Here is a 230,686-nt window from a genome sequence, read left to right on the forward strand (position 1 = left end):
TTTCTGTAGGCGTGGTTGGAGGTTTGACCAATCTCCATCCGCTAGTGAAATTTTCACTGGCACTGCTTGGAAAACCTTCTGCACAGGGGTTGATGAGCATTCTTGCCGTTTCCGGTCTTGCCCAGAACTTCGGAGCGATCCGCTCTTTGGTCACTACAGGTATTCAGAAAGGACATATGAAAATGCACCTATTGAATATTTTAAACCAAATGGGTGCTACAGAAGAAGAAAAACAGCACTTTGTGACATATTTTAAAGATAAAACAGTGAGCCATCACGAGGTGATCACTGAATTTAACAGGTTAAGAGGTCAATAATGCTGCAGATTATTTTACCCATAATATTCATCATTTTCGGAATCTTTTTAAAGAAAACGACCTCACCGGGTTTCAGAAATTCTAAAAAGCTGTCCAATGTCTTTATTATCCTGGGAATTTCGACTCTGGTGGCAAAAATGATTCTCATCTATATTCATTCGAAATAATGAAAAAGAAAATAGTATTCTTCCTTTTGATTTCAGGGTTAAGTTTTTCACAACAGAAAAATGTGAAGATCAATAACCTGCAGCCTGCCTCTGAAAACCATTATTTTCCGTTGATTTCTTACAGCGAAAAACCTTTGGTTGAGAATAAGATCAATACTTTTCTGCAGGTAAGTGAACTGGAATATGTTCCGAATTCAGGCGGAAATCCTTTTAAACGGGCTTCTAGTGCTACCAATTCTTACGCCAATTATGTAGATTATTACAGTTGGGAAAAAATGGAATCACCTGAAAATATTCTGAGTATTACCATGGAGGGTGAGGCTTCAGGAGCCTATCCGGAGAATTTTTTTATAGCAAAGAATTTTGACCTGAGAACGGGAAATTATATCAATGTTCAGGATCTTTTTCAGCCGGATGCCGCCAAAACTATTAAAGGCTTGATCCAGAAAGAAATAAAGAAACAGATCGCTGATTTTCTTGCCATACTAAAAGCAGAGAAAAATCCTTCAGATGAGGTGCTGGCGCAGATCGGCCTGTATGAAGGCTGCTATACTGATTATGGTTTAGACGGGATGGAGTATTATTTTGCCAAAGATAAGCTGAAGTTTATTGCACCGAGATGTGCCAATCATGCCATGAGAGCATTGGATGAGCTGGATAGCCATGTGATTGAATTTTCCTATAAATTCCTGGAAAAATACTGGAGTCCTTATGCTAAAAATTTAGTATCCGGCTCCGGACAGGTAGATACTACCAGTTTCAGAAATAAACTTTACAAAGGGAAAATTGATGGAAAATATGCGGTTACGGTTCTGATTAACCGTTTATATGATGAGCAAGGTGACGATTCCAACTTTAATGCTTCGTACTGGTATGATAAAAATAAAAAACTGATCGAGTGGAACGGTAAGATGAAAGGCAACCATATTTCGATTACAGAAAGTGAATATTACAGTGAGGAAGCCAGACAATGGATGCTGACGGGATTTGTAGAGGCTGATATGAAAGGGAAAAAGATCACCGGCACCTGGCAGGATTATAAAACAAAAAAATATTTAAATCTAGAATTAGAAGAATTATAAAATGAAAACAATTACTTTAATTTTCGGTGCTGCCTATGGGATGCTGTCGGTTATTCTGGGCGCTTTCGGGGCACACGCATTAAAAAAAATATTATCTGTAGAAAGGCTGGAAAGTTTTGAAACAGGAGTAAGATACCAGATGTACGCCGCATTCTTTCTGCTGATCATCGGATATATTTTAAAATTTGAAACAACGTCTGAAAAGTGGACTTCCATTCTTATGATCGCCGGGACGATGTTATTTTCTTTCAGTATTTATTTCCTGAGCCTGCAGGATTATCTGGGGGTAAATCTGAAATTTTTAGGCCCTGTTACGCCGCTGGGAGGTCTGTTTATGATCCTGAGCTGGGGTATGCTGATTCTTTACTTTGCTAAAAATAGAATCTAAGAATACAATATTATAAATGCTTCGTGTGTATCAACTGTCTATGAAGCATTTTATTTTTTAACACAAATATCACAAATGAATTCACGAATTCCACAAATGCTGCTGTCATTCAGTAGTGATATTTGTGAATTCATTTGTGATATTTGTGTTTTCTAAGCATAAGCTTTGTAATGGCATTAATATTCGGCAATGCCAGAAATTAATATACAGAATTATAGCCGTAATTAAAATCAATTCAAATGAAAATCAATAGAAGAAGGAGGCTCATAAAAACATTCAATCTTCTGGATCAGCCTATAAGATTCAATCCTTTTGTATTCAGCCGTACTTTTTTCATGTGGGCATTCACCGGTCTTGTAGGTGGAGCTATTGCGGGCGGTTACTGGATCGTACTGGAACATTTTACTGAATTTCTGAGTGCTTTTCAGGGCTGGATGGTGATTCCTACTATGGCAATCTGCGGTCTGATGGCGGGATTGGTCATTCATTTTATCGGAGATCCCGGGGAAATTCATTTGATTGTTAATAATATCAGATTTAACAAAGGAAAATTAGAGCCTAAAAATAATCCTTCCATGATTCTTTCCTCACTGTTTTGTGTGGCATCGGGAGGAAGTCTCGGTCCGGAAGCGCCTTTGGTTCAGGTTACGGGATCTACGGGAACCTGGCTGGGAAAAATTTTCAGGCTTAAAGGAGAGGAACTGCGTTCTTTGAGTATTGCGGGGATGGCTTCAGGTTTCACAGCTTTGTTTGGAGCACCGCTTGGAGGAAGTCTCTTTTCACTGGAAATCCTGCATCACAAGCATGCGGTGGAATATTATAAAGCCATTATTCCTGCTTTGGTAGCGAGCTGTTTCAGTTATGTGATGTTTGCGCTGATCATTCATCTGGGGATTGGAGCAACATGGGATCTGAAAGCTTATCATTATTCAGGAGTGTATGATTTTATCTACGCCTTTTTATTTGGGGTAGTGGCCACTATTTTCGGATGGATCTTTATATTCGTGGTGAAGTTTTTCAAAAAAGTTTTTGAATACAGATCTTTTCCGATTTATGTAAAAACACTGACGGGAGGAATTATTCTGGGAATTATCGCCTATTATTTTCCGCTTACCAGATACTTCGGACACCATGAAATTAATGAGCTGATTAACGGGAATTTTGCCCTGAACTTTTTAATCGTCATCCTTGTTTTTAAAATCATAGCCATTGCTGTGACGGTAACTTCAGGATGGAGGGGAGGTTTCATCATTCCGCTGTTTTTTGTGGGAACTACGTTAGGATTAATTATACATCACTTGTTTCCTACGGTTGATACCACGCTGGCTATCGTAAGCTGTATGGCTGCCATTAATGCCTGTGTGACAAGAACTCCAATGAGTACAACCATTATTCTGGGAACTTTAACCGGTTTTACGTATTTCGTTCCTATACTTTTTGCGAGTTTAACAGGCTATTTCCTGGCTCCGAAAATTCCGTTCATCGGTTCACAGTCCGAAAAATTGTCCGAAGAATAAAGCAAATTTCGCAGACATGTTAAAAATCAAGTTTCTTCCACTTTAATTTTTAAGCCAATAAACTTGAACTTCCATGTCTTTTTAGTAAATTTGTCAACCTTTAAATTTTAAAATAAAATAATAAAAATAATATGAATCTTCACGAGTATCAATCAAAAGAGATTTTATCAAAGTATGGAGTAGCTATCCAACGTGGTTTCGTAGCGAATAACGTAGACGAAGCTGTAGCAGCTGCTGAAAAATTGACTGCTGAAACCGGAGCTCAGGCTTGGGTAGTAAAAGCACAGATTCACGCAGGTGGACGTGGTAAAGGTGGCGGTGTAAAGTTCTCTCCAAACATGGATAAACTTAAAGAAAACGCTCAAAACATTATCGGAATGCAGTTGGTAACTCCACAAACTTCTGCTGAAGGTAAAAAAGTACACTCTGTTTTGGTTGCAGAAGATGTTTATTATCCTGGAGAATCTGAAACTAAAGAATTTTATGTTTCTATTCTTTTAGACAGAGCTGAAGGTAAAAATACCATCGTATATTCTACTGAAGGAGGTATGGATATCGAGCATGTAGCTGAAGTAACGCCTCATTTGATCCACAAAGAAATCATTGATCCTGCTTTAGGTCTTCAGGGATTCCAGGCTAGAAAAATTGCTTTCAACCTAGGTCTTGAAGGAAATGCTTTCAAAGAATTCACAAAATTCATTGCATCTCTTTACAATGCTTATACAGGAATTGATGCTTCTCTTTTCGAGATCAACCCTGTGTTGAAAACTTCTGATAACAAAATTATCGCAGTAGATGCTAAAGTAACTTTGGATGACAACTCATTGTTCCGTCACAAAGACTTAGCTGAGCTTAGAGATACAAGAGAAGAAGATCCAATGGATGTAGAAGCTGGTGAAGCAGGTCTTAACTTCGTAAAACTTGACGGTAATGTTGCCTGTATGGTAAACGGAGCTGGTCTTGCAATGGCAACAATGGATATCATTAAATTATCCGGTGGTAACCCGGCTAACTTCCTTGACGTAGGAGGTACTGCTGATGCTCAGAGAGTACAGACTGCTTTCGGAATCATCCTTAGAGATCCTAACGTAAAAGCGATCCTGATCAACATCTTCGGAGGTATCGTAAGATGTGACAGAGTAGCTCAGGGAGTTGTAGACGCTTACAGAGCAATGGGTAGCCTTCCGGTTCCATTGATCGTAAGATTACAGGGAACTAACGCTGTAGAAGCTAAACAATTAATTGACGATTCAGGTCTTCCTGTACATTCTGCAATTACTTTGGAAGAAGCTGCAAACAAAGTAAAAGAAGTTTTAGCGTAAGCTGAACTTTTAAATAAATTGAGAAACCGTTCCATTTTTTGGAGCGGTTTTTTTATATTTAAAAATCAAAATGGAATCTGATGAAAAAAATATATATTCCCAACCCTTGTTCAGAAATCTGGGAAACAATGGCTTCTCATGAGCAGGGAAAGTTTTGTTCTGTCTGCAGCAAATGTGTGATTGATTTTACAGAAAAAAAATCTGAAGAAATTGAATCTGTTTTCAAAGAGAAGCGGGATGAAGATATTTGCGGCAGATTTTTTAGTTATCAACTGGATAAAGACGTTGAAAAATCTGAGAAACTGAAAAGCAGGTTTTTAAAATATATTCCCCGGAATTTTCAGAACAGCAGAATGACACTGGCTGCGTTTTCTCTGGTTCTATTTTTGGTAGGCAGTGCAAAACCAAAAGAGAAAGATCATGCTGTCATTGGGGAGGCCAAGATTGAAGAAGATTCTATTCCTAAAAATGACGATTATATTTTGGGCGCGCCTGTGCTCCGGAATGATTCCGTTGCCAAAATGCCTCAGAAAGACAGCCTGAAATTCAACCAGAATAAATAATTTAAAGCATAAAAAAACCGCTTATGAAAAGCGGTTGATATTTTATTTGTCCTGATTCTCGGCAGGAAGACTTTCCCCATTGGTAATACTGATGCTTGTAGGCGTTACCAACTGTATATTATCCGCATCCAGACGTTCCTTGATCTTCAGATAAGCCTCGCTTTTCAGCTGAACGATGTTGGCGCCTACCTTCATCCAGAATTTAGCCTGAAGATTGAAATTACCCTGCTTTAAATCCGTGAAAATAACTTCTGAAGTATCCAGACGGTCTACATTGTCAAGATTTTTAATCACATCCAGCATTCCTTTCTGGGCTTTCGCAATATCTTCATCAGCAGGAATTTCAAAATTTAAAATAATTCTGCGCTGTGGTGATGCTGTAATATTATAAAAAGGAGCATTGAAAATCACCTGATTCGGGATGTAAGCTTTTTTCCCGTCATCCGTAATAATTTTTGTGGTTAAAAATCCTATTTCCTGAACCGTTCCGGAATGATTCCCAATGGTAATATAATCGCCGACTTTAAAAGCCTTATCGATTCCGATCAGCATTCCTGAAAAAATACTTGATACCAGATCCTTCAAAGCCACCCCGGCAATAACCCCGGCTACCCCTAAACTTCCGATAAATTTCCAGAGAAAACCACTGAAGCCCATAATTTCAAGGGCAATAAAACTCCCCATCATCATGATTAGGAATCTGAAAACGCCTATCAGAGTAACCAGAGAACCTTCTTTTTTGCTTTTCGGGAAGAATTTGTGGAATAATTTTACGGCCCCTAAACTAAGATATTTGCTGGAGATAAGGAAAAAGGAAAATACCAGAATTCCGACAATAAGTTTTGGGGTAAGCTCGGCAAACCTCATATACCAGCTTTCCAAAACCCTGTAAATAACGTCTACATAGCTGTGTTCAATGTTCTGCATGAAAAAAAATTTGATTAAAGATATAAATTTTCATCAAAAATTTTGCCAGTTTCAAAAAGTCTACTAAATTTGTAGACTAACAAATCAGAATATTATGTCAATTAAACTAGGAGATACTGCACCGGACTTTAAGGCTGAGACGTCTTTGGGTGATATTAAATTTCATGAATTCCTGGGTGATTCCTGGGGAATTCTTTTCTCTCATCCTGCAGATTATACGCCGGTATGCACTACGGAGCTGGGTTATACCTCAAAACTGAAATCTGAATTTGATCAAAGAGGAACCAAAGTGATTGCTTTAAGTGTAGATGGAGTAGAAGATCATCAGAGCTGGATTAAGGATATCAACGAGACCCAGAATACGGATGTGCAGTTTCCTATTATTGCAGACAAAGACAGAAAAATTTCGGAGCTGTATGATTTTATCCATCCGAATGCCTCTGCAACCGCTACTGTACGCTCCCTGTTAATTATTGACCCTGATAAAAAAGTAAGGCTTATCATTACCTATCCTGCTTCTACGGGAAGAAATTTTAATGAGATCCTCAGGGTGCTGGATTCTCTTCAATTGGTTGATTCATATACTGTAGCCACTCCTGTCAACTGGCAACATGGCGATGATGTGATTGTGCCTCCGGTTATTTCTACGGAAGATGCCAGGAAGATATTTCCGAAAGGAGTGACAGAAATAAAGCCGTATCTGAGATATACGCCCCAACCCAATACATGATTTATTTGATTTTTTATAGTTTAGTTTTAATTTGTACGAAAATCGCCCCGAAAAAATATTTCGGGGCGATTTCAATTTTTTATATTCGGTAAGTAAGATGATTAATTTCTTACATCGTTCGCTACTTCCTTAGCTTTTGAAGTCGGTAAATAAATACTGAATCCTACGTTAAAAGTAATATTTGAATTCAGACCTTCGCTACCAAATCCGGTTTGACCCTGATACTTAACAAGTCCTTCTAAACCGATGTTCGGAGTGATGAAGTAAGAGTAACCAGGACCTACACCAAAGTCAAGACCTGTTGTAGAATTACCGTTTTCAACGGACGATCCACCGATACCTACGTTACCTTCAAAGAACCAACGTCCGTGATTCAATAAATTGTCAACTCCTTTTTCTCCCGGGGATAGATAATAACGGCCTAATCCACCTACTGCATAATCAAATCTTGTCGGGCTTCCGTTAGTTACTTTACTGATTCCTAAATTAACATATCCACCCACTGCAACATTGTCTTCTATAAAATAAGCACCTTTAGGCTGAATAGCAATACTATATCCTCCACCAGTATTTAAACCGAAATTACTTGTTAAAAGGCTGCTTCCTACCAGCCAGTTACCTTTTTGAATCTGAGCGTTAGCTGTTGCAGTCAAACCTGTTGCTGCTAATATTCCTGCAAAAATTAGTTTTTTCATAATTTATTATTTTAATAATTAAATGTTATCATTTGTAGATTAAAGAAAAGACAAGAAATGTGCCAGACTTCTTAATTTAAGATAAAAACTCAGAATTTGTGTTAATTTCAGTATGATGAAAATGTGAATTATTTGGTCATTATTTTAATGATAACGTAATTTAAACGAAAAGGAGAATCACCGCTATAATAAGCCCTGCAATGGTGAATTTGATTCCTCTTTTAAAAGCTTTTGTTTTAGGATTAAACATCCAGAAACTTGAAATCACAAAGAAAAATAAACAGATCCCGAAAAACGTGTTCAGAGGTGATAATGTATCCTTTGACTGGGATTTGTGCAGTTTCACCATCTTGTCCAGCACGAAAGGAAGTTCTTTTTTCGAATATACAGCCTTACCTGATGCGGCATCATAAGTTCCCTGCTTAAAAAACAGAATATTCCCTTCTGTTTTCTCCACTTCAAAATTTTTAATTTTCAGTTCTTTACCCAATTCTTTTTCTGAAAGGTGAAGAGCTACCGTTTTATCATATTTCTTTTCCTTTTTAAGAAAATCCGTATCCCTGTAAACGAGCAGTATGCCGCTCAGTGAATACACGGCCATGATTCCTGCCAGAAAATAACCGAGATAGCGGTGCGTAATTCTCATAAAACTTCTTGTGTCCTTGATCTTATCCATATCATATTGTTTTGTTTAATTTAAAAAAGGAAACTGCAAAAATGCAATTTCCCTTTGATTGATGAAATTATTCCGGTCTTTAATTCTAAAGTTTGTACGTCAGAGTGAAATAATAGTTTCTCGGAGTAATAGGGTTTACAGAATAATTTTCGTGTACATTATAGTTAACGACATCGAATAAGTTACCCACTCTCCCCTGGATAGAGAATTTTTTCCACTCGTAGCCTACAGAAACGGTTACTGTGGTGTAATCTTTTAATTCGAACATTCTGCTTACTCCATTTCTTGCCGCTAAACTGTTGCTTCCTGTTTTTGTATCATTCCATCCTGCTATACGGTTACCGATATAGTACGCTCCGGCACCTATTTTCAGTCCTTTTGCAAAACGGGTGAATTTATAGAACACTGAAGCATTGGCAGTGGTAGCCGGAGTTCGTACAAGTCTCTGCTCTTCTACGTATCCAAATTTTTCAGGAGTATCAAGATAAACGGAATTATTATATGAGAAACCACCTATAATAGATAAGTTTTCATTAGGATTTCCTGTGATATCCAATTCCACCCCGCGGCTTCGCATTTTTCCTGCAAAATCTTTTAAAAGTCCATTAGGATCTATTTGTAATCCGGCATCATTTAAGGCAACCTGGTAATAATTTTTGTAAAGAATCTGGTATACCGTAAGGTTAATTGCCAAGGCATTATTCCATAAATTTTTCTTTGCCCCGATTTCATATTGGTCAATATAGGTTGGCTTAAGCGATTGATCTTCTCTGTCTAAACCTACATTATTTGAGAATGAATTGGTATAGGTTGCAAATACAGATAGGTTATCATTAGGCATATAGACAATACCGGCTTTCGGTGATATAGCCATATCTGAAGAGCTTGAAAACGGTACGTAAGGAGTAGTATTGTCCCTGAAGTTTTCTTTTCTTGTGCTTTTGTTTTCTACGTAAGACCATCTCAATCCGGCCAGAACCTTAAACTGCTTGGAAATGCTGATGAAATCCTGAGCATAAACTCCTATTCTCTGAGTAGGAATTCTTGTGCGTTCAAGCCTTGCTGCGCGTTCAGAAGTTGGCATACTTCCTCCTGCCCATGTAGACGGATCATCCAGATAAACAAGTCCGTTAGGATTTCCGTTGGTACCAAACAGATAAGAAGTTCCATAGGCCGCTTTTTTAGGATCAGCGATGGTAGGATCATAATAAGTGTAGGAATCAGCCAGGCCGTAATCGCCGTCTGCTCCTATTAAAATCTTGTGACTGATATTTCCGGTGTTAAACTCACCATTGATATTAGCTTGGAACGAAGTGTAGTTTTGTTCGTTATAAGTTCTGTTTAAAGGTCTTTTCCAGACCAGTCGGTTGCCTGCTGCGTATTCCCATTGTACTCTTTCCGTTGAAAAATAATCCTTTGTATAGTTTTGATAAGAAGCAGTTGCATTCAAAGACCATTTTTCGTTGAACTGATGGTTGAACGTAATATTAGTAGACAATTGTTCTACGTTCTGATACTGCCAGTCGGTGCCGAGGAAAGCATTTCTTGGAAGTAAATTGTTCATAGAATAGCTTTTGTCCGGATTGGTGAAAGATCCTATCCCGAAATCCGGAGTAAAATTGTTCTTCAGATAATCCGCTTCCACAATCAACTGTGATTTTGGGCTTAAATTAAATAAGAATGAAGGGTTAAAATAATATTTCTCAGATTCTACAACATCTCTGAAACTTTCAGCATATTCATAAGCTCCATTTATTCTGAATGCTATATTTTTGGACAGAGGTCCGTAAATATCTACTGTAGGTTTGTAAGAATTCCAGCTTCCACCATTAAGACCCACGCTTCCCCCGAAATTAAATTTAGGTTTTTTGGTGATCATATTGATGATTCCTCCTGCTGCAGTATTTCCGTAAAGCATAGCATTAGCTCCTTTCAATACCTCAACTCTTTCCAAACCGCTTACTTCAGGAAAAACACCACTGTTGATTCTCGATCCGTTTTTAAAGATGTTATCATTCCCCAAAATAAAACCACGGCCTCCAAAACTGTCCTGAGAATTTCCTCTGGAAGATGTCACATACATACCGTTTACATTCTGAAGAACATCGCTCAGCTGTTTTGCCTGTTGCTGCTCAATAATTTCGTGGGTTACGATTGAGATGGCCTGAGGATTTTCCATTACTGTAAGGGCAGACTTCGTAGATAATGTTCTTGCCTGGTTGGGGTTTCCTGTTTTGTGAAGGTTAATGTCTTCAATGGTTTGAGACCTGATGGTATCGGTTTCAAGGTTTTTCATCTGGGCACCTAAAGATATGGCCGTCAATAAAAATCCTAAAGAAGCTAGTTGTTTTTTCATTTCTTATTTTTATGTAGAACAGTTTTAAATAGCGGCAAAAATAAGAATTTAGAAGGGTTTAATTTAGAATTAATAAAAATAATAAAATGATTTTTATCATCATTTGAAGATGTCGTAAAAATACCAGTTCTTCTTACAGACTGCTAAACTGAGGATTATTGAATATATTTGTTTAAAAATTATACATATGCAATTGGTAAAAGCAGGGCTTTGTGCCTTTGGAATGAGCGGAAAAGTCTTTCATGCGCCGTTTTTGAAAGAACATCCCGGATTTTTTATGGCTGCTGTAGTAGAAAGAAGCAAAGAAGAATCTAAAGAGAAATATCCTGAAGCTACGATTTACCGCTCCGTAGAAGAAATGCTTCAGAATGCAGATATAGAACTGGTCATCATCAACACCCCGGTGCAGACCCATTATGAATATGCGAAAATGGCACTAGAAGCCGGAAAAAATATCATTGTTGAAAAACCCTTTACAGTAACTGTTTCCGAAGCGGAACAGCTTGTGAATCTGGCAGAAGAAAAAGGCTTATTCGTAAGTGTTTATCAGAACAGAAGATTTGACCGCGACTTTTTACAGGTTCATAAAATCCTGAATGACGGAAAACTGGGGAATATTAAAGAAGCAGAGATTCGTTTCGACAGATTCCGAACCACCCCAAGCGGAAAGCAGCATAAAGAAGATCCGCAGCAGACAGGTTCCGGCTCACTGCACGATCTCGGTGCCCATCTTGTGGATCAGGCGGTACAGTATTTTGGGTATCCTGAAAAACTTTTTGCAGACGTATTTTCCATGAAAGGAGAAGAATATGCCAATGATTATTTTGAGATTCTTCTTTATTATAAGGATCATCTGAGAGTAAGGCTAAAATCTTCCGTTTTCACGAAAGAAGCTCATTATGCTTATGCCGTTCACGGAGAAAAAGGAAGCTTCCTGCAGGAAAGAACCGATAATCAGGAAAACGAACTGGTGGCCGGAGCATTACCCGTTTATGGAAACGAATGGACTGAACCCTTAAAAGGAACCGACGGAATTCTAAATGTCTTAAATGAAAACTCAGAAACAGAAAGAATCCTTACAGCCAGCGAACACGGAAATTATATGGATTACTATCAGCAGATCTACGAATATATTGTTTTCGGATATGCGCTGCCATCTCAGGGAAGGGAAGTGGTTCAGAATATGAAGATCATTGATGCCTCACTGGAAAGCTCAAAAGGAGGTAGAATAGTGGATTTGTAAGTTAAGAGTTAAGAGTTAAGAGTTAAGAGTGAAAAATCATAATTTTTGGTATACAATATAAACCGGATTCCGGAACTCACAATTTTTCACTCTTAACTTTTCATTCTTCACTCATTTAAATTTCCTGAAGCTCCAGCCATCTCATCTCATATTCCTCCAGCTTTTCAGAAATGGTTTCCAGTTCTGCGGAAAGTTGGGCTACTTTCTCGTATTCTGTTTCATTATTGAGCTGATCCATGATTTTGGAACGCTTTTGCTCAAGTTCAGGCATTTCTTTTTCTATGGTTTCCAGTTCCCTTTGTTCCTTGAAAGACATTTTTCTTTTGGGTGCAGCAGGTTGAGAAATCTCCGGTGTTGCCGCAGCAATTTCTTTTACAGGCTCCGGTTTGGATACTGTATTTTTTTCCAATGCATCCTCACGACTTTTCGCTTCTCTGTATTCTGAGAAAGTTCCTGTAAAATCTCTGATTTTTCCTTCGCCTTCAAAAGCTAAAACATGGTCGATAATTCTGTCCATAAAATACCTGTCGTGAGAAACAATAATCAAACTTCCCTGGAAATTCAGTAAGAAATTTTCCAGTACAGTCAGTGTAGGAAGATCCAGGTCGTTGGTAGGCTCATCAAAGATCAGGAAGTTAGGATTCTGATACAGGATATACATCAGGTGCAGTCTTCTTTTTTCACCACCCGAAAGTTTTGAAATAGGTGAATATTGCGTCTGATCATCAAATAAGAATAATCTAAGGAACTGCGATGCGGAGATCGTTTTCCCATTAGCTAAAGGAAAATTCTCGGAAATTTCTTTAATGAAATCAATCACTCTTTCATCTTCTTTATATTTCAGTCCTTTTTGTGAAAAATATCCGAATTTGATTGTTTCTCCGGTTTCAATTTCTCCGGAATCTTTGGGTTCAAGCCCCTGAATAATGTTCAGTAAAGTAGATTTTCCGGCACCGTTTTTTCCTACAATTCCTATTTTCTCGCCTCTCTGAAACTGATAGCTGAAATTTTTCAATAATAATTTATCACCATAACTTTTGGAAATATCTCTAAGCTCCAGAATTTTGTTTCCAAGCCTTTTCATTTCGAAATCGAGTTCCAGAGATTCTTTTCTCGTATCGGTTTTCGCTATTTTTTCAGTTTCGTAAAAGTCGTCCTGTCTGGATTTTGATTTTGTAGTTCTCGCTTTAGGCTGTCTTCTCATCCACTCCAGTTCTTTTCTGTAAAGATTATTGGCTTTGTCGATGGTGGAATTCATATTGTCTTCACGAATCATTTTATTTTCAAGATAAGTCGCGTAAGAACCGTTATGGAAGTACAGGTTTTTATCCTCCATTTCCCAGATAATTCCACAAACAGCATCCAGGAAATACCTGTCGTGAGTAACCAGGATTAATGTAATTTTTGCCTTACTCAGATAACTTTCCAGCCATTCTACCATTTCCACATCAAGGTGGTTGGTAGGCTCATCCATGATCAGGAGAGTGTGACGGTGTTCTGCTCTGGTTTCGGTCAGTAATTTGGCCAAAGCCACACGTTTGATCTGCCCTCCGGAAAGAGTTCCCATTTTGGCCTCCAGATCCGTAATTTTCAGCTGAGAAAGAATCTGTTTCATATCATTCTCCAGATCCCATGCTTTGTGAATTTCCATTTCAGCCAAAGCTTTTTCAATGAAATCATAATCTGTAGAAAGTAATGATTTGTGATAATTTTTAAGCGCCTGAATAGGGGCAGAATCCAGAGTCATCATAAATTCATCAATGGTCAGATCAGAATCAAACTCAATTTCCTGGTCAAATAAAACCACCTGGATGTCCTTGTTAATATTTACAGTCCCGCTGTCTGCAATTTCTTTCCCCATTAATATTTTAAGAAGGGTAGACTTTCCGCTTCCGTTTTTGGCAACAATGGCTATTTTGTCACCTTCATTGACGTGGAAGGAAATGTTTTCGAACAAAACTTTGATGCCATAAGATTTAGTAAGATTTTCGACAGAAACGTAATTCATTGGAATGTAATGGTTTGATATTGATTTTATATTGAGCGGCAAAAGTACGAAAATGTAACTAGAAAGTTTTACAGAATTCAATTTGTCAGCAAGTTTAAAAATGGAAGCTACCGGGAATTTCTGCAGGGTTTTATTAATTTTTTTAACACGAATTCGTCTAATATTAAAGATAAGTATCAAAATTGACGACAAAAGTAACTTCCATCCTCCCTCTTCCAGCTTCCATTCCTCCCTTTTTAAGATTTATTTAATACTTCCGCGCTGGATTTTTGAAAAGAGATTAAGTAAATTTGAAAGAGCATTTCGCTTTATTTAAAATAATACTAAATCAGATTTAAGAAAATGAAAAAAGTCATTGTAGATATGGACGGGGTAATGGCAGACGTCTACCATCAGCTTATGCAGTTTGAAAAAAGGGATTCAGGAAAAGAAATAGAAATCAGCAATCTAAAAGGGCTTCCTGAATTGGAATCATTTCCCAATGGTAAAAAACACGTTAATGAAGTAGGTTTTTTCAGAACACTTCCGGTAATGGAAGGAAGCCGTGAAGCATTGGAATACATTAACAACAAATATGAACTCTACATCGTTTCTGCAGGAATGGAATTCCCCAACAGCTTAAGAGAAAAATTCGACTGGCTGGCAGAGCATTTTCCTTTTATCAGCTGGGAGCAGATTGTTCTGTGTGGCAGCAAAAAAGTAGTTCACGGGGATGTCATGATTGATGATTATCCTAAAAATCTGGATCATTTTGCAGGCGAAAAATTAATTTTTACCCAGCCGCACAACGAGCTGATAGAAAATGAAAACTACAAAAGAGTCCATTCCTGGAAAGAGGTCATGAATATTCTCTAAAAAAAGATTATCAGTTTTTTAGAATTAGGGTCACAAAAGGGTGATTTTTTAGAATAAATTTAACTAAACCGTTTTAAATTTTAATAAGGCATTGTGAGTATGGAAAGGGGAAAATAAAGAATTTTGCACCAAACTTATACTATGAAAAAACTCAATGCTTTATTGCTTCTTTTAGCAGTTTCTTCCTTTAATGCACAGATCATTTCCGGAACGGTGATGTCCAGAAATGAAAACCAGCCGGTACCTTACGTAAAGATTGGTGTAGAAAAAGAAAATATCGGAACAGTTTCTGATGATAAAGGCCATTTTTCTATTGATCTTTCCGGGTTCGATGCTTCACGCAAAATCAAAATAGAAGTTCCCGGTTATGAGCCATATGCTGAAACCGTACAGAATTTCAGAAAACAGGATAAACAGCAGGTATTTTTAAACGAGAAAACTAAAAATATCAAAGAAGTCAGCATTAAAGTTAAAAAGCTGGTGGATAAAAACTGGGGCGTGAATACCAAAACAAAAAGTGTTCTGTATTCTGTAAATCCGAAGTTCAAAAAAGAAGATTTTCTGGGTGAAACCGCACTGGAATTTAATGCCAGCAAAAGGTCCAAGATCAAAAATATCAACCTGAATATTGCAAGCTATACCTCCGACAGACCAGTGCTGATGCGGTACAGTATTTACAGTGAGAAAAATGGTTTTCCTGACAAAAATATTCTGGATGAAGAAATCACGGTAGAACTTACGCAGGATATGATCAAAGACGGAACCTATACCCTGGATGTAAATGATCACAATATCTGGGTGCAGGGAAAATTCTTTATCGGAATTCAGTTTCTGAAAGAATTTGAAGGAAGGATTACCATCAGTGCAGCACTTTTCAGAACCGGATTTCTGAGAAAGTTTTATAGTGATTGGGAAAAGATCTCACTGGCCGCACCAGCTATTAATATCGATGTGAAAGTGGATAAAAGTGCAAAGAATATCAAAGATGAAACAGCGGCTTCAGGAGATGATCTTGAAGGCCTCATTCCCGATATGTCGCAGTATCAGATAGAATCCGGCAATTCCATCTACGGAAAGAATGATGCTTCAGGAGCTTATCTCCCGCTAAAAAATACGAAACTGTACTACGAAGTGTATGGAGAAGGCGATCCGCTTTTTCTTCTTCACGGAAATTCCGGAAGCATACAGGATTTTTATCAGCAGATCCCGGTTCTTTCCAAAAAGTTCAAAGTGATTGCTGTAGATACCAGAGGACAGGGCAAAAGCACCGATACTTCCAGAAAAGATTTTACATACACGATGTTTGCTGAGGATATAAAAGCCCTTGCAGACAAACTGGGATTCAAAAAAATAAATATTGCAGGCTGGAGCGACGGCGGGATCACAGGACTTGAATTCGCTTTGAAATACCCTGAAAACTGCAATAAAGTCATAGCCATCGGAGCCAATGCTTTTCCTGAAGGTGTTGATGAAAGGCTTGCTTCCCACATGAAAAATCAGCTGCTGGTGCTTCAGGTTCAGAATGATCCAAAGAAATTTGATGAAAAAAGACTGGTGAAAATCATGCTGAATGAGCCGCATCTCACTAAAAAAGACCTTGGGAAGATCAAAAGCCCGGTATTGGTGATTGCAGGAGATAAAGATGTTATTAAACAGGATCACACCGAAATGATGGCGAAGCAAATTCCTAATAGTGAGCTTAAGATCTACAAAGATGCATCCCACATGATTCCCTTCGAGAAAGCAGATGAGCTGAATGCTGATATTGTGAAGTTTTTGGAGAAATAATTTTGGAAAGGAAGAGGGAAGATGGAGGCTGGGAGATATCGCAGACTATTAATTTCTAGTAGTCATTTCATGAAATTATCAAATGAATTTTAAAAGTAAAATAGGTAAGGGGAGAGTAATTTGTAAATCCGGGAGAGGTCATTATTTAGGATTTCATAACTTCCATCATCCAGCTTCCCTCTTCCTGCCTTCTAATCCAACGTCAGCCTTTTCAATGACCACGAATTTCCATTGTAAATATCAAGATCTACCTTGGTGTTGATGCCATGAACGATGCCGTTTTCCGTAAACTGCCAGAAATCCCAGTGATCATTGGGAGTAGGGGAAGGGACATCATTATAATTGGCCAGCCAGAGCGGATAATCGTCGAATTCTCCTTTCAGAAAATCTTTGTAATAATGGTAGTACGTGTAGATGATTGGCTTTTCGCCGTAAGTTTCCTCTACAATTTTGCACCATATTTTAAGATCTTCGATCAGTTTTTTATTGGTTTTCCGCTTGGGAATTTTTTCTATATCTAAAATAGGCGGGAGATCGCCGCTTTCCAGCTTTACATTCGCTAAAAAATTATTGGCCTGGATGACAGGATCTTCATCAGCCCGGTAAAAATGATAAGCTCCGCGGATGAGATTATGCTTTTGGGCCTTCGTCCAGAATTCATCAAAATGTTTATCGGCACTGCGGTTTCCCATCGTAGCGCGCATCACGACAAATTCAAGCGGAATGGTTTTATTTCCGATGCTCAGACTGTCCCATTTGATGTCTTCCCTGTTCTGATAATGAGAGACATCAAATCCGTAAGTTTTGTCGAGATTAGCGGTAAGGATTTTCTGAATTCTTGCCGATTCTATTTCGCTGTTATGAAGCTTTTTATGACTGAATTTATTAAAGTAAAGGGCGTAATAATAGCTGATCGACTGTTTCAGATAAAAGCCGGTTCCTATTAAAGCCAGAACCAAAACAGCCAATATCACTTTTCTGCGGAAAAAATAATTCTTCCGGCGGGTTTCGTGTACCTTTTTGGCAGTTTTTTTGGTGTACTTTTTCGGTGTCATAAAGTTTTGCAAAACTAACTTATTTCACTACTAAATGCTAAATAAAATCAGTAAATTTGTGTATTATGGAAACACGCGAAAAAATCATTATTATAGGAGGAGGATTTGCGGGACTGCAACTTGCAAAAACATTGAATAACAAGAATAAAAAAGTAATGGTTCTGGACCGGGTGAATCATCACATGTTTCAGCCGCTTTTTTATCAGGTGGCCTGCGGGAGGATAGAACCTTCCAATATTTCTTTCCCTTTCCGTAAGATTTTTCAGCAATCCAGAAATACCCAGTTCCGCCTTACCGAGGTTAAAGAAATTGATCCGGTGAACAATAAAGTGATCACAGACGGAGCTGAATTTACCTATGACAAACTGATCATTGCGACAGGATGTAAAACGAATTTTTTCGGCAATAAAGATCTTGAATCAAGAGCTTTCGGGATGAAAAATACCCAGGAGGCGATAGGCATCAGAAATCATGTACTGATGACCTTTGAAAAACTGATCCTTGAAAAAAGCAGAAGTGATGACGGGAACTGGAATATCGTTATTGTAGGAAGCGGACCAACGGGTGTGGAGCTGGCCGGAGCTTTTGCCGAAATGAAAAAGGAGATTCTTCCGAGAGATTATCCCTACATGAATTTTGACCAGCTTAAAATTATTCTGGTAAGCTCTACAGAAAAGCCTCTTGCCGTGATGAGCAGTGAGGCGCAGGAGCAGTCTGAAAAATATTTGAAAGATCTCGGCGTTACTTTCATGAGCGGGGAAGTGGTTACGGAATATGATGGCGATAAAGTACACATGAAAAGCGGGAAATCAATTCCTTCCAATAATGTGATCTGGGCAGCCGGAGTTACAGGAAATGTAGTAGCCGGATTTCCCGAAGAAAAGTTAGTCAGAAACAGATATATAGTAGATAGATTTAATAAAATAAAAGGTTACGATAATATTTATGCAGTTGGGGATATTGCCTATATGGAAACTCCCAAGTATCCGCAGGGACATCCGCAGGTAGCCAACGTAGCCATTAATCAGGCGAAAAATTTAGGGAAAAATTTCCTGAAGAAGAATGTGAGTGACTGGGTGGAGTATGAGTACAAAGACCAGGGTTCACTGGCAACCATCGGAAAACACAGAGCTGTGGTAGATCTTCCGTTTATCAAGTTCCAGGGATTCCTGGCGTGGTATTTCTGGATGTTTCTGCACCTGATGCTCATTTTGAGTGTGAGAAATAAGCTGGCCGTCTTTTTCAACTGGATGTGGAGCTATTTCAACAAAGATTCTTCCCTGAGATTAATTATTTCGCCTAATAAGAAAAACAGTACAGTACAATGAGAATTGATATTATAAGCGTGCTTCCGGAACTGATGGAAAGCCCGTTTCAGACTTCTATTTTAAGAAGAGCTATGGATAAAGGGATCGTAGAAGTTCATTTCCACCACCTGAGAGACTGGGCCATCAATAAGCACAGACAGATAGATGATGAGCCTTATGGAGGCGGAGCAGGAATGGTGATGATGATAGAGCCTCTGGATAAATGTATTTCCGAACTGAAGGCTCAAAGAGATTATGATGAGGTGATCTATCTGACGCCGGACGGTGTTACCCTGAACCAGAAAATTGCCAATTCTCTTTCGATAAAAAATAACCTGATCTTTTTGTGCGGGCATTACAAAGGTATCGACCAAAGGGTTCGTGATCTTCATATCACCAAAGAGATTTCAATCGGGGATTATGTTCTTACGGGAGGTGAGCTGGCGGCATGTGTGCTGGCAGACTCTATTATAAGGCTGGTTCCGGGTGTTCTAAATGACGAACAGAGTGCGCTGACCGACAGCTTTCAGGACGATCTTCTGTCGCCGCCTATTTATACACGGCCTGAAATTTATAAAGGTTTAGAGGTTCCAAAGATCCTTTTAAGCGGGAATTTTGCCCAAATTGAAGAATGGCGTCATGAAGAAGCAGTAAGAATCACACAAGAGAGACGTCCGGATTTACTTTAAAAATGATAAGCGAAATCTACTAATCCTGCGCTTTTTTTTCACATTTTTGTAAAGTTGAGAAAACAGTGGAATAAAAGTTGATTAAAAAGTTTAAATAAATTAAAAATATTAGTTTATTGTTTGATTTTTTGTAGATTTATTCTTTCAAATTAAAAAAATAACTGCTCTTTTGTTTTTTTTAATTGATTTGAAAACTTCGAAAAGTTAATTATTTAACCATAAAAAAGCTTTTCTGTTGATGTTTTTTATTCATAAGTTACATTTATTGTATAAGATTAATATAAAAATATTATAAATAAATTAACGACATTTGAAAAAAAATAATAAATTTACAACGGAAAAGAAAGTGATAATTTTAAGATAGCAATTTTGCAGATGGAGATGTTCTCTTTTTACAATGTCGAAAATTTATTTTTACCTGATCCTAAACCTGTTCACAGATTAGATCCTACGAGATCGGGCCTGAGAAACTGGGATGAGAAAAGATACAGAAATAAGCTATTTAAAATTTCACACGTCTTTCAATTGATGAAGGAGGAAAACGGCGTTCTTCCGTTTTTAATAGGTCTGTCTGAAGTTTCCGGAAGGAAAGTACTGGAAGATCTGGTAGAAATGGAACCTTTTAATTCAGAATACGGAATTGTGCATTACAATTCTATGGATGAAAGAAAAGTGGATGTTGCCCTGCTGTATGATAAATCCAAAGTAGAGGTTATAGACTCAGAAACTATTACTTTTTTCTTTGAAATTATAAATAAAAAAAACACAGAAAATTACGACACAACCAGAGACGTACTATTTTCTAAAATTAAATATAAAGGAACTGTTATTAATGTTTTTATCGCCCATCTTCCCTCCAAGCGAGAAAAAGACATTAATGAGCCCAAAAGAGACTTTATTCTTAATGAGATCCGGTCACGGATCCTGAAAATTGTGCATGACGAAAAGGAACATGTTATATTGTGTGGTGATTTTAACGAAAACCCAGATGATGAAAAATTAGTAAAAATTCTCTACGACAACGATCATGGGAAGGTCTTGGTAAACCCTTTTCTAGAGTTGTTTTCAACAAGAAATTATTCTACTTTTCATTATAAGTCAGGTCTGCTTTATGATCAGATTATCATGTCAGAATCTCTTTTTGGCAATGATACGCTGGTATTTCAGAATGCACAGATTTTTAATTCTGAAAAAATAAGCAGCCGGGCAAGAAATTTTGAAGGACGACCCTTCCGAACCTATGCCGGTACACGGTACTTGGGCGGATATAGCGACCACTTTCCGGTTTTTGTAAAATTTAAAGAAACAAAAACATAAATAATAAAAAAGTAGAAAATGAAAAATTCAAGCAACACAAGTTATCATTTAGATTCAATTGACAAAGAGATCATTTACATGCTTATGGATAACGCGAAAACTTCGCTGGCCCACATTTCAAAAAATGTAGGAATTTCCACAACAGCTGTACACCAAAGAATCAAAAAACTGGAACACGCCGGAGTTATCGAGAACTCTATTTCTTTTCTTAACCCTAAAAAAATCGGGTATAAGGTTATTTCGTATATCGGGGTATTTTTGGACCAGCCCAGTCATTATCCGGACGTTGTAAAATCTCTGCATGATGTGAACGAGGTGGTGGAAGCCCATTATACAACAGGAAACTATACCATCTTCCTGAAAGTTCTGTGCAAGGATAATGACCATCTGATGCAGATTCTTAACAAACTTCAGAAGTTTAAAGGGGTAACAAGAACCGAAACTTTCATATCTTTGGAACAAGGTATTTACAGACAACTGAAAGTATAACGATTATGAACATTGCCCAATATTTGGATTCAACCTATTTGAAAACCCCTGCACAGTCAGGAATCTCAAACGAAGAAACATTACAATTAGATAAAGATCTTGCACAGGAAGCTATAGACAATGCTATTTTTGCTGTGATGATCCGTCCGGATTATGTAGCTGATATTAAAAAGTATATTCAGGAAAGAAATTCAAATGTTGCGGTAGGTACCGTAATAGGTTTTCATGAAGGAACCTATACGATTGACGAGAAGCTTGCGGAAGCCTCAAAAGCAATTGAAGACGGAGCCGATGAACTGGATTTTGTGATTAATTACAATGCCTATCTCAAAGGAGATCTTGAGTTGGTAAAAGAAGAATTTGTGAAATGCACGCAGCTTGGTCTTAAGCATAATAAAGTGGTAAAATGGATCATTGAAATTGCTGCACTCACAGACGGACAGATAGCAGATCTTACCAAAAATATCGCAAGCTGGGCAGAAGAGAACTTCTCTGAAACCGACTTTCCCCATATTTTTGTAAAATCTTCTACAGGCTTTTATCAAACCGAAGGTGGAAAACCAAACGGAGCCACATTTGAAGGCATCAGGATCATGCTGGATCACGCAGGGAAACTTCCTGTAAAAGCAGCCGGAGGCGTAAGAACCCCGGAAGACGCTGAGAAAATGATCAGCATGGGAGTGAAAAGAATCGGAACTTCTTCCGCACTGGCACTCATTAAAAACGGATCCTCATCAGAAGGATATTAAAACATAAAAACCATCAGGATTCTGATGGTTTTTTTATGTAGACAGGTACAAAGATATTCTAAGCCTGCTGTGCCAGATATTCTTCGTAGAACTGCTGTGTTTCTTTAATTAAAGCATCCATTTCTTCCAAAGTATACACTTCCAGGAATTTTTTTCTGAACTCTTTAAAATGAGGAACGCCACGGAAATAATTGCTGTAATGCTGTCTCATTTCAATAAGCCCCAGTTTTTCACCTTTCCATTCTGCACTCCATTCCGCATGCTGACGAACAGCCAGTAAGCGGTCTGCAATAACCGGTTCAGGAAGATGTTCCCCGGTTTTGAAAAAATGTTTGATCTCATTAAAAATCCATGGATATCCAATGGCTGCACGGCCGATCATAATTCCGTCGCATGCATATTTCTGTTTGTATTCAAGTGCTTTTTCAGGAGAATCGATATCTCCGTTTCCAAAAATAGGAATCTCAATGTTCGGATTCTGCTTAATTCTTGAAATATGTTCCCAATCGGCTTCACCCTTGTACATTTGCGCGCGGGTTCTTGCATGTATGGTTAAAGCTTTGATACCCGTCTCCTGTAAACGTTCCGCCACTTCATCAATATTAATGCTGGTGCTGTCCCATCCCAAACGGGTTTTCACAGTTACAGGAAGATGAGTAGAGGTTACCACAGCTTTGGTAAGGCGTACCATAAGATCAATATCTTTCAGAACTCCTGCGCCTGCTCCTTTACATACTACTTTCTTTACAGGACATCCGAAATTAATGTCAACCAGATCCGGATTCACAGTCTCCACAATTCTTGCAGACATTGCCATTGCTTCTTCATCACCACCAAAGATCTGAATTCCAACCGGTCTTTCATAATCGAAAATATCCAGCTTCTTGCGGCTTTTCATTGCATCACGGATCAAGCCTTCAGAAGAAATAAATTCTGAATACATCAGATCCGCGCCATGCATCTTGCACAGGCGTCTGAATGGAGGATCACTTACATCTTCCATCGGAGCCAGCAAAAGCGGAAATTCCGGCAGTTCTATATTGCCTATTTTTACCATGCGGCAAATTTACGAAATTATAAACATTTGAGGATATGATAATTTCTATGGTGAAGATAGAGGAGTGAGGGATGAGTTATAAGTGATGAGTGATAAGTGATGAGTTATAAGTGATGAGTGATAAGTGATGAGTGATAAGTGATGAGTGATGAGTGATAATGGGGAATATACAACTAGAAACTAGCAACCAGCAACTCTAACACTCTCCAACCCAAAAACTCTCCAACTCAACTAGAAACTCGCTTTCACCTGCATACTTCCAATATGAATGGTTCTCTCTCCGGAATTTCTGCCTTCGTAATTTAAATTAAGCTGAAGGAAAGAATTGATCGCCTGCTGGATGAAAACACTCCATACCTGGTTTTTGCCGGGTTTAAGGCCGTCCAGCATCTGGTTTCCGACAATGCTGAAATTGTTTCCTGTAAAATCATTGTTGATAAAGGAGAAATTACCCCGGATTGAAGTTTTCTTCCGTTCCCATTGAATGGTTCCTGTAACATCAAAAGCTTTCAGTAATTCTTCTCCATCCACTCTCTTTTTCTGGCGGTAGGCGGAAGACAGCTCAGCCTGAATGGCATCTGTGAATTTATAGGTAGCTTTCGGCTTGGTCTCAATATTATTTAAGCGGTAATCCCTTGTGGCAAAAAGCTGGGACGAGTTTTTAAGCTCATGAATTGAATTTTCCCAGTCTACCCTGAACTCTTTATTAAACCAATAGCCGATGTTGACAAAATGAGACGTCTGCTGGCGTTCCTCGTTACTGAAATTGGCATTGATGAGGTTATCATTGCTGATGAATCGGTAATTCCCGTTCCATCCGGATTTTTCAGTAGGATTGAACTGCACAGAAGTTAAAATATTCTGGTTTTTCAGGATCTGATCACTGTTTTTTTCAAAAGGATTTAAAACCAGAACCTTATCTTTTTTATAAAATGAATTTTGTGAATTTAAGGAAACATTAAAGTTCCAGCGCTTTAAAAATGCATTCTCAGAATTGAAAACAATGGCTGGATTAACGAATAAAGCAAGCTGGATTTTATTTTTATTGGAAGGAATATACCTTACTGAATTCGTGTAGATCCTGATGTATTGGGCAAGGTCGGAATATTCTGCAATTTCAAATTCGTCAAGCTGCTGAATACCGTCGCCGTTGTAATCCGTCCATTTATAAACACCCTGGCCATCCGTAACTTTAAGATACTGGAATTCTCTCTGCGCTTCCTGCCCGTTTCCAAGCTCATAAAAAGCCTGAAGACGCATCCCGTTTCTGAACAGCTGCTGGTTGTAAAGGATGTTCCCGACAACAAAGTCGTTATTTCTGGTCATATCCGCGGCATCGCTCTGGTAGAAGAATTTTCTGTAGTGAATTAATGCATTTAAAGTAGTTTTATCCGTTTTAATCAGCTGACTTTCCGCCATGATTCCCAAAATATTGTTCATGTTTTCCAGTCTGTTGTTACGCACCGAGTCATTATCCCTCATATAAACCTTTGCCAGCAATTTGGTACGCGTACTGTCCCCGATTTTTTTCTGTACAAAAAGTTCTTTCCAGCTGAAACTGGTGACATCCATGAGCTGCGTATCATTATACTTTTTCTCATTATGTTCCATACTTCCTCCAACGGCCCAGCTTCCTTTTTTGCCTGTAAACTCTGTGGACACGCCGCCGCGGACGAATTTCGTATCCTGAAGGGTCGCATTGGTATTCAGATAGGAGAGGTTTCCTTTTGTAAAGAATTTCCCGGTGATCCATCCGAAATCCAGATCATTTTTGATCCCTTTGTAGGCATCCTGCTCATCCAGATAGTTGATTCTGTAATTTAAGGTGGATTTATTATTCCATTTATTTAAAAAGCTGAAAATAAATCTGTTTTGCGTTCTCTGGCTGAATTCCTGAATCAGGTTAAAATCCCTTGAGAATTCTACATCATTGATACGGTCCAGAATATGAAACTGCTTGTCAATATATTGGTATTCGAAGCTAGGAGTTCCTTTCCAGCTGTTTTTTGTAAAGCTCTTGTTTCCAAAAATACGCCATGCATAACCCATATTTTGGGCGGCATCTTTTGAGGAGAACAGGTTCAGGTCATAATTGCTCAGGGAGAAATCTGCCCCTATTTTTCCTTCTTTTAAAAGGAATTCGGAATTCACGGAGTATACCTGAGATTTTTGTGGTGAAGGAAGCTTTCTTACGGCCTTATAATCACCCTGATTAGTTCCTACATATTCAAAGACACGGCCGTTATTGGTGGTCTGTGTAATTTTATAATCTCCCTTATTGATCCCGAAATACGTAAAAGAAACCTGATAAAGTGTTTCATTCTGATCCGTGGAAAATTCATAGAAATTTCCAGCAGGGTTGAGGCGGTATAAAATTTTGTTCACATCATATTCAGTAACTACTCCGGAAGGAGCGTACATCATATCAGGATTATTTCCGGCATCGGCCAGGATTTGTTCATCTTCTTTGGAAAGATTTAAAGAAAGAGGAGCATTTTTGTTGTCATTTTCCATGAACCAATTCAATCCTACTTTAAATTTTTCCCGCTGATGTTCCAGTTTTCCGGTGAATAAATATCTGGAGTAATTTCTGTTCGTGTAGTTATAGGAAATCGTAATGAAATTCTGCTGGAAAATCGGCCGGAAGCTGGTAAAGGTTACCTCTCCGGTATTGTAATTAATAATATAATCCTGGTTTTCCCCACGCTTCATCAGAATACCGTCAATAAAAACCTGTTCAGATCCTGAGATCAAAGTGATAAACTGTTCGCCGTTTTTACCGGTTAAGCGGTAGGGTCCCTGGTTACCTTCCACCCCCTGGAAACGCACCCTGTGGAATTCACTTCGCGCCACGCCCATGGAAACATCTACAAAGGTTTTATTGTCCTTTCCAAATTCGGTCTGGAACTGAAGTCCCATACTTCGTCTCTGAAATTTGGCAAAATAGGTTTTGGGATCCACAAGATCAAGGTGACCGGCTCTCAGGATGGATTTATCCTTAATATTAAGCTGCATGTAGATCTTGTCAAATTCTTCCAGCGTCTGCGTGTAACCGTCAGCCTGAATGGGTAAATTATGATCAGAAATACTGGCTAGAATAGTTACATCTTTTGAAAGGCGTCCGGAGATCTGAAGGTCCATAGAACTCTGTACAGACTGTCCCTGATTGTTTCCGAAGGTGATCCCGCGGATAATGGAACCTTTAGAGTTCAGCTCACCCAAAAACCGTTTTTTATCATTTCTGGCGAGTACAGCTTCGTCTACAATTATTTTGTTGTTGGTTTTTACAAAATCAAGGGTATCTTTTGCAAAAATGTCCTGCTCAAACCTGGCAGCAAGGATGCTGTCCTTTTTAATGCTGTCCTGAGGAATATTTGGATTTTTCCATGAAAAAATCTGTGCATGGGCCGAAAATATGCCCATGAAAAACAAACCGATCAGAAGAAAAAAATTCCGCAAGCCTTTCAAAATAATTCGTAAAAATAACTAAAAAATGTTAATGGAAACGGGTTTAGCATTATTAACAGAAAATTAATGTAAATATTATAAATTCCTGAAAATTTCAATTGTTTTTTGGCTGTAAATTATTAATAATAAAATTTATAATCTTTGAGGTGACTTGTGAAAAAAATGTTTTGAAATGGCAACATGCTATGTTGAAATTTTCAACTACAATAAGCGTTTGAATAAATTTATTTCTTTCTGTAATTGGCAGTTTCAGACATGATAAGTCTTTTAAAAGGGATTTATTATTGAATTAAAAATATCAATGTTAATGCGGTTTTCAGGAAGGTTTTCGAAAGTTAATTTTAACTAATTGTTAAATATAGTTGGAGAATTAAATATAATGATGGTTTTTTTGTACTTTTACTTTGTTAAATAAAAAAAAACTTTTTATAATGAAAAAAATCTTTACTATTTTGGGGATAGCATCGCTATCTATGATGAACGCACAGAGCTTTACTGCGACTTATGATTTTGAAGGTACGCCTCCCTCTACAACAGGAGCAGCTGCAGGAACAGGAATCTCTAATATTTCACTTGGAAATTTTACAACAACGGGATATACTCAAACCGGAACCGGGAACAGATTTGCACACAGTGGGGCTCCTACTGCGACTACTCCGGATTTAGCAAAGTATTTTCAGGTTACCGTAACACCAAATGCAGGGGTAAGTCTTTCTATATCTTCTGTAACTTTTAGAAGCCAGAGATCAGGAACAGGCCCAAGATCTTATGTGGTAAGATCAAGTACTAATTCTTATGCCGCGAACTTACCGGCATCAATTGCTCCGGCCAATGCAGAACTGGAAGTGGTAGGAACTAACGAGTTTCATTTTGTAAATGACTGTTCAACCTGTTCAGGACAAAATGGGAATACTTTAGCTCCAGCTATTTCTAACGTAACAAGCCCTGTAACTTTAAGATTTTACTTTTTCGGTGCTGAGGCTGCCGGAGGAACTTTCAGTATTGATGACGTAGTTATTTCAGGAACTGCTACAACAGGAGCATTAGGTACTTCTGAAAACTTTACAACCAAATTAAACTTTGTAAAAAATACTTTCGTGAAAAGCGACGAAATTACGTTTGGTGCTGATGTGAAAGATGTGAAAGTTTACAATATGTACGGACAGGTTGTGAAATCTGCTTCTGTAAAACAAAACGGTACTGTTGACGTTTCCGGGCTTTCAAAAGGAAACTACATCGTTACAGGAACAGTAAACAACGAGCCTGTATCTCAAAAGATTCTTAAAGACTAATTTTTAGTTTCTTTACAATATACAAGAGCCGTCTCAAAAGTGAGATGGCCTTTTTTGTGATGAAATATCGATACGATTAAGCGCAAATAAACATCCACTCATAGAATTCTAGTAAAAAATATAAAATAAGTTTCGGCCATTTCGAAGAAATGGCCGAAACTTATTTATGTGATTATCTTTAATCCTGTTGTTTTATTTAAAATAATTGAATCAATATATTGAATTGATAAATAATATTTTTGATTTGGGTGCTGTTTTTTAATAATTTCAAATTTTGTGGTACTGTTTTTGATATTTACTTAATACAAAACGAAATATTTAGTCATTACAAATGGCTGATCCGTTTAAAAAAGGCAAAAGTTAGTTTTCAATATAACATGTTAAGAGAAGCAGCTGTATTTTCAGTTGCTTTTTTATTTAACTTAAGTTGGGGAGAAGATATTTTTGTTTAATAATAAATGCCCGGGAGTAACTTCCATCTTCCATCCTTTTCATCTAACTTCTATTAATACCATCCTCTTCTGGCAGCATTGATTACAGCTCCAAGATTAAGCACCAAAGTATATCTGATGCGTTTTGCATAATCTTTAAAAGACGGTTCAAAGCCTAAAGAAGACTGAATAGGGAAGTAGATCTCCAGGAAATCCGGAATTAATCTTACCTTGATTCCGCTGTCCCAGATAAATTCTGTAGGTCGGTTTTTGTTTTTATAGATTCCGGCATCAGCATACACATGGAATATTTTCCACACACTTGAATCCACATTGAAGGAAGTGATCCATTTATTGACAGATCCGGGAATAAAAGATTTAAAACCTCCGTCGGCAAGGATAAACTGCTGCGATAAAAGTCCGCTGCTGGCACTTTCCCCCAAAAGATTGTAAGAGAAAGAATAATTGGACACTCTTGAAATTCCGTAGTTGAACGTATTGTTCCGGGTGTCATTTCTTACAAAGTAGCCGGCAAATAATCTGACACTTAATTTCTGTTTTGGCGCAAATTCCCATCTGTAAAAACCTTCCGCCGTTACTTTATTGAAATCTTCCATTCCCTGAGTACTCAGGCTTAAGCTTTTTTCATGGATCATCTGGCTGTCACTGTAGCCGTATCCTGCGCTCCAGAGATTGTATTTGCTGTAATCCCTGTTGGCCACCATTCTCGGGCTAAGATCTCTCTCTAAATAATTATAGGAAAATCCAAGACTTCTGCTTACCGTACTTCTCGGATTCTTTCTGAAATTGAAATTGGAGAACAGGGAAGTTTTGGTATAGGCCAGGCCATAATCATAATGGAAATAAGATCCCGATACGCCAAACGTTATACTTCTGAAAATACTTTCAGCAGGAAGAAAAGAGTAGGATACCGCTCCTGATCCTGTCAGTTTTCCGGTTCCGGTACTATAGGTTGGAGTAAATGAATACAGGAACTTCTGATCAAACAAAGATTGGTTTTTTAGATTCACTCCCAGAAGGAATTTATCATACGTATTATTAAAACGTACCCTTGGACTGATGTATACTTCGTTGTATTCAGGATTCGGGATATCTTTAATAAGCTTGAATTTTATTTTTTTTGCATTCGAAAACAGGCCCTTTGCATACAGGAAATTGTCCCGGTATTTGGATTCAGGGAAAATATAATCTGTGTTGAGCGTCACTTTGTGAATATCTTCTGAAGCCGGAAGAGCAAAATTGGTAAACCTTTCATTTTCTCCGGTTTCTATCCAGTAGGATTTTTTTTCGCCTTCCATGGTTTGGGTTTCAAGACGCACCGGAATAGGAGAATCCGTATTCTTTCCGATTTTGATCGTCAGGGATTCTTCATCTTTTCTGACATTTTTCAGTCTGAAATTAACCCTGTTTTTCTGCTTTAAAAAATTGGAAAGATAGCTTGAGGTTTTTTCTTTCTCAGCAACCTTTTGAAGAAATTCTTCCGGATTGATCTTCTTGTCCGTATTTTGGACGATATACTCTTTCAAAATATCGTTGAACTGATCATAACCCATTTTTTCAGCCGTGTAATTGAAGAGGCTTCCCGTTTCAAAACTGCTCACAGCCATAACATTGAAGTTGCTCAGAACCGCAAACTTTTCGCTGATCTTCTGATCAAGATTCTGAGACATGATATATTGGTAAGTCAGTCCGTAGCGGTCGATAAGTTTCACCTGAGATGCATGGAAGAGTTTCAATGGTTTTACCCCGAAAATACGCGTCTCGGGTAAAGCTCCCAATAATTTGGTGTCTTTATAAAACTTTTGGAGATATTGAATTTCCAGATAAGATTTTAAACCGTTCTTAAACCAGTGGTTCGTCTGTTTATCAGCAATAATGCCTTCGTCAAGAACTTTTTTTGCAATAATTCCGAAGTAATCAAGATCTGTTTTTTCAGCATCCGTGAACAGCTGAAACCTGAACTTCCAGAACGAAATATCGTTGTTCCCAAAAAAATCTTCCGACGATCTGAACTTTTCAGAAATAAAGAGATTTTTTGGAAGGTATCCTATTTTTTCTTTGATGAATTTTAAATGCAGCGGCAGATAAAACTCCAGATTCTGTTTCTCTTCCGGTTTCAGATTATATCCGAATTTGATTTCGGTATCTGATCCATCCAGATTGATTTTTATAGAAGGTAAACCGTTCTGTGTGATCACAAATTCAGGATCAGAATCAAGATAACCCTGAAATGCATTCATCTGGATTTGCGGCAGATTACTTTCGATAAAACTGTTGGGAGGAAGATCGAAGTTGACGGTCCAGTACGTATTGAAATTGACCGATTCCTCAATATCGTGATAGTTCCTTTTGGAAAAATTGTCCGGATCGAAATGATCCGGAACAATAAAGAAATATTTTAATGCAGTCAGCTGATCGGATGTTCCGTACCCCGTAAATTTCTTATCGGGAAGGTCCATCTTATACTGAAGCTTTAATTTTATGCTTTTACCAGGCTTCAAAGCTTCTGCCAGAGGAAGAAAAAGATTCTCGTCTGCAGTAGAAGGAACTGTGACAGGCTCCTGCACTGAATTTTTAATTTGCAGATCAACAAGCTTACCAAGCTGTTCCTGTTTTGCAAAATGCAGATCACTGCTTCTGTCTTCCAGTTTTCTGTAAACTAAAGAGGTTCCTCTTTTATTATAGGCAGACACCCAATTGAGAAGTTTCACCGAATGCAGGTCTTTATCAGAATGATTATAGTACACAATCTCCTGATTAACCTCCAGCGTTTTTCTGTCGGCAGATAATTTTGCTTCAATATAGATGCTGTCTTTCTGTCCGGAAACCTGTATAATTCCCCAAAACAAAACTAGGCAAGTGGTGATCTTTTTCAATATCCTGTGATAAAGCCCAAATATAAACTTATTTTGAATATATTCAACAGGGTTTTAGTCTTGGATGGTATTTTTTTGCAAAGAATTAACATACGCATTCCAGCCCTCATTTTTATAAGTCACAGCCGCGGTTTCAGGATCTTCAGATTTATAAATTCCTCTTCCTACAATGATAAAATCCGTGTGAAGCATTTTGAAAACATGATCCGGCGTATTGTACTGCTGGCCTTTCCCATCTCCTGAATCGGCAAGGTTAACACCCGGAGTGAAAAGAAGCAGTTCTTCAGGAATCTGGTTCTGGGATACCGCTCCTATGACATTAGGATGGGAGGAAGCTACTTTTAATGCTTCTTCACGGTAGCTGGCCGTTGTCAGTGCTCCTTTGGAAGACATTCCTACAATAGCTACAACGCCTACATTTTTAAAGCAGTCCAGGGATTCAAATCCTCCAATCACCTGAGACGTCACGAAATCTGCCCAGTCTGTGATTTTAAACACACCGCTTGTAAACTGAAGCTCCTGTGTATTGCCGATATCAGCAAACTTTCTGTCTTCCATTAATAAGAACTGATGCTTTTCAGCTAATGCTTTTAAAGGAAGAATTGTTTTTTCGTAATCAAAATCTGAAATAATATCGATATGCGTTTTCAATGCAATCACATGAGGACCCACTTTTTCAGCAAGAGCAAGTAATTCCTGTGTGGTGGTAACATCTGCAGATGCAATCAGGTTTGATTTTTTAGCCAGAGCTATTTCCAATAATTTTTTAGAAACCGAATGCTGTGCATGATCTAATTTCTGCTCGTAAGAGCTTCTTGTTTTTTCTTCAAACTGGATGTGATTCCCCTGTAAGAAATCCTGGATTCTCTTTACTTCTTCATCAGACAATTCTCCGGTTTCCTGAAGGATTCCGCAAACTTCTGAAATATTGAAAAGCGTATGAACTCTGTAACCTTTACTTTCCAGTAATTGTTTTCCGCCCTGCTCTCTGTCGAGAACCACAACGATATCAGCTACTTTAAGGTCTTCCTGTTCTACTTCTGCAATAGTTTCAACAAGAGATTTTCCGGAAGTGATCACGTCTTCTACCAAAAGACAGTTCTGGCCTTTCTGATAAATTCCCTCGATCAGTTTTTTAGTTCCGTAGCTTTTTGCTTCCTTTCTTTTAATAATTAATGGAATATAACTTTCCAAAGACATTGCAGTAGCCATCGGAAGTGCAGCATATGGCACTCCGCAGATTAAATCAAAATTATCCAGTGGAAGCATTTCCAATAAATAATTAGCCAGATTTTTTAAGATTTTAGGATCTGAAGCCAAAGGTCTCAGGTCTACATAAAACGGACTTTCGATGCCGCTTTTCAAGGTAAACCTTCCAAATTTGATGATGCCCAGCTTGTAGCATTCTAAGAAAAATTCTTTTTTACTTTCCATTCTTTTTTATTAGATACTGCAAATTTAATCATTTGAAATAAGGCTTAAAAATTTATCCGCAATTTGTCAATAAAAAACCACCCTGAGTTATTTCAGGATGGCTTAATAATATTTCTGTAAATGATTATTTTACAATTTCTGCGTCAATGACTTTCGTACCGTTCAGCCTCTGTTCTGCTTCCCACAGTAAGAATTTATCCACCTCTTTAATCAGTTTTGGAATCGTAAGCGATAATACCGCCAGGTCATCCATCACCCCTAAAACAGGGACTGCAAACTCAGGAAGAAGGTCAATGGGAGAGATGACGTATAAGATCCCGAGAAGCGGAAGGATAATATCAAGAGATTTCATAGGATAAACTCCTTTTCTCCATAATTTAACCATTCTGAAAATATCAGGGATTTTTTTTACGAAACCTTTGTGGCTGATGGCTTCTTTTGCAAGATTCAATTTCGAATATTTCATTTTGTGTTTAGTTTTAATAAATTTTTCAACATAGTAAATTTCGCAAATTTTATACCAATAAACTATAAAATTTAGTTAAAAAAATTACTTGATGATATTGTCAATGAACTGATGCACAGTCTCTGTGTTCCAATCTCTGTAGGCATCCTCCTTTATGATGATTCTTCCATGCTGATCAATCAGGAAAGTAGTAGGGAATACTTTCGGAAGAATTTTTTCAGAAATAGGACTTTGAGCAATGTATACAGGAACGGTGTAATTATTTTCCTTTAAAAAAGCTCTTACGGCATCTTCCTTATCATTCATGGCAATCAGAACAAAATCTACATTTCCTTTTCTTGAATCGTATAACTTTTGGATCGTAGGCCATTCTTTTCTGCACGGCGGGCACCAGGTTCCCCAGAAATTAAGGAAAACAGGTTTGTTTTTAAATGCTTTGAGATTCGTACTTGGTACATTGATTCCTTTAAGTTCAATGTCATAATCTTCCTCACTTACATGTACGGCATTTTCAATCGTGGCGATCGGGAAAAACTGGTCCCTCAGGTACTCCTTTACGCCCGGAACAAAAGCCACCACACCAATAATGATGATAAGGACAAGATAAATGATATTCTTTTTCATGGGTTGATCTTTACTGTTATTTTCTGCCGTATGGATTCAATCTAAATTATAATAATTCCAGGATTTCCTGAACGGAGTCTTTGCCTCTGTTTTTTGCATAATACAGCTGCAGGTCATTGTAGAAGCTGTCTTTCGGATACGCTTCAGGATCTGCTTTATACTTCATTAATAGTTCATAACCATATTTTGGACGGGGACCCCATGAATTTTTCACATTGAAATCCTTGTCCAGAATAATAACTTTAGGAATAGATTCCGTACCGTTGGTCAGAAATTGGTTAATTAAGCTTTTGTCACTGTCTCTAAGGAAAATTTTCACTTCATTATGGCCTTTGAAAAAAGTAACAAGGGCCGGAACTGTGGCACTGGCATCCCCGCACCATGCTTCTGAAATAATGAGGATTTTTCCATCAAAATTCTTCGAAGCCAGTTCTTTCAGCTGTTCTTCATCCGGGACATACTTTTTCAGGGTTCTGTCCATTCTCTGAAGCCCAAGCTCGTAATATTGTTTGTATTCTGTTTCCTGCTGACTGGAAGGGTTTTCTAGTCTCTCCCTTCCGATGCGGATATATTCTTCAAAAGAAATACCCTGATCCCAGTAATTTTTCATTACTAAAAATATTTATATTAAAAATTATTGATGTTTCTTGTTTTGTTGATCAGGAACAGGTCAGCCAGTACAAATGCAGCTAAGCTTTCCACAATAGGAACCGCTCTCGGCACTACACATGGATCATGACGTCCTTTTCCTTCCACAGTAACAGGATTTCCGTATTTGTCCACGCTTTCCTGAGGTCTTAAAATCGTAGCCACCGGTTTGAACGCTGCACGGAAATAAATATCCATTCCATTAGAAATTCCACCCTGGATTCCGCCTGAAAGATTGGATTGAGTAGTAAAATCCGTATTGAAAGCATCATTATGCTCTTTTCCGGTCATTTTAGCACCGCAGAAACCGCTTCCGTATTCAAATCCTTTGCAGGCATTGATATTCAGCATCGCTTTACCCAGTTCAGCCTGAAGTTTGGAGAAAATAGGTTCTCCTATGCCTACAGGAACATTTTTGATGACGCAGGTCACCGTTCCGCCGATTGTATTGCCTTCTTTTTTGATTTCTTTAATTCTGTCGATCATTTTTTCAGCGGTCTCGGTATCCGGACACCGTACAGCATTGCTTTCCGTTTTTGAAAAGTCCAGAGCCTGATAAGGTTTTTCACAGAAAATATCACCTACGGAAGAAACGTACGCATTGATTTCGATGCCGGACAGAAGCTGTTTGGCCAAAGCTCCTGCCACCACCCAGTTGATGGTTTCCCTCGCCGAAGATTTTCCTCCTCCGCGATAGTCTCTGATCCCGAATTTCTGGTCATACGTGAAATCTGCATGACTGGGACGGTACGAATCTGCAATATGATCGTAGTCCTTAGACTTCTGATTTTCATTTTCTATAATAAAACCTATTGGGGTACCCGTAGTTTTTCCTTCAAAGATTCCGGAAAGGAACTTTACCGTGTCGCTTTCTTTTCTTTGAGTGACAATAGCCGACTGGCCGGGCTTTCTACGATCCAATTCATATTGAATTTTATCGAAATCTACCGTTAAACCTGCCGGAAAATTAGTGATGATACCGCCGTAAGCCACGCCGTGACTTTCTCCAAATGTTGTAAGACTGAGAAGATTACCTAATGTGTTGAACATACTACAAAATTACCTATTTTTCTTCAGATAATAAAGTTTTGGGATTTGTTCTATTTATCGGTGTTTTTGATATTATTGATGATAGCTTCTGTCTCCTTTTTTTGCTGCGGTGTGAGTTTTTTCCAGATAAATCCTTTTCCGGGATTTTTTTCATCTATATACTGAGGAAAAATTTCTGCCTGTATGTCGTCCAGTACATATCCGGATGAAATGGCGGGAAGGGGAGTGTCGAAATTAAAAGGGTAATCTTTTGATATATTGAACTTTAAGTTTCCGGACTGAAAAGTATCAAATTGATTGTAATGATAAGCAGAAGGCTTGTACAGCTGTTCTTTTTTGAATCCGGTCATAAAATTTCCGGGTCTGAAACTTGGGATCATCCGGCGGATGGAAGTTGGAAAAGTTAAAATTCCAATCACCAGGACACCTAAAACAGAAAAGAAAATCAGTGAGTTTCTTTTGCTAAAATGAATAAACAAGAGGAAAATAATCACAAAAAACACATCAATAAAAAAGCGGTACTGCGCTGAAAAAGCCAAAACTAATACGCTTTTAATTAAAACTGAAATAAAAACCAATGTGATGATCTTGCTTTTTTTAATACAAGCGAAAACGAAAAACGCTGCCAGACTGAGGATAAAAAGAATATTGATTTTTGATTTGATTCCGTGTAGCTTCAACCAGTTGATGACCATATCATAGGTTGAAAATTTTTGAATTTCCTCATATGTGTACTGCATATCGTACGTTTTCAGGATCGCATATTTTGATGATATTTTTAAAACTTCAGGATTCGGTTTCCAGTTGAACCCGAGATCGGCTGCAGCAACAGGGAACACAGGATATCCGAAAGTCCAGATGTTTTTAATCATAAAAAGAAGAAGAATGCACACTCCGAATGCTATATTTTTATAATTCGGTTTAAAAAGAAAAACAGAACAGAGAAATACAAATAACGGAAGCCAGATCATCGTAGGCTTTATCGAGAAAATAAAAACAGAATACGCAAAAAGCAGACTGATATTTCTGTTTCCTGCTATCATTTCATTTAAAATAATTAAAGACAGCGTAATGACGGGCAGATCCGGACTCGGTGATTGCGAGAAAAGAAGAAGTACCGGAATAAAGCACAGCTGGATCCAGCTTTTCCGTTCAAAAATATAAAGTGTATAAATGATAAGAAGAACGGTATTAATCCGTAAAAAAGGATCTGAAAAACCGGAGAATCCTGCCTGGAAAATATGCCATACCGACATCTGTCCCAGCGTAAGATCCAGATTGGAAATCCCTTTCACCAGACCATATTCTGTAAGCCATTTAACCGTAGGAACATAGTACCCGAAATGATCCAGTATATAAGGATAAAAAGAACTACTGTAGGCAATAGCCAGAGAAATAGTACCGATCAGAAAGCCGTCTTTTTTTGAAAACCTTCCAAAATCCTGATATAGTTTTTCTTTGAAAAAAAAGAAAAGTCCGGAAACAACGAATGGAATTTCTACATATATATTAACAGGAATGAAAAAGGCCAGAGCCGTCCAGATCAGGCTGAGTCCCAATATTCCCATAATCATACTTCCTGAAATCCCAGAGAAGAGGGATCCGGTAAATCTTTCCAGAATTTTTCCCCAGCCGGCAAGGACCGACAGAATGAGAACCGAAGAGAGCAGGACTAATATCATAAAAAAAGATTGCTTAAAAATAAGCAATCTTTAAATGTTATCGTGAAAATATTAATTACGCGGTTGAACTCTTCCGTCTTTTCTGTCCCCGGCTCTACCGATCGTATAACCAGTGGCACCACCAACTACACCGCCGATCACGGCTCCAAGACCTCTGTTTTTCTTGGCAACAATGGCTCCTACTGCGGCACCACCTACGGCACCAATAGCAGTTCCTTTAGCTGCTTTACTCCATCCTTTTTTCTGGGTGGTTGTTCCCTGTGAAGAGCTGTTTCCGTTATCAGCATAGGTTCCGCCTCCTGAATTGGAATTAGAGCCTCTGTCTCTGTATATTGTTTTCGTTTCTCTTATGATCTGAGGTTTTGAATTAGCTGCGGCAGCTGCCTGAGATTTTTTACTTTCAGAAATGCTGTCTACCTTTTTCTGTGCCTCGTACACTAATTTTTCTTTCTCAATGGCCAGCTTTTGTTTTTCTATATCAAGCTGTCTTGCCTGAAATTCAAGTTTTTGCTGTTCTAAAGATTTTTCAGCTGTCCTGTCGTCTTTTTTGCAGGCGGTCATTAAAATGACGGATAAAAAACCTGCTAATACTATCTTTCTCATAATTCAAATTTTAATAAAGAGTCTCAGCCAAAACGGCGGCAACTTTCTATGTATTTTCAATTATGAAGCCAAAATTAAGTTAAGAAGTGTTAAAATGATGAATTTCTATATAAATCTTCACTTTTGCTGGAAACCTGAATACTCCGTAAAGGGTTGTGGGTGGTGCGGGAATGTAATTTTAAGTTAATTAATACTTTTTATACAGTTCACATGAATTGGCTACTTTTGAAATACCAAAATTACTTTAATATGAAAATATCAATTTTAAAAGCAATGGCTTTTGCCGCTTTGTCGGTTGTTGCGGTTTCATGCTCTTCCAATGATGATATAACGGCGGATGTACAGCCACAAACGAAAACCGATCTGTCTAAAGAAGCTTCCAAGACAAAAACCTATAAACTGAGATTCGGTCTTATTTCTTTGGATGGAACCAAAACGCTTTCAGGAAATCATGATGTCGGAAGTTTCCTGGCTGAAAATACGGTGACAGGTGTGGTTTATGATACCTACTACAGTGGCGGTTTTCAGACGCTTCCGGGATATTATGAGGGAATTCCGGCTGGTGATTACACATTTTCTGCTATGCAGGGGCAAGGCGGCTGGACCGGGTATGGATCTGTAACGGGAACGGTATCTGATGCGCAGGTAGATGCGGACGGTTATGTTACGGTGTATATTCCGGTAACCTGGGCGGAATAATTTTGTGAGAGAATATTTCATCCATTCATCAATCCCTCAACATGGGGATTTTTAAATGAATTTAGCACAATTTGTAATTTTATTCACTTTGTGTGGAAATTTGCATTACATTTAACGTATAAAGCTGTCAGTTAGTACGGTAAAAAAATAAGGCATTTATTGCCGACGGATTCTGTTTGGATTTTTCTAAATAGATTTTTTCATCATTTGTGTTTTTAGGCCTCCTTTTTGGGGGCCGTTTTTATTTCTTATAGACAAAAAAAGCTCCCCATTTCTGAGAAGCCCTTTATTAAATATTGAATGTTAAATGTTGAATGTTACTTTTACTTTATTGATGAGCCTGTGAAGCTTTTGGGTCTGGTAATTCAGAAGCTCATAGATTTCCTGGGAGTTGGAATACAATTCCGGCACAATCCTGTTGTTTATTTTTTTGATGCCCCGCCTTTTCATCGTCTCATGAATCACCTGGGCAAAAGATTCTTTGGCTCCCTGTTTAGAACTTTGCTGGGAAATTCCATTTGAATGCAGCCGATACAGATAGAGGGGTTCTTTAATGTATTTTACGTCACCGTACTCAAGGATTTTCAGATAAAGATCCTGGTCTACGGCGCTTTTCAGCTTAGGATTAATGCCGGATGTTTTCAGATAAGTTTCCTTTTTAAAGGTGAAAAAATGCGCAAACTGGGTAGGGCAGTTGAAAAAATATCTGCTGTTGTAGATTTGTTTGGTACTTGCAAAAACTTTGTCCGGATTCAGGTTTTCATTGCAGAGCATCATCTGGGAATATGCTGCGACGATATCATTATCATTTTTAGAAAATTCTTCTATCATTGTTTTCAATGCATCCGCATAAAGAGCATCATCTGGATCAAGATAAGCACAGATTTCTCCTTCAGCATACTTCATACATTCTCTTTTCGTGTAGCCGCAACCGTGATTCGTGGCATTCCGGTACAGCCTGAAACGCTGGTCGTTTTGGATAATAGTCTCTATGATTTCTACAGAATCATCTGTGGATGCGTCATCAACGATGATCACCTCCCAGTTTTCATAGGTCTGGCTGATCAGAGAGTTATAGCAATCTCTAAAGTATTTGCCATTGTTATAATTGGCGACAAGAATAGAGAATTTTATCACGTTGAATTGAATTAAATTTTATACTTGATAAAACTAGGTAATTTAACATTGAAAAAATATAACATAGATCATAGTGTATTTGATAAATTTTTCATATTATATGGCTGATTTTTAAATATTTTTTATTTAAAGGTTTTTATTTGTGATAAAATGTAAAAACAAGGAAAGTCTTTAAATGTGTTATTTGAGGGAGAAAAAATGAACTTTATGACTGCAAGCATAAAATAATAGCCTGAAAACAAATTAAATTTGGGGTAAGATTAAACGATAAATAATTATTTATAAATTATAAAAATTTTTTTTTCATCATTTGTGTTTTTGAGGCCTCCATTTTGGGGGCTTTTTTGTTCTCCTGATTTCAAAAGGTTAAATACATCCTGTAAATAAAAAACTCTCCTTTCGAGGAGAGTTAAAAAAGTATATGGCTAAAAAAAGTATTTTCAGTTGATGTCAAACTTCTGTATTTCTATAATGATGATAATAACGACGGTTTGATACTCAAATATAAATAAAACCGTCAGCTGGAAATATGATCCTGATCATAAGACTAAAATCGGGCATAGCTTTACATTTGATATGAAAACCTGAATACTATATGTTTTCATCACTTTATGATCATACTTAGCTTCCTCTTTACAGGGGAAGTTTTTTGTTTTTCAGGTTAAATATATTCCAAGGGTCTGATCAATAGTGTTTTAAAAAAAAATATGAAAAAGTATTTTAATTAAAAACTACTTTGGCACGATTTTTCAATATATGAAGCAACTCATGTTTAATTTGAGTTTTCATGGTTATTAGTTTTTATCCTCAGAGCAATCTGAGGATTTTTTTTTGCATGAAAAAAGAACGGAATTGTAAGACAAAGACTTATGACCTGAGTCATAATTTAGAATCCGGGAACTTCCTATCTTTCAATTTTTAAATACATTCATATTTCTGAAATTTACACTTTAGCCTCTCGTGTTGCGGGAGGCTTTTTTGTTTTCTTTTTTCAGGATCAGATCCTAATAACAATTAGTATAAATTAAAAAAGCCTCTCATGACGAAAGGCTTTTACGAACTGAATTAAAAAATAGAAAGTATATATAGTATTTGGTGTGTTGCATTTTAAAGTGGCAGGCTTACGCGATATTTTTTGGCATACTCATACCCGATAGAACCTTATGGCCTAAATAGAATAGCAAATGGACAGAATCCTTTGGAATATGCAGCTGAAGGTTGTGAGAGTTAATCATTTCAAATTTCCACTGATGCTGTACGCAGTAATTCATCATTTCCTGTAAATCCTTATGCAAAAGGGCAAGGGTTACAGTGACTTCATTATTGTTTAATGTTTCCTGACTTAAACTTAGTTCCATTGCTCATTTCAAATATGTGTATGCAGTATCAAGCAATATGCCATGGTAAAGAGAAATTTGGTAATGTGGTATCTGTTTTTTATTTTTTTGTTCGGATGAGAATATATCACTGTTTATGGTATTGCTGTGTTTTTTCCTGGGTAGGAAATCGGAATGTGGGATTATTGTGGGGCCAAATAGACACAAAATAAAAAAGCCTTTCTATAATCCACTGAAATTCAGTTTTATATAGAAAAGGCTTTTGAGGTACCTAGCGGATTCGAACCGCTGTAGATGGTGTTGCAGACCACTGCCTAGCCGCTCGGCCAAAGTACCATTTTTACCATTTTTGAGGTGTGCAAATATAGCAAAAATTCTTTATGGACAAAACTTTTTTAGATAATTTCTTTTGTTCCAATGCTGTTTATATCGCTTTTTAGCTGTCTTTCAGCTTCATAATCTTTGATCATAATTACGCGGGTATTGCTCCAACTGTCATGAAATCCGTTTTCACTTAAAAATGACAGCTGATCTATCAGAATTACACCTCTTATGATATTCCTTAAAAAATAATTTCCGATAGAAGGTTTTTGTCCGTCCGTCATAATTACTCTTGTTCCGGTAATCAGTTTTCCTAAGCTTCTTCCGCCGGTTACCGCTTCCACGAAGAAAGTAAATAGTATGTAAGAAATAATTCCCATCAGCCTTTGTACAATGCCGCTGCTATTGGCCACCCATTCTCTGTAAGCGGGGCTGATGATCATCAACAGGGTAAGAAGAATAAAAAAAATAATATAAAAAGCGACAAGGTCAATTAAATAATTAGCCAGTCTGGTTCCCTTTGAAGCACGATGTCTGTCAACAATCTGTAAATACTTTCTCATTTGTTTTGGTTATTAAGTTTTTAGTTTTTAATGAATTTAAATTCCGTTAAGCATTAATTTTAAAGAGGCATTGGTTTCTATAACTGCCGTAATCCCGTATTCGTTTAAAAGAACGCTGCCCGGTTTCAGATTGAAAACCCTTCCGTTCATTTTTAAACCTTTGTAATATTCTTTATTAAAAGCTTCTTCTATACTTTTCTTAGAAGCGAGTTCCAGATCCTGGGTGGGAATACCGTATTCGTCTTCGATCATTTTTACAATTTTCCCTTTAAAAATAAGGGTCGCTGTTTTCTGAAGAATATTGGCGGTTCTTAAATTGAATTTCGTGTTAGACAGGACAATTTTCTTTTTGGTCTCATCATATACAGGAATCCCTGAAATAATGGCTTTCCCATTCACGTAGCCCTCCGTTTCAGCTTCAATGATTACTCTGCCGTCCGCGCCATAAACCCGGATATCTTTGATCTTTACTTTAGAGCCCCTTACATCGTATTCCTTGTTCATGAACATATTTCTGGCAATATTCGTGGCTTCGGAAAAAGGAACATTAGCAGTGGTTTGCAGCACAAATTTATCCGCCAGAGCAGGAACCACATTGAAATTACTGACTGATTTTATCGCGGGGGTAGCAGCAGGCTTGCTTCCTGTAAATGTTTCAGAATAAATATCCATCCCGATATTCGTGGTGATTTCATTTCCATAGAACTTCAAAGGGGTGATATTTACGCCAGCCGGACTGATTTTCAGCCACGTATTATACTCCTCCGAAATATTAAAAGGCTGTGAGAAAACATTCCATGCCATCACTGCATACTTTTGGAAGTTCAGCTGCGTAGCCATTTGCTGATCAATTGTTTTGGCAAATTTCTCCTGTTGTTCCCTGAGACTCTTTTCTACCAGCGAGGTAATAGGGATCTGTATCTTTCCGTAATCGAGAACAGGTTTTGCTACCCATCTGAAACCGTTAGGCTGCGTAGTAGTGGCAATGGTCCAGTTATTTTTAAAACTGATCGTTGTGTTAAAAGACATCACCGTTTCAAAAGTGGTATTCTGATAGGAATATACGCCCAATGTGCCAATTCCTTTTTCAGCCCATATTTTTAACGGAACCTCAATCAGAAGATTCTGGGTGGTGCCGCCTACCAGACGGATGGGACGGGTTTTCCAGACCTTTACTTTAAACTGATCATTATTATTGTCCGTATAAGAATCGTCCTGATACACCAGCTCCTTTACCGAAGCATTGATCATATTACTGATCTCCGAAAGCGGAATGGTTACCGGCATCGTAATACTGGATTTTATCTTGGGGAAATTATAAACGGGAGATGGATTATCAACAGCAGTCTGGCCAAAAAACGAGGCAAAACTCAATAAAAATAGCAATTTGATGGATTTCAATTCTTTATGTTTTGGTTGTAAATAATAGGTCTAATGCTCATCAGGTTTGAAGCTTCTCTCCAGTTCAATGCTCGCGCCTTTCATTTCGCCCTGCATTGGGGGAGAAGTTTTTGTAATCTTCAGCTTAATGTATGAGATCTGTGGAAAATTTTCATGGATCCGGGTTATAATTCTTCCTGCCACATGCTCCAGTAATTTGGATTTAATTTCCATTTCCTGATGAATAATTGCGTTGATATCAGCATAGCTTATCGTATCATTCAGATCATCTGTTTCTGCGGCCTTCCAAAGATCCGTGTGCAGTTCTGCATTTAAAATATAATAGGTTCCGATGATATTTTCTTCGGGAAGCACACCGTGATACGCATATATTTTTACATCTTCAAGAAAGATCTTGCTCATTGTTCCTGATTTTTATTCAGCAAAAATCGTTTTAATTCTTCAAAATCGGTATGAATTTCTACAGTTTTTTTCTCCTTCTTCATCAGATCCTCCAGAGCTGCAGGAATCCCGATTTTGATATTTCCCGCTTTTTCCACTGCTTCAGGGAATTTCACAGGATGTGCCGTTCCCAGGATGAACCCTTTTTTGCCTGGATTTTCATTCAGGTATTGTTCCAGAGAAGCAAATGCCACCGCGCCGTGAGGCTCCAGAATGTATCCGTGTTTTTCATGAACCTCTTTTATGGTCTGCAATGTTGTATCATCATCAATGGAATAACCGGAGATCATTTCCTTCAGGGATTCAAACTGCTGCCCGAAAAGTTCCAGAATCCTCGTAAAATTGCTGGGATCGCCCACATCCATTGCATTAGATAACGTCGCTACAGCTTTTTTAGGCTGATAGAATTGGGTTTTCAGATAGTCAGGCACCACATCATTTTCGTTACACGCCGCAATGAAATGATCCGCAGGAAGCCCACGGAAATGAGCTAGAAGTCCGGCACAAATATTCCCGAAATTTCCACTCGGAACACTAATTACAGGTTCCAAATTTTCATGCTGTTTCCACTGTTTTAAAGCCAGTAAATAATAAATCTGCTGGGGAAGCCATCTTGCAATGTTAATAGAGTTTGCTGATGTTAAAAATAATTCAGAGTTAATGTTTTCATCAGAGAAAGCCTGCTTTACGAGATGCTGGCAGTCATCGAAATTGCCGTCTACCTCCAGCGCGGAAATATTTCCACCCAGCGCGGTAAGCTGTTTTTCCTGCACTGCGCTGACTCTGTTTTTAGGATAAAGAATCACCACATGAATTCCCGGAACATTATAAAATCCGTGCGCCACGGCTCCTCCCGTATCACCGGAAGTGGCCACCAAAACCGTAACTTTTTTATCTTCATCTTTTAAAAAGTAAGAAAGACAGCGGCTCATAAACCTTGCACCAACATCTTTAAAAGCTAGAGTGGGTCCGTGGAAAAGCTCCAGAACAGAAATATTTTCATTGATTTTTTTTAAAGGAATTGCAAAGTTGATGGTTTCTGCCACAATTTCCTTTAAAATTTCCTCAGGAATTTCCTCGCCGATAAAATCTTTCATACATCTGAAAGCGATTTCTTCATTGGAGTACAAATGAAGATTTTCAATAAACTCCGGATCAAACTGTGGAACAGAATCAGGGAAAAACAGTCCTTTTTGTTTTCCCTGGCTTTTTATGGAAGCTGTTCTGAAATTAACGATTTCCTCTTTATCTTTTAAGTTATAATAATTCATTGTAGTTAATTTGGCTTTAGTACTCTTTTTCAACGATCTCGATCCCGACAGGATTTATTTTTGATATATACACAAAACTTTCAATCCCAATATCATCATAAACAGATTTCATCATCCCGGCAATATTTTCTGCAGTTTCCTTTTTTTTCGCCAGCATGAATATGGAAGGTCCCGAACCGGAAATTCCACCCCCAAGTGCGCCAAGCCTTAGACTTTTTGTCTTGATTTCTCCAAATTTTGGAATCAGGATGCTTCTTACAGGTTCTATAATCACATCGTTAAGGCTTCTTCCAATCAAAGGAATGTCATTTTTAAGAATTCCCGTAACCAACCCTGCGATATTTCCCCATTGCTCTATGGCGTCTTTAAACAGGATGTTTTTCTTTAAGATCTGTCTGGCATCCGAGGTTTTGACTTCCACCTGCGGATGTACCGCAATCACAAACAGATCCGGAGTGCTCAATGGAATAATATCAATAGGAGCCGTGGATTTCACAAGGGTAATTCCTCCATAAATACACGGTGCAATATTATCTGCGTGGCGTACCCCTGAAGCAAGCTCTTCACCGAACATGGCAAAATGAACGAGCTCCTGTTTGGACAAGATATTTCCCAGTAACACATTGGCCCCAAAGGCGGCTCCGGCGGCGCTAGCCGCACTGGAGCCGAGCCCGCTGCCCGGCTTGATATGTTTACGGATCGTCACTTCAAAACCTGCGGTAAGATTTAAATCCTTTTGAATGTGCTGAAGCACAACACCTGCTACATTGTTCGAAGGATCTTCCGGAAGCCCGAAGTGGTCTTCATGTTTGATGATAATCTCGGGACTGTCCGTTAATTTCACTTCCATTTCATCATAAGGCTCATGAATAGCCATTCCCAGGATATCAAATCCGCAGACCATATTGGCAACGGTAGCCGGAACTTTTATTTTTATTCTTTTCATAATTTTACATTTAAACTGAACGTATAATATCTGCGAAAACACCACTGGCAGTGACTTCAGCGCCTGCTCCGGCTCCTTTTACTACAAGCGGCTGCTCGGAATATCTCAGTGTTTTAAAGATGACGATATTGTCTTTGCCGTAGAGGTGGTACAGATCGCTGTCGGGAGCTACGTGCTGAAGGCCTACTTTAGCTTTTCCGTCTTTAAATTCAGCAGTGTATTTTAAGATTTTGCCGTTTTTTTGAGCGTCATTCAATAAATTTTTAAAATGATCTTCATATTCGGTAAGCTTTTCGTAGAAGTTTTCTACACTTCCGTGGAGACATGCTGAAGGCAGGAAACTTTCATTCTGAATATCTTCAAACTGAAGTGCATAACCGGCCTCTCTTGCTAAAATTAAAATTTTGCGGGCTACATCGGTTCCTGTAAGATCAAGACGTGGGTCCGGTTCAGTAAAACCTTCTTTCTGTGCCTGAGCCACCACTTCCGAAAATGTTCTGCTGCCGTCGTAATTATTAAAAACAAAATTCAGGGTCCCGCTTAAAACCGCCTGGATAGAAGTGATTTTATCTCCGCTTTTGATGAGGTCATTAATGGTTCCGATGACGGGAAGTCCGGCGCCTACATTAGTTTCAAAATAAAAACGGCAGCTGTGATTACGGGCTGTGTTTTTTAAATTTTTATAAATCTCAAAATCAGAAGATGCTGCGATTTTGTTGCAGGCTACAATATTAATACTCCTTTTTAAAAGACCTGCGTACACTACCGGAACTTCTGAACTGGCTGTAATATCGATAAAAACAGAATTCCTGAGATTCCTGGAAATAATTTCTTCCGCAAATTCGTGAATAGAGGCAGGGACCCCTTTTTCACTCCAGTTCTCATAATCGCTTTCAGAGATTCCCTGATCTGAAAAAAGCATTTTACGGCTGTTGGAAAGTCCCGCGATTCTTAAATTGATCAGATTATTCTCCCGCAAATAGGCATTCTGTTCAAAGATCTGCTCCACAAGTTTTGAGCCCACATTTCCGGTTCCGCACAGATAAAGATGTACCTGTTTGATTTCAGATTCAAAGAACTCCTCATGCAGAACGTTGACTGCTTTTTTAGTGTCTTTTTCTGAAACTACAATGCTGATGTTTCTTTCCGAAGATCCCTGGGCAATGGCTCTGATATTAATCCCGTTGTTCCCCAGACATCCGAACATTTTGGAGCTGATACCGCTTCTGTTCTTCATATTTTCTCCTACCAGCGCAACAATGGAAAGTCCGGTTTCTATTTTTACAGGTGCTGTTCTCTGCAGTTTTATATCATCTGCAAATGATGCATTAACCGCACTTTCCGCATGATACACATCTTTTTCATTAACGGCTATCGTAATGGAGTGCTCGGAAGATCCCTGAGTAATAAGGATAACATTTATTTTTTCATAGCTGAGACACTGGAAAAGCCTGGCGGAAGTTCCGGGAATTCCCACCATGCCGCTGCCTTCCAAAGTAAGTAGGGCAATCTGGCTCATATTCGAAACTCCTGCTGCTGCTTCCTGGTTTTCATCCTCCGAAATTTTTAAACGGTGGGAAACCAAAGTGCCCAGGGCATCCGGATCAAAAGTGTTTTTGATCTTAAGGTCAATGTTTTTCGCCATCACAGGCTGTATGGATGGCGGATACAGAACCTTAGCCCCGAAATGGGAAAGTTCCATCGCTTCGTGATACGAGATTTCCGGGATGGTCTTGGCATTGGAAGCCAGTCTCGGATCGGCAGTCATCATACCGCTCACATCCGTCCAGATCTGAAGTTCCTGAGCAGAAAGGGCTGCCGCAATGATGGCTGCGGTATAATCTGAGCCGCCTCTGCCTAATGTTGTGGCATTTCCATGCGGGTCCCTGGCAATAAAACCTGGGGCTACAATGATCTGATTGATATGATCGGCCGCAAAATTTTGCAGATTCTTATCAGTAGCTTCGAAATCTACTTTTGCATGGGTGAAATTACTGTCCGTTCTGATCTGCTCAGCGGAATTCATCCAAAGACAATCCAATCCCTCGTGCTGAAATCTGGCGGCAATGATATTGGAGGAAAGGAATTCTCCGTATGATGTGATCCTGTCTCTGATTTTGTCTGTGAATTCACCTAATACAAAGATGCCATTGTAGATATCTTCAATATCGTTAAAATGTTTTTTCACGAAGCTCAGCCATGAACTCTGTGCTAAAACAGGGATAAGTTCTTTGACGAGTTCCAGGTGTTTTTCTTCCAGATTTTTGATGACCGGGATATAACTTTCATCTTTCACAGAAGCATGTTCTGCGGCTTTGATGAGGTGGTCTGTGACACCGTGCAGGGCTGAAACTACAACAATTATTCTGCTCTGTAAAGATTCTTTTTTAAGAATGTTTTCTGCCAGAAGAATATTCCGGGCGTTGGCAACAGAGGTACCACCGAATTTTAAGATTTTCATCTATTATTTATTTGAAGTTGGATAAAATGAAATGTTTACTCTTTAAAAAAAAAGAGTACAGGGACTGAAATAATATGTGAAAATATACCCCGTTATGGGGTAGTTGTTGTAGTTGTAGTCATGAAAATAGAAACAGCAGAAAGGTCCGGAAGAAGTGATTCCGGTGCAGAGATAGCTGATATGTTTCTTAGAAAATTCATTGTTGACTGTGACAAATGTACAAATTATTTTGAAACGGGCAACTTTTAACATGATAATATATATTTCCTTTTTAAGAGAAATATTTGCTGTAATTGATTAAAAATCTTATATTTAGAGAACTAATAACGAGTGAATGTTCAATCAAAATTTAATTTAAAATTAAAACTACTATGAAAAATTCAAAAAAATTAAGCAGAGAAAATTTAAGAAGTATTATCGGAGGAATGGGAGACAGCTGTGCTGTTGACCTTGACTGCGGACCAACAGGTTGTGCCAAGTGTACAGATTTGAGAGGCCGTAAAGTCTGTTTTTACCTTTACCCTTATGATCCGTCGATTCCAGGGAGCTGTCCGGTTCTTGAGGGTTAGGAAATCGTATTAAAGACGAGGAATCTGTTGTGAAAATATTAAAATTATTTATGAAACAGAATAATCAGGACTGTCTGTAAAAGAGGGTCCTTTTTTGTGTGAACAACAGAAATCACTAAAAAGGACGCACTTACTTAATAATTAGTCACGCCTGCTAATTCTGGCTTTGTTTTGAAGTGTTTACGGTTCATATTTGTTAATGATATGATTAGTAAGTGTAAAAAATTAAAATGAACAATCAAATCTAAAGATCATGAAAAAATTTAAAAAAATAACAAGAGAAGAATTAAAAACAGTGGCGGGAGCGGGTATAGATTGCGGACCGTTTCCATGTGTTTGTATTTATACGCATTACTGGTGTGAATACTTCCAAAAATGCATTCCAAAGGGAATTTATTGTGGAAAAATTCCGACAGAAGAATAAATAGATGTATATCAGGATATAATTAACAAACTAAAAACAATCATATGAAAAAATTTAAAAAGCTTTCGAGAGAAGAACTGAAAACAGTAAAAGGAGCAGCAGGAATTGATGTTCCGGTTGCTATATACTGCGGCAGGAACCGCAAATGGTGCGAAAAAGGAAAAATATGTATTCCTTCAGCAGCAAACTGCGAAGACTTTCATGTTAATGAAGGGGGCGGTGAATTTTAAGACCTTTAAGAAAACACATTAAAATAAAATCATTATGAAAAATTTAAAAAAACTTTCAAGAGAAGAAAAAAGTAAGATCAATGGCGGATTTACCGAGTTTCAGATTGAAACATGCGGAGGTGCCGCTTATGTATGTTTCAGAGGTGGTGGAGCCTGGGGCTGCTGGAGAAAACCCGGCGGTACATGCTATCCTCCGATGGTCTGATAAATTAAACTTAGATCAGTATCAAATAAAATTAATATGAAAAATTTGAAAAAACTTTCGAGAGAAGAAAAAAGCAAGATCAGTGGCGGATTTACCGAGTTTCAGATTGAAACATGTGGTGGAGCTGCCTATGTATGTTTCCGTGGCGGGGGTGCCTGGGGCTGCTGGAGAACACCCGGTGGAACCTGCTATGTTCCTATGTATAAGTAAATGAAGTTTTATTCTGTCTTCTGTGATATATTTTTTGAAAAATAAGTTTAAAGTATTATATTTATCAAACAAATTAAAATAAATATGAAAAATCGAAAGAAATTAGACAGAGGAAGCTTAAAATCAATTAACGGAGGAAATAACTGTTTTGAAAACTGTCCTCCCGGACCGTATGGCGTAGGACCGGAATATCCCAGATCATGTGATGATTTTCATGCGTTGCCTGAATGCTGTAAATTAAGGGTAAAAGTAGATTATTTCTGCTTTGGACCTATGTAATAAAAAAAGCACTGTGAAAACAGTGCTTTTTTGTTACTTTATACTTTTTGAAAGATCCAGCATAGCTTCAATCGGTTTCAGAGCTCTTAAACGAAGCTCTTCGTCGATAAGGATTTCCGGAAGTTCATATTTCATACACAGGTATAATTTTTCCATGGTATTGCGTTTCATGTAGAAACACTCTGAACAGTTACAGCTTTCATCAAAAACAAGAGCCGGAATAAGTTCTTTGTGAGGGGCACGTTTTCTCATTTCATGAAGAATTCCTTCCTCAGTGGCAATGATGAATTTCTGACAGTCGTCTTTTTCCACAAAATTTAACAGGGCAGAAGTAGAACCAATGAAGTGTGCTAATTTCAGTACCGCTTCCTCACTTTCAGGATGGGCAATTAATTTTGCATCAGGATTGTCTGCAAGCTGTTGGGCAATTCTTTCCATAGAAAATGCTTCGTGTACTACACAGCTTCCGTCCCAAAGAATCATGTCACGACCTGTTTTCTTAGATAAATATCTTCCCAGGTTTTTGTCTGGTGCGAAAATAATAGGTCGGTCCGTTGGTAATGCTTCGATTACGGTTTCAGCATTTGAGCTGGTCACGATGATGTCGCTTTCTGCCTTGGTTTCTGCGTTACAGTTGATGTATGTGGCGATCAAAGCATTAGGGTGCTGTTCACGCATCTTTCTCAGGCCTTCTCCTGAACATCCGTCTGCTAAAGAGCATCCTGCCATGGTGTCAGGAAGAACTACTTTTTTCGTTGGGTTCAGAATTTTAGCTGCTTCAGCCATGAAATGTACCCCGCAGAATACAATCATGTCTGCGTTGGTGTCTTTAGCCTGTCTTGCCAGCTGCAGAGAGTCTCCCAGGAAATCTGCAATATCCTGAATTTCTCCAGGCTGGTAATAATGGGCAAGAATCACCGCATTTTTTTCTTCTTTAAGTTTCAGAATGGCTTTTACCAATTCTTCTCCTTGAGGGATCGCTATATCTTTTATATCCAGAAATCCTCTTACAGGAATGGCAGATTTAGCTTTTTCTAATGTTTCGGTACTCATATCAACCTCAATTTTTTTTTGTTTATAGAAGTTAGAAATTAGAAGTTAGAGGTTAGAAATTAACTTACTTAAATAAGTGTAATGTACAACTAACTTCTAATTTCTAGCTTCTTCTATAAACTTTTTTATTAAACTTTCTATTTCTTTTTTTGCTTCATCAAGATCGGTATTAATGACGATCCTGTCAAATTCTTTTGCAAAGGTCATTTCTTCTCCTGCCTTTGCTACTCGTGTTTTGATGGTTTCTGCATCATCCGTGTTTCTGGAGATCAATCTTCGTTCCAATTCTTCTATGGAAGGTGGTTCAATGAAAATAGACAGGGCTTTTTCTCCAAAATATTTTTTTAAAGAAATTCCTCCTTTTACATCCACATCAAAGATCACCACTTTCCCCTGATTCCAGATTTTTTCCACTTCAGATTTTAAAGTACCGTAATATTTGTCAGTATATACTTCTTCATATTCTACAAAAGCCTCTTCCGCTATTTTCTGTCTGAATTCATCGGGACTCAGAAAATGATAGTCCACGGCATGCATTTCACTTCCTCTGGGCTGTCTTGTTGTACAAGAGATGGAAAATGCCAGTTCAGGAAATGTTTCCAGTGAATGTTTTACTAATGTAGTTTTTCCGCTACCGGACGGTGCTGAAAATATAATAACTTTATCCATTTATTAATAATTATGAATTATGAGTTATGAATGATGAGTTATTTTAATTTGATACATCAGCAAACGAGGCTAGAAACTTATAACTCATCATTGATAACTTATAACTTTTACAAAACGTTTAACGTCTGCTCTTTTATTTTTTCCAAATCATCTTTCATCATGACCACCAGTTTCTGGATTTCTGCATGATTGGCTTTTGAACCTAAAGTATTGATCTCTCTTCCGATTTCCTGGGAAATAAAACCTAATTTTTTCCCGTTAAAATCTTCATTGTCCATTACTTCCTGATAATATTTAAGATGCTGGGTCAGGCGTACTTTTTCTTCTGCAATATCAAGTTTCTCCGTGAAATAAGCCATTTCCTGGTAGAAACGGGTCTCGTCTACATTTTCAAACTCTTTTAAAGACTTCTTATAGCGCTCTTTTACCGCAGTGATTCTTTCTTCTTCAAAAGGAATAACTTCGGAAAGATACTGATCAATATTCTGGATATTTCTTGCCAGCTCTTCGTGTAAAATATTGCCTTCCGCTTTTCTGAATTCCATGAAACGGTCTACAGCTGCGTGAACAATAGCTGCCAGAGATTCCCATTCTCCTTCGGTAAGCTCGTCGGGTCTTGAAGTGATGGCATCCGGAAGACGTACCGCCATTTTCAGGTATTCAAAGTCCGGACCGTCTGAAGCGATATTGCGAAGTTCATTGATATAGGAATCAATTAAACTCTTGTTGATTTTCACATCGTTCGATTCTTCAAGGTTCTCCAGATTGATGTAGCAGTCTACCTTTCCGCGGATAATTCTGTCGTTAAGAATTTTTCTGATCTCAAATTCTTTTTCTTTATACCGCAATGGTACTTTGATATTTAAATCAAAGCTTTTACTGTTCAATGATTTAATATCTATCGAAATCTTTTTCCCTTCAAAAACACCTTCGGCCCTGCCGAATCCCGTCATTGATAAAATCATAGTTTTTTATTGTTGTACAAAGATAAACATTTAAATTAGCACTGTGAAATCGCAGTGATTGGGAAACCACAAATTAATGATGAAGATTTAAGATTCCATATGACCCTTAAAAAATCAATAGATAAACTACATATGAAAAATTTAATTTCTGTTGTAGGACCCACTGGAATAGGCAAAACGAGACTGGCCATTGATCTGGCGAATTATTTCGGGACGGAAATTGTTTCGTGCGATTCCCGTCAGTTTTTTAAAGAAATGAAAATAGGTACCGCATCGCCTTCGGAAGAAGAGCTGGCAGAGGCTCCCCATCATTTTATCGGAAATCTTTCCGTTCAGGAATATTATTCCATAGGGCAGTATGAGGAAGATGCACTGAAAAAACTCAACGAACTTTTTATGAATCACAACACCGTTATTTTAGTCGGTGGAAGTATGATGTACGAAAAGGCGGTTATTGAAGGGCTGAATGATCTGCCTGAGGCCGATGAAGCCAATCAGAAAAAACTTCAGGATATTTTTGATAAAGAAGGCATAGAAAAGCTCCAGGACCTCTTAAAGGAACTTGATCCCGAGTATTTTGAAGTGGTGGATTTCCACAATCACAGAAGACTTTTACGCGCTATTGATGTAATCTGGCAGACGAATAAAAAATATTCCGAACAGATCGCCGTTTCGCAGGATTCCCGAGATTTCAATGTGATCCGGATAGGAATTGAAGCACCGAGAGAAGAGCTGTATGACCGGATCAACAGAAGGGTAGATATCATGATGGATAAAGGATTGCTCGCGGAAGCGGAAAGTCTGGAAAAATTCAAAGATCTTACTGCACTGAAAACCGTGGGCTATTCAGAGCTTTTCAAATATTTTGAGGGAGAATGGGACCTGGATTTTGCGGTTTCTGAGATCAAGAAAAACAGCCGGAGATATGCAAAACGCCAGCTGACGTGGTACCGAAAAGCGGATGACATTCATTATCTGCCATTAGGCTATTCACAGGAAGATTTTGACCATTTAATTGAATTTATTTCCATTTCGAATCAATAGAAAATTCAATAAAAAGTTTTATCGTTTTTTTTTATTTAAATTGGTCTTGAAAATATGACAATTTCCAAAAACCATTTAAATCGATTGAATTATGAAAAAACTAATTATATCGGGTTTGATACCTCTGATGATCTTCACAAGCTGTGAAAGAGCTTCCAGCCAGGAGACTCAAAAGGAGAATATCGTAAATAATGTTCAGAATACTGAAAACCCATTAGGCATTCCCCTTCCTTCAGAAATCAGCAGTACAGAAACGGTATGCATTCTGCTGCGTCATGCGGAAAAAGAAAATTCAGGAACAGATCCTGATCTTACCACTGCCGGTAAGCTGAGAGCGGACGAACTGAAACGTTTGCTGGGAAATGTTCATATAGATCATATTTATACCACACCATACAACCGTACACGCCAGACAGCCATGCCGCTGGCAGAGAGTAAAGGAATTGTTGTTAAAGAATATACGCCGGCTGCTACTCTTGCTGCAACCCAATTATTTATTAGCAATATTCTTGCACAAAACCAGGGAAAAGTTGTTGTTATCGTCGGTCATTCCAATACAGTTCCTGAAATGGTAAAAGTATTGAGTAATAATGCATTGAATGTGACAATCAGTGAGACGCAGTTTGACAATATATTTATTACAAAAAACTCTGCAGCCGCGGGATCAGTGTTTGCTGTCCAGAAAAAGTTTGGACAAAGTACGCCGTAAATCTGAGCTCTATTAAAAAATGCGGTCCCTGAATCAGAGACCGCACTAAAAACAATATAATTAAATTTACTACTTCCAACCGCCGCCAAGCGCTCTGTAAAGATCTACAATGCTGCTCAGTCTCTGTCTTTTTACGGAAGCAAGATTCAGTTCAGCCTGCAGGGAATTTCCCTGAGCTGTAATCACTTCCAGATAATTGGCCATACCGCCTTTGTAAAGCATTTCGGCACTTTTTATTCCGTTTTTCAAGGTGGTTACCTGTTCTGCTGCTTTTTGTTCCTGAACTTTTAAGCTTTCATTGGAAACCATGGCATCAGAAACTTCACCTACTGCATTTAATACGGACTGACGGAAAGCCAGAACGTTTTTCTCTCTTTGGATTTTAGCCACATTCAGATCTGTTTTCAACTGTCTTTTCTGGAAAATAGGCTGGGTAATTCCTCCCAGTACAGATCCGAACAGGGACGCAGGAATCTGAAACCAGTTATCAAATTTGAAAGAATTCACACCACCGTTAGCTGTAATTTTCAAGGCAGGATACATATTAGCCTGAGCAATTCCCACCATTGAATTGGATTCTAACAGAACAAGTTCCTGCTGACGGACATCCGGACGACGGCTTACCATCGCTGCGGGAAGTCCTGCGGAAATATTCTGCGGAAGGGATGTATCAGACATTTCAATCGTTCTGTTAACTTTATTTGGATTTTCACCTACAAGAATACTTAAAGCATTTTCCTGGATGGCAATATTTTGCTCCAGCTGAGTGATCAGAAGTTCTGTAGACTGCTTCTGAGCGGTAGCCTGCTGAACTCCCAAAGAAGTGGTATCACCGCTTTGCCACATTTTTTCAGTGATGGAAAGGGTATTGGTGCTTAATTCAAGATTAGATTTGGCGATCTGGATCTGTTTGTCAAGCATCAGTAAATTATAGTATCCCTGAGCAATCGCAGCTACAACCTGTGTCTGTACTGCTTTTGTCGCTTCATAAGTCTGCAGATACTGCATTCTTGAAACTTCCTGCTGGTTTTTAATTTTCCCCCAGATATCCGCTTCCCATGTAAGGTTGAAGGCAGCATTATAATCTTCAACGTGGCTCTGGCCTAAAAATGAATTTAAGCTTTTCCCGTTCATACTGTTTTCAGAAGGTTTTGAAATCTGCGCAGAAACAGCGAAACCTACGTCAGGATATTGAAGAAATTTAGCCTGTTTCAGTTTCTCCTGAGAAGAAGCTACCTGTTTTAAAGCAATCTGAAGATCATAGTTATTTTTAATTCCTTTTTCAATCAGTCCCTGTAGAATAGGATCGCTGAAAAACTGTTTCCACTCCAGATTGGCGATGCTTGCTGTATCAGCAGTAGCGGTATACTGGAACTTTTCCGGAAGCTGCAGGTCCGGCTCCGTGTATGCCAGTTTGGACACGCACGAAACCGAGGCCACAGCCAATATAAAAGTTAGAAAAATATTCTTTATTCTTTTCATAATTTTTTTGAATAAATTTTTAATTGAGTACAAAAACTTTGAGAAGTTGCTATACAAAGTGTCTTTAGTAGGAGAGTGCTTTGCTTTATTTTAATTTGACCACAGATTTTCACAGATTCTATGTATATTATTCTGCATAAAAATCTCTGATTTTTTTTTAACTTATGTGAACTTCTATTTATTCCAATAGAAAACTTCAAATAGCTTAAGTGTTAAAAACTTTTGTGACTTTTGTGGTTCAAAATATTCTCAAAGTTTTGTACATCATTTTATTTATTAATGAGCGGCTGTTAAAAGTTCCTCCTGTTGTTTTTTCAGAAGTCTTCTCTTTTTTCTGCTCGGCATTTTTTCATGCAGATACTGGAAGATCACATACATAACCGGAATAATGAAAATCCCGAATACTACTCCTGTAAACATCCCTCCTACAGTACTGATCCCGATAGAGTGGTTCCCTTTTGCCGCTGCACCCTGCGTCCAAACCAATGGAAGCATACCGATGATGAAGGCAAATGAGGTCATCAGGATAGGTCTCAGACGCAGTCTTGAAGCCTGAAGCGCAGATTCAATCAATGTTTTTCCGGCTTTTCTTCTCTGAACGGCAAACTCTACAATCAGAATCGCATTCTTCGCGAGGAGGCCTACAAGCATAATCAAACCTACCTGAACGTAAATATTATTGTCAATTCCGGCTAATCCCGTGAAAGCAAATACCCCGAAAATCCCTGTAGGAACTGTAAGAATAACAGCGAACGGAAGAATATAGCTTTCATACTGTGCTGCCAGAAGGAAATACACAAATAATATACTTAAAAGGAAAACAAAGGCAGTCTGGCCGCCGGTTTTGATCTCTTCACGGGTAATCCCGGTCCATTCATATCCGAAACCTCTTGGAAGCGATTTCGCTGCTACTTCCTCCACTGCTTTAATGGCATCTCCGGTACTGTAACCAGGTTTTGGAGTTCCGTTAATGGTAACGGCCGTGAACAGGTTATTTCTCGTTACGGTTTCAGGTCCGAAAGTCCTTTTCAAAGTCACTAAAGTCTTTACAGGAACCATTTCGCCTGCATTATTTTTAACATAAATTCCTTCCAGTGAATTGGCATCCGTACGGTAAGGAATATCTGCCTGAGCCATTACCCTGTAGTACTTTCCAAATCTGTTGAAATCTGAAACGAAGCTGCTTCCGTAATAAATCTGCATGGTCTGCATCAGTTCTGTCACCGAAACGCCCAGCTGATTGGCTTTATCCGTATCTACATCAATGGTATACTGTGGATTTCCTGCTGCATATGTGGTAAATGCAAAGGCAATTTCCGGACGTTTCATCAGTTCCCCGATGAAGGCCTGAGTAGTTGTTCCCAGTTTCTCAAAAGAGCCGTTGGTTTTATCCTGAAGCATGAATTCAAAACCGGAAACGTTACCAAAACCTTGTACGGTAGGGAAGTTGAAGAAGAATGCATTGGCATCTTTTACCTGGGCAACCTTTCCTGTCAGCGTGGCTGCAATCTGGTCCGGATCCTTCATATCGCCGCGGTCTTTATAATCTTTAAGTTTAATAAAACCTGCAGAATAAGGAGAAGCGTTGGCATTACTGATGAAGTTCATTCCATCCGCTACCCAAAGGTGGTTCATGGCTTTTTCACTTTTTACAATCTTATCGATCTGCTGTGTAGCTCTGTTCGTTCTTTCAAGGGAACTTCCCGGAGGCGTATTCACTGCATACAGAACAAATCCCTGGTCTTCCGTTGGAATAAATCCTGTAGGAGCTTTTTTAATTAAGAAAACACTTGCGGCAATGATGAGTGCTAAACCTCCTACGGCAACCCATTTGTTTTTAATTAAAAATTTAAGACTGTAGATATATTTTCTCGTCATATTATTAAAGGCCACATTGAACGCATTGAAAAACTTCGCTCCAAAACCTTTTTTCTGACTGTGTTCTCCATGTTCTCCCTGAGGATCATTCAGGAATAAGGCACATAATGCAGGACTCAATGTCAATGCGTTTACGGCTGAGATCATAATGGCAATCACCAATGTGAAGGCAAACTGTCTGTAGAAAACGCCAGCAGGTCCCTGCATGAAACCAACCGGAATAAATACCGCACACATCACCAGAGTGATGGAAATAATGGCCCCGGAGATCTCACTCATGGAATTTGTGGTAGCCTGTTCTACCGGCATTCCGGTATGCTCCATCTTGGAATGGACGGCTTCCACCACAACGATGGCGTCATCCACTACAATACCAATGGCGAGCACCAATGCGAACAGCGTCAACATGTTGATGCTGAAACCAAACAGCTGCAGGAAGAAGAAGGTACCGATAATGGCCACCGGAACCGCAATCGCAGGAATTAATGTAGATCTGAAATCCTGAAGGAAAATATACACTACAATAAATACAAGGATAAATGCAATGACCAAAGTTTCAACAACCTGATGAATAGACGCATCCAGGAAATCCTTGGAATTGTACATGATGATTGGTTTCACCCCTTTCGGAAGGGTAGTGGAAAACTGATCCACCTGCTTTTCAATCTCAGTAAGAATGTCGTTGGCATTGGAACCGGCAGTCTGCAGAATAGCGAACCCGGCTACAGGTTTTCCGTCAACCCTGTTGGCTGCTGTATAGGTATAGGAACCGAATTCTACTCTTGCTACATCTTTTAATCTCAGGAATGAACCGTCATTATTAGCTTTGATGGCAATATTTTCGTAGTCTCCGTTTTGGTTTAATTTACCTTTATACTTTAAAATATATTCGTAAGTTTCCTTACTTCCCTGTCCCAAACGTCCCGGGGCAGCTTCTAAGTTATGGTCTTTGATGGCTGCCATCACTTCCTGTGGAGAAAGATTATTGGCTGCCAGACGGTCCGGCTTCAGCCAGATTCTCATGGAATAATCCATAGTTCCGAAAACCTGAGCCTGAGCAACCCCCGGAATACGCTGTATCTGCGGGATGATGTTTATTTTAAGGTAGTTTTGCAGGAAAAGCTCGTCATATTGTTTAGGGTCGTCACTGGACAATCCCATGAACATGATCATACTGTTCTGTACTTTCTGTGTGGAGATCCCGGCCTGAACTACCTCCTGAGGAAGCTGGCTCATGGCTTTGGATACACGGTTCTGAACGTTTACAGCAGCATTATCCGGATCTGACCCCTGCTTGAAGAATACACTCAGGGTCATAGTACCGTCGTTACTTGAGTTGGAGGTCATGTACGTCATGTTCTCAACCCCGTTTACAGCCTCTTCAATAGGCGTTGCTACTGATCTTGCTACCACTTCTGCGTTCGCTCCCGGATAAAAGGCCGTTACCTGAACACTTGGCGGTGCAATGTCCGGGAACAGCGTAATCGGCAGGTTGAAAACCGACAGGGCGCCCAGCAATAGCAGTATGATGGAGATGACCGTTGAAAGTACCGGTCTTTCTATAAATTGTTTTAACATAAGAAGTTTATTTTTTTATAGGCTTAAAACTGTATCAATTTGATTTCCACTTAAATAACCAAAGTTTTTAAACGCTTTTATGACTTTTGTGGTTAAAATTGATAAGCTTAAACCGTTCTTATAAATAGTTCGTATTCAGAGTCCTTACAAAGGCTTGGCTCTCAGCAGGCTGTCAGACGAAATGGCTTTCGGCTTGATAGAAGCACCATCCTTCAGACTCCCGATTCCGGTGTATACGATTTTCTCTCCGGGAGCAATCCCTTCTGAAATAAAGTAATAGCTTTCCGTTTTTCCTGAGATTTTAACCGGTTTGCTGGTTACTTTGTTGTCCTTTCCTAATGTGTACACATAGGTTTTATCCTGAATTTCGAATGTAGATTCCTGTGGAATGACAACGGCATTGGAAAGCATCTGAGGCATACGCACTCTTCCCGTGTTTCCGGTTCTTAAAGCACCCTGTGCATTAGGGAAAACAGCACGTACACTGATGGCTCCCGTTGTTTTATCAAACTGGCCGTCTACAATGCTCATCTTTCCTTTTTCAGGATAAGTGCTGTTGTCTGCGATCACAAGATCTACCATCGGCATATTTTTCAGCTTTTCATCTAAAGTAGCTCCCGGATATTTCTTCTGAAACGCAATAAAATCCAGTTCGCTTAAAGAGAAATACGCATAAATCTCGCTGATGTCCGATAATAAGGTCAATGGATTAACATCTGTTCTTGAAATCAGGCTTCCTTTTTTGTAAGGAATTCTGCCGATGTATCCGCTTACCGGCGCTGTAATGGTGGTGAATCCTACGTTGATTCTTGCATTTCCAACGGAAGCTTTGGCTTGTGATGAAGCAGCAACGGCAGCAGCATAATTGGCTTTGGCTGTTTTAAGCTGTACATCAGAAACCACTTTCGCGGCTACCAGTGGCTGAAGTCTGTCTACTTCCACTCTGGCTTTTTCAATATTGGCATTGGCAGCCTGAAGATTGGCCTGCGCCATATTCACCTGCTCGCCATACGCTCTTGAATCTATTTTAAATAATGGCTGTCCGGCTCTTACGTAAGAACCTTCTTCCACATAGATCCTGTCCAGGTATCCGTCTACCTGAGATCTGATCTCTACATTGTTTTTACCTTCCAGTGCGGTAGGGAATTCCTGATATGTTGTCGCTGGAGATGTGATCACGGTGTAAACCGGAAGTTCCGGAGCAGGCGGTGCTGCATTGGAACCTTCTGCTGCTTGGGTACAGTTCTGCAAAAGGATAATACTTGATATAAGTACAATAAACCTTATTTTTCCAGGTATTTTCATTGTTGGTTTAATTTTTTTAATGAAGTGTTAGATTTAAGTAATAGTGTTCTTTTAATAAATTCCGTTATTTTTCCTAACAGTGTTAATGAATAGTTCAAAAAAAATTTCAGAATTTTTAATAAAGGAGTCAGCGCGTCATTTTCATAATAGTTGCCTGTTTTTAATGTTGGTATGTTGATATAATGAGGTGTATTAATTATGTGTTAATTTATCTAACAGTGTTAAGTGAAAGGCTAGAGTTTTCCGGAAATTGATGGATTATGGCTTCCATGGCTTCTTTTTTTAGTTTTTAAATTGAATAATTACTTGATATCCGATGTTATTTTTCCTAACGGTGTTAATTTTTGATTCAAAAAAAATTTACAGAGACTTAACAAAAGCAGAAACCGTTTCGTCCAAAGTCGTTTTATTCATTGTAGAAGGAATATCTGTATTTCTCATCATCATAATAGAGATCAGCCCGTGTACCGCAGAAAATAAAGCGTGCGACATATGGCAGGCGTTGTCTGTATTGTTTCCGTTCTTCTTGATAATGTTGTAGGTACACTCATAGATCAGGTCCTGGAATGAAGAAAACTCTTCTTTCATCTGGCCCTTACCGCTGCACTGCATTCCCAAACCAAACATCAGCTGATAGTATTCTTTATTCTTAAAAGCAAAATTCCAGTAAGCATCTACAATGGCCGTAAGCTGCTCTTCAGGTGTTTCAAATTGTCTCTGAGCTTTTAATAATTCTATATGAAGACAGTGGAAACCATTGATGGAAATTTCATACAAAATGGCTTCTTTGTTTTCAAAATAATCATAAACCACAGGGGCACTGTACTCAATAGCATCTGCTATCTTACGCATCGAAAGTGAAGCCCAGCCCTCTGTTTTAGCCAAACCGAAAGCCGCCTGCAAAATATTTGCACGGATGGATTCTTTTTCTCGTTGACGGCGTTCATGTAAGCCCATGATTTTTATTTACTAACAGTGTTAGCAAAACTACAAACTTTTTAAGATATCTTCCAAATAATATTTAATAATTAACATAAGTTCGGGAGAAGCCATTTCATTTTTTATCGTGAAGAAAGGAAGTCAGAAGCTCGAAGAGGGAAGTTATTGAAGCCTAAAATATAAATACAGGGGTGTTTTATTGATTTTTTAAAACAGCTTCAATAAATGTAGGAGAAACTGTTAAGTACTTACCGTCCCATAGTAACTTCCATCCTCCATCTTCCGTCTTCCATCTTAATTTCTTACTGTGAATCAGGTTAATTAACATTTAACGCAAGTTTATAAATTCCTGAATTGGCTTATATTAAAAGAAACTTTATCTTTGCGGATAAAGAAAATAAAGGATATGAATACTCCCTCAAATATGCTGGCTCTAGGAACCAAAGCTCCTTTTTTTGAGCTTCCGAACCCATCAAAAACCAATGAAGTTCAGTCTCTGGATGAACTCAAAGGAGAAAAAGGAACACTGGTGATCTTCATGTGCAACCATTGCCCGTTTGTTCTTCATGTGATTGACAAGATCAACGAATTATATGAAGACTATAATGATAAAGGAATTGAATTCATTGCGATTAACGCCAATAATGTAGAAAAATATCCGGCTGATGCTCCGGAAAAAATGATCGAATTCCAGATCGAGAGAAAATTTGATTTTCCTTATTTATATGACGAAAGCCAGGCGGTAGCAAAAGCCTACGATGCTGCATGCACGCCGGATTTTTATTTCTTTGATGATAAATTAGACCTGATCTACAGAGGGCAGATGGATGATTCAAGACCAGGAAACAATAAAGATGTTACCGGAGAAGATTTGATCATTGCTTTTGAAAATCTTTTATTGGGTGAACCTCAGGAAGAAATCCAGAGACCAAGCATGGGATGTAATATCAAGTGGAAGGAGTAGGATTTAAGGTTCAAAATTCAAAGTTTAAAGTTCAAGGTTTAAAGTTTAAAGTTTTTGGCTTTACCTGTTATAATACAGCTGTTCTTTTTTAGAGCAGCTTTTTTATTTTCCAGATGAATCTGCTTTATCTGCTGAATCCGCGTGAGATAAAAAAGATAATCAGAAATAATCTCTCGCAGATTAAGCGGATCAAACAGATCTTTTATGGTATCCCAGTCTCTTTAGTATTAGCAATGTCATGCTGAGCGGAGTCGAAGCATTTGAATAGCAGTTTTAATGCATAAACACTTGGTCAATCTGTGAGCGATTTTTCAAAATAATAGATAAGCCGGTCCATAATTTTATCTCCCGCAGATTGCACGGATCCCGCGGATTCTATGAATAATGATCTGTGAAATTTGTGAGATCTGTGGGAAACAAAACACTATGGCTTCTTACAATATATATGAAAGATGCTTCGACTCCGCTCAGCATGATAGTGGCAAGTTGAAAGTGTATTTTTTTTAAAATCCAGCTGTAATGGAGAGCGATTTTCAAAATAATAGTTAAGCGGGTCCATAATTTTATCTCCCGCAGATTTCACGGATCCCGCAGATTTGATGAATAATGATCTGTGAAATTTGTGAGATCTGTGGGAAACAAAACACTGTAACTCCTTACAATATCTATATGAAGGATGCTTCGACTCCGCTCAGCATGACAATGGCAAGTTGAAAGTGTATTTTTTTTAAATCCAGCTGTAATGGAGAGCGATTTTTCAAAATAATAGTTAAGCAGGTCCATAATTTTATCTCCCGCAGATTGCACGGATCCCGCAGATTTTTATGAATAATGATCTGTGAAATTTGTGAGATCAGTGGGAAACAAAACACTGTAACTCCTTACAATATCTATATGAAAGATGATTCGACTCCGCTCAGCATGACAGTGGCAGGTTGACAGTGTATTTTTTTTAAAAACCAGCTGTAATTTTCACCTCTTTTTCAACCTTCAGATCCACATTCACTTTATTGTGCGAGAAATTCTTTATAAACTCAGAAGGTGTTTTCTCCGTATATTTTTTAAACATCCGGTTAAAATAGGTCACATTATTAAACCCGCAGCTGTAACTGCATTCTGAGATACTCATATCCTGAGCCATCAGCAGACAGGCCTTATTGATGCGGTACCGGTTCACAAATTCTGTAAATGTAATCTGGGTCGCTTTTTTAAAGAAATTGCAGAAAGCCGGAAGCGTAAGATTGGCGAGCCTGGCGACGTCTTCAATATTGATCTCCTTGTCGTAATGATGTTCTACGTAAGTAAAAATATTCTCGAGGCGTGTTTTATTTTTTGAGATGATGGTGTACGGCATAATTTCTTTATTCAAAAGATCATAATCCTTACATTGAGAAAGCTCGAACAGGATTTCAAGGAGCAGAAGATATCTTTTGTAGCCTTCCGATTCCAGCATGAGTTTCAACTTCGGAAGCATGGCTTTTTTGATCTTATGATGAAAATGAATTCCGTATTTTGAAAGTTCCAGCAGGTTTTTAATAGACCGGGCTTCCACTTCCTGCTGAGGAAACTGAAGGATTTCTTCCCGGAACTGCAGGACAATCTCTTCATGAGGATCGGTAGAATTTAACCCAAAACCGGAGTGCGGAATATTAGACCCGATCAATACCAGATCACCATTTGTATAATTGCTTTTGTGATAGCCTACGTGGCGCGTTCCATTCCCGGAAATGACACATACCAGCTCGATTTCCGGATGATAATGATATTCCCATTTGAATTCGCAGATGGGCGAATTGTTGTGCAGGGTTCGGAAGGAGCTTTTTTCACTGGGGATTATTCTTTCAAAACTAACTTTCATCTCATTAATCGTATTTATTCAATAAAAATACTAATTATATTAATATAGTTCAAATATTCATTTATTGTGTTAAATTAATGTTAAGCGAAATGCTTCTATCTTAGCCGACAAGAAATGATCTCCATGAAAAATTTCAACATTAAGGCTGTACTGTTTTTAAATTATTTTGTTTTCGCGATTCTTCTGAATTCCGTGGGAACAGTTATTTTACAGGTCCAGCAGAACTTCGGAATTTCAAAATCTTCGGCCAGTGTTCTTGAAGGTTTTAAAGATCTTCCGATTGCCATATGTTCATTTATCCTGGCATCATTTCTGCCAAAAATCGGGATCAAAAACTCTATGCTTGTCGCTCTTTTTCTGGTAAGCTGCATGTGTTTTGTGATGCCTTTTTCCAATGATTTCTGGTTTTTCAAATTACTGTTTGCGATTGTAGGAATCTCTTTTGCGTTAATAAAGATTTCAGTCTTCACTTCGATTGGGCTTGTGACGGATACGGATAAAGAACATTCCAGTTTTATGGGCTTTCTTGAAGGCTTTTTCATGATTGGTGTACTGGCAGGAAATGTACTTTTCAGTTTGTTCATCGATGATCACAATCCGAAATCAACCCAATGGCTGAATGTATATTGGGTATTGGGAGCCGTTTCTTCCTTATCATTTTTGTTTTTATTCTTTTCAAAATTAAATGAAAGCGCAGCTAAAAGTGAGAAAACCGATTTGCTGGGCGACCTGAAAAACAGCATCAGCTTATTCAGCTATAAAAAAGTATTGTTTTTTCTGCTGTGTGCCTTCCTTTTTGTATTGGTAGAGCAGAGTTTCCAGACATGGACGCCGACTTTTTATAAAGAAATTTTAAAACTTCCTACTTCTATGAGTATTCAGGCCGGAGCCGTTTTAGCGGGAGCTTTTGCGCTGGGAAGGTTTTTATCAGGCTTTTTCTCCAAGAAATTCAGCTGGATCTATGTAGTTTCTTTTTGTGTAATAGGTTTTGCCGCAAGTATCCTTCTGGTGCTTCCGTTAACCCACAATATTCAGATTGATGCAGGAACAGGGTGGTTCAATGCGCCGCTTGTGGTGTATTTATTTCCTTTGATGGGAGGTTTGCTGGCACCTATTTATCCAAGTATTAATTCTGTGATCCTGGCATCCATTCCAAAATATTTACACAGTGCGATGTCCGGACTGATTGTGGTTTTTTCTGCGATCGGAGGAACAATAGGTTCTATGATCACGGGTTTTGTTTTCCAGGAATTCAGCGGGCAGCAGGCTTTTTATCAATCCCTGATACCGCTTTCACTGCTGATCATTTCAGCCATTTTCATGAATAAATTAAAAATAAATCCTAAGAAATAATAATGAATAAACAGCTTTACATCAACGAAATCCAGGTTCTTTTTGATGACGTTCAGAGAGCCAGAATCTTTGAAGACCAAAAGATGATGACTGATGCCGTTCCTGTGTTTCCTGTTTCGGAGATCAATGCGGCGTATGAAAAAAAGAAGGGAAGTGAAGGATTTGATCTGAAGGATTTTGTATTGGCAAATTTTGATTTCCTGGGAGCGAAAATTTCTATCCACAGGGAAGAGCAGCTGCCGATTGACCAGCATATTGAAAAACTTTGGGATGAGCTGACCCGTACGGCTTATGAAGAAAAAGGAACATTGCTGAAACTTCCTAAACCCTACATCGTGCCCGGAGGCCGTTTTAACGAGTTTTTCTACTGGGACAGCTATTTTATCATGCTTGGACTGCAGGTTTCAGGCAGAACAGAAATGATGGAAAACATTATAGAAAACTGTTCCTATTTAATTCAGAATGTAGGTTTTGTTCCGAATGCAAGCAGAACACATTTCCTGAGCCGTTCGCAGCCACCGTATTTTTCGCTGATGCTGGATCTGCTTTTTGAAACGAACCACGACGAAAATATTTACATAAAATACCATGAGACACTGGAAAAGGAATATGCTTTCTGGATGAATGGTGAAGAATGGCTGGACAACGATTCCACCGTAAAAAGGGTAACAAAAACAAAGAACGGAGATGTTCTGAACCGTTATTATGATGCAGAAAATGCACCGCGCCCTGAAAGCTATCTGATTGATATTGAAGACAGCGAAAACACGGGCGAAGAATTTTACAGAAACATAAGAAGCGCCTGTGAATCCGGCTGGGACTTTTCCAGCAGATGGTTTGCAGACGGAGAACATATACAGACGATAGAAACGCTGAACATTGCAGAAGTAGATCTGAACAGCCTTTTATGGCACTTGGAAAAAACTCTGGCAAAATCGTCAGCGCTTCAGAATCTGACAGAAAAAGAAAATTATTTTACTCAAAGAGCAGCAGGACGCAGACAGATGATCAACACTTACTTTTGGGATGAAAACACTGAATGTTATAAAGATTATCATTTAAAAAAACACAAAAACACACCGTCTGAACATATTGCTGCTCTTTACCCTTTATTTTTAGGACTGGCAGACGCTCAACAGGCAGCATCTGTCGCTGAAAAGATTGCGGAAAAGTTTCTTTATCAGGGAGGTCTGGTGACTACCACGAAGAAAAGCGGCCAGCAATGGGATCTTCCGAATGCCTGGGCACCTTATCAGTGGTTAGGATTTAAAGCCATGAAAAACTACGGTTTTGATGAGCTTGCTGAAAAAATAAAAAATAACTGGTGCGGAAATGTGGAAAGGGTATACAGCAACACCGGAAAATTAATGGAAAAATATAATGCATTAGACACTGAAACCATTGCGGGAGGCGGAGAGTATCCGAATCAGGACGGATTCGGGTGGACAAACGGGGTCTATCTCAAATTAAAACAAAACTAACTCTATAAAAATCATATGCTATGAAAAAAAGATCGATATTTTTAATGGCTGCCACCGCTACGCTTTATTTCAACAATGCGTACGCCCAGGAAACTCCGCAGGACTCCATCAAAACATCTTCTATAGATCAGATCGTTATTACCGGGAACTCCGGCCCGAAAAAGAAAATAGAATCCAGTACGGCTATTTCCACTTTTACAGCCAAAGAAATTCAGAAACAAAACCCGATCAGTGCTGCAGCCCTTTTGCAGAGAGTTCCGGGCTTTGCTGTGGAAACTTCGGGAGGTGAAGTGGGAAATAACCTTTTTGCGAGAGGCATACCTTCTGCGGGAGCCTACGAGTTTGTGCAGGTTCAGGAAGATGGTCTTCCGGTTTTTGAAGACGGGGCGCTTCAGTTTGCGAATGCGGATAATTTTTTCCGTGTAGATAATTCAGTGAGCCGTCTGGAAGCTTTGAGAGGAGGTTCAGGATCTATTTATGCGAATAATTCTCCCGGAGGTCTTATCAACTTTATTACTAAAGAAGGAGGTAATGATTTCAAAGGAACAGCCAAGCTGGAAACCAGTACCTACGGCCTGATGCGTACCGATATTAACGTAGGTGGCGCATTGGTTCAGGATAAACTTTTCTTCAATGTAGGCGGTTTCTACAGAACGGATGACGGAATCAGAAAAACAGGTTTTAAAGCGAACAACGGAGGACAGATCCGAATGAATCTTAAGTATGTCTTTGATAAAGGCTATGCAAAAGTATATTACAAAAAACTGGATGACAGAAATACATTTTACCTTCCGATTCCTTTATTGCAGGACGGAAACAGTCTGAAAGAATTCCCGGGCTTTGATGCCAATTACGGAACCTACAGCTATAGAGCGATTGGCCAGTTGAGTATTCCACAGGCGGGTGGAGGATTTTTCAAAAGAGACCTTGAAAACGGAATCCATCCGAAAGTAGATGTATTAGGGGCAGAATTCAAGTATGATCTTGGAAATAATTTCAGCGTCCTGAACAAGACGAGATATACGAATATCAATATGGAATATACAGGGATGTTCCCTGCGGGAGCTCCTAAACTGGCTTCCGACTATGCTACCGGTGCTGTAAAAGACGGTGGACTGGGGATGAGCAATTATCAGTATTCCCTGGTGAGTAACGGTGCTGTTGTAAATCCTCAGTATATACAGAAACTAGGATTCTGGGCGATTGACAAGCAGATGAATAATTTCGTGAATGATTTACAGTTCAATTATAAATTCGACAAAGGAAATGTAACGGCAGGTTTCTATAAATCCAACTGGAAGTCTCATCAATACTGGAACTGGAGCAATATTTTAACAACAGCAACAGACAGGCCGCAGCTTTTAAATCTGGTTAATCCGTCTATGGCGCCTTCAGATACAGGATATTCCCAGACTTATAATGGCGTAAAAGATATGTCGTTCCTGATCAGGGATTCACAGATCCAGGGAAGTCTTAATGATATTTACTTAAATGCAGATTATAATATCACAGATGCATTGAGCGTTAACGGAGGAATGCGTTACAGCCGTGATTTCTATAAAGGATACGGAGTAAACACCACAACAGCAAATCTGAATAATTCGGGGTTGAGTACTGACGGTACCCATGGATTTGATACTACTACAGCAGATGACAATATGGCCGTATTGGGGAATAAATATACCTACTGGTATTATGACATCAGCAAAGTATCTTATACCCTGGCTGCCAACTATAAAATCAACAGAAATAATGCGGTATACGCACGTTTCTCTCATGGTTTCAGATCTCCGAATGAAGAGGCGTATTACAATAATATGTCAGATCTGAGTGCCATCAAAGCGGTTGATACGAATCAACTGGAAGTGGGATACAAATATTACTCACGTACTTTCGATATCGGAATTATTCCTTTCTATTCCACACTTAAGAATCTTTCGTTCACCGATGTATTCTCAGACGGAACTTCAGAAAATAAATTCGCAAACACTACGAATTTCGGGGTAGAGATTGAAGGCTATACAAGATTATTCAATAATATTCTTGAAGTGACATTCAACGGAACCATTCAGAATCCGAAATACAAGGATTTCACAGGGAAAAATGCGGATGGAACTACTTTCGACTTTGATGGAAATACGGTAAGAAGAATGCCTAAATTCTATTTCAATATTTCTCCTGCCGTAAATATCACGAAGGAATGGAGAGCATATGTAAGCATGAATTATTACGGAAAACGTTTCCAGAACGAAGGAAATACGGATGATAATATTCTGCCTTCATTCACCGAAGTAGGAGCAGGAATGTCTTATCAGTTAGGAAAGATACGTTTTGCAGTGGATGGCACCAATATCTTTAACACCATTGGAATCACAGAAGGAGATCCAAGATCCCAGACTGCAGCCGGAACAAATCTCAGAATGGCAAGACCCATCATGGGGGCGGCAGCGAGAGCTTCTATCACTTTAGATTTCTAGACTTATATTTATTTTCTTCATAAAAAAAACCGTCAGGATTTGTTCTGGCGGTTTTTGATTTTGTTGGGGTGTCAATTGTGAACTGTGAATTTTGCTTTGTAAGTGAATGGTGGCTTCGGGAACCTCAGCCACCGGATATTTGCCGTTTATCTAATACTTCCGGATTTACTTCAACACATATCCCGCATCCAGAAACTAACAACCAGAAACTCTCAAACTCGCACTCCGGTCTACTTAAAAAACGGATTATACTGCTTCTCAAAACCAATCGTCGTAGGATTGCCGTGTCCTGAGAAAACCTGGGTTTCATCATCGAGAATAAATAATTTATGGGTAATACCGCTGATTAACTGTTCGTGATTTCCTTTGTAAAGGTCGGTTCTTCCGATGCTTCCTTCAAACAGAACATCCCCCGAGATCATGAATTTCTGGGTTTCATTATGGTAAACAACACTTCCCGGAGAATGTCCCGGCACGTGGTAGATCTTAAATTTTTCTCCGTCCAGTTCAAGCTCTTCACCTTCATTAACGTATACGGTATCTGCTTTTACAGGATCTACAGAGAACCCGAATCTCATGCCGCTGGCCTGAAGCATATCCAGAACTTCCTGATCCTCCTGATGCATGTGAACAGGAACTTTAAACGTGTCAAAAGCCCATTGCAGACCGAGAACGTGATCGATATGAGCGTGTGTCAAAAGGATCTTCCGGATGTTCAGTCCGTTTTCAGAAATAAAGCCTTCAATAGCTTTGGTTTCCTGCTCATTCATATTTCCCGGATCTATCAGCCAGGCATTTTTATTGTCGTTGTAAAGGATATAGGTGTTTTCGCTGGCAAAATTGAATACGAAGCCTTGGATCTGAAGCATAACTGATATTTTTTTATTTCAAAAATACGATATTATTAAGAAAATCCCGATTTTTCGCTATCTTCGTCATAATGAAAACATTGCGAATACTTTTACTTTCTTTGGGCGGACTGGTGTACGGACAGAATATCCAGAGCATCCAGCTTTTTAATCCGCAGACGAATGACGAAACCCCTGTCATCAAGTTCGGTGAACAATTGGTTTTAAGTTTTGACGACCTTACCAATGCCAGCGAAATCTACAGATATACCATTAAACATTACGACAGAAACTGGAATGATGACAACCTGTTTTTTACAGAGATTGCCACAGGAAGCCTGAACGGACTTTTAGATAAATTTGAGTATTCTTTTAATACCATACAGGCTTATACGCATTATAAACTTACATTCCCGAATGATAAGATGCAGCCTAAGATTTCAGGAAATTTTGAACTGATCGTTTACAAGGATTCGGCGGAAAAACCCCTTTTCAAAAGACGTTTTTATCTGGTGGAAGATGCAGCAAACGTTGCTTTGAATATATCAAGAATTGCAGATGCCAAAAAACCGAATATCAATCAGAGAGTAGAAGTAAAGGCTACTTCCAAGGCAGGAGATCTTTCTTCCAATGTCAATTCCATGACGTTGAATGTGATGCAGAATAACAATCCTAATATGGTAATCAATAATCAGAAACCCAGTGCTACCTTAGGAAACCAGCTGCTTTTCCAGCAGATGAATTTAACATTTCCAGGGAATAACGAATTCTATTATTTCGATAACAAAAATATGAATATGGCTGCCGATATGGTAAGCACTACAGAATTGAAAGACGGGGTGAACCAGACCTATCTTCATCCGGTATGGGCTTTCCCTCTGAATTATCAGTATCAGCCGGATGTCAACGGAGCGTGGTATTACAGAAGAAATGATCTTGGACTGGAAAGAAATGCGGAAAGGGAAGCAGATTATTCGTGGGTGTATTTTTCGCTGGAATCTGATCCTGTAGATAAAGAAATCTATGTATTGGGAGGTTTTAATGATTTTAAACCCAGCAAAGAAAACCAGATGCAGTACGATGCCGCCAATAAAAAATACGTAGCCAAAATATTCCTGAAACAAGGGTTCTACAACTATATCCTGGCTACAAAAGAAAGCAATGGATCTTTAAACTTCGGAGAGGTTAACGGTAATTTCTGGCAGACGGAAAACCTGTATCAGGCGTTTTTATATTATGCACCTTTCGGACGTAATTATGACGGACTGATGGGGTATGGGGAATTCAGAACTCCGATTGGAAAATAATTTATACATTAAAATTTAAATAGCAAGAGGCATTCATATAATGGGTGCCTCTTTGTTTTTATAAATCTCCCGCTGATTAAGCAGATTATGCGAATTTTAAAGATGATGGTGTATCCTTTTTGAAACATTAAGATCAGTGAAGGAGGTAAGAATAGTTAAGCAAAAATCGTAGATTTTTTTTAAGCTTGGGTGTACTTTCTATTCATAAAGAGATTCAACTTAAAAATTACTTAAGTGTTCAAAACTTTTGCCTCTTTTGTGGTTGAGTTTTTTTCACCACGGATTACACAGATTTTCACAGATGATTGTGTTTATTTGTGCGGATTATTTGTGGTATTTGTGTTTTATTTTATCTTATCTATCTAAAAGCGTGGCTCATCTTAATCATTATAAAACCTTCAACCCTCCTTAATGGTTCAAAATTTCTCAGAATAAAATCGTAGATTTTTCAAAACTTATGTGCACTTTTTATGATTAACCATTCAACTTAAAAATTACTAAATTGTTCAAAACTTTTGCCTCTTTTGTGGTTGGATTTTTTTCACCACGGATTGCACAGATTTTCACAGATGATTGTGTTTATTTGTGCGGATTATTTGTGGTATTTGTGTTTAATTAAAATCAAAGTCAATAAAAAAAGGAACTGTATAAAACAGCTCCTTATATTTTAAACCAGATAAAAGTCATTCAGTTTTTCTTCGCAGAGGATCTTTACGACTTCGATCCATCGGTCTTCATCATTCAGACAAGGAATGTAATGGAAATTTTCTCCACCGCCATGCTGAAACTGCTCCTTGCCTTCCACTGAAATTTCTTCCAGGGTTTCAAGACAGTCGGAAACAAAGGCCGGGCATACAATGGCCAGATTTTTTATTCCTTTTTTAGGAATTGTTTCTAGCGTTTCGTCAGTATACGGCTCTATCCATTTATCTTTTCCTAATCTTGACTGGAAAGAGACAATGGTTTTTTCTTTGGGAAGTCCCATTTTAGCAATAACAGCTTCCGTAGTTTTATAGCATTGATGTCTGTAGCAGTAAGCGTTGTGAGTATCGACATTACTGTTGATACAGTTCGCATCATCAATTTTACAGGTATTTGAAGGATCTGTTTTGTAAATATGTCTTTCCGGAACACCGTGATAAGAAAACTGCAGGGCATCAAAATTCTCAGGAAGTTTTTCCTTGATACTTTCGGCCAGACAGTTGATGTAAATATCTCTGTTGTAAAAAGGCTGGATATAATTGATCTTTACGGTCGGGAACTTCTTTTTTCTTACTTCCTCTGCTTTTTCGATCACAGTTTCCGTAGTACTCATCGCATATTGCGGGTATAATGGAAACAAAACGATCTCAGAAACTCCCTGATCCATCAATTTTTGAATTCCTGCCTCAATACTCGGTTGCGCATATCTCATCCCGATTTCTACAGGAACATCCACTATTTTCTGGAGTTTTTTCCGGATTTTTTCAGTGATGACCACTAAGGGTGAACCTTCATCGGTCCACACTGTTTTATAGGCTTCTGCAGATTTTGCCGGTCTTGTTTTAAGAATAATTCCCTGAACCAGTAAGGCACGGAAAATCCAGCGGTAATCAATTACTCTTTCATCCATCAGGAATTCATCGAGATATTCCTTTACATCATTTACCGCCGTTGATCTTGGCGATCCCAGATTGACTAATAAAATTCCTTTTTTTGAACTTAGGGATTCTTTCTGCAAAACTTTATTCTTTTAATTATAATTTCAATTGATAGGGGAGAGTTGAGATATCAGATGCCAGACGTCAGATTTCAGACAGTATTGATGGTGGCTTCGAGAGCCTCAGCCTCCAGATGTTTGTCGTTCATCTGATGCTTTCGGATTTACACTCTTCAACAGTCCGTCTCCAGCGCGTATTCCGCATCCCGAAACCAGCAACTGTTAACCAGGAACTAAACTCTGAACTCATATACTCTCCGACCCTAAAACTCTCCAACTCAAAACCATTACCCATTCACCGCTTCCACTCTTTCCACCAGATCCGGAACGAATTGTTTTAAAATATTTTCAATTCCGTTTTTCAAAGTGGCTGTAGAGCTTGGACATCCTGAACATGCTCCCTGTAAAAGCATTTTCGCCGTTTTATTTTCCTGATCGTATTCCATCAGGGAAATTTTTCCACCATCGTTTTCTACGGCAGGGGCTACATATTCATTTAAGATGTCAGAAATTTTCTGTTCGTCGTCCGTATACTCTCTGTTGATGATTTTTTCAACAGGATTTTCATGAGTCTGAGGTTCAAGATTTGAAATTTCGCCACCACTCTGAAGATATTCCGCGATGAAACCGCGTACCGCCATCATGACCTGATGCCATTCCACAGAATCATCTCTGGTTACAGCAACAAAGTTATCAGAAATAAAAATTTCTTTAGCGAAATCAAATTCCTTGAAGATCGCCTGAGCTAAAGGAACTCCTTCGGCAGCCTCTCTTGATTTTACTTCCACAAAACCATCAATAAGCATTTTGCTGGAAACAAATTTCATGGCATTCGGGTTAGGCGTCATTTCCGCATAGATCTGATACATTTCCTTCTTCTTCTGAAGGTAAATTCTCGGATTGGCAAGCAATTCGTCCTCAATAATATTTTTCAGGCTTTCAGTCACATGTTCCCACTCTACGGTGTCCTGTTTTGCTACAGCTACAAAATTAGCCGTAACGAAAATTCTTTCCACAAAAGGATAGTTGAAAAGTTCCTGAGCTAAAGGAATTTCTGAAATATCTGAACTTCTGTCCAACTCTAAAGAGCCCGGGATCAGGTTATAATCCGCGACAAATTTCATCACTTTCGGGTTTTCAGTTGGTTCTATAAGTATCGTACGCATTTTTTCGTTAAATTTGAGATACAAAAATACGCAATTAGAAATTAGAAGTTGAGGGTTGGAAGTTAGATTTTTGCTATCGCAGTCATTTAGAAATAGAAGTTAGAGATTAGAAGTTAGAAATTAGTTGAGTGGATGTGAGATATCAGACATCAGATATCAGATTTTAGAGGAGACTATTTTTCAAATCAGCTTATTTTCATTCAAATAAAAAATCAGAAGTTATAGAAGACCGGCAGAATCTGCATTTTCAAATTAACTCATTATCAAATTATCAAATTATCAATTATGGCAATTGTAAAAGAACTTTTAGGGAAAACACCTCAGATAGGAGAGGGAACATTTTTAGCAGAAACGGCAACCATTATCGGTGACGTTACTATGGGAGAGAACTGCAGCATCTGGTATAATGCAGTAATCAGAGGAGATGTACATTACATCAGGATGGGCGATAAAGTGAATGTTCAGGACAATGCTATGCTGCACTGTACCTATCAGAAACACCCTTTAAATATTGGAAATAACGTTTCCATCGGACACAATGCAATCGTTCACGGATGTACCATCAAAGACAACGTACTGATCGGCATGGGTGCCATCGTTATGGATGACTGTCTGGTAGAAGAAAATTCTATTGTAGGTGCAGGTTCTGTAGTAACGCAGGGAACTCATATCAAATCCGGAGAAGTCTGGGGCGGCGTTCCGGCAAAGAAAATTAAAGACATCTCTGCTCAGCTTCTGGAAGGAGAAGTGAACAGGATCGCAGATAATTATGTGAAGTATTCTTCGTGGTATAAGGAGAATCTTGAGGTGGGAAGCTAGTTTTGAGTTGGAGAGCCTGAGGATTGGAGCGTTTTGAGAGAGAGTTGAGTTGCTGGTTGACCGTTGCTGGTTTCGGGATGCGAGATACGCGCTGTAGACGGACTGTTGAAGAGTGTAAATCCGGAAGTATTAGATAAACGGCAAATATCCGGTGGCTGAGGTTCTCGAAGCCACCATTCACAACTGACATCAAACCGTTGGCCTCAATAGTCTGTCATCTGAAATCTTGATTCTTGTATCTTGGCTCTTGATTCTCAAATCTTGATTCTACAAATACAAATAAATAAAGCTCCATCTTACCGATAGAGCTTTTTTCAATCCTTAGTATCAACTTCCTGAGTTGAGTTTTGTTGATAATTCAACAGGATATATAACCTTTGCTTTGATTTTTTTTGTTTTACTGCTCTGCTGTGATGAGCTGGGCTTTTTCCTTGATGCATTTAACGGAGGTTGGCGGCATAACCATCATACAGTCTGAGGTGATGTTGTATTTTTCGTTGAATGCCTTTACTTTCTGTGTATATTCCTCGATTCTTGGCAATATAGAGGTTTCTATTTTCTTTGGAAAGGCAATGTATTGCTGAGGTCCGCCACAGGCTTTGGCTCTCATAGGGGCAAATGTCCACTCCGAAGAATTCGTACATTTTTCTCCTGATGATTCAGATTCAATGGATGCTTTTAACTTATCCAGCTGAGCCTGTTCATATTTCTGGCTGTCTTCATCTGCCGGTCTTTCTGCAATATCTTTTGGAAGATTGGTATCAAGGTTTTTTGATGAAGTACATGAAACAAGTGAAAGTGTAGTAAATAAGGCAAGTAATGGGATATGGATTAAGAATTTTTTCATTATAAATTTCTTTTCTGTTAAAGAATTTTCAAAAGTTATGCCAAGGTAAGAAAATCAAATTCATTTCCGTAATTTTGGAACGCGATGAACAATCATTTTTTTGACTTAATAGAGCATACGAACAGAAGTGTTTTTCTTACGGGAAAAGCCGGAACCGGAAAAACCACCTTCCTTAATGATTTTGTAAAGAAGACAAGGAAAAAGTATATTGTAGTGGCGCCTACGGGAATTGCCGCTATTAATGCCGGTGGGGTAACCATCCATTCCATGTTCGGACTGCCTTTGAGAACATTTTTACCGACTACAGACCGTATTGACGGAAGTTTGGCGAATAATATTGCCGATCTGATGCCTCATTTCAAATACAGAAAAGACAAACTGAAGCTTTTAAGAGAAGTGGAGGTTCTTATCATTGATGAGGTTTCCATGCTCAGAGCAGATGTGCTTGATATGATGGATTTCTCCCTGAGATTTATCAGAAGGAATAACCAGCGGTTTGGCGGGGTTCAGATGCTGTTCATCGGAGATCTTTATCAGCTTCCGCCGGTGGTAAGGGACGAACATATTTTAAAGATCTGCTACCAGTCTCCTTTCTTTTTCGACAGTCTGGCGGTTAAGGACATTCCGCTTCTGACGATTGAACTGACCAAAGTTTACAGACAGTCCGATGAAAAGTTTCTGGATATTCTGAACGCTATCCGTGACGGCGATGTAGCCAATATTAATTTTGATGTTCTTAATGAAAGATATGATCCTGATTTTAAGGCAGGAACTGATTCCTACGTTTATCTGTGCTCACACAATAAAATGGCGGACGAAATCAACCAGCAAAAACTGGAAGAGATTGATTTGACCGTGAAAACCTATGAAGCCAAGTTGTTTGGAGATTTCAAGGAAAACCAGTTCCCGAACGAGCAGTTTTTGGAATTAAAGGTTGGAGCGCAGGTGATGTTCATCAGAAATGATATTACCGGGGAAAAGAAATATTTCAATGGAAAGCTGGGTGAAATTTTAGCTTTAGACGATAATGAGATCAAAGTGGTTCTCGACGGCAGCGAAAGAGAAATTACAGTTAAAAGAGAAGTCTGGGAACAGAAAAAATACTTCCTGGACACTGAAAAAAATATCAAGGAAGAAGTTTTGGGAAGCTTCGAACAGTTTCCGATCAAGCTGGCCTGGGCGGTTACCATTCACAAAAGTCAAGGTTTAACGTTTGACAAGGTGATCATTGATGCGGGGAAAAGTTTTACGGCTGGTCAGGTGTATGTGGCGTTATCCAGATGCCGTACGCTCGAAGGAATTGTTTTAAAATCTAAAATTACCCCTGAAGTTATTTTTAAGGACAACAGGATTCTGCAGTTCCAGGGAAATACCTTTGCCAATGATAATGTGGAGGCCATTCTGAACCGTGAAAAATATGACTACAGCATCAAAAAAGTACTCCGTACCGTCAACTGCCTGTGGTTTTTGAATGAGCTGGAGGAATGGAACAAGCTTTCTATCACCACAAAAAATATCGACCACGTAAAAACCAATCAGCTTTATCTTCAGCTGAAACATGAAGTGGTTAACCTCGGTAAAATTTTTGAAAAACTGGAAAGGGTCATTTCCCAGAAGGTTAATAATTTTATCGAAAACAAAGAAGAATGGTCCGACATTGAAAGCAAAACCAAAGGAGCCGTTAATTTTTTCTTTACGGAAATCAGGGATAAAGTGTTCAACCCGCTGAAGGAATTCTATGCTGAAATTAAAGGAACGAAAGGCCTGAAACAGTACAACGAAGAATTCCGAAACTGGCTGGAAGATACCGAAGAATACCTGAACAGCCTGAAAGAAGCCCATTTGCTGGAAACGAAGCTTTTAGATGAAAAAAATGATAAAGAAATCAATTTAAAGATTGCAAAAGTTCCGTCTCAGGTATTGACATTCCAATTATTTGAACAAGGGAAAACCATCGGGGAAATTGCTTTGGAAAGAGGTTTGGTAAAAGAAACCGTGATCGGGCATCTGGCAAAATTTGCAGAACAGGGATTGCTGGATATTTCAAGAGTGATTACTTCCGATAAAATCAAAGCCTTTGAAGCTGAATTCTACAGTAAGCCACACGAAACCCTGACGGAATGGAAGAATGCACTTCCGAATGATTTTGAGTTCAATGAGATCAGGATTTTAATTAATCATTATACTTTTAAAAGGGAAAAGAATTCATAGTATTCCTTTCCCTGATTGATTTTCTAATATTAAGAACTAAGGATACATCGTATTGATCGTATTAATATCTCCCGTTGTAAAACCTGTCCTGTTGTAGGTGAAATTAGTATTGTTGGCTCTCTTAATCGTAGGCAGGCCGTTTTTAGAGTAGGAATTGGGCCAATACATCATCACAGAGTTGATATTGAAAGGACCTATATCTGTTCCGGAATTGTACATATTGAAATTATAAGCCTGCCCGCTCTGTATGTTATTCCATTGAATACTGATGTACTGATCTCTGTCTTTACGGGAATGTTCGTGATAAAGTCCCACCGTATGTCCCATCTCATGAATGACTGATGCTACAGAAATATACTGATCCAAAGAAATAGTCTGCCTTCCGCCCTGATACCCGATATGCGCCCAACCATCTGATCCGGATGAACTTCCGAAAATAAATTCTACATAATTCGTCTGATTGGTACGCGGAATCCATTGTGTATTGGTTTTGGAATTATATTCATTGACAGCAGAGGTTATTTTATTGGCATTGATAGAACCCATATTGCCGGCAACAGTATAATAAATTTTACCTCCCGGCCACCTTGAGTAGCTTGCTCCTCCCTTATCAACTGAATTATCACCTGCCAGCTGTTTGTCGGAAAGAACAATATCCCCCTGGAAAAAATTCATTCCGTTTTTCCTTTCGTAGGTGATATCCTGACCTCCCAATCGGCCATTTTTAATATTTTCCTGATGGAGAGCATTGGCTTGGGCCTCTGCGTTTAACTCATCATTATTTTTGTTACAGGACATTAAAGTAGCAGCCATAACAAGACTCATAAAGATTGCTCTTGCCTTTGTTTTCCGATACAATTCGGGATTGTTTTTTTTGTTCATAATACTATTTTTAATTGTGGTGTTCAATTCGGTGATTCTAATACGAATATATTATTTTATTTCTATTATTTGTGAATTATTTATATTAAAATGAATTTATATGATGATTATTTATCATCTGCTTACGAAAGATGGCAGTCAGGTTTGACGTTTTTCAAGCCTGAAATTTAAGGTGATGAAAGATGTTGAGATGCTTATGCTTTACTTTCGGATAATGGATAAGACAATTGGTCGGATTTTATAAAAGTCCTGATGTTCCATTAAAAGAATGTGAGAACATACTTTCTGACGATTTTGAATTCATTGAGATCAGGATTTTGATTAATCATTATACTTTTAAAAGGGAGAAGGGAAGGTAATATTAATAAAATCGATCTATGACATGTAGTATGATGGTATCGTTTACTTTGAACTTTCTATAACTTTCAGATTTTTCAAGTATTATTTTTTCTTGCCGATTTGATATTTTGTTATAAATAAAAGCTTGATTAGTCTCTAATAAGAAAGCAGTATGGTATTGTAATCTGTTAAGCATTTTCATACTATCAGTTATTTTGTAGATATTCCAGGGTTTATCGTGTTGTTTTTTAAGTAGTTCATTATAAAGATCAGTGTTTTCTTTAAGCATTGAGATATTATTCTTTTGGCTTTTTAACGATTTTTGGAATACCCTTTTAATATTTTCTTTAGAAGTATAAACAACATACTTATTTGTTTCAATTAAAGTAGCGCTATCTTCAGTATAAGGTTTGCAGCTTGATAAGCCGAAACATAATAAACCCGATATGATTATGAATAAAATTGTTCTCAATGTGATTGTTTTAAATTTCTTAATCTTTACTAATATAATGTAAATATTGATCAGATTGATTTTAGGCTATAAATAAAATAGATTATAAATAAGTTTTATTCCAATAGTTTTTTCCTGAACTACACCATCCATCCTATCAATTACAAAAAGTAACTAATGCAATTTATAAGGATTAAATTTGTTTGGTTTTTTGAAACCTAAAATTTAAGATTATGAAATCACTATTGATTCCATATCTCCTTTAAAAAAATAAATATCTGATATGAAAAATTTTGAAATATCGGTGCTGGACCTGGCTCCTGTAAAGCAGGGAAAGAGCATTCACGATACGTTTCAGGACAGTTTATCTTTAGCAAACCATACTGAACATTTAAATTATAAAAGATTCTGGCTGGCCGAGCACCACAATATGGAAAGTATTGCCAGCTCTGCCACCACCGTTCTGATCGGTTTTATCGCCAACGGAACGAAAACAATAAGAGTAGGATCCGGAGGAATCATGCTTCCAAACCACAGTTCCCTGATCATCGCTGAACAGTTCGGAACCCTGGAATCTCTTTTCCCGGGAAGAATTGATCTTGGTGTGGGAAGAGCACCCGGAACCGATGGCCTTACTGCCCAGGCTTTGGGAAGAAATCCTGCCATTATCAACAAACAGTTTCCAAGACAGATTCTGGAATTACAGACGTATTTTTCTAAAGATAATGCTGATGCCTTGGTTCGCGCTATTCCGGGAGAAGGTCTGGATATTCCGATTTATATCCTTGGATCCAGTACAGACAGTGCCTGGCTGGCTGCAGAACTTGGACTTCCATATGCTTTTGCGGGACATTTTGCTCCGGAACAGATGGAAATGGCGTTTAAAATTTACAGGGAACATTTTCAGCCGTCCGAACAGTTGGCTCAACCTTATATAATGGCCTGTATCAATGGAGTGGCAGCAGAGACTTCCGAAGAAGCTCATAAAATTTCCACCACATTATTCCAGGCATTTCTGAATATTATACGAAATGACAGAAAACCTTTTGCACCGCCTGTAGACGATATGGATGCCTTCTGGTCACCAATGGAAAAATCCATGGTGCTTCAGAAACTAAAGTATACCTTGATTGGAGATCAGGCAGAAATTGAAGAAAAACTGAAAGATTTTCAGGAAAAATTCAATGTGGATGAATTAATTATCAATTCCCATATTTACGATCATCAGAAAAGACTGAGATCTTACGAAATTTTCAGAGCAGCGGCGAACTCTTTATCCGAAGGCTAACAAACCATTCATATTAATTGGCAGATGCTTATTTTTATAAGTATCTTTGCACAAATAAAAAGTAAACATGTCTGATATTAAATTGAATACTATTCCAGAGGCTATTGAAGACCTTAAAAATGGTAAAATAATCATAGTAGTAGATGATGAGGACAGAGAAAACGAAGGTGATTTTCTTTGTGCCGCGGAACTGACGACGCCGGAAATTATCAATTTTATGGCATTCCACGGAAGAGGGCTGATCTGTATGCCGCTTCCTGAAAAAAGATGCGACGAGCTTGGGCTGGAAGTGATGGTAAGCAGAAGCAGCGATCCTAAGGAAACCGCTTTTACCGTATCTGTTGACCTTCTTGGAAACGGAACTTCCACAGGTATTTCTGCCGGAGACAGAGCCAAAACAATTTTAGCTTTGATGGATGAAAAATCCAAACCGACAGATTTCATGAGACCGGGACACATTTTCCCGCTACGTGCAAGAAAAGGAGGAGTTTTAAAAAGAGCAGGACATACCGAAGCTGCGATTGATCTTACATGCTTAGCCGGCCTGAAAGAAGGAGGAGTAATCTGTGAGATTATGAATGATGACGGGACAATGGCACGTTTACCGGACCTTCAGGTTTTTGCACAGAAGCACGATATGAAGATCGTTTCTATCGAAGATCTGATCCATTATCAGTTGAAAAAAGGAAACCTTATCGAAAGACTGGAAGAAAGAAAAGTAAAAACGGCTTATGGTGAGTTTGACTTTTTTGCTTTCAGAGAGACATCGAATGACCAGATCCACTTCGCTTTGACAAAGGGTTCATGGACTGTAGATGAGCCTGTTCTGGTAAGAGTGCAGTCTTCAGATTCTTATTTTGATGTTTTGACGAGGCTGAACAACGGTGAAAAGCCATTACTGGAAAAAGTAACCGGGATGATTAATGAAGCTGGAAAAGGAGCGGTTATTTTCATCAACAACGTTTCAAACTCTGAAAATACATTAAGAAAACTTCAGCAGTTCCTGAACTATCAGGACGGACAGGAGCAGCATCCTACCTTGGCTTACAACTATAGAGATTACGGTATCGGAACCCAGATCCTTAAAAATCTTGGAATCAATAAATTCAAAGTAATCACCCAAAACCCTGGGATCAAACCACAGGTTGGCGGATATGATGTTGAGGTGACGGAGCTGGTTCAGCTGTAAAAGTGAAAGGATAATTGTCAATGGTGAATGGTCAATTGTGAATTATTCTATTGTCAATTTTATCAAAATATATTCAACAAAAAAAGGTTTAGAAATTTTCTAAACCTTTTTTTATTTACTTAAAGTGTATGTTTACTAATGGAGGCTTCAAGAACCTCAGTCATCAGATATTTGTCGTTTATACAATATTTCCGGTTCAGATTTTCAATGCTCAAAGAAGATAAAAGTATGGTTAGTCATGAGTTGTTTAATAACTGAAAACCAGCAACCAGCAACAAACTTCCAACTCATATACTCTCAACCCTGTACCTCGCATCACGAAACCCCGGAACCCGAACCGCGCATCCCTACAGACTGATCTCATCAAAATTTTTGAATCCGTTCAAAAAGTCTTTGATATTCATTCTTTTCTTTCCTTCCAGCTGCAGTTCCAGGGGATAATACATTCCGTCCTGAGTGTATATTTTAAAATCATTTTTAGAAATTTCCAGACTTCCCACGGCTTTTCCATGATCTGAAAGTTCAAATTTCCCACCGAATATTTTTAATCCTTTTTCTTCTTCCCCGATTGTTAAAGTGGTAAAAGCGGCCGGATAGGGCGACATTCCGAGGATAAACTGATGCACTGTCTTTGATGGAGCATTCCAGTTGATTTTGGTGTCTTCTTTAAAAATTTTGTAGGCATTTTTAGGATGCTCTACGTGAGGCTGAGGTTTTTCAATGATTGAATTTTCTGCAAGTCCGTCTAAGGTTTTTACCACTAATCTTGAACCCATTTCCATCAGTCTGTCGTGTAGGCTTCCTGCGTTTTCATTTTCCAAAACCGGAATTTCTTCCTGCAGTAAAATATTTCCTTCATCAATTTTTTCGTTGATGAAAAATGTAGTTGCCCCTGTTTTTTCTTCACCGTTAATCACTGCGTAGTTGATAGGAGCGGCACCTCGGTAATCAGGAAGCAGAGAAGCATGAAGGTTGAAAGTTCCTAAAACAGGCATTTCAAAAAGAACTTTCGGCATCATTCTGAAGGCAACGACTACAAAAACATCGGCATTCAGCTTTCTCAGTTCTTCTAAAAACTCGGGATTTCTCAATTTTTCAGGCTGAAAAACAGGAATATTATTTTCTGCAGCATACACCTTTACCGGTGACTGATTGATCTTCTGTCCGCGGCCGCTGGCTTTATCTGCGACGGTTACAACGCCTACCACTTCATGATTGGAATGATGGATAGCCTCCAAAGAAGTTTTTGCAAATTCCGGAGTTCCTAAAAAAACGACTTTCAATGATTTCATGGTGCAAAGATAAGGGTTTTTGGGAATTTTGGAATTGGAGAGTATTTAAGTGAGAGAGTTGCTGGTTGACAGTTGCTGGTTTGAACCGTAAATCTGATATCCCGAAACTTTTTTAACGATTAAACCTGAATCTAAATTACTAGTTTGCCACGATTTGTCTGAAATCTGATGTCTGACATCTGCTGTCTAAAATTCACCCTTCACTTGCGAAGCAAAATTCACCCTTCACCATTACTCATTACCTATTGCTCATTACTCATGATTCAGCGCGTACGTTCTGAAATTCAGCATTTTTATTTTTCCTGAATCCAGGAGGAAGATCAGGTTTTCTAAAATGTTGTTTTTAGAGTGATAATTGAGCTGCACAGAAAGTTCTTCAATGGTTGAAGGTTTTTTAGCCAACAGATTAATGATCTGCTGGGAAATATTTTTTCCGAAAATAGATTGTTTATTTTTTTCACAGACTGAACACTGGCCACAGTTTTTCGTGTTCTTTTCTCCAAAATAAGCCAGAATAAGTTTCATTTTACAGTAATCATTATTTTCTATAAAAAACTTAATCTCTTCCCATTTCTGGATCTTATTTTTTTGAATGTGTTCAAAAAGTTTCCAGTATGCTGAATGAATGGCTCTCTCGTCACGCGGCTTCAGGAACTTAATGCTGGACAGGGCTCCGTCTACATATTCCAGATAATCTTTCTGCTGAAGCTCTTTCAACCGTTCTTTGATCAGCGGAACACTGACCCCGATTTTATTGCTGACCTGCTGTTCGCTGAACATCACTTTGTGAGTGGTAATTCCGGATACCGTACGAAGAAGAAGCTCGATGAAATAAGCGTCTTTCTGTGGCAGCTGGTCTATTTCCTCAGCATTGAAAAGAAGTTCAAGTGAAGACAGGCTTTTGTTGTCGTTATGGTAAATGATTTCCTGGTTGTGCAGAAAATTAAGAACATTGCTGATCTTGGCTTTAGACAGCCGGGTGAAATTTTGTATTCCCTGGGTATTTAACTGGAAAACTTTTTCGGGAAGTTCATATTCGGCTACCTGAAAAATGGAGTAGAGGTAAGTGATGATCTTTAAAAATTCCGCTTTATTGGGAGTCTGATTTTTTAAAATTTCATCAAAATTAAGAAGTTCCTGTTGGTTCCACAGAAGAAATGCATAGCTGTCTTTTCCATCTCTTCCGGCTCTTCCGATCTCCTGATAATAGTTCTCTAAAGAAGGCGCAGGTGAATAGTGGATGACAAAGCGGACATTGTCTTTATCTATCCCCATACCGAAAGCATTCGTTGAAATCAGGACCTGATTATCGCTGTTATTCCAGAATGACTGTCTGGCGTTTTTTTCTTTTGTGGTTAAACCTGCATGGAAATAATCTACATTCTTTACCTGATTCTTTTTAAGGAATTCGGCTAGCATTTCTGCATCTTTTCTTGTTCTTACGTAAACAATTCCTGAATCGTTATTATGCTTTAAAATATCAAAAACACGCTGGAATTTATCGGAAACTTCATCCATAAAGATCCGGATATTTTCTCTTTTAAAGCTTTTCTGAAAGACAAACGGCTTTTTGAGTTCCAGCTTGGATTTAATTTCTTCCAATACCTTAGGCGTTGCAGTAGCGGTCAGGGCAAGACACGGAATCTTTGGATTATTCTTCCTGAATTCTTTAATATTCTGGTAGCTCGGCCTGAAATCCTGGCCCCATTCTGAAATACAGTGGGCTTCATCCACCGCAATAAATGACAGCTGGATTTCTTCAATATTCTGGAGAAACTGTTTATTGGTAATCCTTTCCGGAGATACATACAGAAGCTTGGTAAGACCGTCTTTACAGCGGTCGTACACGGCTTCGGCATCATATTCATCCAATTCGGAAGACAGGTATTCTGCTTCAATGCCGCGGTGTTTAAGCTGGCTGACCTGATCTTTCATCAGGGCGAGAAGGGGAGATATCACGAGGCAGGTGCCTTCTTTCATTAAAGCGGGAAGCTGGTAACAGAGCGATTTTCCGGCTCCGGTAGGAAGTAAAACAAGACTGTCTTTTTCATTAATAACAGCATTAATAATCTCTTCCTGGGAGTCTCTGAAACTGTCATAGCCCCAAAAATATTTTAGGGTATCGTACTTTAATTTTTGAAAATCCTGCTCAGAAATCATCAGGTAAAAGTAATAAAAGTATTACAACAAAAAAAGCCGTGCAATGCACGGCTTTCATATATTAGCTGAGAAGTATATTATTTCGCTTCGAAGTATACTCTTCTGTTGGCTCTGTTTTTCCATTCAGGACATTTAGTAGCCGGCTCACACTCAGGATATTTAAGGTCTTTTTCACCTTTTCCTACCGCGTTGATTTTTCCGGACTGAACTCCGTTTTTGATCAGATAATTTTTAACATTATTTGCTCTTCTTTCAGAAAGCTTCTGGTTGTAAGCATCAGTACCTCTGGTATCAGTAGCACCAATTACACTATAAGAACCTGTTGAAGAGTTGATATAGTTGACAGCGTTGTTAAGGATTGGAGTGTTTGAAGGTAAAATTCTGTCAGAATTTAAATCAAATTCAATTCCTTCAAGTTTAGTTTCTGTTTCTACTACAGGTCCTGTAGTGGTTGTAGGACATCCGTTGTTTTCTACAGGTCCCGGAACCGTTACACACTTGTCGTAAAGATCGATTACACCATCAAGGTCAGTATCAAGAGCTACACCAGCACCATCCACTCTTGCTCCTGCAGGTGTGTCAAGCTGTCTGTCCCAATCGTCGCAAACTCCGTCATTATCAGCATCTCCTTTTTTACATACTTCAATATCCTGGTTTTTGTTAGCCAGAACATCAAGTTTGTAATAGATTTCCTGAAGCGGATCATGCCACATTAAGTGAGACTCGTGTTTTCCTAATTTCAATGAAATACCTAAAGTAGCATTGAAGAAGTTGTCAGATACCTGCTCTTCACGTCTGTTGATCGCGCTGTATTTGTCACCGCCTCCATCGAATTCATCATCACCGGTTACCACATACATCAATCTTCCTTCAAGATCAATTCTGTTGTTGATTTTATACTTTAAACCGGCACCAGCCTGCATGAACATAGATCCAAGCTTGAATGGTTTAACCTCAGTCGCCAGTGTTTGTCCTTTGATGTCTTTCTGGTAAGCTCTATACGCAATGGTACCAATACCTGCATATCCGTGAAGTGCCCATCTGTAAGGAGAATGGTTATCAACTCTTCTCAAAAGGTTAGAGAAATTGATGTCTCCCAATAAAGAGATCGCATCATACTGAGTTCTTGCACCTACCGCTTTCGCATCCGGAGCAGCATCTTTAGTATTGAACCATCCCTGTCTTGTTTCACCTCTGTCGTACTGTAATTTCAAACCGAATGCATGGGTAATCGCTTTGTCAATACTTACATAAGCAGAGTATCCGAAAAGGTTTTTACCGTTACCATTTTTGATGGAAGTTAAATCTGCAGACTGCATCAGCGGTACACCGGCACCAGCTGAGATAGACCAGTCGTTAAATCTTTTTGATTGATTGGTAAACGGGGAAACATTAGCAGAACCGGAAGAAAAGGTATTCGGATATTCTCCGTTTGAAACTGCCGTAGAGTCTTGTGCATAGGTCACAGCAGGAATTGCCATCGCTAATGCTACAATTGCTAAACTTAATTTCATAGTGTTATTTTTTTAAGTTAATTTAAATGATTTTATTTTTGAAGTGATTTATTCTTAATAATTTTTATAAACAGCTCAAATGTATGTAATTGCTTAAGTAGATTTGACCTGAAAAATAATATAAAGGTAGGTAAAAAATTTCGTAGTAAAAAAAATAACCGAAAAGAATTGTTCTTTTCGGTTAATATAGATGTAAGAATTATTATTTCTTTTTCTTCTTAATAGATTTCTTTACAGGCGCATCTTCGAAGTCTTTTTTCTTGATAGAATCCCAGTCTGAACTCTCTACAAAACGTACCGTAACTTTTCTGTCTGCCAATCTTTCAGCATCGGATGCTGTGGCTGGAACTACTGCTTCCGCAGAACCTACCCCTTTGGATTTTAAGACATTTTGATTTACGCCTCTGTTTTCCAAAGCAGCTACTACAGCCGCGGCTCTTTCTCTGGACAATTTTAGATTGTACGCAGCATTTCCTTTGATATCAGTATGTCCTGTTAACAGATAGTTACCACCTTTATCATTAATGATTTTGGCAGCAAGGTCTAATTTATCATTAGATTCAGGTCTGATGGTTGCTTTGTTGAAATTGAAGTATATATCTTTAAGATTTTGTTCTATTTCAACAGCGGTCTGGTTGTTATCTACTTTTTTAACTACCGGACATCCGTTGTTTTCTACAGGTCCCGGAACCGTTACACACTTGTCGTAAAGATCAATTACACCGTCAAGGTCGGTATCAAGAGCTACACCGGCACCATCCACTCTTGCTCCTAAAGGTGTATCAAGCTGTCTGTCCCAATCGTCACAGATGGCATCCTTATCAAGATCTCCTCTTTTGCATACTTCAATATCCTGCTTTTTGGTAGCCAGAACATCAAGTTTGTAATAGATTTCCTGAAGCGGATCATGCCACATTAGGTGAGACTCGTGTTTTCCTAATTTCAATGAAATACCTAAAGTCGCATTGAAGAAGTTGTCAGATACCTGCTCTTCACGTTTGTTGATTGTACTGTATTTGTCACCGCCTCCATCGAATTCATCATCACCGGTTACCACATACATCAATCTTCCTTCAAGGTCAATTCTGTTGTTGATTTTATACTTTAAACCGGCACCAGCCTGCATGAACATAGATCCAAGCTTGAAAGGTTTAACCTCAGTCGCCAGTGTTTGTCCTTTGATGTCTTTCTGGTAAGCTCTGTACGCAATGGTACCAATCCCTGCATACCCGTGAAGTGCCCATCTGTAAGGAGAATGGTTGTCAACTCTTCTCAAAAGGTTAGAGAAATTGATGTCTCCCAATAAAGAGATCGCATCATACTGAGTTCTTGCACCTACCGCTTTCGCATCCGGAGCAGCATCTTTGGTATTGAACCATCCCTGTCTTGTTTCACCTCTGTCGTACTGTAATTTCAAACCGAATGCATGGGTAATCGCTTTGTCAATACTTACATAAGCAGAGTATCCGAAAAGGTTTTTACCGTTACCATTCTTGATGGAAGTTAAATCTGCAGACTGAATCAGTGGTACACCGGCACCAGCTGAGATCGACCAGTCGTTAAATCTTTTTGATTGATTGGTAAATGGGGAGACATTTGCAGAACCGGAAGAAAATGTATTCGGGTATTCCCCTGTGGAAACAGCCGTAGAGTCCTGAGCATAGCTCACGAAAGGAATTGCCAATGCTAAAGCAGCAGCGGCTAAATTTAATTTCATCATGTATTTATGTTTTAAAAATTTTTCTTCAATTGAAGAAAGCAGTCTTTCGACTGCTTTTCATTGTATTATTTAGTGGGGCATCCGTTGTTTTCAACAGGCCCGGGAACTGTTACACATTTGTCATATAAATCGATAACTCCGTCAAGATCCATATCCAAAGCAACACCAGCACCATCCACTCTTGCTCCGGCAGGAGTGTCAAGCTGTCTGTCCCAATCATCACATACTCCGTCATTATCTGCATCACCTTTTTCACATACCACAAGATCCTGAGATGCATTTTCTAAAACGCTTGTTCTGTAGTAGGCTTCCTGAAGTGGATCATGCCAGGTTAAATGAGATAAATGTTTTCCCAGTTTGAAGGTAAGACCTAAGTTTACCGTCCAGGCATTATCAGATCTTGAATCGCTGATCATGTTATATTTGGAACCTGCAGTTGTAGGATCATAGTCGTTGGCTTCAGCCCATCCGCCGCCATCAAATTCATCATCACCACTGATGACGTACATGGTTCTGGCTTCAATATCGATAAGTTTTGAAACTTTGTATTTCAATCCTACACCGAACTGATAGAATAGGGAATTAATATCGAAATCCTGCTTGATAAATAAAGGAACTCTTTTAGGAGTTTCGCTCCATCTGAATTCATTAGCGTCGTGCAGCGATGTATTGTATCCCTGGAATCCAATCCCTGCATACCCATGGAAAGCCCATCTGTAAGGAGAATGGTTATCAACTCTTCTTAATAGATTAGAAAAGTTAACATCTCCCATTAAGGCAAGCTGGTCATATTTGGTTGTTGCTGTAGCAACGCCCGCAAGATTACCTGCAGTACCATCAAGTTTTCCTTTCTGCTTAGTTTCTCCTCTCTGATAGATAAGGCTCAGTCCAAAGACGTGAGAAATCTGCTTATCGATACTTACGTAAGCATTATATCCCCAGTTTACCTTTTTGTCATAAAAAGACGTAAGATCAGAATGCGCCATGAATGCAGCACCTCCACCTACGGAGATAGACCAGTCGTTGAAACGTCTGGCTTTGTTGTCAAAACGCTGAACATTAGCAGAACCTGAAGAAAAAGTATTAGGATACTCAGTAGAAGAGTTTACTGTGATACTGTCCTGAGCGTAAGTCGCTATAGGCAGTGCGGCCAATAATAATAAACCTAATTTCATATATGTTTTATGTTTTATTTAGATAAAATCTTTCAATAATATTCTAGAAAATTCCCTTTCAAACAAATGCTTTTGATGGGGTATTTCTAATCTTTCTGATTTGAAAATCAAATCATTATACTTAATGATGTCAATATCTATTATTCTATCGCTATAGCCTCCAGATGATTTTGAATCATTAATTCTTCCCATCTCAATTTCTATATTTTTAATAAAATCAAGCAGTTGAATTGGAGAAAGATGCGTGAATATTACTGCTGCAATATTACAAAAAATATTAGAACTGACAAATTCTACAGGGTCCGTTAACAAAAAATCGCTGGTTTGTGATATCTGGTTTCCACCTTCATTTATCTTCTGTAAAGCGTGCTCTACATTTTTTTTTTGATCTCCGAGGTTACTTCCGAGTAACAAAACGACCTTATGCTGCGACATATTGGAAAATTGATTGATTTATGAGAAGTTTCTTTAAAAACGTCCTGGCAAATATAGTGGCAATTGTCCTATTATGCGCGGTATTTTTCGTCTTTTTCATTATGATGATTGTCTTCAGCTCCATGGGGAATGACCAATCTGTTGCTGTGAAAAAGAACTCTGTTCTGACGATTAATTTAAAAACTAATATAATAGACAGCCCCACTGAAGAAGAAGCGGGACTGTTCAACATCGGTGACAGAAACAAAAGCGTTCTTCTGTATGATGTATTGGAAGCGATTAAAAAAGCAAAGACCGATGATAACATCAAAGGAATAAGTATTGAAGCGGATGATCTGCATGCAGGACTTACCCAGATTGATGATATCAGAAGTGCTATTGAAGACTTTAAAAAGAGCGGGAAATTTGTATATGCCTACGGAAATGCCGTTTCGCAGTCTGCTTATTATTTAGGATCTGTAGCGGATCAGTATTACCTTAATCCGTCAGGAATGATTGAATTGAAAGGTCTGGCTACGGAAGTTGCATTTTTTAAAGATTTTGCTGATAAATATGGTATCGGTATAGAAGTAATCAGACATGGAAAATTCAAGTCTGCGGTGGAACCTTTTTTAAGAAATGATATTTCTCCGGAAAATAAAGAGCAGTTAAGTACTCTTTTAAATGACATCTGGAAAAATACTTCAACTAAAATGGCTGTGTCAAGAAAAATTGATACTGCACAGTTCAGAACGGTTGTAGATAGTTTATATGGAATGATTCCTGAATTGGGACTGAAATATAAACTGGCTGACAAACTGATCCAGAAAACGGAATACGATCAGATGATCAAATCAAAACTGAGTCTTAAAGAAAAAGAAAAACTGAGCAAAGTATCATTATCAGGATATATCAGTTCTTATGCAGACGAAGATAAGTCAGGGGAGAAGGTAGCTGTACTGTATGCCTCAGGAGGAATTAACAATGGTGATGGGTACAACGAGATCTATTCTGAAAAATACATTAAATACATCAAAGATCTTCAGAATGATGATAAAGTAAAGGCTGTGGTTTTCAGAATCAATTCGCCGGGAGGAAGTGCCAATGCTTCAGATGAAATTTTATTCGAACTTCAGCAGCTGAAAAAGAAAAAGCCTCTCGTGGTTTCTTTCGGAGACTATGCCGCTTCAGGAGGATATTATATCGCAATGGCTGCTGACAAGATCTACTCGGAGCCTAATACGCTTACAGGATCTATCGGGGTTTTCGGAGTGATTCCTTATTATAAAGATATAGCGAACAAAAACGGGATCCGTTCAGATATTGTTGCTACCAATGCCAATTCCCAGTATTATTCTCCTTTAAACGGGGTTACGCCTTACGGAGTAAACCTGATCACGAGAAGTGTAGAAGGAACGTATAAAAGATTTGTGCATTTTGTAACTCAAAACAGAAAACAGACTTTCGAGCAGATCGACAGTGTAGGAGGAGGAAGAGTATGGAGCGGTGTCCGTGCCAAGCAGATTGGTCTTGTAGACGAATTGGGAACACTGAATGATGCGATAAAATTTGCCGCTCAGAAAGCAGGTTTAAAATCTTATCATATTTCTTCTTATCCTAAGAGAATGACACCATTTGAACAGATCTTCAAAGATCTTAATGAAGAGGATATTTCTGCAAGAATCATTAAAAATAAGATAGGAAAATCCAATTATGAAATCCTTCAGCAGATCACGAATGAAAAACTGCAGTCTGAAGTGAAAATGGAAATGCCTTACCAGATTAAAATCGACTAAACTAAATTATATTGTACAGAAAATCCCGGGTCTGAATTTCAGATCCGGGATTTTATTTTTTTTAATTACCTGTAAGTTTAGCTTTTCTTTGTCGCCATTCCGTAGATCCAGAGAACAATCAATGCGCCTCCGATAGCCAGGATCCAGCTTCTTGGATTCCAGAACGAAGTAACATCTCCCCAGTGCAGGACGTAAACTCCAATAGCACCGCCTACGAATGCTCCAATAATTCCCAGAATAATAGTGATCAGCCATCCGCCTCCCTGGTTACCAGGCATGATCATTTTTGCGATAGCTCCAGCCAGCAGTCCGAATATAATCCATGTTAAAATTCCCATAGTTGCAATTTTTTTAAGTTAATATGTATTGATGTTTTTGCTAAGTTAAGGGAAAACATGATATGAATCATCTTTTCTTGAAGAATGAGTCAACAAATTCCGTACCATTGAAAAGCTGAAGGTCCTGCATTTTCTCGCCTACACCTATGTATTTTACCGGAATCTGGAACTGGTCTGATATACCTATAACAACACCGCCTTTGGCTGTTCCGTCCAGTTTTGTTACGGCAAGTGCATTCACTTCAGTAGCGGCTGTAAACTGTTTCGCCTGCTCAAATGCATTCTGTCCTGTAGAACCGTCAAGAACCAGAAGAATCTCATGAGGTGCATCAGGAATTACCTTCTGCATTACTCTTTTGATCTTGGAAAGTTCGTTCATCAGGTTGATCTTATTGTGAAGTCTTCCTGCGGTATCAATGATCACTACATCTGCATTTTGGGCTACAGCACTCTGTACGGTATCAAAAGCTACGGAGGCAGGATCGGAACCCATTTCCTGCTTAACGATAGGAACGCCCACTCTTTCGCTCCAGATGGTCAGCTGGTCTACTGCTGCCGCCCGGAAGGTATCTCCTGCTCCCAGAACTACCTTTTTGCCTTCAGTCTTAAACTGGTGAGCCAGTTTACCGATTGTTGTTGTTTTTCCTACACCGTTTACGCCTACAACCATGATTACATAAGGCTTCTTACTGGCATCAATATTTCCGGTACCTGCATGAGGATTTTCAAGAAGCAATCCTGAGATTTCTTCGCGGAGGATATTATCAAGTTCACCTACCCCTACATATTTATCACGGGCAACACGTTCTTCAATTCTTTCTATGATTTTGATGGTCGTGGATGCGCCTACGTCAGATGCAATCAGTATTTCCTCAAGGTTATCCAGTACTTCATCGTCTACTTTGCTTTTACCGACTACGGCCTTCGTCATTTTTTCAAAGAAACCCTGGCTGGATTTTTCCAGACCTTTGTCTAATGTCTCTTTTTCTTCTTTTTTGAAAATATTTTTAAACCAACTCATAGTTCATTCTTATTTGTTTTTTATAACTGCCGTGGCTTCCACTTCTATAAGGACATCGTCTCTGAAAAGACGGCTTACTTCCACAAGGCTGCTCACGGGAGGATTTTGAAGGTTGATGTGTAAGTCACGGATTTTTCTAAAGTCCGGTGTTTTGGATATATCAGTAATAAAGATTCCCAGTTTTATAATATCCTTTCCCGTAGCTCCGTATTCTTTCAGGATGTTTTCAATATTTTTAAAAACCTGCTCAGTCTGCGTTTCAACGTCGTTTCCTACGAGATTACCGGCAGCATCCAGCGGAACCTGGCCGGACAGAAGAATCATTTTGGAAGATCCGCAATCAATGCTTGTTGATTGTGAAAGTCCTTTGATGGTAAAAACTTCCGCCGAGTTTTTGTATGCTATAGGGCTCATCTTTTTCTGACTGAATGAAAATAGAAAAAATTCTGTGAAAACCAGGATAAGAATCTTTTTCATATACAGGATATTTAATTGATTAATAATCTGGTGAACAAAGATAACAAAAAAACTACCCAAAATATGAGTAGTTTTTTATATTGTAAATAAAGTGGAGATTATTTCTTCAAATAACCGTCTACTTCGTCTGCATTCATTACTTTTTCTTCGAAAACGTAAGCACCTGACTTAGATGACTTAACCATTTTCACAACTTTAGTCATTTTCTTTGACTGACCGCTTTGTAGGGTTGCTACTACTTTCTTTGCCATGGTAAATTATATTTTATAAATTACTTGATTTCTTTGTGAACTGTAACTTTCTTAAGAACAGGATTGAATTTTTTCAATTCCAATCTCTCAGTAGTGTTCTTTTTATTTTTAGTAGAAATGTATCTAGACATTCCTGGCATTCCGCTCTCTTTGTGCTCTGTACATTCAAGGATTACTTGAACTCTGTTTCCTTTTTTTGCCATGATTTATTAATTCTTTTTAATCAATCCGTTTCTAGTAGCTCTTTCAATAGCTTCCTCGATTCCAATCTTGTTAATCACTCTCAATCCATGAGCTGATACTTTCAGTGTTACGTGCTTATCCTGCTCCGGAAGGTAAAACTTCTTCTCTAATAAGTTAATTTCAAAACGACGCTTCGTTTTGTTATTAGCGTGAGAAACGTTGTTACCAACCATTGCACGCTTTCCTGTTATTTGGCAAATTCTTGACATATCTCGATGTTCTTATTTGTATAATATTTGAGAGTGCAAAATAACGAAGAATTTTTTAGATAGACAAATCTTTTGGAAAATATTTGAAAATAACTAGCTGATTAATAATCATGATTTTAAAATAAAAGAAATCCCGAAACACGCTCAGGCAGGTGACTGATATATTTCATGTAGACTTTCTTTTAAAAGAATATCCGAATGCTTTACCTTTGTTTTTAATTAATCTAAATAAAAATAGAATGAAGAGGATTTGTATTCTTTTATCCATGCTTCCTGTTGGGCTTATGGCGCAGGATTTCACAGAAGTCCAGACCGGAATGAAAAATTTCTACTACGGATCGGCTCATGCAGCGGATATGGACGGTGACGGAAAGCAGGATGTAGTGATCAACGGAGCTATAGATACAGATGGTGATGGAAGCGCAGACACTTCTTTTAATGAAGTATACAAAAATAACGGAACTTCTCTGGTGCCTTATGCGGACCTGGGAATAGATGCGACCCATCTGGGGGATATTAAATTCATGGATTTTAATAATGACGGTCTTCTGGATATTATTTCAACAGGGCTGAGTTATAATGATATCGTTAATTATAAGCACTACAGATTCCGGAATACAGGAACAGGTTTCATGAAAGAAGCTGATCTTCCGGGAAAAATCTACGGATCTCTGGAAGCTTTTGACTTTAATAATGATGGTAAAACAGATTATGCCATCAACGGAACACAATATGTAGACGGAGTAGGGTTTCTGAATAATCTTGATTTTTACAGAAATACAGGAACCGATTTTGAAATCTTTAAAGGCTGGCAGCCGGGAACCCAGAACGGGAGCTTTAAGTTTGTGGATCTTAATAATGACAATCTTCTGGATCTTGTTATTCTGGGGGTAGCTCAGGGTGATGTTCCGGTGGGTAAAGTCTATCTGAACCAGGCAGGAACATTGACGCTTTCGCAGGATCTTACTGCTTTGACGAGCGGGAAAATAGATTTTGCCGATTTCAATGCGGACGGTTATCAGGATATTGTGATCTCAGGCCAGGATGATAATTATACAGGTTACTTAGCCGTACTGATGAATGATGGAACAGGAAACCTGACCGAACAGAGAATCAATATTCCGGAAATTGCGGATTCATCTGTTGCTGCAGGTGATGTGAATAATGACGGCTACTATGATTTCATTGTTTCTGGGAATGATGAAAATACCAATGCGGTTGTAAAAACTTTTTTATATAATCCTGCAAATCAGAATCTTACTGAAAATATACCTACAGGGCTGCATACTTTAGGAGGTCCGGGTTTTGTGAATCTACTTGACTTTGACAATGACCACCGTCTGGATGTTTTATTGGCCGGATTTGATTGGGCAGATCCGGGCATACCTTCACTTACCAAAATTTTCAAAAATACTTCTACGGAAGTTAATCTGAAACCTGTACCTCCTGCAGTCCTTAATGTCACAAAAACCGGAAACCGCTTTACCTTCTCATGGATTGGAGCTTCCGATGATAAAACACCAACGAATGCACTCCGCTATGAAATTAAAGTTGGCTCTACGCCGGGAGCAGCCAATCTCGCAAAATATATTGTAACAACGCCTTCGTGGTTCCTGGATCTGGATCCTTCCATTCAGAATGTGTACTGGAGCGTAAGATCAATAGATGCTGCAAAAGTATTCTCTGACGCTTCTGTTCAGAATACATTGGGAGCCCGTGATGTAAAGGTCAACAGCAAGATTTCAATTTATCCGAATCCTGCCTCTGAAAAAGTATTCATTAAAGGAGATAAGGTTTCAGAAGCTGAAATGTATGCCATGGATGGTAAAAAACTGAATATTGTCTTAAATAATGACCAGTCCATCAAAGTGTCTCATCTTCCGAAAGGAATTTATCTGCTAAAACTGAAAATTAAAAACGAAATAACCACTCAGAAACTAATGATTAAATAAATTTGAATTGTTCTATTAGTAAGAAAAGCCAGCCGTCCAGCTGGCTTTTTGTTGAATGTATTTTTTGTGCGCTTTGTTTAAATCCTGGTGTTTCGTAAATAAGTGAAACGCCTTTGTTTATCTTAATTTAAAGGAATAAAAAATCAAGTCTTTGTTTTTCCTTGTGTTTAATAATCGCAAGGATAAACAAAGTTTTTGAAGTGAAAATTTTAATAGAGATAAACAAAGGCATTTCATTTAAAAAAGTAAAACAATGATCAGCTAATCAATATTGTTTTGAAAATGTGCAGCAGTAAAACTTAGAATTGCCACAGCTAAAAATCTTTGATTTTTTTAAAACTTATGTGAACTTCTTCTTCATACAGCCTCTAACTTCAAAATAACTTAAGTATTTAAAAAAAACTTTTGAGACTTTTGTGGTTATGATTTTTTATGCCCACGGATGCCACGGATTTTCACAGATGATTGTGTTTATTTGTGAAGATTATTCGTGCTGTTTGTGGTTAAAAGAATTGAAGTGGGAGGGGGCTTCGAGAGCCTCAGCCCCCATAAATATTTGTCATCAAAATGATCGTCGTAATGAAGTAAGTATCCTCTAAAGGGAGGTGAGGCACCCGAAGCTCCCTTTGTTGTTATGAATTTTTTTTCACCACAGATGCCACAGATTTTCACAGATGATTGTGTTTATTTGTGAAAATCATTCGTGTTATTTGTGTTTAATAACCTGCTATGCCTTTTTGATCTTATGTCTGAATTTTTCAATTAAAAAGTAGAACAGTAAAAATCCTAAAGCAAAATAGGAAAATCTTGTTAAAAGGTCTCCTGTTCTGGTATAGAACGTCATGGTTTCATAAAGATTCACTTTCGCGAATAAGGTGGTTTTGTCACCGTAGAAAGTATCGGCTTCTATTTCTCCTTTGGCATTGATATGGGCAGAGATTCCGCTGTTCGCAGCACGGGCAATTTCTCTTCTGGTTTCGATGGCTCTCAGCCTTGCGTAAGATAAAAGCTGTCTGTGGCCTTCTGTAACGCCCCACCAAGAGTCATTGGTCATGATACCGAAGAAGTTGGCTCCTTTTTTCACGTAATCGGTGGTGAATTCTCCGTAGATGCTTTCGTAACAGATGATAGGCGCCATTCTTCCTTTATTGTAAGGGTTAGAGAATGATTTTCTTTCCTTATCAATACCTAAGGAAGCTACCGTTCCGCCCAGATTAAGCATGGCATCACCCAGAAGAGGTTTTAAAACACTCATATAAGGGAAGATTTCCACACCCGGAACGAGTTTTCCTTTGTGATAGACCTGAACCTTCTGCTGCGGCGCAATCTGAATTGCGGTATTATAGCTTTCCACCCAAAGATCAGGATTAAGCTGGTAGGCTTCTTTTGGCTTCTCTTCCTGGTTTTTATAGAAACGGTGCGAAGAAATTCCGGTGGCAAAAACGGCTCCCGGATGTTGGGTTAAAAACTCTTTTATATTATTTAAAAGAAGACTCTTTTCGAAAGCGGTTTCGGAGATGGATCCTCTTCCCGGAAGTGCGGTTTCCGGAGCCATATAATAATCGATTTTCCCTTTTGAATTGTTTTCTGCTAAAGCTAGCAGGTCTTTTTCAATGGTCAGGCTGTCCTTTGAATACTTTTCAGCGTAAGGATCAAGCTCCGGCTGCAGCATCAGTACGTTGACCTGTCCGGAAGGCTTTTCATCAAAATTATTGTATTTGACCAACGAAATAATCATCGGAAGAATAATTAAACCGGCCACGATGGAAATATTTCTGATCAGGTCTTTTCGTTTTCTCCCGGCTTCCCAGGTTCTTATGGTGTAGAAAATTAAAACATTGATTACCAGGATCCAGAAGCTTCCGCCCGTGGCTCCCAGGGTGTCATACCATTGTATTAATTTAGGATAATCTGAAAATACATTTCCTAAATTCAGCCAAGGCCAGGTAAGTTCCCAGTTCAGGTGGAATTTTTCAAAACTCATCCAGATCGCTACTAGGAATCCCAATCCCCAATAGGTTCCCTGTGCATTTTTGTACCAGTGATAGCATTGGAAAACCAGTGAATACAAAAAGGAATTCACAAGGACCGGAAATACCACAGCCATCATAGAATGGCTTCCATCCGGGTTTTTTGAGCCGTACAGCCAGCCTGTCGTTACAATATTCCAGATCACAAAACAAAGGTAGGATAGCCCGAAAACCATCCAGCTTTTTCTTTTGTATGCAGAAAATTTTGAGATTCCGTGTTCCATCATCAATAAAGGAACAAGGGCAAAAAATATAAAGAACGGAACTCCGTAAGTAGGCCACGAGACAGACAGCAGCATCGCTGAAATGAGCGTAAGTAAAACGTATTTCATTAAATTAATTTAACACACAAATTTAATGTTTTTGAAATGAATAAATTTGCACCTAATGTTAAAGAAATTTTATAAAATTATTATTGTACCGTATACACTGTTTTTGCTCTACCTCATGTTTTTGGGAATGGGCAGATTTCAGTATGAAGATCATCTGATCACTGTGGCACCTATTTTTTCTACATTAGAATTTATTCAAAACAGTATTGATTGGAAAGATATTGTCATTATCGTTCTGGGCAATATCATTATGTTTATTCCTTTTGGATTTCTGGGCTGGGTGTTTCCCGGGTTAAATAATCTGAAAACCCTGCTTTATTCCTTTATTTCGGCTATCGTCATTGCTGAGGCACTTCAGTATTTTACCCGCATGGGAATATTTGAAGTAGATGATGTTATTTTCAATACTTTTGGAGTCTGGCTTGGGTGGCTGCTTCGAAAGTTTTTAGAAAAAAGATTTAGCCGTTTAGTTCTTTAGCCCGTTTTTCAGCATTAAGAATTCCGCTTTTCAGAATGTCTTTGAAGTTTTTGTCTTCAAATGTTTTTAAAGCGGCTTCAGTGGTTCCGCCCTTGGAAGCCACGTCCTTAATAAGCTCTTCCAGACTTTTTTCAGAATTGTTGATCAGGTGATAAGCGCCCAGCATCGTCTGCTTCACGAAAAGCTGAGAAAGATTTTCCTCAATACCCATTTCTACGCCGGCCTTGATCATGGCATCGATAATATAATAGAAATAAGCAGGCCCGCTTCCCGAAAGTGCCGTAACGCCATCCAGAAGGTCTTCATTTTCAAGATAAACGGATCTTCCCGTACTGTTCAGTAATCGTTCAACATTGATCAGCTGGCTGAATGAAATACCGTCTGCAGCCGTGTAACCGGTAATTCCCATTCCCAAAAGGGTAGGAGAGTTCGGCATGGCTCTTACAACAAGAGGGTGGTTTAATAATTTCTGAATTTTTTCAATTTTAATTCCGGCCATAATGGAAAGAACCATCTGGTTTTCTTTCAGTGTAAATTTGAAATTCTGAGCCACATGCTGGAAATCCTGAGGTTTTACGGCTACTATGATAAGATCGGCATCCAGTTCCTGGGTTTCTTCGAAAGTGGAGATTTTAGATTTCGGGAAATCTTCGGCAATTTTAGAGATTTTAGTCTCGCTGCGGGTGATCAGGTGAAGATGCTCCGGCTTGATCAGTTCGTATTTTAAAAATGATTTTGAAAAGGATAAGCCCATATTTCCGGCTCCTAAAATAGCTATTTTCATATTGGTGTTCTTTATTCTTTACTCTTTATTTTTCACTATTCACTCTCAACTCTTCACTCTTCACTTTTTTTACTTCAGATATTTTCTGAAAACTTTAGAATAGTTGTCGTTGAAATTAATAAGATCTATACTTTTAAAAGAAATTTTCCGGGGCTTTTTATCAATTCTGCCTGCCGGATCGTAGTTGTTAATGAGGACCGACTTACTGCTGACTTCTAAAATTTCACCAATCGAAAATAAGAATTTTTTATTTTTTGTGCTCTCAACAGCGCAATGAAAATCCTGTTTTTTTATGGATTTAAAAAGAGATTCGGGACTGTCTAAATTCGTTTTGTGAATAATATCTTCATTAAACCGGATCAGCTTTTCATCTGCATAGATAGCCTTTGAAATTTTATCGTATATATTGTTGCGGATCCCTCTGACTCTGTGATAGGGAACAATTTTAGTCCCTGCCAATGTAAAATCATGAGTTTCTTCCATCATGAGAAAATCATCGGAGAATTTTACCGGAAAACCATAGATCGCAGAATCATCATCAAGAGTAACTTTGACAAAATCTATATTACCGATATGTTTCTGGATTATTTTTTTAAATTCCTTTTCTGAATACTTTTTAGCCATAATCCCGATATTTTTAGCTAAAATAAAACTATTTAACCAAAAATAAGGTCTGAATCAGGTTAAATCTATTCCGTCGGGAATTCCGGGCGTCTCATTTTAAATTTTGTCCCTGAAAGAGATTCCAGGAAAGAAACGAGCGCTTTGGTTTCTTCTTTCGTTAAGTTCAGAGGCTTTAATAAAGGGTCGGTAACAGGGTGCATCGGGTCCAGCTTCTTTTTTTCAGGGCTGGGGTCCAGCTGGTGCATTCCGCTGTTGTAAATATTCACAACCCCTTCAAGATCGCTGAACAGTCCGTTGTGCATCCATGGCTGGGTAAGCATCAGATCTCTTAATTGCGGGGTACGGAATTTACCCACATCTTCAGGCTTTTTGGTAACGTCGTACAATCCCAGATCCTGGTATTTCTTTTTGTAATACGTAAGCCCAATGTTGTGGAAAGATTCATCTGTAAGATATTGCCCGTTATGACAGTTCATGCAGCGGGCTTTGGTACGGAAGATATGCATTCCGTAGATTTCTTCGTCTGATAAAGCATTGTATTTTCCTTCCAGGAATTTGTCGAAACGGCTCGGCTGGCTTTTGATGGTTTTCTGGAAATCGGCAATCGCTTTTACAATCCGGTCATACGTCACTTTATCTGTGCCGTATGCTTTTTTAAACAGTTCTTTATACCCTTTCACGGCCTGTATTTTGGCAGGCAGGGTTTTTACATCCATGGCCATTTCGTGATGGGCGCCCAGCGGTCCGGCAGCCTGCTCTTCCAGGGTTTTTGCCCTTCCGTCCCAGAAAAACGACTGGCGTTCTGAAATATTATACAGGGAGATGGAGTTTCTGTTTCCTAAAAGATGGTCGCTTCCCAAAGCAACACGTCTCCGGTCTGACCAGCCCATTTCAGGATCGTGGCATGAGCTGCACGAAACCTGGCTTGATTTGGATAATTTAGGATCAAAGAAGAGCATTTTACCTAAAATAACACCAGGCTTATCCTGCTCGGTGAAAAAAGCGGTATCATTTTTAATGGGAGCGAATTCTTTCCATTGCACTCCGTAATCGATATCAGGTTTCGGCCAGTCTGTGATGGCTTTTTTGTAGCTTTTTACAATATCCTCAATACCCGGATCCTGAATATTCGAAAGATCCTGATTTACTTTAGACGTAAAACTCCACAATACCAATAAAACCAATCCTAAAACCCAATATATACCTCTTTTCATCACTTAAAATGTTATTCCGATACTTCCTCCTGCAAAATTATTATTTTTTTCCTGAATTTTTTGTGATTGATACTGTGCACTTATAAAGAATGCAGGCAGTTTTTCAAGCTTAAAGTCATATCTCAATGATGCTCCGAATGTGGTGATATCACTCGCCTGGAAATTGAAATCCTGAAGAATCCATTCGTTGACCCCGGCATTTGGTGTGGTTGCCAGTGCATTGATAGATTTATTCACCTTTCTTGTGGAAAAATAAGGCTGGAATGTCACCATCTGACGGTCATTGATCTGCTGTTTTACATCTGCATTGATCCCGAAATAAGTGTAAACAAATTTCTGCCCGGCATCAGGAAATAATCTTCTTTCTTTGATGTCCTCACGTCCGAAAAAAGGAACTGCTGTCACCGAAAAATTATCTTTGGTGTACTGATAGAAACCTTTTACGGTAGTTTCATAATTTTCCCTGCGGAAGGATTCTCTTTTAAAAATCTGGGTTAAAGCGACGGTATTCAGGGAATAGCCATATTCGGAGCCGGTATTTCTTGCTGCTCTGTAGTTGACCAATAAACCTAATCTGTGTTTTTCATGAACCGTGAAGAACTTGGCGCCTTCTATTTCAAGGTTTTCATTCTTCAGATCAGAAATATCAAAGAAATTATTGGAACCGTCATTATAACTTTTCATATTGTTACCCGTTCCTGCGGATGCCTGAAGGTAAAAATCCCGGCCTCCGTTTCCGGAAATCTGAATTCCTCCTTTGTAAGAAAATTCTTCAAACGTATTTTTCGGCAATGTTCCTCCATTGAAAAGATAGTTCGAAAAACCAAAGCCTGACATCTGATAGACGTAAGGTCTGCCCAATAAGCTCTGGAAGTTCACAGAGTTGTTCTGGGTATATTTATTCAGTTCACCGAAAATACCGATTTCGTAATCTCTGAAAACCTTGTAGTTCAGTCCGGCATTGATCTTCAGATCAGAAGTGGTGCTTCTCATTCTCGGATCTCTTGAACGGTATCCAAGCTGTGCAGAATAACTTACCTGTCCGGCAAGGGTCCAGCGGTTCAGCTTTTGGAGATAACCACCGGCAAACTGATAGCGTTCAAGGTTTAATTTTCCTCCTACAGAATCTGCTGTAGTGTAAGGGGCAACGCGGTCATAATCTAAAGTTTCATTCCATTTTACGGAATTGACTTTTAAGTTCTGATAACTTGCATTTCCCCAGACATAGCGGTTGGGCTTTAGTTTTTGGAAAGATTTTGCTTCTACCGTTAAGCCTTTGCTGCCGCTTCCCAATTGCTGGCGGTAGCTTTTTTCATTGTTGTCATGATATCCGGCATTAAATTCCGAGAAGGAAACAGAACTATAATCCGACATAGCTGCCGGATTATAGTAAAAATTATTTTTAAAATTTCTTTCTGTGCTGTACTGGTTGTTCAGGGTTTTGAAAAGACTCAGGCTGTCCTGAGCTTTTACCGACAGCGAAAACCCGATCAGCAGTAAGAAGAAAGATCCTTTTGTATGCAGCATAATAAAGTAATCTAAACTTTTAGTGTACAATACCGTTTTTCAGACTTGGTTCAGAGTCTTTGGTGAAGTCATTAGATGAATTGTTGGTATCCATATAAAGGTTTTTACCGTTGTCCATCTGTCCTGTTACTTTACGTCTTACAGATTTTCCGAAACGGGTTGGGTCCTTGTCAATGGTTCCTACCGATGTCCATCCTCCGTCGATACTTGCTGAAGTCAGAACATGAACAAACTTGGTTGAAATACTGTTGTTCACTCCATCTATGATCCATGAGTTCGGAATAGCATAGGCGCTTTTTGAAGTAACTCCTCCCGCACTGTTCTGGTACGTGTAATCGTATTTGAAATTCGTAAGGAATGTATTTTCATCTTCTCCGGCAGGGAAACGTGCGATAATATAGCTTTCAAATCCACGGTCGTGAAGGAAGAACATATTGAAGTTCATCTGTGAATAAATGATCTTTGCATTCGGTACAGAAGGGTTGTCCACTTGTCCCAATGCAGGGTTTACAGACGGGAATTCAAAATTTGCGTTGTGAAGGTCATATGCTGTACTTGTATTGGCCTGGTGATTAATGGCATTGTCTGCAATAACGATGAAGTCACCTGGCTGTACCGGGTATTCGGTTCCGGCTCCCGGTAAAACCATCACTGCTTTTACTGCAAATGAAAGGTTTTTGCTGTATGGAGTAGGGTTTTTGTCATCCGTTGTCAGGAATTCCGACTGTCCAAGAATAAGCTTGTCAGCGTACAATACTTTTTTCGTATTGTTGGTTAATTTGAAATAACGGCTTGAATTGTAGTTTTTACCGTCAGAGGTTTTTACCCCGGTAAAGAAAACTTCCTCAATCACAAAGTCTTCATGGAATTTTTTAAGAATCAACGGAATCTCAAGATTGGTGATCAATGTTGCGATGTCAGTCTGTGCAGAAGCACCCACTCCGATCTCATCATTGCTGGAAATAACCACCCCGTTTACTGTAATTTTATAAGAACCGTAAGGAACCTCGAAAGTATGGATGTTTTTGTTTTGTATGGTTTGTTTAATGATCGCTCCCGTGTTTACTTCTTTCAGCTCTACATCAATGGTTTTGTAAGAAGAAATATTATCTCCCGAAAAAGACAAAGTTAAAGCTCCTTTCTGGGCCGTTGTTACTCCGAAATCATCATCGCTGGAGCAAGAAGTTACCGTAAATGTAGCGGTCATCATTGCTGCTAAACTTAATAGTATAACTCTTTTTTTCATGTTGTTTTCTTTTGATATATATTAAAAATTATAATTTAATTCCATTCCGAAATACGGGGTATTCAGTCCTTTTCTGTACACTTTTACATTGTTGAAAGTATAAGGCGCACTGTAATTGAAAAGTCTGTTCACAAACAGTGAAGTCTTTAAGGCTTTGTAGATGCTTTTCGTTATTTTAATATTTCCGGTAAGCGTAAAAGTGGTTAAACGGTCTAAATTATCGGTTACAGACACATTTCTTACCAGCCACTGCTTATAGATATCAGCTCTGTCGGCATCCGTGAAAGGGTGGATGATGCCGTCTGCTCCATAATAGGAGATAGGCTCAGCGATTCTTCTGTCATTGACTCTGTGATCATAAAGGCTTCCCTGTAAAGACGCTGAAACAATCAGATCCAGGCTTGGAAGATAAGTATCGATCAGTAAATTGTAGTTGATGTTGGAATTATTATAACCATCATCATTTTTATAAATTCCGTAATAAGGGAATGGTCCTACCCCAATTGATACACTTGGTTTGAAAGCAAAAGGCACAGAATTTCTGTACTGCGTTTTAAACCAGGCACCGGTAAACGTAAACCTTGTATTAATCGCTTTGATCCTTGGGGAAGTATACCCGAATTCAATACCCTGTTTTAAAGTCTCGCTTCCGTTTTCGGTAACCAGATATTCACCAAGGTTTGTTTTTAATTCATAAGGTACGTTCGTAAGATCCGGACCGTTAGGCGTCCATTGGGTAATATCTACCTGCGTAGCATCATACTGCTTGTAGGAATGAGCTGCTGTATGAACCATATTACGGAAACCGTTGTTCATATCTTCTTTAAAATACGTAACGAAAAGCTCATGGTTTCTGTAGCTCAGGTCAAGACGGATTTCCTTTTTAATACTTTTGGCGGCTTCAATAGCCTTATTTTCTCTCGACTGAACATACGTCATGAAATTAACGTAGCGGTAGCGCTCATCGTTATGATAATAATTCAGCTGGGTGTAATCCCAGTAATCTTTGTTCGGGTAAAGCATCAGAAGTGTTGGCTGCTTGTAGAAAAGACCGTATCCTAAAGTAATGTCCGTTTTCAAAGGATAATTGTTGATCATCAGATGCGGAAGATTGTACTGGAAATTCAATCTCGGTTCTGTAAAAACTTTTTTGCTGATGGCAAATGATTCATCGATCCCGAAATTCTTAGATAATCTTAAACCTGCATACAAAGTAAATTTATGCTGATCAAGCGCATAGCTCATCTGGTCACCGAAAAATGCAGATAAAAGATTGGACGCCGGAAGCTCATCATAAGCTCTCGGTCTCTCTATATTGACAGAGGCAGACGGAGGCGTTCTCATATCGTATTGCAAGCCTTTTCCATTGTTTTTTGAATACCTCCAGTCAAGTCCGGCTTCATAATTATGGGTAATTCCACCTGTTTTTCTTACGCCATTCGCTTTGAATAATGCGGTGATATCCAAAGGTCTTCCTTCCGTTGAAAAATTCGCCACATAACGAAGGTTCGGATAAAATCCTACATTTTCGCCCTGCTCAGTAGCCAGAGAGAATGAACGCGGGCCCGAAAGCTGAATCAGTTTTACCTGTTCAATCTTTTCAAAACCTTGACGGATAGCCGTGTTTAAAGTCAGTTTATTGAAGAAAGAAGCTTTGTCCAGCTGATAAATGAAATTGTTGGTCAGGCTGATTCTCGTATTGGTAGATTCGTATTTATCTGTTGAAGGATATCCGTTGTCCGGATCGTATTTTAATTTGTCAATATTCGTTGAAAAGTCAATATTCGATCTCCATTCCAAAGGTCTGCCCCATAAATTTGACATTTTTTTGGAACGGATAGAAGCTGTGATCCGCTGGTAATTTTCAAATTCATTCGTAGGATCAGATTTGGAATCAAGATAATCCGCACTTGCACTCAGCTGCCATTTATCTGTAATTTTAAAACCCTTGCTTACATAATACTGTTTGCTGTACCCATCCGCTTTGAAGCGCGCCTGTAAAGGGGATTGTCCTATTTTTCGTTCTATTTTGATCAGTCCGGAAGTCAGGTCACCATAAGATGCAGAAGGAATTCCTCTGATGATTTCCACTTTTTCAATATCATTCGTAGAAATCGTTCTCATATCTACGCCGGAAAAAGCCGTTTCTCTGCCCATAGGAGCCTGTAAAAACTGCTTTGGGTCCACTGAAAGCTGCAAATCTGCATTGGAATTAATGATGTTGTCATCCACGATAAACTGAACACCCAGTGATGAGGTGCTGTATTTATCACCCGAATGGCCGCCTGTATTTTCTCTCAGGGTAGCTTTATTGACACCGTTTAAAGAAGGAAATTTTGCCAGTCCGCCGGGTAATAGTTCCATCAGATCGGTGAAACTTGACGGCTGTAAATGCTGCATCGCCTGCCTGTCTATCACAGATTTGGTGGTTAATCCCTTACTTTCCTTAGAGAATATAACGACCTCTTCCAGTTTATTGACAGGTTTAAGATTGATGGTAATATTTTGTGCAGAAGTAACGGTAATTGCGATTTCCTTATCCTCGTACTCCGGATATGAAATTTTAAGCGTATGTTTTCCTTTTGAAAGAGGAATGCTTGTATTTCCGTCCTTATCTGTGGAGGCAGAGATCTGGTCAATAACAACAGAAACTCCGCTTAGTTCTTTATGATCTTCATTTAAGACTTTGATGCTGATAGGAGATTTCTCTTCCTGGGCATACAAGAACTGGGTAGAAAAAATGAAAAAAAAAGCGAAATATAAAAACCTGGTCATTTGTATTTTGTCTAAATAAAATTGACCGCAAAAGTATTGAAATTTATGACTCTATTAATTATTTATTTAGAATAAATTAAAATAATTGATAAAAGTCAGAAATATAATTGAAAAAAAATTACATAATACCCTGTGTGATTTATATAATATTCACCTCTCTTTCCAGCGTTATTCCGAACTTTTCTTCAACTGAACGGATGATCTCAGTAGAAAAATCAAAGATTTCTTTTCCAGTAGCATTTCCGGTAGCGTTGACGATCACCAGGGCCTGAAGTTTGTGCGATGCCGCATTTCCGATTTGCTTTCCTTTCCATCCGCATTGCTCAATCAGCCATCCTGCAGGTACTTTTACCACATCTCCGTTCGGGTAGCCGGGGATATTTTCAAATTTCTGCTTTAATTCTTCAAACTGAGTTAAAGGAATCGTTGGATTTTTAAAAAAACTTCCTGCATTTCCGATGACATTCGGATCCGGCAGTTTGCTCTGTCTGATATTGATCACTGCTTTCGAAACATCCTGAATGGTTGGGTTTGTAATCCCCAGGTTTTCCAGTTCCGTCTTTATCGCTCCGTATTCTGTTTTGATGTGGTGATTTTTCTTCGTCAGTTTAAAGCTGACTTCCAGGATAACGTATTTTCCTTTTCCTTCCTGCTTGAAAATAGAATCCCTGTAGCCGAAACGACAGTCCTCAAGGCCGAAAATTTTAATTTCAAGATTTTCAAGGTCTAAAACCGTACAGCTGACAAAAATATCTTTGATCTCAGTTCCGTAAGCTCCGATATTCTGCATCGGCGATGTCCCCACATTTCCGGGAATCAGTGAAAGGTTTTCCAGTCCGCCATAATTTTTCTCCAAACTGTACAATACGAGCTCATGCCAGTTTTCTCCTGCTTTTGCAGTAACCAGAACCTCATTTTCACTAAGATCCTCTTCCGAAATTCCTTTTAAGCTGAGCTTAATGGCAAGTCCGTCGAAATTTTTAGTCAGCAGAATATTGCTTCCGCCGCCCAGAAATAAAACGGAAAGATGATGATCTTTTGAATAAAGTACCGCCTTCTTCAGCTCATCAATGGTTTGAACTTCAATAAAATATTTTGCGTTGACATCAACACCGAATGTATTATAAGGTTGTAAGGAAAAATTTTCTTGCATGATTTATCTGTATTCTTTTGGAATAATGAGGGTGAGTTGTTCTTTAAACTGCTTCAGCTGTTGGTAATGCAGGGTGTCTGCATAAGAATTAACGTAAATATGAGCCTTTTTCGGGGTTCTGATCTGAAAAGTTTCGTCGATGCCGTCTACAGACTGTTTACTCGGAGAACTTTGGATCTCATCAAGATCTTTAATGTTGATCGGTGAAATAAGGTACTTCCAGGTGTGGGCACTGATGGCAGAATCCCATTCTTTATGCGTCCGGCGGGCCGTAATGCCAACCTCTGCATGAATGGAGTCTTTTGTAACTTTTATGATTTTATAATCTCCCTCATCACCTCCGATATTAGAAAGGCTGATAAAAGTGATTTCGTTTGGATTTTTGTGAGCAGAAGGTGTCTGATCCTTTTTTCTGTCACAGGAAAATAATGCCGGCAGCAAAAACATTGAAAACAGAAGTTTCAGGGCGTTATTTTTTATTGCCGGCATCATGGTATATTTTTATAGGCTGAATTCTTCTCTGTATGTTTTCAGCGCCTGTTTCAGGATTTCAGCACTTCTCCTAAGATCTGCTTCTTTCAGAACGTAGGCGATTCTTACCTGTTTTTTTCCTAATTCAGGATCACTGTAGAAACCTCCCGCCGGAGCTACCATGATGGTTTCCTTATTAAGCGAATATTTTTCCAAAAGCCATTGTGCAAATTTCTCAGTATCATCCACTGGAAGTTCTGCCACACAATAGAAAGCACCTCTTGGCTTCGGGCAGATTACACCCGGAATCGCGTTCAGAAGATCTACCAGAATATTTCTTCTGTGCGTATATTCTTCTCTAACCGATCTGATGTACGCTCCGTCATTCTGGTGTGCTGCTGTTGCTGCAATCTGGCCCAAAAGAACCGGGCTCAGTCTTGCCTGGGCAAAAAGCATAGCTGCATCGTGTATTTTTTTAGAACGGGTTACCATGCATCCGATTCTTACGCCGCACATAGAATAACGCTTCGATTCTGAATCAATGATAATGCAGTTTTCCTTCAGTTCAGGGAAATCCAGCATGGAAATCTGCTGCTTTCCATCATAAACGTACTCTCTGTACACTTCATCAGAGATCACAACGATGTCATATTTTAAAGCAATTTCAGCAAGTTTCTGAAGTTCTTCACGCGTGTAAAGATATCCGGTAGGGTTACCCGGGTTGCAGATCACAATTGCTCTTGTCTTGTCTGTAATTTTTTTCTCAAATTCTTCGATCGGAGGAAGAGCGAAACCTGTGTCAATCGTAGACGGAACCGCCACTACATGAACATTGAATGTGCTGGTGAAACCATTATAATTCGCATAATAAGGCTCAGGAATGATCACCTCGTCGCCGTCATCACATAAAGTGGAAATTGCAAAGTTCAGGGCTTCAGAACCTCCGTTGGTAACGATGAAGTTATCCGGTGTAAGATCTGCAAATCCTAAAGTGTGATAATACTCCGTAAGAGCTTTTCTGTATTCAATATTACCTTCAGAAAGTGCATACTCCAATACTTTAAGGTCGATGTTTTTTAAAGCATTTAAAGCGGTTTCCGGGGTTTCAATATCAGGCTGCCCGATATTAAGGTGATATACTTTTATTCCCTGTTGTTTTGCTTTTAAAGCATAAGGAACCAGTTTTCTTACCGGGGAAGCCGGCATATGCTGTGCTCTGTTTGAAATATTCGGCATTGTTCAAAAAATTTGTATGGCAAAAATAAGATTTAATTTCTCAATAATAAAATAACCTGTTGCCCATTTTAAGTGCTTTTTAATTGTTTTGAAAATCAGCATATTAAATTTGATTGTTGCCCGCTCTTTGGATGGTCAACATAATCTTTTTTATTTATGCTCGATACTGGCGATTAATTTGTTGAAAATATGACCTGTTTGGGATTGAGTATATGCTAAAATGATTGAATTTGTTAAAATAATACATGAAAATGTGAATAAAATATTTGGTCAGACAATAATTTTTATATATAGTTAAAATATTGATATGCTAATATTATTAACTTATATTTGATTATTTCATAAAAATTTTGATTTTGTATTGTATTTTTTATTAAATTTCAGCGCTAATAAAAAATAATTATGAAAACAAATTTACCATTGAAGGTTTTACCTCTTATGGCCTTTCTTGCGGCATCCACTGTAGGTGCCCAAAATTATCAAACACTGCCGGTTCAGTCCGGATATACGGCAGATGTAATCGCAAACGGTGTTGGAACAGCATTATCATCTACTACGGAAGACGTTGACGGGGTGTCATTTGCTTTTGTAGCCAGAGATTTTCAGCTTACTTCCAGCAGTACACCTCTTAATTACGGGCTTCCCGTAAACGGAACGATTAATTCTGTAGTGGCTTCTACTGCAGGACTGAGTTTCCAGCTTGCTGATCTTTCCGGGAATAATTCCCTGAAAATTGCAAGCAATACGGCCGGAAGTAATTCAGGAACGCTGACGTTTATTACGCCTGTTCCGGCTTTTAAGCTGTACATGCTTGCTACAGGTGGAAGCGGACCGTGCACAGTGAATGTGACGGTTAATTTTACAGATAATACCACGCAGGTGTTTTCCGGAGTAAGTATTTCCGACTGGTATAGCGGATCAAGCTATGCTATCCAGGGAATCGGAAGGATCAACAGGACCAATAATGTTCTGGAACCGAATTCTACCAACCCAAGATTGTATCAGTCTGCTTTGAGTATCGATGTAGCCAATCATACAAAACCCGTTCAGAGTGTTAAGGTTGAAAAAGTGAGCGGTACAGGGATCGCTAACATTTTTGCGTTTTCAGCTGATGCTTATACAGATTGTATAGCGCCTACACTTCAGCCGGTAGGAACGCTTACTTCAACTTCTGCTCAGGTTTCGTGGGCGTTGCCGGGTAGTGTTCAGGCAGCAAGCTATGATATTTATTACAGTACCACCAATACTGCTCCTACGGCAGCCACAACGCCTAATCATCCGGGAGTTACGGGAACTTCATTTACCATTCCGTCTTTATCACCAAGCACAACGTATTATTACTGGGTGAGAAGCAATTGTAATACAGCAACCTCTCAGAGTGGATGGTCAGCAGCCGGAACATTTGCTACATTATGTGGTACCGTGGTTCCTTCATATACCAATAATTTCGACAGTTTCCCGGGAACATGCTGGAGTGGGAACCTTTCCGGAGGTACACCGGCTACAGGACCTACAGGAACAACTTTATATTGGGAATCGGATGGGTTCTTAGGAACGGGATCAGGTGGATCTGCAACGATCAACTTATATTCAACAAACAGAACTGGATGGCTTAAAACTCCGCCTTTTGACCTGTCTGGAGGTACTTATAAAGTAAAATTTGATTATGGCGTAACGGCTTATGCCAATACTACCAGCTCGCCGATGGGTTCTGATGATCTTGTTCAGCTTTTGGTATCCAATGATGGCGGAAGTACATGGACGGTTCTGGAAACATGGAATCAATCCAATGGTCCTTCCAATACATCTACTCAGTATTCATATACATTAACAGGGTATAACAGTGCGAATACGGTATTTGCTTTCTACGGAACAGACGGAACAGTGAACGATGCTCCTGACTATAACTTTTATGTAGATAATTTTACCGTTGAAAGCTCTCAGCTGAGCACTTCAGAAGTAAAAGAAGGAGTGAAGAAAGTATCTGTTCATCCGAATCCGTTCAAAGACGTGCTGTATATTTCAGATGCAAGAGAAGTGAAATCTGCAACGGTGGGAGATGTTTCAGGAAAGGTGGTGAAAACCTTTACAGGAGCAGTGAAAGAACTTGATTTAAGTATGCTGAATACAGGTTTATATTTTGTGACGATCTATTTCAAGGATGGTTCACAATCTACTGTGAAAACGATCAAAAAATAATGCATATTTTTTAATTAATAAAAAAACGGCGGTTATCTCAGATAGCCGCCGTTTTAATTTTATTCCTTAGGAACCTTCATCAGTTAGTCATTTTTAATGATTTTCTTGGAAATGATTTTCCCATGATGATTCTGTAAGGTGATAATATACATTCCCGTGTTTAATGCTGAAGTGTCTACTGCTTCACTTCCGCTTTTTAAATTTCCTTTCAACAATTGGCGTCCTTCCATGTCGTTTATTTGATAGGAGATGTTTTCTTTTGAAATAATGGTCAGCTTTCCTTTAAAAATAGTGGCAGGAACAGCCGCAAATGGTTTCTGTTCTTTTCCTGTTTCTACAGTTGATAAAATTGCATTGGGATTATACCGGTAGGTAATGGTTACCGGTGTTCCGTATTCATTATTAAAATCATCTACCAGATAATACTTTATCGTATAATCTATCGGAAATGTTCCGCTGCCGACATTGGAATTCCACATGTTGTAACCGCTGGAAGGAGTTTCCGAGTTGGCATTGATCGTAATAGCCGGATTGGAATTCGAAGGATAGACAGCATTGGCAGCTACAGATGGCAGGCAGGTATTCAGGTAGCAGAATTGGAAACCGCTTCCTGTTCCATTCTGGATGCTGAGAATTTTAATGCGCACATTAACGGCTGATGAAGAGGTGTTTTTAATTTTATAATGAAGTGTGGCAGTGCTTTCGTCGGTGGTATTGTACGTAAGAACCTGGCCATTGGAAATTGAGGCTCCGTTTTCTTTTACCAAAACCAGCTGTGCCTGGCTGAAATCAGGTATAAAATACAATAAGAGTAAAAAAAAGAATTGTTTCATAGCTTTGATTATTTAATAATTAATTTTTGTGTTTTTGGTTCGGCATCTTTTTCTTTTATTGAAACCAGATAGGTACCCTTAGCCAGATGTTCTATAGAAACAGGGCTGTCCGGTGCTACATTGTTTTTTTCTAAAACAATTCTTCCGGAAGTTTCATAGATTTTCAGATCTGTTTTATAGTCAGATTGAATCTTAATATATTCTGAAGCTGGGTTTGGATATAGAGTAAGATAGTTGGCATTGGTTTCAGAATTGCTTGTTCCAAGAGTTCCCAGTAAGAATGAACGTGCGTTTATAACGGCTCCGGTATCAGCATTCAGCAATAGCAAAACGACCTTCAGTTTACTTGTATTAAAAGTAGTGGGAATAGTAGCTGTAAAAGTGTAATTGACAACTTGTCCATCTGTAACGGACGAAGGGATGGAGCCTGCCACACCTGTGTAACCCCCGATCAGCATTCTGCCAACATTATCATAAGTCATTTGTGAAGCGGGAACCGGGTTGGGAAGGTTTTCATAGCCTCCCATAGGTCCCAGTGAACCTCCTGCAAAATAGTTTCTCTGGGCGTAACTGTTGGTGGTACCTTTTACGCCGTCTTCCACTAAAATTGCGGATAATCTTAAGTTTGCATTACTGATAACAGTTTTAAATGTAGCAGATGCATTAAAGGTCAGTATGTTTCCTGACAATGAAGAAGAAGCATCCAGTCTGGCTGGGACCAGCATATTTTTTCTGAAATTAATATAATTTTGGGTAGTGGTGAGGAATTTCTGTAAGTCTACTCTGTCCGCATGCATTATAGGAAATGCACTAAATGCACTTGCATCATTATACTCACTTACCTGCATAGGATCACTATTGTGTACGGCTATTCCGATGAAGTTCTCGGGATAGTCTACAGTCATCTTATGCATGATCACATGGCCTTGAGGACAGTGGCCGCACCAGGTTCCGGTGCCTTCTTCAATTAATACCTTTTTGGGTGATTGTTCACTCAGACTTCTGAAAACAGTACTTTGGACGTTGTCCGATGGAGTAGAGTCTGCTGAACCGTTAACCTGTGTAATGGTAACGGTTATATTTTTTTCTGCTGCCAGAGCATAGTTCAGATTTACGGGATGGGTAATCGTGGCTTGGTTTCCCGTGGTTAATGGAGGAGTGACGGAAAATGTAGAAATGTGATCATTCAATCCGTCATTCCAGTTGAGGGTTATAGTATTGATACTTTCAAATCCATTGTTTTTTATGGTTGCTTTCAGAGGGTAATTTGTGTTAATCAGTCCATATTCCGGGACAGAAACTGAGGTCAATCCAAGGTCACTAGAAGCGAGGGTTTTCACCTCAATATTATCTATAACCAAAAACAGGCCCTGAGAATTATAATGTCTGAATGAGATAAAAATATTCTGCCCTATAAATGCAGAAAGGTTTATGGATCTATGCTGAACACCGCCCTGTGCAACCTCTTCTGTAAAAACAGGAGTAGATGCTGTGATAGTTCCTGAATTGTTGGAGGTGGTCACATAGATGGAATATTTGTTGTGAGATAATTGCGGAGTAAGTGTTGATGTGGCTAAGTCATATACTAATGCCACATTTGATGCGGTTACAGTTCCTAAGTTAATACCTGGGGAGGTAATAAGGTCATTGGTTATTCCCACATACATATTTGATTTCAATGAACCTGTTCCGAAACTTTGGCTTAGCGCAGAAGCGTTTTCGTTTACCCAATTCTTGGTGTCTCCGTCCAGATCTACGCTTGTCCAGTTATTAAGGCCGGTGGTATTAAAATCCTGGCTGTAATAAGTCTGTGCAAAATGTATTCCTGAAATCAATATACCCATTAGAAATAAAATTTTTTTCATGCTATTGAAATTTAAGGTTAGAAATATTGCGGATCCATCCTGTATCATTTTAAGGTTATCATAATCTTTGTGAACACCCGCTGATTTTTTGAGAAATGAGTCTGGCCGGAAGGGCCAGCCTCATTCTGTAAAGATTATTTAATGATTATTTTTTGTGTTTTTATTTCGGAATCCTTTTCTTTAAGGGAGATGATATAAACTCCTTTAGCAAGATTTTCAACAGAAATCCGGCTGTCAGGGTAAACATTTGATTTTTCCAGAACCAGTTTTCCTGAAGCATCATAAAGCTTTATGTCTACATTTTTATTGGCCTGTACCTTGAAAAATTCTGATGTTGGATTAGGATATACAGTCAGATAATTGTCATTGGTTTCAGAGGTACTTGTTCCCAAAGTACTAAGCAGGAAAGAGCGTGTATTGATCACTTCACCGGTAGTGGCATTCAGGAGAAGCAGTACAGCTTTTACCTTACTTAAATTATAAGTGGTCGGAATGTTGGCTGTAAATGTATAGCTGGCAACCTGTCCGTCTGTAATTGAAGTAGGAACTGAACCTGCCTGTCCTGTGTATCCTCCCAGCAGCATTCTTCCTACATGATCATAGGTCATTTGTGCTGCAGGTACCGGATCGGGTAGGGCTTCATATCCTCCCATGGCTCCATTGCTTCCCCCTGCATAATAATTTTTTTGATTATAATTTGTAGTCGTTCCTTTTACTTCATCTTCCACCAGGACCACGGCGAATCTTAGGTTGACATTGTTCATAACGGTTCTGAATGTAGCTGAAGCATTAAAGGTAAGCGCATTTCCTGCCAATGTAGCAGATGCGTCCAGCTGTGCCGGGGTGATGAGAAGTTTTCTCGTACTCACCTGGGTGGTCATTTCGTTATTGGTTACGCTTTTATTTAAAGCAGCCCGATCTACATTCATAGACGGATATCCGTTGAAATTAGCTCCGGTATTGTACTCACTTACCGCCATTGGGTCGTTGTTGTGTACCCCGATCCCAATAAAATCATTCGGATAATTCGTATCCATATATTTCATAGCAACCGCGCCTCTCGGACACCATCCGCACCAGGTTCCGGTACCTTCTTCAACCAGGACTTTTTTAGGTGAATTCTGGCTTACAGTTCTGAACATGGTATTTTTGCTGTTGTCAGCAGGTGTAGTATCAGTGGCTCCATTTACCTGAGTCACTGTTACGGCCATATTTTTTTCCGTCACGGAGGAATAATTGATCGCGACAGGATGGGTAACGGTGATTTCCTGGCCTGTATTAAGCGGAGAAGATAATGGAATAGTGGAAATATGGTCTGTTGTCCCATCATTCCAATTAAGAGTGATGTTATTAACAGTTTCCGATCCGCCGTTTTTTACCGTTGCTTTAAGCTGGTAATCAGTGCTGATGAGACCGTATTCGGTAAGGGAAACATTTTTCAGGACAATATCTTTGTCAGCAAGAGTTTTTACCTGAATATTATCTACGATTAAATAGTTTTGATCTGTACATTCATAATGTCTGAATGAAATATAAACCTGCTGCCCTATGAAAGCAGTAAGGTTTACCGATCTGTTTTGAAAGCCTCCTGTAGCCACTGTTTCTGTGTAAACAGGAGTCGACGTTATAATTGTTCCTGATACATTGGAAGTAGTAACGTAGATTGAATACTTTTCAGCAGGATAACCGGGTTCCGTCACCAGGTCGTATTGTAGGTAAGCATTGTTCGCGGTGACCAATCCCAAGTTAATCAATGGAGAGGTGATTAAATTATTAGGGGTTATACCCCCTGAAGCGCTTGTCCATGAACGGGATACCAGTGATCCGGCTCCTAAAGCCGTATTTATACTGGATACGTTGGAATTGGCCCACTGTTTGCCATCCCCGTCAAGGTCTGTACCGACCCAGCTGTTGAGCCCAGCCGTATTAAAATCCTGACTGTAATAAGTCTGGGAAAAATGGATCCCTGAAACAAGGATACCCATAAAAAATAAAATTTTTTTCATATTGTTAAAAATTTAAGGTTGTTATAAAAATTCGTAAGTATTATTGGTGTTTATTTTCTCTTCTCTTACATTGAGTACAGTGCCGTTGGAATCCGTAATCATAATAATGATTTTAAGTTTATCCGCATTGTAACCTGCCGGAACCGTATACTGAAAAGCCCTTATGTATTCACTGGACGTAGCCGTCTGCGTATTGGGAATGTTTTCTCCGGTAACGGAAGAGGTCAGTTTACTTCGTAAAACGTTGTGATGGACGTAATTGTAAATGTAACTGCTGCCTCCATAAAGTGAACTGATATAATTTTTCTGATGATGCACCAGCCCGTCCTCTACCAGAAATGCTGCAATTTTAAGATGGGTAAAATCCTCAGTAAACAAAACCGAAGCCTCGGTAGTAAAAGTATTCCCGGAACCTGAGGTTTTCATTTTAATTCCGATTTTACTGAAAGCGCTCAATTGTCCCAAGGGTAAAGACATATCTGTATAATTGGAATCATAAGGCCATACTGTATTTCTGTTGATAAACATAGCCGGCCATTCGGTAACGTTTTTTAAAGTTTCCATTTCCGTGCCCGTATCATTGGACCAGGGATCAGTGGTGCCTGCAGGTCCATGGATTCCTATAAAAACAAAATCTTCGGTCTGGTGGGCAAGATTGTCATGTCTTGCCAGCGCTATGGTACAGTAGCCGCACCACGTCCCTGTAAAATCTTCGTACAGGATTCTGTGTTTAAAACTTATTCCGCTGCTTACAACAGCTTTTACAGAGATGGGGTTGATGGGTAAATCCCTATATTCAGCTCTTACGGTGTAGCTGCCTTTCTCAGTAGGAGTAAAGGTGTTTCCCGAAATCATTTGATTGTTGATATAAATCAGACTTTGTGAGGTCACATCATTCGTAAGATTATCTTTCACCTTAAAAACAAATGTTTTCCCTACTAACTTTTCATTTCCGCCGTCAGCAGTTACCGTCAGATAGGTCACTTCAGCGTTACCCTCATCACTTGCTGAGCCCTGGCACGCCGACAGAACGAAAAAAACAAGTATGCCATGGATAAGAAATATTAAGCTTTTTTTCATATTGTTTTCAAAATATTCAGTTAAAAATCGGTTCTCTAAAATGTTATCAAATTCATTGGGCAAATCAATTGATATTTTACTTAATTATTTTATTGAATTTATAATAAAATTATACTTTCTTTGTGTTTATTATTGCAAATATATAATAATAATTAACATATCATTAGTTTTTAATCTGTATGTTTGTAAAAAAAATATTACATGATGAGAAAAATACTATCCCTGGTTCTGGTTTTGTTCCTCCATTTTTTCTATGCTCAGAAAGTACCCAATGTATCCGTCATTAATCTCAATAATGAAAAGGTAAATGTTTCAGAAATAGATTCCTCAAGTCCTGTTGTGCTTACATTTTGGGCGACATGGTGTCTGCCGTGTATGGAAGAGCTTAATACCATCAATGAAAAATACGAAGACTGGCAGAAGGAGGCCCGGTTTACAATATATGCAGTGTCTACAGATGATGCCCGCACAGCATCAAAAGTGAAAACAGTGGTTAAAAGCAAAGGATGGCCCTATACCATACTCCTGGATTCCAATCAGACTCTGAAAAGAGCACTCAATGTGAACAGTATTCCTTATTTAGTTCTTCTCCATAAAGGAAAAATAGTGTATTCTCATGTAGGATATTCCTCTGGTGACGAGGACGAGCTGATCGCGAAAATTAAAGACTGTTATAAAAATTAATCTTTTGGAAATGGTGAATAAATTAATGATCAGTACGATGTTCCTTTTCAGTACTCAATTTTTTTGTCAGCTAACTGTAAATTTAGAATCTAACTCCCAATACTATATAGATGATGATAAGATAAAATTGTCCGAAGCAGAAGCATCGCACAGGTTCAGATCCAATAATTATCTGAATATGAATTATAAACTAAAAAATTTCACATTCGGAGCCCAGCTGGAATCTTATGAACCTAAGGCTTTACTGAATTATTCTCCGGCTTTTAAAGAAACCAATCTGGCAACATATTCCATCAATTATAATAACGAGAAGGCTGGAATTGATGTTACTTTAGGCCACTTTTACGAACAGTTCGGAAGTGGTTTGGCATTACGTCTCTGGGAAGATAAACAGCTTGGAATCGCCAATTCCCTGCTTGGCGGAAAAATAAAATATACTGATCCTGATCAGATTATAACACTTAAGGCGCTGGCCGGGAAGCAAAGGTCAGGATTTACACTTACCGATGGATTTATTGGCGGCCTGGATGCTGAACTTAAGCTTGATTCTCTGATGAAAATCAAAAATCTCCGGTCTGCTATTGGGTTAAGCTATGTAAACAAATATGAGAATAACAGGGAAAATGCTCTGTCTCCAAAAAATGTTGAGGTGTACGCCTCACGTCTTAAAATGGAGTATTCCAAATTTGCCATGGAATTTGAATACCTGTACAAAACTAAAGACAACATAAAACAGGTTACCGTTTTGGATCCGAATAATACCTTTTCGGGAAATGCCTACTACCTCAATCTTTCATATGCTGCGGACCGGTTTGGAATTATCGCCAATCTCCGGAGGCTGGAAAATTTCAATCTATATTCCCAGCGCGACCAGATTGGGAATATTTACCATAATGCGGTTCTGGATTATTTACCGGCCCTTACAAAACAGTATGATTACAGTCTTGCCAATATCTATGTGTATCAGGCACAGCCAAGGCTTTCTTTTCTGCCTCAGAAAAAATCAGGGGAGATAGGTTCCCAGTTCGATATTTTTTATAAAATCAGGAAAAGAACATTTCTCGGAGGCAAATACGGTGTGGACCTGTCACTGAATATTTCCAACTGGTATGGGCTCAAAGGAACCTATCGTAATTATATCAATGATAATAATAATTACAAAACAGATTTTTTGAAGCTCGGAGAGAAGTATTATGCCGATCAGAGCATAGATATAAGAACTAAGCTTAAGGACAGCTGGAAGATTGCTTTTGTTTTCATCAACCAGTATTACAACACCTACAGAACAGAAGAAACCGTAGGTGAGGTGAAAGCAAAAACAGTAGTTCTGGATAATATCTATAAATTTTCAAAAAGCTCTGTGAAACTGGAACTCCAGCATCAGTGGGCAGACAGTTACCACGGAAATTGGGCGGCCTGTCTGGCTGAATATAATTTTAAAAAGAACTGGTCCGTTTTCATCAATGACCTTTATAACTATGGTAATCCGGATAAAGAAAAACAATTGCATTATTACACCGGCGGTCTGGTATTCAGAAAAAACAGTTTCAGGGTTCAGGCTTCATACGGAAGACAGCGCGGAGGATTGCTGTGTGTGGGTGGTGTCTGTAGATTTGTACCGGAAAGTGCCGGTTTATCCCTTGGGGTAAGTGCAAGTTATTAAACATTTGTTTAGAAGTTAGGATTGAATAAGAAATATAAAAATTGTATTCTGTCCCATTGAATGTATTGTAAATTTTATTAATTTGGAAGATCATAAAAACTTAACCGAATATGCAAATTCCAGCCGACTCTGTAGCCGATTATATCTCAAAAATTCCTGAAGAAAGACAGGAAGTATTCAAAAAACTATTTGATACGATCAATGACAATCTTCCGAAAGGTTTTCAGGAGGCGGTCAGTTATGGAATGGTAGGGTGGGATGTTCCCCTGGAAACCTATCCTGCAGGCTACCACTGTACGCCGGGATTGCCATTGCCTTTTATGGGGCTTGCTTCCCAAAAGAATTTTATAGCACTTTATCATATGGGCATCTATGCAGATCCCAAATTACTGGAGTGGTTTGTTGCTGAATATCCGAAGCACTCAAAACGGAAGCTGGATATGGGAAAATCCTGTGTCCGTTTCAAAAAAATGGATGATATTCCTTTTGAACTCATCGCTGAGGTCAGCCAAAAAATGACAGTACAAGATTGGATCAGTATTTATGAAAGCCAGCTTAAAAAGTAAAGGAGTCCATTTCAAAAAAGAAACAGACCCTTCACTTATTTCATGACGACTATCATTCTTGAAGACAAATATTTCTGGGGGCTGAGGCTCTCGAAGCCCCCATTCCTGTTAAATTTTTTCAACATAAATATTCACAATCATCTGTGTAAATCTGCGAAATCCGAGGTTAAAAAAAATACGTAATCATTAACCTCAGAAATCAATATCCCAAATCCCAGTTTTCCTTTCCAGTTCCACAAGCGCAACCGCGTTCTCAGCTAACGTTTCAATATAACGCAGCCTGATATCATTATACGTTCTCTGCGCATTCAGAACTTCCAGAATAGAACTTTCACCTCGCTGATAGCTGTAGCTGATACCTTCCAGAACATTTTTCGCCTCTGAAAGCATTCCATTATCAAACTGTTTCAGCTGCTTCTGTGTTGCAAGATACTGCTGATAAGTCTGCATAACCTCTGTTCGGACACTGTTTTCAATCTGTTTGTATTCTGTTTCCGCCTGCATGCGTCCCATTTCCGCTATTTTCAGATCCGCATTTCTACGGTTCGAAAACTTCAAAGGAATACTCGTTCCCAGTTTTACAGCATTCACAGCAGGTGAAGGAGCAATTTCATTCGTTGCCCATGTATGATGCTCTGCACCTAAGCTTAATCCTAAATCGATGACACGGTTCGCTTTTTCAAGCTTAACTAAACTTGCGGCCGTATTTATATTTTGTTTTGAGGCGAGTAGGTCTGTTCTGTTACTGACAGCTTCAGTAACCAGATCATCAGGATTGAAATCTCTGTTAAAAGCTTTGAAATCTCCGTTGATACTTTTTTCTTCCAAATCTTTTCCTAAGAATATGGAAAGTGCAGAGAAAGCTTGTCTGCTGCTGCTTTCTGCCATATAGAGATCATTAAGTAAAGAAGAAGCTTCCAGTCTGCTTTGTTTGGATGTGACTTGAGAAATAGCTCCCAGTTTGTACCGGATACTGTCGGATTGGGCAAGCTGCTGCATACTGAGATAAGAATCTTTCTGAACGTCCACCAAAGCTTTTGTTTTTAAAGCTTCAATATATCCGAGAGAAGCATCGGCTACGAGGTTTCTCAAAAAGTCCTGAAGCAGAAGTTTGGTGTATTCAGCCTGATTTTTTGCCGTTTCTATCCTGGCTTTTCTTTTTCTGCCAAGTTCAAGCGTCCAGCTCAATGAAGTTCCGATGGTGTAGCCCATCTTTTTTGAAACTCCGTTATCCGAGGTTTCCATTTCAAGCTGAGGATCAGGGAAAATGCTTGCCGTCAGGATGGAAGCTTCGGCCATGCTCACGTTGTATTTCTGGGCAGCATAGCTTAAATTTTTTTCCCTGACTTCATTTAGATAAGTGGAGAAATTTAAAGTTTCCTTTTCCTGGGCTTTCAGTGCAATTGGAAATAACAGGCCTAATGATATAATTAATGTGATTTTAGCTTTCATCTGATGTTAATTTAGGTTGGTCAAAACGATATTCTGCGAGATAATAGATCGCCGGCAGGATAAATAAAGTAAGGAGTGTTGAGAACATAAGACCGTATACGATCACTGTAGCTAAAGGTCTCTGCACATCGGAGCCAATTCCTGTAGCTAATGAAGCCGGGAATAATCCTATGACAGCCACCGAAGCAGTCATCAGTACAGGTCTGAAACGGTCTTCCGCTCCTTTGATCACGGATGTTTTTAAATTCAGTCCCTGTTTTCTGAGCGTATTGATATGCGAGACCATAATCACTCCATTCTGTACCGCCACACCAAACAATGCAATAAAACCTACTGCTGAAGAAACATTCAAAGTCATCCCGCGTACATTCAGCGCAAGCATACCTCCGAATAATGCCAGTGGAATAATACTCATCAGAACAAGTGCCTGTCTGAAACTTCCGAATGCTCCGTAAAGCAGTAAGAACATCACAGCCAAAGCCAGCGGAACGATGAAGGCCAGACGGGAGTAGGCTCTGTTTTTATTTTCAAACTGTCCGCCCCATTTGATCTGGTATTTCTGATGATCATAGCGGATATCTTTTTCAATGGTATCCTGTGCCTCCTTCAAAAAAGAAGATAAATCACGGTCCCTTAAATTCAGCTTAACCGTAAGATGTCTCTTATTCATTTCTCTGGTAATCGTACTTTCTCCTGTGCTTAATTTAATTTCAGCCACTTGTGAAAGCGGGATTTTGGCTCCTGAAGCCGAAGTCAGCATAAGATTTCCAACCTTATCCGGAGTATTCCGGCTGTCTTCTGCATACCGGCACGAAATATCATAGACTTTATTGCCGATAAAGATTTGTGAAATCGCTTTTCCACCCAGAGCGGTTTCGATGAGGTCGGCTACATCGGAGACATTCAGTCCGTACTGTGCAATTTTATCCCGGTCTGCAATGATTTGGAGCTGAGGAAGGGGTGGTTCCTGATCGATAGCGAGATCGGCAGAACCCGGAATCTTTTTTAAAGTGGCAAGGATCTGTTCGGCAATTTTTCTGGTTCCGCCAAAATCATCACCGTATACTTTTACCACCAGTTCACTGTGGGCTCCGGAAATTTTATCCATCACTCCATCAATCATGGGTTGGGAAAATCCGACGGAAAATCCCGGCATATTTTTATAATCATCCGCCAGTTCTTTGATCAGATCGGCTTTCGTTTTTCCTGATGCCCATTCTTTGTAAGGCTTTATTCCGACAGAAACTTCAAAATGGGAAGCGGTCCACGGGTCTGTTCCGTCATCATTTCTTCCAGCCTGTACCATCACATAAGTCACTTCGGAATGTTTCATGGTCTGGGTACGTAAAGAATCACTCATTTCCTTCGCTTTGTCTAATGAAATTCCGGGTGGAAGCTGTACCTGAAGCCAGATAGATCCTTCATCCAGTTCCGGCAGGAAATCTTTACCCACCATAAAAGAAAGGAGACCTGCGGAAAACAATATGACACCTGCGGGAATCAGCATTTTTTTAGGAGCTTTGATGATTCTTTCGATTCTTTTACCATACAGACTGCTTATTTTTTCAAGCCATCGGTTATGAAAAATTTTCTGTGGTTTTTTATAGATGACGTAAGCCAGTCCGGGAATTAAGATCAGTGCTGCGGCCAATGCTCCCAACAATGCGTACCCGATGGTAAAAGCCATAGGAGTGAAGAGTTTTTTCTCGACGCGTTCAAAAGCAAACAGCGGAAGATAAGCGGTGATGATAATGACAGTCGAAAAGAAAATAGGTTTTGCAATTTCTGTCGCTCTCTGAATGATGGTTTTTTCTTGCAGTTCCTGTTCGGGATGATCTTCTCTCTTTTTTAAAATCACTTCCAGCATCACAATGGATCCGTCTACAATAATTCCAAAATCTATCGCACCTAATGACAAAAGATTAGCCGGAATATGAGTAAAATACATCAGAATAAATGCAATCAGTAACGACAGCGGAATCGTAATAGCTACAAGTAATGCGCCTCTCCAGCTTCCCAGAAATACAATCAGGATAATAATGACCAGAACAATTCCCTCCGTTAAAGTATGGGTAACTGTAGTCAAAGTTGTATTCACGAGATCGGTACGGTCCAGATAAGCATGAATTTTTACGCCTGCCGGAAGAGTATGGGTGTTCAGTTCCTCAATAGCGTGATGAACATCTTTTAAAACAACGGAAGGATTCTGCCCTTTTAACAGCAATACAATTCCTCCCGTACTTTCGTTATAATTACGGTTTCTGTCTGTATACCCTAGAATTCCTTTTCGTTCAAGATTGCCATATTTCAAAGTTCCTACATCATTCAGGAATACAGGAACTCCTTTTTCTGTTTTAATGACAATTTTCCCCAAGTCATTTAAATCTTTGATGAGCCCGATTCCTCGTACCACATAAGCAAGGTCACCTCTCGGGAGCATACTTCCTCCAGCGTTGCTGTTGTTTTTCGTGATGGTTTCTGTGACTTCAGATAGAGACAATCCATACTGATCCAGTTTTTGAGGATTCAATTCGATCTGAAACTGGGTGGTGATTCCGCCAAAATTTGTCACATCCGCAATACCTGTCACCTGTTTGATTCTTGGGATAATGACAAAATTCTGCAGATCGGTAAGTTCTCTCAGACTTTGCCCGTTACCTTCAATGATGTAGCGGTAGATTTCGCCCACAGGAGAGGTCAATGGATCTAAGCCTGGCTGTGCGTTATAGGGAAGTTCTGCTTCTGATAATCTTTCCTGAATACGCTGTCTTGCCCAGTAATCATCTACACCATCATCAAAAACCATCGTGATGATAGACAGTCCGAAGGTGCTTTTGCTTCTCATAATGTGCATTCCCGGAAGACCGTTCAGAGATCTTTCCAGAGGAATGGTGATCTGTTGTTCAATTTCTTCAGCAGCGAGTCCGGGAACCTGGGTCACCACCTGTGATGTCGTGTCTGCAATATCCGGATAGGCTTCCACGGAGAGTTTAGTCCATGAATAATATCCGAAAATTCCTAATAGTAAGAAGAGGGCAAGCATCAGCCATCTCTTCTGTATGGAGAGTGTGAGTAATTTTTTCATAAGAGTAATTGAATGTCAGGAAGCCGTTTGCTATGCGAGAGTTTTCTGACTTTTAAAGGTTATTATTGGGTATCCAGCATATAAATTCCGCCCTGAGTCATGATGATATCTCCCGGTTTAAGTCCTGAATTGATTCTTACTGTTTTTTCAGAAGTATTACCGGGAACAACGATACGTTTTATAAATTCCTGCTTGCCGGATTGTATCCAGACATACTGACGGTCTCCCTGCTGCATCAGAGCACCGGAAGGAATCACCACTGCTTTTTCTGTTCCGGCAGAATACGTAACGGCTGCGTACATTCCGGGTTTTAATTTTCTTTGCGGATTGTCACATTGAATCAGGACTTTAATACTTCGGGTATCTTCATCTACCAGTTCACTGATATGATACACTTTTCCGGTGATCTCCATATCCGGATAGGTATTGACTTTCACCGATACAGGATCTCCCGGACTGATAAAACGGATGTCTTTCTCTTTCACAGCACCGCTAATCCATACTTTTGAAAGTTCAGCGATAATCACCACCGGTTCCGAGTCTTCTTTTAAATACTGTCCGGTGACGATTTTGTTGGAAATAATTTCTCCGCTGATCGGAGCTTTTATAATGTAGGTTCCTCCCGAACTCTTGCTGTTATAGGCATTCAATGTTGATGAAGCATTGGATAGGGATGTCTTTTTGTTTTTATACTCGGTTTCTGCCTCTTCCAGTTCTTTTTGAATGCCCACGCCATGTTTCACAAGATCCTGCTGACGTTTGTAATTTTTTTCCGCCAGTCTCACATCATTCAACGCATCGGAATAATCTTTCTGAACCGAAGAATATCCGGGAGCAAGGATTTCAAAAACCGGACTTCCTGCATTGACGTGCTGTCCAATACTGACAAAGGATCTGATGACCCTTCCCGAAAACGGACTCGCTATTTCCGCATAATTATTAGGAATGGTTTCTATGGTTCCGGCTGAGGTAATGCTGTTGCCGGACTCTTGCTCAGTCACCGTTTCTGTAGTAATTTTTTTTAAGACAGGATCATTGTTCATGATGGTAACACGGTTTCCCTGAATGTGGAAGGTTTCTTTTGGTTGAGGTTCTTCTTTTTTACCACTGCAGGAAATGATAAGAGCAAGAACAGGAGAGAAGATCAGTATTTTCATAAAGCATATATTTAGAGGTCGTTGTTCTTTGTTTAGATGGATCATTTTACATTGATTTTTTAGGTTTATAAATCGCTTTCGGTTCCGATGATTTCCCAGCTTACCCTTGTGATTTTATCTTCCAGGGTGAGTCTGCTCACTGCCTTTTCTATAATATTATCCTGTGGGGAAGCGGAATACACTTCGGCGGAAATAATAATGTTTTCAGGCGTATCTGTATCGTCGCTGGTAAGGGATTTGAGCAAGATCTGATCGGTGGAATTGAATGACTGCATCAGTAAAACTCTTGCATGGTTTTCAATTTCCGTTCTGCATTTAATCGTGATAAGGTATTCGGAAGTGCTGGTGCGGATGGTTTTGGAGCCTAATGTTTTTCCCAGCGGACGTAATATAGTATGCGTTAAAATAATAAGTCCGGCAGTCATTCCTGCCTCGGTAACAAATCCCAAAGCAGCCAGTGAGCCTACAGAGGCAGAACACCAGATGGTAGCAGCGGTATTCAGTCCGCGTACGGTAAGTCCGTCCTTCATGATGACGCCACCACCGAGAAAGCCAATGCCGCTCACAATATAGGAAGCTATTCTTCCCGTAGCATCACCCCCGATTCTGAGGGATAGTAAAACAAATGCTGCCGATCCCAGACATACCAGAGTATTTGTTCTGAGGCCCGCACTTTTCTGATGCCACTGTCTTTCAAAACCGATGGAGGCACCCAAAATAAGAGCGGTCAGTAAGCGTGTACCAAATTCTAATGTATTCATAACTTTTTCTTTTTTGCAGGCCTTTTTCAGGCACACGGAAAAAGTATGCTCAGAAAAGCCTTAATGTTGATAATAACTGGCAGGATCTGTGTCCATAGTTTGAATTATTTTGCTGCAAAAGTAGAAATAACGGCTGTGGCAGGCCGTTAGAGATGTTTTAGAATGTTATTAGAATTCTATTAGAGAGGTTAGAAGTTGGAGAGTATTAGGGTTTGAGGGTTTTAGAGTTGGAGTGTTTTAGAGTTTGAGAGTCGGAGAGTGTATGAAAGTGGAATTTAGTTGGTGGTTCGGAACTCGTATCCCGCATCCCGAAACCTTTATAAGTTAATCTGAATTTCTAGTTTACCACGATTTTGTCTGAAATCTGGTATCTGGCATCTGAAATCTGGCATCTGATGTCTCAAAAAACAATCTGGAAACCAGTCGTGTTTTTCCCAGAAGAGACCTGAATCCGGGCATCATGAAGATCGATGATCTTTTGGGTAAGGTAAAGACCAATGCCGTATCCTTTTTTATCGAAGGAATTTTCGGCTCTGTAGAAAGGTTTGAAGATGTTCTGGTGATCTTTTTCAGAAATGGTGATTCCGTTATTGATGAATTGGATGGAAAGATGATCAGCGACCAATGCGACGTCAATACGGCAGGTGTCATCTGAAGCATATTTACAGGCATTATCGATAAGATTGTTGAAAGCAACCAAAAGAAGATAAGGATTTCCTCTGTGAATCAGTTTCTGCTCGTCTATCTCGGGATCAATATTCAGATGGATGGTATACTGCGGATTTTCTTTTCTGATTTTAGCATAAGAATCCATCAGGATTTCATCGATTCTGATCTCAGAGAAACTTATTTCTGCAGGATCATAGCTGGCTTTGGCAAGATCCATTAAGCTTCCGGAAAGTTTGCTCATATTTTTTACATCCGTTAATGCATTCAGAATAATTTTCTGATATTCCTCCTGAGTATAATTTTTCTGTAGAGCCAGTTCCAGCTCAGCAGTCATCGCAGCAAGCGGTGTATTCAGTTCGTGAGAAATATTGGAAACAAAATGTTTTTGGGTACTGAAGGAATGATCCAGCCTTTCCAGCATCTGATTGAAGCTTTTTTCAAGCTCGTGAAATTCTCCTTTCTCTTCAGATTCATCCAGTCTCAGCTGTAGTTTTCCGGCATTGATCCTTTTGATCTGTTCTACCATTTTAACCGCCGGGCTGAGTGCTTTTTTCGAGAGAAAAAGACCTGCCAGATAAATAAGTACGAGTATAATGATGAATGAAATAATACTGATCGTCAGCAAATGATTAATCGAATTATAACCGTACTGATCATAAGCGGCGGCAGTGATGGCATACTGTTTTCCCTTGTGAGAATAAACAATTCCCGCCACCTGAAAATCATCCAGAAAAAAGAAAAGCTGCTTACTTTTGAAAATTTTGGAAAGCATTTCAGCATTTTCCTTCACATAATCTACTTTTGAATCATCATGATACACAAGATTGAACCCGGAATCATAAATAGCTACCTGCACTTCGCTTAAAGTCTGCGTATTATTTTTGTACAGCTGATGCATTTCCTTTTCACTCAAATCACCCTGGAAAAAAAGATTGGCTTTGGCTACAGCTTCACTTTTAAGTTCTGTATAAAACGAAGTTTCCCTGGCTTCCTTTGAAGAATAGTAAATCGCAACCCCATAAAAGCTGATGAGCATTGCAGTCACTAATGTAAACAGTAAAGTAAGCCTGGTTCTAACTTTCATTCCGTAATTTTTAAGTATTGGAACTGTCTTCGTAACCCTTCTTTAAAATAAATCCCATACCTGCTTTGGTATGTATAAATTTTGTCTCAAAGCTACGGTCTATTTTTTTTCTGATATAATTAATGTAAACATCAATGAAATTCGTGCCTGTATCAAAATGAGTATCCCAAACATTCTCCGCGATCTCATGACGGGAAAGCACCCTCTCAGGATTCTCAAGCAGAAATTTCATCAGATTGAATTCTTTGGGAGTCAGTTTAATCAGGTTTCCGGAACGGGTAACAGTTTTCAGCTTCAGATCCATCACAATATCTTCATATTGCAGTAAGGTTGAGGTTTCTGGACGGTAAGTGGAATATCTTTTAAGCAGAACCTTGACTCTGGCCAAAAGTTCCCGCATTTCAAAAGGCTTGGTCAGATAATCATCTGCCCCTGAATCAAAACCTTCCAGTTTGTCATCCGTAGTTCCCAGCGCGGTTAGCATAATAACGGGGATTTCAGGTTTTAGTGCCTTGATTTCTTTGCAAAATTCCAGACCGTTTTTCACAGGAAGAATAATATCTGTAATGATGAGGTCAAAGTTCAGCAACTCAGTAAGCTTTAAGGCCGTTTCACCGTCAGCAGCGGTATTGACTTCCATATCATGTTCCATCAGTCCTCTCGCAATCAGCTGCGAAAGTCTTTTGTCATCTTCAACGAGTAGGATATGGGGCATAGAAATCTGGTTTTATTGCTGTCCTGCAAAGGTAATTAAGTATTTTCACATACCTGTTATGAATACAATTTGTAAATTTGACCGCTCAATGATAATGTATTATGATTAAAGTTAATAAAGATCCGCTGAAGAAAGCGGTACAAATATTTACCTGCGTTCTTTTCTTTGCTGTAACGCTTCTGCTGCAATATTGTGCACCACATCCTCAAGCCGGGCCTTTGAAAAATGGAGACCTGCTTTTTGTAACGGCGAAAGAAACCGGACTTTCCGGAGCGATCAATAATGTCACTCAAACACAAAAAGAAGCATCCTTTGATCATATCGGAATAGCAGAAAAAGAAAACAATCATTGGTATGTGCTTCATGCCGCACCAAAAGGAGGTTCCCAAAAACAGGACTTAGCTTCTTTCCTTAAAGATCAGTCTGATGACGGACAGAAAGTCGTGATCTACCGTTTGAAATCTGAATATCAGAAATCTGTCCCGGCAGCGCTTAAAAATGCAGAAACCATGCTTGGGAAACCTTATAACTTCAATTATATTCTAGACGAAAATTCTTACTACTGCTCAGATTATATTGAGAGAGCGTTTCGTGAACATAATATCTTCAAGTTGGAACCCATGACATTCATCGATCCAAAGACAGGAAAGATCAATGAGTTCTGGACTGAATTTTACAAGAAGAAAAATTTGGAAGTACCGGAAGGAAAACCGGGATGCAACCCCAATGGACTGGCAGCTTCCGATAAACTGGAAAGAGTAGGAGAGCTGTAAATAAAATCTCATCAATAAGAATTTATTAACGCAAAGAAAAACAAAGAATTGATTTAATTTTCTTTTCAGTAAGATAAACAAAGGCGTTTCACTTATTTCCGAAATACAATGATTTGTTTTGCTTTTTTAAATGAAATGCCTTTGTTTATCTTTATTAAAAGAGCTTCAATTCAAAAAAACTTTGTTTATCCTTGCGATTATTAAAATGTTTAAACCCATATTGAAAGTATCAACGCAGAACCTGTCTTTTTGGTGTTACGCAGTGGTTTGATCGAATGTTTTAAAAAATCTGCACAATCAGTCCAATCTGCGTGAGACCATTTTAGACACAAATATTATCCGGAATAAATCTCATTATTTCCCCGTCTGGAAAAAAATAATGTTAAAATTCAAAATTACTAGTCCACTAATTTGGTGGACTAATAATTTTTTATATTTTTGTCAAAGATTTAACGCAAGAAAGCAACCATGATCTAGAAAATGTTTAACCAAAAAATTGTTTAGTGATGATTACACCTAATCCTACGCTGCAGATAATACCCAATACTACTATTGGACTGCCTAAAAAAGAACTGATACTGGAAATAGAATTGAATGGCAAAATGAAATTTGAGCATTTGATGAATACCATCTACAATCAGTTTGGGATCTGCCACAGGGTGTTGTCAGCCAACGTGGAATACGTGAACGGAAACAGTTTTGGTTCAGTACAGTTATATATTAATGTAAGTTCAGAAGACTACCAGCTGTTGGAGTTCTATCTGAATAAAAATAAACTTTTAAATACCATGGTGGAATACAACTGCCGGAAGTATTTTTAGGGGAGATTCATATAGTTTTAATTACAAGAAAGTATCCGGTTTTATATCGGGTACTTTTTTTGTTTAAAATGCCGGATCTTCGATGATGAGATGGTCATTCAAAAAATAAGTGAAACGCCTTTGTTTATCTTAAAAAAATAATTTTTCATTCTCTTTGTCTGGCTTTGCGCTTGATAAGATAATGCATTTACAGCCGTTTAAAGGAAAATCCTTTACAGTAATTCTACTACTATATTGATTAATTTCTGGTTCAGATTCAAAAAAACACTACTTTTAAAGCATACAAAAACCAAAAATTATGACCATAGTTATTATTATTGCTTTAATTGTTGTATTTGCACTTTACGCAGTGTCCATCTACAACCGTCTTGTCAAACTGAAGAATCTTGTTCAGGAAGCGTGGAGCAGTATTGATGTGATGCTTAAAAAACGCCACGATCTGATTCCCAATCTTGTAGAAACGGTAAAAGGCTATGCTACCCACGAACGCGAGACCCTTGACAGTGTAATTCGTGCCAGAACCCAGGCGGTAGGTGCCGATTCCGTTCAGGCCAAAGAGGCAGCGGAGAAAAATCTGAACCAGGCGATGATGAATTTATTTGCTGTAGCTGAGCAATATCCTGATCTGAAGGCTAATACTAATTTTCAACAGTTGCAGAGTGAACTGACTTCCATAGAAAATGATGTGGAGAAATCCAGAAGATATTACAACGGAACAGTGCGTGAGAACAATACACTGGTAGAATCTTTCCCAAGTAATATCATCGCCAATATGTACAAGTTTGAGAAATCGCCTTTCTTTGAACTCGAAAATATAGCAGAAAGAGAGGTTCCAACCGTAAAATTCTAGGAATGAAAAAGTGGTTGCAGCTTTTCCTTCTTCAGTTTTTTTTCATCGCTTTTGCCCAGAACGATACGGTGCAGTCAGAGCAGCTGTCTGTTACCGGATCGGAAAAAATTATTTCCTTTCATTCAGATATTGATGTTGATCCCCATTCAGGAATTACCGTTACTGAGCATATCAAAGTATACAGTCTCGGGGAAAATATCAGAAGGGGAATTTTCCGCGCTCTTCCCTTATCCAGAAATCTGAACAATAAAAATCAGAAAGTACGGTATGACATTATCTCTGTGAAAAAAAACGGGCAGGATGAAAATTACCATGAAAAAAAAGAAGATGGTTATTTAAAAATATACGCAGGAAGCAAAGATGTCATTCTTACTTCGGGAACTTATGACTACGAAATAAAATACAAAACAGAAAACCAGATCGGTTTTTTTCCAAAGTATGATGAATTCTACTGGAATGTAAACGGGACCTATTGGGATTTCGACGTAGATACTATTTCTGCAAAAGTAAATCTGCCTGAAGGTGCCGGGATCATTCAGAACTCCTGTTATACCGGGGCGTATGGAAGCAACAGCCAGAATTGTTCCGTGAAAATACTGTCGGATCATTCCATAGAGTGGGGTGCTTCAGGCCTGCGGGCCAATGAAGGGCTTACCATTGCTGTAGGGTTCAAAAAAGGAATCATGATACCGCCGCCACCGCCTACTTTCATTGAAAAGTACGGAATTTTGATCGCCGGATGTATCATCTTCCTCGGACTGCTTCTGTATCTCTATTCAACATGGATGAAATATGGAATAGATCCTCAGACACCCACGGTTTATCCGCAGTTTAATGTTCCGGAAAATTTTTCACCGGCCTCTCTGGGGTATATCAACAGTGAAAGTTTTAAGAATAAATACCTTACCGCAGCTATTGTTAATCTCGCTGTGAAAGGATATGTTAAAATTATAGAAGGTGAAGATTCCGGTCTGCTGGGATTCTTCAATACCAAAACCTTTACCCTGAACAAACTGAAAGATGCAGACGAAACTTTGCCTAAAGAGGAAATCAACCTGATGAACAGTCTTTTTTCAGAATATAAAAACTCTTTAAAGTTTGATGGAAAGTACAATTCAAAAATTGAAAAAGCAGTTCAGAACTTCAAAGGAACCCTGAGTTTTCAGCATGATGACTTTTTGAATGAAGGAAATAATACAAAAAAACTGGTACTTCCATGGCTTGTTATCACTGTAGTGTATGCGCTCGGATTATTCATAAGCTATAATCTGCTTCCTGAATTCGAAAGAATTCTTGCCGGGGTACTTTTATATATTATTCTTTTTGTTGCATTTGTTTTAATTGCATTTTTAGCAAAAAAATTATCCTGGAAACTCCTTTTTCTCGTTCCTATTCCCTTAAGTATTGCTTTAGGAATAGGAGGAATCATTTCACAGGAAGGAACAGGTGCTGAAAGTGTCAATTTTAGTGTCTGCTATATTTTTCTTGCCCTTGGATTTTCGGTGATGGTGTTATATCAATACCTAATAAAGCAGCCATCGAAAGAAAAGCTGAGAAAGCAATCTCTGATAGACGGTTTCAAAATGTATATGGGTGCCGCAGAGAATGAGCAGCTCAAATTTCACAATCCTCCACAGATGACTCCGCAGGTTTTTGAGACCCTTCTTCCTTTTGCCATGGTGATGGGAGTGGATCAGATCTGGGGACAGAAATTTGATGACTTATTGAAAAAAACATCAGCTGAATATAACAACACCTGGTATTACGGAGGCGTAATGAATCATTATGCTTTTGGAAATACGCTGAACTCAAGCCTTACGCAGTCCATACAGTCTGCATCTACCAAACCATCAAGCTCCAGCAGCGGGTCCGGCGGCGGTGGATTCTCCGGAGGAGGCGGAGGCGGTGGTGGAGGCGGCGGCTGGTAACCGACAATTCTGAAAAAACAAAAAGCGTTCAAAAAATTAATTTGAACGCTTTTTTATTGTAATAAAATATATTTCTAGATTCTTTCAATATCAGCACCAATCGCTTTCAGTCTTCCGTCAATATTTTCGTAACCTCTGTCGATTTGCTCAATATTGTGAATGATCGATTTTCCTTCCGCAGAAAGGGCTGCAATAAGAAGTGCATTCCCAGCTCTGATATCCGGGGAAACCATAGTAGTTCCTCTCAAAGGAGCTTCCTGATTCAAACCGATTACGGTAGCTCTGTGCGGATCGCATAGAATAATCTGTGCGCCCATATCGATCAGTTTATCCACAAAGAATAATCTGGATTCAAACATTTTCTGGTGAACCAAAAGACTTCCTTTCGCCTGAGTAGCTACTACCAGGATAATTGATAATAAATCCGGTGTAAATCCAGGCCATGGAGCATCCGAAATCGTAAGGATAGATCCGTCGATAAACTTTTGGATTCTGTAATTTTCCTGAGCAGGAATAAAAATATCATCATTGCTCTGTTCAAGCTCGATTCCTAATTTTCTGAAGGTATTTGGAATAACGCCAAGCTGGCTCCAGTTTACATTTTTAATGGTAATCTCAGATTTGGTCATAGCAGCAAGACCGATCCATGATCCGATCTCCACCATGTCCGGAAGCATCGTATGTTCCGTACCACGAAGATGTTCTACTCCTTCAATGGTAAGAAGGTTAGACCCGATTCCTGAAATATTCGCGCCCATTCTGTTCAGCATTTTGCATAATTGCTGAAGATAAGGCTCGCACGCGGCGTTATAAATTCTTGTTTTTCCTTTGGCTAAGGCAGCAGCCATAACGATATTCGCTGTTCCGGTTACAGAAGCCTCTTCCAGAAGAATAAATTTTCCTCTGAGTTCTTTAGCTTTTAGTGAATAAAAATATTCCTCTTCATCATAATTAAATTCAGCACCAAGTTCTACAAGTCCCTGAAAGTGAGTGTCCAGTCTTCTCCTTCCGATCTTGTCACCTCCCGGAGTCGGCATATAAGCTTCTCCGTAACGGGCAAGCATAGGACCCATCAGCATGATAGAGCCTCTCAGTTTGGCACCGTCTTTTTTAAATTCGTCCGACTTTATATAATCGAAATTAACTTTGTCTGCTTTGAATGTAAAGTCTCCCTGACCGTTCTTCGTTACCTTTACCCCGAAATCGCCAAGGATCTCAATCAATCTGTTGACATCGTGGATATCCGGAATATTTTTAATTCTTACCTCTTCATCCGTTAACAAAACTGCGCATAAAATCTGTAAAGCTTCATTTTTAGCCCCTTGTGGAGTGATTTCCCCGTGCAGTCTCTTTCCTCCTCTTATCTGAAATGTTCCACTCATTACTTTCTGTTTTTATGGTTGTTGTTATGCCTTCTTTTATTATTGTTGTTATTCGCCTGGTTCTTATTGTTGTTATTACTGTTGTTCCGGGTGTTGTTATTATTGTTGTTCCGGTTATTGCTGTTGCTTGTATAATAGATCTTGCTCTTTTCAAGCGACTCTATTCCTGTAAGGTCCAGTCGGTTTTCAGACAGTTCCTTCAGGTGGCGGAAAATAACATCATCCGTTACGTGTTCCTTATTATAAACATTATAAGACTTCTTCATATTGTTGGCGATTACCTCGATCAGGGCTTCCTTTTCGTCGCCCGGTTCCAGTTCGATCGCTTTTTCGATCAGTTGAAGAATACTTTTTCCGTAAAATTTAAAATCTCCCTGAAGCTTAGGGTATTCCATTCTTTTAGGTTTTTCTGCCAGCTGTTCTCTGGTAGGAAAAGGGTATGGGGAGTCTACATCAAGATCATATTCTGCTAAAATGAAAAGATGATCCCAAAGTTTATGTTTATAATTTTCTTCGTCACGGAGCTGAGGGTTTCTCTGACCCATAAAATCGATAATGGCCATAGCCATCTCACTCCTTTCCTCTTTGGTAGGGAGTTCTTTGCAGCGTTCAACCAACTGCTGTATGATTCTGCCGTATTCCGGCATATGAAGCTGGGTTTTTTGGGTATTGTATTCCATAGTATGCAAATATATGGATTAAAAGAAAAATTGTTTTGATAATATTAAAAGTTTATGATTTTTTAATGAAAAATTTCTTTGGGTTTTGACAGAATTAACCGCCTGAAAAGTAAAATATTTCACATTTTATAGAATTTGTTTTAATAAAATTGTAATTTAGTTACTAGGTTAATAATTAAAATACTAAAATGAAAAAAACACATTTATTAGTTTCGATGCTGGTTCTGACCGTTTTTAACAGCTGCCAGAACAGGGATGAAATGGAGACCGCAAGTCCTCAGAAAGAAGAAGTTCATTCCAAAACCGTAAACGTTACCAATCATGACGGCCGGCCGTTCAGTACCGGAAACGCATCTACAGCAGGAAAATATGTATCAGGTCCCGGAGGCGGGGTTCTTATGCAGGGCTTTTACTGGGATGTTCCCGAAGGAGGAACCTGGTGGAATACCGTTAAAGACAAGGTGACCGCATGGTCAAACTCCGGAATCAGTGCCATATGGCTTCCTCCGGCATCAAAAGCTCAGAACGGTGCCTATTCTATGGGCTACGATCCTACAGACTATTATGATTTCGGAAATTTTAACCAGAATGGAAGTACAGAAACCCGTTTTGGATCCAGAACCGAGCTGGAAGGGCTGATCACAAAAGCCCATGCAGAAAATATGCAGGTGTATGCAGATATCGTCATCAATCATAACAGTGGCGGACAGTCTCAGGCGAATCCTTTTACAGGAACCAATACCTGGACGGATTTTTCAGGAATTGCTTCCGGAAAATTCCAGAGAAGCTACAATGATTTTTACAAAAATTCGTACGGAAACAATGATGAAGGGGCTTTCGGTGGATTTCCGGATCTGTGTCATGCCAATCCATATGTGCAGGACTGGCTTTGGGGAAGAGATGATTCTGTGGGGAAATACTACAAAAATGTCATGAAGTTTGACGGCTGGAGATTTGATTATGTAAAAGGCTTCGGGCCATGGGTGGTCAATACATGGAATGCTAATGTCGGTGGATTTTCCGTCGGTGAATTGTGGGATTCCAATGTGAATACCTTAGAATGGTGGGCCAATAATGCCAACAGTTCCGTATTCGATTTTGCAGCGTATTATAAAATGGATGAGGCTTTTGACAACGGAAATTTAAACGTTCTGAATGATGATATGATGTGGAAAAGAAACCCGTACAAAGCAGTTACCTTCGTTGCCAATCACGACACCGATATTATCAACAACAAAATGCCCGCCTACGCCTATATTCTCACCCATGAAGGCTATCCGACCGTTTTTTACCGCGATTATGAAGAATGGCTGAATAAAGAAAGATTGAACAACCTGATCTGGATCCACAATAACAAAGCCACCGGAACTACATCAATTCTTTACACAGACAATGATGAATACATTGCAAGACGTAACGGCTACAACGGAAATCCGGGGTTGGTGGTGTATATCAACAATTCCTCAAACTGGCAGGAAAGATGGGTGGAAACCAACTGGAGCAGCCAGCAGATCAAAGATTTTACAGGTCATTCAAGCTGGTATCCAACGACGCAGGGAGATAAATATGTGAAGATCCAGTGTCCGCCGAACAGTTATTCAATATGGTCTCTGAACCAATAAAATGATAACAGTATAAAAAAGAAAAAGCAAGGATAATACCTTGCTTTTTTTTGTATTGATCTGATATTCAGAAAAATAATATTAATAGGAACGGGCTTTAGCCCGTTTTTCTGTGCAAATCCGTGAAATAAGCAGTTAAAAAATTAAACCTCAATAAATTTCTTCTTCTGCTCCCTATCCGGAAGATAACACTTCTGGTTAGCAATTTTCATCCTATTTCTGGAAACAAGATCGTAGGCCATATCGCTTAAAAAACGAGGCACTATTTTCGCAGCAGCTGAAAGTTTATAAACACCGCCCAGAATATTCGCGATCTGCAGAACAGCTCGTGATTTTATCAAGTAATACTGATCCGGTTTCCACAGATACAGTGTATTGAAAACCTTTGTTTCCAGACCTCTTTCAGACAGAAATTTTTGCCCGAAATCAGATTGCAGGGAGGCAAACATGAACCGGTTATGATGATCACGTTCCAGTACCCATTGCACCCAGAAATTACAGACGCCGCATTCGCCGTCAAAAAATACAATATATTTGTCTTTCCAGCTCTCTAGCATGATGTTGATATTAAAATAACATTTTCCTTTCGGTTTCTTCTTTCTCTTTTTTGAAATATTTAACCAATTCTTTACGCTGTGCATCAGTCAGTTTAGCATCCTGATGTCCTATATAATAGGATTCCAAAGGCATTTCTTTCTTCTCAATCATCTCTATACACTCTTCCAGTTTATGAGCCTGCCTTTTAGGTTCGTACGTAGCAAAGGTAGAAAAATTTAAATGTTTTCTTCCTTCATTAATATGATTTTTAACCAACCATGAAGCAGGAGAAATGCTGGAATACCATGGATACTCAGTTTCATTGGAATGGCAGTCATAGCATGAAGCCCGGATAATTTTTGCAATAGGTTCCGGCGTGTTTTTGATTTTCAGGAAATCCATACCCGGAGTAGGAGCTGGGTTGGTTTTGTCAATCGGGAAAAACTGGATGATGATAAAGGCAACAAGAAGGACAACCACTATTTTTTTCATATCAATTTTGTACTTAATCAACATAAAAATAATTAAAATTTATGAAATAGAATAGATTGATTATCAAATCATAGAATGCTCATTTGAATCATTCTAAATATGAATCTTTGGCCTTGCTTTTTATACAGATGTCCCTGAATTTTTACTAACTTAATTGCATTATTATACCTTTTTTGATCATGCTGTCAGAGAATTTGTAAAATGGAATTAATTATAGTTTTTAACTATGGTTTAAATTAAAATTAATAGATTGTATTTATTATTTAGGCTTTGTAAGTTTGTCCTGTCTTTAAAAAGAAACTGTATTAATCAACATAAAAAATATTAAACGACAATGGAAAACGATTTGAATGACATCAGTAAATGCCCCTTTCATAACGGGACAATGAAAAAAGAAGCCGTAGCAGGCGGAGGAACCAAAAACCTTGATTGGTGGCCGGAACAGCTGAGAGTAGATATCCTGCGCCAGCATTCATCCCTTTCAGATCCTATGGATAAGGATTTTGATTATGCTGAAGCATTTAAAAGCCTCGATCTGGAAGCCGTAAAAAGAGATCTTCATGCTTTGATGACAGATTCTCAGGATTGGTGGCCTGCTGATTTTGGACATTACGGTCCTTTGTTTATCCGTATGGCCTGGCATAGCGCCGGAACCTATCGTGTAGGAGACGGAAGAGGTGGAGCAGGAGCGGGACAGCAGCGTTTTGCACCCTTGAACAGCTGGCCGGATAATGTAAGTCTGGATAAGGCGAGAAGATTATTGTGGCCTATCAAACAGAAATATGGAAACAAGATTTCCTGGGCAGACCTTTTAATTCTTACCGGAAATATTGCGTTGGAATCTATGGGCTTTAAAACATTTGGATATGCAGGAGGACGTGAAGACGTATGGGAGCCGGATATGGATGTTTACTGGGGTTCAGAAAAAACATGGCTGGGTGGTGACTTACGTTATGCCCACGGATCAGAAGGCGTAGCAGAAAAACATGGAGTGCTTCCTTCCGATGACGATGCAGACGGAGATATTCATTCCAGAAATCTTGAAAAACCTCTTGCTGCCGTACAAATGGGACTTATTTATGTAAATCCTGAAGGACCGGACGGAAATCCGGATCCTGTTGCAGCAGCCAAAGACATCAGAGATACTTTCGGACGTATGGCCATGAACGATGAAGAAACGGTAGCCTTGATCGCCGGAGGACATACTTTCGGAAAAACACACGGTGCAGGACCTGCCGATCACGTAGGAAAAGAACCGGAAGCTGCCGGAATTGAACTTCAGGGATTGGGATGGAACAGCAGCTATAAATCCGGAAGCGGAGCAGATGCTATTTCCAGCGGTCTGGAAGTAACCTGGACTGAAACACCTACGGAATGGAGTAATTATTTCTTTAAGAACCTGTTCGAAAATGAATGGGAGCTTACCAAAAGCCCTGCCGGAGCTCATCAGTGGGTTGCGAAAAATGGAGCGGAAATTATTCCAGATGCCTTTGACCCTGCAAAAAAACACAGACCGACTATGCTGACAACTGACCTTTCATTGAGACTGGATCCGGTTTACGAAAAAATATCAAGACATTTTTATGAAAACCCTGATGCTTTCGCTGATGCCTTTTCAAGAGCGTGGTTTAAGCTTACCCACAGGGATATGGGACCTAAAGCAAGATATCTGGGACCGGATGTGCCGCAGGAAGAACTGATCTGGCAGGATCCTATTCCGGAAGTCAACCACGAATTGGTCAACGATCAGGATGTTGAAGCATTAAAAGAAAAAATATTAAGTTCAGGCTTAAGTATTTCTGAACTGGCATCCACTGCATGGGCTTCTGCTTCTACATTCAGAGGAAGCGACAAAAGAGGTGGGGCAAACGGAGCAAGAATAAGACTGGTTCCTCAAAGAGATTGGGAAGTAAATAATCCTTCACAGCTTCAGAAAGTTCTGGATGGACTGGAAAAAATTCAGAAAGAGTTTAATGATTCTCAAATTGGAGGCAAGAAAATTTCAGCAGCAGATATTATTGTACTGGCAGGAAGCGCAGCGGTAGAAAAAGCAGCCCAGAATGCCGGATACTCTATTAAAGTGCCATTTAATCCCGGAAGAATGGATGCTTCCCAGCAACAGACCGATGTAGAATCTATGAACTTTATGGAACCTGCAGCAGATGGGTTCCGTAACTATCTGAAAAGAAAATTCAGCGTATCTACTGAATCATTGTTAATTGATAAGGCACAGCTTTTAACCCTTACCGCTCCGGAATTAACTGTATTGATCGGTGGAATGCGTGTATTGGATACAAATTTCGACGGATCCAAGCATGGCGTATTCACCAACCGCCCGGGAGCACTTACCAATGATTTCTTTATTAATCTTCTGGATATGGGAACACAATGGAAATCTATTTCTGAAGACCGTGAAACATATATGGGGACTGATCGTTCAACAGGTCAGCCGAAATGGACGGCAACCCGTGCAGACCTTGTTTTCGGTTCCAATTCTGAATTGAGAGCCGTTGCAGAAGTGTATGCAAGCAGTGATGCTCAGGAGAAGTTCGTAAAAGACTTTGTAAGAGTTTGGACTAAAGTGATGAATCTGGATAGATTTGATCTGAAATAAATCGGTTAAAAACAACTGATCAAAAGCCCCGGCAAATTTTGCCGGGGCTTTGTGTTATATAAATTCCCGGAATAATTGTTCAAAGAATGTCTGATTTAAATTTTAACGGTTATTTGTTACTAATTGAAATCCAGTTTTTTATGAAGCAGTATGTGTTAATTATTAAAAAGCAGACCTGTATACGTAGGGATTTGTATAATTCGGCTTTATTTTTGAAATTAATTATTGTTTTGATATATATTGTAATGAATATTTGATTTTAATGTATTTATTTTCAAATATTTTTATTGAATATGTGAGTATTTTGTTTAAAAAATGAATTGATGAAAAATGAAATTATTAAAATTTTAACTGTTTTGACGTTTTTAATGGTTATTGTTTCGTGCCGTTCCAAAAAAGACGAAGCCAACAATTATTTTAACCGTATCAATGAGGAAGTTTCAAGACTTATTTACCAGCATGAAAAAATTAAAGAATTGAAGGAAAGGGAACAGAGAAAATATGAAAAGACAGGCGAACGTAAATACCATATCAGCAGTAAGTATATTGAATTATTTTATGATTATAATGATACTGAAGACAAGGACGATGAATTTGGGCTCAGCCAGATTCCCATCGTGTATGAACTGTTGATGCTTAATAATAATGATTATGACTACATTACCATTGCATGTAATTTCAATCTGGCGCATCAGTTTGAACATAAATCTCCTAAACTTTCCATGCAGTTTCTCGATGAGGCAATTAAACTTGATGAAGAATCAGGCAAGAAGTATTATCTGCCCCATCTTTATCATCTGAAAGGGAGGTCATTATTTAACGATAAAAAATACCTTGAGGCATTGTCATACTTTAACAGGTCACTTCAAAACTTAGATAAAACCAGGCATAACCTGATCTATATTTCTTCTATGCATAATAATTTCGCATTGTGCTACGAAAAAATGGGCCGTTTAGATCATGCCTTAAAAGAGATCCGGCAGGCAGCTCATATTCTGGAAAATATAAAAGATCTCAATTTAAATGAAACCTTCTTTTTAGCCAATATTAAAGGGAGTATGGGGTTTTATTACTTTAAACTGAAAAATTATACCGAATCTGAAAAGCTCCTCCTTCAGGAACTAAAATTTTACAGGGACAGCAGAAATTTTAATCAGGAACTGGTCAATAGCCTCACGAAGTTATATCGGCTGTATAATGAAACCGGGCAAAGTGAAAAATTAAAAGAGATTGTAGATTACAGTATTTCTGTTGAACCGCAGATCCGGACCATATCTGATAAAATTACGATTAATGAAATGATTCAGTCTTACTATCTGAAAATAAATGACGCGCAGTCTGTGAAGTCTTTATGTAAAAATCTGGTTGTACTGCACGAGAAAAAAGATGAGAATTCTGTTGAAAAAATGACGTACATATCAGATACGCTCAATAATTTTATTATCAAAAGTATTGATCAGAAGCACCAGCATAGACTGGATGATCAGAAATTAAAGAACAGGCTGATGTTTATGATGGTATGCATTGTCATTATTATTTTCAGCATTATTATTTATGTAATCCGGAATACCGGCAAAAAAGAAAAGGAGCTGGCGGAAAAAGAAAGAATCATTCTGATGAAAAATAAAAAGATTCTTGAAAATGATATGAAGCGGCAGGAAGAAAAGATCACCAACCTGCACCTGAATCTCAATCTGAAAATAGAAACTGAAAAGACATTTCTGGAAAACATCAGAAAAATGAAAAAGCTGAAAAATATAGATGCGGAGCAGACCATTACCGATCTTTTTCTCAAAATTAACAACCTGATCCAGATCGATAAAAAGAACTATGACTTAATTAGTGAAAGTTCTCAGGAAAATAAGCAGTTTATCCAGAAACTTTCTGAAAACTTCCCCTCATTAACGAACAATGAACTTAAATTCTGTGTTTATTACAAACTTGAGCTGTCTTCAAAAGAGATCTCGTTGCTGGAAAATATCACCGAAGGAAGTGCAAGAGTGTATAAGACAAAAATAAAAACCAAAATGAATATAGGAAAAGAATCAGACCTTAATACTTTCCTGAAAAATATTTAAATATTGAATGTTTTTTTTGACGTTAATTTTCAAGAGCAAATATTTTAAAGATGAATTTATGCTGCATTTATCACTTTAAATATTAATTATTTACTTCTAAGTGCCTTGAATCCGGGTTTTCAGCATGCTTTTTAAAAACAAGGTTTTTTTAAATATAAGTTATTGTTATTCAGTTTGTTTACGGCTTTGTAGTTAACATTCTTTTAATACTGAATTCAAATGGAGTTAACAAAAAGTAACGCTTCAAATGGTTGATTTTAAAAACGTCCTGATTAATTTTGGTCCATCATTCAAGAGAATATTGCTAAAAATAATTTTACAGGTATGAAGAATTATTCTGATGAGGATTTGAAAAAAAATGTAAAAAACTACAGGTTAGTAAAAAAACTGAAAAAGTTTGAATTATTTTTTTATTTACTGCTCCTGTTAATTATTTTTTATATAGCCTTGAATCTGATCAGAATTAAGTTCCGATAGGATTTTTATGATAGGTTGGGAAGCTTAATAAATCCTTGAAGACTTAAAGTACATTTGATGAAAAAAAAGAAATAACCGTCTGGATTCAGACGGTTATTTTGATATGCAAACCTCGGATATTTACAGGCATAATTTTACAATACAATTTCTTACTCAACCCATGAAAAATTATATTTTGTCCAGGTTCCGTTAAAATTGCCGCAGTTTCTGGGATTTATATTCCAGGATATTTCGTTGAAGAACGGCTGGCTCATAGCCCAGGATGAAGCTGTAGTTCCGGTCAATAGGTTGGTAGCAGGAATTCCGGATGTACCCATTCCTGAAACAGAAGTTGTAAATCCATGGACCTTAATGGTGCCCGGGCTGGAAGATGAGGAAAGTTCGGAGCCGGTACCTTCTGCTTTAATTCCTGCTGGATACCCGGTCACTACAGCGTTGTTTAAAGTTAATTTTCCATTTCTTCTGATGTGAATGCCATTTTCATAGAATGAGCTATACATATTTGTTCTATTAATGTTTTGTCCGATAATGGTAAGATTATTAACAACAGGATGGGTCATGGGAAAATTACCCGAGCCCATTACGTCATTATCCAGTTCAATTCCATTGGAGTCCGGCGAAGAACTATTCTGGTAACTATGTCCGGAATTATAGTCTGCCAGAGCTAATCCGCAGGAGATAGTTCCGGTATATCCGTTTTCAAAATCAAAATTATCATCTTGGGGAGCAAAAGAAATCAGATTGGTAGCGTTCACCGTTCCGCCAAAGAATTCAAAAGAGTCATCCAGGCTGTAAGAAACCTGGATATGATCTAAAGTGGTATGAGTTCCTACTCCTCCCAGCGTCAGACCATTGATCTCATTTCCTGAATTACTTCCCAGAAAATCATATCCCGCAAATTCTATTCTTACGTATTTCATTGATCCTGCATTATGACTTACATTGCTACCGCCATATTCGGAAGAAGAATCTGATAAACCTTCAATCCTCGTTGTTGATGATTTGTTCGTTGGAGCATCACCCAATAGAATGACTCCTCCGAAATCACCGGGTCTTGGCAGAGTACTCTCGTCTCCATCCAGTAAATTGTAGCTGGTGAAAATAATGGGCTGTGTTTCAGTACCTACAGCATTAAGCTTTCCGCTTTTAGTGATGACCAAAACTCCGTTTGGACCATAACCAATAACAGGTTTTCCTTTGATGAAAGTCCCTGGTTGGATGGTCAGGGTAGCTCCATAGGTTACATGCACGATCCCATCTATTTCAATGACACCACTCCAGGTTGTATTGGATGTAATGTCGCTGCTTACTCTGGTAACGGGAAGTCCTGATATGGTTATGTATTCTGAAGAAGAATTCTGCATCTCAAATGAAGGGTTTTCCTCTGCTATATGATCAGGTTGGTGACAGGCTGTAATGAAGAATAAGATGACCAGTACAATAGTTAATTTTCTCATGATTTTAATGTTTAAGAATGAATGTAATTGTTATTAAGAGTTTCTTATAAGACGTACAATCAGAAGAAACTTCCCTGAGATATTCTTAACATTATTGTAATGGAAAAGCAGAATTGGGGCAGATGTTAATTGATTATCAAGGGTATATGAACAATTTTCAAAGTGTAGAGATGCTTGAAGTGCGGATTAAAAGCTGTTTGCTGTCTGATTTTTTATTAATTCCTGAGTTTTTGTAAATAAAAGACAGTACATCTTTATTATTCTGAGCGCAGATACAAACTCCTTATCATATTTAACTAAAACTTAATGATTGACAGAAAAAATAAAAACCACTTGAAAAATCAAATGGTTTTTGCTGAATTGTAGACCCACAGGGATTCGAACCCCGACTGACGGTACCAAAAACCGGAGTGCTACCGTTACACTATAGGTCTGCCTTATTTTGGTGGCGCGAAATTATAAAAAAATATTTAATTGCAAAAATAATTTCTGAATGTAAAACAACAATAAAACTGGTGTTTGTCTATAATGCGATGATTATTAATGAAATAGATTGAATGATCGTCCTGCGAAAAATTAATTTTCCCAAGTTCAATTTTCGACAGCTAAATAATAAAATCTTATCTTTGCAAAAAATTGGGCTCCAAAAGTTGGAGATACCCATTAATAATTTCATTTATTAAACATTTTTATGTCAAATATTGTCGCAATCGTTGGACGTCCCAACGTAGGAAAATCCACACTTTTTAATCGTTTACTGGAAAGAAGGGAAGCTATCGTAGATTCTACGGCTGGTGTTACCAGAGACCGTCATTACGGGAAATCCGACTGGAACGGGGTAGATTTTACAGTTATTGATACTGGCGGATATGATGTAGGAACGGATGATATTTTTGAAGAGGAGATCCGCAAGCAGGTACAGCTGGCAGTAGATGAAGCTACATCTATCATTTTTATGATGAATGTAGAAGATGGCCTTACTGATACCGACTACGAGATCTACCGTCTTTTAAGAAGATCAAACAAACCTATTTATATTGTCATCAATAAAGTGGATTCTTCAAAAGAAGAACTTCCCGCTACTGAATTCTATCAGTTAGGTATTGATAAATATTATACACTTTCTTCTGCAACTGGTTCAGGAACAGGAGATCTTTTGGATGATATCGTTAAAGACTTTCCAACAACAGATTACAAAGATCCGTTTGAAGGACTTCCGAAAATTACTATCGCAGGGCGTCCAAACGTAGGGAAATCTACTTTGACGAATGCGCTTCTTGATGTTGAAAGAAATATTGTAACCGATATTGCAGGGACCACAAGAGACAGTATCCAGACTCTTTATAATAAATTCGGACACGAATTTGTACTGGTAGATACTGCCGGAATGAGAAGAAAGTCTAAAGTAAATGAAGATCTGGAATTTTATTCTGTAATGAGATCCATCCGTTCTATTGAATATTCGGATGTTGTGATCGTTATGGTGGATGCTACATTAGGATGGGAATCTCAGGATATGAACATTTTCGGACTGGCACAGAAAAACAGAAAAGGAATTGTGATTCTGGTGAACAAGTGGGATCTTGTAGAAGACAAGCAGACCAACACCATGCGTGATTTCGAGAAAGTGATCAAGGATAAGATCGGTCAGTTCCATGATATTCCAATTTTGTTTATTTCCGCATTGACGAAGCAGAGAATTCTGAAAGCTGTAGAAGTGGCAATGGAAGTATATGAGGACCGTAAAAAGAAAATCAAAACTTCAAAACTGAATGAAGTGATGCTTCCGATTTTTGAACAGACTCCGCCGCCTGCAAACAAAGGAAAATATATTAAAATTAAATACTGTGTACAGCTTCCAACGCCGTCACCGCAGTTTGTATTTTTCTGCAACCTGCCGCAGTATGTAAAAGAACCTTATAAAAGATTTACTGAAAACCAGCTGAGAAAAGAATTCGGGTTTACCGGAGTTCCTATCGAAGTGTATTTCAGACAGAAATAAGATGATTTGCAGATAAGTTAATTTGATGATGTGCTAATGTCAATAAGATATGGAAAGGAAGAATGAAATTTTAGATTTGAGTATCAGGTTTTCATTGGACATCATTAAATATACTGAACTACTTGAAAGTAATAGGAAGTTTGTTATTGCAAACCAGCTTATGAAATCAGGGACCTCAATCGGAGCTAATATTTTTGAAGCACAAAGTGCTGAAAGCAGAGCTGATTTTATTCATAAATTGAAAATTGCGGATAAGGAAGCTAAAGAAACAGAGTACTGGTTATTGCTGTGTGAAAATTCTGAAAACTATACCTTTAATCCGGTTTTAAAAGAACAGCTGCTGAGTATTCAGAAGCTGCTTTCTAAAATAATTTCATCTGCAAAGAAATAGTAGTCGATTCAAAATCATCACATCATCACATTATCAAATTATCACATTTACTATGGTAACAGAACTTTCAAAACAGTTTTCTTTAATAAACTCATGGATCAATGAATTGAGGAATGTAGATATTCAGCATGACAGAATGAGATTCCGGAGAAATATGGAGCGTATTGGTGAAATTGCAGCTTTTGAGATCAGTAAAGGGCTTGAGAAAAAAGAAGTGGAGATTCAGACGCCTTTAGATAAAATAACCGTTCAGGAAATTGCAGTTCAGCCGGTAATTACCACTATTTTGAGAGCAGGAGTGCCTTTGTTTGAAGGAATTCTGAGCTATCTTGACAGAGCAGACTGCGGTTTTGTGGCAGCCTACAGGAAGCACGATGCCAATGATTATTTCTCTATTAAACAGGATTATCTTACCTGCCCGAATATTGAAGGAAGACCTTTAATCGTCGCAGATCCAATGCTGGCAACCGGAGCTTCTCTGATAGAAGCCATTAAAGATCTTTTGACCAACGGAACTCCAACCCAGCTGCATATTGTTGCGGCCATAGCATCCAGACAGGGCGTTGAAACCATTGAAAAAGCTTATCCCGATGCAAAAATATGGGTAGGAGCCATAGATGAAGGATTGACTTCAAAAGGATATATCACACCGGGACTTGGGGATGCCGGAGATTTAAGTTACGGCGAAAAACTTCAGAGATAAACGATCCCTGTTCAGATAAGATATTTTTGTTTTTATAAATTATGGTCAGGGAGTTGGAAGCCGGAAGAGGGAAGTTATAGAGGTCTAAACCCAGAAATACAGTATGGTTTAGAAATTTTTAAGCAGCTTCAATAATTAATTTAGAGTAACTGTTTAATATTTTCTGTCCAATAGTAACTTCCAGCCTCCTTCATCCATCTTCTGGCCTTTAATCTTGTTAAATTAAAGATTCCAGAAATCTTTCAACAGACCAAATAATAAATTCGGCCGTACTTTTTCCATAGGATGCTTGGTATCCGGAAGTATGGCCAATTTTGCATTCGGGATGTTCCGGTAGGCGCCCACACTTTCCTCTATGCTCACCATATTATCCTGATCTCCCGTCATAATCTGTACAGGAATGCTGATGGCCTGAAGGCTGTTTTCATTCAGCGGAGGATTTTTCCCAAGCGAAACCATCATATCCGCAATGGCAGGCAGGAGCTGTTTCCATTTTGAGCCGTGCTGCTTTTCCAGCTGTTCAGCATATTTCGGAACTTTTGAAAGGATAGCTTCCGGGTCAAGCATTTTGCTTTCTTTTAAGGCCTGTTCCTCATTCCAGTTGAATTTTGTTCCTAAAGTGACAATAGAATGTATCCTTTCCGGAGTATGTAAAGCACAGCAAAGTGCCGCATAGCCTCCCATACTGTGTCCGAAAATATAAACATCTTCCAGGTTTTGCTGATCTAAATAACTTCTTAATTCCTCCGTATATTTTTCAATACTGACCCCGGTTTCCGGCAGTTCCGTATCTCCATGTCCCGAAAATAAAAACGGATGGATGGTAAAATACTTCGAAAGCTCCTCCAGATAAGGGTTGAAAATATCACTGTGACCCAGTGCACCGTGCAGTAAAAGTAGATTTTTCATGATAAATAGTTTGGCGGAAAATTAAGGAAAAGAATTGTTATTTGGTTATGAATTATGAATAGAATAGTGAATAGTGAATAGTGAATTTTTGCAACATATTCCACACTTTCACACTAAAACCCTCCAACTCTCATACACTCACACCCCGAAACCCGAAACCCGAAACTCTCATACCCTAAAACTCTCCAACTCTAATACCCTCCAACCCAAACTACGCATCCACAGCCATCACCAAAACACTTACCCGATTATCCCCCGCATTCAAAATCTCCCAGGCAATGGAGGATACCGTGTTTCCCGTAGTAAAAACATCGTCGATTAAAAGAATGTGCTTTCCTGAAACAGGTTTTGAAAGAGAAAAGGGATTTGCCGTTTCCAGACGGTGTTTCTTATCCTTTAATGCCTGTGCTTTTGAATATTGATTTCTTTGAACCACTTCATGATCAAAAGGAATATGGTAAAACTGAGATAACGTTTCAGTGAATACATGCAGCTGATTATAGCCTCTTTCTCTTAATTTTTTAGGATGGAGTGGAACAGAGACTAAGAGATCCGGTTTTTCATTTTTGAAATCTAATCGTTCTGAAGTCCAGCCGGCGAGGGTTTTTCCGACATTTTCCCTGCTTTTGTATTTCAGTTCATGAATAATTTTCCGGCTCAAACCATCTTCCTCAAACTTCATCAGTGCGTACGTATTTTCCACGGGGAAAAGCAGTTTGCATTTTTCTTTGACAATGTTTTCGTCCGGATAATCAAAATGAGTAAAATGAATCTGTTCAAAACATAAACTACAGACCAAAAGATCTGCATCTATGATCCGGCTGCAATGGATACAGCGGTTGGGGAAAAATAAATCTAATATCATTGGTGTTTTTTTTAAATTAGAGATTAGAAGTTAGAAATTAGAGGTTAGATATGAAAGTTTTAATTTTGCCACTATTCACTATTCACTATTCACTATTCACTATTCACTATTCACTATTCACTATTCACTATTCAGCTTCTTCCTGATCTTCTCAATCGCGTTTTTCATACTCAGGTTAAACTGTTCTTTATCCAGGCGGACGGGCGGTGCCTGCCGTACTTCACAATCCGGGATACTGCAGGATTCACACGTAACGCCTACATTGATTGTTTTCAGCGTTGGAGACTTTATAAACCCTATTTTTTTGATGGTTTGGGAATTCAGTAAAATTCCAAGGCAGTAACTTCTGTTGCTTCCGTCTGAGAAAGGGTTCTTTTGAGAGGTTGAAATCACGAGGTAGCTTACTCCCTGATCCTTGTAGTGAGAGATCTGGGCATCGGTCAGTGTTTCGTTTTCCTTTAAATGATGCAGGTTTTTCACGGCAATCCATCTTCGGCAGTAATGTTCATTCATGGCGTTGGCATGAGGAGCCTGCTGATGGTTCAGGTGAAGTTCCTTCAGAATCTGGATCTTATCCGAGTTCTTTTTCTTAACCAGGCACAGATAAAAAAGATCTTTAATTCCTGATTCTGCTGAAAGGAGATTGGTCAGTCTGTAATAAAAGGTTTCCGGGGAATCGGTAAAGCTTTTAATCAGTTCTTCAAAGTTTTTGGGCTCCCAGCTAGGTTGCAGAAAGAAATTCGTTGTTTTTTCAAGGGTCCGTTCCTTTGAGATCAGTAAAGCGCCTGCAAAATAAGAAGCATAGAAATTGTTCAATATTTCTTCGAAACTTCCAAAATCCAGCCATGAATACGTATTCGGACGGATTTTCAGTTCCAGAACATTAAAACCTATTTCTTTCGCCAGAATAAATGTTTTCTGGTCTTTTTCAAGTTTTTCGTTCAAAAGAAGCAGTTTCTGTTCCGGGATAAAAAGGGAACGTAAATTATCCAGACTTCCAAACTGTTCAAAATTCTCAGATCTTATATTGTAATGAAACTTTTCCGTAAGCAAGCTTTCCAAAACAGAAGCCCGCAAATCCTTGTTGATGTCTAAGCCGTTTTCTTTGATGAAATCCGCTGCTTTTTCCTCAATTTCAGGGAAATAATTATCATAAAGTTCCTGGAAAGACCGAAGGACGGCAAAATAGAAACGCTCTTTTCCTAAATTATAGTTTTGGGAAATTTCAATCAGCGCATTGATGAAAGCCGTCACTTTTTTCGGAGCATCACTGATGATGCTGATCAGATTGTTTTTGCTGATTCCAAAGAGATCAAGAGGGATTTCCTTAAAAAAATCCGACTGCAGGATTTCGTTGAAAGGAGCCAAGCTTTTATCCAGTTTCGTGGAAACCAGATCATCAAATGTACAGTTCAGAGATTCAGAAAGCTGAATGATTTTGTCATGCTTTGGATATTTTTTCCCGTTTTCAATTTCGTTTAAATAAGATTTGGATAAACCGGTCTTCACGGCAAGATCCTGCAGAGACCAGTTTTTCTTTTGTCTCAGCTGTTTCAGCTTAAGTCCGAAGACTGTTTTAATAAAATCACTTTCTGAATTCATACCCAAATATAAATAATTGATTGCGATTTTCCGCATAATAAATTTTTAAAATATTTAGCGAACGTTCGCTGATTGTGAAAATTTTTATTTATGTTTGTAACATCAAATCTCAAAATCAACAGGTTATGGAAACTCAAACCCAATTAGAAATAAAGGCTCAGAAGAAGTTTCAGGAGGTTTTTACTCCGGAGCTGACAGATTTTTTGGTCGCGCTTCATCAGAACTTCAATCAAAAAAGACTGACGCTTTTAGAAGAAAGAAAAAATACCCAGGAGCTTTTCGACCAGGGAAATCTTCCCGGATTTCTTCCTGAAACAGAAGAAGTGAGAAAAGGAAACTGGATATGTGCGTCACTGCCGGCAGACCTTCTCGACAGAAGGGTGGAAATCACTGGTCCGGTAGACCGTAAAATGATCATCAATGCATTAAATTCTGGAGCATCCACTTTTATGGCCGACTTTGAGGACAGCAGTTCGCCGACATGGGATAACTGTATTCAGGGGCAGATCAATCTGAAGGATGCTGTAAGACGTGCGATAGATTTCACTACGGAAAACGGAAAATCTTATCAGCTTAATGAAAAAACCGCCGTTCTTCAGGTGCGCCCGAGAGGGTTGCATCTTCCTGAAAAGCATATTGAGATCAATGATGAAGAAGCATCCGGATCGCTTACTGATTTTGGAATTTACTTTTTTACGAATGCGGAACAGTTATTGAAAAACGGAAGCGGTCCTTATTTTTACCTTCCGAAGCTCGAACATTATAAAGAAGCCCGCTGGTGGAATGATGTTTTTGTTTTTGCCCAGCAGTACATTGGGATTCCAGCCGGAACCATAAAAGCTACGGTTTTGATCGAAACAATTACAGCCTCATTTCAGATTGATGAAATTTTATTTGAATTAAAAGAACACAGCGCAGGCCTGAACTGCGGACGGTGGGATTATATTTTTTCATTTATAAAAAAATTCAGAAACCTTCCCGAATTCATGGTTCCGGACAGAGATCAGGTGACAATGGCTTCACCGTTTATGAGTGCTTATTCAAAAAGAGTGATCGAAATTTGTCATAAAAGAAACGTTCACGCGATTGGAGGAATGGCAGCACAAATTCCTGTAAAAAATGATGATGAGGCGAATCAGGCAGCTTTTGAGAAAGTAAGAAAAGACAAGGAGCGTGAAGTGAAAAACGGGCACGATGGAACCTGGGTGGCTCATCCTGCCTTAGTTTCTGTTGCGAGGGAGGTCTTTGATGAGCATATGCCAAGACAAAATCAGATTGTTAAAAAATTTGAATACCATATTAAAGAAACAGATTTGCTTGAAGTTCCACAGGGAGAGATTACAGAAAAAGGAGTAAGAAAAAATATTAATGTAGGAATTCTGTATCTGGAAAGCTGGCTGATGGGAACCGGAGCAGCAGCCATTTACAACCTGATGGAAGACGCAGCAACCGCAGAAATTTCAAGAACTCAGCTGTGGCAGTGGCTTAAAAATGAAGCTAAACTGGATAATGAGAAGGTATTGACCCGTGAAATGATTCTCCATTGGGAATCCGAAGAAATGTATCACATCGAAAGATACGTAGGTGAACAGCGTTTCAAAAACGGAAAATTCAACCTTGCCAAAGAACTTTTCAATGAACTGGTATTCTCAGAGAAATTTGAGGAATTCCTGACATTAAAAGCCTATCCTTTTATTGAGTGACAGCGGAATAGAGTGGGAGTGTAGGAGAGTTTTAGTGTAGGAGAGTTTGAGTGTGCTAAAGCTAAGAACAAAGAAAGCTGAACATTCCAATTCATAACTCATAACTCATAACTCAAAACTCATAACTAAATATTACAGTCTAAAACACTCCAACTCTCAAACACTCAAACCTCAACTAAATCCTAACAAAAAAATATTATGAAAACAAGACAAGAACAAATCCAGGCTCTGGAAAACGATTGGTTAACTAATCCACGCTGGACCGGAGTAAAAAGAACGTATACCGCTGAGGAAGTATTAAAACTTCGCGGTTCTTATAAAATAGATTATACCATTGCAACAGAAATGTCTAAAAAATTCTGGGACAAACTGAATACCCAGGATTTCGTTGCAGGACTGGGTGCATTGACCGGAAACCAAGCGGTTCAGGAAGTGGATGCAGGCCTTGAAGCGATCTATCTTTCCGGATGGCAGGTTGCTGCTGATGCAAATCTTTCAGGAGAAATGTATCCTGACCAGTCATTATATCCAGCCAATTCAGTGCCTTCTGTTGTGAAAAAGATCAATAATGCTTTACTGAGAGCAGATCAGATCCAGTCGGTGAGCGGAAACGGAGATAAAGAATATCTGGTTCCGATTATTGCAGATGCTGAAGCGGGATTCGGAGGCAATCTGAATGCTTTTGAACTGATGAAGCAGATGATTGAGGCAGGAGCAGCGGGAGTTCATTTTGAAGACCAGCTTTCTTCCGCAAAAAAATGCGGGCACCTGGGCGGAAAAGTTTTGGTTCCTACTCAGGAAGCGATTAATAAACTGATTGCGGCCCGTCTGGCTTCCGATGTATTAGGCGTTCCAAGTATCATTATTGCAAGAACTGATGCAGATGCGGCAGATCTTCTGACTTCAGATATTGACGAAAGAGATAAAAAGTTTGTGACGGGAGAAAGAACTTTCGAAGGCTTTTATGTAGTGAACAATGGAGTAGAGCAGGGAATTGACCGCGGTCTTTCCTATGCACCGTATGCGGATCTGATCTGGATGGAAACCTCAAATCCTGATCTGGAACAGGCCAGAAAATTTGCAGAAGGAATTCATGCTCAGTTTCCGGGGAAAATGCTGGCTTATAACTGTTCGCCATCGTTCAACTGGGCGGCAAGGCTGAGTGTGGAAGAAATGGCCAATTTCCGTGAAGAGTTGGCAAAAATGGGCTATAAATTCCAGTTTATTACCCTTGCAGGTTTCCATGCCCTGAATACTGCCATGTTTGAATTGGCTCTTGCTTATAAAGAAAGAGGAATGGCCGGCTATTCTGAGCTTCAGGAACGTGAATTTGCTCTTCAGCAGAAAGGATTCAGAGCGGTAAAACACCAGTCGTTTGTAGGAACAGGGTATTTTGATGAGGTTCAGAATGTAGTAACCAATGGTTCTTCGGCCACAGTTGCGATGAAAGATTCTACAGAAACAGCACAGTTTCATTAATCATTTTCCATATAAATAAGATTTTTTGATGTAAGCCTTCTCAATTCTGGGAAGGCTTTTTTTGTGGAAGGGCAAGAACTGGAATAGTGAAAAAAGATGAAGATCGTTCGTTATTTTTATAATATACCTCTTTTCGGTTTATATTTTACATGATGTATAGGGTTTGTTATGCTGTATTTTCTGTTAATAAAGTATTATCTGTTCGGAAAATATGTGTTAATTGATTAGTTGTTATGGGTTGATATTTAGCTTGTTAAATATATATAGTGTTAACTGCTCTTACGGCTGGTTTATTTTTTTTGTGATTTGTATTAGTTTTGAACAGAACGAAATGATATAAAATTTAAAGTGTCAGTTTACGGATTAAAAACACATTTATGAAACAAAATAATAATTAAAAAAACATAACAAGTCGGGACCATTGGGAACGGTTAAAAAAAATGGTACCTCACCATTGCCCAGGATTTAAGATCATCGGATAATACAAGCAGTAAGGTATTTCGAACAAAAGTAAAGATGAAAAAAAGATGTTCCACTGCAGTATATTGAAAATTACATCCTCACAAAGATGATCAGCGCAAGAGGGAAAAAGTAGATTCTAAAAACACAAATGATGATGATGAAGTATGCCGCTGGGCAGGCCTGCTTCATCTTTTTTATGGGATAATTTCTAAAAAATCACTGAAAATTTAATCCATTTTTAACCTGTCCATCATTATAATCAGAATCAAAAGTTCATATATTTGATAGTAAATAGAATGCAGGCAGAATGAATTTAGTATATGAAAAAAAGATAGTGGTAACAGAAAAGCATATAGACCAGAATAACCATGTGAATAATGTACAGTATGTGCATTGGGTAGAAAAAATGGCGGCTGAGCACTGGGAGCTAGTAAAACATAAAACGGATTGTCCTGAGGATATCTGGATGCTCCTTGATCATCACATCCAATACAAAAAGCAGGTGTACCTAAACGATAGTATAACCGTAAAAACATATCCTAAAAGCCCGGAAGGAATCAGACAGCCCCGGAAAGTGGAATTTTACTGTGATGATCAGCTGGTTGTGGATTCGCTTACCCTTTGGATCTTAATTGATAAAGAAACAAAGAAAGTAAAGCGGCTGCATGAGAACTGGCTGGAAGATATCAGTAAATAATGTTCTGCCGTTTCCGGTGAAGTAATGATCAAAAAAAGGCTGCCACCGGCAGCCTTTTGTATGGTTAAATGAAAAATTGATTATTTTTTGATGGCTTTCAGAGTTTTTGTATCGCCATTATTCATTTTTAGAGAAATAAAGTAAACGCCTTGTTTTAAATCGCCCAGATACAGTGATGCAGACGGTTTTTCAATGACTTTAACCAGTCTTCCTGAAGTGTCTATTATACTGATTGATTTTACTTCGGCTACATCTGAAATGGTAACAACATCCGTGAAAGGATTGGGAGCTACACTGATCTTTTTTGTCTTATCAGCCACTTCCTGAGTAGAAAGAGCTGTGCTGTCATAAGCAGAAATCTGGAATTCCCCACTCGCTTCACTGGAATCATATTTCCATGCACTTACGTATAAGGTAGCGCCTGGAGTCTGTCCTGTTAATGAAATTAGCGAGAAAAAGCCATCACCGCCGTCATCGTTACATCCAATTTCTGTTAAAGAGCCACAGGCCCCGCTATATACGGAAAGTGATGAGTCTCCAAATGAAGAACCTGCTGCTTCCCTGGTTTCTATAGTGATATTACCGCTTTGTGGAACCACAACACTAAACCATACATTTTCTGTAGCATCCGAATTACAGGAAGGTAATGTTCCGTCTGTCATAGCCTCGGTATTGACAGATGTAACTGCTCCTGAAGTGAAATCTGTTCCTATCGTTAATGGAGTAGCTCCTGAGCAATTATCATTAGCAGGTGGTACCGGTTCATAGGCTGAAATCTGGAATTCCCCGTTATCTGTATCAGAATCATATTTCCATACGCTTACGTAAAGAGTCGCTCCGGGAGTTTGTCCGGTTAATATTAGAGTCGAAAAGTCACCATTGTTACCGTCATCATTACAGCCTACCTCTGTTAAAGAACCACAACTTCCGCTGTAAGCAGTAAGTACCGAATTATCAAATGATGATCCTGCAACCTCACGGGTTTCTATCTTCAGGTTTCCGCTTGCAGGGACAACTACGCTAAACCATACATTTTCACTGGCATCTGAAGAACATGAAGGTACTGTTCCGTCTGTCGTAGCTCCATAATTGGCAGAAGTGATTGCTCCTGACGTGAAATCTGTTCCTACTGTTAGTGGAGTAGCCTGTGAGCAATTATCATTAGTAGCTGGTAGAGGGTCGTATGCTGAAATCTGGAATTCCCCGTTATCTGTATCGGAATCATATTTCCATACGCTTACGTAAAGAGTGGCTCCGGGAGTTTGCCCGGTTAATGTCAGAATCGAAAACAAATCATTGTTACCGTCATCATTACAATCAATCTCTGTTAAAGAACCACAGCTTCCGCTGTAAGCCGTAAGTACGGAATCATCAAATGAGGATCCTGAGACCTCGCGGGTTTCTATCTTAAGATTCCCACTTGCAGGAACAACTACGCTGAACCACACGTTTTCTACCGCATCTGCATTACAGGACGGAAGTGAACCATCGGTAGTGGCGCTGATATTGGTAGAAGTAATGGCTCCTGAAGTAAAATCGGTGCCTACAGTGAGTGATGTTGCTCCTGAGCAATCGTCATTTTGTGCATAAACCAACGTGGCAGCCAATAATGACAGACAAAATAGTAATTTTTTTTTCATAATTTTTTTTTAATTTTTTGATATAAAACTGCCTGGTTTTTCAGACAATTGATTTAATTTTTACAGTGATTTAAATGATCAATTTATTAGTTGTTGTGATTGTTTATGTTTTTCACAAATATATGATATTTATTAAAATATACTCATGTTAAATCGATGTAATGCACAGTAAAACAATGTGTTTGTAAAATTTGGTTTAAATTATTTTTATTTCTTAACTCTTGATTTTGTACGAATTTTTATGATTGATTTCATTTAAAGAATTTAATTCGTTTGTTTTAATAGTTTAGTTAATTTAATCAATCAATTTTATTGCTTCAAAATGATAAAATAGAGCTGAAAAAATCTTCAGATTATTTTAAACCGGTAACCTGATTTTATAAAATCTTTATTGAGGAATCCGGCAGTTTATTTTTCCAAACGCAGTACGCAACTTATAATTATGTTTTGTCATATCTTTGCATTATGATACGTATTACAAAAATTTTCACATTCGAGACAGCCCACGTGCTGTACAACTACGATGGGAAATGTAAAAATATGCACGGACATTCCTATAAGCTGTTTGTAACGGTTAAAGGAAGGCCAATTAATGATTTGGAGAATCCCAAAAACGGGATGGTAGTTGATTTTGGAGATATTAAAAGTATCGTAAAATCTGAGATTGTGGATCTTTGGGATCATGCAGTACTTGTTAACGCACTGTCCCCGCATAAAGAGCTGGGCGAAGATCTTGAAAATAAAGGGCATAAAGTAATTTACTGCAGCTTTCAGCCTACCTGCGAAAATATGCTGTACGCTATTGCCGCGAAAATAAAATCTAAACTTCCGGCTGAGATTTCTCTTGCCTATCTTAAACTTCACGAAACAGAAAACTCTTATGGAGAGTGGTTCGCGGAAGACAATAAGTAATCATAATTTATCCACAAAAAGATCAGACTGGTGTTAAAGACAATTATTAATTTAGAACCTGGAAAAAAGGTGTATTTCGCTTCAGATCAGCATTTTGGAGCTCCTAATCCTAAGGAGAGCAAAGTGCGTGAAGAGAAATTTATCCGCTGGATGGATGAGATCAAAGAAGATGCGCAGGTTTTGTTTTTAATGGGTGACCTTTTTGATTTCTGGCACGAATGGAAGCACGTAATTCCCAAAGGCTATGTGCGTGTTCTTGGAAAAATAGCTGAACTGAAAGACCGGGGAATCCACATCTATTTCTTTGTAGGAAACCATGATCTCTGGATGAAGGATTATCTTGAAGAAGAGATTGGATGTACGGTTTTTTATCAGAAGCAGTATTTCGAAATGGGCGGAAAACAGTTTCTGCTGGCTCATGGCGACGGTCTGGGGCCTGGTGATAAAGGCTACAAAAGAATGAAAAAGCTGTTTACCAATCCTGTGGCACAGTGGTTTTTCAAATGGGTGCATCCGGATATTGCCATGAAGCTTGCCTTATACCTTTCCCAGAAAAATAAAATGATTTCCGGAGAAGAAGATAAAGCCTTTTTAGGTGAGGATAAAGAGTTTCTGGTCATTTATTCAAAAGAAAAACTCAGAACACAGAATATAGACTATTTCATCTATGGACACCGCCACCTTCCCATGGTGCTGGAGCTTGAGCAAAAGGCAAAATACATCAACCTTGGCGACTGGATCTCCTATTTTACATACGGGGTTTTTGAAAAGGATTTTGAGCTGAAAACATTTAAGGATGGGACAAAAAAAAACTACCCCTGAGAGAGAGGTAATTTTCGAATGAACCGAAGCTCACTCTTGTTTTTAATCCATATTCCGGTTAGGTAATTGCAATAAGTTTACCAAAGTATAATTCATCGGTAAAAAAATAATGAAAAAATAAATTATGATCACGTAATGATCTCATTTTTAGGTGATAATAATTTAAAAAAAAATCAAAAAAAATTGGAAAATATATTCAGCATACAGACAGAACAGGATTTCCTGAATGCAGCGGTAGCGACTTTCCGGTATCAATATGAAAATGTTGAGATCTACAGAAAGTTCGTGGATTATCTGAAAATAGATCCTGAAAAAGTAGACAGTCTGGCGAAGATTCCTTTCCTCCCGATAGAAATGTTTAAAAACCATCAGATCCTGAACAAAAATGCTGCAGCCGGCCTTTTTTTTCAGAGTTCGGGAACTACCCAGATGAATCTTTCAAAGCATTTCATTGCAGATCCGGAGATCTACGAAGAAAGTATTTACAGAAGTTTTGAGCAGTTTATAGGAAAACCGGAAGACTTTATTTTCCTGGGCCTTCTTCCAAGCTATCTGGAGAAGCAGAATTCCTCTTTAATTTATATGGTGGATTATCTGATGAAAAAATCTGCAAAGCCGGAAAACGGATATTTTCTTTACAACCATGCTGACTTATTTGAACTTTTAAAAAATCTTAAAGATAAAAAAGTCATTCTTTTCGGAGTGTCTTTTGCCCTGCTGGATTTTCTTGATACTGTAGATTCCCTGAATTTAACTATCTCCGGATCTGAAAATCTTACGGTTATTGAAACTGGCGGCATGAAAGGCAGAAAAGAAGAAATGACCAAAGATGAACTGCTTAAAATTTTGCAGGATGGCTTTAAAACAGAGAAAATCTATTCAGAATATTCAATGACGGAACTGCTTTCGCAGGCTTATTCTCTTGGAAATAATGAGTATAAATGTCCGAACTGGATGAAGATCATGGTCCGCAATGCAGAAGATCCTTTTTCCTATGAACTGGAAGGAAGAACCGGAGCGGTTAACATTATTGATCTTGCCAATATCCATTCGTGCTCCTTTATTGCCACACAGGATCTGGGGAAAACCCTTTCGGGAGACCGATTCCAGGTGCTGGGAAGAATTGACCATTCCGATATCCGTGGGTGCAGTTTATTAGTAAGCTGAGTTGTAGAGTATGAGAGTATTAGGGTTGGAGGGTTTTTGAGTTTCGGAGTGTGAATGTCTGAGATGGTTTTAGAATGAAACTGTAATGTGCTTTAAAAAAAATAAAATACCTGGAATAATAAAAATCCTAACTTTTAATCCCTAATCCCTAATCCCTAATCCCTAAATCAATCATGCTGAAAATAGAAGAACTTGTTCACGCCTACATCCATTCCCACTGCGATTTTGAAAAAGAAATTGTACTGACGAATTATTTCCAGGCAGACTGGGAAGCGGATATGCTGTTCATAGATTCTGAAGGTTTCAGTCATGAAATTGAGATCAAGCTTTCGAAAAGTGATTTTAAAAACGATTTTAAAAAATCATACCTCAATAAAGATACAGGCGAAAAATTTCTGAAACATGATAAAATTTCCTGCGGTGATTATATCTGTAACGCGTTCAGTTTTCTGCTGCCGATGGGAATGGTAGAGCATACGGTAATTCCTGAACATTGTGGAATTATTGAATTTTACCATAATGAAGATACCTGGGAAACCGAATTTTATCTTATAAGAAAACCCAAAAGAGTTCATGAGGATTCTTACTGGAAACTGAATGACAAAGATCTTTTTATACGGAAAATGGCTCTGAATTTATTACAGCGTAAACTGGAAATAAAGGGAAAACATGAAGAGCTTATCTTTAAGAATCCTTTTGATATTAAGAAGGTGAAATAGATTGGAGATTCCAGACTATTATCGATTTTGATAAGTCAATTGTCAATTTTGTTTCGCAAGTGAATGGTGAGTTTTGGACAGCAGATGTCAGACATCAGATTTCAGACAAATCGTGGCAAACTAGGAATTTAGATTCAAGTTTAATAGTTAAAAAAGTTTCGGGAGATCCGATTCACGGTTCTCAAACCAGCAACTGTCAACTCGTAACGAGAAACTAAACTCTACACTCATATACTCTAAAAACTCTCCAACCCATAATAAAATAGGCCGCCAAAAAATTGACAGCCTATGTTTTTTATAGTGATTGTTACTAATCAGCAACTTCTGCTGTGTCTCTCTGAAGAAGGAATTTGTAAATCAAACCTCCCACAACGCCTCCCGCAATAGGTGCTGCCCAGAACAGCCAAAGCTGTGACATGGCAAGTCCGCCTGTAAAAACAGCCTGAGATAGAGATCTCGCCGGGTTTACAGAGGTATTGGTAATAGGAATTGAAATAAGGTGAATCAACGTTAGAGCCAGACCGATGGCGATGCCGGCAAATTTACCGTTAGCCCATTTGTCTGTTGCTCCCATAATAACGATCAGGAAGAAAGCCGTTAGTAGAAACTCTGCAAGGAATGCAGCTCCCATACTGAACGCTTTACCATTGTAGACCGCTTCTCCGTAGAAATTGGTTGCAAAGGCTCCCGGTTTTGAGAAATCCACAACGCCCGCACCGTTAAGGATTATGTACAGACATCCTGCGGCTGCAAGAGCACCAAGACATTGCGCCACAACGTAAGGAATCAGATCTTTTGCAGGAAATCTCCCACCTGCCAAAAGTCCGAAAGATACTGCCGGATTGAAATGTCCGCCAGAAATATGCCCGACGGCATAAGCCATCGTAAGAACCGTAAGACCAAAAGCCAGGGAAACACCCAGCAGGCCTATTCCGATATCGGGAACTCCGGCAGCAAAAACTGCACTTCCGCAGCCTCCGAAGACAAGCCAAAATGTGCCGAAAAATTCAGCAAAAAGTTTTTTTATCATATTGTTTATTTAAAAATGTATCTCAAATGTAAAATTTAAATTCTATAATAAAAAGTTAAAATTCAAAAATATTTTAACTTTCTCTGGCTGAAAATTCATAATTTATCAATTTGGTTTGATGTTTGTTGGGAATTTTTTTTAAATAGCAATAGGTGGAAAGTTAAATGCTGCGGCATAATTGTTTATCTTTCGTTTAGTAATTTAAAGCATGGTTAATGAGAAAGTTTTTTTGTGTGGCCCTTGTGCCTTTTATGTATAGCTTTTATTATTCGCAGGCAGCAAAAAAAGCACTTCCCTGTTATGATCTGGCATCGGTACTTAAAGTGGAACCTACGGCTTTGTACAAACCCCATCTGGATGCTTCGAAAAGCTTTGGCGTAAAGCTGCTGAAAGATTCTAAAACGGTACAGAAATACATTAACAGCGGGAAATTCCACAAAATAAAAAAGACGGCAAAAGGATATCGTGTACAGAAGCTTGATTACAGCAGGGCTTATATGGTGTCCAAAGCAAAAACAACCCTTGAAAAAATGGGAGCCAGGTTCAGCAAGGAAACAAAAGGTCATACTTTCACCGTTTCATCCATCACCAGAACCCTTGAAGACCAATGTAGGCTGAGAAGAGTAAATTCAAACGCATCATTAGGGATCAGTTCACACAATTACGGAAATTCCTTCGATATTTCTTACATCCGGTTCAATGATGTCCTGAAATACAACCCCAAAATGGAGGCTGCACTGGAAAAAGTTTTAAAATATTATGCTGCTGCGGGCAGAATTTACTACATCAAAGAAAGGCAGCAGAGTTGTTATCATATTACAGTAAGGAATTATTAATTGTTTTTGAGATAATAACGGAGTCTTCCGGTACGTACCACATTTTTGAGAATAAGTCACAAAACGGCTTTATTTTTTTTATACTTTTTCTTTGTATTCAAGATTAAATTTATTTTACAAATAATAAATTTATGATGCGATTATTTGTGCAGGATGATTAGTTTATATAATTTTATGCGACTAAACAAACCATGAAATTATGAACGAAAACGATTACAAACTGGCTGCTGCCGAGTGGGGTATATGCGTTTCAGATTTTAACAAAGTATCTGGCCTTATCCCAACCAACTACATTTTCGAACTGACTTCCGAGCAGATCGGTAAAATCACAGAAAAGAACCCTTATATAGATGTTTGCGCTGAAGTGGGCGTACATAAAGGGCAGCTGGTCCTTATTTTCCTTCCTCTGGATGCACAGGGGCACATAGACAAAAGTGTTACAGAATTCCAGTATACCTCTCTGGGACCCCTTAAACATGATATCAGGCTTCAGGAAACAAAAGAAATTACCGTAGTTAAAAACGCGGTGCTTTCCAGTGACCTTACCAAAATAGATGATAATACCAATACATCTTTCCCGGTTGCCGAACAGCCTATTCTTGATCAGGACATTGCTGTAGATGCTATTCAGCGATGGAGAAATGAAGGAATGGAATGGTTCTTCCGCGAGTGCAATGAATTCAAAGGAGAAAGAGTTTTCAGAAGATTTTATATTCCAAAAGAAGATCTGGTTCACCCTTATCCGAAAGTGGCCAGTATGAAATGTTCATTCGGTTTGAGGTACAATGATATTTACCAGAGAATGCTGGTTACATTGATCTTTATTTCTTTCCATGAAATTTTATTGCAGGGAACAACAGAAACTTTTACTTCCAATACCTATGACTGGGCGAAACCATGTCCGCCAGTCTGCCGTATTCCTGAACTTGGATCTTAAATACGTAGCGTAAACAGGAATGACAGATTTTTTTAAAGCCATTTTATTCCTCAACTATGGTCTGCTCCTGTCCATCATACTTTTGGGAGCAGCAAAATACCGTATACTGAATCATAAAGAAAAGCAATATTTTCACTGTATTGCTTTTCTTTTTTTTATTGAATTACTGAATCTGGCACTGCCTTATGTTTTTAATCTGAATGATACCTCGTTTCTGTATCCGTTGTATATAGCCGGAGAGTTTTTTCTGGTGACGGCCCTCTTTATCAGAAAACTGAACCTGCCGAAATATTTTCTCGGGATTACAGGACTATTAGCCGTGGGATTTATGGTGTCTAAATATGTATTTAATTTTCCCTTCAACAGTGATATTGTAAAGGTGATATCCAATATCATCATCATATGTCTTTCAGGATTTGCCCTGATACGGGAGATCAGAGGTACTTCTGCGCAGAACCGTTTTCTCCTCGTGGATGCCTGTATTTTTTTCTATTATTCCGTTTCGGTGTTTATTTTTATTATTCAGCACCAGCTCGCGAATCTGTCAGAAAATGATTATTATATTATTCTCAGTGTGAATAATATTCTGTCAAGCATTTTATACTGCTCATTTTTATATACCTTCATCAAATTAAAGAAGTAACCTTAAATATTAGCCTGCTTATCCTGATAATTGTTACCATAACAGTTATCGTTTCGTTTATTCTCCTTGCCTACAGGTCTTTTATCAGCCGGATCATCAAAGAAAAGAATGTTCAGCATGAAGCTGAGGTTCTGCATCAGAAAAATCTGGTCCTTGAAAACATCAAAGCGCAGGAAGAAGAAAGGAAAAGAATAGCCGTCATGATTCACGATGACATTGGAAACAGACTGAATATCCTTTCCTTATGGCTGAACAACCTCGATACAAAGGGTGATGAGGTCATTAAAAAAAATATTTACAGCCAGATGTCTTCCCTGATTGATGCGGCGCGGAGTATTTCACATTCCCTATATCCTGTAAACCTTGAATCCGTGGGCTTTGTCCTCTATGTGGAAGAGCTTATCGCGAACCTTTCCCATAAGATCAATATTTCCATGCAGGTAATGCCCGGCTTTGAGAAAAAAGATATCTTTGTAGAAGTACAGCTATACCGTATTATTCAGGAATTTACCACCAATGTGATCAAGCATTCCACGGCTACGGACCTGTGGATCTACATCAAAGATTATCCCCGGCATATGGCAGTCATTATTTCTGATAACGGACAGGGATTTGATTATGACCTCGTGAAAAAAGGAATGGGGATCAAAAATATCGAATCCAGGATAAAATCCATGAATGCCACATACAAGTGGAAAAGTGCTTCAAATAAAGGAAGCCGTTTAATTATTTTAATTCCCAGAAACAATGAACCACTCAATCAAAATAGCCTTAATTGATGATGAACAGCTGATCCTGGAAGGGGTAAAAATGCTGCTTTCCAACGAAAAGAATATCTCCGTATCTCTTACCTCCAATAACGGCCCGGACTTTATTGAAAAACTGGCAGGCCTTTCCGAAGATGAATTTCCGCACTTAGCCCTTGTAGACGTGCAGATGCAGCCTATGAACGGTTTTGAACTCGTGGAAATCCTTAAAGAAAAATATCCGGAGCTCAGAATTATCATCCTTTCATCCCACTACAAAACCTCTATTTTAGGCTATATGGTGAAGCTGGGGGTATCTGCTTTTCTTCCGAAAAATTCAGACCGGAAAACATTTATCGATGCCATTACCATGGTGTACAAAAATGGAGTATTCTTTACTGCCGAGGACCACCAGATGCTGTTTACCTATATGAACAGTTCCTCCAAAAAAAAGTCCCTTTTTGAAATGGATGACGAGCTTTCCGAACGTGAAAAAGATGTCGTGAAACTGATCTGCCAGGAATACACCAACAATGAGATCGGGGAAAAACTCTTCATCAGTCCCAGAACAGTGGAAAGCCACCGCCAGCGCATCCTCGAAAAGATTGGAGCCAAAAATACGGTGGGTATTGTAATCTATGCCGTCGTGAACAATATATATTCTCTTGATAAAATGTAATTCCGTAGAAATACGGAATTTTTTATTTGGTATTTTTCACGCTAGTATTGCGTGTCGTTCTTCCGTTAATTTGAAAAATAAGTTTACGCAGAATCACAAAATGAAGTGGTTATGCGAAAATTTTTAATTATTAAAGCAAAACACAGCGATGGAAAACGAGACAATACTATCTGTCGGAATTTTTTTTGACGGAACCGGAAACAACGGGATCAATGCAACGACAGACCCACATGACAGACCTTCGGCCAATAACGAAAGCTACAAAGGAGCGCCGACCAATATTTATAAATTATTCAATTTATTCAACGGAAATCAGAAAATATACGTCGAAGGAATAGGAACCGTTACCGGCGGTGAAGACAGCAACTTTGCAATGGCTACCTGCGCCAATCCTCCCGATGCTACAGGCTATTCTTCCGATGATAAACTACAGAAAGCAGATCAGTTTGTAGAGAATACGATAAATGATAGAAATGTTCAGTATCATTTTTATGTGTATGGATTCAGCCGGGGAAGCATGCTGGCCAGGGAATTGTGTAATCAGCTTGCCGCGAAATATCCCGCAGTAAATGTCAGCATCAGGTTTCTGGGGATTTTTGATACCGTAGAATCCAAACCATTCAATACCTACGATATGAATCTGCCGCAGGAAGTGGAAAACGCCCTTCAACTATGCGCGGTGAATGAATGCCGGTATTTTTTTCCACTGACCGGATTCTTTGAAAATTCAAAAAATATGCAGGATACGAAAACTGAAACAGCCGGCTCGGTATGGAAAGAAGTTTTTGTTCCCGGAGCGCATGCGGATGTAGGAGGAGGTTATCTGAAGGCTCCTCATTCAGTTTATATTTCCACGGATTTTATTAATGTTAAAGATCTGCAGGACTACGTTTCCGATGTCAGGAATGCAAAAACCGATGCGGAAGGCAATAAAATCTGGGATGCCCTGCTTTCTGATTTTCAGATTGAAAAAGGAGTGGTGTTGTCCCAAGCTTATGTTTCCAGAAAACTTATTCTGCATACCCTTCCTTATGTGTACGGAAGAGTGATGCGGGACGAAACCAATCATGCAGTTCCGGGAATTTTCAGTACAGATCTTACCGATTCAGGGCTGGAATTTACAGATGATGCTTTTCTGACAGATTTTTATACTGAGCTTGCAGCGTACGTTAAAAGTTTTTCCCCTGAACTGAAACCTCTTTATGATTATTCCAGATTTGCAGAGTATACCCATATTTCGGCGAACTTCGGACTGTATTACGATGAAACCATGAAGAAATCAGCTGATGAAATGGAAGCCGAAATGGTCAACAACGGCCTGAATGTACCCAGCAGTACCTCTGTAGACCGCGGAATCCATACCCGGTTTCTCACTGAGCTGCATCTTCCGGAAGACAGCTTCGTGGCAGACTTTCTCTACGGGACCAATGTTCCGAATAATGATATCTGGAGCCGCACCATATTGATGAAATCTTTTGCGGCAGAACAGAATTAGATATTATAATGTTAGTACTTTTCAGTTTTAAATTTAGGTTAGGAAGGGATGTCTGTACGGATATCCCTTCTTTTTTCGCCTTTTCACCCTTTTACCCTTTCACGTACCGCTATTCATTTCTTTTTCCGTACTTTTGCACCCGAAAATTCATTACTCATCATTAATTTTTATATAAGAAAATGCTTTCGGTTCAAGGTTTAGGATTACATCATTCAGGAAACTATCTGTTTCAAAATACAAATTTCACCATTAAAAAGGATGATAAAGTAGGTCTCGTAGGGAAAAATGGAGCGGGAAAATCCACTTTATTGAAAATGCTTTCCGGGGAAATTAATTTCTACGAAGGAAACGTGGTGCCGGAAGGAAATGTAACCATCGGATTCCTGAAGCAGGATCTTGATTTCGTGAAAGGAAGAACGGTATGGAATGAAACCATGCAGGCTTTTGAACAGATCAATACCTGGAAAAGCGAACTGGAAGAAGTGAATCATCAGTTAGCTACCAGAACGGATTACGAAAGTGATGCCTATACAGATCTGATCAATAAAATGACCGAGCTGAATGACCTTCTGATGAACCATGACGCCTACAATCTTGAAGGAGATATGGAAAAAATATTATTCGGTTTAGGTTTTAAAGCGGATGATTTTCATAAAATTACCGATGAATTTTCCGGAGGATGGAGAATGAGAATCGAGCTGGCTAAACTGCTTCTGCAGAAGAATGACATCATGCTTCTGGATGAGCCTACCAACCACCTGGATATGGAATCCATCATCTGGCTGGAAAACTTCCTGAAAGATTATCCGGGAGCTATTGTTCTGGTAAGCCACGATAAACAGTTTATGACGGCGGTTTGTAACAGAACCTTCGATATCAATAATAAAAAAGTTGACGACTATAAAGCCAATTATTCCAAATACCTGGTGATGCGTGAAGAACGCCGCGAAAAACTGATTCAGGCTAAAAAGAATCAGGATTCGGAGATCAAGCAGATGGAAGACAACATCAATAAGTTCCGTGCCAGTGCTACCAAAGCATCGTTTGCACAGTCGCTTATTAAAAAACTGGATAAAATTGAGCGTATTGAAGTGGATAATGAAGACGTTTCGAAATTCAATATCCGTTTCGTACAGTCTATGGTTCCCGGAAAAGTTATTTTTGAAGCGGATCATTTAGGAAAAGCGTACGGATCGAAACAGATTTTTGATGATGTAGACTTTATTGTTCAGAGAGGAGACAGAATTGCTCTTTTAGGACAAAACGGACAGGGAAAAACCACTTTAGCCAAAATCCTTGCCGGAGATATCAAAGATTATTCAGGAACCTGGAATCTGGGCCACAATGTGAATATCGGATACTTTGCCCAGAATCAGGAAGAAGTTCTTACTCCCAATAAAACCGTTCTGGAAGAAGCTGAAGATGCAGCTACAGAAGAAACAAGACCGAGAGTAAGAGACCTTTTAGGATCTTTCCTTTTCCAGGGGGAATCGGTAACGAAGAAAACCAAAGTGCTTTCCGGAGGAGAAAGAAACCGTCTGGCCCTTTGTAAACTTTTACTTCGTCCATTCAACACATTGATTATGGATGAGCCTACCAACCACCTTGATATTCAGTCTAAGGAAATTATCAAGCTGGCTCTGCAGAATTTTGAGGGAACTTTAATCGTCATTTCTCACGACAGGGAATTCCTGGACGGACTTTGTGATAAAATCTATGAATTCCGTGACGGAAGAATGAAAGAATTCCTGGGAAGCGTAGGAGAATATCTTGAATACCGACAAAAAGAAACGCTTAGAGAAATCTCTGCTGAAAAAGCAAAACTTCACAGTGAAGACGTAAAAGTTGTAGAAAAACCGGCTCCGAAAGAGGTGAAGGTTGAAGAAAAATCAACAACGATTGTCAGCAAAGAGCAAAAAAATATTCAGAATAAATTAAAGAAAGTAGAAGAGAAGATTTCAGAGCTTGAAACGGAAATTGAAAAAATGGAAGCTTCATTTGCGAAAGAAAACCCTTCTGAAGAAACTTTAGAAAAATACAACAAAACGAAGGAAGATCTGGAGCTTGCATTGCAGGAATGGGAGCATTTGGGGACTCAGTTGGACTAGGTGTTCCGGGGTTCGGGGTTTGAGAGTATTTGGGTTTGAGTGTTGTTGCTGGTTAATGGTTGCTGGTTTTTGAGTTTGAGAGTGAGAGCATTAATAAGTTACTGTTATCAATCCGGAAATTTTGATGAACAAAGCAAAAACCTCATGAAATGACAAATACCCGGTGGCTGAGGCTCCCGAAGCCACATTTATCATCCAAAATGCCCTTTTGTAACAAAAAAATCCTTTCACCGACGTATTGGATAGTTTTTTTTCATAAAACTTAAATTATTTTTATAATTTTACCAACATGATTTTTAAGGAAAGCAGGAATCTGAAGAACTTTATCTCCAAACTTTTGTTTGGGATATACTTCATTGCGCTGTTTTCCCAAAGCTTTCACCATCATGATACAGTCGATTATTTTAAGAGCTTCAATCTTAAAAAGACTGAAAATACAATGACCAAAGCTTCCTCAAAAGAGAAGCCGGGTGACTGTCTTGCCTGTCATTTCTTAGCCACAGGAAATACACTGATTCCTGAAGAATTCAATTTTACTTTTGAACATTTTTCGCACGAAGTAAAGCAGACCATTGCGCTTCAGGAAAAAATATGGTCACAGACTAAATTTACTTTTCAGCTTCGGGGGCCTCCCGCAGTTTCATAAATCATAGATTTTCTATGGGCTTTAATTCAGTTTAAAGTTCATATCTGGGTAATGTTACGGGTTCCGTGTTTCGGAATGCAGATTTCGGGTTTACGGGTCCGAGTGCTTTAGAGTTCGAGAGTTTTAGAGTTTAAGAATTACAGGTTGATTATTCCTGAAATGGCTTCAAAGTCAAGTCTCAAATCTGACATCTGAAATCTAAAAACCCACATTCCCATTCAACAAAATTTTTACGAAAAAATGTACCTGAAAGGGTACGCAATCAATCTATTTTACAATGAAATTGATATATAGTCTGATGTTGGTCCTTTGCGGGCTGACGTTGATCAATGCACAGAAAACCTATACTGTAGAAGGAACCGTTCAGGATTTTCACGATAAAACCATGCTGGAAAATGCAGTCGTGAATATCGGTGGATTCACTGCCAAAACAGACAGTAAAGGGAAATTTATATTCAATAAAATTCCTGCGGGAAAATATATACTCATTGCTAAACACCCTGATTGTGATGATTATACTGAAAATATAGGAGTCGATCAGGATGTACATGTAAGCATTACACTGGAGCACCACATCAAGGATATTGAGACGGTGACGATTCACGGGAGCCATAAATCCAATGGATCTCTGATCATTAAAACCCTTGATAAATCTGAAATCCAGAGAAATTCTACGGATAATCTTGGAAATTTATTATCGAAAATATCCGGAGTGGCCACTTTGAAAACAGGAAATAATATCTCAAAACCTGTGATCCACGGATTGTATGGAAGCAGGATTGCTATTTTGAATAATGGCGTTCGTCTTGCAGAGCAGGAATGGGGGGTAGAGCACGCTCCCAATGTTGATATCAATAATTTCCAGCATATCGATGTGATCAAAGGAGCTTCTGCCCTGAAGTATGGAAGCGATGCCATTGGTGGAGTCGTGGTCCTGGAACCTGAGATTTTCCCTAAAAAAGATACCATAAAAGGTTCTGTAGGACTCACAGGAATTTCCAATGGAAGAGGTCTTGCGCTGGATGCAGATGTAGCGAGAGTCTGGAAAAACGGCTGGGCTGTGAAGTCCGGTGGAAGCATCAAAAAACTGGGTGATCAAAGTGCCCCTGATTATAATCTGAAGAATACAGGGATGGATTTTTCCTCCTTCAACTTTACGGTTCAGAATAACAGCTATGAAAAAGGAATTTCATTTGATTATTATCTGACAAATCAGAATATCGGGATTTTAAGGGATTCCCATGTTTCCAGTACGGGAGATTATGACAGGGCAATGAATGCCAATCCGCCCGTGTATTCAGGGAAATTCAGTTATGATATTGATAATCCGAGACAGGTTATTGAGCATCATATCGCTAAAGTATCGGCATTTAAAAGATTTGAAAATATTGGAAAGCTTTCAGCCACATACAGCTATCAGTTTAATCACAGACAGGAATATGATATCAGAAGAGGGGATTTGAAAGATACGCCTTCTCTGGATCTGGAGCTGATGACGCACCAGTTTAACTTTAATGATCTCCTTGAAAGGGGAAAATGGTCTTTGGAAACCGGAATTGACGGTGCTTTTCAAAACAATTATTCAGATCCGGCGACAAAAGCAAGACGTCTGATTCCTAATTACGATAAATATTCTGCGGGAGTGTATTCTGTTTTTAAATACAAAATTTCCCATGAATTTAATTTTGAGGCAGGGGCAAGATATGATTTCACACGTTATGACGTAACCAAATGGTACGACAAAAGCGACTGGGATAAATTATATGCAGACACTTTTCCACAATTTTATGTAAAAAAGGATGAAAACAGGATTCTGACGCGTCCTCAGCTTAATTATAATAACGTTTCCTTCAATGCAGGGCTGGAATACCGCCCCAATTCAAACTTTGATCTGAAATTTAATTATGCAAAAGTAGGAAGGTCTCCGAATATTGCAGAATTGTTTTCAGACGGTCTGCACCATTCTGCAGGCGTGATTGAAACAGGTGATATGGGACTGAAAAATGAACAGGGACATCAGTTTAATTTAACGGTAGATTCAAAGCTGAATGTTTTAAAAGGACTGAATATCTCCGTGAATCCTTATTTATTCATCACCAAAAACTTCATCAACCAGGTTCCTGTAGGGATCAAAGGGACCATCAGAGGGGTATTTCCTGAGTGGGCTTACCAGCAGATTGATGCAACCATGTATGGGGTAGATCTGGATATCAATCTTAAATTGACCGATGATCTTACCTATGTGGGAAGAGGAGCTTATGTGCACGGACAGGATGATACGAACAACGAGCCTCTGATCTTAATGATGCCTCCGAATTTTTCCAACGCCTTACAGTTCAAAAAAGAAAAATGGAACAATTTCTATTTTACCCTTGAAAATCAAACCTTTTTAAAACAAACAAGATTCCCGATCCGTAATGCTGCGCTGGAAATTTATGTAGATGGCGAGCTGGTGGATAAAATGATCGATTTCAGTACACCGCCAAGCGGGTATTCACTCTGGAATATTCAGACGGGAATCAATATCAGCAAAAATCTTTCTGCAGGACTTATCGTGAACAATCTTTTCAACACTTCGTACAGAGATTATCTGAACCGTCTGAGGTTCTTCGCGGATGAGGCAGGAAGAAACTTTATTTTAAACTTTAGATACAGATTCTAAAGATCTCAGAAAAATTTAATTACAATTTTACAACTTTAAAATTCTTACAATGAACAATTTATTCAACACTAAAAATATCTTCAGACTATTAGCATTTTTATTCATCACAGTTGCCGTTATTTCATGTCAGAGAGACGGCTCCGTGGAAGAGGATGACCTTCCTCAGGAAGAGCTTACCAATATTATTTTGCTGGTAAAAGAAGATACTCCGGGATCTACGGCTATCGAATATAACTACAGTATCGGAGCAGGGGGAATTCCTAATATTCCTTTGAAAGACGGGAAATCTTATACTGTGGAAGCCAAATTCAGAAACGGAAATGAAGATGCAACGCAGGAAATTATTGAAGCTAAAGATGAGCATTTCCTTATTTTCGATTTTCCAAAATCTAATATCACGGTGACCAGACTGGATGGAGGCGACCTTAGAAACGATGGTAAAAGAGTAGGTTTGAGAACAAAATGGGACGTGACACAGGCTGTTGGAGGAACTGCTCCATTCCTGAAGCTTATCCTGATTCATGAGCCGGAAAGCGTAAATGAAGCCAAATCCGGAACTGCCTGGGGAAGCGTAGTGGGAGGAGAAACAGATGCAGAAGCTACTTATAACCTGAGTAATTAAAAATATACACAAGGATAAAACCACTGAAATTTTCAGTGGTTTTTTATTTATACACATTTGAAGATGAAGAATTGATTTTAAGTGGGTAATTCTCATAAAAATTTCATATTTTTGCAACCTAAAATTTTAATCAATAATGAAGGTTACCGCACAAAACCATGATGATGTAAGTGCATTGCTTACAGTGACATTGGAAAAATCTGACTACAAAGAAAAAGTAGACAAGCAGTTGATTAATTATGCTAAAAATGCGCAAGTTCCTGGTTTCAGAAAAGGGAAAGTGCCTTTAAGTATGGTTAAAAAACAATATGAAGCAGGTATTGCATTCGAAGAAATCAACAAACAGGTTTCTGACGCATTGAACAACTATGTTAATGAAAACAAATTAAGATTAGTTGGACAGCCTGTTCCTCAGCCAGTAAACCAACTGGATTATAATGCTGCTCAAATTGAAGTTGCTTTCGAAGTTGGATATGAGCCTGAATTCACAATAGATCTAGCTAAATATGAAGCTCCTCATTACAAAGTAGAAGCTTCTGACAAAGAAATTACAAAGAGCATTGAGAACATGCAGAAGCGTTTTGCAGAGCAGGTTCCTCAGGATAAAATCACTAAGGATTCTTATGTAGCTTTGGAAATTTCTCAGGTTGTAGAAGAAGATGCTGAAGGAGAGCACCACCATCACCCAAAGAATGCTACTATTACCGCTGAAAACAAAGAAGCTTTCAAATTGGTAAAAGCTTTGAAAATGGACGGTTCTGTAAAAGTATCTAAGGAAACTCTTGCTGGTGACGAAGAATTAGCTAAAGAATTAGGATTCTCTAAAGAAGAAGTGGAGCATTTGCACCACGCTGAAGTAGAAGTTAAAGTAAAAGATTTCTATTCACTGAACCTTGCTGAGCTTAACCAGGAGTTATTCGACAAAGTATACGGAGAAGGAACAATCAGTTCTGAAGAAGAGCTTAAAGAAAAAGTAAAATCTGAATTGGATGAGTACTTCCAGCAGAATGCTGATGTTCACTATGTGAATAAAGTATTGGAGCAGGTTACTGAAAAAGAAGAAGTAAAACTTCCTGAAGAATTCCTTGTAAAATGGTTATTATTCTCTAACCAGAATATCCAGTCTGAAGAGCAGGCTAAAGAAATCCTTAATGCAGAGAAAAGCCAGTTAAGATACCAGATCATTGAAGGTAAATTAATGACGGACAACGAGATCCAGTTAGACTATGCTGACGTATTGGCTCAGGCTGAGCAGTTGGTAAGAAACCAGTTGGCGATCTACGGAATTCACCATTTAGGAGACGAAGAAATCCAGAAATATGCTGTTGAAATGTTGAAAGACCAGGAGCAGGTAAGACAAATTTCTTCTGAAGTGGCTATGGCTAAACTGAAAGACGTAATCCTTGAAAAAGGAGGAAAAAAAGAAACTAAAATCTCTCACGACGAGTTTTTAGAAGAACTTAAGAAATAATTTATTTCGATATAAATATTTGAAAGCCTCCGGTTGTCCGGAGGCTTTTTTTATGTTTGGTTTAAAAGAGTTTTTACTTAATTAACCTGAATGCAGGATAAGAGCTTTTTGTTTTAATGAGGGTAAGAAAGTTGGAGGCTATTCGGATTTGAGTGGTTACTCAAAGGCACAAAAGGAATTCTATCTTTCAGTAAAATCCCAATTTTCGCTCCCTGTGATTCTCTTTCGCATCATCTTTTCACGGGCCTATTCTCTTAAAAAACCTTAAAGTATTCTTACAGGTATTATAATGTATCGTGGATAAGTAGTCTTTGGTTTATTTGTTGTGGTCATATTTCCTATATTTACATCCTAAACTTATTAGAGATATGAAAAAAATGATCATTCCGTTTTTCTGCGCCGTGCTTTTCTCTGTTCCGGCCGCAGCTCAACAGACCAGCGCAGCTCCCGCAAAGAAGACGGAAGTCGTAAAATCTAAACTGACGCCAAACCAGGTGGTTGATAACTATTTCAAAGCGTTGGGAGGAAAGGCTAAATTAGAAGCTGTAAAGTCTACCGTGACGGATAATACACTTAATGTGCAGGGAATGGATATCACCATGAGCACAATGAAACAGGGCAATAAATTCAAATCTGTACAAACAGCTATGGGACAGAAAGTGACCCAGATGTTTGACGGTGAAAAAGGATATATTGAAAGAGCAGGACAGAAAACTGATTTCCCGGCGGACAATATTGCTGAACTTAAAAAAGGAACTACCATTGAAGCACTGGCTTTCAATCCTGCCAGCTTTAAGGAAGTGACCGTAGAGAAAATAGGAACGCAGGACTATAACGTACTGTCTTCGGAAAAAGGAAAATTCTACTTTGATCAGGCTACCGGTCTTCTGTACAGCTCTGTAGCAGGAGAAGGAACCGTTGTTGTAAAAAATTATTTAACGGTAGAAGGCATTAAGTTCCCATCTGAAGTGGAAATTGAAGGAAAAGGCCAGAAAATAACGATAAAAACTACAAAAGTGGTTTTGAACTCGGGAGTTTCTGATGCAGATTTTAAATAAAAAAACGTTGTTTTACATCATATAAGCCGGATCTTTTCCGGCTTTTTTTATGGACTCAATAATTTTAACTCAAATTTAACTATAATATGAATTTCACCATTTCTCCAGCTGATGAATAAATGATACTTTTAGCCAGAAAATAAAATCAAATTATATGAAAAAAGTTTTATCCTCATTTGCGGTCATTTTCCTCATGGCCTCAAATATTTCCGGACAGAATATCCCGGTGGATCCTTCTGTGAGAGTAGGTACCCTTTCCAACGGAATGAAGTACTACATCAAAAAAAACACGTTACCTGAAAAAAAAGTAGATTTCCGTCTGGCCATCAATGCCGGATCTATTCTTGAAGACGAAAACCAGAGAGGTTTAGCCCACTTTATGGAGCATATGAACTTCAACGGAACCAAGAATTTTCCGGACAACAAACTGGTAGATTTTCTACAGTCTATCGGGGTGAAATTCGGGCAGCACCTGAATGCATACACCGGTTTTGATGAAACCGTATACATGCTTCCGGTTCCTTTGGATAAACCGGGGAATCTTGATGCCGGGCTGAAAGTAATGGAAGACTGGGCTTTTAACGCTACACTTTCTGATGCTCAAATCAACAAAGAAAGAGGAGTAGTTCTTGAAGAACTGAGGCTGGGGCTTGGTGCAGATAAAAGAATGCAGGATAAATATCTTCCTAAACTATTATACAAATCACAATACGCAGACAGGCTTCCAATTGGTACAAAAGATGTCCTGGAGAACTTCAAACCGGATGTGATCAGAAAATTCCATAAAGACTGGTACAGGCCGGATCTGATGGCCATCGTAGTAGTTGGAGATATCAATGTGGATGAAGTTGAAAAAAAGGTCAAAGACAATTTCGGGAAATATAAAAATCCTTCAAAACCGAAAGAAAGAAAAGTATTCGATCTTCCGAATCATAAAGAAACATTAGTGGCCATAGAAACGGATCCTGATGCTACCAATTCAATGGTTCAGTTCATCATGAAAGATGCCGATGCCTACAAACCGGATGTTACTGTGGAGCAGTATAACCAAAGCATTGTGGAAGGTCTTTCTACGACTATGCTGAACAACAGGCTGAGAGAACTCATTAATTCAAATAATCCGCCTTTTACATTCGGATCGGTTTATCATGGAGGTACTGATGCAAGAACCAAAGAAGCTTTCCAGGGATTTGCCATGGTAAAAGAAGGAAAGCAGCTGAATGCTTTGAAAGTTCTATTGGAAGAAGTGGAAAGAGCCAAAAGATTTGGCTTTACGCAGTCTGAACTTGACAGGGCAAAAGCGCAGATGATTTCCAACCTTGAAAGATCTTACAACAACCGTGATAAAACGGAAAGTGATATGCTGGTAGATGAGTACGTAAGAAACTTCCTGGAGCAGGAACCGATGCCGGGAATAGCTTGGGAATATGAAGATACCAAATCTTTCCTGCCTACGGTGACTTTAGCTCAAACCAATGAGGTCATCAAAAAAATGGTGAAGGATGACAGCCGTGTCATCGTGATCACAGGACCTAAAAAAGATAACGTGACTATGCCTACTGAGGCGATGGTTATGAATACTTTTGAAACCGTAAAAACAGCTGATCTTAAGCCTTACGAGGAGAAAGCAGCGATCAAAAATTTAGTAAAACCTTTCAAATCTGAAGGGAAAATCGCCAAGACTGAAACTGATGCCAAACTGGGAACAACAACCTGGACGTTAAGCAACGGAGCTAAAGTTACTTTCAAAAAAACAGATTTCAAAGATGACGAAATTGTTTTCTCCGCAAGAAGTTTAGGAGGAAACTCTCTGATCTCTGATGCCGACTTTATCAAAACCCAGTTTGCTTTCGGAGCATTGTCTGAAGCGGGAGTAAGCGGACTTTCGAAAGCTGATCTGACGAACTATCTTGCAGGAAAACAGGTAGGCGTAAATCCAATGATAGGACCTTACTTTGAAGGGGTTTCCGGAAGAACTTCCCAAAAAGACCTGGGAACAGCTATGGAGCTTATGTATGCTTATTTTACAGACCTGAATTACAATCCTGCAGCATTCAATGCTTATAAAGAAAAACAATCCGCAATGCTGGATAACCTGCTGTCTAATCCACAGGCGTATTTCTCCAACGAGCATGCGAAATTTATGAACCAGAAGAACCCTAGATTCATAGGCTTATTCCCGCTGGAAAAAGACTGGGCGAATACAGATTATAAAAAAGCATACGATATCTATAAAGAGAAATTTGCCAATGCTGGGAACTTCCAGTTCTATTTCGTAGGAAATGTAGATGAAGCTAAGCTTAAAGAGCAGGTTCTTCAGTATATCGGCGGTCTTCCTACCTCAGGAAAAACAGCAACCTTTAAAGATACGGGCTACAGACAGCTGACCGGAGATTATTCAAAGGTGTACAAAAAAGGAAAAGATCCTAAGAGTATGGTGACCATCTCTTACAGCGGAGAAACTCCTTATAATGAAAAAGAAGCCCTTGCTCTTTCAGCACTTGGAGAAGTGGCAACCATCAAGGTTATTGAGAAGCTCAGAGAAGATGAAAGCGGTATTTATGGTGGTGGTGCCAGAGGAAATATGAGCAGAATTCCTTACAGTACTTACAATTTCAGCATCAGTTTCCCTTGCGGACCTGAAAACGCTGAAAAGCTTACAAAAAGTGCCGTTACCGAACTTCAAAAGCTGATTGACAAAGGTCCTGAGCAAAAAGATCTTGACAAATACAAAGAAGGGGAGTACAACGATAACAAAACAGAACTTAAAGATAATATGTTCTGGCTGAGCGCTCTTTCCAGAAATCAGTTAGACGGCAGTGATAAATACGACATCCTGAACTATCAGGAAAAAGTAAAAGCACTGACCGTAAAAGACCTTCAGGATGTTGCAAAGAAATACCTTTCCAAAGGGAAAATCACAGCAACTCTGATGCCGGAAGACGGATGGGAAAATAGTAAAAAAGCGGATGCAAAACCGGCAGTAACGGGAGCAGCAGTCGTGAAATAATATTTTTAAGAATAATTAATCGATAAAGAAAAACCGCAGATGAGTCTGCGGTTTTTTTTATTTATTTCTTCCCCTCCTTCAGCCTTTTCACTTCATCTTTCAGAAGCTCTATATATTCCTGAAGATTCTTTATAATGGCAAGACTCATTTCATTGTTGAAATGGGTAACATTTCCCATAGCATAAGATCCCGGGCTGTCATTGAATACCGGATTCTGGATAATGGTCTTCGCTTCGTCATCCTCATAAATTTCTTCCATGGGAAGATCCAGAAAACGGGAAATTTTCTCCCATTCATCTCGGAAAATCCGTACATCGCCGCTTTCTTTTCTGCTGTAGTTGGATACATCAGTGGCTATGATGTCGGCGATCTGTTGCTGGGTATAGCCTTTCTGTTTTCTTATGGCGCGTAATTTTTCTTTTTGCATAGCCGGTTTTTTTACAAAAATGCGAATTTAAATTGTATTCTTAAAATCCTTCTGTATGTTTTTAAAAAATGTCCTTTAATCATAATGCAGATGATCTCTTCTTATGTTTTTTATTAAACAAAAATCTGAATTAGCGAAAGAAAGTAAAGCCAGAACATGGTATTGCTTATATAAGTTTACGTCTTTTGTTTATCTTAAAAATAAAAAGATATTCTATTTAATTCTTTGTCTTGCTTTGTATTTAAAAAAACAGGTCAATCAATAAAAAAAACGCAGAAAGTCTGCGGTTGTATCATTTAAGAGCCATAGGCTGCTTTCCATTCATCGGCGGCTTCACTCAGAACACCGTAGAACTCTTCACCATACTTTCTGGTAAGTGGTGTTTTCAGAAACTTATAGATCGGAACCTGAAGTTCTTTTCCAAGAGCACACGCATCGCTGCATACACTCCATTCGTGGTAGTTCAGGGCTGTGAAGGTAGAATATTCCGTGATGCGGATCGGGTAGAGGTGGCACGAGATCGGTTTCTGCCAGTCTACGGCGCCGTCCTCATAAGCTTTTTCAATACCGCATTTCGTGATTCCTTTCTCATCAAAGGTTACATATGCACATTCGCGGTCTTCTACCATAGGCGTCACATACATGCCGTCCTGCGGATCCGTAGTCCACGTACCTTGCTCTTCCAGGGCTTTGATGCCTTCCGGGGTAAGATAAGGTTTTATTTTATCAAAAATACTGTCTAAAATTTCACGTTCATCCTCGTCTAAAGGAGCACCTACATCTCCCTCCACACAGCATGCACCTTTACATTTCGTAAGGTTGCAAACAAATTCTTCGGAAAAAATATCCTCTGAAATCAATTTATCGTCTATCTGAATCATAATCTTTAAAATAAATTAAAATACGTACCTGCTTTAAAAGTAATTAAGCTCATAATGATAAGCCATAAGCTTACCTCCTGCATCCAGTATTTAGGCAGAAATCTCATCATCCTGCTGAGAATGATGCTTGATGGAAATGCCAGAAGCAGTAAATATTCGTAGTTTTTATTCATATACAGAATAATGGTCACCAGCTGGGCCAGTGAAAAGACAAGCAGGAATGTATATTTGTACCGGCTTATCGGGCTTTTTTTATTGTAATTTTTAAAATGGTCGTATACTGCATAAATAAGCATCAGCAGCACAGGAATCAAAGGAAGGAGATCCATATAATCCGTCATCGGCTTCATTTTTCCAAACGGGAAATAATCAATATTCCACGTTGTAAAACTGAAAAAGAACATGATGGAAAAATAGCTGAATGCAATCATTACAATTCCCAAAAGGAACCTGAAGAGATTCAAACTTACTTTTTGAGACGTTGCAATCACGTGAACAATCACGAAAACCGCCATGGGCCACGTGGTAGGCAGGAAAATAAAATTCAGGGCCACAATGGCTCCTACCAGTACATAGGACTTCTTCCTGATATCTTCATCGGCACTTGTCAGAAGGAGAAGAAGAAAGGAATTCGTAAGCAGGGATACCGCAATTCCGATGTCCAGATTTCCCGGATACAGGCCGAAAACAAAAATAGTATATAGAAATAACGGCAGATGCGTCTGATAATTCAGGGCAATGCTGTGAAAACAAAAATAACCCAGAGCAATTCCCAGGAAAGTTATTCCGGCAACAATAGCCTCATAAGTATTGAAATTCAGTATGTTAAATATTATAACTACTAAAAGAAGAAAACCAATATAAACAGGAATTGAAAAAATATTGCTTTCTTTTGAAAGTAATTTAAACATTTTTTATAAATTTGTACAAAGTTAATTTAAAAAAGGAAAATAATGACGTCTTTCTGGTTATTCTTAAGTAAAGTTTTCAAATGGGCCTTCGGTTTTTTTGATGCATTTGGAAATGTTCTGAACTGGATTCTATTTATCGTTTGCTGTGTATTATTCGTATACTGGTGCTATGTACTGGTTGTGACACTGGGCGGTGATAAAGACAAAGAATATTATTCTCCTACTGAGGGTAAAAACCCTTACTACGATCCTAAGATCTATAAAAAAGAAGGTTAATTAATTGGTTATATAGTAAAAAACCGATCGGACTTTGGTCTGATCGGTTTTTTTATTAACGATTAAAATTCAATTTTCTCTAGTCGTGGATGGGAAGTACAAGTACCGGAACCGGTGAATCTTTCGTAAGCCCTTTCGTTAAGCTTCCAATAAACACATCATAAATTCCGCTTCTGCCATGTGATCCCATAACGATATAATCTGCATTCTTAGCCTTTGCATAATCCAGGATCGTATCCTTTGCGATTCCCTGTTTTAAAAGATGCTCGCAGTCTACATCATTAGCTATAATTCTCTGCTCGATCTTATTCAGCTGTACCAGTTCTTCTCTGATCTCATTGGCTTCTACTTCAGGAAAATATTGATATCCCATATCACCGATAGCAAAACCAATATCCGAAGGTGCCACGTGAATCAGAAAGATTCTGCCGTTCAACTGTTTTGCAAATTTTACGGCTCCGTCTACAAGCTGTTCTGTTTTGTCCCCAAAATCTACGGGAAGTACAATATTTATCATGACCTCTAATTTTGTTATCCTAAAGATAAGAAAAAAAGCCGGAATTTTTATGTTAAATACTTATAATATTCGGATGTCAAGAATTTTTTCATCTCTCAGATAAGCCTCCAGGATGTCATTTTCATGCACTTGTCCTACCCCTTTCGGAGTTCCTGTGAAAATAAGATCACCTACCCTCAGTGTGAAGTACTGGGACGCAAAAGCAATAATATCATCAAAACTGAAAATCATATCTTTTGTATTGCCGTCCTGAACTTTTTCTTTGTTTTGAAGTAAGGAAAACTGAAGTGCTTCCAGATCATAATTCTCCTTTTTAAAGAAATTTCCCATTACGGCAGAACCGTCAAAACCTTTCGCCAGTTCCCAGGGAAGTCCTTTGGATTTAAGTTCGCTCTGAAGATCTCTTGCCGTAAAATCTATTCCCAGACTGATCTCTTCATAATGCTTGTGAGCCGTTTCTTTCTGAATGTATTTTCCTCCTTTTGAAATTTTTAAAACAACTTCAAGCTCATAATGAACATCATTGGAGAATTCCGGAATATAAAAATCATTTCCTTTCAGAACCGCCGTATCGGGTTTCATGAAAATAACCGGTTGTTCAGGGATTTCGTTTCCTAATTCCTTAGCATGTTCGCTGTAGTTTCTTCCTATACAAATGATTTTCATAACGTTTAATTATTTATGTTTGATGAGCCCGTCATTGCGGGGAATGTAATGACGAAGCAGTCTTTATTATTTTTAAACCTAAACTTTATTCGGGTGTAAACTCATTTCCGCAATAATAGCATACAAACTTCTGGCTCGACAAAATGGAGATTCCAAAGAAGCTTGTAGCCCTGTCGTCCCTGTAAATATGGTTGGAGCCACATTTCGGGCATACAAAATCAAATGCCGGGTCTTTAATGGTATGTTCTACTTCCAAAGAATAGGCCTCATTATCATTATAATCCTGCAGGATCTGTTTAGCCTTTTCCAGATCATCTTCAAAAACCTGCAGCTGAATGCCGCCCACAGCCTGAGAAAGCAGCCAGTCCGACTGGATCAGTTGCTCATTGGCGATGAAGCTGTTCACGCCGTTGTCAGCAAGGATCTGCTTGTCCCTGTTGGCTTCAAGAGCGGTTTCGTAGAATTTAAAACGGGTCAGATTCGACATTTTTTAAAATTTACCTGAAAGTTGGATCTTTGTAAATACCTTTTTGGTGTACAGCGGAAAATCCGCATTCTGAAGCCATCCGTAATAGCCAAGATCCTTCTGGAAAACAGCTTTTACCACCTGGCCTTTATATTTCCCAAAGTTGAAAACAGCTTCGGTTTTATCATTGAATCCGATGAATCCGGCAAGATCAGCATTCTTATTATGGAAAGTGAACTCACTTAAAGGCGCAATCTCATTCGGAATATCGTCATACTTTCCAACCTGCGCATCCAGGACTTCGAAAGTAGCCATCACATCAGCCTCGGCAGAGTGTGCGTTTTCAAGAACCTTTCCGCAGTAGAACTGATAAGCAGCACCCAGATTTCTCGGTTCCTTTTTGTGGAAAATAGTCTGTGCATCCACCAGTCTGAATTTACTCAGATCAAAATCTATTTCTACCCTCAGCAATTCTTCTGCCAGAAGCGGAACATCAAATCTGTTTGAATTGAATCCTCCAAGGTCACTTCCTGCAAGCATTTCCATCACCTTTGGGGCAATTTCTCTGAACGTAGGCGCATCTTTTACATCCTCATCATAAATTCCATGGATGGCGCTGGATTCAGCAGGAATAGGCATCTCCGGATTCACACGCCATGTTTTGCTTTCTCTGGACGCGTCCGGATTGACTTTTAAAATACAGATTTCTACAATTCTGTCCTTCCCGATATTCGTTCCTGTAGTTTCAAGATCAAAAATACAGAGAGGTTTATGGAGCTTTAAATTCATGTTGTTAATTTGAAAATGAGTTAATTTGATAATGTGCTGATTGGGTGATATGCTGATATGCTGATGAGTTGATATACTAATTTCTAACATCTAACATCTAGCTTCTAACTTCTAGTCTCTACTTCAGCTGTCTTTGAAAAACCAGCGATACTAATATATAATAAATAACAAGCATCGGAATACCTACGATCTGAAATATAATCAGAATAGCAATTCCGCCGCCTAATAAAATAACTTTCGGATAATTGTCCTGCAGCTTTTTCGATTTGAATTTCATGGCCATCATCTTGATCGGGCTGATCAGAAGCCATGAGGTAATAAGCGTCAATACAATCAGAAATAATGAATTGTCAAATAAAAATCCAAAGTTTCCGGTTTCTTTGAACGCATAATACAGTCCAAAGAGCAGTACGGTGTTGGTTGGGGTGTTTAATCCTTTGAAATAATAACGCTGTTCTTCATCAAGATTAAAGATGGCCAGTCTGAGACAAGAGAAAACCGTCACCAGAAGCCCGATATAGCTTACATCAAAAGGAAGATGCAGACCCAGGATTTCATTTCCGAACGGCTCCAGCGCTTTGTACATCGTAAGACCCGGAATCAGTCCGAAACTTACCATATCTGCCAAAGAATCCAGCTGAAGTCCCAGATTGGAGTTGGATTTTACAGCGCGGGCTACAAACCCGTCAAAGAAATCAAAAATGGAAGAAAGAATAAGACAGATCGCCGTAGTCTGGTAATCTCCCAGAATCAAATGTATCGCCCCCACACAGCCCGCAAATAAATTGGCAAGCGTCAGTAAATTGGCAAGATTATTTTTTATGAAATTCATATCCGCAAAAATACAGTTTTTCCAAATTTTATCCTGAAATATTATGAAGGAAAAAATACATTAATGTGAATTTGATGTAAATTTGCCGGATGAAATTTTTTAAAGAATTTAGAAAGCAGGAAGTTCTGGCTCTTTTATACAGAATTTTCTTAGCATACGTTTTTTATCAGGTTGCCAGACTTTTGTTCTGGTTTTTCAATAAGGAACTCATCAAAGTGGATTCCGTTTCAGATTATTTCAATATTGCATTTCATGGGATTGCTTTCGACACAACGGCGATCTTATACGTCAATGCTTTATTTATTCTGCTGAGCCTTATTCCAATTGTCATCAATACCAAAAAAGCTTATCAGGCCGTTCTGTTCTGGCTGTATTTCATCACCAACGGAATAGCCTATGCCATGAATTTCGGTGATTTTGTCTATTATAAATTTGCCCAGGCCAGGCTGACATCCACCGCATTGCAGGTGGCGAAACATGAATCCAATATTTTTAAGGTTTTCACTGTTTCCATTATGCAGCATCCTTTTGTACTGATTTGGTTCATTGTGTTAATGGCACTTTGGGTTTTCCTGTACAAAAAAGTGAAAATTACATCGGGAAAGCCGGAAAAGCTTATCCCTTACTTCATCTGGTCCATATTGACTCTTTGCGGAACGGCCGTATTGGTTGTCGGAGGGATCCGTGGTGACTTCAAACACAGCACAAGACCAATCAATTTGGTGGATGCCAACCGTTTCGTAGTTAATCCGCTTCAAGGGAATATTGTTTTGAACAGTACGTTTTCATTTTTCAGAACGCTGGGAACCAATAACTTTAAAGAAGTTCATTTTGTAGACGAAAAATTTATCACGGATAATGTTCAGCCTTATAAACTTTATGACAGGAAAGTAGAAAACCGTCCCAATATTGTCATTTTTATCGTTGAATCTTTCGGCAGGGAATATTCCGGAGCTTTTAATAAAGATAAAAATATCAATGGCTACGTTTCCTACACTCCATTCATCGACAGTCTGGCGGGACAGAGTTTGATTTTTCCTAATACTTTTGCAAACGGACGGCAGTCTATCCATGGAATGAGCAGCGTGCTGGCGGGAATTCCAAGTCTTACCGATGCATTTACCAGTTCACCGTATTCCAATCAGAAAATTCAGTCTATTGTTTCGGTGTGTAATGATCTGGGCTATGATACTTCTTTCTATCACGGTGCACCAAACGGATCCATGGGCTTCCTTGGATTTGGAAATATATTAGGGTTTAAACATTATTTCGGGAAAAACGAATTCAATCATGATGAGGATTTTGACGGAATGTGGGCCATCTGGGATGAACCTTTCCTTCAGTATTTCGCAAAAAATACAGGCCAGAAACAGCCGTTTATGACCACGGTATTTACTGCTTCATCGCATCATCCGTTTAAAATTCCTGAAAAATATAAAGGGAAATTTAAAAAAGGAACCATAGAAATGCATGAACCGATACAGTACACGGATTATGCCATCAAAAAATATTTTGAAACCGCTAAAAAGGAGCCTTGGTTTAACAATACCATATTCGTTTTCACAGGAGATCATACCAATCAGATTGCCTACGGTGAATATGAAAAAGCGATGAACCGTTTTGCTGTTCCCTTGATTCTGTACTCTCCAAATCCTGCATACAACCTTAAAGGCGTGAATCCTGAAGTGGCACAGCAGATAGACATCTATCCAACCCTGGCAGATCTGATCGGGTACAATAAACAGATCAGAAGCTGGGGAAGAAGCCTTGTAAGCGATAAAAAATATCCGCCCATTGTGGTGAATTCAGATGGAAGTTCAGAGCAGTTTATCATCGGAAACCATATGTACCGTTTTGACGGTAAGGAAATCACCGGAGTATATGAAAAAAATGACCTTGGATTTGCCAATAACCTTTTGGGTAAACTAAAAACCCCGGAAATAGAAAAAGAAATGCTGACCGCAAAAGCATGGTATCAGGATTATATGGATAGGGTAATTAATAGGAAACTGAAATAGCTTGAGGTGCTTGGAGAGCGTATGAGCGGAGAATTTGTTGCTGGTTGACAGTTGCTTGGTTGAGAGTTACTGGTTCGAAACCCGCATCCCGAAACCCAGAACTTTATAAAGTGCTAAAATCTACCGAAACCCGCATCTTGAAAGTTTGGCCTATCATATGCTTAGTATAATAAAAGTTTTTGCCTGTTTGGAATTTAATTTATATTTTTATCAATAGATAGGTAACGAAAAACGTATATCAGAATTAAAACTATAAGAAATATGAAAAAAGTATTATTAACATTTGTACTTTCCCTGTTCGGTGTATTGTCATTTGCGCAGATTGAAGGTAAGTGGAAGACTATTGATGACGAAACGAAGCAGGCGAAGTCTGTTGTTGAGATCTATAAAAAGTCAGACGGAAAGTATTACGGAAAAGTTTCCCAGCTGCTTATAAAGCCGGCAGATCCAAACTGTTCAGCATGTAAGGACGACAGAAAAGGGAAGCCAATTGTAGGACTGGAAATCATCAGAGGTCTTAAAAAAGACGGGGATGAATTTACAGGAGGAACCATCACAGACCCTAAAACAGGAAAAACGTACAAATGTACCATCACAAAAAGTGGTGACAAACTGAATGTAAGAGGATATATGGGAGTTTCCATATTAGGAAGAACTCAGGTTTGGGACAAAGTAAACTAGTCAAGTTTAAAATAGAATTTTAAGACGGCATTTCAGAAATGAGATGCCGTTTTTTATTTTTAAGACTTATGATGTAGGATTAAAAACAGCGAAACAGGCGGACTCATAAAAGAAAAACCTTTTTGATTCCATTAATATTAAGGCACCTCATTCAATGAGATGCCTTTTTTGTTATGTTACTAATAAAAAATCACTATTTTTGTAGTCTAAATTTTTCAAATAAATATGGCAGAATATACTTTTCGTGAGGTAATTGCACAGGCAATGAGCGAGGAAATGCGTAAAGACGAATCCATCTTTTTAATGGGGGAGGAAGTTGCAGAATACAATGGTGCGTATAAAGCTTCAAAAGGAATGCTGGATGAATTTGGTCCTAAAAGAATAATCGATACACCCATTGCTGAGCTTGGTTTTACCGGGATTGCTGTAGGGGCTGCGATGAATGGTAACAGACCAATTGTAGAGTATATGACGTTCAATTTCTCATTGGTAGGTATTGATCAGATTATTAATAATGCGGCCAAGATCCGTCAGATGAGTGGTGGACAGTGGAATTGCCCGATCGTTTTCAGAGGACCTACTGCTTCGGCAGGACAGTTGGGAGCTACACACTCTCAGGCTTTTGAAAACTGGTTTGCAAACGTTCCCGGACTTAAAGTAGTGGTTCCTTCAAACCCTTACGATGCGAAAGGATTATTGAAAACAGCAATCCAGGATAACGACCCGGTGATTTTCATGGAATCTGAGCAGATGTATGGCGACAAAATGGAAATTCCTGAAGAAGAATATTACCTGCCGATAGGTAAAGCAGATATTAAAAGAGAAGGTACAGATGTTACTTTGGTTTCTTTCGGCAAGATCATGAAGCTGGCCATCCAGGCGGCTGAAGATATGGCTAAAGAAGGAATCTCTGTAGAAGTGATTGACCTTAGAACAGTTCGTCCTCTTGATTTTGATACCGTTTTAGCTTCCGTTAAAAAGACCAACAGATTGGTAATCCTTGAAGAAGCATGGCCATTTGGTTCCGTATCTTCTGAAATTACTTATATGGTACAGCAAAAAGCCTTTGACTATCTGGATGCACCTATCAAGAGAATTACCACTCCTGATGCACCTGCTCCGTATTCAGCGGCATTATTTGCAGAATGGTTCCCTAAGCTTGAAAAAGTAAAAGAGGAAATCAAAAAAGCGATGTACGTAAAATAACTATTATAGAGAAAAACTTCCGAAAGGAAGTTTTTTCATTTATTATATTCATGAAGAATAATTCATGACGTCATAAAATTAGTATAAATTTGCGCTTTTAAAAAATAAATTGGCTGATATGGCAGAAGTTACAGAGGGTGGTCATCACTTTGACCTTAAGAAACTCTCATTTGTAGGCGTTATAGTATCTCTTGGGATTGTTTTCGGAGATATCGGAACCTCGCCCCTTTACGTAATGAAGGCGATTGTTAACGCAAGAAAAGACGGTGCCGGAATGCCGTTTGATGAATATATTGAAGGAGCACTGTCCTGCATCATCTGGACGCTGACCCTTCAGACCACCCTTAAATATGTGATCATTGCTTTAAGAGCGGATAACAAAGGGGAAGGTGGGATTCTTGCCCTGTATTCATTGGTAAAAAAGCTCAAGAAAAAATGGCTCTATGTGGTCGCCATTATCGGTGCCTCCACGCTTGTGGCAGATAGTGTGATCACGCCCTCCTTAACCGTGATGTCTGCTATTGAAGGGCTTAAAATATACAATCCGGAAACACCGGTAGTTATTATCACCATTGTGATTCTCTTTGTGGTCTTCGTTGTACAGCAGTTCGGGACCGCTTCCATCGGGAAATTTTTCGGACCCATCATGGTGACCTGGTTCCTCGTTCTGGGAATCTTCGGTTCAATTCATATTGTTGACCATATAGAAATCTTCAAAGCTTTCAATCCAATATACGCCTATAACCTCATTACGCACTCTTCCAGTGCCATCGTGATTATGGGAGCGGTGTTCCTGTGTACCACGGGAGCAGAAGCACTGTATTCAGATCTTGGACACTGCGGTGCCAAAAACATCAGAATCAGCTGGATTTTTGTTAAAGTGATGCTTATTCTGAACTACCTTGGACAGGGAGCATGGCTTTTAGACAACTATCACCAGGTTTTCAACGGGGTGAATCCTTTCTTCGGAATCATGCCTCAGTGGGCTGTTCTTCCGGGGGTAATTCTGGCCACTGCTGCTGCGATTATTGCCAGCCAGGCTGTAATTACAGGATCATTCACCATGTTCTCCGAAGCGATGTCTATTTCCTTCTGGCCGAACCAGCACATTGAATATCCTTCAGGGATCAAAGGGCAGATGTATATTCCAAGAATCAACTGGGGGCTGATGGCTTTCTGTTTCGTAGTGGTTATATTTTTCCAGAAATCAGAGCGGATGGAAGCGGCGTATGGTCTTACCATTACCATCACCATGTTGATGACAACCATCCTGTTGCTGTTCTGGCTGAGCCGTACAAGAGTGAATAAGATCTTTATCCTTGGATTTGCCGTTGTTTATTTATTCTTAGAATCAGGGTTCTTCTATGCAAACGTTATCAAATTTGTTGACGGCGGATGGTTAACCATGGTATTAGGTGGATTCATCGCAGTCTGTATGTATGCATGGTACAACGGAAGATTAATTAAGGCGAACTTTATCCAGTACGTTAAAATAGAAAAATACGTTTCCATCCTGAAAGATATGAAGCTGGATGAAACCATTCCGAAATATGCGACCAATCTTGCTTATCTGAGCAGAGCCAAAAGAAATGACGAGGTAGAATCCAAAATTATCTATTCCATCATCAAAAAACAGCCGAAAAGAGCGGATCATTACTTTATTTTAAGTATTGTAAACCAGGAAGATCCATATACTTTCAAATATACCGTGGACGAAATTCTTCCCGGAACCGTATTTAAGGTTAATTTCCTTTTAGGATTTAAAGTAGACCGCAGAATCAATGATTATTTCAATATGGTTCTGAAAGATCTTATGGCAGACGGCACCCTTCCTTCACGAAGCAGCCACCCGTCTCTGAGAGCGCATAATATTCCGCCGGATCTGAAATATGTGATTATTGATAATACATATATCAACGATATACTTTTAACTGTTAAACAGAAGATTACGCTCAATATCTATAACTTTGTGAAGTACATCGGAAGCGATGATTTCAAAGCATGGGGAGTGTCTTCGCACAACGTAGAAGTGGAATCTGCACCTATTACAGAACTTACGGTTTATGACAACAAGATTGAGCAGTCTGGCTTCTTCCGTCATAATTCCTAAAAGTACAGGTACCCAAGTATGAGGTCTATTTAAATAAAAATCAATAAATTTGTAGATAATTTTTTTGATGGATACAATACAAAAAGAAAAAAATATTGCTTTGATCAAGGATGTTTTAAGAAACTACCTTCTGGAAAAGGGGTTTAGAAACACACCTGAACGATATACGATATTGGAAGAGATTTACAGTATGGATCACCACTTCAATGTGGATGACCTGTACCTTCTTATGATGCAGAAAAAATATCATGTCTCAAAAGCAACCATTTACAACACTATTGAAATTTTCCTTGATGCAGGTTTAATCCGTAAGCATCAGTTTGGAGAAAAAACATTGACTTCTTCATCTTATGAAAAGTCTTATTTTGATAAGCAGCATGACCATTTGGTGATCTACAAAAAAGGCTCTGATAAAGAAATAGAAGAAATCATCGAATTCTGTGATCCAAGAATCCAGGGAATAAAAGAAGCAATTGAAGAAGCATTTGGCGTAAATATTGATTCGCATTCGCTGTATTTCTATGGCACTAAGAATGATTAATCAATGAGAATAATCCTTTTTCTGTTAATTTTTATTTCTGCGTTAAGTTCCGCACAGGACAACAAAACTACGCAGATGGATCCTTATATTCAATCCAAAGGGAAACCTACTGCAGCTGTACGTCCTGAAGACAAGGTGAAAATCATCCATACCGATGAATTTAAAAAAGACACCAAGTATGAAGGAAACCAGTACCTGGTGGGGCATGTGCAGATAGAGCATCAGGGATCCATTCTCTATGCTGATGAAGTGATTATTTATAATGACCAGAGTCTTGTAAAGGCAATTGGGAATGCAAAGCTTCAGAATGCCGATGGTTCTGTAATCACAGCCCATGAAATGGAGTATAGCGGTGTAACCCAAAAAGGAGTTGCCAGAAAAGATGTAGTTCTTACCGATCCGAAACAGACCATTAAAACAGATATCCTGTATTATGACAGGCTGGCCAATCAGGCCTATTTCAATACCGGAGGAACAATTTCTGATGCACAGAATGTAATGTATACCAAATCGGCGACCTATTTCCTGAATACCAAAATGATTGATTTTGTGGGGAATGTTAAAATAGACAGCCCCGATTATATCATTGAAGGACCCAATATTAAACAGAACCAAAATACAAAGGTAGCCGAGTTCTTCGGGCCTACGACAATCACCAACCGGGCTAATCCTAAAAACAGGATCTACACGGAAAGAGGAACTTATAAAATGGAGACCAAGGAAGCTTTCCTTAACAAAAATTCCAAAATCTTTTATAATGATAAAATCCTTACCGGTGATGACCTGTACTTCAACAATATTACTGGTTTTGGAAAAGGAACCGGAAATGTTACTCTTGACGATCCTATAGAAAGAAGATATATCAAAGGAGGCTACGGAGAGGTTTATCAGAAGAAAGATTCTGCCATGATGACCCAAAGCCCATATGCGGTGAAGATCATGGAAAAAGATTCCATTTATTTTGCTGCAGAAAGAATCCTGTCTTACCAAAGACCCGATTCAGCGGACATTACCGTGAAGAAAAGCTTTTTGAGAGCTTATAAAAAGGCGCGTATCTTCAAGTCCAATGCGCAGGGAAGAGCAGATTCCATTGCCTTCAATGAAACCGATGGAATCATGCACATGTATACCAATCCGATTCTTTGGAGCGGCGAAAAGCAGGTGACAGGGGACAAGGTAGAAGCCTATTTTAATACAAAAACCGAAAATATAGATTCACTTAAAGTTATTGGAAATGCTTTTGCCATCAGCAAAGTAGACTCCTTAAACCTTAAAGATGAATTTAACCAGGTGAAAGGAAAGTTCATGACGGTCTATTATGAAAATAATGACATTAAGGAAGCCAGAGTCGTAGGAAATGCACAGTCGATTGTATATGTGGATGATGTGGATCAGGAAACCAAAAAGCCTGAGAGAATCGGGATCACGCTTTCAACCTGTGGAATCATCGGAGCTTTATTTGAGCAAAGAGGCCTGCAGATTATCTCATGCAGCATTGGAGCCAATTCCGATACCTATCCTATGAGTAAAATAGAACCGGACAAAAGAAAGTTCCCGGATTTCAACTGGAACACCAGAGACCGGATCCGGAAATGGCAGGATATTCTTGTAGACAGTCCTAATAATGAAGAAATAAAGTACACCGCCGATAATGAACTTTTCAATCAGGCACAGGATGTCATTGATAAAGAAAAGGCAAAAGAAGAAGCCAAAAAACCTAAGCGGGTACGAAAATAATAGCGAATAATTTTCATCTAAAATAATAAATCACCATTCTTTCAATAAGAAATGGTGATTTCTTTTTAAGATAACTATAATATTTTTTTTAAAATAACTGAAAATAATTAGTGTTCTTTTCACATTCCAGTCTCTACCTGACATGTGAAAGCCCTTTAAATCTCAGTTTTTTAATCAGAATTTTTATTTAACATTTATTTTTTGTTAAGAATATCATTTGAGTTATAATATTTTATAAATTTATTACACCAACAATGATAAAAAAAATAATAATGAAAATCAACTATTCCCTGTTGGCCCTTATTTTTTGCATTTTAAGGGTAAACGCACAAGTTGGGATTGCGAAAGCCACCGGCTTTCAACCCGACAACAGAGCTCTTCTGCACGTGAAACTGGATAACAATGCGGCGAGGATGCCGAGATCCAACACAGCAGCAGTTCTGCCAGCCTCGGCCACGGGTACCACCGGAAACGGTACCCAAAGTTCCATTATTTTCAACAGAGAAACCGGAAGCATTGTACAGAATGACGGGACGACCTGGAAAATCTCAGATCCTATCGTAACGACCATGAAAAACAACAAAATGGCCCGTTTCATACGTTCAGGAACGGTGACGACCAGTTGTGGAACCTGTGGATTAGCCTGCGCACTTACAGTCAGGACATGTACCGCTGCTAATGTCAATTTTACGACAACAGCACCGAGTTTTAATGAGATCGCTACCGATGTTTCGTTAGCCGCTGCCACCAGCAATGTGATTAATGTTAATACAAGAGGGCTGTACAAAGTTTCCTTTAAAAGCGGAGCTTTAGACATCAGTACACCTCTTTGTATAGGGGTGATCATCAACCTGAGATCGAAACTTTCCCTTGAGGTGAGTACGGCATCAGATCCAACCTGGAGACCTGTAAATGATACCACCAGTGGTTCTACAGCAGGAGCGCTTTCTGTTACCACGCTGCTTCCCGGTTCTATTGATGTAGGCCAGTCTCTTGCATTCACTTATGTAGGCGTTTTCAATGCGGGAGATAAACTGAGACTTACGATGGGGGGAACTCAGGATATTGGTACAGGAATCTGTACAGGAGCATTAGGTGGAAATAACATGTTTTTTGCCATGTCAAAAACAGGAAATGCTATTTCGGAGATTATTGTTGAAAAAATAAACATGCAGTAAGATGAAAAAGATTACATTACTTATGGTGCTCATTTTTCATTATGCATTAATGGCACAGGTTACAATCGGTAGCGATATTGTCAGCAACCGGAATATTGTGAAAGTTCAGGACGGAGTGAAAGGAGTGATTCTTCCGTATTCAAATATTTATACCTCATTCCCAAGATATAATGCTTCCGCACCGGATGTATTCGATGATTATCCGAATCTTGTAGGAAGTCTCATTTACAATAAGAATGATGAGCAGTATTACAAATATGACGGCTATGCCTGGAACCCTTCAAGACAGATTCAGGGAATTTATCAGCCTAGAGCATCCCGATTGGGAATTTCCTCAGGGATCTCTATTCCGTGTATTTCATTTGGGATAGGATTCTGCTTTGCAGGAGGATCACCAGGCTATCTGGCGGCCGATAACAGAAGTCAGGTTCTGGTAGATAATTTACTGCTTAAAAATGCAAGCAGCGTAACTGTTAAGGCAGCCGGAATTTATGATGTGGGGGTTGCTCTTGTATTTACAGGAGGAAGTTTTGGAGCAGTTGCAGGAGTTACTGAATTTAAGCTCACGCTGCAGGTTAAATATACACCTGCTTCAGATTGGGAAACCGTAGTGTCTAAGACCAATTATTCCATTGTTTTCATTGTAGATACACAGGGTAACAAGACATCAAGCTTTGCACAGACTATTTCTCTTCCTGCCGGAGCCGAACTCAGAGTGGTTCCTGCAATCAGTTCAACTGCGATTTCAGGAGGAGCACTGGCAGCTTACGGAACAGATACCAATGCGTCCAGTTCATATCTTGCAGCACGTTTAATTAAAGCTTATTAATCTCATGAAAAAATATATCTTCAGCTGTCTGGTATTGATCATCAATATATACAGCGCACAGGTTAATTTTACCAGTATTCCCAATCCGGATTCCAACGCGAGCGGAAATGATCAGGTTATGCTATACATTACCAATACAAGCGAAGCTGCCGGTGTTAAAGGATTTGGTCTTCCGGCGGTGGACACAGAAGCGTTGCTGCCGTTTACAGGAGCCAGCGCACCCGCAACAGCTATAGAAGAACTGAAAGGGATGCTGCTGTTCGTTAAAAGCACAGGACAGGCTATGGTTTTCAATGGTTTGGTTTGGAGCAAAGCTTTTGAAGTGGAATCTGACAATATTTCAAGATTTCAGCTTAACTCTGTTTCTACCACTACAGGCGCGGTGCTGCTTCCTATCAATTCTTTAATTGACAAACCTAATTTCCTTGCCGATCCGCTTAAACTTAAAACCAATGTAGCGACAACGGGAGCCAATCTTAACAGATTATACATCCGTCAGACCGGTTTATACAGAATTAATCTGAACATTACTTTTACGGGACCTGCAGGTTCATTCAGCAGCAGGCTGGGCGCCGGACTTTATGTGAACGATGTACAGCGGTTTCAGCTGCTTGAAAATACAGTAAACTTCGATGGAACAAACAGAAAGATCAATCTTGATTTCTCCGTGTATGCAGTACAGGGGCAGTATATCTCGCTGGAAGCTGTGTCAGAAGTTGGGGGAACTACTTCCTATACGGTAACCAATAACAGCTTTGTTACCGTGGAAAAAGTACTGTAAACAAGCCTTTCTACTTTTTATTATTTATATTAAATTACCCTTGAGAGATTAAGGGTAATTTTTTTATTAAAGGCCGATAATTTCTGCATGTGCCGAATCTTTTTTAGCTTTGCTGAAAATTTTGCGACAATGGACATGCATAAAGACTTTTTTACATATCAGGCACAGACCACAAAATTTGCAGCGGGTTTTGAAGTTGAAAAAGCAGAAGGAAGCTATATTTACGGAACGGATGGGAAGAAATATCTTGATTTTGTGGCAGGTGTTTCTGCCAATACTTTAGGACATTCACATCCGAAGGTAGTGGAAGCCATCAAAGAACAGGCGGATAAATACCTGCACGTCATGGTATACGGAGAATATGCCCAGGAAAAGCCGGTAGCCCTGTGCAAACTTCTGGCAGAAGCCACTCCCGATCCTCTGGAAATCACTTATCTTGTCAATAGTGGAGCAGAGGCCATTGACGGGAGCTTAAAGCTGGCTAAACGCTATACCGGAAGAGAGGAAATTGTCTCCTTTAAAAATTCATACCACGGCAATACACACGGTGCATTAAGTGTGTCCGGAAACGAAACCCACAAAAGGGAATTCCGCCCCCTTTTACCTATGGTCAGTTTTATTGAATTCAATAATGAAAATGACCTGGATAAAATTACAGACAAAACCGCCTGTGTCATCCTCGAAACCATTCAGGGAGCGGCAGGGTTTTTAGTTCCGGAAGATAATTATCTGATTAAGCTTAAAAAAAGATGTGAAGAAGTGGGAGCACTTCTTATCCTTGATGAAATTCAGCCTGGATTCGGAAGAACAGGAAAATTATTCTCTTTCGAGCATTTCGGAATTGTTCCTGATATTCTGGTAATGGGTAAAGGAATGGGAGGCGGAGTGCCGGTAGGTGCTTTTATGAGTTCCAGAGAAATTATGGAAACCCTGTCCCATTCACCCAAATTAGGGCATATTACCACCTTTGGAGGAAACCCTCTGATTGCCGCCGCCAGCCACGCTACTCTGAAAGAAGTTCTGGAAAGCGGGCTGATGGAAGAAACCGCAGAAAAAGAAAAACTGTTCAGAGAACTTCTCGTACATCCGAAGATTAAAAATATCAACGGAAAAGGCCTTATGCTGGCCGTAAATCTCGGGACACCTGAATATACCCTTGAAGCCGCTAAAAAATGTATGGAAAAGGGTCTTATTGTCTTCTGGCAGCTTTACAGAAACGAATACATGAGAATATCACCACCGCTCACTATTTCAAAAGAAGAAATCAGACAGGGATGCCAGATCATCCTCGATGTTCTGAATGAAAAATAACCCTAAAATCTCTCCATTCCGGAGAGATTTTTTTATGCCTTGCATGGCAGTTTCCGGCTTAAGAATTATATTCAATATAGATTTAAATCCGGTGATAAATATCATGAAGATTCTTTAAAAAAATAATTGCTTTTTAGTGTAATAAAAAAATTAATTTATATATTGCGGGACGATAAAAACAAAGATTATATGGCGAAACATAAAGTCCATTACGAATTTCCAATGCATTGTTTATCAGAGATTTTATATGAATATCTGGCGACGGCAGAGGGGTTATCTGAATGGTTTGCGGATGAGGTAACAGAGAAAGGCGATGATTTCTTTTTTAGCTGGGGCGGAGGACCTGCCGAAAAGGCCACTTTGATTAGATATAAGCCTGAAGGTTTCGTACGTTTCAGATGGGAAGAAGATGAGGGGACTAAAAATTTCTTTGAAATGACGATCACAATAGATGATATTACAGAAGATCTGGCTCTGAACATTACAGATTTCTGCGAAGAAGGTGATGAAGAAGAGAACGCATTGTACTGGGAAAACCTTATAGAAAACCTTAGAATAAAATTAGGTGCGGCATAAGCTGGACACTATCACATGGTAAAACTGATGAACGATTTATCGTTCATTATTTTTTTATAAATAAATCAGATCAAAAATTGGAAAATCAATATTTTACATCAGACGGATTAAATGTAAAGAACAGAGCGTTTCTTCTGGGAGATGCGGTGAAGGTTTCTTTCTTCGTGAGAAACGGAGGATTGATCATGGATGAAGAGTGCTATTTCTTCCTGATGGCCTCCATGAGAAAAATGAGAATGAATATTCCGCTTTCCTATACCCTGGAATTTTTCCAGACCCTTTTTCATAAAGATATTATTGATGGTAAAGGAATCAAAAACGGAATTATCAATTTCCAGGTGTTCAGAAATAATGATGCGGTAACGGTTTCAAAATCTTCAGTTTCTTATTTCTACGAAGTAACGGAATCGGATGATGTGCTGGCCGTTCATCAGAGACCGCTGGAAATGGATCTTACCAAAGAAATTAATGTAAATACTAATTTATTAAGCAATATCAGGGTTCACTGTCCGGAAAATATCTACGGCGGTATTTATGCGGAAGAAAATGACCTGGATGATGTGATCCTGCTTAATCCCAATAAAAGAATTGCACGTACCACTTCAGGAAACCTGCTGTTTTTGGAAGGAGATATCATCAAGGTTCCCAAGCAGTCCGAAGGATCATATATTTCGCCCCTGATGGAAAATTTTGTGACTTTTCTGCACAAAAATAAGCTTGCTGATATTCAGGAGCATGAAATTATTGCTTTTGAATCTCAAAAAGCCGAAGAAATTCTGATGATCTCTGATGAGAAAGGCATATTTTCTGTAGGTAAAATAAGAAATAAGACTTTTGAGAAAGTCCGTTTTACAGAAATGGTAGAAAGCTGGAAGAAAAGCTTTTAAAAAATTGACAAACCCGGTAAACAACAAAGTACCCAAGTCCTTTACCGGGTTTTATTCTGAGTGAATCAGAAATTGTTTCTTATTTAATATTCACGGATGATTTCTGTGAATTTCTGTGCGATTTCTTTCCGTCCCTTTTCGCTGGTTGCATACTCTCTGTCCTTGGTATTGTTGATGAATCCAAGTTCTACCAGTACCGCAGGCGCTTTTGTTTCTCTCAGCATGTGGAGATTGCGTTCCTCGATTTTAGAGACTGTAAATTTTTTGGAAATTTTTTCAGCCAGTTTTTTGGAATTCTCCGTGTTCTGAATATACACTTCAGTTCCCTGTTTGGCTGTTTCCTTTTCAGGATTATTGTTCATGTGAAGGGAGATCACCATCTCCGGGTTCAGCTTGTTGATCATTGCGGTTCTTTCTCCAAGCGTCGGATACGTGTCCGAATCTCTTGTAAGAACTATTTCATACTGATCCTGGCCTTCATTAAGCTTCTGGATTTCTTTAGCAATATTCACAGTGATCTCTTTTTCGAAAACTGCTCCTGAAACTGCTCCGTTATCATTACCACCGTGACCGGCATCGATCACGATATATTTTTTATTAATAGGTGTAAATGATAAAAATGATACAGAAAAAGCTGATAAAGCAAGTAATTTGATTCCTCTCATGGTCGTGATTTTTGGTTTTTCAAATAACGTGAATTCTTTCTTTAAAATTGGTTAACATAATCTTAAAGTTTGTTAATGTTTTTACAATGTATCAGATAGGGATTCAGTTAGTTAAGAGAAATGTCTTCAGGGGAATTGGCCCAAAGCAGATATTCTCCGCCAAGGTTCTGCATAATGGATTTCCAAAGGGTTTGATCATTGGGAAGCGTGTAATCCAGATTATAAACGTCAACTACCGTCCACATTTTACGCTGTACTTCATCGTCCAGCTGCTCGGCAGACCATCCCGAATATCCCGAAAAAATCTTTACATCATGAATGCTCAGCTCTTTATTGAGCACAGCACTGATGATGCTTTCAATATCTTCCGTGATATAAAAATTCTTGTTGATCTCGGAATAAATTTCAGTCACCTTCTTATCCTTAACGATAAAGAAGACCTTGTCATTTTCTACAGGACCGCCGTCATAGACCTCTATTTTGAAATCAAAAAAGTTTTTGAACTTACTACTCATCTGGCTGTTTTTCTTGTTCAATATCAAACCAAATGCACCGCTTTCATTATGCTCAATGATCAGCACCACCGATCTCGAAAAAATATCGCCGGAAATGTCAGGTGTGGAAATTAATATTTTACCTTTGTATGAGTAATTCATACTCAAATTTAATAAAAAATATTTATGGAAAACCTGCACGACAAAAGAAAAGTGTATGAGAAATCCCAACTTATTGAAAGTGAGATAAAACAAAATCCCATTGAACAATTCAGGGACTGGTTTTTGGATGCCAGCGAGAATCCTGCGGTCTCAGAAGCCAATGCCATGGCGGTTTCCACGCTGGAAGAAGACGGATGCCCAAGGACTAGAATGGTGCTTCTGAAGGAGTATACCTACGAAGGTTTTATTTTCTATACCAACTACAACAGCCGAAAAGGAAAAGCAATACAAAACAACCATAAAGCCTGTCTTCATTTCTTCTGGCCCAACATGGAACGGCAGATTATTATTAAAGCAGACCTTGAAAAAATAGCAGAAAACCTGAGCGACGGATATTTCCACTCAAGACCGAAAGGAAGCCAGCTGGGAGCTGCAGTTTCACCCCAAAGCCAGGTGATCCCGAATAAAGAATTCCTGGAAGAAAAATTAAAAGAACTCGAAAAACAATACGAAAACACCGAAGTGCCAAGACCTGCACACTGGGGCGGCTACATCGCAAAACCATATGAAATTGAATTCTGGCAGGGAAGACCCAACCGTCTTCATGACAGGATTATTTATGAGCTGGATGGGCTGGATTGGAAGATTTCGAGGCTGGCGCCATAATTAGAAGTTAGAGGTTAGAGGTTAGAAGGTGGGTGCAGGAAGAGAGAAGAGATGGCAGAACTTTAGAGTCTTCTAATTCAAAAAACGCGAATTTGATTGATTCTGATTTTTATGTATAAACAATATCAGTAAAAATGTAATAGGAGCGGACTTTAGTACGCTTTCTTTGTATCCGTTTTTTTCGATTCAAAGCATACAAATCTGGTTGGTTCTGATTTTCTATGTATAAAAATAAATCATTTAAAAATTCAATAGGAGCGGGCTTTAGCCCGCTTTTAATTTTGCCTCATCATAAGGGCTTCATCCAAAATTTAAAATGTAAAATAACAATATCATGACAATTGGTAAACAATCCCTTCCATCAACTGCCGACATCATTCCTGGGTGGCTGAGCTTTCTTTGTATCCGTTTTTCCGATTCAAAGCATACAAATCTGGTTGGTTCTGACGTTCTATGTATAAAAATAAATCATAAAAAATTCAATAGGAGCGGGCTTTAGCCCGCTTTCAATTTTGCGTCATCAAAACGGCTTCAGCCAAAACTTAAAATGTAAAACAATAGTATCACAACAATTGGTAAACAATCTCTGACTTAAACTGTTGCTGTCTAGAATACTCGTGGGTGGCTGAGGCCCCCGAAGCCACCAATAAAAAAGGCCGCTTCCTGAGAAGCGGCCTTTGAATTTTCTTAATCTGAATGATTATTTTTTCTTAGCACCAGAAACTGCATTTGATAAATCAGCTCCAGCTTTGAATTTAGCAACTTTTTTAGCAGCAATTTTGATTGGTTTTTTAGTTGCAGGGTTAATACCTTGTCTTGCAGCTCTCTCAGCTACTGAGAAAGTACCGAAACCTACTAAAGAAACTTTTCCGTCTTTTTTCTTTAAAGTAGTAGTTACATTACCAATGAATGATTCTAAAGCAGCTTTAGCTGCAACTTTAGTGATTCCTGCATCTTTTGCGATTGCGTCGATTAATTCAGACTTGTTCATAATTTTTAATATTAAAGTTAGTTCGTAATTATAGCAAATATAATACTATTTTCTAATTGTGCAATTATTTTATTAAAACTTATAAAATTTTTTTGCTTTTCGATGAAAACAGTTAAAATATGATAATTTCACTTTTCACGTAAAATCTACGTTACGGCTCACTAAAATCATGCCAAATGCTTATCCTTATTGACTTTAGCAAAAAAATAATATTATTTACTGTATTTATTAAATCCTGAATTTCGTGTAAAGTCTTAATATTTTTAATGATATGTTTGCTGATTTTATAAATAATAACTTGAAAGCTTGTGTAATATAAAATTAAATAGCTGGGTCTGTGGGAGTTTTAAAATGATTTCAAAAGGCGGAATTATAAATTTTTATTAATAAATTTGCAGTATGTTAATAGAAGTTTTTAAGTCTAAGATCCACAGGGTAAGGGTTACGGCCTCAGACCTTAATTATATTGGGAGTATAACGATCGATGAAGATCTTATAGAAGCTGCCGGTTTGGTAGTGGGAGAAAGGGTTTATATTGTCAATGTGAACAATGGGGAGCGTTTTGATACCTACGTTATCAAAGGAAAGAGAAAATCAGGTGAAGTATGCCTGAACGGGCCTGCTGCCAGAAAAGTACAGAGGGATGATATCATCATCATCATTGCTTATGCACAGATGACTCCTGAAGAAGCCAAAGTATTCCAGCCGAAGATCGTTTTCCCGGATGAAAAAACAAACCTTCTAACCTGATCCATGGAGAAAAAATCGAAGAATCCTTTAAAATCTATACTCACAATAGTAATATCGCTTGCTTTTGCAGGCTTTTTTTTATGGCTGGCTTTAAAAGGGCTGGATTTTAAGGTGATCAAAGCATCTTTAGCGAAAGCCAATTATCTGTGGGTATTGTTTGCTTCCGTGTTTGGTATTCTGGCTTACTGGTTCAGGGCTGTGCGCTGGAATCTGATGCTGGAGCCTATGGGTCACGGAATTTCTACCTCCAATTCTTTATGGTCTATTTCTTTCGGATATTTAATGAATCTTACCATTCCAAGAAGTGGTGAAGTGGCCAGGGCTACGGCATTATACGGTGTGGAAAAAGTGCCGGTAGACAAATCGTTCGGAACTATTATCCTGGAAAGGGTGGTGGATCTTATCTGTATGCTGGGATTTCTGGGACTGACTCTTATCTTTAAATATGAAGCGATACTGTCTTTTTATGAAAACTCAGGAGTCAATATTAACCCTAATAAAATACTGTTGATCCTTCTGATTCTTGCAGCAGGAACCGTTTTATTTTTTGTTTTCAGAAAAAGGCTGGCAACTGTTCCGTTTTTAGGAAAGATCGTAAATTTTATTGACGGTATTTTCCAGGGGCTGACTACCATATTTAAGTTAAAAGAAAAAGGAAAATTTGTTCTTTACACCATAGGAATATGGGTTTCCTATTATTTTGCGGCCTACCTCGTATGTTTTGCTCTTCCTGAAACTTCAAACTTTACTGTTGCTGATGGCTTTTTCATTGTCGTTGTCGGTACTTTGGGAATGATGATTCCTGCCAGTGGCGGGATTGGAGCTTTCAATCTGGCTATGAAATACGGTTTTATGGCACTTTTCATTTCAATGGGGAAAAGTGGTGAATTGGGTGGAGAAGTAGGATTAACATATTCTTTTATTTCACTTCCACTGCAGATCACCATTATGCTGATCATGGGACTTATTTCCATTCCTATGCTGGCAAAAGCAAGAGAGAAAGCAGTTTCTGATAAAGAATTTAAAGCGTAAAATAAATATAGCTTTTAAATATACAGGTCCAATTTTTTAATTGGGCCTTTTTTTATGTCAGTTTTAATCTGGTCACAATTAAAATTTATTCTTAGGATTTAATAATCGCAAGGATAAACAAGGGTGATGATATGCGTGCGTTGTTAAGAAAAACAAAGCCGCTTCGCTTATTTTAGAAATACAAAAGGAGAGCAGGTTTGTATTACATTAATTGGGCTTTTTTTATGTCAAAACTAAATTGAAAATATATGTACAAACCTCAACCTATGGGGGTTTTCTGGTTTCTTAAAGCACAACTTATTTTCCTTATGTTAAAACCCTCATAAAATCAAGTATTTTGTCCTGCTCATGATATGCCATTTATTTTTTTATCTATAAATTTGGTCAATTCACAAATCAAATTTATCTTAAACAAAAAATAATTAATAATCTAAAACACTATGGCAATTAATTTACAGAAAGGACAAAAGATCGATATAGGATTAACAAAAATGACGATAGGGCTGGGCTGGGACCCGAATGAAGGGACAGGTTTTGATTTCGACTTGGATGCTTCTGCTATCATGATTGATTCCGACAGAAAATTAGTCAATGAGGAATGTTTTGTTTTTTATAATAACCTGCAGTCGCCGGACGGTGCACTAACGCACACAGGAGATGATCCAAATGGTAAAAACAGTGATGGTGACGATGATGAAGCCATTATTGTAGATCTTGAAAAAGTAGATCCCAAAGCAGAAGAAATTCTTTTTGTGGTAACCATTGAGGATTTTGAGAGAAGAAAACAGAACTTCGGACAGGTAAGAAATTCATACATCAGAATTGTGGACAACAGCACCAACCAGGAAATTGCAAAATACGAGCTGGATGAAGATTTCTCCATTGAAACGGGAGTAGAATTCGGAAGACTGTACAAAAGAAACGGAAGCTGGAAATTTGAAGCATCAGGAATCGGGTACAGAGCAGACCTTGCTTTCTTCCTTGAGAAATATTACAAAGGACAAATCATTAAATAATTATTTCAAATACACAAAACTATAACTATGGCAATTAATTTACAGAAAGGTCAAACCATTGATTTAAGAAAAAATGACCGTGGAGAAAGTGTTTACGACCTTTCAAAAGTAACGATCGGTTTAGGATGGGATGTGAGAAAACAGGGCGGTTTCTTCGGAAAACTGTTCAGCAAAGAAGCAGAATACGATCTTGATGCAGTAGCGTTTCTTTTAGATGGAAACGGAAAAGTAGCCAACCTTGGAAAAACGGTACAGACGAACGATGGAAGACAGATTGCACTTTATCAGGGTGATGTGGTCTTCTTTAATTCCATGCAGCATCCAAGCGGAAATATATGGCTCACGGGAGATAACAGAACCGGTGCCGGAGACGGGGATGACGAGCAGATCATCGTTAAACTTGATCAGCTGGACGAAAGCTATCAGAAGATATTGTTTCTGGTGACCATTTACCAGGGAAAACAGAATAACCAGCATTTCGGAATGATTGAAAATGCCTTTATCCGTGCGGTAGATGCCAAAGGAAAAGAAATCACAAAATACAGCCTTTCCGGAGATGCCAGCATGAACGGAAAGTGTGCCATGGTTTTCGCAGAAGCTTACCGCCACAATGGAGACTGGAAGTTCCGTGCGATAGGAGAACCACATCAGACCGATAATTTTATTGAGATTCTGAAACAGTACGCATACAGCAATTAAACCTGAATTTTTATCAAACTGAAAAGCCGGCAGGGAAGTTTTCAACTTCCGCTGCCGGCTTCAGAAATACTATCGTCTTACCATGAGCAGGAGATTATTAGCATACTTTTTACTGGATACTTCAGGTTCTATGAACGGAGAACCCATCCAGGCACTGAATAATGGATTTAACGGGCTGATCAGCATGCTACGTGCAGATCCTCAGGCAATGGACAGCCTTCATTTGAGTGTCATTACTTTTGACCGTGAAGTGAAAAACATCATTCCACTGACTGATCTGGCCAGTTTTTATCCTATGGAAATTACCTGTCCCGACAGTGGTCCTACCCATACAGGAGCTGCATTGGAAATGGTTTCGGAGCTTGTTCAGAAAGAACTGGTCAAAGGAATTTCAGGTGAAAAAGAAGACTGGAGGCCGCTGCTGTTTATATTTACCGACGGGAAACCATCAGATATCCAGAAATACAGACAGATGATCCCGGTGATCAGAGGTTTGGAATTCGGAGCTATTGTAGGGTGTGCAGCCGGACCAAAAGCAGATGAACAGTTTTTAAAGGAACTTACCGACCACGTCGTAAAGCTGGATACCACTGATGCGATAACGCTTTCCTCATTTTTCAAGTGGGTAAGTTCTTCTATCACTATGGGAGGAAAATCGCAGGGAACCGGAGAGAGCGCTCCATTGCCGCCACCTCCTTCCGAGCTTAATATTATTATTTAAATCACTTGTCTTTACTATAAATCATGAGAAGACTGCCTATTTATTTTTTAGTAGATATCTCCGAATCTATGGTAGGAGAGCCTATTGAGCAGGTACAGGAAGGTATCGCCAATATCATCAGGGACCTCAAGAAAGATCCGTATTCACTGGAAACGGTGTATATTTCCATTATAGGTTTTGCGGGAGAAGCTGAAGTGATCACGCCGCTTCAGGATATCATCAGTTTTTATCCCCCTAAAATTCCTATTGGAAGCGGTACGTCACTGTCTCAGGGGTTGATTAAAGTAATGGATTGTATAGACCGGGATATTGTAAAAACAACGTACGACAGAAAAGGCGACTGGAAGCCCATCGTTTTTCTTTTCACGGATGGTGTTCCTACCGATGATGCTACGAAAGCTATTGAAAGATGGAATAATAAATACCATGGAAAATCCAGTACAATTGCCGTATCCATAGGCGAAAATACCAACTATAAACTCCTTGGAACGCTGTCTGACAATGTTCTGCTGTTCAATAATACGGATGAAAATTCCTACAAAGAATTTTTCAAATGGGTAACAGATTCCATTAAAACCACCAGCCAGAGTGTTACGGAAGCCAATAAGGAAGGAATTAACCTTTCAAAGATCGATTCTATCATCCTTGAAAAAGTAGATCCGGAGCTGGAGCAGAAATTTCCGGACAATAATTTTGTGGTGCTGAACGGGAAATGCTCGGAAACGGAGAAACTGTATTTAATGAAATTTAAAAAAGCATTTGCAGAATCCAGCATCCCCGGAATGTCTACAAGATATTACAGACTGGATGGAGCTTATAAAATTGATGAAAAAGCCTATTTCAGACTTTCTTCCTCTCAGAAAAATAACCTTAAAATCTCAGTGGAAGAGCTTCAGGGAAGTACTTCATGCCCTCACTGTGCCAATCCTATTGCATTGGCAACATGCTCTTGCGGAGGAATTCACTGCCTGCGGGGAGAAGGCTATAACAAATGCCCGTGGTGCGGGACTTCAGATTACTACGGATTTTCCAGCGAAGGATTTGATATTAACAGAACTCTGGGATAATAGAGGTTACAGAAAGCACGATGGAAAAAACACTTATTTACAGAGAAAAAGAAGAATTTAAAGAAGTTCACTTCGTTCTTAAAAATGCCAGTGCCAAACAATTTTATGAATTCAGTTTTGAATTGGATGATTTCCCGAATATAAGGATCAAAAACGTCGCCAATCTTCAGGAGACAGGTCTTACCTTCGAAAATAATACAATATCGGGAATACCGTATGTAAACAGCCTTCACGATCTTGATATTGAATTCTACCATATCCATGACGAAAAGAGCACAGAAATAAAAAAAGTACATTTACTGGTCAATGCAGATCCGAAAGATCTCTGGAAAAATATTCCGGCGGATCCTGATGCTGTGTTCTATAAGCCTGATGAAACATCTTACAAAGGCAGATTTTTAGACAAAAAAATCACGGTTGCGTCTAAAAGAGGACGTTCCCATGCCCATGAAGGAAAATTCAGGGACGATGATTTCGCGGTAAAAGAACTTCCCGGAAACTGGAACATTGTTTCTGTGTCAGATGGAGCCGGTTCAGCACCCATGGCGAGAGAAGGTTCCAGACTGGCAGTTGTTGCTGTGAATAATTTTTTCAGTTCCGAAGATATTTTACATGCTGTTGAAAAAAATAGTAAAGATCTTTACGCTTCATCATCATCAGAGATACAATCCAAAGCAAAAGAGAATGTTATAAGACTCCTTTATGAAGGTGTTTTACATGCTTACCGTGTTTTGGATCAAACCGCAGCGGAGCATTCTTTTTCCATCAAAGATCTTCATACCACGTTGATTTTTGCATTAGCCAAAAAATTTGACTTCGGATATGTGATTCTAAGTTTTGGGGTGGGAGATTGCCCGATCAACCTGATCAGCCCGGATTTCTCAGAGGTCAGACTTCTCAACCGCATGGATGTAGGTGAATTTGGAGGCGGAACCCGTTTTATCACCATGAAAGAGATTTTTAATGATGATATTGTTTCCCGTTTCGGAATCACCTGTGTGAATGATTTTTCTTATCTCGTCCTGATGACAGACGGTATTTATGATCCCAAATTCATGACAGAAAGCCAGTTGGAGAACATAGAAAGCTGGAAAGTATTTTTTGACGACCTTGCCGGAAATAATGATGACCGTGCGAAAGTGGATTTTATCAACGATACCCACATTGATCAGCAGCTTCTGACCTGGACCGATTTCTGGAGCCGGGGAAATCATGACGACCGAACACTTGCCATAATCTATTGAACATGAAAAAGACCGTAAAAGTGGTTTCCATCCTGGATACTGCAAAATCATATGAATACGTAGATGAAAGCCCGATCCGGGGCGGAATGAAAGATGTTTATTTTTCGCCGGACAGGGAATATGTGGTCGCTTTTTACCGGAATCCGCTGGAATCCGGGCAGAAAGAACGTGTTATGAGAATTGTTTCCACTTATCTCGGGAATATTCAGAATGGAAATTCAGCAGATTATTTTCTGAACGAAATCTTCAGATGGCCTTATGATATTGTAGAAAAAGGAAAACTGACAGGAATCGTGGTTCCTGTTTATCACAATAAATTTTTCTTCGCGAAAGGATACATCGGGTCCGATAATATCAAAGGTGAAGATAAAGTAGGGAAGTGGTTCACTGCACCGATGTTCAGGAATCAGCAGTATCCTTTGAGGCTGGATCATTCTGAACTGGGGGATTGGCTCAGCTATTTCCAGATCACGATCAATATCAGCAGGGGCGTGAAAAAGCTTCACCAGATGGGGCTGGCGCACTCGGATCTTTCCTATAACAATATTCTGATAGATCCGGTGACAAAGTCCGCCTGTATTATTGATATAGACGGTCTGGTGGTTCCGAAATTATTCCCGCCGGAAGTGATTGGAACGGCCGATTTTATAGCACCGGAAGTTTTAAAAACCAAACACCTGAGCATGCAGGATCCCGGAAGACAGTTACCCAATCAAAAGACTGATCTGCATGCATTGGCTGTACTCATCTATATGTACCTTTTCAGACGGCATCCGTTGAGAGGAGGAAAGATCTGGGATCTGGATTCTGAAAAAGATGAGGTGATCTCTATGGGTGAAAAAGCCCTTTTCGTAGAACATTCCACAGATCCGAGCAATCAGGTAAGGGCCGATCATCTGAGGAAATGGGATGCTTTCTGGGGCGATCCGCAAAAAATTCCATACACGGCAGCAGGACCTTATCTTTCTGAACTTTTTAAAAAAGCTTTCGTAGAAGGCCTTCACGATCCTATCAGACGTCCAACAGCCAACGAGTGGGAAACTGCATTGTTAAAGACTGCCGACCTGATTCAGCCCTGCCACAATCCGGAATGTACGGAAAAGTGGTATGTATTCGATAACAGCAGCAATCCGAAATGCCCTTTCTGCGGCACATCACACAAAGGAACACTCCCTGTTCTGGATCTGTATTATAAATTTGATGATGAGGTATGGAAACCCGAAAATCACCGCCTGATGGTGTATAACAATCAGTATTTATTCAAGTGGCATGTTTCCAGAAAGGTGATTCGAAATGAAAACCTTACGATGGAGGATAAAATGCCTGTCGGATATTTTACGTTTCATCAAGGGAAATGGGTATTTGTCAACCAAAGCCTTACGACTATGAAAGATGTCACCGAGCAGAAAGAAATCCTGCCCGGATCTATGGTTGAGCTGACGGATGGAAAGAAAATTCTATTATCTTCTGAAGAAGGAGGGAGACTGGTTTTTGTTACGATGGCCAATCAATAGGTCTGAAGCTTCTTGCTGTTTTTTAGTTCCCGCAGATTTCGCGGATGGTACAGATTTTTTTTAAAAAAAACTTAGGTGAATGGGGCTTCGAGAGCCTCAGCCCCCAGTTCTTTGTTGTCACAATTGTCATTGTTAGCATCACTGTTTGATACCAGTGATGGTTGCTGTAATTAAGTAAGTATCCTCTAAAGGAGGCTGAGGCACTCGAAGCCTCCTGTATGTGTTGCATACTTAAGTAAGTATCCTCTAAAGGGGGCTGAGGTACTCGAAGCCTCCCTGAAATTCCATAAAAAAAGAATGCTCATCCTCATCTACGGTTTTAAAACCTAAACTCATATATAAATGCTGGGCCTTATTGGTTTTTAAGACGCTTAATGCTACTGGTTTTCCTGCTGAGGAAGCTTCCTTCAGAATATCTGATAAAATTGTTTTTCCGAGTCCTTTTCCCTGCTGGCTGGGATCTATCTGCAGCTGTAGAACCTCTGTTCTGTCATCGGCTTTGTTGATCTTCAATAATCCGGCGGGTTCATTATTTAAAAGAATGATATGAGCTTTATCGAACCGATAAAGAATTCTCTGAAGCGTAGTTTCCCGGTCTGTTGGAAGATGAGAGTCAGCGTAATGCGGATTCATGGTTTTTATCCTGAGATCAAGAAGATAATCCATGTCGTTTTCTGAAGCTTTTCTGAAAGTTATGGCTGTATTCATTGGTAAATATGGATTTATCAGCTATTTGAGTCCAATTTTAAGCCCCATTTCATTTTTCATATGCAGCAGAACTTCCGCGTTTCCTCTGGCATCATCTACAGGATGATGAGTGTGTTCTGTCTTGCGTAGATGTTTCCATTGGGCAAAAGTATCTTTTTCCAGTCCGCAGTAGAGATCAGAAAGCCTTCTTGACGAGTATCCGAAAGGATTTTTACCTGTAAAATGATGAAAATACCAGCAGATGAACATCCAGTCGAAACCATTATTATCACTGATGAAAATGGGTCTTCCTTTAGAGTTGTTCTCAATCCATTCCCCAAAAGCAAGCATCACTTCTTTGGGATCATCAAAATCCATTGTTTCCTCCCTGCTGAAGCCGGAGACTGCCAAAGCATCCGGGTTGAACTTTTCAGAAATAGGCTTAATCTTTCCGTAAAAAGTAGTATCCAGTTCCTCATTCACAAGGACGGCTCCGAAACAGATCATCGAAAAATCTCCGGGAATCGGACCATCCGATTCAATGTCCACCATAATATAGCTCATCAGTTTTATTTAATCAAACGAATATATTGAAAATTATCTCATGAATCTGAAGATTTAACGATCTGAGTTCGGGATAAGAAATTAAGACTAAAAGGCTGGAAGATGGATGAGAGAGGCTGGAAGTTTTACCAGGCCATAATATTAAACAATTGTCTTTACATTTTTAAACGCAGATTAAAAAAATTAATAAAACCGTGGTGGATTTCGATCTTTGGACTTCAATAACTTCCCTCTTCCGGCTTCCAACTTCCTGACCTTATTATACAAACGAAAATGCCTTATCCCGAACTCAGATTAAACAAGTTCAAAAAAATCTCTTCTCCCGATTTTTACCTTTGTCTGTAAGGATAATTGAATCTCTTCATCCGGATCGGTTTTCTTTATCGTATCAATCTGGATCCCTCCGCTTTGGATCATTCTCCGGATGGCTGATTTGCTGAGATCATTTTTAAGCTGGCTGCAAAGTTCCACTAATGTTATCCGGCTTTCCTTATGATGAATTGAGTCTAAAGAAACGGATTCATAGACTTTTTCCTCAATATTTTTATTCTGAAACTGATTGCTGAAAAATGCTTCTGCAAGTTCAGCGGATTTCTGGTCGTGGTATTGTAAAACGATGTTTTTAGCGACGGCTTTTTTAATATTCATCGGGTTTTCCCCACTGTTGATCTTTTCTTTTAAAATGGATTTCTCTTCCGTAGAAAAATCAGAAGCCAGATCAATGAATTCATCAATAAGACTGTCAGGGATCGACATGGTTTTTCCGAACATATCATTCGGCTCATCCGTCAGACCGATAATATTGTTCAGAGATTTACTCATTTTTTCCTTGCCGTCAAGACCTTTCAGAAGCGGCATGCAAATCACCGTCTGGGCCGGCATCTGATGCACCTCCTGCAGCTGTCTTCCCATCGTACAGTTGAAGAGCTGATCGGTTCCGCCCATTTCAATATCACATTCAATCTGTACCGAATCGAAACCCTGAAGAATAGGGTATACCAGTTCATGCATGGCAATCGGGGTATTTTCTGTAAACCTCTTATTAAAATCATTACGGTGCATCAGCTGGGCTACGGTCACTTTGGACATCAGCTGGATCACTTCCGGAAAACTCAGAGCGTCCAGCCATTCGGAATTAAAAACAATTCTGGTTTTTTCCATATTGATTATTTTCGAAAGCTGATTGATATACGTTTGCGCATTATGCTCTACCTCTTTGGTACTTAAAGGTTTCCTCGCCTTGTTTTTTCCGGTAGGATCACCAATTCTTGCCGTAAAACTTCCTACTACAATCACAATCTGATGCCCGAGATCCTGAAACTCTTTCAGCTTTTTGAGCACCACTGCATGCCCCAGATGCAGATCCGGAGCAGTAGGATCAAATCCCAGCTTGATAATTAATTTTCTGTTTTCGTTCTCAGCCTGTTTAATTTTCTGTTCCAAACCGTTTTCCGGTAGAATGATGGCTGTGTTTTCCTGTAATGTACTGATCATATTAATTAAATTTTAAAATAAAAAAAGCCCGGACAATGCTGTCCGGGCTCTATATACGTTAGATTATTTTTGTTAAATTACAGATATAGAAAGTCTTCCCGAACGGTTCGCCGGGGTATAATACTCAGTGAAAAAAGGAAGACGCAATATGCTGTTTAAATGTTTCATGAATTATGCAAATATAAAAGCTTTTTCATACTGATCCAATATTTAAACCATTAAGACCTGCTGTAAAGTTCCATACCAGTCAGAATTTATAAAAAAACTTCCTGCTCTTAACAGATTATCAATCTTAATGGCTTAAAATAAAGGTTTCAAAACAATTTTACTTACCGCTTCTGAAGCTAATTCCATGCCATAAATCCTTTGTATGCAAAATAAAGAATCGTTATAAATAATGTACATTTAATAACTTAATTCTTTCATAAGTTCTTTTGTCTTGAAACAAAAGGAACCAAAAATTCAAGGCTGGAATCTTTCACTAAAAATTAAAATCTGTTCCTAAAATTCCCAAAACTCGTGCGGATCTAAGGTTGCTGTTTCAATCAATATTTGACCCGCACTCAGACAGTGGGAATTTTTTAACGGATCAAATTTTAATTTTTTTAACGCTCCAGCTTCCTAAGCCAATGAATAAGAGGGACACTATTTTTAGTCCTTGTAATTTATTCAATCTGCGCGGAAATATGAGGGTAACCATATTTGTTAAAGTCGTTTTTGAAAAAAGCAATCCTGGATACTTTAAAGGTTAAAAACCGGCTGTGAATAAGTATTTCTGATCTGTTCTTTCCAGATTTCCAGATCTTCAGGAGAAGCTTTATCAGCCCTGTCAAAAAAGAAATGCTGAATAATTTCAAAACCACTGTACAGGAAAATTCCGTGGTCTGAAGTAAGGGTAAGCGCCTTGTCCATTCCCATCCGTTCATATTCCTCGTGTGATTTTCCGTGGGTATTGATAACGACTGCTTTTTTCCCTTTTAAAAGCCCTTTCTGAACGCCCTGATCATACCGGTAAGCAAAGCCATAACTGAAAACCCGGTCTATATAACCTTTCATAATGGCAGGCATTCCCGTCCACCAGATAGGATAAATAAAGGTGACCTGTTCTGCCCATGAAATATAATCCTGCTCTGTTCTTACATCCTCAGAAACCTTTCCTGCAAACTGTCCCTGCATATCTTCCAGTGAGAAAACAGGATTAAACCCGATTCTGTTCAGATCCCTGATTTCTATTTCATGATGATCTTTTTCCAAAGTTTCAACTACTGTGCGGAGAAGGCTGTTGTTCAGGCTGTTTTCATTAGGATGCGCGTAAATGATTAAATGTCTCATTGCTTTTGTATTTAAATTAATAAGACAAATGTAGAGCAGCGGAGGACACAAAAATTGTAAGAAAACGAAATACAGTTATGCAGATCCCGAACGGCAGATATCGTTTTGAAATTTCAGATACTGCGTCGGAGAAAGATGGATAAAATGTTTAAAATCATGAATAAGCTGGCTCTGATCATAGTAGCCGCATTCATCAATAATGCTGAACCATTCTATTTTTTTCTGAAGACCCAGCTCTTTCTCAATCATCATAATGGCTTTGAGAAAACGGGTGTAGCGGATCAGTTCTTTGGAGGAGTACCCCAGCTGTTCTTTCTGTTTCAGCTGGATGTTCCTTTCACTCTGGCGGGTTTGTTCTGCAATGGTTTTAATGGGATTCAGTCCGTTGTCCTCAAAATTGCTCAGCAGACGGATGGTTTCATCCTGATCCTGAAGATAAGGTTTGCAGAATTCAAGAATGTGGGCGGTTTTTTCTTCCGGAGATGAGAGGGCTGAGATTTCATCCCAGAGTTCCGTGAAACAATTGTCCTGGAGGATTTCATTGGGGTGGGTTCCTTTGCTGGCGACCATAGCTTTTCCGAAGAAGCGGTAAAAAGCATCATCCTTAAAATTGGCAACCAGAATAGAAGTTCCTGCGGGAAGCGTGTATTCAAAGGTTTGACGGACCGGACCGAGAACAATACATTGGTTGACTTCCACGGTATTCTTTTCCTGCGTTGTCATAAAAGCAGGGTCTCCGAAACAGAACAGCATAATGGTCTGGTAAGAAGGCAGAAGCGTTTTGGTTACAGGATGTGGAGAAGCGTTTACCGCGTAATAGAAATACGTGAAAACACTTTCAAATTCTTTGGGAACCGGTATTTTCAGCTGGCGGTATTCCGGGTGTAATTCCTGCATGGGATCATTCTTTTTAATTCAGTTCTTTCTGCATTTGATAGTTGATGAGATCAGTTCCTTTTACACTGACGGTCTGCTCCGTGATCACCATGAAACCCATTTTTTCAAAGAAAGGTCTGGCTGTTTTGCTGACATCCGCCGTCAGAACTTTCTGATTTTGATGTCTGGCTTCCCGCTCAATAAAGGTATATAATTTTCCGGCGATTCCCTGATGCTGAAAATCTTTATGTACAAACAGAAGATCAATATAATTTCCATGGTCCAGAGTACAAAATCCTGTGATCTGGCCCTTAATTTCGGCTACCATCACCAACTGATGTTCCATCACCTTTAGCCATCTTTCATCATTGTCTGCTCCGGATTTCCACGCATTGATCTGATCAGTGTTGTAGTCATTTTTACAGACACTGGAAATAGTATCTGTAAAAAGTCTGCGCATTGCTGCAAGGTCGCTGAAATTACCTTTTCTGATGATCATGACGATAAACCTTCTTCACCGATATATTTTTTCTCGTAAATTTTCTGCTGTTCAGCAGTAAGCAGCGGATAAAATAGGTTCATCTGTATCAGTGCATAGTGTTTTACCGCTTCCTCTTTATTTAGTTTAAAAGCTAGGCTGTTGTGGATAATCCAGTTATCTGCGATGATGAATATCTGCGTGGTCAGACTTCTCAGGATAAAATCCGGAACATCGTCTCTGAAAATATTGTTTTTCTGAAAACCTTTGAAAATCGCCTGAAATTCTCCTTTTCTGCTGATATTGATCGATTCATACTGGGATTCTATGGCTGGAATATTTTTTAGAATATCAAAGAAGTTCATGAAAATAAAACGGAAAGCATAAAAAACTTCATACGTTGAAAAAGTAAAATGATACAGATCCTCCAGTGTTTTATTTTCTATGGCTTGCAGATCATTGAGTAAAACATCCATTTTAAGGATCAGTTCAGAAAAAAGGATCTTAATGATATCCTCTGAATGTTTGAAATGATAATGCAGGTTTCCCGCACTGATATTCAGCTCAGCCGCAATATGCCTTGTCGTAATATTGTTGTATCCCTTTTCATTGAACAGTTCTATTGCTTTTGATAATATTTTATCCTTGGTTTTCATGGTCCAAAGATAAGCGAGTTTAAATCATATTTCAAAATTAGAACATTTGTTCTAGTTTTGGTATATTTGCAGAAAAAAGTATGTAAAGATGGAAGGGAAAAAAATCTTCAACTACGAAACGGCTGAAAATAGGGACTCAGCTAAAGGAAATGAGGTACAGGAAACCCTGGTAAAAATCCTGCAGGTGATCATCGGATTTGTTATGGCTATACTTCATATGTGATGAAAAAGAAAGTTTCATCCTGGTTCATTTTGGGACTTGTCTGCTGGCTTGTTATTCTTCTTCTGAGAAAAAAAGGAATCTTTATTCCGGTCATCAGCAACCACCTGACGGATTTTATGACCATTCCGATGTATACCTGTCTGATAGAATACATAATGAATGTCCTTCTGAACTATAGCTGGAAACCGGATTTTAAATTTATTTTATCTTCAACTGTCTATCTGTCGCTGCTTTTTGAAGCTGTTTGTCCTATGCTTTCGGATAACTTTACAGGGGATTTCTTAGATGTTGTGGCTTACTTTACAGGAGGTATGGTGTATTATTTTGTGAGAATCGGATTACCGGACTTTTTCAAAAGTGATAGAGTTTAAAACATTTCTGAATGCCCTATATTCTAAAACAAGTTTTTCGTTTCGAAAATAATATTTGAATGAAAAAAGCACATCTCCTGAAATAAATTTTATTTTATCCGGTTCTGCCGAATATTCAAAAGGAATAACCCGTTTGCCACAATGAAGAGAAAACTCATGATATTCAAAGTTCAAAGCTGTAATTTCACTGGTTGGAACATCTGCCATTTTTCTTTGATCCGGCAATAAGGCAATGATTGTATCTTCTGGATGTAGTGAAACGATTTTGAAATTGGCAGCTTTCCATTTTCCGAACAGCTTTTTCCGCTGTTTTTCTGTTTCTTCATTGATGGCTAGTGCTGTTTTCATATCATCAAGCGGATGATCATTTCTCACAAAACTTCCGTAATAATTTTTTCCTTCAACAATAATTTTATTGGAATCAACCACTTTAATACGGAATAAAGCTTTGTCGTGGTCGTACAATTGTAAACCTTTTACACTGAGATTTTTATTGAGAAGATATTGTCTGCCCCAAGCGGTAGTACGTACGGCACGGCCATTATCAAAATAGAGAAATTCTCTCCAGTGATCATTTTCCTTTGTCACCAAAGAGTCAGAAAGCCATTCGCCTTTGAAAAATGAAGGGTCATACCTCTTAGAACAGCAAAGCATCACCAATGTTGAAAAAATCAGGATACCAACAGCTCTTATTTTTCGTAGCAGCATGATTAAAATTTCCCTATTGATCCAGTTTTATAATAGAACCCTTATAAAATTTAGTCAGATCATACAGTTCCCCGAAATAGTGCTGAAGATCCGCATCATTATTCTGTTCAGAACCTTTTGCCCGGAACTGCTCTTCTGCAAATGAATATAAAGAAGAATGGTCTGCTTTTAAATAATGCGAGAGTACCGTACAGCTTCCCTTTTCTTTCAGGGCAATATCCGTGAAAAACAGTCCATAGATCAGAAATTGATTGAAATTCTGGGCATTGACCATGAAATCAATTTTCTGTTGGGAATAATTTTCATAATCCGAGAGAATTTCCTGAAAAGATTTTACATTACTTTCCTGTGGAATTTCATAGAAAAGATCAATTCCATGGATGAAAAGCTGGGTTTTGGTTTCTTCACGGTCGGAAGGATAGGCATGGCTGAACCATGTGAAAATGCTGGAAAGTTCTTCTTTGGAAAGCTGGTCTACAGAATCTTTTATTTTCTTTTTGATAATTTCAAGACTTACCTTGGCATCGTCCTGAAGAAAATTCATGATGTTTTCCTCTTCCCGGCAGAGCTTATTGTATAAATTGATTTTCGCAATATTAGGGTTGGTTTTAATAAAATAAAGTTCTTCTGCCATTGCTTTTGTACCGTATGATCTTTTTCAGTTAGGATAGTTAAATATACGAAATATGTAGCGATTAAAATTAAAAATGTTATGCTGTGAATTATTAATCATTTTTGAGAGTTTCATGAAGGGCAATCCTGTTTCCTTCCGAATCTTCAAATTCTGCTACTGCAAAACCATACTTTTCATTGATTTTTTTAGGATATAGAATCTCGCCGCCGTTCTTTAACACTTTTGCTAAAGATTCATTGATATCTTCAGTTTTAAAATAGATGATTACTCCGTCTTTTGTAGGTTTGTATACATCTCCTTTGGCTAAAGCTCCCGTAATGCCGCTGTTTTTTTCCTCAAAAGGAAACAAAGACATTTCATACCCATCAATATCATCTTTTTCAAAGTTGAAATTAAAAACATTTGTATAAAACTGTTCGGCGTGTTTCATGTCATTAACAGGAATCTCAAAGTAAATGACAGGGTTGGATGAGGACATTATTTCTTTTTTAGAATCACTGCAAGATACGGATATCATTAAAAATAAGGAGAATGACAGAAGGCTGTTTTTAAACATGGCTTTTAGTTTTTTGAAAGAATAAAATTAAAAGATTTATGTTTTTAAAACAAAAATAGATAGACTTATCTATTTTTTATCTACATTTGTAAAAATTTTCAGGATGAAAAAGGAAAAAGTACAGGAAAGAATTATTAGAGTGGCTTCAGATCTGTTTTACAGACAGGGTTTCAATTCAACCGGGATCAACCAGATTATTGCTGAGGCTGATATTGCAATTGGTTCACTGTACAATCATTTTTCCTCTAAGAACGATCTTCTTCAGACATACCTGGCCAAAGAAGAGACAGAATGGTTCAGTGGTTTTGAGGCTCATTCCGCTAAAATTTCAGATCCCGTAGAAAAGATTTTTTCTTTGATCAGTTATCGTAAACAGCTGCAGCAGTCTTCTCAATTTGCAGGATGTCATTTCATTAAAATTATTGCAGAAACAGGAGAGAGCAGCCCCTCAGTATCGGATTTTGTAAAACTTCACAAAGCAAAACAGAAAGAAATGATCAGAAAAATGGTTGATGAATATGCAGAAACCCGTTCTGATATTGATGTGGATTTAGTTACAGAAAATATTTTTCTTTTAATTGAAGGCGCTGTTGTGACTTCTACCATCAATAAGAATACAGATTCTTTTGACCTGATCCAAAAAATGATTGAGGCACAATTGTCTTAATTTTTTTTCTTATTTAAAAATAGATATATCTATATAAAAATGAATTATAAATATCTGAAATTGATCGTTATATTATCCGGTCAGCTCCTCACCATTATGGATATTTTCATCATCAATGTATCCATCCCGTCGATTCAAAAGGATTTTCATGCTTCCAACGGTGAAATGCAGCTGATGATTGCTTCGTACCTCATTGGTTTCGCTTCATTCCTGATCACGGGCGGAAGGCTGGGGGATCTGTACGGAAGGAAGAAAATATTTATGGCAGGGCTGGTCTTTTTTATGCTGAGTTCTGCCGCTTGTGGAATTTCTTCAGGTTCAGCTCTGCTTGTTATTTCCAGGTTTATTCAGGGAATCAGTGCGGCATTGATGTCTCCGCAGGTCCTGTCTATGATACAGATTCTGTTTACCGGGCACGAGGAAAGGACAAAAGCCATGGGCTGGTACGGAATCACCATCGGTGCGGGCACTGTTCTGGGACAGTTTCTGGGCGGATATTTTTCTTCCATCACGGTAATGGAAGAATCCTGGCGGCTTATTTTCCTGATCAATATCCCGGTTTGTCTGTTGGCGTTATTTTTCAGCGAACGAATAATAAGGGAGTCAAAAATTCTGTCTGATAAAAAGGGTTTTGACCTTTTTGGTGTCTTTGTTCTGGCTGCCGGGCTTTTCTGTTTTACCTATGCGCTTACCCTTTCTGAACATCAGGGAATTCAGACCGAAAGTATGGTCCTGATTATGGTTTCAATAGCCATTTTGATGTATTTTATTCGAAACCAGAAGATGAGGTTGAGGAAAGGAAAACCTTACTTAATTGATTTTACCTTATTTGCTTATAAAAATTTCAATCTTGGAATTCTGGCAGTTTCTTTTTTCTTTATTATGCTGGATTCTTATTTTTATATTCTCTCCATTTTCTTTCAGGACGGACTGAAAATCGGGCCGCTGGATTCCGGGGAGATTATTGTTTTTCAGGGGTTGGGATTTATTCTGGCATCGTTGTTTTCAGCGAAATTGATCTTAAAATATGGCAGAAAGTTTTTAATAATAGGATTAGGTTTCATTATACTGATCCTGAGTATGCAGATTCTTGTATTTTGCTTTGAAACCCCGTTTTTTGTTCTGTGTTTACTGCTCTTTTTTCATGGAATTGGTGTGGGTTCTATTATACCTTCACTCGCTAATATCGCGCTGTCGGGATTACCGGAAACGCTCGCCGGAAATGCTTCGGGAGTTTACAATACTTTTCAGCAGGCGGCAGCTATAGTGGGAATTATTGCCGTAGGGAGTATTTTCTATTATTTTATTGGAACAAAACCGTCACCAGAACAATATCACACCGCTTTTTCGATGGCTTTAGCAGTTAATATTCTGTGCCTATTTGCAGTTATGTTTTCTATTTCAAAAGTACCTGATCACGTGCTTCCCTGCATTACGCGATAATTTTTACCCTACTGATTAATAGTTTAAAAGACGCTCCACTTTAGTAATAAGAAATTGGTCAGGTGATAAAACGTCATAAAAAATATCATAATAAACATATCCGTACAACAACACAAAATTAATTTTGAATTGGTAGCGTTTAAGATAAAAAATTTCAATGTTGAACAGGATATAATCGACTTCATCATTGGCTGTGAAATCATGATTATGTGCTGTAATAGGGGTTACAGCTGCTTTCGTCTGAGACAGAATCCACTCTTGATTATCAATATAAAAATCAATGAACAGTCCCAGGTCCTTTTCAAAATCAGCAGATTCCTGATACCCACGGTACAAAGAATCCTCAAACAAAAAACCGGGATTTTCAATGATGGATGATTCGTCACGATTCGTCAGTTGTTTTTCGCTTTGCCAGCCTTCTGAACACTTTTTAAACTCAAGGATCCATCCTTTGGGTGTGGTAATTTTCATCTCTATGATTATTTTTTTCCTGCCTGTAAAACAATTTTCGCCATATTTCTCGTAATCTCTGTCGGCGAGTGGCAGTCACAGTTGCTCAATCCAATAACGTAAATATCTTCGTCCGGAATATAAACGCCCATACTTTTGAACCCGAAAATACTTCCGCCATGCTCTCTGTCGGGAGTTCCGTTGATATCTTTCAGGTGCCATCCGTAGCCGTAGGTAAATTCTTCACCATTATTTAATGTATATTTCTGAAACGCTTTTTTCGTTTCGGAGGGATTGAGCAGAATATTCTGATTCAAGGCCTGCTGCCATTTCAGCAGATCATCCACGGTAGACATCAGGGAACCGGATGAAAAAGGAACACTGAAACTGATGACTGTTTTGTTGACAAATCCATGCTCTTTCTGGTGATAACCAGATGCTCTTTTGGGAATAAGCTGGCGGTCGGTAGCATAATAAGAATGATTCATACCCGCCTTTTCAAAAATATTTTTTTTGATGAAATCTTCATACGTCTGGCCGGAAACGAGTTCAATAATGTATCCCAGCACCACATACCCTGAATTATTGTATTCGAATTTTTCTCCCGGAGCAAAATCAACAGGCTCGTTTTTGAAAAAATCCACCATCATTTCAGGTTTCATTTCTTTTTGAGCGATTGTAGACAAAGCCTTCATTTTTGTAAAGTCTTTGATCCCCGAAGTATGGGTCAGCAGGTGATGAATAGTGATTTTACCGCCTGACGGATAATCTTTGATATATTTTGAAACTGCATCATTCACACTCAATTTTCTCTGCTGCTCCAGCATTAAAATGGCCACAGCAGTAAACTGTTTGGTCATGGAACCGATCTGAAACACATGGTCAGGAGTCATGTCGGAATCCAGCTCCAGATTGGCTTTCCCAAATGCTTTCCTGTATATGATCTTTCCTTTTTTTGATGCCAGGAAAACACCGCCCGGCTCATTTTTATTCCCGAATCCGGTTAATATAAGACTGTCTAACCTTTTCTCAACCTTCTGTGCAGAGGTAATTTGAAGTGATAACCCTAAGAAAATCAGGGATAAAAAAATATTCTTTGATTGCATAATGGTGTTGTTTGTTATGCAAAGATATAATATTATTTAATTACTATGTTATGCAATATAGTAATTGGGTGAAATAGAGAAGATTTATTCCGTTCGGGTTGTTTTTAAGGTAATCCCGGTAGAAATAATGATAAGGCTGTATCTTCCATCATTCTGTTTGGTGAACTGATAGACGTCTGCGGATTCCGGATTATCAAAAAAAGAATTCTGGGATTCCGGATAGATCTTTGTTTTTTCACCATTTTTATCAGCAATGTAGAGGAAATGATCTTCCAAAGTCACTGTAAATGTCTGCGAATTATCTACATCGAGGGCAAATTTTCCGGTGTATTGCTTTAAAATATCATCAGAGACGGTCACCTGTTTTTTATTAATTTTTTGTGGAATGGTATACGGCTTATCCTCCAAAATATGAATCACATCTTCTGTCAGTTTCTGAATCGGAATATCATCAAAATTAGCCGTAAAAATAAAAGTGATTTTTGATTTTAAATTCTGATAATAATACGCTCTGTAACCGGGTCTTCCTCCTGCCTGAACCAACAGACTTTCTTTTCCGAACATTTTGAGAGCCTGACCTTGCCGGATATTTTTTCCGGAGAAAAGTTTTGTACTGAACGTGTAAAGATCGCCGATCGTAGAGTAATAATTCCCCGTTTCAAATCTGTTGATGCTGCTCTTTGCCACAGGAACAGGTTTTCCGTCTTCATTGGAAAAGCCGTATGCAAAACCGGAAATAAACTGGGCATTATTGAACTCGCCTGTATTTTTGAATTTATACTTTTTTACAATTTCATTTTCCACAAATTTCTGGTAGCCCTGATCAGAAGTACGGTCGATGATATAATGAAGAATAAAATAGCCAACGTTTGAATAAAGCGTCTTCGTTCCCGGCTCAAACTGAAGAGATTCCTGTTTGGCAAGCTCAATGGTTTTTTCCAGGCTCAGATTGTCATATTTTTCATAGTCTTTGATTTCTCTCGGAAGCCCGGACTGATGATATAATAAATGTTCAATAGAAATTTTATCTCCATCAGGGAAATCCGGAATAACTGTACTGAGTTTATCCGACAGTTTAAGTTTTCCCTGTTCTGCCAGCTTTAGAATGGAATATTTGACAAAAACCTTTGAAACGGATGCAATAATAAAAGCACTGTTCTTATTGATTTGTAACGCTTCAGGAGCGTTGGGCATAACGTAGCTTTGGTCTAAAAGAATCTTCCCGTTTTGAGCAATCAGGACATTACCATTGAAGTGTTTCAAACTTGTGAGTGCCGTAAAATATTCACTCAGTTCCTTTTTATGCTTTTCTGTATTGTTCTGGGCTGAAAGACTAACGGTGAAAAGAATGAGAAATAAAAATGCTAACTTTTTCATAACTAATAATTTGGAAGCAGGCTCAAAATGATCTAGGCGTTGCTTTGGTTTCCATAATTAGTTTGGCTTTTAACCAAAAAGTTACTTTTTTAGAAAATCATGAAGTACTTTTCTCCGGTTATTTTTTTACAGTAGTCTTTTTTCTTCCACCTTTATGTTTTGGAGAACTATTCTTGGTGGGTATGATATAAATAAAGGCAATACAGCATATAAGAATGACCCCAAAGGCTGCATATCCTGTAACTGCATCGTAAAATAAGGAACCCTGAAAATACAGGAAATCCGAAGAAAGAAATAATTTACTTTGTTGAGGCTGCTTAGGGTTGATCAAAAGAATATAATCTTTAGCCCTTATTTTTTCCGAAACAGCTGTTGCAAAATCTGGAATCAGCTCATCACGGTCTTTCCAGTTCCAGAAAGGATAATGTTTTTTCAGGATTTCTGATTCGGAATTTTTATAAGATGTTCCTTTGTACTGATATTTATAAATCACATCAGCATAGGAATTTCCTTTCCGTCTATATCCTGTATCCCATAAAACGGTTGGGTGTATAATTATTTCGTCCGGGGATGTCCAATTCCAATGGGAGGCTTTAAATTCCTGAATTTTTAAAAATGGGGAAACAGAGAAAACAGTGATCAGAAATAAATAAATTAATCCTGCACGAATAGAAAATTTCTGGATAACATTTTTAAAATCAATTCTTAAATTCCGTAAAGATTTAAAATTAACAAGAATAGCCACAAATAAGGCATAGAAAAAATATCTGACCGGATTTTCAATATAAGCCACAAATATGATGAATGCAGCTATAGCAATAGCTTTTAAAAAAACAAGAAAATAGTCTGCAATCTTTTTGGATTTAGTCTTCATTGGATTATTGAATTTAAGATGATGAAATATTACAAATATTCAATGATCTTCAAAAAAATTAATATTTCCGGATTTTCACACAAGAAACACCGTAGATTTTTGTTTTCCTGCCTGCTTTCTTTAATAAACCCGTCTCAGGATCCCGTTTAAATACCACTACATCTCTGCTCGCTGCGCTGGTTACAATTAAAAACTTACCGGTTTCATCCATAGCAAATACCCTTGCCTGCTTGCCGTAAGTGGGCTGGTATCCGATGTTTTTTAATGTTCCGTCCTGAAGAATTGAAAAGATGGCTATATTATTTTCAGTGCCGCGATTGGTAGCGTACAAAAAACGGCCGTCCGGTGAAATATGAAGATCGGAGCTCTCAAAATCTTCTTTGTACTTGTCGGTATGGGTATTAATCCTCTGAATGCTTTTCAAACTGGAATTTTCATAGCGGTATGCACTCACGGCGCCGCCCATTTCTTCGATACAATAAGCAAATTTTCCGTTCGGATGGAATGTGAAATGTCTGGGACCGCTTCCTAAAGTTGATTGTATAAATGGCTGGTTTGCCGTTTGAAGAGGCTCTGTTTTATCATTTTCAAATGCATAGGACCTGATTTTATCTGCGCCCAGATCTGGTAAAAATATTTGGCTGAAATCCGGTGAAAAAACAGCAGAATGAATATGCGACCTGTCCTGCCTGTGTTCATTGATGCTTCCTTCCGAAAACTGAAAATTCTGTACAGCCGGATGTATCGTTCCGTTTTCAGCAAGCGGATATACGGAGACGCTGCCTTCCGTGTAATTGGCATTAATCAGCCACTGCCCGTTTTTATGAACCGTTACGTAAACCGGATTTTCGCCACCGCTTTTCTGACTGTTGATGAAGGTGAGCTTTTTGTCTTTAGGATCGAATTTAAAGCTGCTGACGCTTCCGGCATTGGGTGTTTTGCTTTCGGTACAGGCAAAAATATACTGTCCATCCGGAGATAAGGTAAGAAAAGAAGGATTTAAAATTCCTTTCAATGAGGTTACTTTAGACAGTTTTCCTTTGATTGTATCCAGCTGGTAAACATAAAGTCCTTCCGTGGTTTTATCCCTGTTGAATGATCCGAAAAATACATAGGTGTTTTGTGAATACAGATGAATAGAAAGAGTGAACAGGCTAATAAGGCTGAGTATTTTCTTCAATGTGGAGATCGTTATTTGATATTACATGAATCCGGCAAAATTACCGGTAATGTATTATTTCCGGATTTTATTTTTTAAATTCTGTTTTACACTGTCAAACCATTCATTTCGAATAATGCTCAAAACAATGGCATCCATTCTGTTTCCCTGTGCATCCGTAGAAAAATTCCTTAAAATTCCTTCCTCAATACACCCGATGCTCTTCATGGCTGCAATACTCCGGTTGTTCAGACTGTTGGCCCGGAACCCGACTCTTTCCATGCCCAGCTGTTCAAATGCGAATTCTAAAAGTAAATATTTACAGTTTTTATTAATCCCTGTTCCCTGATACTGCTTTCCATACCAGGTATACCCGATTTCAAGGGTTTTATTGTTCAGGAAAATAGCGTAAAATCTTGTGCTGCCCACATATTTTTGACTGACTTTATCAAATACAATAAACGGATATTCGCTTTTAAGATCACGTTGTTTAATGGCATTGTCGAGATACTTCACAAGGTTTTCTTTTCCACCCGGACCGCCTGCATTGAAAGCCCAGATTTCCGGTTCGTTTTCAGCATATTCCAGCAAATGGTCAAAATCTGAAAGTTCCAGTGGACGTAATAAGACCAGATCGTTTTCTAAAGTATATTTTTCTGTAAAATCTAAATTCATGATGAGTTGGTTTTTATTCAGGTTTTTTTCTCAGTTCATCAAATTTTTCCGTCATCGTAGGATTTCCCCGCGTGAGTTTTTTTATGGTCAGATCTTCGGCTTTGTTATTGGCAAGGCGGAGGTTATTTTCAGAAGAAAGAAGCGCGTCCTTGGTTTTTTGAAGATGGTTGATCGTTTTGTCTATTTCATCAATGGCAGTTTTAAATTTTCTGCTGGCCAGATCATAATTGTAGGCAAAACCTTTTTTAAAAGTCTCGATGTTCTCTTCAAAATTGGTAATATCAACGTTCTGGCTTCTCACCAAAGCCAGTTCTGCCTTAGCTTTCATGGAATTCATGGCTGCATTGCGGAGAAGGGTGATGATCGGGATGAAAAACTGCGGACGGATGACATACATTTTTTCGTATTTATGAGAGACATCCAGAATTCCGGCATTATAGAGCTCGTTCTCCGCTTCCAAAAGGGTCACAAGCACTGCATACTCACATTTCTTTTCAGTTCTGTCTTTATCCAGCTCTCTGAAAAAGTCTTCGTTCCTTTTTTTCTTTTCGGTTTCATCACCTTCATTTTTCATTTCGAACATGATGGAGATAATTTCGTTCCCCAGATCATCCGTTTCCCGGTAAATATAATCTCCCTTACTTCCTGATCTGGAATCGTTATCTTTTTCAAAATAAGCTTTCTGAAATGCGGTAGCCCGGAGTTTATTGAATTCTATCTCGCAGTGCTGCTCCAGCGTTTCGCCGATCATTTTGGTGGAAAGTTTCAGCTTCATATCCTTTCGGAGCGCTATTTCATCATCTTTCATCTTAATGATGTCATCTTTTGTCTTCAGTTCTGCGGAATATTTTTCACTCAGGGATTTTTCCAGCAGCTGCTTTTCTGCTTCTTTGAGTTTTATATTATTGGCCAGATCATCTCTTTCTTTTTCAATTTTCTGAACAGCTTCAGTAACCGAAAGTTTCTTTTCAATTTCTGTATTTTCAAGCCTGGACCTCAGTTCTATGAGCTGACTGTTTTTTTCGTTTAATCTTTCAGATAAATTTTGTTCGCTGGTAGCTTTCAATTGAATTAATTCTCTGTCCTTCTCATCTCTTTCCCTTTCAATTTTCTGAACGGCTTCGGCTACCGAAAGTTTCTTGTCGATTTCGGCGTTTTCCAGTCTGGCTTTCATTTCAGCAAGCAAACGATCCCATTCTGTCTGCTGCTGCGTCAGTCTGTTTTCGCTGGAAGCTTTCAGTTCACTGATTTCTTTATCCTTACTGGTCAGTTCAATGTGTAATGAATTTTTAAACCTTTCTTCCGCAAGCTGTACGGCATTTTGCTTTTCTCTTTCTGCAAGATGTAATCTGTTCTGAAGTTCTTCTTCAAACTGGTGGTCTCTCACCTGTTTAAGAATATCTGCAAAACCTGCTTCGTCTACTTTAAAAATTTTGTGGCAATGAGGGCATTTGATCTCGTTCATATCAGTAAAGCTAATCGTATTTTAAGGGCCGGAACTGCCGCTGGGCTGTTCCGGCCGGAAAGCGAAGTTAGGAAATCGAAACTGAATTTCATAATGGAAAACCATAATAGTATGAAACTGCAGTGAAGGAGATTATTAATCGTGTTTTTTAATATTTTGGTACTGAAAACCAGTATGTTTCATGACTTGGATTCAAATCCATCCCGTATGGCGGCTTCCAGAATTTCAATCTGTATGTCTTTTAGCTTTTTGAACTTAATACAGTATCCGGTTACACTGGCTTTACCTATTGTTTGTCCATAAGTTTCGGACAAATAAGTCTTATCATCAATCCCAAGAATATAGACGGAAATTCCGGTGGTGTTGGCACTTAAACCGATTTGATAAAAATCTCTCGATGTTCCGTCAGCATATTGGATCGTATGAAATCCGTAGCCGATATTGGGATTGGAAACCGTTTTATTCTCACTGTTTTTACCATCCAGAAACCAGAGTTTGGATTTCGGGCTGATGTTCAGAATAATGCGGTGCAGTTCCCACATGTCGTTGGATTTTGGTTCGGGCTGGCTGTTAATGTATGCCTGAATGTGTTCCTGTATGTTCATGTCATCTAAAATCTTATTGGCCGGATGGTATGATTGCGTTTTTCGTTTTTGACTAAGCAATTCATCTTCGTTTACTTAAATTCATCGCTCTTTCCAATCTTGGTCTATTATACCGTTGAAGAAAAATGGGATAAACATTCAGAAGAATATTAAGTACCATCAGCCACAGCGACTGAAGAATTCCAAATCTGAAGGCAACATACACCGTAAATCCCAGAACGATCAGCATAATGATCAGATGCCCGAGCTCATCCTGCTTGGTCCGGTAATGAAGATAGGTGAGTGCTTTTACATTCTTTTCTACCGGTTTGGATTTTTTGTTGAGCTTTTCCCAGCCGATCCCGACCAGTAATTTTCTGAAAAAATGGATCCCGAAGGACTCATATATTTTCCCTTTCTTTTCCCAGGTTTTTTCATTAAAATAAGGAGAATTGAATTCACTTTTCAAAGCTTCGGTAAAGGTAAGCACACATGCCATCA

General features: G+C 38.8%; 208 protein-coding genes and 2 tRNA genes (2 of these 210 running past the window's edge). 97 read left to right on the top strand and 113 right to left on the bottom strand.

The window, feature by feature from the left end; genetic code table 11:
- From JET18_RS01795 to JET18_RS01820, 6 genes are all read left to right on the top strand, one after another.
- Positions 1-317, top strand: the end of a protein-coding gene (locus JET18_RS01795; RefSeq protein WP_202088871.1) for a hydroxymethylglutaryl-CoA reductase, degradative. It extends 1,012 nt beyond the left edge of the window; only the last 317 of its 1,329 coding nucleotides appear in the window; the start codon falls outside the window, past its left edge; the stop codon is at positions 315-317.
- A gap of 166 nt (positions 318-483) precedes the next feature.
- Positions 484-1,566: a hypothetical protein gene (locus JET18_RS01800; RefSeq protein WP_202088873.1), complete on the top strand. Its 1,083-nt coding sequence runs from the start codon at positions 484-486 to the stop codon at positions 1,564-1,566.
- A 1-nt stretch (position 1,567) separates the two neighbouring features.
- Positions 1,568-1,954, top strand: coding sequence for a DUF423 domain-containing protein (locus JET18_RS01805; protein ID WP_202088875.1), 387 nt, complete (start codon positions 1,568-1,570; stop codon positions 1,952-1,954).
- Positions 1,955-2,193: 239 nt separating this feature from the next.
- Entirely contained in the window at positions 2,194-3,471 is a 1,278-nt protein-coding gene (locus tag JET18_RS01810; RefSeq protein WP_202088878.1) for a chloride channel protein, read from the top strand.
- A gap of 131 nt (positions 3,472-3,602) precedes the next feature.
- Entirely contained in the window at positions 3,603-4,793 is a 1,191-nt protein-coding gene (gene sucC / locus JET18_RS01815; protein ID WP_202088880.1) for an ADP-forming succinate--CoA ligase subunit beta, read from the top strand.
- Positions 4,794-4,873: 80 nt separating this feature from the next.
- Positions 4,874-5,356, top strand: a complete 483-nt coding sequence (locus JET18_RS01820) for a hypothetical protein (RefSeq protein WP_202088882.1) — start codon at positions 4,874-4,876, stop codon at positions 5,354-5,356.
- A 42-nt stretch (positions 5,357-5,398) separates the two neighbouring features.
- Here the strand turns inward: JET18_RS01820 and JET18_RS01825 are convergent, their stop codons facing one another.
- A complete protein-coding gene (locus tag JET18_RS01825) occupies positions 5,399-6,283 on the bottom strand; it encodes a mechanosensitive ion channel family protein (RefSeq protein ID WP_202088890.1) in 885 nt (294 codons plus the stop codon).
- A gap of 94 nt (positions 6,284-6,377) precedes the next feature.
- Here JET18_RS01825 and JET18_RS01830 point away from each other — a divergent pair, with 94 nt between their 5' ends.
- Positions 6,378-7,013, top strand: coding sequence for a peroxiredoxin (locus tag JET18_RS01830; protein ID WP_202088892.1), 636 nt, complete (start codon positions 6,378-6,380; stop codon positions 7,011-7,013).
- 101 nt (positions 7,014-7,114) lie between these two features.
- Here the strand turns inward: JET18_RS01830 and JET18_RS01835 are convergent, their stop codons facing one another.
- The 3 genes from JET18_RS01835 to JET18_RS01845 all read right to left on the bottom strand — a co-directional run bounded on the left by JET18_RS01835 (position 7,115) and on the right by JET18_RS01845 (position 10,740).
- A complete protein-coding gene (locus JET18_RS01835) occupies positions 7,115-7,708 on the bottom strand; it encodes a hypothetical protein (RefSeq protein WP_202088893.1) in 594 nt (197 codons plus the stop codon).
- A gap of 160 nt (positions 7,709-7,868) precedes the next feature.
- Positions 7,869-8,384 carry a hypothetical protein gene (locus JET18_RS01840; RefSeq protein ID WP_202088895.1) on the bottom strand — a complete coding sequence of 172 codons (516 nt, stop codon included), beginning with the start codon at positions 8,382-8,384 and terminating at the stop codon, positions 7,869-7,871.
- Between the two features lie 85 nt (positions 8,385-8,469).
- The gene (locus tag JET18_RS01845) at positions 8,470-10,740 is read right to left on the bottom strand and encodes a TonB-dependent siderophore receptor (RefSeq protein ID WP_202088897.1); all 2,271 of its coding nucleotides are present in this window, start codon (positions 10,738-10,740) and stop codon (positions 8,470-8,472) included.
- 187 nt (positions 10,741-10,927) lie between these two features.
- Here JET18_RS01845 and JET18_RS01850 point away from each other — a divergent pair, with 187 nt between their 5' ends.
- Positions 10,928-11,983 carry a Gfo/Idh/MocA family oxidoreductase gene (locus JET18_RS01850; protein WP_202088899.1) on the top strand — a complete coding sequence of 352 codons (1,056 nt, stop codon included), beginning with the start codon at positions 10,928-10,930 and terminating at the stop codon, positions 11,981-11,983.
- Positions 11,984-12,098: 115 nt separating this feature from the next.
- On the opposite strand, the gene JET18_RS01855 is transcribed toward JET18_RS01850, so the two are convergent.
- Positions 12,099-13,991, bottom strand: a complete 1,893-nt coding sequence (locus JET18_RS01855) for an ABC-F family ATP-binding cassette domain-containing protein (RefSeq protein ID WP_202088900.1) — start codon at positions 13,989-13,991, stop codon at positions 12,099-12,101.
- Positions 13,992-14,333: 342 nt separating this feature from the next.
- Here JET18_RS01855 and JET18_RS01860 point away from each other — a divergent pair, with 342 nt between their 5' ends.
- On the top strand, positions 14,334-14,846 hold the full coding sequence (locus JET18_RS01860; RefSeq protein ID WP_202088902.1) for a 5' nucleotidase, NT5C type: 513 nt from the start codon (positions 14,334-14,336) through the stop codon (positions 14,844-14,846).
- A gap of 141 nt (positions 14,847-14,987) precedes the next feature.
- Complete coding sequence (locus tag JET18_RS01865; RefSeq protein WP_202088904.1) at positions 14,988-16,634, top strand: alpha/beta fold hydrolase; 1,647 nt, start codon at positions 14,988-14,990, stop codon at positions 16,632-16,634.
- Between the two features lie 191 nt (positions 16,635-16,825).
- Here JET18_RS01865 and JET18_RS01870 read toward each other — a convergent pair whose 3' ends face one another.
- Positions 16,826-17,689 carry a glycoside hydrolase family 25 protein gene (locus tag JET18_RS01870; RefSeq protein WP_202088906.1) on the bottom strand — a complete coding sequence of 288 codons (864 nt, stop codon included), beginning with the start codon at positions 17,687-17,689 and terminating at the stop codon, positions 16,826-16,828.
- Positions 17,690-17,754: 65 nt separating this feature from the next.
- Here JET18_RS01870 and JET18_RS01875 point away from each other — a divergent pair, with 65 nt between their 5' ends.
- The 5 genes from JET18_RS01875 (at position 17,755) to deoC (ending at position 22,240) form a co-directional block, all read left to right on the top strand.
- Positions 17,755-19,017, top strand: a complete 1,263-nt coding sequence (locus tag JET18_RS01875; protein ID WP_202088907.1) for an NAD(P)/FAD-dependent oxidoreductase — start codon at positions 17,755-17,757, stop codon at positions 19,015-19,017.
- Positions 19,014-19,685, top strand: a complete 672-nt coding sequence (trmD, locus tag JET18_RS01880; RefSeq protein WP_202088908.1) for a tRNA (guanosine(37)-N1)-methyltransferase TrmD — start codon at positions 19,014-19,016, stop codon at positions 19,683-19,685. Before JET18_RS01875 ends, trmD begins: the two co-directional genes overlap by 4 nt.
- Positions 19,686-20,060: 375 nt before the next feature.
- Complete coding sequence (locus tag JET18_RS01885; protein WP_202088909.1) at positions 20,061-21,002, top strand: endonuclease/exonuclease/phosphatase family protein; 942 nt, start codon at positions 20,061-20,063, stop codon at positions 21,000-21,002.
- Positions 21,003-21,020: 18 nt separating this feature from the next.
- Positions 21,021-21,491 (top strand): Lrp/AsnC ligand binding domain-containing protein, encoded by a 471-nt coding sequence (locus JET18_RS01890; protein ID WP_034723648.1) that lies wholly within the window; start codon positions 21,021-21,023, stop codon positions 21,489-21,491.
- Positions 21,492-21,493: 2 nt separating this feature from the next.
- Positions 21,494-22,240 (top strand): deoxyribose-phosphate aldolase, encoded by a 747-nt coding sequence (deoC, locus tag JET18_RS01895; protein WP_202090667.1) that lies wholly within the window; start codon positions 21,494-21,496, stop codon positions 22,238-22,240.
- 58 nt (positions 22,241-22,298) lie between these two features.
- On the opposite strand, the gene dusB is transcribed toward deoC, so the two are convergent.
- On the bottom strand, positions 22,299-23,297 hold the full coding sequence (gene dusB / locus JET18_RS01900; RefSeq protein WP_202088910.1) for a tRNA dihydrouridine synthase DusB: 999 nt from the start codon (positions 23,295-23,297) through the stop codon (positions 22,299-22,301).
- Positions 23,298-23,528: 231 nt separating this feature from the next.
- Positions 23,529-26,720, bottom strand: coding sequence for a hypothetical protein (locus JET18_RS01905; RefSeq protein WP_202088911.1), 3,192 nt, complete (start codon positions 26,718-26,720; stop codon positions 23,529-23,531).
- 476 nt (positions 26,721-27,196) lie between these two features.
- Between JET18_RS01905 and JET18_RS01910 the strand changes: the two genes are divergently transcribed.
- Positions 27,197-28,057, top strand: coding sequence for a T9SS type A sorting domain-containing protein (locus tag JET18_RS01910; RefSeq protein ID WP_202088912.1), 861 nt, complete (start codon positions 27,197-27,199; stop codon positions 28,055-28,057).
- A gap of 505 nt (positions 28,058-28,562) precedes the next feature.
- Here the strand turns inward: JET18_RS01910 and JET18_RS01915 are convergent.
- The 8 genes from JET18_RS01915 to JET18_RS01950 all read right to left on the bottom strand — a co-directional run bounded on the left by JET18_RS01915 (position 28,563) and on the right by JET18_RS01950 (position 37,892).
- Positions 28,563-31,385: an aminopeptidase gene (locus tag JET18_RS01915; RefSeq protein ID WP_228728467.1), complete on the bottom strand. Its 2,823-nt coding sequence runs from the start codon at positions 31,383-31,385 to the stop codon at positions 28,563-28,565.
- A gap of 54 nt (positions 31,386-31,439) precedes the next feature.
- On the bottom strand, positions 31,440-32,819 hold the full coding sequence (pyrF, locus tag JET18_RS01920; protein WP_202088914.1) for an orotidine-5'-phosphate decarboxylase: 1,380 nt from the start codon (positions 32,817-32,819) through the stop codon (positions 31,440-31,442).
- A gap of 124 nt (positions 32,820-32,943) precedes the next feature.
- On the bottom strand, positions 32,944-33,285 hold the full coding sequence (locus JET18_RS01925; RefSeq protein WP_202088915.1) for a YkvA family protein: 342 nt from the start codon (positions 33,283-33,285) through the stop codon (positions 32,944-32,946).
- Positions 33,286-33,369: 84 nt separating this feature from the next.
- Positions 33,370-33,909: a TlpA family protein disulfide reductase gene (locus tag JET18_RS01930; protein ID WP_202088917.1), complete on the bottom strand. Its 540-nt coding sequence runs from the start codon at positions 33,907-33,909 to the stop codon at positions 33,370-33,372.
- Positions 33,910-33,955: 46 nt separating this feature from the next.
- Entirely contained in the window at positions 33,956-34,519 is a 564-nt protein-coding gene (locus JET18_RS01935) for a thioredoxin family protein (RefSeq protein ID WP_202088919.1), read from the bottom strand.
- Between the two features lie 17 nt (positions 34,520-34,536).
- A complete protein-coding gene (gene aroC, locus JET18_RS01940) occupies positions 34,537-35,607 on the bottom strand; it encodes a chorismate synthase (protein ID WP_202088926.1) in 1,071 nt (356 codons plus the stop codon).
- 50 nt (positions 35,608-35,657) lie between these two features.
- Positions 35,658-37,289: an LIC_10190 family membrane protein gene (locus tag JET18_RS01945; RefSeq protein ID WP_202088928.1), complete on the bottom strand. Its 1,632-nt coding sequence runs from the start codon at positions 37,287-37,289 to the stop codon at positions 35,658-35,660.
- A gap of 51 nt (positions 37,290-37,340) precedes the next feature.
- Positions 37,341-37,892, bottom strand: a complete 552-nt coding sequence (locus tag JET18_RS01950; protein ID WP_202088930.1) for a glycine zipper domain-containing protein — start codon at positions 37,890-37,892, stop codon at positions 37,341-37,343.
- Between the two features lie 249 nt (positions 37,893-38,141).
- Here JET18_RS01950 and JET18_RS01955 point away from each other — a divergent pair, with 249 nt between their 5' ends.
- Entirely contained in the window at positions 38,142-38,591 is a 450-nt protein-coding gene (locus JET18_RS01955) for a hypothetical protein (protein ID WP_202088932.1), read from the top strand.
- Positions 38,592-38,894: 303 nt separating this feature from the next.
- Here the strand turns inward: JET18_RS01955 and JET18_RS01960 are convergent, their stop codons facing one another.
- The 9 genes from JET18_RS01960 to thrA all read right to left on the bottom strand — a co-directional run bounded on the left by JET18_RS01960 (position 38,895) and on the right by thrA (position 48,469).
- Positions 38,895-39,728 (bottom strand): glycosyltransferase family 2 protein, encoded by an 834-nt coding sequence (locus JET18_RS01960; protein WP_202088934.1) that lies wholly within the window; start codon positions 39,726-39,728, stop codon positions 38,895-38,897.
- Between the two features lie 1,121 nt (positions 39,729-40,849).
- The gene (locus JET18_RS01965) at positions 40,850-41,086 is read right to left on the bottom strand and encodes a hypothetical protein (RefSeq protein WP_202088936.1); all 237 of its coding nucleotides are present in this window, start codon (positions 41,084-41,086) and stop codon (positions 40,850-40,852) included.
- A gap of 244 nt (positions 41,087-41,330) precedes the next feature.
- Positions 41,331-41,401 (bottom strand) — tRNA-Cys (locus JET18_RS01970).
- A gap of 59 nt (positions 41,402-41,460) precedes the next feature.
- Positions 41,461-41,949 carry an RDD family protein gene (locus JET18_RS01975; RefSeq protein ID WP_202088938.1) on the bottom strand — a complete coding sequence of 163 codons (489 nt, stop codon included), beginning with the start codon at positions 41,947-41,949 and terminating at the stop codon, positions 41,461-41,463.
- A 36-nt stretch (positions 41,950-41,985) separates the two neighbouring features.
- Positions 41,986-43,350 (bottom strand): DUF4403 family protein, encoded by a 1,365-nt coding sequence (locus tag JET18_RS01980; protein ID WP_202088940.1) that lies wholly within the window; start codon positions 43,348-43,350, stop codon positions 41,986-41,988.
- Between the two features lie 30 nt (positions 43,351-43,380).
- Positions 43,381-43,752, bottom strand: coding sequence for a dihydroneopterin aldolase (gene folB / locus JET18_RS01985; RefSeq protein ID WP_202088942.1), 372 nt, complete (start codon positions 43,750-43,752; stop codon positions 43,381-43,383).
- Complete coding sequence (gene thrC / locus JET18_RS01990) at positions 43,749-45,062, bottom strand: threonine synthase (RefSeq protein WP_202088944.1); 1,314 nt, start codon at positions 45,060-45,062, stop codon at positions 43,749-43,751. The genes folB and thrC overlap by 4 nt, the downstream gene beginning before the upstream one ends.
- A gap of 16 nt (positions 45,063-45,078) precedes the next feature.
- The gene (locus JET18_RS01995; RefSeq protein ID WP_202088946.1) at positions 45,079-46,008 is read right to left on the bottom strand and encodes a homoserine kinase; all 930 of its coding nucleotides are present in this window, start codon (positions 46,006-46,008) and stop codon (positions 45,079-45,081) included.
- 10 nt (positions 46,009-46,018) lie between these two features.
- The gene (thrA, locus tag JET18_RS02000; RefSeq protein ID WP_202088948.1) at positions 46,019-48,469 is read right to left on the bottom strand and encodes a bifunctional aspartate kinase/homoserine dehydrogenase I; all 2,451 of its coding nucleotides are present in this window, start codon (positions 48,467-48,469) and stop codon (positions 46,019-46,021) included.
- A 371-nt stretch (positions 48,470-48,840) separates the two neighbouring features.
- On the opposite strand from thrA, the gene JET18_RS02005 reads away from it, so the two are divergent.
- The 6 genes from JET18_RS02005 to JET18_RS02030 all read left to right on the top strand — a co-directional run bounded on the left by JET18_RS02005 (position 48,841) and on the right by JET18_RS02030 (position 50,386).
- The gene (locus JET18_RS02005) at positions 48,841-49,038 is read left to right on the top strand and encodes a bacteriocin-like protein (protein WP_202088950.1); all 198 of its coding nucleotides are present in this window, start codon (positions 48,841-48,843) and stop codon (positions 49,036-49,038) included.
- Between the two features lie 253 nt (positions 49,039-49,291).
- A complete protein-coding gene (locus JET18_RS02010) occupies positions 49,292-49,462 on the top strand; it encodes a bacteriocin-like protein (protein ID WP_202088952.1) in 171 nt (56 codons plus the stop codon).
- Positions 49,463-49,506: 44 nt separating this feature from the next.
- A complete protein-coding gene (locus JET18_RS02015; RefSeq protein WP_202088954.1) occupies positions 49,507-49,692 on the top strand; it encodes a bacteriocin-like protein in 186 nt (61 codons plus the stop codon).
- A 34-nt stretch (positions 49,693-49,726) separates the two neighbouring features.
- Entirely contained in the window at positions 49,727-49,897 is a 171-nt protein-coding gene (locus tag JET18_RS02020) for a bacteriocin-like protein (RefSeq protein ID WP_202088956.1), read from the top strand.
- A gap of 36 nt (positions 49,898-49,933) precedes the next feature.
- Positions 49,934-50,107: a bacteriocin-like protein gene (locus JET18_RS02025; protein WP_202088958.1), complete on the top strand. Its 174-nt coding sequence runs from the start codon at positions 49,934-49,936 to the stop codon at positions 50,105-50,107.
- 84 nt (positions 50,108-50,191) lie between these two features.
- Positions 50,192-50,386, top strand: coding sequence for a hypothetical protein (locus tag JET18_RS02030; protein ID WP_202088959.1), 195 nt, complete (start codon positions 50,192-50,194; stop codon positions 50,384-50,386).
- 33 nt (positions 50,387-50,419) lie between these two features.
- On the opposite strand, the gene nadA is transcribed toward JET18_RS02030, so the two are convergent.
- The 3 genes from nadA to JET18_RS02045 form a co-directional block, all read right to left on the bottom strand.
- Positions 50,420-51,439: a quinolinate synthase NadA gene (nadA, locus tag JET18_RS02035; protein ID WP_202088960.1), complete on the bottom strand. Its 1,020-nt coding sequence runs from the start codon at positions 51,437-51,439 to the stop codon at positions 50,420-50,422.
- Between the two features lie 96 nt (positions 51,440-51,535).
- Positions 51,536-52,108 carry a guanylate kinase gene (gene gmk / locus JET18_RS02040; protein ID WP_202088961.1) on the bottom strand — a complete coding sequence of 191 codons (573 nt, stop codon included), beginning with the start codon at positions 52,106-52,108 and terminating at the stop codon, positions 51,536-51,538.
- Between the two features lie 107 nt (positions 52,109-52,215).
- Positions 52,216-53,073: a YicC/YloC family endoribonuclease gene (locus JET18_RS02045; protein ID WP_202088962.1), complete on the bottom strand. Its 858-nt coding sequence runs from the start codon at positions 53,071-53,073 to the stop codon at positions 52,216-52,218.
- Positions 53,074-53,205: 132 nt separating this feature from the next.
- Here JET18_RS02045 and miaA point away from each other — a divergent pair, with 132 nt between their 5' ends.
- Together miaA and JET18_RS02055 are read left to right on the top strand one after the other, a co-directional pair.
- Complete coding sequence (miaA, locus tag JET18_RS02050) at positions 53,206-54,117, top strand: tRNA (adenosine(37)-N6)-dimethylallyltransferase MiaA (protein WP_202088963.1); 912 nt, start codon at positions 53,206-53,208, stop codon at positions 54,115-54,117.
- A 91-nt stretch (positions 54,118-54,208) separates the two neighbouring features.
- A complete protein-coding gene (locus tag JET18_RS02055) occupies positions 54,209-54,826 on the top strand; it encodes a SixA phosphatase family protein (protein ID WP_202088964.1) in 618 nt (205 codons plus the stop codon).
- A 69-nt stretch (positions 54,827-54,895) separates the two neighbouring features.
- Here JET18_RS02055 and JET18_RS02060 read toward each other — a convergent pair whose 3' ends face one another.
- From JET18_RS02060 to JET18_RS02075, 4 genes are all read right to left on the bottom strand, one after another.
- Positions 54,896-56,308 (bottom strand): efflux transporter outer membrane subunit, encoded by a 1,413-nt coding sequence (locus JET18_RS02060; RefSeq protein WP_202088965.1) that lies wholly within the window; start codon positions 56,306-56,308, stop codon positions 54,896-54,898.
- A gap of 276 nt (positions 56,309-56,584) precedes the next feature.
- The gene (locus JET18_RS02065; protein ID WP_202088966.1) at positions 56,585-59,764 is read right to left on the bottom strand and encodes an efflux RND transporter permease subunit; all 3,180 of its coding nucleotides are present in this window, start codon (positions 59,762-59,764) and stop codon (positions 56,585-56,587) included.
- Between the two features lie 144 nt (positions 59,765-59,908).
- On the bottom strand, positions 59,909-61,069 hold the full coding sequence (locus JET18_RS02070; protein ID WP_202088967.1) for an efflux RND transporter periplasmic adaptor subunit: 1,161 nt from the start codon (positions 61,067-61,069) through the stop codon (positions 59,909-59,911).
- A gap of 360 nt (positions 61,070-61,429) precedes the next feature.
- The gene (locus JET18_RS02075; protein ID WP_202088968.1) at positions 61,430-62,026 is read right to left on the bottom strand and encodes a TetR/AcrR family transcriptional regulator; all 597 of its coding nucleotides are present in this window, start codon (positions 62,024-62,026) and stop codon (positions 61,430-61,432) included.
- 388 nt (positions 62,027-62,414) lie between these two features.
- Between JET18_RS02075 and JET18_RS02080 the strand changes: the two genes are divergently transcribed.
- Positions 62,415-62,972, top strand: a complete 558-nt coding sequence (locus JET18_RS02080; RefSeq protein ID WP_202088969.1) for a thioredoxin family protein — start codon at positions 62,415-62,417, stop codon at positions 62,970-62,972.
- Positions 62,973-63,924: 952 nt separating this feature from the next.
- On the opposite strand, the gene JET18_RS02085 is transcribed toward JET18_RS02080, so the two are convergent.
- Positions 63,925-64,830, bottom strand: coding sequence for an AraC family transcriptional regulator (locus JET18_RS02085; RefSeq protein ID WP_202088970.1), 906 nt, complete (start codon positions 64,828-64,830; stop codon positions 63,925-63,927).
- A gap of 123 nt (positions 64,831-64,953) precedes the next feature.
- Here JET18_RS02085 and JET18_RS02090 point away from each other — a divergent pair, with 123 nt between their 5' ends.
- The 3 genes from JET18_RS02090 to JET18_RS02100 are packed head-to-tail and all read left to right on the top strand — an operon-like array spanning position 64,954 to position 70,141.
- Positions 64,954-66,183 (top strand): MFS transporter, encoded by a 1,230-nt coding sequence (locus JET18_RS02090; RefSeq protein WP_202088971.1) that lies wholly within the window; start codon positions 64,954-64,956, stop codon positions 66,181-66,183.
- A 2-nt stretch (positions 66,184-66,185) separates the two neighbouring features.
- Positions 66,186-67,664: a trehalase family glycosidase gene (locus JET18_RS02095; protein ID WP_202088972.1), complete on the top strand. Its 1,479-nt coding sequence runs from the start codon at positions 66,186-66,188 to the stop codon at positions 67,662-67,664.
- A gap of 20 nt (positions 67,665-67,684) precedes the next feature.
- Positions 67,685-70,141 (top strand): TonB-dependent receptor, encoded by a 2,457-nt coding sequence (locus JET18_RS02100; protein WP_202088973.1) that lies wholly within the window; start codon positions 67,685-67,687, stop codon positions 70,139-70,141.
- A 230-nt stretch (positions 70,142-70,371) separates the two neighbouring features.
- Here the strand turns inward: JET18_RS02100 and JET18_RS02105 are convergent, their stop codons facing one another.
- The gene (locus JET18_RS02105; RefSeq protein ID WP_202088974.1) at positions 70,372-71,010 is read right to left on the bottom strand and encodes an MBL fold metallo-hydrolase; all 639 of its coding nucleotides are present in this window, start codon (positions 71,008-71,010) and stop codon (positions 70,372-70,374) included.
- A 71-nt stretch (positions 71,011-71,081) separates the two neighbouring features.
- On the opposite strand from JET18_RS02105, the gene JET18_RS02110 reads away from it, so the two are divergent.
- Entirely contained in the window at positions 71,082-72,296 is a 1,215-nt protein-coding gene (locus JET18_RS02110; RefSeq protein WP_202088975.1) for a type IX secretion system plug protein, read from the top strand.
- A gap of 667 nt (positions 72,297-72,963) precedes the next feature.
- Here the strand turns inward: JET18_RS02110 and hemH are convergent.
- Positions 72,964-74,016 (bottom strand): ferrochelatase, encoded by a 1,053-nt coding sequence (gene hemH / locus JET18_RS02115; RefSeq protein WP_202088976.1) that lies wholly within the window; start codon positions 74,014-74,016, stop codon positions 72,964-72,966.
- A 266-nt stretch (positions 74,017-74,282) separates the two neighbouring features.
- Positions 74,283-75,161: a NifU family protein gene (locus JET18_RS02120; RefSeq protein WP_202088977.1), complete on the bottom strand. Its 879-nt coding sequence runs from the start codon at positions 75,159-75,161 to the stop codon at positions 74,283-74,285.
- Positions 75,162-75,446: 285 nt separating this feature from the next.
- Between JET18_RS02120 and JET18_RS02125 the strand changes: the two genes are divergently transcribed.
- Positions 75,447-75,980 carry a gamma carbonic anhydrase family protein gene (locus JET18_RS02125; RefSeq protein WP_202088978.1) on the top strand — a complete coding sequence of 178 codons (534 nt, stop codon included), beginning with the start codon at positions 75,447-75,449 and terminating at the stop codon, positions 75,978-75,980.
- A 397-nt stretch (positions 75,981-76,377) separates the two neighbouring features.
- On the opposite strand, the gene JET18_RS02130 is transcribed toward JET18_RS02125, so the two are convergent.
- Entirely contained in the window at positions 76,378-76,827 is a 450-nt protein-coding gene (locus JET18_RS02130; RefSeq protein ID WP_202088979.1) for a hypothetical protein, read from the bottom strand.
- Between the two features lie 84 nt (positions 76,828-76,911).
- Between JET18_RS02130 and JET18_RS02135 the strand changes: the two genes are divergently transcribed.
- Positions 76,912-79,038: a helix-turn-helix domain-containing protein gene (locus tag JET18_RS02135; RefSeq protein ID WP_202088980.1), complete on the top strand. Its 2,127-nt coding sequence runs from the start codon at positions 76,912-76,914 to the stop codon at positions 79,036-79,038.
- A 36-nt stretch (positions 79,039-79,074) separates the two neighbouring features.
- Here the strand turns inward: JET18_RS02135 and JET18_RS02140 are convergent, their stop codons facing one another.
- Complete coding sequence (locus JET18_RS02140; protein WP_202088981.1) at positions 79,075-79,920, bottom strand: M12 family metallopeptidase; 846 nt, start codon at positions 79,918-79,920, stop codon at positions 79,075-79,077.
- Positions 79,921-80,281: 361 nt separating this feature from the next.
- Positions 80,282-80,731 (bottom strand): hypothetical protein, encoded by a 450-nt coding sequence (locus JET18_RS02145; protein WP_202088982.1) that lies wholly within the window; start codon positions 80,729-80,731, stop codon positions 80,282-80,284.
- A gap of 262 nt (positions 80,732-80,993) precedes the next feature.
- Here JET18_RS02145 and JET18_RS02150 point away from each other — a divergent pair, with 262 nt between their 5' ends.
- Positions 80,994-81,998 carry an LLM class flavin-dependent oxidoreductase gene (locus tag JET18_RS02150; RefSeq protein WP_202088983.1) on the top strand — a complete coding sequence of 335 codons (1,005 nt, stop codon included), beginning with the start codon at positions 80,994-80,996 and terminating at the stop codon, positions 81,996-81,998.
- Positions 81,999-82,065: 67 nt separating this feature from the next.
- Positions 82,066-83,187, top strand: coding sequence for a 3,4-dihydroxy-2-butanone-4-phosphate synthase (gene ribB / locus JET18_RS02155; protein WP_202088984.1), 1,122 nt, complete (start codon positions 82,066-82,068; stop codon positions 83,185-83,187).
- Between the two features lie 347 nt (positions 83,188-83,534).
- Here the strand turns inward: ribB and fmt are convergent, their stop codons facing one another.
- The 6 genes from fmt to folK form a co-directional block, all read right to left on the bottom strand.
- Positions 83,535-84,479: a methionyl-tRNA formyltransferase gene (fmt, locus tag JET18_RS02160; RefSeq protein WP_202088985.1), complete on the bottom strand. Its 945-nt coding sequence runs from the start codon at positions 84,477-84,479 to the stop codon at positions 83,535-83,537.
- Positions 84,480-84,731: 252 nt separating this feature from the next.
- Positions 84,732-86,639 carry a RecQ family ATP-dependent DNA helicase gene (locus JET18_RS02165; protein ID WP_202088986.1) on the bottom strand — a complete coding sequence of 636 codons (1,908 nt, stop codon included), beginning with the start codon at positions 86,637-86,639 and terminating at the stop codon, positions 84,732-84,734.
- 77 nt (positions 86,640-86,716) lie between these two features.
- The gene (locus tag JET18_RS02170) at positions 86,717-88,153 is read right to left on the bottom strand and encodes an OmpA family protein (RefSeq protein WP_202088987.1); all 1,437 of its coding nucleotides are present in this window, start codon (positions 88,151-88,153) and stop codon (positions 86,717-86,719) included.
- A gap of 202 nt (positions 88,154-88,355) precedes the next feature.
- On the bottom strand, positions 88,356-89,870 hold the full coding sequence (locus tag JET18_RS02175; protein ID WP_202090671.1) for an OmpA family protein: 1,515 nt from the start codon (positions 89,868-89,870) through the stop codon (positions 88,356-88,358).
- A 68-nt stretch (positions 89,871-89,938) separates the two neighbouring features.
- A complete protein-coding gene (locus JET18_RS02180) occupies positions 89,939-91,048 on the bottom strand; it encodes an outer membrane beta-barrel protein (protein WP_202088988.1) in 1,110 nt (369 codons plus the stop codon).
- 18 nt (positions 91,049-91,066) lie between these two features.
- Entirely contained in the window at positions 91,067-91,483 is a 417-nt protein-coding gene (gene folK / locus JET18_RS02185) for a 2-amino-4-hydroxy-6-hydroxymethyldihydropteridine diphosphokinase (protein ID WP_202088989.1), read from the bottom strand.
- A 20-nt stretch (positions 91,484-91,503) separates the two neighbouring features.
- Between folK and sppA the strand changes: the two genes are divergently transcribed.
- Positions 91,504-93,258, top strand: a complete 1,755-nt coding sequence (sppA, locus tag JET18_RS02190) for a signal peptide peptidase SppA (RefSeq protein WP_202088990.1) — start codon at positions 91,504-91,506, stop codon at positions 93,256-93,258.
- A 77-nt stretch (positions 93,259-93,335) separates the two neighbouring features.
- Here sppA and JET18_RS02195 read toward each other — a convergent pair whose 3' ends face one another.
- The 6 genes from JET18_RS02195 to rpmB all read right to left on the bottom strand — a co-directional run bounded on the left by JET18_RS02195 (position 93,336) and on the right by rpmB (position 95,797).
- The gene (locus tag JET18_RS02195) at positions 93,336-93,596 is read right to left on the bottom strand and encodes a GlsB/YeaQ/YmgE family stress response membrane protein (RefSeq protein ID WP_034723756.1); all 261 of its coding nucleotides are present in this window, start codon (positions 93,594-93,596) and stop codon (positions 93,336-93,338) included.
- 67 nt (positions 93,597-93,663) lie between these two features.
- Positions 93,664-94,617 (bottom strand): signal recognition particle-docking protein FtsY, encoded by a 954-nt coding sequence (gene ftsY / locus JET18_RS02200; RefSeq protein ID WP_202088991.1) that lies wholly within the window; start codon positions 94,615-94,617, stop codon positions 93,664-93,666.
- Between the two features lie 9 nt (positions 94,618-94,626).
- Positions 94,627-95,094 carry a RidA family protein gene (locus tag JET18_RS02205; protein WP_202088992.1) on the bottom strand — a complete coding sequence of 156 codons (468 nt, stop codon included), beginning with the start codon at positions 95,092-95,094 and terminating at the stop codon, positions 94,627-94,629.
- A gap of 98 nt (positions 95,095-95,192) precedes the next feature.
- Positions 95,193-95,345, bottom strand: a complete 153-nt coding sequence (locus JET18_RS02210; protein WP_002976755.1) for a DUF4295 domain-containing protein — start codon at positions 95,343-95,345, stop codon at positions 95,193-95,195.
- A gap of 20 nt (positions 95,346-95,365) precedes the next feature.
- Entirely contained in the window at positions 95,366-95,548 is a 183-nt protein-coding gene (gene rpmG / locus JET18_RS02215) for a 50S ribosomal protein L33 (RefSeq protein ID WP_062649719.1), read from the bottom strand.
- Positions 95,549-95,554: 6 nt separating this feature from the next.
- On the bottom strand, positions 95,555-95,797 hold the full coding sequence (gene rpmB / locus JET18_RS02220; RefSeq protein ID WP_002976757.1) for a 50S ribosomal protein L28: 243 nt from the start codon (positions 95,795-95,797) through the stop codon (positions 95,555-95,557).
- Between the two features lie 239 nt (positions 95,798-96,036).
- On the opposite strand from rpmB, the gene JET18_RS02225 reads away from it, so the two are divergent.
- Positions 96,037-97,749: a T9SS type A sorting domain-containing protein gene (locus JET18_RS02225; RefSeq protein WP_228728468.1), complete on the top strand. Its 1,713-nt coding sequence runs from the start codon at positions 96,037-96,039 to the stop codon at positions 97,747-97,749.
- Positions 97,750-98,476: 727 nt separating this feature from the next.
- On the opposite strand, the gene lnt is transcribed toward JET18_RS02225, so the two are convergent.
- Complete coding sequence (lnt, locus tag JET18_RS02230) at positions 98,477-100,111, bottom strand: apolipoprotein N-acyltransferase (RefSeq protein WP_202088993.1); 1,635 nt, start codon at positions 100,109-100,111, stop codon at positions 98,477-98,479.
- Positions 100,112-100,166: 55 nt separating this feature from the next.
- On the opposite strand from lnt, the gene JET18_RS02235 reads away from it, so the two are divergent.
- Entirely contained in the window at positions 100,167-100,589 is a 423-nt protein-coding gene (locus JET18_RS02235; RefSeq protein WP_202088994.1) for a VanZ family protein, read from the top strand.
- Here the strand turns inward: JET18_RS02235 and proC are convergent.
- From proC to JET18_RS02280, 9 genes are all read right to left on the bottom strand, one after another.
- Positions 100,570-101,373, bottom strand: a complete 804-nt coding sequence (gene proC, locus JET18_RS02240; RefSeq protein ID WP_202088995.1) for a pyrroline-5-carboxylate reductase — start codon at positions 101,371-101,373, stop codon at positions 100,570-100,572. The genes JET18_RS02235 and proC overlap by 20 nt on opposite strands.
- A gap of 69 nt (positions 101,374-101,442) precedes the next feature.
- Positions 101,443-101,997 (bottom strand): hypothetical protein, encoded by a 555-nt coding sequence (locus tag JET18_RS02245; protein ID WP_202088996.1) that lies wholly within the window; start codon positions 101,995-101,997, stop codon positions 101,443-101,445.
- A 65-nt stretch (positions 101,998-102,062) separates the two neighbouring features.
- Entirely contained in the window at positions 102,063-103,211 is a 1,149-nt protein-coding gene (locus tag JET18_RS02250) for a cytochrome-c peroxidase (RefSeq protein ID WP_202088997.1), read from the bottom strand.
- A 3-nt stretch (positions 103,212-103,214) separates the two neighbouring features.
- Positions 103,215-104,738: a DUF6850 family outer membrane beta-barrel protein gene (locus JET18_RS02255; protein ID WP_202088998.1), complete on the bottom strand. Its 1,524-nt coding sequence runs from the start codon at positions 104,736-104,738 to the stop codon at positions 103,215-103,217.
- A gap of 19 nt (positions 104,739-104,757) precedes the next feature.
- Positions 104,758-105,984 (bottom strand): DUF4876 domain-containing protein, encoded by a 1,227-nt coding sequence (locus JET18_RS02260; protein WP_116012774.1) that lies wholly within the window; start codon positions 105,982-105,984, stop codon positions 104,758-104,760.
- A 21-nt stretch (positions 105,985-106,005) separates the two neighbouring features.
- The gene (locus JET18_RS02265; RefSeq protein ID WP_202088999.1) at positions 106,006-108,759 is read right to left on the bottom strand and encodes a TonB-dependent receptor; all 2,754 of its coding nucleotides are present in this window, start codon (positions 108,757-108,759) and stop codon (positions 106,006-106,008) included.
- A gap of 139 nt (positions 108,760-108,898) precedes the next feature.
- Positions 108,899-109,912 carry a UDP-N-acetylmuramate dehydrogenase gene (gene murB / locus JET18_RS02270; RefSeq protein ID WP_202089000.1) on the bottom strand — a complete coding sequence of 338 codons (1,014 nt, stop codon included), beginning with the start codon at positions 109,910-109,912 and terminating at the stop codon, positions 108,899-108,901.
- A 3-nt stretch (positions 109,913-109,915) separates the two neighbouring features.
- Positions 109,916-110,404: a hypothetical protein gene (locus tag JET18_RS02275; protein WP_228728469.1), complete on the bottom strand. Its 489-nt coding sequence runs from the start codon at positions 110,402-110,404 to the stop codon at positions 109,916-109,918.
- A 9-nt stretch (positions 110,405-110,413) separates the two neighbouring features.
- Positions 110,414-111,619: a pyridoxal phosphate-dependent aminotransferase gene (locus tag JET18_RS02280; protein ID WP_202089001.1), complete on the bottom strand. Its 1,206-nt coding sequence runs from the start codon at positions 111,617-111,619 to the stop codon at positions 110,414-110,416.
- A gap of 402 nt (positions 111,620-112,021) precedes the next feature.
- Between JET18_RS02280 and JET18_RS02285 the strand changes: the two genes are divergently transcribed.
- Positions 112,022-113,818 carry a T9SS type A sorting domain-containing protein gene (locus JET18_RS02285; RefSeq protein WP_202089002.1) on the top strand — a complete coding sequence of 599 codons (1,797 nt, stop codon included), beginning with the start codon at positions 112,022-112,024 and terminating at the stop codon, positions 113,816-113,818.
- An 83-nt stretch (positions 113,819-113,901) separates the two neighbouring features.
- On the opposite strand, the gene JET18_RS02290 is transcribed toward JET18_RS02285, so the two are convergent.
- From JET18_RS02290 to JET18_RS02305, 4 genes are all read right to left on the bottom strand, one after another.
- A complete protein-coding gene (locus tag JET18_RS02290; RefSeq protein WP_202089003.1) occupies positions 113,902-114,651 on the bottom strand; it encodes a T9SS type A sorting domain-containing protein in 750 nt (249 codons plus the stop codon).
- 8 nt (positions 114,652-114,659) lie between these two features.
- On the bottom strand, positions 114,660-116,516 hold the full coding sequence (locus JET18_RS02295) for an Omp28-related outer membrane protein (RefSeq protein ID WP_202089004.1): 1,857 nt from the start codon (positions 116,514-116,516) through the stop codon (positions 114,660-114,662).
- A gap of 134 nt (positions 116,517-116,650) precedes the next feature.
- Positions 116,651-118,522 carry a T9SS-dependent choice-of-anchor J family protein gene (locus JET18_RS02300; RefSeq protein WP_202089005.1) on the bottom strand — a complete coding sequence of 624 codons (1,872 nt, stop codon included), beginning with the start codon at positions 118,520-118,522 and terminating at the stop codon, positions 116,651-116,653.
- 21 nt (positions 118,523-118,543) lie between these two features.
- Positions 118,544-119,602: an Omp28-related outer membrane protein gene (locus JET18_RS02305; protein WP_202089006.1), complete on the bottom strand. Its 1,059-nt coding sequence runs from the start codon at positions 119,600-119,602 to the stop codon at positions 118,544-118,546.
- Positions 119,603-119,803: 201 nt separating this feature from the next.
- Here JET18_RS02305 and JET18_RS02310 point away from each other — a divergent pair, with 201 nt between their 5' ends.
- From JET18_RS02310 to JET18_RS02320, 3 genes are all read left to right on the top strand, one after another.
- Positions 119,804-120,286: a TlpA family protein disulfide reductase gene (locus tag JET18_RS02310; RefSeq protein ID WP_202089007.1), complete on the top strand. Its 483-nt coding sequence runs from the start codon at positions 119,804-119,806 to the stop codon at positions 120,284-120,286.
- 37 nt (positions 120,287-120,323) lie between these two features.
- The gene (locus tag JET18_RS02315) at positions 120,324-121,949 is read left to right on the top strand and encodes a DUF6029 family protein (RefSeq protein ID WP_228728517.1); all 1,626 of its coding nucleotides are present in this window, start codon (positions 120,324-120,326) and stop codon (positions 121,947-121,949) included.
- A 110-nt stretch (positions 121,950-122,059) separates the two neighbouring features.
- Complete coding sequence (locus JET18_RS02320) at positions 122,060-122,515, top strand: DUF1801 domain-containing protein (protein WP_202089009.1); 456 nt, start codon at positions 122,060-122,062, stop codon at positions 122,513-122,515.
- 192 nt (positions 122,516-122,707) lie between these two features.
- Here JET18_RS02320 and JET18_RS02325 read toward each other — a convergent pair whose 3' ends face one another.
- The 6 genes from JET18_RS02325 to JET18_RS02350 form a co-directional block, all read right to left on the bottom strand.
- On the bottom strand, positions 122,708-123,967 hold the full coding sequence (locus JET18_RS02325) for a TolC family protein (protein ID WP_202089010.1): 1,260 nt from the start codon (positions 123,965-123,967) through the stop codon (positions 122,708-122,710).
- Complete coding sequence (locus JET18_RS02330) at positions 123,957-127,052, bottom strand: efflux RND transporter permease subunit (RefSeq protein ID WP_202089011.1); 3,096 nt, start codon at positions 127,050-127,052, stop codon at positions 123,957-123,959. Before JET18_RS02330 ends, JET18_RS02325 begins: the two co-directional genes overlap by 11 nt.
- Before the next feature lie 62 nt (positions 127,053-127,114).
- Positions 127,115-128,209, bottom strand: coding sequence for an efflux RND transporter periplasmic adaptor subunit (locus tag JET18_RS02335; protein ID WP_202089012.1), 1,095 nt, complete (start codon positions 128,207-128,209; stop codon positions 127,115-127,117).
- A gap of 65 nt (positions 128,210-128,274) precedes the next feature.
- Complete coding sequence (locus tag JET18_RS02340; RefSeq protein WP_034731350.1) at positions 128,275-128,970, bottom strand: MgtC/SapB family protein; 696 nt, start codon at positions 128,968-128,970, stop codon at positions 128,275-128,277.
- A 400-nt stretch (positions 128,971-129,370) separates the two neighbouring features.
- Positions 129,371-130,723, bottom strand: a complete 1,353-nt coding sequence (locus tag JET18_RS02345; RefSeq protein WP_202089013.1) for a HAMP domain-containing sensor histidine kinase — start codon at positions 130,721-130,723, stop codon at positions 129,371-129,373.
- A gap of 10 nt (positions 130,724-130,733) precedes the next feature.
- Positions 130,734-131,438: a response regulator transcription factor gene (locus tag JET18_RS02350; RefSeq protein WP_202089014.1), complete on the bottom strand. Its 705-nt coding sequence runs from the start codon at positions 131,436-131,438 to the stop codon at positions 130,734-130,736.
- Positions 131,439-131,539: 101 nt separating this feature from the next.
- Between JET18_RS02350 and JET18_RS02355 the strand changes: the two genes are divergently transcribed.
- The 4 genes from JET18_RS02355 (at position 131,540) to JET18_RS02370 (ending at position 135,810) form a co-directional block, all read left to right on the top strand.
- Positions 131,540-132,211: a YiiX/YebB-like N1pC/P60 family cysteine hydrolase gene (locus JET18_RS02355; RefSeq protein ID WP_202089015.1), complete on the top strand. Its 672-nt coding sequence runs from the start codon at positions 131,540-131,542 to the stop codon at positions 132,209-132,211.
- Positions 132,212-132,717: 506 nt separating this feature from the next.
- Positions 132,718-133,032 carry an NIL domain-containing protein gene (locus JET18_RS02360; protein WP_202089016.1) on the top strand — a complete coding sequence of 105 codons (315 nt, stop codon included), beginning with the start codon at positions 132,718-132,720 and terminating at the stop codon, positions 133,030-133,032.
- 298 nt (positions 133,033-133,330) lie between these two features.
- On the top strand, positions 133,331-133,882 hold the full coding sequence (locus JET18_RS02365; protein WP_228728470.1) for a LemA family protein: 552 nt from the start codon (positions 133,331-133,333) through the stop codon (positions 133,880-133,882).
- A 2-nt stretch (positions 133,883-133,884) separates the two neighbouring features.
- The gene (locus JET18_RS02370; protein ID WP_202089017.1) at positions 133,885-135,810 is read left to right on the top strand and encodes a DUF2207 domain-containing protein; all 1,926 of its coding nucleotides are present in this window, start codon (positions 133,885-133,887) and stop codon (positions 135,808-135,810) included.
- A 74-nt stretch (positions 135,811-135,884) separates the two neighbouring features.
- Here JET18_RS02370 and murA read toward each other — a convergent pair whose 3' ends face one another.
- Positions 135,885-137,192, bottom strand: coding sequence for a UDP-N-acetylglucosamine 1-carboxyvinyltransferase (gene murA, locus JET18_RS02375; RefSeq protein ID WP_202089018.1), 1,308 nt, complete (start codon positions 137,190-137,192; stop codon positions 135,885-135,887).
- On the bottom strand, positions 137,192-137,872 hold the full coding sequence (locus JET18_RS02380; protein WP_202089019.1) for a DUF4290 domain-containing protein: 681 nt from the start codon (positions 137,870-137,872) through the stop codon (positions 137,192-137,194). Before JET18_RS02380 ends, murA begins: the two co-directional genes overlap by 1 nt.
- 188 nt (positions 137,873-138,060) lie before the next feature.
- On the opposite strand from JET18_RS02380, the gene JET18_RS02385 reads away from it, so the two are divergent.
- Positions 138,061-139,494 (top strand): alpha-amylase, encoded by a 1,434-nt coding sequence (locus JET18_RS02385; RefSeq protein WP_202089020.1) that lies wholly within the window; start codon positions 138,061-138,063, stop codon positions 139,492-139,494.
- A 143-nt stretch (positions 139,495-139,637) separates the two neighbouring features.
- On the opposite strand, the gene JET18_RS02390 is transcribed toward JET18_RS02385, so the two are convergent.
- Together JET18_RS02390 and JET18_RS02395 are read right to left on the bottom strand one after the other, a co-directional pair.
- Positions 139,638-140,051, bottom strand: a complete 414-nt coding sequence (locus tag JET18_RS02390; RefSeq protein WP_202089021.1) for a thiol-disulfide oxidoreductase DCC family protein — start codon at positions 140,049-140,051, stop codon at positions 139,638-139,640.
- Positions 140,052-140,061: 10 nt separating this feature from the next.
- Positions 140,062-140,523 carry a heme-binding domain-containing protein gene (locus JET18_RS02395; protein ID WP_202089022.1) on the bottom strand — a complete coding sequence of 154 codons (462 nt, stop codon included), beginning with the start codon at positions 140,521-140,523 and terminating at the stop codon, positions 140,062-140,064.
- Positions 140,524-140,857: 334 nt separating this feature from the next.
- Here JET18_RS02395 and katG point away from each other — a divergent pair, with 334 nt between their 5' ends.
- The gene (gene katG, locus JET18_RS02400; RefSeq protein WP_202089023.1) at positions 140,858-143,137 is read left to right on the top strand and encodes a catalase/peroxidase HPI; all 2,280 of its coding nucleotides are present in this window, start codon (positions 140,858-140,860) and stop codon (positions 143,135-143,137) included.
- Positions 143,138-143,460: 323 nt separating this feature from the next.
- A complete protein-coding gene (locus JET18_RS02405; RefSeq protein ID WP_202089024.1) occupies positions 143,461-145,215 on the top strand; it encodes a tetratricopeptide repeat protein in 1,755 nt (584 codons plus the stop codon).
- 626 nt (positions 145,216-145,841) lie between these two features.
- Here JET18_RS02405 and JET18_RS02410 read toward each other — a convergent pair.
- Positions 145,842-147,149, bottom strand: a complete 1,308-nt coding sequence (locus tag JET18_RS02410) for a hypothetical protein (RefSeq protein WP_202089025.1) — start codon at positions 147,147-147,149, stop codon at positions 145,842-145,844.
- 363 nt (positions 147,150-147,512) lie between these two features.
- Positions 147,513-147,583: transfer RNA gene (locus JET18_RS02415), tRNA-Gln, on the bottom strand.
- Positions 147,584-147,840: 257 nt separating this feature from the next.
- Here JET18_RS02415 and der point away from each other — a divergent pair.
- Genes der through upp form a run of 3 tightly spaced genes read left to right on the top strand, consistent with a single transcriptional unit; the run spans position 147,841 to position 150,245 of the window.
- On the top strand, positions 147,841-149,151 hold the full coding sequence (gene der, locus JET18_RS02420) for a ribosome biogenesis GTPase Der (RefSeq protein WP_202089026.1): 1,311 nt from the start codon (positions 147,841-147,843) through the stop codon (positions 149,149-149,151).
- Positions 149,152-149,200: 49 nt separating this feature from the next.
- Positions 149,201-149,542, top strand: a complete 342-nt coding sequence (locus JET18_RS02425; RefSeq protein ID WP_202089027.1) for a four helix bundle protein — start codon at positions 149,201-149,203, stop codon at positions 149,540-149,542.
- 52 nt (positions 149,543-149,594) lie between these two features.
- The gene (upp, locus tag JET18_RS02430) at positions 149,595-150,245 is read left to right on the top strand and encodes a uracil phosphoribosyltransferase (RefSeq protein ID WP_202089028.1); all 651 of its coding nucleotides are present in this window, start codon (positions 149,595-149,597) and stop codon (positions 150,243-150,245) included.
- A 222-nt stretch (positions 150,246-150,467) separates the two neighbouring features.
- Here the strand turns inward: upp and JET18_RS02435 are convergent, their stop codons facing one another.
- From JET18_RS02435 to JET18_RS02445, 3 genes are all read right to left on the bottom strand, one after another.
- The gene (locus JET18_RS02435; RefSeq protein WP_202089029.1) at positions 150,468-151,154 is read right to left on the bottom strand and encodes an alpha/beta fold hydrolase; all 687 of its coding nucleotides are present in this window, start codon (positions 151,152-151,154) and stop codon (positions 150,468-150,470) included.
- A gap of 211 nt (positions 151,155-151,365) precedes the next feature.
- On the bottom strand, positions 151,366-152,019 hold the full coding sequence (locus JET18_RS02440; RefSeq protein WP_202089030.1) for a ComF family protein: 654 nt from the start codon (positions 152,017-152,019) through the stop codon (positions 151,366-151,368).
- A gap of 120 nt (positions 152,020-152,139) precedes the next feature.
- Positions 152,140-153,621 carry a helix-turn-helix domain-containing protein gene (locus JET18_RS02445; protein ID WP_202089031.1) on the bottom strand — a complete coding sequence of 494 codons (1,482 nt, stop codon included), beginning with the start codon at positions 153,619-153,621 and terminating at the stop codon, positions 152,140-152,142.
- Positions 153,622-153,746: 125 nt separating this feature from the next.
- Here JET18_RS02445 and aceB point away from each other — a divergent pair, with 125 nt between their 5' ends.
- The 3 genes from aceB to JET18_RS02460 all read left to right on the top strand — a co-directional run bounded on the left by aceB (position 153,747) and on the right by JET18_RS02460 (position 157,962).
- Entirely contained in the window at positions 153,747-155,324 is a 1,578-nt protein-coding gene (gene aceB / locus JET18_RS02450) for a malate synthase A (protein ID WP_202089032.1), read from the top strand.
- Between the two features lie 198 nt (positions 155,325-155,522).
- On the top strand, positions 155,523-156,803 hold the full coding sequence (gene aceA / locus JET18_RS02455; RefSeq protein ID WP_228728471.1) for an isocitrate lyase: 1,281 nt from the start codon (positions 155,523-155,525) through the stop codon (positions 156,801-156,803).
- Positions 156,804-157,572: 769 nt separating this feature from the next.
- Positions 157,573-157,962, top strand: a complete 390-nt coding sequence (locus tag JET18_RS02460; protein ID WP_202089033.1) for an acyl-CoA thioesterase — start codon at positions 157,573-157,575, stop codon at positions 157,960-157,962.
- Positions 157,963-158,042: 80 nt separating this feature from the next.
- On the opposite strand, the gene JET18_RS02465 is transcribed toward JET18_RS02460, so the two are convergent.
- Positions 158,043-159,602 carry a T9SS type A sorting domain-containing protein gene (locus tag JET18_RS02465; protein WP_202089034.1) on the bottom strand — a complete coding sequence of 520 codons (1,560 nt, stop codon included), beginning with the start codon at positions 159,600-159,602 and terminating at the stop codon, positions 158,043-158,045.
- A gap of 465 nt (positions 159,603-160,067) precedes the next feature.
- Here JET18_RS02465 and JET18_RS02470 point away from each other — a divergent pair, with 465 nt between their 5' ends.
- The 4 genes from JET18_RS02470 (at position 160,068) to JET18_RS02485 (ending at position 163,222) form a co-directional block, all read left to right on the top strand.
- The gene (locus JET18_RS02470; protein WP_202089035.1) at positions 160,068-160,514 is read left to right on the top strand and encodes a 6-pyruvoyl trahydropterin synthase family protein; all 447 of its coding nucleotides are present in this window, start codon (positions 160,068-160,070) and stop codon (positions 160,512-160,514) included.
- 30 nt (positions 160,515-160,544) lie between these two features.
- Positions 160,545-161,336, top strand: a complete 792-nt coding sequence (locus tag JET18_RS02475) for a UDP-2,3-diacylglucosamine diphosphatase (protein ID WP_202089036.1) — start codon at positions 160,545-160,547, stop codon at positions 161,334-161,336.
- 183 nt (positions 161,337-161,519) lie between these two features.
- Positions 161,520-162,503 carry a LuxE/PaaK family acyltransferase gene (locus JET18_RS02480; protein WP_202089037.1) on the top strand — a complete coding sequence of 328 codons (984 nt, stop codon included), beginning with the start codon at positions 161,520-161,522 and terminating at the stop codon, positions 162,501-162,503.
- Between the two features lie 173 nt (positions 162,504-162,676).
- The gene (locus tag JET18_RS02485) at positions 162,677-163,222 is read left to right on the top strand and encodes a hypothetical protein (RefSeq protein ID WP_202089038.1); all 546 of its coding nucleotides are present in this window, start codon (positions 162,677-162,679) and stop codon (positions 163,220-163,222) included.
- A 310-nt stretch (positions 163,223-163,532) separates the two neighbouring features.
- Here the strand turns inward: JET18_RS02485 and aqpZ are convergent, their stop codons facing one another.
- Positions 163,533-164,249: an aquaporin Z gene (gene aqpZ / locus JET18_RS02490; RefSeq protein WP_202090681.1), complete on the bottom strand. Its 717-nt coding sequence runs from the start codon at positions 164,247-164,249 to the stop codon at positions 163,533-163,535.
- Between the two features lie 218 nt (positions 164,250-164,467).
- Here aqpZ and JET18_RS02495 point away from each other — a divergent pair, with 218 nt between their 5' ends.
- The 3 genes from JET18_RS02495 (at position 164,468) to JET18_RS02505 (ending at position 166,668) form a co-directional block, all read left to right on the top strand.
- Positions 164,468-165,088, top strand: coding sequence for a DUF5715 family protein (locus tag JET18_RS02495; RefSeq protein ID WP_202089039.1), 621 nt, complete (start codon positions 164,468-164,470; stop codon positions 165,086-165,088).
- Between the two features lie 199 nt (positions 165,089-165,287).
- On the top strand, positions 165,288-166,025 hold the full coding sequence (locus JET18_RS02500; protein WP_202089040.1) for a hypothetical protein: 738 nt from the start codon (positions 165,288-165,290) through the stop codon (positions 166,023-166,025).
- A 19-nt stretch (positions 166,026-166,044) separates the two neighbouring features.
- Positions 166,045-166,668: a hypothetical protein gene (locus JET18_RS02505; RefSeq protein ID WP_202089041.1), complete on the top strand. Its 624-nt coding sequence runs from the start codon at positions 166,045-166,047 to the stop codon at positions 166,666-166,668.
- A 2-nt stretch (positions 166,669-166,670) separates the two neighbouring features.
- Here the strand turns inward: JET18_RS02505 and JET18_RS21865 are convergent, their stop codons facing one another.
- Positions 166,671-166,877 (bottom strand): hypothetical protein, encoded by a 207-nt coding sequence (locus JET18_RS21865; RefSeq protein WP_228728473.1) that lies wholly within the window; start codon positions 166,875-166,877, stop codon positions 166,671-166,673.
- On the opposite strand from JET18_RS21865, the gene JET18_RS02510 reads away from it, so the two are divergent.
- From JET18_RS02510 to JET18_RS02555, 10 genes are all read left to right on the top strand, one after another.
- Positions 166,869-167,447, top strand: coding sequence for a sensor histidine kinase (locus JET18_RS02510; protein WP_228728474.1), 579 nt, complete (start codon positions 166,869-166,871; stop codon positions 167,445-167,447). The genes JET18_RS21865 and JET18_RS02510 overlap by 9 nt on opposite strands.
- On the top strand, positions 167,416-168,093 hold the full coding sequence (locus JET18_RS02515; protein ID WP_202089042.1) for a response regulator transcription factor: 678 nt from the start codon (positions 167,416-167,418) through the stop codon (positions 168,091-168,093). Before JET18_RS02510 ends, JET18_RS02515 begins: the two co-directional genes overlap by 32 nt.
- Positions 168,094-168,241: 148 nt before the next feature.
- Positions 168,242-169,588, top strand: a complete 1,347-nt coding sequence (locus tag JET18_RS02520) for a T6SS phospholipase effector Tle1-like catalytic domain-containing protein (protein WP_202089043.1) — start codon at positions 168,242-168,244, stop codon at positions 169,586-169,588.
- 179 nt (positions 169,589-169,767) lie between these two features.
- Entirely contained in the window at positions 169,768-171,696 is a 1,929-nt protein-coding gene (locus tag JET18_RS02525) for an ABC-F family ATP-binding cassette domain-containing protein (protein WP_202089044.1), read from the top strand.
- 289 nt (positions 171,697-171,985) lie between these two features.
- Positions 171,986-172,342, top strand: a complete 357-nt coding sequence (locus JET18_RS02530; RefSeq protein ID WP_202089045.1) for a hypothetical protein — start codon at positions 171,986-171,988, stop codon at positions 172,340-172,342.
- 277 nt (positions 172,343-172,619) lie between these two features.
- A complete protein-coding gene (locus tag JET18_RS02535; protein ID WP_202089046.1) occupies positions 172,620-175,004 on the top strand; it encodes a TonB-dependent receptor in 2,385 nt (794 codons plus the stop codon).
- Between the two features lie 49 nt (positions 175,005-175,053).
- Complete coding sequence (locus JET18_RS02540) at positions 175,054-175,626, top strand: hypothetical protein (RefSeq protein ID WP_202089047.1); 573 nt, start codon at positions 175,054-175,056, stop codon at positions 175,624-175,626.
- A 136-nt stretch (positions 175,627-175,762) separates the two neighbouring features.
- A complete protein-coding gene (locus JET18_RS02545; protein ID WP_202089048.1) occupies positions 175,763-177,097 on the top strand; it encodes a trigger factor in 1,335 nt (444 codons plus the stop codon).
- 368 nt (positions 177,098-177,465) lie between these two features.
- On the top strand, positions 177,466-178,155 hold the full coding sequence (locus JET18_RS02550) for a hypothetical protein (protein WP_202089049.1): 690 nt from the start codon (positions 177,466-177,468) through the stop codon (positions 178,153-178,155).
- A gap of 154 nt (positions 178,156-178,309) precedes the next feature.
- The gene (locus tag JET18_RS02555) at positions 178,310-181,165 is read left to right on the top strand and encodes a M16 family metallopeptidase (RefSeq protein WP_202089050.1); all 2,856 of its coding nucleotides are present in this window, start codon (positions 178,310-178,312) and stop codon (positions 181,163-181,165) included.
- 61 nt (positions 181,166-181,226) lie between these two features.
- Here the strand turns inward: JET18_RS02555 and JET18_RS02560 are convergent, their stop codons facing one another.
- The 3 genes from JET18_RS02560 to JET18_RS02570 form a co-directional block, all read right to left on the bottom strand.
- Positions 181,227-181,592 (bottom strand): helix-turn-helix transcriptional regulator, encoded by a 366-nt coding sequence (locus JET18_RS02560; protein ID WP_202089051.1) that lies wholly within the window; start codon positions 181,590-181,592, stop codon positions 181,227-181,229.
- A 296-nt stretch (positions 181,593-181,888) separates the two neighbouring features.
- On the bottom strand, positions 181,889-182,473 hold the full coding sequence (locus JET18_RS02565) for a DUF3109 family protein (protein WP_202089052.1): 585 nt from the start codon (positions 182,471-182,473) through the stop codon (positions 181,889-181,891).
- A gap of 5 nt (positions 182,474-182,478) precedes the next feature.
- Positions 182,479-183,384 carry a DUF6427 family protein gene (locus tag JET18_RS02570; protein ID WP_202089053.1) on the bottom strand — a complete coding sequence of 302 codons (906 nt, stop codon included), beginning with the start codon at positions 183,382-183,384 and terminating at the stop codon, positions 182,479-182,481.
- Between the two features lie 42 nt (positions 183,385-183,426).
- Here JET18_RS02570 and JET18_RS02575 point away from each other — a divergent pair, with 42 nt between their 5' ends.
- Positions 183,427-183,660 (top strand): DUF6341 family protein, encoded by a 234-nt coding sequence (locus JET18_RS02575; RefSeq protein ID WP_202089054.1) that lies wholly within the window; start codon positions 183,427-183,429, stop codon positions 183,658-183,660.
- A 79-nt stretch (positions 183,661-183,739) separates the two neighbouring features.
- Here the strand turns inward: JET18_RS02575 and JET18_RS02580 are convergent, their stop codons facing one another.
- The 5 genes from JET18_RS02580 to JET18_RS02600 form a co-directional block, all read right to left on the bottom strand.
- Positions 183,740-184,177 (bottom strand): universal stress protein, encoded by a 438-nt coding sequence (locus JET18_RS02580; RefSeq protein WP_202089055.1) that lies wholly within the window; start codon positions 184,175-184,177, stop codon positions 183,740-183,742.
- Between the two features lie 60 nt (positions 184,178-184,237).
- Positions 184,238-184,843, bottom strand: a complete 606-nt coding sequence (locus JET18_RS02585; RefSeq protein WP_202089056.1) for a fumarylacetoacetate hydrolase family protein — start codon at positions 184,841-184,843, stop codon at positions 184,238-184,240.
- A gap of 85 nt (positions 184,844-184,928) precedes the next feature.
- A complete protein-coding gene (locus JET18_RS02590; protein ID WP_202089057.1) occupies positions 184,929-185,330 on the bottom strand; it encodes a putative signal transducing protein in 402 nt (133 codons plus the stop codon).
- A 3-nt stretch (positions 185,331-185,333) separates the two neighbouring features.
- Entirely contained in the window at positions 185,334-186,098 is a 765-nt protein-coding gene (locus JET18_RS02595; RefSeq protein ID WP_202089058.1) for a 3'-5' exonuclease, read from the bottom strand.
- 118 nt (positions 186,099-186,216) lie between these two features.
- Positions 186,217-186,930 (bottom strand): CDP-alcohol phosphatidyltransferase family protein, encoded by a 714-nt coding sequence (locus JET18_RS02600; protein ID WP_202089059.1) that lies wholly within the window; start codon positions 186,928-186,930, stop codon positions 186,217-186,219.
- A gap of 89 nt (positions 186,931-187,019) precedes the next feature.
- Between JET18_RS02600 and JET18_RS02605 the strand changes: the two genes are divergently transcribed.
- From JET18_RS02605 to JET18_RS02660, 12 genes are all read left to right on the top strand, one after another.
- Positions 187,020-188,948, top strand: coding sequence for an LTA synthase family protein (locus tag JET18_RS02605; RefSeq protein ID WP_202089060.1), 1,929 nt, complete (start codon positions 187,020-187,022; stop codon positions 188,946-188,948).
- A 261-nt stretch (positions 188,949-189,209) separates the two neighbouring features.
- On the top strand, positions 189,210-189,629 hold the full coding sequence (locus JET18_RS02610) for a DUF2147 domain-containing protein (protein ID WP_202089061.1): 420 nt from the start codon (positions 189,210-189,212) through the stop codon (positions 189,627-189,629).
- 225 nt (positions 189,630-189,854) lie between these two features.
- On the top strand, positions 189,855-190,835 hold the full coding sequence (locus tag JET18_RS02615; RefSeq protein WP_076508284.1) for a pyruvate dehydrogenase complex E1 component subunit beta: 981 nt from the start codon (positions 189,855-189,857) through the stop codon (positions 190,833-190,835).
- Positions 190,836-190,953: 118 nt separating this feature from the next.
- Positions 190,954-192,945: a KUP/HAK/KT family potassium transporter gene (locus JET18_RS02620; RefSeq protein ID WP_202089062.1), complete on the top strand. Its 1,992-nt coding sequence runs from the start codon at positions 190,954-190,956 to the stop codon at positions 192,943-192,945.
- Positions 192,946-193,012: 67 nt separating this feature from the next.
- The gene (locus JET18_RS02625; protein ID WP_202089063.1) at positions 193,013-193,486 is read left to right on the top strand and encodes a Fur family transcriptional regulator; all 474 of its coding nucleotides are present in this window, start codon (positions 193,013-193,015) and stop codon (positions 193,484-193,486) included.
- A gap of 3 nt (positions 193,487-193,489) precedes the next feature.
- The gene (locus JET18_RS02630; RefSeq protein ID WP_202089064.1) at positions 193,490-195,223 is read left to right on the top strand and encodes an OstA-like protein; all 1,734 of its coding nucleotides are present in this window, start codon (positions 193,490-193,492) and stop codon (positions 195,221-195,223) included.
- Positions 195,224-195,495: 272 nt separating this feature from the next.
- The gene (locus JET18_RS02635) at positions 195,496-196,401 is read left to right on the top strand and encodes a hypothetical protein (protein WP_202089065.1); all 906 of its coding nucleotides are present in this window, start codon (positions 195,496-195,498) and stop codon (positions 196,399-196,401) included.
- Between the two features lies 1 nt (position 196,402).
- Positions 196,403-197,230, top strand: coding sequence for a hypothetical protein (locus tag JET18_RS02640; RefSeq protein ID WP_202089066.1), 828 nt, complete (start codon positions 196,403-196,405; stop codon positions 197,228-197,230).
- Between the two features lie 4 nt (positions 197,231-197,234).
- Positions 197,235-198,011 carry a hypothetical protein gene (locus tag JET18_RS02645; RefSeq protein ID WP_202089067.1) on the top strand — a complete coding sequence of 259 codons (777 nt, stop codon included), beginning with the start codon at positions 197,235-197,237 and terminating at the stop codon, positions 198,009-198,011.
- A 135-nt stretch (positions 198,012-198,146) separates the two neighbouring features.
- Complete coding sequence (locus JET18_RS02650; RefSeq protein ID WP_202090685.1) at positions 198,147-199,322, top strand: aspartate aminotransferase family protein; 1,176 nt, start codon at positions 198,147-198,149, stop codon at positions 199,320-199,322.
- A 189-nt stretch (positions 199,323-199,511) separates the two neighbouring features.
- Positions 199,512-199,898, top strand: coding sequence for an START-like domain-containing protein (locus JET18_RS02655; RefSeq protein ID WP_202089068.1), 387 nt, complete (start codon positions 199,512-199,514; stop codon positions 199,896-199,898).
- A gap of 77 nt (positions 199,899-199,975) precedes the next feature.
- On the top strand, positions 199,976-200,785 hold the full coding sequence (locus JET18_RS02660; protein WP_202089069.1) for an aminotransferase class IV: 810 nt from the start codon (positions 199,976-199,978) through the stop codon (positions 200,783-200,785).
- Between the two features lie 83 nt (positions 200,786-200,868).
- Here the strand turns inward: JET18_RS02660 and JET18_RS02665 are convergent, their stop codons facing one another.
- Together JET18_RS02665 and JET18_RS02670 are read right to left on the bottom strand one after the other, a co-directional pair.
- Entirely contained in the window at positions 200,869-201,450 is a 582-nt protein-coding gene (locus JET18_RS02665; protein WP_202089070.1) for an N-acetylmuramoyl-L-alanine amidase family protein, read from the bottom strand.
- A gap of 107 nt (positions 201,451-201,557) precedes the next feature.
- Positions 201,558-202,106, bottom strand: a complete 549-nt coding sequence (locus tag JET18_RS02670; protein WP_202089071.1) for a YqgE/AlgH family protein — start codon at positions 202,104-202,106, stop codon at positions 201,558-201,560.
- Positions 202,107-202,130: 24 nt separating this feature from the next.
- Here JET18_RS02670 and pdxH point away from each other — a divergent pair, with 24 nt between their 5' ends.
- Positions 202,131-202,772 carry a pyridoxamine 5'-phosphate oxidase gene (pdxH, locus tag JET18_RS02675; RefSeq protein ID WP_202089072.1) on the top strand — a complete coding sequence of 214 codons (642 nt, stop codon included), beginning with the start codon at positions 202,131-202,133 and terminating at the stop codon, positions 202,770-202,772.
- 700 nt (positions 202,773-203,472) lie between these two features.
- On the opposite strand, the gene JET18_RS02680 is transcribed toward pdxH, so the two are convergent.
- Positions 203,473-203,763, bottom strand: coding sequence for an HU family DNA-binding protein (locus tag JET18_RS02680; RefSeq protein WP_002976900.1), 291 nt, complete (start codon positions 203,761-203,763; stop codon positions 203,473-203,475).
- Between the two features lie 399 nt (positions 203,764-204,162).
- Here JET18_RS02680 and panD point away from each other — a divergent pair, with 399 nt between their 5' ends.
- The 8 genes from panD to JET18_RS02720 all read left to right on the top strand — a co-directional run bounded on the left by panD (position 204,163) and on the right by JET18_RS02720 (position 211,806).
- Positions 204,163-204,513 (top strand): aspartate 1-decarboxylase, encoded by a 351-nt coding sequence (gene panD / locus JET18_RS02685; RefSeq protein WP_034706528.1) that lies wholly within the window; start codon positions 204,163-204,165, stop codon positions 204,511-204,513.
- Positions 204,514-204,516: 3 nt separating this feature from the next.
- On the top strand, positions 204,517-205,545 hold the full coding sequence (locus JET18_RS02690; protein WP_202089073.1) for a lysylphosphatidylglycerol synthase transmembrane domain-containing protein: 1,029 nt from the start codon (positions 204,517-204,519) through the stop codon (positions 205,543-205,545).
- Between the two features lie 440 nt (positions 205,546-205,985).
- Positions 205,986-206,561, top strand: coding sequence for a TerD family protein (locus JET18_RS02695; RefSeq protein WP_034748410.1), 576 nt, complete (start codon positions 205,986-205,988; stop codon positions 206,559-206,561).
- 27 nt (positions 206,562-206,588) lie between these two features.
- Entirely contained in the window at positions 206,589-207,260 is a 672-nt protein-coding gene (locus JET18_RS02700; protein WP_062649562.1) for a TerD family protein, read from the top strand.
- 82 nt (positions 207,261-207,342) lie between these two features.
- Entirely contained in the window at positions 207,343-207,981 is a 639-nt protein-coding gene (locus tag JET18_RS02705; protein WP_202089074.1) for a vWA domain-containing protein, read from the top strand.
- A gap of 23 nt (positions 207,982-208,004) precedes the next feature.
- Positions 208,005-209,048: a TerY-C metal binding domain-containing protein gene (locus JET18_RS02710; protein ID WP_202089075.1), complete on the top strand. Its 1,044-nt coding sequence runs from the start codon at positions 208,005-208,007 to the stop codon at positions 209,046-209,048.
- A 20-nt stretch (positions 209,049-209,068) separates the two neighbouring features.
- A complete protein-coding gene (locus JET18_RS02715; protein ID WP_202089076.1) occupies positions 209,069-210,292 on the top strand; it encodes a PP2C family serine/threonine-protein phosphatase in 1,224 nt (407 codons plus the stop codon).
- Between the two features lie 2 nt (positions 210,293-210,294).
- Positions 210,295-211,806, top strand: coding sequence for a helix-hairpin-helix domain-containing protein (locus tag JET18_RS02720; RefSeq protein WP_202089077.1), 1,512 nt, complete (start codon positions 210,295-210,297; stop codon positions 211,804-211,806).
- Between the two features lie 246 nt (positions 211,807-212,052).
- On the opposite strand, the gene JET18_RS02725 is transcribed toward JET18_RS02720, so the two are convergent.
- The 7 genes from JET18_RS02725 to JET18_RS02755 form a co-directional block, all read right to left on the bottom strand.
- Positions 212,053-212,514, bottom strand: a complete 462-nt coding sequence (locus JET18_RS02725) for a GNAT family N-acetyltransferase (protein WP_202089078.1) — start codon at positions 212,512-212,514, stop codon at positions 212,053-212,055.
- A gap of 21 nt (positions 212,515-212,535) precedes the next feature.
- The gene (locus JET18_RS02730; RefSeq protein WP_202089079.1) at positions 212,536-213,057 is read right to left on the bottom strand and encodes a 3'-5' exonuclease; all 522 of its coding nucleotides are present in this window, start codon (positions 213,055-213,057) and stop codon (positions 212,536-212,538) included.
- A gap of 294 nt (positions 213,058-213,351) precedes the next feature.
- A complete protein-coding gene (gene tyrS, locus JET18_RS02735) occupies positions 213,352-214,551 on the bottom strand; it encodes a tyrosine--tRNA ligase (protein WP_202089080.1) in 1,200 nt (399 codons plus the stop codon).
- A gap of 741 nt (positions 214,552-215,292) precedes the next feature.
- Positions 215,293-215,883, bottom strand: coding sequence for an NAD(P)H-dependent oxidoreductase (locus JET18_RS02740; RefSeq protein WP_202089081.1), 591 nt, complete (start codon positions 215,881-215,883; stop codon positions 215,293-215,295).
- A 75-nt stretch (positions 215,884-215,958) separates the two neighbouring features.
- A complete protein-coding gene (locus tag JET18_RS02745) occupies positions 215,959-216,780 on the bottom strand; it encodes a helix-turn-helix domain-containing protein (protein WP_202089082.1) in 822 nt (273 codons plus the stop codon).
- Between the two features lie 13 nt (positions 216,781-216,793).
- Positions 216,794-217,258, bottom strand: coding sequence for a GNAT family N-acetyltransferase (locus tag JET18_RS02750; protein ID WP_202089083.1), 465 nt, complete (start codon positions 217,256-217,258; stop codon positions 216,794-216,796).
- Positions 217,255-217,893 carry a TetR/AcrR family transcriptional regulator gene (locus JET18_RS02755; protein ID WP_202089084.1) on the bottom strand — a complete coding sequence of 213 codons (639 nt, stop codon included), beginning with the start codon at positions 217,891-217,893 and terminating at the stop codon, positions 217,255-217,257. The genes JET18_RS02750 and JET18_RS02755 overlap by 4 nt, the downstream gene beginning before the upstream one ends.
- An 88-nt stretch (positions 217,894-217,981) precedes the next feature.
- Between JET18_RS02755 and JET18_RS21935 the strand changes: the two genes are divergently transcribed.
- Positions 217,982-218,116 carry a hypothetical protein gene (locus tag JET18_RS21935; RefSeq protein WP_262896555.1) on the top strand — a complete coding sequence of 45 codons (135 nt, stop codon included), beginning with the start codon at positions 217,982-217,984 and terminating at the stop codon, positions 218,114-218,116.
- Positions 218,116-218,487 (top strand): hypothetical protein, encoded by a 372-nt coding sequence (locus JET18_RS02760; RefSeq protein ID WP_202089085.1) that lies wholly within the window; start codon positions 218,116-218,118, stop codon positions 218,485-218,487. The genes JET18_RS21935 and JET18_RS02760 overlap by 1 nt, the downstream gene beginning before the upstream one ends.
- Here the strand turns inward: JET18_RS02760 and JET18_RS02765 are convergent.
- From JET18_RS02765 to JET18_RS02775, 3 genes are all read right to left on the bottom strand, one after another.
- Positions 218,455-219,195: a hypothetical protein gene (locus tag JET18_RS02765; RefSeq protein ID WP_202089086.1), complete on the bottom strand. Its 741-nt coding sequence runs from the start codon at positions 219,193-219,195 to the stop codon at positions 218,455-218,457. The two genes, JET18_RS02760 and JET18_RS02765, sit on opposite strands and share 33 nt — an antisense overlap.
- Before the next feature lie 13 nt (positions 219,196-219,208).
- Positions 219,209-219,829, bottom strand: a complete 621-nt coding sequence (locus JET18_RS02770) for a hypothetical protein (protein WP_202089087.1) — start codon at positions 219,827-219,829, stop codon at positions 219,209-219,211.
- Positions 219,830-219,920: 91 nt separating this feature from the next.
- Positions 219,921-220,307 (bottom strand): VOC family protein, encoded by a 387-nt coding sequence (locus tag JET18_RS02775; RefSeq protein WP_202089088.1) that lies wholly within the window; start codon positions 220,305-220,307, stop codon positions 219,921-219,923.
- Between the two features lie 181 nt (positions 220,308-220,488).
- Here JET18_RS02775 and JET18_RS02780 point away from each other — a divergent pair, with 181 nt between their 5' ends.
- Both JET18_RS02780 and JET18_RS02785 read left to right on the top strand, forming a co-directional pair.
- Positions 220,489-221,052, top strand: a complete 564-nt coding sequence (locus JET18_RS02780) for a TetR/AcrR family transcriptional regulator (RefSeq protein ID WP_202089089.1) — start codon at positions 220,489-220,491, stop codon at positions 221,050-221,052.
- A gap of 39 nt (positions 221,053-221,091) precedes the next feature.
- Entirely contained in the window at positions 221,092-222,495 is a 1,404-nt protein-coding gene (locus JET18_RS02785; protein ID WP_202089090.1) for an MFS transporter, read from the top strand.
- Between the two features lie 15 nt (positions 222,496-222,510).
- Here the strand turns inward: JET18_RS02785 and JET18_RS02790 are convergent, their stop codons facing one another.
- From JET18_RS02790 to JET18_RS02830, 9 genes are all read right to left on the bottom strand, one after another.
- Positions 222,511-222,966 (bottom strand): hypothetical protein, encoded by a 456-nt coding sequence (locus JET18_RS02790; protein ID WP_202089091.1) that lies wholly within the window; start codon positions 222,964-222,966, stop codon positions 222,511-222,513.
- A gap of 8 nt (positions 222,967-222,974) precedes the next feature.
- On the bottom strand, positions 222,975-224,051 hold the full coding sequence (locus JET18_RS02795) for a serine hydrolase domain-containing protein (RefSeq protein WP_202089092.1): 1,077 nt from the start codon (positions 224,049-224,051) through the stop codon (positions 222,975-222,977).
- 84 nt (positions 224,052-224,135) lie between these two features.
- Positions 224,136-225,428, bottom strand: coding sequence for a serine hydrolase domain-containing protein (locus JET18_RS02800; protein WP_202089093.1), 1,293 nt, complete (start codon positions 225,426-225,428; stop codon positions 224,136-224,138).
- 118 nt (positions 225,429-225,546) lie between these two features.
- Complete coding sequence (locus JET18_RS02805) at positions 225,547-226,302, bottom strand: hypothetical protein (RefSeq protein WP_202089094.1); 756 nt, start codon at positions 226,300-226,302, stop codon at positions 225,547-225,549.
- 58 nt (positions 226,303-226,360) lie between these two features.
- Positions 226,361-227,482: a lactonase family protein gene (locus tag JET18_RS02810; protein WP_202089095.1), complete on the bottom strand. Its 1,122-nt coding sequence runs from the start codon at positions 227,480-227,482 to the stop codon at positions 226,361-226,363.
- Between the two features lie 54 nt (positions 227,483-227,536).
- Entirely contained in the window at positions 227,537-228,136 is a 600-nt protein-coding gene (locus JET18_RS02815) for a GNAT family N-acetyltransferase (protein WP_202089096.1), read from the bottom strand.
- A 13-nt stretch (positions 228,137-228,149) separates the two neighbouring features.
- Positions 228,150-229,601, bottom strand: coding sequence for a DUF2130 domain-containing protein (locus JET18_RS02820; protein WP_202089097.1), 1,452 nt, complete (start codon positions 229,599-229,601; stop codon positions 228,150-228,152).
- Positions 229,602-229,780: 179 nt separating this feature from the next.
- Positions 229,781-230,206 carry a DUF1801 domain-containing protein gene (locus JET18_RS02825; protein WP_202089098.1) on the bottom strand — a complete coding sequence of 142 codons (426 nt, stop codon included), beginning with the start codon at positions 230,204-230,206 and terminating at the stop codon, positions 229,781-229,783.
- A 61-nt stretch (positions 230,207-230,267) separates the two neighbouring features.
- Positions 230,268-230,686: the 3' portion of a glycosyl-4,4'-diaponeurosporenoate acyltransferase CrtO family protein gene (locus JET18_RS02830; RefSeq protein WP_202089099.1), read on the bottom strand. The gene runs 118 nt beyond the window's last position; only the last 419 of its 537 coding nucleotides appear in the window; its start codon lies off the right edge, out of view; the stop codon is at positions 230,268-230,270.

Source organism: Chryseobacterium endalhagicum (genome assembly GCF_016745235.1).
In the GTDB taxonomy this organism is placed as follows: Bacteria; Bacteroidota; Bacteroidia; order Flavobacteriales; family Weeksellaceae; genus Chryseobacterium; species Chryseobacterium endalhagicum.

What these genes read in the sequence shown, in the direction of transcription:
- JET18_RS01800 (WP_202088873.1), top strand. Translation starts at nt 484, where the DNA reads ATGAAAAAGAAAATAGTATTCTTCCTTTTGATTTCAGGGTTAAGTTTT.
- JET18_RS01805 (WP_202088875.1), top strand. Translation starts at nt 1,568, where the DNA reads ATGAAAACAATTACTTTAATTTTCGGTGCTGCCTATGGGATGCTGTCG.
- JET18_RS01810 (WP_202088878.1), top strand. Translation starts at nt 2,194, where the DNA reads ATGAAAATCAATAGAAGAAGGAGGCTCATAAAAACATTCAATCTTCTG.
- sucC (WP_202088880.1), top strand. Translation starts at nt 3,603, where the DNA reads ATGAATCTTCACGAGTATCAATCAAAAGAGATTTTATCAAAGTATGGA.
- JET18_RS01820 (WP_202088882.1), top strand. Translation starts at nt 4,874, where the DNA reads ATGAAAAAAATATATATTCCCAACCCTTGTTCAGAAATCTGGGAAACA.
- JET18_RS01825 (WP_202088890.1), bottom strand. Translation starts at nt 6,283, where the DNA reads ATGCAGAACATTGAACACAGCTATGTAGACGTTATTTACAGGGTTTTG.
- JET18_RS01830 (WP_202088892.1), top strand. Translation starts at nt 6,378, where the DNA reads ATGTCAATTAAACTAGGAGATACTGCACCGGACTTTAAGGCTGAGACG.
- JET18_RS01835 (WP_202088893.1), bottom strand. Translation starts at nt 7,708, where the DNA reads ATGAAAAAACTAATTTTTGCAGGAATATTAGCAGCAACAGGTTTGACT.
- JET18_RS01840 (WP_202088895.1), bottom strand. Translation starts at nt 8,384, where the DNA reads ATGGATAAGATCAAGGACACAAGAAGTTTTATGAGAATTACGCACCGC.
- JET18_RS01845 (WP_202088897.1), bottom strand. Translation starts at nt 10,740, where the DNA reads ATGAAAAAACAACTAGCTTCTTTAGGATTTTTATTGACGGCCATATCT.
- JET18_RS01850 (WP_202088899.1), top strand. Translation starts at nt 10,928, where the DNA reads ATGCAATTGGTAAAAGCAGGGCTTTGTGCCTTTGGAATGAGCGGAAAA.
- JET18_RS01855 (WP_202088900.1), bottom strand. Translation starts at nt 13,991, where the DNA reads ATGAATTACGTTTCTGTCGAAAATCTTACTAAATCTTATGGCATCAAA.
- JET18_RS01860 (WP_202088902.1), top strand. Translation starts at nt 14,334, where the DNA reads ATGAAAAAAGTCATTGTAGATATGGACGGGGTAATGGCAGACGTCTAC.
- JET18_RS01865 (WP_202088904.1), top strand. Translation starts at nt 14,988, where the DNA reads ATGAAAAAACTCAATGCTTTATTGCTTCTTTTAGCAGTTTCTTCCTTT.
- JET18_RS01870 (WP_202088906.1), bottom strand. Translation starts at nt 17,689, where the DNA reads ATGACACCGAAAAAGTACACCAAAAAAACTGCCAAAAAGGTACACGAA.
- JET18_RS01875 (WP_202088907.1), top strand. Translation starts at nt 17,755, where the DNA reads ATGGAAACACGCGAAAAAATCATTATTATAGGAGGAGGATTTGCGGGA.
- trmD (WP_202088908.1), top strand. Translation starts at nt 19,014, where the DNA reads ATGAGAATTGATATTATAAGCGTGCTTCCGGAACTGATGGAAAGCCCG.
- JET18_RS01885 (WP_202088909.1), top strand. Translation starts at nt 20,061, where the DNA reads ATGGAGATGTTCTCTTTTTACAATGTCGAAAATTTATTTTTACCTGAT.
- JET18_RS01890 (WP_034723648.1), top strand. Translation starts at nt 21,021, where the DNA reads ATGAAAAATTCAAGCAACACAAGTTATCATTTAGATTCAATTGACAAA.
- dusB (WP_202088910.1), bottom strand. Translation starts at nt 23,297, where the DNA reads ATGGTAAAAATAGGCAATATAGAACTGCCGGAATTTCCGCTTTTGCTG.
- JET18_RS01905 (WP_202088911.1), bottom strand. Translation starts at nt 26,720, where the DNA reads ATGGGCATATTTTCGGCCCATGCACAGATTTTTTCATGGAAAAATCCA.
- JET18_RS01910 (WP_202088912.1), top strand. Translation starts at nt 27,197, where the DNA reads ATGAAAAAAATCTTTACTATTTTGGGGATAGCATCGCTATCTATGATG.
- pyrF (WP_202088914.1), bottom strand. Translation starts at nt 32,819, where the DNA reads ATGGAAAGTAAAAAAGAATTTTTCTTAGAATGCTACAAGCTGGGCATC.
- JET18_RS01925 (WP_202088915.1), bottom strand. Translation starts at nt 33,285, where the DNA reads ATGAAATATTCGAAATTGAATCTTGCAAAAGAAGCCATCAGCCACAAA.
- JET18_RS01930 (WP_202088917.1), bottom strand. Translation starts at nt 33,909, where the DNA reads ATGAAAAAGAATATCATTTATCTTGTCCTTATCATCATTATTGGTGTG.
- JET18_RS01935 (WP_202088919.1), bottom strand. Translation starts at nt 34,519, where the DNA reads ATGAAAAATTACTGGGATCAGGGTATTTCTTTTGAAGAATATATCCGC.
- aroC (WP_202088926.1), bottom strand. Translation starts at nt 35,607, where the DNA reads ATGTTCAACACATTAGGTAATCTTCTCAGTCTTACAACATTTGGAGAA.
- JET18_RS01945 (WP_202088928.1), bottom strand. Translation starts at nt 37,289, where the DNA reads ATGATATTAGTCCTGCTCTCTTCGGTTCTCATTCTGTCGGTCCTTGCC.
- JET18_RS01950 (WP_202088930.1), bottom strand. Translation starts at nt 37,892, where the DNA reads ATGAGAAAGATAGTATTAGCAGGTTTTTTATCCGTCATTTTAATGACC.
- JET18_RS01955 (WP_202088932.1), top strand. Translation starts at nt 38,142, where the DNA reads ATGAAAATATCAATTTTAAAAGCAATGGCTTTTGCCGCTTTGTCGGTT.
- JET18_RS01965 (WP_202088936.1), bottom strand. Translation starts at nt 41,086, where the DNA reads ATGGAACTAAGTTTAAGTCAGGAAACATTAAACAATAATGAAGTCACT.
- JET18_RS01975 (WP_202088938.1), bottom strand. Translation starts at nt 41,949, where the DNA reads ATGAGAAAGTATTTACAGATTGTTGACAGACATCGTGCTTCAAAGGGA.
- folB (WP_202088942.1), bottom strand. Translation starts at nt 43,752, where the DNA reads ATGAGCAAGATCTTTCTTGAAGATGTAAAAATATATGCGTATCACGGT.
- thrC (WP_202088944.1), bottom strand. Translation starts at nt 45,062, where the DNA reads ATGAATTATTATAACTTAAAAGATAAAGAGGAAATCGTTAATTTCAGA.
- JET18_RS01995 (WP_202088946.1), bottom strand. Translation starts at nt 46,008, where the DNA reads ATGAAAAGAATAAAAATAAAAGTTCCGGCTACCGTTGCCAATATGGTC.
- thrA (WP_202088948.1), bottom strand. Translation starts at nt 48,469, where the DNA reads ATGAAAATCTTAAAATTCGGTGGTACCTCTGTTGCCAACGCCCGGAAT.
- JET18_RS02005 (WP_202088950.1), top strand. Translation starts at nt 48,841, where the DNA reads ATGAAAAATTCAAAAAAATTAAGCAGAGAAAATTTAAGAAGTATTATC.
- JET18_RS02010 (WP_202088952.1), top strand. Translation starts at nt 49,292, where the DNA reads ATGAAAAAATTTAAAAAAATAACAAGAGAAGAATTAAAAACAGTGGCG.
- JET18_RS02015 (WP_202088954.1), top strand. Translation starts at nt 49,507, where the DNA reads ATGAAAAAATTTAAAAAGCTTTCGAGAGAAGAACTGAAAACAGTAAAA.
- JET18_RS02020 (WP_202088956.1), top strand. Translation starts at nt 49,727, where the DNA reads ATGAAAAATTTAAAAAAACTTTCAAGAGAAGAAAAAAGTAAGATCAAT.
- JET18_RS02025 (WP_202088958.1), top strand. Translation starts at nt 49,934, where the DNA reads ATGAAAAATTTGAAAAAACTTTCGAGAGAAGAAAAAAGCAAGATCAGT.
- JET18_RS02030 (WP_202088959.1), top strand. Translation starts at nt 50,192, where the DNA reads ATGAAAAATCGAAAGAAATTAGACAGAGGAAGCTTAAAATCAATTAAC.
- nadA (WP_202088960.1), bottom strand. Translation starts at nt 51,439, where the DNA reads ATGAGTACCGAAACATTAGAAAAAGCTAAATCTGCCATTCCTGTAAGA.
- gmk (WP_202088961.1), bottom strand. Translation starts at nt 52,108, where the DNA reads ATGGATAAAGTTATTATATTTTCAGCACCGTCCGGTAGCGGAAAAACT.
- JET18_RS02045 (WP_202088962.1), bottom strand. Translation starts at nt 53,073, where the DNA reads ATGATTTTATCAATGACGGGATTCGGCAGGGCCGAAGGTGTTTTTGAA.
- miaA (WP_202088963.1), top strand. Translation starts at nt 53,206, where the DNA reads ATGAAAAATTTAATTTCTGTTGTAGGACCCACTGGAATAGGCAAAACG.
- JET18_RS02055 (WP_202088964.1), top strand. Translation starts at nt 54,209, where the DNA reads ATGAAAAAACTAATTATATCGGGTTTGATACCTCTGATGATCTTCACA.
- JET18_RS02060 (WP_202088965.1), bottom strand. Translation starts at nt 56,308, where the DNA reads ATGAAAAGAATAAAGAATATTTTTCTAACTTTTATATTGGCTGTGGCC.
- JET18_RS02065 (WP_202088966.1), bottom strand. Translation starts at nt 59,764, where the DNA reads ATGTTAAAACAATTTATAGAAAGACCGGTACTTTCAACGGTCATCTCC.
- JET18_RS02070 (WP_202088967.1), bottom strand. Translation starts at nt 61,069, where the DNA reads ATGAAAATACCTGGAAAAATAAGGTTTATTGTACTTATATCAAGTATT.
- JET18_RS02075 (WP_202088968.1), bottom strand. Translation starts at nt 62,026, where the DNA reads ATGGGCTTACATGAACGCCGTCAACGAGAAAAAGAATCCATCCGTGCA.
- JET18_RS02080 (WP_202088969.1), top strand. Translation starts at nt 62,415, where the DNA reads ATGAATACTCCCTCAAATATGCTGGCTCTAGGAACCAAAGCTCCTTTT.
- JET18_RS02085 (WP_202088970.1), bottom strand. Translation starts at nt 64,830, where the DNA reads ATGAAAGTTAGTTTTGAAAGAATAATCCCCAGTGAAAAAAGCTCCTTC.
- JET18_RS02090 (WP_202088971.1), top strand. Translation starts at nt 64,954, where the DNA reads ATGAAAAATTTCAACATTAAGGCTGTACTGTTTTTAAATTATTTTGTT.
- JET18_RS02095 (WP_202088972.1), top strand. Translation starts at nt 66,186, where the DNA reads ATGAATAAACAGCTTTACATCAACGAAATCCAGGTTCTTTTTGATGAC.
- JET18_RS02100 (WP_202088973.1), top strand. Translation starts at nt 67,685, where the DNA reads ATGAAAAAAAGATCGATATTTTTAATGGCTGCCACCGCTACGCTTTAT.
- JET18_RS02105 (WP_202088974.1), bottom strand. Translation starts at nt 71,010, where the DNA reads ATGCTTCAGATCCAAGGCTTCGTATTCAATTTTGCCAGCGAAAACACC.
- JET18_RS02110 (WP_202088975.1), top strand. Translation starts at nt 71,082, where the DNA reads ATGAAAACATTGCGAATACTTTTACTTTCTTTGGGCGGACTGGTGTAC.
- JET18_RS02120 (WP_202088977.1), bottom strand. Translation starts at nt 75,161, where the DNA reads ATGCGTACGATACTTATAGAACCAACTGAAAACCCGAAAGTGATGAAA.
- JET18_RS02125 (WP_202088978.1), top strand. Translation starts at nt 75,447, where the DNA reads ATGGCAATTGTAAAAGAACTTTTAGGGAAAACACCTCAGATAGGAGAG.
- JET18_RS02130 (WP_202088979.1), bottom strand. Translation starts at nt 76,827, where the DNA reads ATGAAAAAATTCTTAATCCATATCCCATTACTTGCCTTATTTACTACA.
- JET18_RS02135 (WP_202088980.1), top strand. Translation starts at nt 76,912, where the DNA reads ATGAACAATCATTTTTTTGACTTAATAGAGCATACGAACAGAAGTGTT.
- JET18_RS02140 (WP_202088981.1), bottom strand. Translation starts at nt 79,920, where the DNA reads ATGAACAAAAAAAACAATCCCGAATTGTATCGGAAAACAAAGGCAAGA.
- JET18_RS02150 (WP_202088983.1), top strand. Translation starts at nt 80,994, where the DNA reads ATGAAAAATTTTGAAATATCGGTGCTGGACCTGGCTCCTGTAAAGCAG.
- ribB (WP_202088984.1), top strand. Translation starts at nt 82,066, where the DNA reads ATGTCTGATATTAAATTGAATACTATTCCAGAGGCTATTGAAGACCTT.
- fmt (WP_202088985.1), bottom strand. Translation starts at nt 84,479, where the DNA reads ATGAAATCATTGAAAGTCGTTTTTTTAGGAACTCCGGAATTTGCAAAA.
- JET18_RS02165 (WP_202088986.1), bottom strand. Translation starts at nt 86,639, where the DNA reads ATGATTTCTGAGCAGGATTTTCAAAAATTAAAGTACGATACCCTAAAA.
- JET18_RS02170 (WP_202088987.1), bottom strand. Translation starts at nt 88,153, where the DNA reads ATGAAATTAAGTTTAGCAATTGTAGCATTAGCGATGGCAATTCCTGCT.
- JET18_RS02175 (WP_202090671.1), bottom strand. Translation starts at nt 89,870, where the DNA reads ATGAAATTAAATTTAGCCGCTGCTGCTTTAGCATTGGCAATTCCTTTC.
- JET18_RS02180 (WP_202088988.1), bottom strand. Translation starts at nt 91,048, where the DNA reads ATGAAATTAGGTTTATTATTATTGGCCGCACTGCCTATAGCGACTTAC.
- folK (WP_202088989.1), bottom strand. Translation starts at nt 91,483, where the DNA reads ATGTCGCAGCATAAGGTCGTTTTGTTACTCGGAAGTAACCTCGGAGAT.
- sppA (WP_202088990.1), top strand. Translation starts at nt 91,504, where the DNA reads ATGAGAAGTTTCTTTAAAAACGTCCTGGCAAATATAGTGGCAATTGTC.
- JET18_RS02195 (WP_034723756.1), bottom strand. Translation starts at nt 93,596, where the DNA reads ATGGGAATTTTAACATGGATTATATTCGGACTGCTGGCTGGAGCTATC.
- ftsY (WP_202088991.1), bottom strand. Translation starts at nt 94,617, where the DNA reads ATGAGTTGGTTTAAAAATATTTTCAAAAAAGAAGAAAAAGAGACATTA.
- JET18_RS02205 (WP_202088992.1), bottom strand. Translation starts at nt 95,094, where the DNA reads ATGAAAAAGATTCTTATCCTGGTTTTCACAGAATTTTTTCTATTTTCA.
- JET18_RS02210 (WP_002976755.1), bottom strand. Translation starts at nt 95,345, where the DNA reads ATGGCAAAGAAAGTAGTAGCAACCCTACAAAGCGGTCAGTCAAAGAAA.
- rpmG (WP_062649719.1), bottom strand. Translation starts at nt 95,548, where the DNA reads ATGGCAAAAAAAGGAAACAGAGTTCAAGTAATCCTTGAATGTACAGAG.
- rpmB (WP_002976757.1), bottom strand. Translation starts at nt 95,797, where the DNA reads ATGTCAAGAATTTGCCAAATAACAGGAAAGCGTGCAATGGTTGGTAAC.
- JET18_RS02225 (WP_228728468.1), top strand. Translation starts at nt 96,037, where the DNA reads ATGAAGAGGATTTGTATTCTTTTATCCATGCTTCCTGTTGGGCTTATG.
- lnt (WP_202088993.1), bottom strand. Translation starts at nt 100,111, where the DNA reads ATGAAATACGTTTTACTTACGCTCATTTCAGCGATGCTGCTGTCTGTC.
- JET18_RS02235 (WP_202088994.1), top strand. Translation starts at nt 100,167, where the DNA reads ATGTTAAAGAAATTTTATAAAATTATTATTGTACCGTATACACTGTTT.
- proC (WP_202088995.1), bottom strand. Translation starts at nt 101,373, where the DNA reads ATGAAAATAGCTATTTTAGGAGCCGGAAATATGGGCTTATCCTTTTCA.
- JET18_RS02245 (WP_202088996.1), bottom strand. Translation starts at nt 101,997, where the DNA reads ATGGCTAAAAAGTATTCAGAAAAGGAATTTAAAAAAATAATCCAGAAA.
- JET18_RS02250 (WP_202088997.1), bottom strand. Translation starts at nt 103,211, where the DNA reads ATGAAAAGAGGTATATATTGGGTTTTAGGATTGGTTTTATTGGTATTG.
- JET18_RS02255 (WP_202088998.1), bottom strand. Translation starts at nt 104,738, where the DNA reads ATGCTGCATACAAAAGGATCTTTCTTCTTACTGCTGATCGGGTTTTCG.
- JET18_RS02260 (WP_116012774.1), bottom strand. Translation starts at nt 105,984, where the DNA reads ATGAAAAAAAGAGTTATACTATTAAGTTTAGCAGCAATGATGACCGCT.
- JET18_RS02265 (WP_202088999.1), bottom strand. Translation starts at nt 108,759, where the DNA reads ATGACCAGGTTTTTATATTTCGCTTTTTTTTTCATTTTTTCTACCCAG.
- murB (WP_202089000.1), bottom strand. Translation starts at nt 109,912, where the DNA reads ATGCAAGAAAATTTTTCCTTACAACCTTATAATACATTCGGTGTTGAT.
- JET18_RS02275 (WP_228728469.1), bottom strand. Translation starts at nt 110,404, where the DNA reads ATGATGCCGGCAATAAAAAATAACGCCCTGAAACTTCTGTTTTCAATG.
- JET18_RS02280 (WP_202089001.1), bottom strand. Translation starts at nt 111,619, where the DNA reads ATGCCGAATATTTCAAACAGAGCACAGCATATGCCGGCTTCCCCGGTA.
- JET18_RS02285 (WP_202089002.1), top strand. Translation starts at nt 112,022, where the DNA reads ATGAAAACAAATTTACCATTGAAGGTTTTACCTCTTATGGCCTTTCTT.
- JET18_RS02290 (WP_202089003.1), bottom strand. Translation starts at nt 114,651, where the DNA reads ATGAAACAATTCTTTTTTTTACTCTTATTGTATTTTATACCTGATTTC.
- JET18_RS02295 (WP_202089004.1), bottom strand. Translation starts at nt 116,516, where the DNA reads ATGAAAAAAATTTTATTTCTAATGGGTATATTGATTTCAGGAATACAT.
- JET18_RS02300 (WP_202089005.1), bottom strand. Translation starts at nt 118,522, where the DNA reads ATGAAAAAAATTTTATTTTTTATGGGTATCCTTGTTTCAGGGATCCAT.
- JET18_RS02305 (WP_202089006.1), bottom strand. Translation starts at nt 119,602, where the DNA reads ATGAAAAAAAGCTTAATATTTCTTATCCATGGCATACTTGTTTTTTTC.
- JET18_RS02310 (WP_202089007.1), top strand. Translation starts at nt 119,804, where the DNA reads ATGATGAGAAAAATACTATCCCTGGTTCTGGTTTTGTTCCTCCATTTT.
- JET18_RS02315 (WP_228728517.1), top strand. Translation starts at nt 120,324, where the DNA reads ATGTTCCTTTTCAGTACTCAATTTTTTTGTCAGCTAACTGTAAATTTA.
- JET18_RS02320 (WP_202089009.1), top strand. Translation starts at nt 122,060, where the DNA reads ATGCAAATTCCAGCCGACTCTGTAGCCGATTATATCTCAAAAATTCCT.
- JET18_RS02325 (WP_202089010.1), bottom strand. Translation starts at nt 123,967, where the DNA reads ATGAAAGCTAAAATCACATTAATTATATCATTAGGCCTGTTATTTCCA.
- JET18_RS02330 (WP_202089011.1), bottom strand. Translation starts at nt 127,052, where the DNA reads ATGAAAAAATTACTCACACTCTCCATACAGAAGAGATGGCTGATGCTT.
- JET18_RS02335 (WP_202089012.1), bottom strand. Translation starts at nt 128,209, where the DNA reads ATGAAAATACTGATCTTCTCTCCTGTTCTTGCTCTTATCATTTCCTGC.
- JET18_RS02340 (WP_034731350.1), bottom strand. Translation starts at nt 128,970, where the DNA reads ATGAATACATTAGAATTTGGTACACGCTTACTGACCGCTCTTATTTTG.
- JET18_RS02345 (WP_202089013.1), bottom strand. Translation starts at nt 130,723, where the DNA reads ATGAAAGTTAGAACCAGGCTTACTTTACTGTTTACATTAGTGACTGCA.
- JET18_RS02350 (WP_202089014.1), bottom strand. Translation starts at nt 131,438, where the DNA reads ATGCCCCATATCCTACTCGTTGAAGATGACAAAAGACTTTCGCAGCTG.
- JET18_RS02355 (WP_202089015.1), top strand. Translation starts at nt 131,540, where the DNA reads ATGATTAAAGTTAATAAAGATCCGCTGAAGAAAGCGGTACAAATATTT.
- JET18_RS02360 (WP_202089016.1), top strand. Translation starts at nt 132,718, where the DNA reads ATGATTACACCTAATCCTACGCTGCAGATAATACCCAATACTACTATT.
- JET18_RS02365 (WP_228728470.1), top strand. Translation starts at nt 133,331, where the DNA reads ATGACCATAGTTATTATTATTGCTTTAATTGTTGTATTTGCACTTTAC.
- JET18_RS02370 (WP_202089017.1), top strand. Translation starts at nt 133,885, where the DNA reads ATGAAAAAGTGGTTGCAGCTTTTCCTTCTTCAGTTTTTTTTCATCGCT.
- murA (WP_202089018.1), bottom strand. Translation starts at nt 137,192, where the DNA reads ATGAGTGGAACATTTCAGATAAGAGGAGGAAAGAGACTGCACGGGGAA.
- JET18_RS02380 (WP_202089019.1), bottom strand. Translation starts at nt 137,872, where the DNA reads ATGGAATACAATACCCAAAAAACCCAGCTTCATATGCCGGAATACGGC.
- JET18_RS02385 (WP_202089020.1), top strand. Translation starts at nt 138,061, where the DNA reads ATGAAAAAAACACATTTATTAGTTTCGATGCTGGTTCTGACCGTTTTT.
- JET18_RS02390 (WP_202089021.1), bottom strand. Translation starts at nt 140,051, where the DNA reads ATGCTAGAGAGCTGGAAAGACAAATATATTGTATTTTTTGACGGCGAA.
- JET18_RS02395 (WP_202089022.1), bottom strand. Translation starts at nt 140,523, where the DNA reads ATGAAAAAAATAGTGGTTGTCCTTCTTGTTGCCTTTATCATCATCCAG.
- katG (WP_202089023.1), top strand. Translation starts at nt 140,858, where the DNA reads ATGGAAAACGATTTGAATGACATCAGTAAATGCCCCTTTCATAACGGG.
- JET18_RS02405 (WP_202089024.1), top strand. Translation starts at nt 143,461, where the DNA reads ATGAAAAATGAAATTATTAAAATTTTAACTGTTTTGACGTTTTTAATG.
- JET18_RS02410 (WP_202089025.1), bottom strand. Translation starts at nt 147,149, where the DNA reads ATGAGAAAATTAACTATTGTACTGGTCATCTTATTCTTCATTACAGCC.
- der (WP_202089026.1), top strand. Translation starts at nt 147,841, where the DNA reads ATGTCAAATATTGTCGCAATCGTTGGACGTCCCAACGTAGGAAAATCC.
- JET18_RS02425 (WP_202089027.1), top strand. Translation starts at nt 149,201, where the DNA reads ATGGAAAGGAAGAATGAAATTTTAGATTTGAGTATCAGGTTTTCATTG.
- upp (WP_202089028.1), top strand. Translation starts at nt 149,595, where the DNA reads ATGGTAACAGAACTTTCAAAACAGTTTTCTTTAATAAACTCATGGATC.
- JET18_RS02435 (WP_202089029.1), bottom strand. Translation starts at nt 151,154, where the DNA reads ATGAAAAATCTACTTTTACTGCACGGTGCACTGGGTCACAGTGATATT.
- JET18_RS02440 (WP_202089030.1), bottom strand. Translation starts at nt 152,019, where the DNA reads ATGATATTAGATTTATTTTTCCCCAACCGCTGTATCCATTGCAGCCGG.
- JET18_RS02445 (WP_202089031.1), bottom strand. Translation starts at nt 153,621, where the DNA reads ATGAATTCAGAAAGTGATTTTATTAAAACAGTCTTCGGACTTAAGCTG.
- aceB (WP_202089032.1), top strand. Translation starts at nt 153,747, where the DNA reads ATGGAAACTCAAACCCAATTAGAAATAAAGGCTCAGAAGAAGTTTCAG.
- aceA (WP_228728471.1), top strand. Translation starts at nt 155,523, where the DNA reads ATGAAAACAAGACAAGAACAAATCCAGGCTCTGGAAAACGATTGGTTA.
- JET18_RS02460 (WP_202089033.1), top strand. Translation starts at nt 157,573, where the DNA reads ATGAATTTAGTATATGAAAAAAAGATAGTGGTAACAGAAAAGCATATA.
- JET18_RS02465 (WP_202089034.1), bottom strand. Translation starts at nt 159,602, where the DNA reads ATGAAAAAAAAATTACTATTTTGTCTGTCATTATTGGCTGCCACGTTG.
- JET18_RS02470 (WP_202089035.1), top strand. Translation starts at nt 160,068, where the DNA reads ATGATACGTATTACAAAAATTTTCACATTCGAGACAGCCCACGTGCTG.
- JET18_RS02485 (WP_202089038.1), top strand. Translation starts at nt 162,677, where the DNA reads ATGCTGAAAATAGAAGAACTTGTTCACGCCTACATCCATTCCCACTGC.
- JET18_RS02495 (WP_202089039.1), top strand. Translation starts at nt 164,468, where the DNA reads ATGAGAAAGTTTTTTTGTGTGGCCCTTGTGCCTTTTATGTATAGCTTT.
- JET18_RS02500 (WP_202089040.1), top strand. Translation starts at nt 165,288, where the DNA reads ATGAACGAAAACGATTACAAACTGGCTGCTGCCGAGTGGGGTATATGC.
- JET18_RS02505 (WP_202089041.1), top strand. Translation starts at nt 166,045, where the DNA reads ATGACAGATTTTTTTAAAGCCATTTTATTCCTCAACTATGGTCTGCTC.
- JET18_RS02510 (WP_228728474.1), top strand. Translation starts at nt 166,869, where the DNA reads ATGATTCACGATGACATTGGAAACAGACTGAATATCCTTTCCTTATGG.
- JET18_RS02515 (WP_202089042.1), top strand. Translation starts at nt 167,416, where the DNA reads ATGAACCACTCAATCAAAATAGCCTTAATTGATGATGAACAGCTGATC.
- JET18_RS02520 (WP_202089043.1), top strand. Translation starts at nt 168,242, where the DNA reads ATGGAAAACGAGACAATACTATCTGTCGGAATTTTTTTTGACGGAACC.
- JET18_RS02525 (WP_202089044.1), top strand. Translation starts at nt 169,768, where the DNA reads ATGCTTTCGGTTCAAGGTTTAGGATTACATCATTCAGGAAACTATCTG.
- JET18_RS02530 (WP_202089045.1), top strand. Translation starts at nt 171,986, where the DNA reads ATGATTTTTAAGGAAAGCAGGAATCTGAAGAACTTTATCTCCAAACTT.
- JET18_RS02535 (WP_202089046.1), top strand. Translation starts at nt 172,620, where the DNA reads ATGAAATTGATATATAGTCTGATGTTGGTCCTTTGCGGGCTGACGTTG.
- JET18_RS02540 (WP_202089047.1), top strand. Translation starts at nt 175,054, where the DNA reads ATGAACAATTTATTCAACACTAAAAATATCTTCAGACTATTAGCATTT.
- JET18_RS02545 (WP_202089048.1), top strand. Translation starts at nt 175,763, where the DNA reads ATGAAGGTTACCGCACAAAACCATGATGATGTAAGTGCATTGCTTACA.
- JET18_RS02550 (WP_202089049.1), top strand. Translation starts at nt 177,466, where the DNA reads ATGAAAAAAATGATCATTCCGTTTTTCTGCGCCGTGCTTTTCTCTGTT.
- JET18_RS02555 (WP_202089050.1), top strand. Translation starts at nt 178,310, where the DNA reads ATGAAAAAAGTTTTATCCTCATTTGCGGTCATTTTCCTCATGGCCTCA.
- JET18_RS02560 (WP_202089051.1), bottom strand. Translation starts at nt 181,592, where the DNA reads ATGCAAAAAGAAAAATTACGCGCCATAAGAAAACAGAAAGGCTATACC.
- JET18_RS02565 (WP_202089052.1), bottom strand. Translation starts at nt 182,473, where the DNA reads ATGATTCAGATAGACGATAAATTGATTTCAGAGGATATTTTTTCCGAA.
- JET18_RS02570 (WP_202089053.1), bottom strand. Translation starts at nt 183,384, where the DNA reads ATGTTTAAATTACTTTCAAAAGAAAGCAATATTTTTTCAATTCCTGTT.
- JET18_RS02575 (WP_202089054.1), top strand. Translation starts at nt 183,427, where the DNA reads ATGACGTCTTTCTGGTTATTCTTAAGTAAAGTTTTCAAATGGGCCTTC.
- JET18_RS02580 (WP_202089055.1), bottom strand. Translation starts at nt 184,177, where the DNA reads ATGATAAATATTGTACTTCCCGTAGATTTTGGGGACAAAACAGAACAG.
- JET18_RS02585 (WP_202089056.1), bottom strand. Translation starts at nt 184,843, where the DNA reads ATGAAAATCATTTGTATAGGAAGAAACTACAGCGAACATGCTAAGGAA.
- JET18_RS02590 (WP_202089057.1), bottom strand. Translation starts at nt 185,330, where the DNA reads ATGTCGAATCTGACCCGTTTTAAATTCTACGAAACCGCTCTTGAAGCC.
- JET18_RS02595 (WP_202089058.1), bottom strand. Translation starts at nt 186,098, where the DNA reads ATGAATTTAAAGCTCCATAAACCTCTCTGTATTTTTGATCTTGAAACT.
- JET18_RS02600 (WP_202089059.1), bottom strand. Translation starts at nt 186,930, where the DNA reads ATGAATTTCATAAAAAATAATCTTGCCAATTTACTGACGCTTGCCAAT.
- JET18_RS02605 (WP_202089060.1), top strand. Translation starts at nt 187,020, where the DNA reads ATGAAATTTTTTAAAGAATTTAGAAAGCAGGAAGTTCTGGCTCTTTTA.
- JET18_RS02610 (WP_202089061.1), top strand. Translation starts at nt 189,210, where the DNA reads ATGAAAAAAGTATTATTAACATTTGTACTTTCCCTGTTCGGTGTATTG.
- JET18_RS02615 (WP_076508284.1), top strand. Translation starts at nt 189,855, where the DNA reads ATGGCAGAATATACTTTTCGTGAGGTAATTGCACAGGCAATGAGCGAG.
- JET18_RS02620 (WP_202089062.1), top strand. Translation starts at nt 190,954, where the DNA reads ATGGCAGAAGTTACAGAGGGTGGTCATCACTTTGACCTTAAGAAACTC.
- JET18_RS02625 (WP_202089063.1), top strand. Translation starts at nt 193,013, where the DNA reads ATGGATACAATACAAAAAGAAAAAAATATTGCTTTGATCAAGGATGTT.
- JET18_RS02630 (WP_202089064.1), top strand. Translation starts at nt 193,490, where the DNA reads ATGAGAATAATCCTTTTTCTGTTAATTTTTATTTCTGCGTTAAGTTCC.
- JET18_RS02635 (WP_202089065.1), top strand. Translation starts at nt 195,496, where the DNA reads ATGAAAATCAACTATTCCCTGTTGGCCCTTATTTTTTGCATTTTAAGG.
- JET18_RS02640 (WP_202089066.1), top strand. Translation starts at nt 196,403, where the DNA reads ATGAAAAAGATTACATTACTTATGGTGCTCATTTTTCATTATGCATTA.
- JET18_RS02645 (WP_202089067.1), top strand. Translation starts at nt 197,235, where the DNA reads ATGAAAAAATATATCTTCAGCTGTCTGGTATTGATCATCAATATATAC.
- JET18_RS02650 (WP_202090685.1), top strand. Translation starts at nt 198,147, where the DNA reads ATGCATAAAGACTTTTTTACATATCAGGCACAGACCACAAAATTTGCA.
- JET18_RS02655 (WP_202089068.1), top strand. Translation starts at nt 199,512, where the DNA reads ATGGCGAAACATAAAGTCCATTACGAATTTCCAATGCATTGTTTATCA.
- JET18_RS02665 (WP_202089070.1), bottom strand. Translation starts at nt 201,450, where the DNA reads ATGAGAGGAATCAAATTACTTGCTTTATCAGCTTTTTCTGTATCATTT.
- JET18_RS02670 (WP_202089071.1), bottom strand. Translation starts at nt 202,106, where the DNA reads ATGAATTACTCATACAAAGGTAAAATATTAATTTCCACACCTGACATT.
- pdxH (WP_202089072.1), top strand. Translation starts at nt 202,131, where the DNA reads ATGGAAAACCTGCACGACAAAAGAAAAGTGTATGAGAAATCCCAACTT.
- JET18_RS02680 (WP_002976900.1), bottom strand. Translation starts at nt 203,763, where the DNA reads ATGAACAAGTCTGAATTAATCGACGCAATCGCAAAAGATGCAGGAATC.
- panD (WP_034706528.1), top strand. Translation starts at nt 204,163, where the DNA reads ATGTTAATAGAAGTTTTTAAGTCTAAGATCCACAGGGTAAGGGTTACG.
- JET18_RS02690 (WP_202089073.1), top strand. Translation starts at nt 204,517, where the DNA reads ATGGAGAAAAAATCGAAGAATCCTTTAAAATCTATACTCACAATAGTA.
- JET18_RS02695 (WP_034748410.1), top strand. Translation starts at nt 205,986, where the DNA reads ATGGCAATTAATTTACAGAAAGGACAAAAGATCGATATAGGATTAACA.
- JET18_RS02700 (WP_062649562.1), top strand. Translation starts at nt 206,589, where the DNA reads ATGGCAATTAATTTACAGAAAGGTCAAACCATTGATTTAAGAAAAAAT.
- JET18_RS02705 (WP_202089074.1), top strand. Translation starts at nt 207,343, where the DNA reads ATGAGCAGGAGATTATTAGCATACTTTTTACTGGATACTTCAGGTTCT.
- JET18_RS02710 (WP_202089075.1), top strand. Translation starts at nt 208,005, where the DNA reads ATGAGAAGACTGCCTATTTATTTTTTAGTAGATATCTCCGAATCTATG.
- JET18_RS02715 (WP_202089076.1), top strand. Translation starts at nt 209,069, where the DNA reads ATGGAAAAAACACTTATTTACAGAGAAAAAGAAGAATTTAAAGAAGTT.
- JET18_RS02720 (WP_202089077.1), top strand. Translation starts at nt 210,295, where the DNA reads ATGAAAAAGACCGTAAAAGTGGTTTCCATCCTGGATACTGCAAAATCA.
- JET18_RS02725 (WP_202089078.1), bottom strand. Translation starts at nt 212,514, where the DNA reads ATGAATACAGCCATAACTTTCAGAAAAGCTTCAGAAAACGACATGGAT.
- JET18_RS02730 (WP_202089079.1), bottom strand. Translation starts at nt 213,057, where the DNA reads ATGAGCTATATTATGGTGGACATTGAATCGGATGGTCCGATTCCCGGA.
- tyrS (WP_202089080.1), bottom strand. Translation starts at nt 214,551, where the DNA reads ATGATCAGTACATTACAGGAAAACACAGCCATCATTCTACCGGAAAAC.
- JET18_RS02740 (WP_202089081.1), bottom strand. Translation starts at nt 215,883, where the DNA reads ATGAGACATTTAATCATTTACGCGCATCCTAATGAAAACAGCCTGAAC.
- JET18_RS02745 (WP_202089082.1), bottom strand. Translation starts at nt 216,780, where the DNA reads ATGCAGGAATTACACCCGGAATACCGCCAGCTGAAAATACCGGTTCCC.
- JET18_RS02750 (WP_202089083.1), bottom strand. Translation starts at nt 217,258, where the DNA reads ATGATCATCAGAAAAGGTAATTTCAGCGACCTTGCAGCAATGCGCAGA.
- JET18_RS02755 (WP_202089084.1), bottom strand. Translation starts at nt 217,893, where the DNA reads ATGAAAACCAAGGATAAAATATTATCAAAAGCAATAGAACTGTTCAAT.
- JET18_RS21935 (WP_262896555.1), top strand. Translation starts at nt 217,982, where the DNA reads ATGGAAGGGAAAAAAATCTTCAACTACGAAACGGCTGAAAATAGGGAC.
- JET18_RS02760 (WP_202089085.1), top strand. Translation starts at nt 218,116, where the DNA reads ATGAAAAAGAAAGTTTCATCCTGGTTCATTTTGGGACTTGTCTGCTGG.
- JET18_RS02765 (WP_202089086.1), bottom strand. Translation starts at nt 219,195, where the DNA reads ATGCTGCTACGAAAAATAAGAGCTGTTGGTATCCTGATTTTTTCAACA.
- JET18_RS02770 (WP_202089087.1), bottom strand. Translation starts at nt 219,829, where the DNA reads ATGGCAGAAGAACTTTATTTTATTAAAACCAACCCTAATATTGCGAAA.
- JET18_RS02775 (WP_202089088.1), bottom strand. Translation starts at nt 220,307, where the DNA reads ATGTCCTCATCCAACCCTGTCATTTACTTTGAGATTCCTGTTAATGAC.
- JET18_RS02780 (WP_202089089.1), top strand. Translation starts at nt 220,489, where the DNA reads ATGAAAAAGGAAAAAGTACAGGAAAGAATTATTAGAGTGGCTTCAGAT.
- JET18_RS02785 (WP_202089090.1), top strand. Translation starts at nt 221,092, where the DNA reads ATGAATTATAAATATCTGAAATTGATCGTTATATTATCCGGTCAGCTC.
- JET18_RS02790 (WP_202089091.1), bottom strand. Translation starts at nt 222,966, where the DNA reads ATGAAAATTACCACACCCAAAGGATGGATCCTTGAGTTTAAAAAGTGT.
- JET18_RS02795 (WP_202089092.1), bottom strand. Translation starts at nt 224,051, where the DNA reads ATGCAATCAAAGAATATTTTTTTATCCCTGATTTTCTTAGGGTTATCA.
- JET18_RS02800 (WP_202089093.1), bottom strand. Translation starts at nt 225,428, where the DNA reads ATGAAAAAGTTAGCATTTTTATTTCTCATTCTTTTCACCGTTAGTCTT.
- JET18_RS02805 (WP_202089094.1), bottom strand. Translation starts at nt 226,302, where the DNA reads ATGAAGACTAAATCCAAAAAGATTGCAGACTATTTTCTTGTTTTTTTA.
- JET18_RS02815 (WP_202089096.1), bottom strand. Translation starts at nt 228,136, where the DNA reads ATGAATTTAGATTTTACAGAAAAATATACTTTAGAAAACGATCTGGTC.
- JET18_RS02820 (WP_202089097.1), bottom strand. Translation starts at nt 229,601, where the DNA reads ATGAACGAGATCAAATGCCCTCATTGCCACAAAATTTTTAAAGTAGAC.
- JET18_RS02825 (WP_202089098.1), bottom strand. Translation starts at nt 230,206, where the DNA reads ATGAACATACAGGAACACATTCAGGCATACATTAACAGCCAGCCCGAA.